Annotated in this window: 201 protein-coding genes and 8 pseudogenes (1 of these 209 running past the window's edge); 123 read left to right on the top strand and 86 right to left on the bottom strand. The window is 70.0% G+C overall.

All coding sequences use genetic code 11. The features are described from left to right. Positions 1-175: 175 nt before the first annotated feature. Positions 176-1,510 (bottom strand): M64 family metallopeptidase, encoded by a 1,335-nt coding sequence (locus tag AB0I94_RS13130; protein WP_363309604.1) that lies wholly within the window; start codon positions 1,508-1,510, stop codon positions 176-178. A 232-nt stretch (positions 1,511-1,742) separates the two neighbouring features. Here AB0I94_RS13130 and AB0I94_RS13135 point away from each other — a divergent pair, with 232 nt between their 5' ends. The 3 genes from AB0I94_RS13135 (at position 1,743) to AB0I94_RS13145 (ending at position 4,372) form a co-directional block, all read left to right on the top strand. Then, complete coding sequence (locus AB0I94_RS13135) at positions 1,743-3,134, top strand: helix-turn-helix transcriptional regulator (RefSeq protein WP_363309605.1); 1,392 nt, start codon at positions 1,743-1,745, stop codon at positions 3,132-3,134. A 198-nt stretch (positions 3,135-3,332) separates the two neighbouring features. Further along, a complete protein-coding gene (locus tag AB0I94_RS13140; protein ID WP_363309606.1) occupies positions 3,333-3,833 on the top strand; it encodes a hypothetical protein in 501 nt (166 codons plus the stop codon). A 152-nt stretch (positions 3,834-3,985) separates the two neighbouring features. Then, positions 3,986-4,372 (top strand): PPOX class F420-dependent oxidoreductase, encoded by a 387-nt coding sequence (locus AB0I94_RS13145; protein ID WP_363309607.1) that lies wholly within the window; start codon positions 3,986-3,988, stop codon positions 4,370-4,372. Positions 4,373-4,415: 43 nt separating this feature from the next. Here the strand turns inward: AB0I94_RS13145 and AB0I94_RS13150 are convergent, their stop codons facing one another. Both AB0I94_RS13150 and AB0I94_RS13155 read right to left on the bottom strand, forming a co-directional pair. After that, complete coding sequence (locus tag AB0I94_RS13150; protein WP_363309608.1) at positions 4,416-5,444, bottom strand: tetratricopeptide repeat protein; 1,029 nt, start codon at positions 5,442-5,444, stop codon at positions 4,416-4,418. Between the two features lie 178 nt (positions 5,445-5,622). Continuing rightward, positions 5,623-6,771, bottom strand: coding sequence for a hypothetical protein (locus AB0I94_RS13155; RefSeq protein ID WP_363309609.1), 1,149 nt, complete (start codon positions 6,769-6,771; stop codon positions 5,623-5,625). Between the two features lie 367 nt (positions 6,772-7,138). Here AB0I94_RS13155 and AB0I94_RS13160 point away from each other — a divergent pair, with 367 nt between their 5' ends. Continuing rightward, positions 7,139-9,367 carry an MMPL family transporter gene (locus tag AB0I94_RS13160; protein ID WP_363309610.1) on the top strand — a complete coding sequence of 743 codons (2,229 nt, stop codon included), beginning with the start codon at positions 7,139-7,141 and terminating at the stop codon, positions 9,365-9,367. Between the two features lie 176 nt (positions 9,368-9,543). Here AB0I94_RS13160 and AB0I94_RS13165 read toward each other — a convergent pair whose 3' ends face one another. Further along, positions 9,544-10,689: a S1 family peptidase gene (locus AB0I94_RS13165; RefSeq protein ID WP_363309611.1), complete on the bottom strand. Its 1,146-nt coding sequence runs from the start codon at positions 10,687-10,689 to the stop codon at positions 9,544-9,546. A gap of 239 nt (positions 10,690-10,928) precedes the next feature. On the opposite strand from AB0I94_RS13165, the gene AB0I94_RS13170 reads away from it, so the two are divergent. Further along, positions 10,929-13,193 (top strand): excinuclease ABC subunit UvrA, encoded by a 2,265-nt coding sequence (locus AB0I94_RS13170; RefSeq protein ID WP_363309612.1) that lies wholly within the window; start codon positions 10,929-10,931, stop codon positions 13,191-13,193. 60 nt (positions 13,194-13,253) lie between these two features. Continuing rightward, positions 13,254-15,215, top strand: a complete 1,962-nt coding sequence (locus AB0I94_RS13175; RefSeq protein ID WP_363309613.1) for a M13-type metalloendopeptidase — start codon at positions 13,254-13,256, stop codon at positions 15,213-15,215. Between the two features lie 81 nt (positions 15,216-15,296). On the opposite strand, the pseudogene AB0I94_RS13180 reads toward AB0I94_RS13175, so the two are convergent. After that, positions 15,297-15,542, bottom strand: a pseudogene (locus AB0I94_RS13180) (DinB family protein); the annotation flags it as partial. Positions 15,543-15,619: 77 nt separating this feature from the next. Beyond that, entirely contained in the window at positions 15,620-16,840 is a 1,221-nt protein-coding gene (locus AB0I94_RS13185; protein WP_363309614.1) for a helix-turn-helix domain-containing protein, read from the bottom strand. A 140-nt stretch (positions 16,841-16,980) separates the two neighbouring features. On the opposite strand from AB0I94_RS13185, the gene AB0I94_RS13190 reads away from it, so the two are divergent. Next, complete coding sequence (locus AB0I94_RS13190; protein ID WP_363309615.1) at positions 16,981-18,156, top strand: lactate 2-monooxygenase; 1,176 nt, start codon at positions 16,981-16,983, stop codon at positions 18,154-18,156. After that, positions 18,153-19,130, top strand: coding sequence for an NAD(P)-dependent oxidoreductase (locus tag AB0I94_RS13195; protein WP_363309616.1), 978 nt, complete (start codon positions 18,153-18,155; stop codon positions 19,128-19,130). The genes AB0I94_RS13190 and AB0I94_RS13195 overlap by 4 nt, the downstream gene beginning before the upstream one ends. Before the next feature lie 72 nt (positions 19,131-19,202). Here AB0I94_RS13195 and AB0I94_RS13200 read toward each other — a convergent pair whose 3' ends face one another. Both AB0I94_RS13200 and AB0I94_RS13205 read right to left on the bottom strand, forming a co-directional pair. Next, positions 19,203-20,024 (bottom strand): endonuclease, encoded by an 822-nt coding sequence (locus tag AB0I94_RS13200; RefSeq protein WP_363309617.1) that lies wholly within the window; start codon positions 20,022-20,024, stop codon positions 19,203-19,205. A gap of 184 nt (positions 20,025-20,208) precedes the next feature. Next, positions 20,209-20,799 (bottom strand): TetR/AcrR family transcriptional regulator, encoded by a 591-nt coding sequence (locus AB0I94_RS13205; RefSeq protein ID WP_363309618.1) that lies wholly within the window; start codon positions 20,797-20,799, stop codon positions 20,209-20,211. A 105-nt stretch (positions 20,800-20,904) separates the two neighbouring features. Between AB0I94_RS13205 and AB0I94_RS13210 the strand changes: the two genes are divergently transcribed. Beyond that, positions 20,905-22,341 carry an aldehyde dehydrogenase family protein gene (locus AB0I94_RS13210; RefSeq protein ID WP_363309619.1) on the top strand — a complete coding sequence of 479 codons (1,437 nt, stop codon included), beginning with the start codon at positions 20,905-20,907 and terminating at the stop codon, positions 22,339-22,341. Positions 22,342-22,360: 19 nt separating this feature from the next. Here AB0I94_RS13210 and AB0I94_RS13215 read toward each other — a convergent pair whose 3' ends face one another. Then, positions 22,361-23,143 (bottom strand): thioesterase family protein, encoded by a 783-nt coding sequence (locus AB0I94_RS13215; protein WP_363309882.1) that lies wholly within the window; start codon positions 23,141-23,143, stop codon positions 22,361-22,363. A gap of 129 nt (positions 23,144-23,272) precedes the next feature. After that, a complete protein-coding gene (locus AB0I94_RS13220; RefSeq protein WP_363309620.1) occupies positions 23,273-24,523 on the bottom strand; it encodes an acyl-CoA dehydrogenase in 1,251 nt (416 codons plus the stop codon). A gap of 214 nt (positions 24,524-24,737) precedes the next feature. Between AB0I94_RS13220 and AB0I94_RS13225 the strand changes: the two genes are divergently transcribed. Then, entirely contained in the window at positions 24,738-24,959 is a 222-nt protein-coding gene (locus tag AB0I94_RS13225) for a hypothetical protein (RefSeq protein ID WP_363309621.1), read from the top strand. Positions 24,960-25,053: 94 nt separating this feature from the next. Here AB0I94_RS13225 and AB0I94_RS13230 read toward each other — a convergent pair whose 3' ends face one another. Further along, on the bottom strand, positions 25,054-25,512 hold the full coding sequence (locus tag AB0I94_RS13230) for an Rrf2 family transcriptional regulator (protein WP_363309622.1): 459 nt from the start codon (positions 25,510-25,512) through the stop codon (positions 25,054-25,056). A 532-nt stretch (positions 25,513-26,044) separates the two neighbouring features. Here AB0I94_RS13230 and AB0I94_RS13235 point away from each other — a divergent pair. The 4 genes from AB0I94_RS13235 (at position 26,045) to AB0I94_RS13250 (ending at position 32,316) form a co-directional block, all read left to right on the top strand. Continuing rightward, a complete protein-coding gene (locus AB0I94_RS13235; protein ID WP_363309623.1) occupies positions 26,045-26,272 on the top strand; it encodes a type A2 lantipeptide in 228 nt (75 codons plus the stop codon). Positions 26,273-26,367: 95 nt separating this feature from the next. Continuing rightward, positions 26,368-27,174: an HlyD family efflux transporter periplasmic adaptor subunit gene (locus AB0I94_RS13240; protein WP_363309624.1), complete on the top strand. Its 807-nt coding sequence runs from the start codon at positions 26,368-26,370 to the stop codon at positions 27,172-27,174. Next, a complete protein-coding gene (locus AB0I94_RS13245; RefSeq protein WP_363309625.1) occupies positions 27,171-29,456 on the top strand; it encodes an NHLP family bacteriocin export ABC transporter peptidase/permease/ATPase subunit in 2,286 nt (761 codons plus the stop codon). Before AB0I94_RS13240 ends, AB0I94_RS13245 begins: the two co-directional genes overlap by 4 nt. Position 29,457: 1 nt before the next feature. Next, a complete protein-coding gene (locus tag AB0I94_RS13250) occupies positions 29,458-32,316 on the top strand; it encodes an NHLP bacteriocin export ABC transporter permease/ATPase subunit (RefSeq protein ID WP_363309626.1) in 2,859 nt (952 codons plus the stop codon). Here the strand turns inward: AB0I94_RS13250 and AB0I94_RS13255 are convergent. From AB0I94_RS13255 to AB0I94_RS13270, 4 genes and pseudogenes are all read right to left on the bottom strand, one after another. Continuing rightward, positions 32,216-32,431, bottom strand: a pseudogene (locus AB0I94_RS13255) (radical SAM protein); the annotation flags it as partial. The gene AB0I94_RS13250 and the pseudogene AB0I94_RS13255 sit on opposite strands and share 101 nt — an antisense overlap. A gap of 18 nt (positions 32,432-32,449) precedes the next feature. Continuing rightward, a complete protein-coding gene (locus tag AB0I94_RS13260) occupies positions 32,450-33,625 on the bottom strand; it encodes a serine hydrolase domain-containing protein (protein ID WP_363309627.1) in 1,176 nt (391 codons plus the stop codon). Between the two features lie 152 nt (positions 33,626-33,777). Continuing rightward, positions 33,778-33,900 carry a hypothetical protein gene (locus tag AB0I94_RS13265; protein WP_363309628.1) on the bottom strand — a complete coding sequence of 41 codons (123 nt, stop codon included), beginning with the start codon at positions 33,898-33,900 and terminating at the stop codon, positions 33,778-33,780. A 4-nt stretch (positions 33,901-33,904) separates the two neighbouring features. Then, a complete protein-coding gene (locus AB0I94_RS13270; protein ID WP_363309629.1) occupies positions 33,905-34,252 on the bottom strand; it encodes a DoxX family protein in 348 nt (115 codons plus the stop codon). Between the two features lie 258 nt (positions 34,253-34,510). Here AB0I94_RS13270 and AB0I94_RS13275 point away from each other — a divergent pair, with 258 nt between their 5' ends. Further along, positions 34,511-35,434 (top strand): NADP-dependent oxidoreductase, encoded by a 924-nt coding sequence (locus AB0I94_RS13275; RefSeq protein ID WP_363309630.1) that lies wholly within the window; start codon positions 34,511-34,513, stop codon positions 35,432-35,434. A 42-nt stretch (positions 35,435-35,476) separates the two neighbouring features. Beyond that, entirely contained in the window at positions 35,477-36,415 is a 939-nt protein-coding gene (locus AB0I94_RS13280; RefSeq protein WP_363309631.1) for an AraC family transcriptional regulator, read from the top strand. A 206-nt stretch (positions 36,416-36,621) separates the two neighbouring features. Here the strand turns inward: AB0I94_RS13280 and AB0I94_RS13285 are convergent, their stop codons facing one another. Further along, complete coding sequence (locus tag AB0I94_RS13285; protein ID WP_363309632.1) at positions 36,622-37,374, bottom strand: sulfite exporter TauE/SafE family protein; 753 nt, start codon at positions 37,372-37,374, stop codon at positions 36,622-36,624. A 230-nt stretch (positions 37,375-37,604) separates the two neighbouring features. On the opposite strand from AB0I94_RS13285, the gene AB0I94_RS13290 reads away from it, so the two are divergent. Continuing rightward, positions 37,605-38,585 (top strand): LysR family transcriptional regulator, encoded by a 981-nt coding sequence (locus AB0I94_RS13290; protein ID WP_363309633.1) that lies wholly within the window; start codon positions 37,605-37,607, stop codon positions 38,583-38,585. Positions 38,586-38,684: 99 nt separating this feature from the next. After that, the gene (locus tag AB0I94_RS13295; RefSeq protein WP_363309634.1) at positions 38,685-39,194 is read left to right on the top strand and encodes an ankyrin repeat domain-containing protein; all 510 of its coding nucleotides are present in this window, start codon (positions 38,685-38,687) and stop codon (positions 39,192-39,194) included. A gap of 202 nt (positions 39,195-39,396) precedes the next feature. On the opposite strand, the gene AB0I94_RS13300 is transcribed toward AB0I94_RS13295, so the two are convergent. Beyond that, a complete protein-coding gene (locus AB0I94_RS13300) occupies positions 39,397-40,506 on the bottom strand; it encodes a substrate-binding domain-containing protein (protein WP_363309636.1) in 1,110 nt (369 codons plus the stop codon). 697 nt (positions 40,507-41,203) lie between these two features. Here AB0I94_RS13300 and AB0I94_RS13305 point away from each other — a divergent pair. The 5 genes from AB0I94_RS13305 to AB0I94_RS13325 all read left to right on the top strand — a co-directional run bounded on the left by AB0I94_RS13305 (position 41,204) and on the right by AB0I94_RS13325 (position 46,779). Beyond that, positions 41,204-41,407 carry a cold-shock protein gene (locus tag AB0I94_RS13305; RefSeq protein WP_100598391.1) on the top strand — a complete coding sequence of 68 codons (204 nt, stop codon included), beginning with the start codon at positions 41,204-41,206 and terminating at the stop codon, positions 41,405-41,407. Between the two features lie 164 nt (positions 41,408-41,571). Next, positions 41,572-43,101, top strand: a complete 1,530-nt coding sequence (locus AB0I94_RS13310; RefSeq protein WP_363309637.1) for a DEAD/DEAH box helicase — start codon at positions 41,572-41,574, stop codon at positions 43,099-43,101. A gap of 267 nt (positions 43,102-43,368) precedes the next feature. Beyond that, positions 43,369-43,938, top strand: a complete 570-nt coding sequence (locus AB0I94_RS13315; RefSeq protein WP_363309638.1) for a WHG domain-containing protein — start codon at positions 43,369-43,371, stop codon at positions 43,936-43,938. Positions 43,939-44,230: 292 nt separating this feature from the next. After that, entirely contained in the window at positions 44,231-45,427 is a 1,197-nt protein-coding gene (locus AB0I94_RS13320; protein ID WP_363309639.1) for a GDSL-type esterase/lipase family protein, read from the top strand. Between the two features lie 254 nt (positions 45,428-45,681). Beyond that, complete coding sequence (locus AB0I94_RS13325) at positions 45,682-46,779, top strand: chitinase (RefSeq protein WP_363309884.1); 1,098 nt, start codon at positions 45,682-45,684, stop codon at positions 46,777-46,779. Between the two features lie 235 nt (positions 46,780-47,014). On the opposite strand, the gene AB0I94_RS13330 is transcribed toward AB0I94_RS13325, so the two are convergent. Both AB0I94_RS13330 and AB0I94_RS13335 read right to left on the bottom strand, forming a co-directional pair. After that, complete coding sequence (locus AB0I94_RS13330; RefSeq protein WP_363309640.1) at positions 47,015-48,157, bottom strand: acyl-CoA dehydrogenase family protein; 1,143 nt, start codon at positions 48,155-48,157, stop codon at positions 47,015-47,017. Positions 48,158-48,241: 84 nt separating this feature from the next. Continuing rightward, on the bottom strand, positions 48,242-48,931 hold the full coding sequence (locus AB0I94_RS13335) for a helix-turn-helix domain-containing protein (protein WP_363309642.1): 690 nt from the start codon (positions 48,929-48,931) through the stop codon (positions 48,242-48,244). A gap of 414 nt (positions 48,932-49,345) precedes the next feature. Between AB0I94_RS13335 and AB0I94_RS13340 the strand changes: the two genes are divergently transcribed. After that, positions 49,346-50,572, top strand: coding sequence for an acetyl-CoA C-acetyltransferase (locus AB0I94_RS13340; RefSeq protein ID WP_363309643.1), 1,227 nt, complete (start codon positions 49,346-49,348; stop codon positions 50,570-50,572). Between the two features lie 206 nt (positions 50,573-50,778). On the opposite strand, the gene AB0I94_RS13345 is transcribed toward AB0I94_RS13340, so the two are convergent. Next, entirely contained in the window at positions 50,779-51,462 is a 684-nt protein-coding gene (locus AB0I94_RS13345) for a TetR family transcriptional regulator (protein ID WP_363309645.1), read from the bottom strand. A 200-nt stretch (positions 51,463-51,662) separates the two neighbouring features. On the opposite strand from AB0I94_RS13345, the gene AB0I94_RS13350 reads away from it, so the two are divergent. The 5 genes from AB0I94_RS13350 (at position 51,663) to AB0I94_RS13370 (ending at position 58,103) form a co-directional block, all read left to right on the top strand. Then, a complete protein-coding gene (locus tag AB0I94_RS13350) occupies positions 51,663-52,892 on the top strand; it encodes an oxygenase MpaB family protein (protein WP_363309646.1) in 1,230 nt (409 codons plus the stop codon). 30 nt (positions 52,893-52,922) lie between these two features. Continuing rightward, a complete protein-coding gene (locus AB0I94_RS13355; protein ID WP_363309647.1) occupies positions 52,923-54,146 on the top strand; it encodes an oxygenase MpaB family protein in 1,224 nt (407 codons plus the stop codon). A gap of 75 nt (positions 54,147-54,221) precedes the next feature. Then, on the top strand, positions 54,222-56,564 hold the full coding sequence (locus AB0I94_RS13360) for a molybdopterin cofactor-binding domain-containing protein (protein WP_363309648.1): 2,343 nt from the start codon (positions 54,222-54,224) through the stop codon (positions 56,562-56,564). A 27-nt stretch (positions 56,565-56,591) separates the two neighbouring features. Beyond that, positions 56,592-57,068 (top strand): (2Fe-2S)-binding protein, encoded by a 477-nt coding sequence (locus AB0I94_RS13365; RefSeq protein WP_363309649.1) that lies wholly within the window; start codon positions 56,592-56,594, stop codon positions 57,066-57,068. A gap of 21 nt (positions 57,069-57,089) precedes the next feature. Beyond that, positions 57,090-58,103, top strand: coding sequence for a porin PorA family protein (locus AB0I94_RS13370; protein WP_363309650.1), 1,014 nt, complete (start codon positions 57,090-57,092; stop codon positions 58,101-58,103). A gap of 190 nt (positions 58,104-58,293) precedes the next feature. Here AB0I94_RS13370 and AB0I94_RS13375 read toward each other — a convergent pair whose 3' ends face one another. Both AB0I94_RS13375 and AB0I94_RS13380 read right to left on the bottom strand, forming a co-directional pair. Next, a complete protein-coding gene (locus AB0I94_RS13375; protein ID WP_363309651.1) occupies positions 58,294-58,785 on the bottom strand; it encodes a hypothetical protein in 492 nt (163 codons plus the stop codon). 1,208 nt (positions 58,786-59,993) lie between these two features. Further along, on the bottom strand, positions 59,994-61,346 hold the full coding sequence (locus AB0I94_RS13380; RefSeq protein ID WP_363309652.1) for a NucA/NucB deoxyribonuclease domain-containing protein: 1,353 nt from the start codon (positions 61,344-61,346) through the stop codon (positions 59,994-59,996). A 1,129-nt stretch (positions 61,347-62,475) separates the two neighbouring features. On the opposite strand from AB0I94_RS13380, the gene AB0I94_RS13385 reads away from it, so the two are divergent. Beyond that, on the top strand, positions 62,476-62,637 hold the full coding sequence (locus tag AB0I94_RS13385) for a hypothetical protein (RefSeq protein WP_363309653.1): 162 nt from the start codon (positions 62,476-62,478) through the stop codon (positions 62,635-62,637). A 702-nt stretch (positions 62,638-63,339) separates the two neighbouring features. Here AB0I94_RS13385 and AB0I94_RS13390 read toward each other — a convergent pair. Further along, positions 63,340-65,112, bottom strand: coding sequence for a PP2C family protein-serine/threonine phosphatase (locus tag AB0I94_RS13390; RefSeq protein ID WP_363309654.1), 1,773 nt, complete (start codon positions 65,110-65,112; stop codon positions 63,340-63,342). A gap of 546 nt (positions 65,113-65,658) precedes the next feature. On the opposite strand from AB0I94_RS13390, the gene AB0I94_RS13395 reads away from it, so the two are divergent. Beyond that, complete coding sequence (locus tag AB0I94_RS13395; RefSeq protein ID WP_363309656.1) at positions 65,659-66,483, top strand: DUF2637 domain-containing protein; 825 nt, start codon at positions 65,659-65,661, stop codon at positions 66,481-66,483. A 69-nt stretch (positions 66,484-66,552) separates the two neighbouring features. On the opposite strand, the gene AB0I94_RS13400 is transcribed toward AB0I94_RS13395, so the two are convergent. Beyond that, on the bottom strand, positions 66,553-67,017 hold the full coding sequence (locus tag AB0I94_RS13400) for a sigma factor-like helix-turn-helix DNA-binding protein (protein ID WP_363309657.1): 465 nt from the start codon (positions 67,015-67,017) through the stop codon (positions 66,553-66,555). A 952-nt stretch (positions 67,018-67,969) separates the two neighbouring features. Here AB0I94_RS13400 and AB0I94_RS13405 point away from each other — a divergent pair. The 3 genes from AB0I94_RS13405 (at position 67,970) to AB0I94_RS13415 (ending at position 73,439) form a co-directional block, all read left to right on the top strand. Then, positions 67,970-69,829, top strand: coding sequence for a hypothetical protein (locus tag AB0I94_RS13405; protein WP_363309658.1), 1,860 nt, complete (start codon positions 67,970-67,972; stop codon positions 69,827-69,829). 269 nt (positions 69,830-70,098) lie between these two features. Continuing rightward, the gene (locus tag AB0I94_RS13410) at positions 70,099-72,189 is read left to right on the top strand and encodes a SpoIIE family protein phosphatase (protein WP_363309659.1); all 2,091 of its coding nucleotides are present in this window, start codon (positions 70,099-70,101) and stop codon (positions 72,187-72,189) included. Positions 72,190-72,599: 410 nt separating this feature from the next. After that, on the top strand, positions 72,600-73,439 hold the full coding sequence (locus tag AB0I94_RS13415; protein ID WP_363309885.1) for an endonuclease/exonuclease/phosphatase family protein: 840 nt from the start codon (positions 72,600-72,602) through the stop codon (positions 73,437-73,439). 42 nt (positions 73,440-73,481) lie between these two features. On the opposite strand, the gene AB0I94_RS13420 is transcribed toward AB0I94_RS13415, so the two are convergent. After that, positions 73,482-73,976 (bottom strand): hemerythrin domain-containing protein, encoded by a 495-nt coding sequence (locus tag AB0I94_RS13420; RefSeq protein WP_363309660.1) that lies wholly within the window; start codon positions 73,974-73,976, stop codon positions 73,482-73,484. 181 nt (positions 73,977-74,157) lie between these two features. After that, positions 74,158-74,646: an ATP-binding protein gene (locus tag AB0I94_RS13425; RefSeq protein WP_363309661.1), complete on the bottom strand. Its 489-nt coding sequence runs from the start codon at positions 74,644-74,646 to the stop codon at positions 74,158-74,160. 318 nt (positions 74,647-74,964) lie between these two features. On the opposite strand from AB0I94_RS13425, the gene AB0I94_RS13430 reads away from it, so the two are divergent. The 3 genes from AB0I94_RS13430 to AB0I94_RS13440 are packed head-to-tail and all read left to right on the top strand — an operon-like array spanning position 74,965 to position 76,948. Next, positions 74,965-75,297, top strand: coding sequence for a hypothetical protein (locus AB0I94_RS13430; protein WP_363309662.1), 333 nt, complete (start codon positions 74,965-74,967; stop codon positions 75,295-75,297). Next, entirely contained in the window at positions 75,297-76,571 is a 1,275-nt protein-coding gene (locus tag AB0I94_RS13435) for a SpoIIE family protein phosphatase (protein WP_363309663.1), read from the top strand. The genes AB0I94_RS13430 and AB0I94_RS13435 overlap by 1 nt, the downstream gene beginning before the upstream one ends. Next, the gene (locus AB0I94_RS13440) at positions 76,568-76,948 is read left to right on the top strand and encodes an STAS domain-containing protein (RefSeq protein WP_363309664.1); all 381 of its coding nucleotides are present in this window, start codon (positions 76,568-76,570) and stop codon (positions 76,946-76,948) included. Before AB0I94_RS13435 ends, AB0I94_RS13440 begins: the two co-directional genes overlap by 4 nt. Before the next feature lie 27 nt (positions 76,949-76,975). On the opposite strand, the gene AB0I94_RS13445 is transcribed toward AB0I94_RS13440, so the two are convergent. Both AB0I94_RS13445 and AB0I94_RS13450 read right to left on the bottom strand, forming a co-directional pair. Further along, complete coding sequence (locus AB0I94_RS13445; protein ID WP_363309665.1) at positions 76,976-77,440, bottom strand: peroxiredoxin; 465 nt, start codon at positions 77,438-77,440, stop codon at positions 76,976-76,978. Between the two features lie 262 nt (positions 77,441-77,702). Next, positions 77,703-78,545 carry a SigB/SigF/SigG family RNA polymerase sigma factor gene (locus AB0I94_RS13450; RefSeq protein WP_363309666.1) on the bottom strand — a complete coding sequence of 281 codons (843 nt, stop codon included), beginning with the start codon at positions 78,543-78,545 and terminating at the stop codon, positions 77,703-77,705. A 372-nt stretch (positions 78,546-78,917) separates the two neighbouring features. On the opposite strand from AB0I94_RS13450, the pseudogene fdh reads away from it, so the two are divergent. From fdh to nrfD, 3 genes and pseudogenes are all read left to right on the top strand, one after another. Next, positions 78,918-82,158: pseudogene (fdh, locus tag AB0I94_RS13455) on the top strand (formate dehydrogenase). Next, positions 82,158-83,090, top strand: a complete 933-nt coding sequence (locus AB0I94_RS13460; protein ID WP_363309886.1) for a 4Fe-4S dicluster domain-containing protein — start codon at positions 82,158-82,160, stop codon at positions 83,088-83,090. The pseudogene fdh and the gene AB0I94_RS13460 overlap by 1 nt, the downstream one beginning before the upstream one ends. After that, entirely contained in the window at positions 83,087-84,070 is a 984-nt protein-coding gene (nrfD, locus tag AB0I94_RS13465; RefSeq protein ID WP_363309668.1) for an NrfD/PsrC family molybdoenzyme membrane anchor subunit, read from the top strand. The genes AB0I94_RS13460 and nrfD overlap by 4 nt, the downstream gene beginning before the upstream one ends. Here the strand turns inward: nrfD and AB0I94_RS13470 are convergent. Together AB0I94_RS13470 and AB0I94_RS13475 are read right to left on the bottom strand one after the other, a co-directional pair. After that, a complete protein-coding gene (locus AB0I94_RS13470) occupies positions 84,041-84,280 on the bottom strand; it encodes a DUF5133 domain-containing protein (RefSeq protein ID WP_363309669.1) in 240 nt (79 codons plus the stop codon). The two genes, nrfD and AB0I94_RS13470, sit on opposite strands and share 30 nt — an antisense overlap. A gap of 90 nt (positions 84,281-84,370) precedes the next feature. Next, the gene (locus tag AB0I94_RS13475; protein WP_363309670.1) at positions 84,371-85,300 is read right to left on the bottom strand and encodes a LysR family transcriptional regulator; all 930 of its coding nucleotides are present in this window, start codon (positions 85,298-85,300) and stop codon (positions 84,371-84,373) included. Positions 85,301-85,373: 73 nt separating this feature from the next. Between AB0I94_RS13475 and AB0I94_RS13480 the strand changes: the two genes are divergently transcribed. Continuing rightward, complete coding sequence (locus AB0I94_RS13480; protein ID WP_363309671.1) at positions 85,374-86,264, top strand: EamA family transporter; 891 nt, start codon at positions 85,374-85,376, stop codon at positions 86,262-86,264. A 76-nt stretch (positions 86,265-86,340) separates the two neighbouring features. On the opposite strand, the gene AB0I94_RS13485 is transcribed toward AB0I94_RS13480, so the two are convergent. Then, positions 86,341-87,219, bottom strand: coding sequence for an RNA polymerase sigma factor SigF (locus tag AB0I94_RS13485; RefSeq protein WP_363309672.1), 879 nt, complete (start codon positions 87,217-87,219; stop codon positions 86,341-86,343). A 205-nt stretch (positions 87,220-87,424) separates the two neighbouring features. On the opposite strand from AB0I94_RS13485, the gene AB0I94_RS13490 reads away from it, so the two are divergent. Next, the gene (locus AB0I94_RS13490; protein ID WP_363309673.1) at positions 87,425-88,588 is read left to right on the top strand and encodes a PP2C family protein-serine/threonine phosphatase; all 1,164 of its coding nucleotides are present in this window, start codon (positions 87,425-87,427) and stop codon (positions 88,586-88,588) included. 38 nt (positions 88,589-88,626) lie between these two features. Here the strand turns inward: AB0I94_RS13490 and AB0I94_RS13495 are convergent, their stop codons facing one another. From AB0I94_RS13495 to AB0I94_RS13505, 3 genes are all read right to left on the bottom strand, one after another. Next, complete coding sequence (locus AB0I94_RS13495; RefSeq protein WP_363309674.1) at positions 88,627-89,124, bottom strand: MarR family transcriptional regulator; 498 nt, start codon at positions 89,122-89,124, stop codon at positions 88,627-88,629. A gap of 278 nt (positions 89,125-89,402) precedes the next feature. Continuing rightward, positions 89,403-91,022 (bottom strand): VWA domain-containing protein, encoded by a 1,620-nt coding sequence (locus AB0I94_RS13500; RefSeq protein WP_363309675.1) that lies wholly within the window; start codon positions 91,020-91,022, stop codon positions 89,403-89,405. Between the two features lie 19 nt (positions 91,023-91,041). Then, positions 91,042-92,244, bottom strand: a complete 1,203-nt coding sequence (locus tag AB0I94_RS13505) for an AAA family ATPase (RefSeq protein WP_363309676.1) — start codon at positions 92,242-92,244, stop codon at positions 91,042-91,044. A 191-nt stretch (positions 92,245-92,435) separates the two neighbouring features. Between AB0I94_RS13505 and AB0I94_RS13510 the strand changes: the two genes are divergently transcribed. Beyond that, a complete protein-coding gene (locus AB0I94_RS13510) occupies positions 92,436-94,847 on the top strand; it encodes a phosphoketolase family protein (RefSeq protein ID WP_363309677.1) in 2,412 nt (803 codons plus the stop codon). 77 nt (positions 94,848-94,924) lie between these two features. After that, the gene (locus AB0I94_RS13515) at positions 94,925-95,542 is read left to right on the top strand and encodes a TOPRIM nucleotidyl transferase/hydrolase domain-containing protein (RefSeq protein WP_363309678.1); all 618 of its coding nucleotides are present in this window, start codon (positions 94,925-94,927) and stop codon (positions 95,540-95,542) included. A 20-nt stretch (positions 95,543-95,562) separates the two neighbouring features. On the opposite strand, the gene AB0I94_RS13520 is transcribed toward AB0I94_RS13515, so the two are convergent. After that, positions 95,563-95,805: a DUF6411 family protein gene (locus AB0I94_RS13520; RefSeq protein WP_363309679.1), complete on the bottom strand. Its 243-nt coding sequence runs from the start codon at positions 95,803-95,805 to the stop codon at positions 95,563-95,565. A gap of 172 nt (positions 95,806-95,977) precedes the next feature. Between AB0I94_RS13520 and AB0I94_RS13525 the strand changes: the two genes are divergently transcribed. Then, on the top strand, positions 95,978-97,201 hold the full coding sequence (locus AB0I94_RS13525) for a phospholipase D-like domain-containing protein (protein ID WP_363309680.1): 1,224 nt from the start codon (positions 95,978-95,980) through the stop codon (positions 97,199-97,201). A 44-nt stretch (positions 97,202-97,245) separates the two neighbouring features. Here the strand turns inward: AB0I94_RS13525 and AB0I94_RS13530 are convergent, their stop codons facing one another. Beyond that, on the bottom strand, positions 97,246-97,875 hold the full coding sequence (locus tag AB0I94_RS13530; protein ID WP_363309681.1) for a hypothetical protein: 630 nt from the start codon (positions 97,873-97,875) through the stop codon (positions 97,246-97,248). A 90-nt stretch (positions 97,876-97,965) separates the two neighbouring features. Beyond that, positions 97,966-99,027, bottom strand: a complete 1,062-nt coding sequence (locus AB0I94_RS13535) for a methyltransferase (RefSeq protein WP_363309682.1) — start codon at positions 99,025-99,027, stop codon at positions 97,966-97,968. A gap of 187 nt (positions 99,028-99,214) precedes the next feature. Between AB0I94_RS13535 and AB0I94_RS13540 the strand changes: the two genes are divergently transcribed. From AB0I94_RS13540 to AB0I94_RS13560, 5 genes are all read left to right on the top strand, one after another. Beyond that, positions 99,215-100,207, top strand: coding sequence for a DJ-1/PfpI family protein (locus tag AB0I94_RS13540; protein ID WP_363309684.1), 993 nt, complete (start codon positions 99,215-99,217; stop codon positions 100,205-100,207). A 142-nt stretch (positions 100,208-100,349) separates the two neighbouring features. Continuing rightward, the gene (locus tag AB0I94_RS13545) at positions 100,350-100,979 is read left to right on the top strand and encodes a cysteine hydrolase family protein (RefSeq protein WP_363309685.1); all 630 of its coding nucleotides are present in this window, start codon (positions 100,350-100,352) and stop codon (positions 100,977-100,979) included. A 402-nt stretch (positions 100,980-101,381) separates the two neighbouring features. Beyond that, positions 101,382-101,792 carry a VOC family protein gene (locus AB0I94_RS13550; protein WP_363309686.1) on the top strand — a complete coding sequence of 137 codons (411 nt, stop codon included), beginning with the start codon at positions 101,382-101,384 and terminating at the stop codon, positions 101,790-101,792. Positions 101,793-101,988: 196 nt separating this feature from the next. Beyond that, a complete protein-coding gene (locus AB0I94_RS13555) occupies positions 101,989-104,382 on the top strand; it encodes an excinuclease ABC subunit UvrA (protein WP_363309687.1) in 2,394 nt (797 codons plus the stop codon). A 307-nt stretch (positions 104,383-104,689) separates the two neighbouring features. Continuing rightward, the gene (locus AB0I94_RS13560) at positions 104,690-104,896 is read left to right on the top strand and encodes a hypothetical protein (protein ID WP_363309688.1); all 207 of its coding nucleotides are present in this window, start codon (positions 104,690-104,692) and stop codon (positions 104,894-104,896) included. 51 nt (positions 104,897-104,947) lie between these two features. Here the strand turns inward: AB0I94_RS13560 and AB0I94_RS13565 are convergent, their stop codons facing one another. Beyond that, the gene (locus tag AB0I94_RS13565) at positions 104,948-105,238 is read right to left on the bottom strand and encodes a hypothetical protein (RefSeq protein WP_363309689.1); all 291 of its coding nucleotides are present in this window, start codon (positions 105,236-105,238) and stop codon (positions 104,948-104,950) included. 293 nt (positions 105,239-105,531) lie between these two features. Here AB0I94_RS13565 and AB0I94_RS13570 point away from each other — a divergent pair, with 293 nt between their 5' ends. From AB0I94_RS13570 to AB0I94_RS13585, 4 genes and pseudogenes are all read left to right on the top strand, one after another. Further along, entirely contained in the window at positions 105,532-107,067 is a 1,536-nt protein-coding gene (locus AB0I94_RS13570) for an alpha/beta hydrolase (protein WP_363309691.1), read from the top strand. Between the two features lie 183 nt (positions 107,068-107,250). Further along, a pseudogene (locus AB0I94_RS13575) lies at positions 107,251-107,382 on the top strand (carbamoyltransferase C-terminal domain-containing protein); the annotation flags it as partial. Between the two features lie 268 nt (positions 107,383-107,650). Continuing rightward, positions 107,651-109,129, top strand: a complete 1,479-nt coding sequence (locus AB0I94_RS13580; RefSeq protein WP_363309692.1) for an esterase — start codon at positions 107,651-107,653, stop codon at positions 109,127-109,129. Positions 109,130-109,240: 111 nt separating this feature from the next. Then, the gene (locus AB0I94_RS13585; RefSeq protein WP_363309693.1) at positions 109,241-110,050 is read left to right on the top strand and encodes an SDR family oxidoreductase; all 810 of its coding nucleotides are present in this window, start codon (positions 109,241-109,243) and stop codon (positions 110,048-110,050) included. Between the two features lie 42 nt (positions 110,051-110,092). Here the strand turns inward: AB0I94_RS13585 and AB0I94_RS13590 are convergent, their stop codons facing one another. Next, positions 110,093-111,217: a hypothetical protein gene (locus tag AB0I94_RS13590; RefSeq protein WP_363309694.1), complete on the bottom strand. Its 1,125-nt coding sequence runs from the start codon at positions 111,215-111,217 to the stop codon at positions 110,093-110,095. A 176-nt stretch (positions 111,218-111,393) separates the two neighbouring features. On the opposite strand from AB0I94_RS13590, the gene AB0I94_RS13595 reads away from it, so the two are divergent. Beyond that, a complete protein-coding gene (locus AB0I94_RS13595) occupies positions 111,394-112,239 on the top strand; it encodes an aldo/keto reductase (RefSeq protein ID WP_363309695.1) in 846 nt (281 codons plus the stop codon). On the opposite strand, the gene AB0I94_RS13600 is transcribed toward AB0I94_RS13595, so the two are convergent. After that, complete coding sequence (locus AB0I94_RS13600) at positions 112,217-112,780, bottom strand: GNAT family N-acetyltransferase (protein ID WP_363309696.1); 564 nt, start codon at positions 112,778-112,780, stop codon at positions 112,217-112,219. The genes AB0I94_RS13595 and AB0I94_RS13600 overlap by 23 nt on opposite strands. A 106-nt stretch (positions 112,781-112,886) precedes the next feature. Further along, on the bottom strand, positions 112,887-114,206 hold the full coding sequence (locus AB0I94_RS13605) for an aminotransferase class I/II-fold pyridoxal phosphate-dependent enzyme (protein WP_363309697.1): 1,320 nt from the start codon (positions 114,204-114,206) through the stop codon (positions 112,887-112,889). Positions 114,207-114,304: 98 nt separating this feature from the next. Here AB0I94_RS13605 and AB0I94_RS13610 point away from each other — a divergent pair, with 98 nt between their 5' ends. After that, entirely contained in the window at positions 114,305-115,600 is a 1,296-nt protein-coding gene (locus tag AB0I94_RS13610; protein WP_363309698.1) for an MFS transporter, read from the top strand. 80 nt (positions 115,601-115,680) lie between these two features. Here the strand turns inward: AB0I94_RS13610 and AB0I94_RS13615 are convergent, their stop codons facing one another. Continuing rightward, positions 115,681-116,748 (bottom strand): YncE family protein, encoded by a 1,068-nt coding sequence (locus AB0I94_RS13615; RefSeq protein WP_363309699.1) that lies wholly within the window; start codon positions 116,746-116,748, stop codon positions 115,681-115,683. A 195-nt stretch (positions 116,749-116,943) separates the two neighbouring features. Then, positions 116,944-117,891 (bottom strand): aminoglycoside phosphotransferase family protein, encoded by a 948-nt coding sequence (locus AB0I94_RS13620; RefSeq protein WP_363309700.1) that lies wholly within the window; start codon positions 117,889-117,891, stop codon positions 116,944-116,946. 81 nt (positions 117,892-117,972) lie between these two features. Here AB0I94_RS13620 and AB0I94_RS13625 point away from each other — a divergent pair, with 81 nt between their 5' ends. Beyond that, on the top strand, positions 117,973-119,076 hold the full coding sequence (locus tag AB0I94_RS13625; RefSeq protein WP_363309701.1) for a hypothetical protein: 1,104 nt from the start codon (positions 117,973-117,975) through the stop codon (positions 119,074-119,076). Positions 119,077-119,081: 5 nt separating this feature from the next. Here the strand turns inward: AB0I94_RS13625 and AB0I94_RS13630 are convergent, their stop codons facing one another. The 3 genes from AB0I94_RS13630 to AB0I94_RS13640 are packed head-to-tail and all read right to left on the bottom strand — an operon-like array spanning position 119,082 to position 122,028. Then, positions 119,082-120,026, bottom strand: coding sequence for an aldo/keto reductase (locus AB0I94_RS13630; RefSeq protein WP_363309702.1), 945 nt, complete (start codon positions 120,024-120,026; stop codon positions 119,082-119,084). Positions 120,027-120,071: 45 nt separating this feature from the next. Further along, entirely contained in the window at positions 120,072-120,980 is a 909-nt protein-coding gene (locus tag AB0I94_RS13635) for an adenosine kinase (protein WP_363309887.1), read from the bottom strand. A gap of 13 nt (positions 120,981-120,993) precedes the next feature. Next, the gene (locus AB0I94_RS13640; RefSeq protein WP_363309703.1) at positions 120,994-122,028 is read right to left on the bottom strand and encodes a LacI family DNA-binding transcriptional regulator; all 1,035 of its coding nucleotides are present in this window, start codon (positions 122,026-122,028) and stop codon (positions 120,994-120,996) included. Between the two features lie 337 nt (positions 122,029-122,365). Between AB0I94_RS13640 and AB0I94_RS13645 the strand changes: the two genes are divergently transcribed. The 7 genes and pseudogenes from AB0I94_RS13645 to pulA all read left to right on the top strand — a co-directional run bounded on the left by AB0I94_RS13645 (position 122,366) and on the right by pulA (position 132,980). Then, positions 122,366-123,637 carry an extracellular solute-binding protein gene (locus tag AB0I94_RS13645; protein WP_363309704.1) on the top strand — a complete coding sequence of 424 codons (1,272 nt, stop codon included), beginning with the start codon at positions 122,366-122,368 and terminating at the stop codon, positions 123,635-123,637. Next, positions 123,638-124,657, top strand: coding sequence for a sugar ABC transporter permease (locus AB0I94_RS13650; protein WP_363309705.1), 1,020 nt, complete (start codon positions 123,638-123,640; stop codon positions 124,655-124,657). 5 nt (positions 124,658-124,662) lie between these two features. After that, complete coding sequence (locus AB0I94_RS13655) at positions 124,663-125,544, top strand: carbohydrate ABC transporter permease (protein WP_363309888.1); 882 nt, start codon at positions 124,663-124,665, stop codon at positions 125,542-125,544. Positions 125,545-125,623: 79 nt separating this feature from the next. Beyond that, the gene (locus tag AB0I94_RS13660; protein WP_363309706.1) at positions 125,624-127,273 is read left to right on the top strand and encodes a glycoside hydrolase family 13 protein; all 1,650 of its coding nucleotides are present in this window, start codon (positions 125,624-125,626) and stop codon (positions 127,271-127,273) included. Positions 127,274-127,281: 8 nt separating this feature from the next. Further along, positions 127,282-128,346, top strand: coding sequence for a LacI family DNA-binding transcriptional regulator (locus AB0I94_RS13665; protein WP_363309889.1), 1,065 nt, complete (start codon positions 127,282-127,284; stop codon positions 128,344-128,346). A 399-nt stretch (positions 128,347-128,745) separates the two neighbouring features. Next, a pseudogene (locus AB0I94_RS13670) lies at positions 128,746-130,143 on the top strand (alpha-amylase family protein); the annotation flags it as partial. A 131-nt stretch (positions 130,144-130,274) separates the two neighbouring features. After that, entirely contained in the window at positions 130,275-132,980 is a 2,706-nt protein-coding gene (gene pulA, locus AB0I94_RS13675; protein WP_363309707.1) for a pullulanase-type alpha-1,6-glucosidase, read from the top strand. A gap of 26 nt (positions 132,981-133,006) precedes the next feature. Here pulA and AB0I94_RS13680 read toward each other — a convergent pair whose 3' ends face one another. Continuing rightward, entirely contained in the window at positions 133,007-133,912 is a 906-nt protein-coding gene (locus AB0I94_RS13680; RefSeq protein ID WP_363309708.1) for an MBL fold metallo-hydrolase, read from the bottom strand. Between the two features lie 137 nt (positions 133,913-134,049). On the opposite strand from AB0I94_RS13680, the gene AB0I94_RS13685 reads away from it, so the two are divergent. The 6 genes and pseudogenes from AB0I94_RS13685 to AB0I94_RS13710 all read left to right on the top strand — a co-directional run bounded on the left by AB0I94_RS13685 (position 134,050) and on the right by AB0I94_RS13710 (position 138,508). Beyond that, entirely contained in the window at positions 134,050-134,289 is a 240-nt protein-coding gene (locus tag AB0I94_RS13685) for a hypothetical protein (RefSeq protein WP_363309709.1), read from the top strand. Next, positions 134,276-135,643, top strand: coding sequence for an amidase (locus AB0I94_RS13690; protein ID WP_363309710.1), 1,368 nt, complete (start codon positions 134,276-134,278; stop codon positions 135,641-135,643). Before AB0I94_RS13685 ends, AB0I94_RS13690 begins: the two co-directional genes overlap by 14 nt. A 72-nt stretch (positions 135,644-135,715) precedes the next feature. Beyond that, on the top strand, positions 135,716-136,276 hold the full coding sequence (locus AB0I94_RS13695) for a TetR/AcrR family transcriptional regulator (RefSeq protein ID WP_363309711.1): 561 nt from the start codon (positions 135,716-135,718) through the stop codon (positions 136,274-136,276). A gap of 215 nt (positions 136,277-136,491) precedes the next feature. Further along, a complete protein-coding gene (locus AB0I94_RS13700) occupies positions 136,492-137,373 on the top strand; it encodes an MEDS domain-containing protein (RefSeq protein ID WP_363309712.1) in 882 nt (293 codons plus the stop codon). Further along, a complete protein-coding gene (locus tag AB0I94_RS13705; RefSeq protein WP_363309713.1) occupies positions 137,373-137,801 on the top strand; it encodes an ATP-binding protein in 429 nt (142 codons plus the stop codon). The genes AB0I94_RS13700 and AB0I94_RS13705 overlap by 1 nt, the downstream gene beginning before the upstream one ends. Before the next feature lie 274 nt (positions 137,802-138,075). Beyond that, positions 138,076-138,508: pseudogene (locus AB0I94_RS13710) on the top strand (GNAT family N-acetyltransferase). A gap of 60 nt (positions 138,509-138,568) precedes the next feature. Here AB0I94_RS13710 and AB0I94_RS13715 read toward each other — a convergent pair. Beyond that, positions 138,569-139,267: a class I SAM-dependent methyltransferase gene (locus tag AB0I94_RS13715; RefSeq protein ID WP_363309715.1), complete on the bottom strand. Its 699-nt coding sequence runs from the start codon at positions 139,265-139,267 to the stop codon at positions 138,569-138,571. A gap of 83 nt (positions 139,268-139,350) precedes the next feature. Between AB0I94_RS13715 and AB0I94_RS13720 the strand changes: the two genes are divergently transcribed. From AB0I94_RS13720 to AB0I94_RS13730, 3 genes are all read left to right on the top strand, one after another. Then, complete coding sequence (locus AB0I94_RS13720; protein ID WP_363309716.1) at positions 139,351-139,971, top strand: helix-turn-helix domain-containing protein; 621 nt, start codon at positions 139,351-139,353, stop codon at positions 139,969-139,971. A gap of 55 nt (positions 139,972-140,026) precedes the next feature. After that, a complete protein-coding gene (locus AB0I94_RS13725) occupies positions 140,027-141,202 on the top strand; it encodes a damage-control phosphatase ARMT1 family protein (RefSeq protein WP_363309717.1) in 1,176 nt (391 codons plus the stop codon). Positions 141,203-141,499: 297 nt separating this feature from the next. After that, positions 141,500-143,176 carry an ABC-F family ATP-binding cassette domain-containing protein gene (locus tag AB0I94_RS13730; protein ID WP_363309718.1) on the top strand — a complete coding sequence of 559 codons (1,677 nt, stop codon included), beginning with the start codon at positions 141,500-141,502 and terminating at the stop codon, positions 143,174-143,176. 101 nt (positions 143,177-143,277) lie between these two features. Here the strand turns inward: AB0I94_RS13730 and AB0I94_RS13735 are convergent, their stop codons facing one another. The 4 genes from AB0I94_RS13735 to AB0I94_RS13750 form a co-directional block, all read right to left on the bottom strand. Next, positions 143,278-143,838 (bottom strand): DoxX family protein, encoded by a 561-nt coding sequence (locus AB0I94_RS13735; RefSeq protein ID WP_363309719.1) that lies wholly within the window; start codon positions 143,836-143,838, stop codon positions 143,278-143,280. An 83-nt stretch (positions 143,839-143,921) separates the two neighbouring features. Then, positions 143,922-144,338: a hypothetical protein gene (locus tag AB0I94_RS13740; RefSeq protein WP_363309720.1), complete on the bottom strand. Its 417-nt coding sequence runs from the start codon at positions 144,336-144,338 to the stop codon at positions 143,922-143,924. A 79-nt stretch (positions 144,339-144,417) separates the two neighbouring features. After that, positions 144,418-145,968, bottom strand: coding sequence for an alpha/beta hydrolase (locus AB0I94_RS13745; protein WP_363309890.1), 1,551 nt, complete (start codon positions 145,966-145,968; stop codon positions 144,418-144,420). A 103-nt stretch (positions 145,969-146,071) separates the two neighbouring features. Further along, a complete protein-coding gene (locus AB0I94_RS13750; protein ID WP_363309721.1) occupies positions 146,072-146,881 on the bottom strand; it encodes an AraC family transcriptional regulator in 810 nt (269 codons plus the stop codon). Between the two features lie 119 nt (positions 146,882-147,000). On the opposite strand from AB0I94_RS13750, the gene AB0I94_RS13755 reads away from it, so the two are divergent. The 3 genes from AB0I94_RS13755 (at position 147,001) to AB0I94_RS13765 (ending at position 149,888) form a co-directional block, all read left to right on the top strand. Further along, the gene (locus AB0I94_RS13755; RefSeq protein WP_363309722.1) at positions 147,001-147,372 is read left to right on the top strand and encodes a cupin domain-containing protein; all 372 of its coding nucleotides are present in this window, start codon (positions 147,001-147,003) and stop codon (positions 147,370-147,372) included. A 168-nt stretch (positions 147,373-147,540) separates the two neighbouring features. After that, positions 147,541-148,809, top strand: coding sequence for an aminotransferase class I/II-fold pyridoxal phosphate-dependent enzyme (locus AB0I94_RS13760; protein WP_363309723.1), 1,269 nt, complete (start codon positions 147,541-147,543; stop codon positions 148,807-148,809). 137 nt (positions 148,810-148,946) lie between these two features. Then, the gene (locus tag AB0I94_RS13765; RefSeq protein ID WP_363309724.1) at positions 148,947-149,888 is read left to right on the top strand and encodes a hypothetical protein; all 942 of its coding nucleotides are present in this window, start codon (positions 148,947-148,949) and stop codon (positions 149,886-149,888) included. A gap of 49 nt (positions 149,889-149,937) precedes the next feature. Here the strand turns inward: AB0I94_RS13765 and AB0I94_RS13770 are convergent, their stop codons facing one another. From AB0I94_RS13770 to AB0I94_RS13780, 3 genes are all read right to left on the bottom strand, one after another. Beyond that, a complete protein-coding gene (locus AB0I94_RS13770) occupies positions 149,938-150,519 on the bottom strand; it encodes a GNAT family N-acetyltransferase (RefSeq protein ID WP_363309725.1) in 582 nt (193 codons plus the stop codon). Positions 150,520-150,594: 75 nt separating this feature from the next. Then, on the bottom strand, positions 150,595-151,008 hold the full coding sequence (locus AB0I94_RS13775; RefSeq protein WP_363309726.1) for a cupin domain-containing protein: 414 nt from the start codon (positions 151,006-151,008) through the stop codon (positions 150,595-150,597). A 343-nt stretch (positions 151,009-151,351) separates the two neighbouring features. Further along, positions 151,352-151,921, bottom strand: a complete 570-nt coding sequence (locus AB0I94_RS13780) for a helix-turn-helix domain-containing protein (protein ID WP_363309727.1) — start codon at positions 151,919-151,921, stop codon at positions 151,352-151,354. An 87-nt stretch (positions 151,922-152,008) separates the two neighbouring features. On the opposite strand from AB0I94_RS13780, the gene AB0I94_RS13785 reads away from it, so the two are divergent. Continuing rightward, a complete protein-coding gene (locus AB0I94_RS13785; RefSeq protein ID WP_363309728.1) occupies positions 152,009-152,902 on the top strand; it encodes an NADP-dependent oxidoreductase in 894 nt (297 codons plus the stop codon). 83 nt (positions 152,903-152,985) lie between these two features. Here AB0I94_RS13785 and AB0I94_RS13790 read toward each other — a convergent pair whose 3' ends face one another. From AB0I94_RS13790 to AB0I94_RS13810, 5 genes are all read right to left on the bottom strand, one after another. After that, positions 152,986-153,435, bottom strand: a complete 450-nt coding sequence (locus tag AB0I94_RS13790; protein WP_363309729.1) for an STAS domain-containing protein — start codon at positions 153,433-153,435, stop codon at positions 152,986-152,988. Between the two features lie 87 nt (positions 153,436-153,522). Further along, complete coding sequence (locus tag AB0I94_RS13795) at positions 153,523-153,780, bottom strand: hypothetical protein (RefSeq protein ID WP_363309730.1); 258 nt, start codon at positions 153,778-153,780, stop codon at positions 153,523-153,525. A gap of 139 nt (positions 153,781-153,919) precedes the next feature. Continuing rightward, entirely contained in the window at positions 153,920-154,549 is a 630-nt protein-coding gene (locus AB0I94_RS13800; RefSeq protein WP_363309732.1) for a hypothetical protein, read from the bottom strand. A gap of 7 nt (positions 154,550-154,556) precedes the next feature. Beyond that, a complete protein-coding gene (locus AB0I94_RS13805) occupies positions 154,557-155,693 on the bottom strand; it encodes a hypothetical protein (RefSeq protein WP_363309733.1) in 1,137 nt (378 codons plus the stop codon). After that, on the bottom strand, positions 155,693-156,760 hold the full coding sequence (locus tag AB0I94_RS13810) for a hypothetical protein (protein WP_363309735.1): 1,068 nt from the start codon (positions 156,758-156,760) through the stop codon (positions 155,693-155,695). The genes AB0I94_RS13805 and AB0I94_RS13810 overlap by 1 nt, the downstream gene beginning before the upstream one ends. A 462-nt stretch (positions 156,761-157,222) precedes the next feature. Here AB0I94_RS13810 and AB0I94_RS13815 point away from each other — a divergent pair, with 462 nt between their 5' ends. Together AB0I94_RS13815 and AB0I94_RS13820 are read left to right on the top strand one after the other, a co-directional pair. Beyond that, a complete protein-coding gene (locus AB0I94_RS13815) occupies positions 157,223-157,744 on the top strand; it encodes an N-acetyltransferase (RefSeq protein ID WP_363309737.1) in 522 nt (173 codons plus the stop codon). Between the two features lie 64 nt (positions 157,745-157,808). Next, positions 157,809-158,021 (top strand): annotated as a pseudogene (locus AB0I94_RS13820) (GNAT family N-acetyltransferase); the annotation flags it as partial. A gap of 31 nt (positions 158,022-158,052) precedes the next feature. Here the strand turns inward: AB0I94_RS13820 and AB0I94_RS13825 are convergent. Continuing rightward, a complete protein-coding gene (locus tag AB0I94_RS13825) occupies positions 158,053-158,991 on the bottom strand; it encodes an oxidoreductase (protein ID WP_363309738.1) in 939 nt (312 codons plus the stop codon). A 74-nt stretch (positions 158,992-159,065) separates the two neighbouring features. On the opposite strand from AB0I94_RS13825, the gene AB0I94_RS13830 reads away from it, so the two are divergent. Both AB0I94_RS13830 and AB0I94_RS13835 read left to right on the top strand, forming a co-directional pair. Beyond that, positions 159,066-159,686 carry a TetR family transcriptional regulator gene (locus tag AB0I94_RS13830; protein WP_363309891.1) on the top strand — a complete coding sequence of 207 codons (621 nt, stop codon included), beginning with the start codon at positions 159,066-159,068 and terminating at the stop codon, positions 159,684-159,686. A gap of 67 nt (positions 159,687-159,753) precedes the next feature. Next, a complete protein-coding gene (locus tag AB0I94_RS13835) occupies positions 159,754-160,458 on the top strand; it encodes a ribonuclease H (RefSeq protein WP_363309739.1) in 705 nt (234 codons plus the stop codon). Between the two features lie 29 nt (positions 160,459-160,487). Here the strand turns inward: AB0I94_RS13835 and AB0I94_RS13840 are convergent, their stop codons facing one another. Continuing rightward, complete coding sequence (locus tag AB0I94_RS13840) at positions 160,488-162,140, bottom strand: penicillin-binding transpeptidase domain-containing protein (RefSeq protein WP_363309740.1); 1,653 nt, start codon at positions 162,138-162,140, stop codon at positions 160,488-160,490. 243 nt (positions 162,141-162,383) lie between these two features. After that, positions 162,384-163,385, bottom strand: coding sequence for a class A beta-lactamase (bla, locus tag AB0I94_RS13845; RefSeq protein WP_363309741.1), 1,002 nt, complete (start codon positions 163,383-163,385; stop codon positions 162,384-162,386). A gap of 167 nt (positions 163,386-163,552) precedes the next feature. On the opposite strand from bla, the gene AB0I94_RS13850 reads away from it, so the two are divergent. The 12 genes from AB0I94_RS13850 (at position 163,553) to AB0I94_RS13905 (ending at position 179,463) form a co-directional block, all read left to right on the top strand. Then, positions 163,553-164,476 (top strand): LysR family transcriptional regulator, encoded by a 924-nt coding sequence (locus AB0I94_RS13850; RefSeq protein ID WP_363309742.1) that lies wholly within the window; start codon positions 163,553-163,555, stop codon positions 164,474-164,476. A gap of 61 nt (positions 164,477-164,537) precedes the next feature. Next, positions 164,538-165,440 (top strand): serine hydrolase, encoded by a 903-nt coding sequence (locus AB0I94_RS13855; protein WP_363309892.1) that lies wholly within the window; start codon positions 164,538-164,540, stop codon positions 165,438-165,440. Between the two features lie 89 nt (positions 165,441-165,529). Then, complete coding sequence (locus tag AB0I94_RS13860) at positions 165,530-166,540, top strand: LacI family DNA-binding transcriptional regulator (RefSeq protein ID WP_363309743.1); 1,011 nt, start codon at positions 165,530-165,532, stop codon at positions 166,538-166,540. Between the two features lie 229 nt (positions 166,541-166,769). Continuing rightward, positions 166,770-168,227, top strand: a complete 1,458-nt coding sequence (locus tag AB0I94_RS13865; RefSeq protein WP_363309893.1) for an extracellular solute-binding protein — start codon at positions 166,770-166,772, stop codon at positions 168,225-168,227. Beyond that, entirely contained in the window at positions 168,227-169,183 is a 957-nt protein-coding gene (locus AB0I94_RS13870) for a sugar ABC transporter permease (protein ID WP_363309744.1), read from the top strand. The genes AB0I94_RS13865 and AB0I94_RS13870 overlap by 1 nt, the downstream gene beginning before the upstream one ends. Before the next feature lie 18 nt (positions 169,184-169,201). After that, complete coding sequence (locus tag AB0I94_RS13875; protein WP_363309745.1) at positions 169,202-170,077, top strand: carbohydrate ABC transporter permease; 876 nt, start codon at positions 169,202-169,204, stop codon at positions 170,075-170,077. Between the two features lie 89 nt (positions 170,078-170,166). Then, a complete protein-coding gene (locus AB0I94_RS13880; protein WP_363309746.1) occupies positions 170,167-171,774 on the top strand; it encodes a glycoside hydrolase family 13 protein in 1,608 nt (535 codons plus the stop codon). Positions 171,775-171,856: 82 nt separating this feature from the next. Then, entirely contained in the window at positions 171,857-174,058 is a 2,202-nt protein-coding gene (locus tag AB0I94_RS13885) for a discoidin domain-containing protein (protein WP_363309748.1), read from the top strand. A 362-nt stretch (positions 174,059-174,420) separates the two neighbouring features. Further along, positions 174,421-175,830, top strand: coding sequence for a family 2B encapsulin nanocompartment shell protein (locus AB0I94_RS13890; protein WP_363309750.1), 1,410 nt, complete (start codon positions 174,421-174,423; stop codon positions 175,828-175,830). A gap of 91 nt (positions 175,831-175,921) precedes the next feature. Further along, positions 175,922-177,115, top strand: a complete 1,194-nt coding sequence (locus AB0I94_RS13895; RefSeq protein ID WP_363309751.1) for a family 2 encapsulin nanocompartment cargo protein terpene cyclase — start codon at positions 175,922-175,924, stop codon at positions 177,113-177,115. A gap of 14 nt (positions 177,116-177,129) precedes the next feature. Next, complete coding sequence (locus AB0I94_RS13900; protein ID WP_363309752.1) at positions 177,130-178,014, top strand: geranyl diphosphate 2-C-methyltransferase; 885 nt, start codon at positions 177,130-177,132, stop codon at positions 178,012-178,014. A 168-nt stretch (positions 178,015-178,182) separates the two neighbouring features. After that, positions 178,183-179,463 carry a cytochrome P450 gene (locus tag AB0I94_RS13905; protein ID WP_363309753.1) on the top strand — a complete coding sequence of 427 codons (1,281 nt, stop codon included), beginning with the start codon at positions 178,183-178,185 and terminating at the stop codon, positions 179,461-179,463. Positions 179,464-179,711: 248 nt separating this feature from the next. Here the strand turns inward: AB0I94_RS13905 and AB0I94_RS13910 are convergent, their stop codons facing one another. Together AB0I94_RS13910 and AB0I94_RS13915 are read right to left on the bottom strand one after the other, a co-directional pair. Further along, positions 179,712-180,341 (bottom strand): alpha-ketoglutarate-dependent dioxygenase AlkB, encoded by a 630-nt coding sequence (locus AB0I94_RS13910; protein ID WP_363309754.1) that lies wholly within the window; start codon positions 180,339-180,341, stop codon positions 179,712-179,714. Positions 180,342-180,384: 43 nt separating this feature from the next. Next, positions 180,385-180,651: a GlsB/YeaQ/YmgE family stress response membrane protein gene (locus tag AB0I94_RS13915; RefSeq protein WP_363309895.1), complete on the bottom strand. Its 267-nt coding sequence runs from the start codon at positions 180,649-180,651 to the stop codon at positions 180,385-180,387. 310 nt (positions 180,652-180,961) lie between these two features. Here AB0I94_RS13915 and AB0I94_RS13920 point away from each other — a divergent pair, with 310 nt between their 5' ends. Beyond that, positions 180,962-181,159 (top strand): hypothetical protein, encoded by a 198-nt coding sequence (locus AB0I94_RS13920; protein ID WP_363309755.1) that lies wholly within the window; start codon positions 180,962-180,964, stop codon positions 181,157-181,159. Between the two features lie 102 nt (positions 181,160-181,261). Here the strand turns inward: AB0I94_RS13920 and AB0I94_RS13925 are convergent, their stop codons facing one another. The 3 genes from AB0I94_RS13925 to AB0I94_RS13935 all read right to left on the bottom strand — a co-directional run bounded on the left by AB0I94_RS13925 (position 181,262) and on the right by AB0I94_RS13935 (position 182,901). Beyond that, positions 181,262-181,684: an SRPBCC family protein gene (locus tag AB0I94_RS13925; RefSeq protein ID WP_363309756.1), complete on the bottom strand. Its 423-nt coding sequence runs from the start codon at positions 181,682-181,684 to the stop codon at positions 181,262-181,264. Positions 181,685-181,797: 113 nt separating this feature from the next. After that, positions 181,798-182,556: a hypothetical protein gene (locus AB0I94_RS13930; protein WP_363309757.1), complete on the bottom strand. Its 759-nt coding sequence runs from the start codon at positions 182,554-182,556 to the stop codon at positions 181,798-181,800. Between the two features lie 213 nt (positions 182,557-182,769). Further along, positions 182,770-182,901, bottom strand: coding sequence for a hypothetical protein (locus AB0I94_RS13935; RefSeq protein WP_363309758.1), 132 nt, complete (start codon positions 182,899-182,901; stop codon positions 182,770-182,772). Between the two features lie 4 nt (positions 182,902-182,905). Here AB0I94_RS13935 and AB0I94_RS13940 point away from each other — a divergent pair, with 4 nt between their 5' ends. Further along, entirely contained in the window at positions 182,906-184,798 is a 1,893-nt protein-coding gene (locus tag AB0I94_RS13940) for a SpoIIE family protein phosphatase (RefSeq protein WP_363309759.1), read from the top strand. Between the two features lie 11 nt (positions 184,799-184,809). Here AB0I94_RS13940 and AB0I94_RS13945 read toward each other — a convergent pair whose 3' ends face one another. Beyond that, entirely contained in the window at positions 184,810-185,670 is an 861-nt protein-coding gene (locus tag AB0I94_RS13945; protein WP_363309896.1) for an alpha/beta hydrolase, read from the bottom strand. Between the two features lie 78 nt (positions 185,671-185,748). Here AB0I94_RS13945 and AB0I94_RS13950 point away from each other — a divergent pair, with 78 nt between their 5' ends. The 6 genes from AB0I94_RS13950 (at position 185,749) to AB0I94_RS13975 (ending at position 191,306) form a co-directional block, all read left to right on the top strand. Next, positions 185,749-186,345, top strand: coding sequence for a sigma-70 family RNA polymerase sigma factor (locus AB0I94_RS13950; RefSeq protein WP_363309760.1), 597 nt, complete (start codon positions 185,749-185,751; stop codon positions 186,343-186,345). 107 nt (positions 186,346-186,452) lie between these two features. Next, complete coding sequence (locus AB0I94_RS13955) at positions 186,453-186,950, top strand: cupin domain-containing protein (protein WP_363309761.1); 498 nt, start codon at positions 186,453-186,455, stop codon at positions 186,948-186,950. Between the two features lie 241 nt (positions 186,951-187,191). Further along, positions 187,192-187,818 (top strand): hypothetical protein, encoded by a 627-nt coding sequence (locus tag AB0I94_RS13960; protein WP_363309762.1) that lies wholly within the window; start codon positions 187,192-187,194, stop codon positions 187,816-187,818. A gap of 395 nt (positions 187,819-188,213) precedes the next feature. Beyond that, positions 188,214-190,163, top strand: a complete 1,950-nt coding sequence (locus tag AB0I94_RS13965) for an RICIN domain-containing protein (RefSeq protein ID WP_363309763.1) — start codon at positions 188,214-188,216, stop codon at positions 190,161-190,163. A 186-nt stretch (positions 190,164-190,349) separates the two neighbouring features. Beyond that, positions 190,350-190,484: a hypothetical protein gene (locus AB0I94_RS13970; protein ID WP_363309764.1), complete on the top strand. Its 135-nt coding sequence runs from the start codon at positions 190,350-190,352 to the stop codon at positions 190,482-190,484. 213 nt (positions 190,485-190,697) lie between these two features. Continuing rightward, complete coding sequence (locus AB0I94_RS13975; RefSeq protein WP_363309765.1) at positions 190,698-191,306, top strand: GNAT family N-acetyltransferase; 609 nt, start codon at positions 190,698-190,700, stop codon at positions 191,304-191,306. A gap of 7 nt (positions 191,307-191,313) precedes the next feature. Here AB0I94_RS13975 and AB0I94_RS13980 read toward each other — a convergent pair whose 3' ends face one another. Both AB0I94_RS13980 and AB0I94_RS13985 read right to left on the bottom strand, forming a co-directional pair. Continuing rightward, positions 191,314-191,748, bottom strand: coding sequence for an SMI1/KNR4 family protein (locus tag AB0I94_RS13980; RefSeq protein WP_363309766.1), 435 nt, complete (start codon positions 191,746-191,748; stop codon positions 191,314-191,316). Positions 191,749-191,818: 70 nt separating this feature from the next. Then, positions 191,819-192,199, bottom strand: coding sequence for a hypothetical protein (locus AB0I94_RS13985; protein WP_363309767.1), 381 nt, complete (start codon positions 192,197-192,199; stop codon positions 191,819-191,821). A gap of 298 nt (positions 192,200-192,497) precedes the next feature. On the opposite strand from AB0I94_RS13985, the pseudogene AB0I94_RS13990 reads away from it, so the two are divergent. The 3 genes and pseudogenes from AB0I94_RS13990 to AB0I94_RS14000 form a co-directional block, all read left to right on the top strand. Next, positions 192,498-193,250: pseudogene (locus AB0I94_RS13990) on the top strand (SDR family NAD(P)-dependent oxidoreductase); the annotation flags it as partial. Between the two features lie 66 nt (positions 193,251-193,316). Continuing rightward, positions 193,317-194,486, top strand: a complete 1,170-nt coding sequence (gene dgoD / locus AB0I94_RS13995; RefSeq protein WP_363309897.1) for a galactonate dehydratase — start codon at positions 193,317-193,319, stop codon at positions 194,484-194,486. 90 nt (positions 194,487-194,576) lie between these two features. Beyond that, positions 194,577-195,407: an AraC family transcriptional regulator gene (locus AB0I94_RS14000; RefSeq protein WP_363309768.1), complete on the top strand. Its 831-nt coding sequence runs from the start codon at positions 194,577-194,579 to the stop codon at positions 195,405-195,407. Positions 195,408-195,682: 275 nt separating this feature from the next. On the opposite strand, the gene AB0I94_RS14005 is transcribed toward AB0I94_RS14000, so the two are convergent. Further along, positions 195,683-196,135 carry an Lrp/AsnC family transcriptional regulator gene (locus AB0I94_RS14005; RefSeq protein WP_363309769.1) on the bottom strand — a complete coding sequence of 151 codons (453 nt, stop codon included), beginning with the start codon at positions 196,133-196,135 and terminating at the stop codon, positions 195,683-195,685. Between the two features lie 111 nt (positions 196,136-196,246). On the opposite strand from AB0I94_RS14005, the gene AB0I94_RS14010 reads away from it, so the two are divergent. Then, on the top strand, positions 196,247-196,867 hold the full coding sequence (locus AB0I94_RS14010) for a LysE family transporter (protein WP_363309770.1): 621 nt from the start codon (positions 196,247-196,249) through the stop codon (positions 196,865-196,867). Between the two features lie 30 nt (positions 196,868-196,897). Here the strand turns inward: AB0I94_RS14010 and AB0I94_RS14015 are convergent, their stop codons facing one another. Further along, positions 196,898-197,491: a GNAT family protein gene (locus AB0I94_RS14015; protein WP_363309771.1), complete on the bottom strand. Its 594-nt coding sequence runs from the start codon at positions 197,489-197,491 to the stop codon at positions 196,898-196,900. A 95-nt stretch (positions 197,492-197,586) separates the two neighbouring features. On the opposite strand from AB0I94_RS14015, the gene AB0I94_RS14020 reads away from it, so the two are divergent. The 3 genes from AB0I94_RS14020 to AB0I94_RS14030 are packed head-to-tail and all read left to right on the top strand — an operon-like array spanning position 197,587 to position 198,598. Further along, positions 197,587-198,204 carry a TetR/AcrR family transcriptional regulator gene (locus AB0I94_RS14020; protein WP_363309772.1) on the top strand — a complete coding sequence of 206 codons (618 nt, stop codon included), beginning with the start codon at positions 197,587-197,589 and terminating at the stop codon, positions 198,202-198,204. After that, positions 198,201-198,386, top strand: a complete 186-nt coding sequence (locus AB0I94_RS14025; RefSeq protein WP_363309773.1) for a hypothetical protein — start codon at positions 198,201-198,203, stop codon at positions 198,384-198,386. The genes AB0I94_RS14020 and AB0I94_RS14025 overlap by 4 nt, the downstream gene beginning before the upstream one ends. A gap of 20 nt (positions 198,387-198,406) precedes the next feature. Next, a complete protein-coding gene (locus AB0I94_RS14030; protein ID WP_363309774.1) occupies positions 198,407-198,598 on the top strand; it encodes a hypothetical protein in 192 nt (63 codons plus the stop codon). 195 nt (positions 198,599-198,793) lie between these two features. Here the strand turns inward: AB0I94_RS14030 and AB0I94_RS14035 are convergent, their stop codons facing one another. Beyond that, positions 198,794-199,354: a GNAT family N-acetyltransferase gene (locus AB0I94_RS14035; RefSeq protein ID WP_363309775.1), complete on the bottom strand. Its 561-nt coding sequence runs from the start codon at positions 199,352-199,354 to the stop codon at positions 198,794-198,796. A 38-nt stretch (positions 199,355-199,392) separates the two neighbouring features. Between AB0I94_RS14035 and AB0I94_RS14040 the strand changes: the two genes are divergently transcribed. After that, positions 199,393-201,375 (top strand): PE-PGRS family protein, encoded by a 1,983-nt coding sequence (locus tag AB0I94_RS14040; protein ID WP_363309776.1) that lies wholly within the window; start codon positions 199,393-199,395, stop codon positions 201,373-201,375. Positions 201,376-201,400: 25 nt separating this feature from the next. Here AB0I94_RS14040 and AB0I94_RS14045 read toward each other — a convergent pair whose 3' ends face one another. Further along, complete coding sequence (locus tag AB0I94_RS14045; RefSeq protein ID WP_363309777.1) at positions 201,401-202,180, bottom strand: NAD(P)H-dependent oxidoreductase; 780 nt, start codon at positions 202,178-202,180, stop codon at positions 201,401-201,403. A gap of 102 nt (positions 202,181-202,282) precedes the next feature. Then, on the bottom strand, positions 202,283-203,299 hold the full coding sequence (locus AB0I94_RS14050; RefSeq protein ID WP_363309778.1) for a LacI family DNA-binding transcriptional regulator: 1,017 nt from the start codon (positions 203,297-203,299) through the stop codon (positions 202,283-202,285). Between the two features lie 312 nt (positions 203,300-203,611). Here AB0I94_RS14050 and AB0I94_RS14055 point away from each other — a divergent pair, with 312 nt between their 5' ends. The 5 genes from AB0I94_RS14055 (at position 203,612) to AB0I94_RS14075 (ending at position 209,717) form a co-directional block, all read left to right on the top strand. Beyond that, complete coding sequence (locus tag AB0I94_RS14055) at positions 203,612-204,979, top strand: extracellular solute-binding protein (protein ID WP_363309779.1); 1,368 nt, start codon at positions 203,612-203,614, stop codon at positions 204,977-204,979. Positions 204,980-205,062: 83 nt separating this feature from the next. After that, on the top strand, positions 205,063-205,971 hold the full coding sequence (locus AB0I94_RS14060) for a sugar ABC transporter permease (RefSeq protein WP_363309780.1): 909 nt from the start codon (positions 205,063-205,065) through the stop codon (positions 205,969-205,971). 2 nt (positions 205,972-205,973) lie between these two features. Further along, positions 205,974-206,861, top strand: a complete 888-nt coding sequence (locus AB0I94_RS14065) for a carbohydrate ABC transporter permease (protein WP_363309782.1) — start codon at positions 205,974-205,976, stop codon at positions 206,859-206,861. An 81-nt stretch (positions 206,862-206,942) separates the two neighbouring features. Continuing rightward, entirely contained in the window at positions 206,943-208,463 is a 1,521-nt protein-coding gene (locus AB0I94_RS14070) for an alpha-N-arabinofuranosidase (RefSeq protein WP_363309783.1), read from the top strand. Positions 208,464-208,517: 54 nt separating this feature from the next. Then, complete coding sequence (locus AB0I94_RS14075; protein WP_363309784.1) at positions 208,518-209,717, top strand: sialidase family protein; 1,200 nt, start codon at positions 208,518-208,520, stop codon at positions 209,715-209,717. A gap of 74 nt (positions 209,718-209,791) precedes the next feature. On the opposite strand, the gene AB0I94_RS14080 is transcribed toward AB0I94_RS14075, so the two are convergent. Continuing rightward, the gene (locus AB0I94_RS14080; RefSeq protein WP_363309785.1) at positions 209,792-211,369 is read right to left on the bottom strand and encodes a carbohydrate-binding protein; all 1,578 of its coding nucleotides are present in this window, start codon (positions 211,367-211,369) and stop codon (positions 209,792-209,794) included. 336 nt (positions 211,370-211,705) lie between these two features. Between AB0I94_RS14080 and AB0I94_RS14085 the strand changes: the two genes are divergently transcribed. Both AB0I94_RS14085 and AB0I94_RS14090 read left to right on the top strand, forming a co-directional pair. Continuing rightward, positions 211,706-212,122 (top strand): hypothetical protein, encoded by a 417-nt coding sequence (locus tag AB0I94_RS14085; RefSeq protein ID WP_363309786.1) that lies wholly within the window; start codon positions 211,706-211,708, stop codon positions 212,120-212,122. 140 nt (positions 212,123-212,262) lie between these two features. Further along, positions 212,263-212,676 carry a hypothetical protein gene (locus AB0I94_RS14090; RefSeq protein ID WP_363309787.1) on the top strand — a complete coding sequence of 138 codons (414 nt, stop codon included), beginning with the start codon at positions 212,263-212,265 and terminating at the stop codon, positions 212,674-212,676. 137 nt (positions 212,677-212,813) lie between these two features. Here the strand turns inward: AB0I94_RS14090 and AB0I94_RS14095 are convergent, their stop codons facing one another. Together AB0I94_RS14095 and AB0I94_RS14100 are read right to left on the bottom strand one after the other, a co-directional pair. Continuing rightward, positions 212,814-213,707, bottom strand: a complete 894-nt coding sequence (locus AB0I94_RS14095) for a PRC and DUF2382 domain-containing protein (RefSeq protein WP_363309788.1) — start codon at positions 213,705-213,707, stop codon at positions 212,814-212,816. Positions 213,708-214,007: 300 nt separating this feature from the next. After that, positions 214,008-214,487, bottom strand: coding sequence for a hypothetical protein (locus AB0I94_RS14100; RefSeq protein WP_363309789.1), 480 nt, complete (start codon positions 214,485-214,487; stop codon positions 214,008-214,010). A gap of 465 nt (positions 214,488-214,952) precedes the next feature. Between AB0I94_RS14100 and AB0I94_RS14105 the strand changes: the two genes are divergently transcribed. After that, a complete protein-coding gene (locus AB0I94_RS14105; protein ID WP_363309790.1) occupies positions 214,953-215,630 on the top strand; it encodes a trypsin-like peptidase domain-containing protein in 678 nt (225 codons plus the stop codon). A gap of 3 nt (positions 215,631-215,633) precedes the next feature. Here AB0I94_RS14105 and AB0I94_RS14110 read toward each other — a convergent pair whose 3' ends face one another. Next, a complete protein-coding gene (locus AB0I94_RS14110; protein WP_363309791.1) occupies positions 215,634-216,575 on the bottom strand; it encodes a YihY/virulence factor BrkB family protein in 942 nt (313 codons plus the stop codon). Positions 216,576-216,871: 296 nt separating this feature from the next. Between AB0I94_RS14110 and AB0I94_RS14115 the strand changes: the two genes are divergently transcribed. The 4 genes from AB0I94_RS14115 (at position 216,872) to AB0I94_RS14130 (ending at position 221,627) form a co-directional block, all read left to right on the top strand. Continuing rightward, entirely contained in the window at positions 216,872-217,480 is a 609-nt protein-coding gene (locus AB0I94_RS14115; RefSeq protein WP_363309792.1) for a hypothetical protein, read from the top strand. Between the two features lie 224 nt (positions 217,481-217,704). After that, the gene (locus tag AB0I94_RS14120; RefSeq protein ID WP_363309793.1) at positions 217,705-218,577 is read left to right on the top strand and encodes an ABC transporter ATP-binding protein; all 873 of its coding nucleotides are present in this window, start codon (positions 217,705-217,707) and stop codon (positions 218,575-218,577) included. Then, positions 218,574-219,554, top strand: a complete 981-nt coding sequence (locus AB0I94_RS14125; protein ID WP_363309794.1) for an iron-siderophore ABC transporter substrate-binding protein — start codon at positions 218,574-218,576, stop codon at positions 219,552-219,554. The genes AB0I94_RS14120 and AB0I94_RS14125 overlap by 4 nt, the downstream gene beginning before the upstream one ends. Before the next feature lie 6 nt (positions 219,555-219,560). After that, complete coding sequence (locus AB0I94_RS14130; RefSeq protein WP_363309795.1) at positions 219,561-221,627, top strand: iron ABC transporter permease; 2,067 nt, start codon at positions 219,561-219,563, stop codon at positions 221,625-221,627. A 178-nt stretch (positions 221,628-221,805) separates the two neighbouring features. Here AB0I94_RS14130 and AB0I94_RS14135 read toward each other — a convergent pair whose 3' ends face one another. The 5 genes from AB0I94_RS14135 to AB0I94_RS14155 all read right to left on the bottom strand — a co-directional run bounded on the left by AB0I94_RS14135 (position 221,806) and on the right by AB0I94_RS14155 (position 226,303). Then, positions 221,806-223,356: a SulP family inorganic anion transporter gene (locus AB0I94_RS14135; RefSeq protein WP_363309796.1), complete on the bottom strand. Its 1,551-nt coding sequence runs from the start codon at positions 223,354-223,356 to the stop codon at positions 221,806-221,808. A 54-nt stretch (positions 223,357-223,410) separates the two neighbouring features. Next, positions 223,411-224,061, bottom strand: a complete 651-nt coding sequence (locus AB0I94_RS14140) for a carbonic anhydrase (RefSeq protein ID WP_363309797.1) — start codon at positions 224,059-224,061, stop codon at positions 223,411-223,413. Continuing rightward, entirely contained in the window at positions 224,061-224,207 is a 147-nt protein-coding gene (locus AB0I94_RS14145) for a hypothetical protein (RefSeq protein ID WP_363309798.1), read from the bottom strand. Before AB0I94_RS14145 ends, AB0I94_RS14140 begins: the two co-directional genes overlap by 1 nt. Before the next feature lie 224 nt (positions 224,208-224,431). Further along, entirely contained in the window at positions 224,432-224,863 is a 432-nt protein-coding gene (locus tag AB0I94_RS14150) for a DUF5709 domain-containing protein (protein ID WP_363309898.1), read from the bottom strand. A gap of 165 nt (positions 224,864-225,028) precedes the next feature. Next, entirely contained in the window at positions 225,029-226,303 is a 1,275-nt protein-coding gene (locus AB0I94_RS14155; RefSeq protein WP_363309799.1) for a PP2C family protein-serine/threonine phosphatase, read from the bottom strand. Positions 226,304-226,553: 250 nt separating this feature from the next. On the opposite strand from AB0I94_RS14155, the gene AB0I94_RS14160 reads away from it, so the two are divergent. Together AB0I94_RS14160 and AB0I94_RS14165 are read left to right on the top strand one after the other, a co-directional pair. Further along, the gene (locus AB0I94_RS14160) at positions 226,554-226,736 is read left to right on the top strand and encodes a hypothetical protein (protein WP_363309800.1); all 183 of its coding nucleotides are present in this window, start codon (positions 226,554-226,556) and stop codon (positions 226,734-226,736) included. A 111-nt stretch (positions 226,737-226,847) separates the two neighbouring features. After that, complete coding sequence (locus tag AB0I94_RS14165; protein ID WP_363309801.1) at positions 226,848-227,870, top strand: PHP domain-containing protein; 1,023 nt, start codon at positions 226,848-226,850, stop codon at positions 227,868-227,870. A gap of 99 nt (positions 227,871-227,969) precedes the next feature. Here AB0I94_RS14165 and AB0I94_RS14170 read toward each other — a convergent pair whose 3' ends face one another. Then, a protein-coding gene (locus AB0I94_RS14170) for a xanthine dehydrogenase family protein molybdopterin-binding subunit (RefSeq protein WP_363309802.1) crosses the window boundary here: on the bottom strand, positions 227,970-228,782 show its 3' portion. The gene runs 1,284 nt beyond the window's last position; 813 of the gene's 2,097 nt are visible here — the last part of the coding sequence; the start codon falls outside the window, past its right edge; the stop codon is at positions 227,970-227,972.

The following is a 228,782-nucleotide window of genomic DNA, read 5'->3' on the forward strand; positions in this document are numbered from 1 at the left end:
ATCCAACTCACGTTCACCGCCATGAGATCGACCGACAGGTCCTTGACCCCGGCCTCCTCCAGAAGCTTCTTCGCCTTCTTCGGGTCGTACGCGTATATCCCTGCTCAAGGCGGTCGGCCACTTCGCTCGGCCAGCGGGTGAGCTGTCAGCGGGCGACCTGCCAGCAGGTGAGCTGTCAGCGGATGACCTGCCAGCTGAGCGAGCCGCTCATCAGCTTGCGCAACTCCGGTGCGCGGACCGCCTTGTTGGGGTCGGTGGCGCGTGCCGTGACGGTGTGCGCGCGGCCGTCGGCCGGTACGCCGAGCGCCCTGGGGGTCACGTCGGCCGCGTCCCGGGCATGGCGGACCTCGCGGCCGTCGACGTACCAGCGCAGCCGGGCGTGGGAAGACACCTCGACCCTGATCCGCTGGGAGCGGCGCACCTTCCGGTCGGTGGGGGTGGTGGAGGTGAGGACGGGTGCGTGCTGGTGGAAGCCCGCGATCATGGCCTCACGTCCGGGCAGATTGAACTCCCGGCCGAGGGTGCGCATGATCGAGTCCTCGGTCGGGCGATTGAGGCCGCGCCCGTGGTAGCCGCCGCCCTCGTACGCGCCGACAGTGCCGCCGTCGGGTGATTCCTGGCCGAGCCAGCGGTGCCACTTCACCTTCTGCGCGGCCATCTCGTCGGCGCTGAGCTTGGTGAGGTTGGACTCGCCCGGCTCGGGGCCGGTGTAGGCGCTCTCGTCGTACCAGTACTCGTCGGCGAGCTTGCCGAAGGAGTGGCCGGTCTCGTGGACGGCGACCTGGTCCGAGTCCGGGTGGTCGGAGGAGGCGGTGCCTATGCCGTCGTATCCGGACGGCGAGGTGATGGCGTTGTAGCCCGCGCCGCCGTACTTGGTGGAGTTGCTGAGCACGATGACGAGATCGGGGTCGGCGGCCTTGCTCGCGTACGCCTCGACCTTGTTGGTGTCGACGCACAGCAGCCGCTCTATGCCGTCGCAGAAGAACGCTGAGTCCAGGGCGGTGTTTTTGCGGACGTCGCTCGTCGGGTCGCCGGAGACGCCGGAGTCCCGCGAGTGCGCGTCGACGGCCCAGACGTTGAACAGGTCCTCGTACTGGGCGTACGGCTCGACGGCGGCCATCTCCTTCCACTTGGCGCGCACGTCGGTGTGGAAGTCCTCCTGCTGGGCCGCGGTGTAGCCGTCGCCGATGAACACGACGTCGACCTTGGTGTCGCTCGCTCCGGCCTCCACGATCGGCAGGACGTCGCCGTCGTCCTGGACCGTGGCCCGCTCCTTCCTGGTGAGCGGGGTGGAGGCCGGGACGTCGGTGTGCCGGGGGTGGCCGTCGGGGCGGGTGAAGTACTCGACCTCGACGCGGTCGGCATCGTGCGCGGCCGGCGCGCTGCCGTCCTGCCCCTGGTCCGCGGCGGCAGGAGCGGTGGTGGCGAGCGCCGCGGCCAGGGCGACACCGGTGGCCACGGCGAGCCGCTTGCGGGACATGCGGGATATGCGGGAAGCGTGTCTACGCATGGAGGGTCTCCCGAGGAGTCGGCGCGGACCCGGACGCGGGGGTCGGCAAGTCCGCGATGTAAGTGGGGGGTTAAGGGAGCTTAAGGCGCGGTTCAATGTAGGGGCTGCGGGGAAGGCAGGCAATGCCTGAGGCGCAAGGTGCGCGACAGGAATGCGGAGTTCGCGCCATAGCGGGCCAAGTCGGCGCCTGTCAGGCGTAAATGGGGCGTGGCCCCTTGGCGGAGAGGGAGAGATGGCGGAGAGCGGATCCGGCGGCGTACGGCTCGACGAGCCGACGGTGATCGGGCGTCGCGTCCTGCGGCTGCGTACGGAACTCGGTCTGACCCAGCGGCAGTTGGCGGAGCCGGCGTACACGCCCGCCTACGTCTCCACGCTGGAGTCGGGCAAGGTACGGCCCTCGGAGGCCGCCCTGCGGCACTTGGCTCAGCGGCTCGGCGTCACCCCCGAGGAGCTGGCGACGGGGCGTCCGCCCCGCCTCGCAGCCGAGCTGCGTCTGCGCCTCACCGACGCACGGCGCGCCCTGGCCACCGGGGACCCCGAGGTCGCCGCCACCCTCTTCCGTGGGCTGGGCGAGGAAGCGGTCGAACACGCCCTGCCGGGTGAGCAGGCCGCCGCGCTTCTCGGACTCGGCGACTGCCTCCTCGAATCCGGCGACCTCGACCACGCGCACGAATGCTTCGTGTCGGCGGAGCGGTTGCTCGCCGACGAGCCGCTGCCGCGCCGCGTCCCCGCCATCCGAGGCCGCGCCAACGCCCACCGCCTCACGGGTGAACTCCGGTACGCCTGCCATCTGTTGGAGACGGCTCTCGATCAGCTCAACGCCTCGGGACTGCACGACCCCGACGCGCTGCTCCTCCTCTATTCGGCGTCCATCGCCCCGTACATGGACATGGGCGCACATGAGCGCGCCGCGCACGCCGCCGAACTGGCCCTCGCGCTCGCGCCGCGCGTGGACGATCCCGCGCTGCTCGCCGGGATGCACCGCGGGGTGGCCCGTACGCTCATCGCCCAGGGCCGGATCGCCGAAGCCGACGCGTCGCTGGCCAAAGCCCAGGACCTCTACCAGCAGCTGCACATCCGCACCGAACTCGCCCACTGCCACTGGATGCGCGGCTATGTACACGCCCAGGACGGCGACCTGGAACGCGCCGAGAACGAACTGCGCACCGCACACGACATGCTGACCGCCAAGCGGGCCGCGCTCTACGCCCACCAGGTCGAGGTGGAACTCGCGGACGTGCTGCGCCGACGCGGCAGGATCGGAGCGGCCGAGGCCCTCCTCAGGCCGCTGCTGGCCGCCGGCCCGGAGCCCACGGAGATCCCGGCACTGCGGGCAGGACGCGGTGCGGTGCACAGGGGCGCCGCACACCGGCTGCTCGGCCTCATCGCGGAGGAGTGCGGTGACACGGAGGGCGCCGAGGAGCACTACCGCGCCGCCCTGCCACTGCTCGAACGCGCGGGCGCGGCGGGGGACGTGGCCGGTCTGTGCTGCCTCCTCGGCGACCTGCTCCGGCGCACGGGACGCACGGAAGCGGCCCTGGACGCCTACCGCACCGGCCTCGCCCACCGGACCACGCCGGGCACGACGACGCTGGGCCCCGCGCCCGCGCCACCGCCGATGTGAGGGGCCGTGGGCAGATCGCCGAGCGAATGTCCGGCTTTCGTCACGGTGCTGTACGCGCGGACAACCTGACGTTCACTCATGTCCGTATGCCTGCTAAAAATACGGGCGGCACAGGGACGCAGACCGTCTTGTGCGCATCCATCGCATCATTCTGACAGTCGGGCCCGAGAGGGCCGCAGGGGGAAAGGCACCAGCCTGATGAACCACGCACGCACGACCGCCGCAGTCCTGGCCACGGCAGGGGCACTCACGGCCGCTCAGCTCGGCCTGGCCGGGTCCGCCTCCGCGGCGGACGCACCGAAGGCACCGAAGGCGTCGGCCGCCGCGGAGCAGAGCGCCGGCTGCCCGATCGACATCGTCTACACGTCCCGGTTCTACATCGGCCCGGGCGGATGGGTGAAGGGCGACGGCCTGTACTTCGGCCTCAAGAACAAGAGCACCAAGACGTTCAAGAAGGTCACCTTCACGGTCAGCAACGTCAAGAACGTCCGCTTCGGCACGGCGAAGGCGAAGGGCGGCAAGGTCACGCACAAGACCTCGAAGACCATCTCCGTCTACGACAAGAGCCTGAAGGGGAAGGCCAGCCTCGGGGTCAGGGTCAAGACGCGCCTGCTGAACACCAGGTCGTACAAGGTGAAGTTCAAGGTGCACGGCAACGGCTGGAACTGCGCCGTCAACCAGGGCACGTGGGGCGCCTGACCGTCGGACAGCCAACGCCTGCGGGGCTCGGATCCGTCCGGGCCCCGCAGGCGTGCCCGCGCATCACCCGCGCCGAGCGAACGTGATCGCGAGTAGCATCCAAACCTTCGGCGGTGTGCGTGCAAAGCGACAAGAGGGTCTGGAGCGGTCAAATGGACGACGTAGCGCGGGCACGGCTCGGTGGCGGGAAGTACCTGCTGGTCACCAGTTACCGCAAGAACGGCACCCCGGTGCCCAGCCCCGTCTGGGTCGTCGAGGACGGTGCCGCGCTCGGGGTGTGGACGGCCGCGGACTCCTGGAAGGTCAAGCGGATCCGCAACCGCCCCGACGTTCTGATCGGTCCCTGTGACCTGCGGGGCAACCCCACCGGCAAACAGGTCCCCGCCACCGCCGAGATCTGCGACCCGCAGGTGACCGCGCGCTACCGCACCCTCATCGCGCGCAAGTACGGCCTGATCGGCCGCCTCACCCTGCTCGGCAGCAAGATCCGGCGCGGTACGAGCGGGACGGTCGGCATCCGCATCACACCGGCGGAGTGACACTCGGTACACCCGCGGGCGACGACTCCCCGGAGCCCCCGCGTCACGTCATGCTCGGCTCCGCGGCCATCTCGTCGCGGAAGTCGGCCGCCGCCTCCCGCGCCTGCCGCAGCCCGATGCGCGCGAAGTCGTCCTCCAACTGGTCGAGTTCGGCCAGCGTCTCGCCGCGGTCGTGGCCGAGCCTGGCCCGTGACTTGACCAGACCGAGCCGGGACAGGGCCACACCGCGCGGCTCCCGCATGGCGCCGAACTCTTCCAGGGCGATGGCGTACATCTCGCGTGCCGCGGCGTAACGCCCGTCCCGGTACAGGACGTTGCCCCGCATCTTGTGGTTGTACGCGAGCGCGCTCGCCAGGTCCATGGCCCGGCAGACGACCTCCGCCTCCGCGAGCAGCGCGAGCGCCTTCTCGGTCTCGCCCCGCAGCGAGAGGACGTCGGCGACCCCGCGCAACGACCAGGCGCGCCCCCGCGCGTCCTGCGCTTCGGTCGAGATCCTGACGCACTCCTCGAACAGCTCGAGCGCCTCGGTGTAGTCGCCGGTGTTCCGCCGCATCTGGGCGATGCCGGACATCGCCCAGACCATGTGCCGTGCCTCGCCGTGCTTCCGCCCCTGTTCCAGAAGCTGCTCGTGCAGGGCCGCCACCGCCGCGTAGTCCCCCTGGATGCGTCCCGTCTCGGCCAGTCCCGCGAGTGCGTAGCCGTGTGCGAGCCGCTCGCCGCAGTCGTCGGCCAGCGCAACGCCCCAGGCCAGCAGCCGTCGCGCGAGCCGTAGTTGACCGCACTGGCGGGCCAGCGTGCCGCCGCTCCACAGCGCCCAGGCCATGGCGCCCGCGTCCCCCGCGACGCGTGCGCTGCGGTAGCTCTGCCGCCAGGCGGAGCCCGCGTCGTCCACCTGACCGAGCCGCCGGTTGGCCTCGGCCAGGGCAAGAGCGGCGCGCGCCCTCTCCAGTGCGGTGTCCGCCTGGGAGAGGGCGCGGTCCGCCGCCGTCAGCACCTCCTCGTAGGAGGAGTTCACCCCGAGTGCCGCGCCCAGCTCGCCCTGATACTCGGGCGCGAATGCTTTGCCGTGCATAGATCCATGACCTCTCGATCAACTCCGTACGCCGGTCTCCGTACGTTGATCAAGAAGCTACGAGCGAGGCGGGGCGCGGCGAATCCCTCCGCGTATGGGTCATTCCGTACGACTCCAGGGCTACGGGAGAGGCCATGGTCATCATCGGGATGTACGGGGAGGGCGGGGCCCGCGGCCGTCAGCCGGCGTCCTGCGCGGCGTCTGCCGTGTCGTCGAAGACAGGCATGTCGTCGAAGACGGCGACGGCGTCAGTGGCGGCAGCGGCGGTGACAGCGGCAGTGGCCGTGCCGGCGGCAGCCGAGCCCGCTGTCGCGGCCTGGAGCGCCGTGATGCACGCGGCGATCGACTGCTGCAGCTCCTCGAGGCGCAGCAGCATGTCGTCCTCGTAGATGTCGTCGACCTCGGCGTCGTCGAAGGTCAGCTCCTCGAAGACCTTCGTCGCCTTCTGCAGGCTGCTGTAGAACTTCGCGCGGCGCTCCTGAACGCGCAGCTTCGGATCGCTCTGGACGGTCTGGGCGACCAGGTCCTTCACGGTGTCGTACGCCTCGCGGGCCCACTCGCCGGAGTCCTCGCCCTCGTCGAGCTCGTCGATGAGGGACAGATGCCGCTCCGCCTCCTCCTTCAGCTCGGCGGGCGCGTCGATCAGCTGGCCCGCCTCCGTCTTGACCTGACCCTTGTCGACGATCTGGCGTACGTAGTCGACGCGGTCGCCCGCCTTGGCCTCGGCCGCGACCGCCTTCTTGAGGTCGTCCGCCCGCACGATGTCGCGGACGAGCTCGGTGCGCAGCGCCGGGTCCTCGTCGAGCCGGTCCATCAGCGCCCGCCGCGCCGCCTCGGCGGTCCCGGGGTCGGCGAGGATCGCGGCGCGCAGGGCGGTGGGGTTCTCGGCGACCTCCAGGGCCTTGGTGGGGCGGATGCCCTCGGCCTCGGCGGCCTGCGTGATCGCGGTCCCGCGTGTGGAGAGGGCGCTGGAGCGGGAGGCGTAATAGGTCAACCAGACGTCGGAGTCGGGAAGTTCGATGTCCTCGCCGGGCGTGAGCGCCTCGAAGTGGGGTACAAGGCCGTCGTCAGCGGCCTTGTCCCACGCTTTGTAATAGCGCATGACGCGCTCGGCGGAGCAGCCGGCAAGATCGCTGAACTCCTTCGCCGAGACCTTCGGCGTCTCGTCGGCGCCCTGTCCGCCGGGGCGCACACTGCGCGCCACCTTCAGCGCGAAGGCCCAGCCGCCGGTCCGTGCGTAGGCACCGAACTCGCGGGCGTCCCGGGCCACCGGCTTGGACACGTCCGACGACGGGGCTGCTTCGGACGGCTCGATGGCAAGAGTCACGAAGGTTCTCCTGGATGGTGATGACAAGTATCTGAGGGCTGACTCGGCACCTTATCTCTCCTATTGAGGTGGTATGAGGGCGAGTTGTTCTCCGGTGAGCAGGTGTCCCAAGGTACGGAGGCAAATCCTCCGGTGATCGGGCGTGCGGTGTGGGTCCTACACATTCTGATCACTTCTCCTCCCCGAGGATGACCTGGCGTGCACGGCACTACAGCACCCGTGGGCCGATAGTCCGACTCTGAGTCTGACTTCCGGGCCGGAGTGTGCCTGGACTATTGAAGGGAACCTGCTGACCGCCCTGACGTGCGCTGATAGTGCCGCGGGGGGTGTCACTCTGCCTGCCGAAACCGACGGGAGCCCCTTCGCCGTGGCTACGTTCCTCTACAAACTGGGTCGCCTCGCCTTCCGGCGACGCCGCTATGTGGCACTGATGTGGGTGGTGCTGCTGGCCGGCGTCGGCTTCTCCGCGTCGGCCGCGCCCGCACCGCCCGAAGACTCCTTCTCCATGCCGGGGACGGAGTCCCAGAAGGCCTTCGACCTCCTCGACGAGAAGTTCCCGGCGGCCAGCGCCGAGGGCGCCACCGCTCGCGTCGTCATCCGCGCCCCCGAGGGCGAGAAGCTCACCGAGTCCGGCCCCAAGGCCGACGTCCAGGAGCTGGTCAAGACGCTGGGCGCGGGGCCGCAGGTCAGCGAGGTCGCGGACCCCTTCAAGGCCAACGCCGTCAGCAAGGACGGCACCACCGCGTACGCGTCCGTCACGTACAAGGTGGCCGCCCCCGAGCTGACCGACAAGGCGCGAGACGCGCTGACCAAGGCCACCGACGACAGCCGCAAGACGGGCTTCACCGTCGAGACCGGCGGCGACGCCGTCATGGCCGAGCAGGAGATGGGCGGCACCGCCGAACTCATCGGCATCGCGGTCTCCGCGGTCGTCCTGATCATCACCTTCGGCTCCATGGTCGCCGCGGGCATGCCGCTCCTCACCGCCATCATCGGCGTGGGCATCGGCGTCTCGGGCATCGCGGCCCTCGGCAGCCTCCTCGACCTCTCCGGCACGACCTCGACCCTCGCGATGATGATCGGCCTCGCCGTCGGCATCGACTACGCGCTCTTCATCGTCTCCCGCTACCGAGCGGAGATCGCCGACGGCCGCGAACCGGAGGAAGCGGCGGGCCGCGCCACCGGCACCGCGGGTTCCGCCGTGGTGTTCGCCGGACTCACCGTCATCGTCGCGCTCTCCGGCCTCGCGATCGTCAACATCCCGATCCTCACCAAGATGGGCCTGGCCGCCGCCGGCACGGTCGCGATAGCCGTCCTCATCGCGCTCACCATGATCCCCGCGCTGCTCGGCTTCGCGGGCAAGAAGGTGCTGCGCCGCAAGGACCGCAAGAAGCCCGTGAGCGAACTGCGGGACCCGAACGCCAAGCCGAAGCTGGGCACGCGCTGGGCACGCTTCGTGCTGCGCCGTCCGGTCCCCGTCCTGATGCTCGCCGTGGTGGGCCTCGGCGTGGTCGCCGTACCGGCCACCAGCCTGGAGCTCGGTCTGCCCGACGAAGGCACGTCGGCGCCGGACACCACGCAGCGCAAGGCGTACGACATGCTGTCCGATTCCTTCGGGGCCGGCTTCAACGGCCCGCTGATGGTCACGGTCGACACGGACAAGGACAAGGGTGCCGCCGCCGCGGCCGGCACCGTCGGGAAGGAGATCGCCAAGATCGACGGCGTCGCCGCCGTCACACCGGCGAACGGCAACAAGTCCGACGACACCGCGATCTTCAACGTCATACCGACGACCGGTCCGAGCGACCACAAGACCGAGGGTGTCGTCAAGGAGATCCGCTCGACGGTCGACGGTCTCGGGGACAAGACCGGCTCCGAGGTCCTGGTCACCGGCGCGACCGCCATGACCATCGACTTCTCGCAGACCCTGGACGACGCGCTGCTTCCCTACCTGGGACTCGTCGTCGGCCTGGCCTTCCTGCTCCTGATGCTGGTCTTCCGCTCGATTCTCGTCCCGCTCAAGGCGGCGCTCGGCTTCCTCCTGTCGGTGGCAGCCGCGCTCGGCGCCGTCGTCGCGGTCTTCCAGTGGGGCTGGTTCGCCGACATCGTCGGCGTGGACCAGCCGGGCCCGATCATGAGCATGATGCCGATCTTCATGATCGGCGTGGTCTTCGGCCTGGCCATGGACTACGAGGTGTTCCTCGTGACCCGCATGCGTGAGGCGTACGTCCACGGGGCGCGGGCCGGTGAGGCGGTCGTCACCGGCTTCACGCACGGCGGGCGGGTCGTCGCCGCCGCGGCGGTCATCATGATGAGCGTCTTCTCCGGCTTCATCATGGAGAACGACGACATGATCAAGATGATGGGCTTCGGCCTGGCCATCGCCGTCCTCTTCGACGCCTTCGTCGTCCGCATGGCGATCGTCCCGGCCGTGCTCGCCCTCCTGGGCGACAAGGCGTGGTGGCTGCCGAAGTGGCTCAACCGCCTGCTGCCCAACGTCGACGTGGAGGGCGAGAAGCTGCACAAGCAGCTCGGCGACTTCCCCACGGCACGCGAGGACGACCAGGACCGAGAGCTGGAGTCCGTACGCGGCTGAGCATGTGACGCTGCGTCAGGCGCTGCGTCAAGAGTGCCGCTGTCAGCCCGGTGACCGATCACGGTCACCGGGCTGACGCCTGTCCGGGGAGGACGATCGTCCTCGCGCCCGGACGCGCCCCCGAGGTGCAGCGCACGCGCCGGGCCCTCCCGCGGGCCCGGCGCGGAACGCCGCCGTCAGGCGGTGTGCAGGGTGAGGCCGTACCGCCCGAGGATCTCGTTGACCGGCTGGTGCCAGGTCTCGCCGCCGCCGCGGCAGTTGCCCCAGCCGCCCGAGGTGACGCCCTGGGCCTGGTCGCCGCTGATGAACGAGCCGCCGGAGTCGCCCGGTTCGGCGCAGACGCTCGTCTTGGTCATCTGGTGGACGGCGCCCTGGCTGTAGTTCACGGTCTCGTTCTTGGCGAGGACGGTGCCGCAGTGCCAGTGCGTGGTGGAGCCGGAGCGGCAGACCGAGGCTCCTACGGGTGCCTCCGCCGAGCCGCGGACGAGCTGGTCGGGGACGGTGCCCCAGCCGAGCACCACCGGCACGGTCCACCAGCCGTTGCCCACGCTGACGTACGCGTAGTCGTTGCCGGGGAACGAGGAGCCCTGGAAGCTGCCGATGTTCGAGCCGTCCCAGCCGCGCACCCCGGCTCCCGCCTGCCCGCAGTGGCCCGCGGTGACGAACCCTCCGTGCACCGAGAAGCCGATGGAACAGCGGACGTTGCCCGTGTAATAGGGGTCGCCGCCCACGGTGCCCGCGGCGAAGGTGCGCGGCGCCTTGCCGACCGTCTCGACCTGGACGGGGCCCGCCTGCCGGGCGCGGTCGAGGAACCGTTGGACATCGTTGTCTCTCCGCTGAGCCGCGACGACGTTCACCACGACCGTGTTGCCGCGCGGCGCCACGTGCCAGCTGCTGACGCCCTTGGGGGCGTCCAGCGCGTCGATGCGCTCCTTGGCGGCGTCCAGTTCCTTCGCGCTGTGGCGGACCACGCGGACGGCGGCGCCGGTCTCGCGCAGGGCGTCGGCCTTGTCCGCGCGGGTGGTGGCGACGGTCAGCTTCCCGGTGCCCGCGTCGTACCAGGAGCCCGCGTATGTCGATCCGGCCGTCCGTCGCGCCGCGCGGTCGACGCGCATCGCGGTCTTCTCGGCGGCGAGGCGTTCGCGCGCCTGGCTCGCGGTGAGCCCGAGGTCTTCCTGGAGGGCGGTGAGCATGCCCGCGGATGCCGGGGGAGCGGTGGGGGCGGGGGCGGCGCCGGCGGTGGAGGTGAGGGAGGCGCTTGCCCAGGTGCCGACCAGGAGCAAGCAGGAGAAGGCGATGCGGACTCCGGTTCTGCGTCTCACGGCAGTGCCCTTTCTGTCGTTCCGTCGAGGTGGGGAGGAACAGGGTGATGAGAGCGCTCTCACGTGGATCCAGGCGGAGCATAGGAGCGGCTCGGCAGTCATGTCCATACCAAGTGAGAGCTCTGAGGCGGCGATGGGAGCCGGAAATCGACGTCGGTCGCATGCCGGGTACGGCGTACGCGCGAGACTGAGTACGGTGTACGCTGTTCCTTCCGCCCGGTTCAGGCCAAGGAGCATCAGTGACGGTCATCCCCGCCGACAGCCACCACGTGATTCAGGTGCGAGGCGCACGCGAGAACAACTTGCGGAACGTTTCGCTCGACATCCCCAAGCGGCGGCTCACCGTCTTCACCGGAGTCTCGGGCTCCGGAAAGTCCTCGCTCGTCTTCGGCACCATCGCCGCCGAGTCGCAGCGGCTGATCAACGAGACGTACACCGCGTTCGTCCAGTCGTTCATGCCGAGCCAGGGCCGCCCCGACGTGGACGGCCTGCGCAACCTCAGCGCGGCGATCGTCGTCGACCAGGAGCGGATGGGCGCCAACTCGCGCTCCACGGTGGGCACCGCCACCGACGCCTACACCATGCTCAGGATCATCTTCAGCCGCCTCGGCGTCCCGCACATCGGGACGTCGGGCGCCTTCAGCTTCAACCTGCCCGAAGGCATGTGCCCCCAGTGCGAGGGCACTGGTGAGGCCTCCACCGTCGACGTGGACCAGCTCGTGGACCGCGAGCTCTCGCTGAACGAGGGCGCGATCACCGTCCCCTACTACGCGGTGGACTCCTGGAGCTGGCAGATCATGGTCAACTCCGGCTTCTACGACCCGGACAAGAAGCTCAAGGACTTCACCGAACAGGAGTGGGCCGACCTCCTGCACAAGACCCCGGTCAAGGTGAAGGTCGGCTCGAACGGCTTCACGTACGAGGGCCTGGTGGCCAAGATGCAGCGGACGTGGCTCGCCAAGGACCGCGACTCCCTCCAGCCCCACATCAAGGCCTTCGTCGAGCGGGCCGTCGTCTTCGCCCGGTGCCCGCTCTGCGACGGCACGAGGCTGACCGCGGACGCGCTCTCGTCGCGGATCGACGGCCTGAACATCGCCGACTGCTCGGCGATGCAGATCAGCGACCTGGCCGCGTTCGTACGCGGCCTCGACGACCCCGCGGTCGCGCCACTGATCACGAGCCTGCGCGAGCTGCTCGAATCGCTGGTCGAGATCGGACTCGGTTACCTCAGCCTGGACCGCACGTCGGGCTCGCTCTCCGGTGGCGAGGCGCAGCGCGTGAAGATGGTCCGTCATCTCGGCTCCAGCATCACGGATGTGACGTACGTCTTCGACGAGCCGACCATCGGTCTGCACCCGCACGACATCCGGCGCATGAACGACCTGCTGATCCGGCTGCGCGACAAAGGCAACACGGTCCTGGTGGTGGAGCACAAGCCCGAGGTCATCGCGATCGCCGACCACGTGGTGGACCTCGGCCCCGGCGCCGGCGCGGCGGGCGGCGAGGTCTGCTTCACCGGCGACGTGGCCGGGCTCCGCGCCTCCGGCACGCTGACCGGGCGGCATCTCGAGCACCGGGCCCAGCTGCGCGAACAGGTGCGCGTGCCCAAGGGGCAGCTGTCCATCAAGGGCGCCGATCTGCACAACCTCAAGGACGTCGAGGTCGACATTCCTCTCGGGGTGCTCGCCGTGGTCACCGGGGTCGCCGGGTCCGGCAAGAGCTCGCTGATCCACGGCTACCTCTCCGGGCAGGAGGGCGTGGTGGTGGCCGACCAGTCGCCGATACGCGGCTCGCGCCGCTCGAACCCGGCCACCTACACCGGACTGCTCGGCCCGATCCGCACCGCGTTCGCCAAGGCCAACGGTGTCAAGGCGGCCCTGTTCAGCGCCAACTCCGAAGGCGCCTGCCCGAAGTGCAACGGCATCGGTCTCATCTACACCGACTTGGCGATGATGGCCGGGGTGGCGTCCGTCTGCGAGAAGTGCGAGGGGGAGCGGTTCACGGCCGAGGTCCTCACCTACCGGCTGCGCGGCAAGAACATCAGCGAGGTCCTCGGCATGTCGATCGCCGAGGCGCACGACTTCTTCCCCACGGGCCAGGCGCACACCATCCTCGGCCGCCTCAGCGATGTCGGGCTCGGCTACCTGCGCCTTGGCCAGCCGCTCAACACCCTCTCCGGCGGCGAGCGCCAGCGCCTCAAGCTCGCCATCCACATGGCCGAGAAGTCATCGACGTATGTCCTGGACGAGCCGACGACCGGGCTGCACCTGGCCGACGTGGACAAGCTGCTCGCGCTGCTCGACCGGCTCGTCGACGACGGCAACTCGGTGGTCGTCATCGAGCACCACCAGGCGGTGATGGCGCACGCGGACTGGATCATCGACCTCGGCCCCGGCGGTGGTCACGACGGCGGCCAGGTGGTGTTCACCGGCACGCCCGCGGCCCTCGTGGCCGAGGGGGAAACCGTGACGGCGCTGCACTTGCGGGAGTACGTGGGAGGCTGAGGCGAGAGCGGGTTCACCGGCCGATCGTGCTCGGGCGCGCTGTCCGCGTAGGGTGCCTGAATGAGCATGCTGGATGACGCCCGCACGGGCATGAACCCTGAGATCCGGCCGCAGGACGACCTGTTCGGCCACGTCAACGGTCACTGGCTGGAGAACGAGCCGATCCCCGAGGATCGCTCCAGCTGGGGCCCCTTTGTGCAGTTGGTCGACACGGCCGAGGAACAAGTGAAGGTGATCATCCAGGAGCTGGCGTCGGCCGCGACGGCCGGCGCTGTCCCGGACGACGCGCGCAAGATCGCCACGCTGTACGCCTCGTTCATGGACGAGGAGACGATCGCCGCCCGCGGGCTCGCCCCGGCACAGCCCCTGATCGACGCGGTCGCGGGGCTGCGGGACACCCGGGAGCTCGCGGCGTTCCTCGGCCGTTTCGAGCGGATCGGCGGCTCCGGTCTCTTCGGTTCGTACATCGACTCCGACGACCGGAACTCCGACCGCTACCTCTTCAACATCGTCCAGGGCGGACTCGGCCTGCCCGACGAGTCGTACTACCGCGAAGAGAAGTTCGCCGAGATCCGCGAGAAGTACCTCGGCTACCTCACCGAGCTGCTCACGCTCGGGCAGCACGCCTCGCCCGCCGAGGCCGCGCGGTCGGTCCTCGCCCTGGAGACCCGGCTGGCCGCGGGCCACTGGGAGCGGGCCGAGACGCGTGACGTACAGAAGACCTACAACCTCACCACCCTGGACGAACTGACCGCTCTGGCGCCGGAGTTCGACTGGCGCGGCTATGTCGCTGGGCTCGGCGGCACGGACGCCACCATCGCCGAGACGTGCGTGCGCCAGCCGTCCTACCTGAGCCACCTGTCCGCAGTCCTGGCCGAGGTGCCGATAGAGCAGTGGCGCGACTGGACGCTGGTCCGGGTGCTGCGCTCCTGCGCGCCGTACCTCACGGACCCGTTCGTCCAGAACAACTTCGAGTTCTACGGACGCACCCTCAACGGCACCCCGGAGCTGCGCGCCCGGTGGAAGCGGGCGGTCGCCTTCGTCGAGGGCTGCATCGGTGAGGCCGTCGGCAAGGAGTACGTGGCGCGGCACTTCCCGCCGAGCTCCAAGGCGATCATGGACGACCTCGTCGCCAACCTCCTGGAGGCCTACCGCCAGTCGATCGCCCGCCTCGACTGGATGACGGACGAGACGAAGGAGCGCGCGTACGAGAAGCTCGCCACGTTCCGTCCCAAGATCGGCTACCCCGACACCTTCCGCGACTACTCGGCCCTGGAGGTGTCCGCGGACGACCTGCTCGGCAACGCGCAGGCGGCGGACGCCTTCGAGTCCGACCGGCAGCTCGCGAAGATCGGCGCGCCGGTCGACCGCGACGAGTGGTTCATGCTGCCGCAGACGGTCAACGCGTACTACAACCCCGGCACCAACGAGATCTGCTTCCCCGCGGGCATACTGCAGAAGCCGTTCTTCTCGCCCGACGCCGACCCCGCGGAGAACTACGGCGGCATCGGCTCGGTCATCGGCCACGAGATCGGCCATGGCTTCGACGACCAGGGCGCGCAGTACGACGGCGCGGGCAACCTCAACGACTGGTGGACCGCGGCCGACAAGACCGCGTTCGAGGCGAAGTCGAAGGCGCTGGTCAAGCAGTACGACGCGTTCTCGCCCCGCAACCTGCCCGGCGAGTTCGTCAACGGCTCGCTGACGGTGGGCGAGAACATCGGCGACCTGGGCGGCCTGACCATCGGGCACACGGCGTACAAGATCGCGCTCAACGGCGACCCGATGCCCACGAGCGACGGCATGACCGGCTCCCAGCGGCTCTTCATGAACTGGGCCTACTGCTGGCGCACCAAGCGCCGCAAGGAGCAGGAGCAGCAGTACCTCACCATCGACCCGCACTCGCCGCCGGAGTTCCGGGCCAACATCGTCCGCAACCTCGACGAGTTCCACGAGGCGTTCGGGACGACCGAAGGCGACGGGCTCTGGCTGGACCAGGCGGATCGCGTCAGGATCTGGTGATGTCCGGGGCGGCCACGGCACCGGGCCCGTGGCCGCCCCGATCTGGCGGCGCCGTCAGGTCGTGGGAGCCCTGGCGTGCGGCGCGGTGGCGTCAAGATCGGCGTCCTCGAGCCGGTCGAGCACCGTCAGCCGGTCCGCACGCAGATCACGCAGCCGGTCGACAGCTGCCTTGCCGCCGCCCGGCCAGGTGATCTCGGTCCGCTCCCGCGGCACTCGTCCCCGCGCGTGGTCGATCGTCACGCTCCACCACCAGTCGATGTGCCGGCCGAGCCAGCCGATGGTGGGCACGGGAACGGGGTCGGGCTCGGTCTCCGTGAAGTCCGCAAGGGCGCGTCGGGAATCGGTCACCGGGCGATCCTGGCACAGGGCCGCCCGCCGCTCGGTCGCGTGAACAACCCTGCGGGTCAGTACACCTGGGCGTTCTGGCCCCCGAGGACGATCGTCCGCGCGATGTCCAGTGTGAGGCGCTGCCACGGGTCCTGGGGGTCGCGGGACGTGATGTCGCGGACGCGGCGCAGGCGGTAGCGCACGGACTGGGGATGGAGGTGGAGTGAGCGGGCCGCGGCGTTGGCGGAGCCGGTGTCGATGTACGCGGTGAGGGCTTCCAGGAGGTGGCGTTGGGCGCCGTCGACGAGAGGGCCGAGGACGATGCGGCCGGTCTGGTCGGGGCTCACCACGGGATGGCCCGCGAGCAGGGCCAGGACGTGCGCGTCGGCGTCGGTGAGGACCCGGTCGGTGTGGTGGGCGTGCGGGGGAGCGGTGTCCAGCGCGCCCGCGGCGAGCCGGTGGGCGACGGCCACGCGCTCCAGGCTCTCGCCCGAGATCACGCAGCCGCGCCAGGCGTGCCGGCGCAGGACGTCCGGTACGGCGTCGACGCAGGCGGCGGGAAGGAGGAGGACGGCGCGCGAACCGTGAGTTGTCGCCAGGGACGTCGTCGCCTGTGACGCACCCCGCGCCTCCTCGCCGGCGAGCGCCGTGAGCAGGGCGGTCGACGTGGTGAGGGACATGTCGGACGGGTTGCCGTCGAGGACTGCGGGGCCCGCCGGTTCCGCCACCAACAGGCAGTAGCGTTCCGGGAGTTGCACGCCCAGGCGGGACGCCCTCGCGTCGAGCGCGCCCAGCGACGCGTGCCGGCCCGCGATCAGGTCGTCGAGCAGCAGTTGGAGCGACCTGTCGCGGTCGCCCGTCAGACGCTCGCTGGTGGCCGCGTACGCCGTCGTCATCTCCTCGGAGATGGTGTCAACGGCCGTGAGCAACAGCCGCGCCAAGGCGAAGGCGTCCTGCGCCGACAGCCGCGGCGCGCGGACGGCGACCTCGGCCGCGACCACCGCCGCAGCGACCCGGTAGGCGCGCAGCACGGCCTGCAAGGGGCGGCCGTCCGCCGCCCGCGCCGCCGCGATCCCGCGGAAGCGCCGCAGATCGGCGTCGCCGATCGCACCGTCGGTCACCCAGTGGTCGAGGAGGCGGTCCGTCGCCCAGGCCGCGATGGCCCGCACCTCGGGGAGCCTGCCGCCGTCCAGCGCCGTGTACGCCGGAACCTGTTCGTGCACCGCGTCGACGACCGCCTCGACGAGGCGGGAGTCGGCCAGGAGTTCCTGCCGGACGCGTTCCCGCTTGTTTGTCACAGGGTGATAGTCCCATCGGAAAAGGGTGCGTACGGCCATGGACGGGGCTTGTCACTGTGGCAAGGATCGTCGGGTAGACAGTGCTGTCTCACGCGGAGCGCTGTCCCTCGCAGTCTCACGGCCACCGACGGGACCCACACATGACGACGACGCCGAACTGGGCGGACTTCCAGTACGAGATCTACCTCAACGGCATGACGGGAGCCGTGCCCCGCCTGCCCACCGACCTGACCCGCCTGGAGGAGCTGACGGAGCAGCGCCTGGGCCCAGGCCCGGTCGGCTACGTCTCCGGGAGCGCGGGCAACGGCAGCACCGCCCGCGCCAACCGCGAGGCCCTTGAGCGGCGCCGGATCGTGCCCCGCATGCTGCGCGACGTACACGAACGCGATCTCTCCGTGGAGGTGCTCGGCCACCGGCTGCCCGCGCCGCTCGCCCTCGCGCCCATCGGCGTCCTGTCGATCATGCATCCGGAGGGCGAGTCCGCCGCCGCCCGCGCGGCCGCGGCCCGCGGCGTCCCGTACATCCTGTCCTCGGCCTCCAGCACCCCCATGGAGCAGGTCGCCGAGGCGATGGGGGACGCGCAGCGGTGGTTCCAGCTGTACTGGGCCAAGGACCGCGACGTCACCAAGAGCTTCCTCGACCGGGCGAAGGCCTCGGGCTTCACGGCTCTTGTCGTCACGCTCGACACCCCGCTGCTCGCCTGGCGGCCACGCGACCTCGACCAGGCGTATCTGCCCTTCCTGCACGGCGTGGGCACCGCCAACTACTTCAGCGACCCGGCGTTCCAGGCGGGCCTCGCCAAGCCCGTGCACGAGGATCCGAACGCGGCCGTGATGCACTTCGTCGGCATGTTCGCCGACCCCGCGAAGACCTGGCCGGACCTGGCGTTCCTGCGTGAGAACTGGGACGGCCCGATCGTCCTCAAGGGCATCCTGCACCCGGACGACGCGCGCCGCGCCGCCGACGTCGGCATGGACGGGGTCGTGGTGTCCAACCACGGAGGCCGCCAGGTCGCGGGCTCCGTCGCGGCAGCCGACGCGCTGCCCCGCGTCGTGGAGGCGGCCGGCGACCGGCTCTCCGTCCTGTTCGACAGCGGGATCCGCACGGGTGACGACATCTTCAAGGCGCTTGCCCTCGGCGCCGAGGCCGTGCTCGTGGGACGGCCGTACGCCTACGGGCTCGGCCTCGACGGCCAGGCGGGCGTGGACCACGTGATCCGCTGTCTGCTTGCCGAGCTCGACCTCACCCTGGCCCTCGCCGGGCACGCCGGGCCCGCCACCCTCACCCCCGACGACCTGATCGAGGAGACCGCATGACCGTCGTGAAGAACGTCCTCGCCATCGTCTCGCCCCACGTGGGCGGCCGCGCGGCGGGAGGCGCCCTCGCCGGGCTGCTCCCCGCGTCGGCGCGTGTCACCGTCGTCGAGTCGGCCGACGAGGACCCCGCGGCCCTGCGCGAGGCGCACGTCATCGTCACCGGCCTCGCGCCCGTCACCGCCGCGCACATCGCGGCGGCCCCGGCCCTGGAAGTCGTCCAGTGCGCCAGCCACGGCTTCGACTACGTCGACCTGGAGGCAGCGCGCTCGCGGGGAGTCCTGGTCTGCTCGATCGGCTCCAGCGGCGCCGAGAAGCAGAACGTGGCCGAGCAGACCTTCGCCCTCATGCTCGCCCTCGCCAAGCAGTTGATCCCGGCGCACACCGCGCTCACCGAGGCCGACTGGGCGCTTCCCCGCCTCCAGCAGTCGATCACGGAGCTCTCCGGCAAGACGCTCGGCATCGTCGGGCTCGGCCACATCGGCGAGGAAGTCGCCCGCCGCGCGGTCGTGTTCGACATGAGCATCGTCTACGCCGGTCCGCGCGCCCTGAGCGCCGAGGCGGAGGCCCGCCTCGGCGGCGCGCGCCACGTCGAACTCGACGAGCTCCTGCGAACGTCCGACTACGTCAGCCTGCACGCCCCGCTCACCGAGCGGACGCGCCATCTCCTGGACGCCGAGCGCCTCGCCCTCCTGAAGCCGACGGCCTTCATCGTCAACACGGCCCGGGGCGCGCTCATCGACCAGGACGCCCTCGCCGACGCGCTCACGGCCGGCAAGCTGGCCGGGGCGGGCATCGACGTCTTCGACCCCGAACCGCCCACCGCGGCCCTGCGCCTGCTGAAGGCGCCGAACGTGGTGCTCTCGCCGCATGTGGCGGGCGTGACCCGCGAGACGCTCGTCCGTATCGGCCTCGCCGCGATCCAGAACGTCGCAGGCCATCTGGAGGGCAAGCCGCTGGGTGACGTGGTGTCCTGACGCCGACTCAGCCACTGGTGGTGGGAGCGCCCCCCCCGGGGGGCCGCTGCCACCACCGGCGGCGACCGTGATCTACCAGATCGCTCCGACCCACTCGGGGTGATCGACGAACGGGTTGCGGTTGTGCTGGAACTGGTCGTAGATGGCCTGGTTGCGGTTCTTCTCGAACGCGTCCGGCGGGTCCTCGTCGCTCCACTGCTTCAGTACGGACAGGCGCCCGATGGCGGGGGCGCTGCCGTTGTCGACCTTGTCGTTGGGCTCCAGGTCGGCGAAACCGTCATCGCCGTCGTAGCGCACGGCCATGTAGAGGATCATGCGGGCCACGTCGCCCTTCACGGCGTCACGGGGCTCGAAGGAGTCGGCGTCGGTGTAGTTGCCGGGCGCCTCGCCGACCTCGCTGCCGCCGTTGTCGAAGTCCTTGTTGCCGCGGGTGCTGTTGACCGAGACGTCCGTCGGGCGCAGGTGGTGGATGTCGGTGCCCGGGCCGGTCGCCGTGCCGAAGTCACCGTGGGACTTGGCCCAGGTGTGCTCACGGTTCCACTGGTCCGGCTCGCCGCCGTTGCTGTCCTTGCTCTGCGAGCGGCCGGTGTACAGCAGGATCACGTTGCCGCTGTCGGCCGGGTCCTCGTCGGTGACCTTCAGGGCGTCCCAGACCTGGTCGTACGACAGCTTGGTCTGTTCGCTGATGATGGTGTGCAGGGCGCTCTTCAGCTCCGGCCCGGTCTTGCCGAGCGCGTCCTTGTAGTACGTGTCGTCATAGGCGCCGGCGGATGCCGCGGTCGGCGTGGGGGCCGTGGTCGTGGCGTCGGCGGCGGCCGGGACAGTGATCCCGACGAGGACCGCGGCCGCCGTGATGGCGAGCGGTTTCCAGTGACGTATGTGAGGGACGGGCATGTGGGGGGTGTCCTCTCCCGGGGCCTCGCGCACACCAAGAATCCCCAACGGGTCCGGCGGTCTACGCGAGTTGACTAGTGTGCCAACGGGAGAGTGGCACGATTGAGCGCATCACGGTATGAACGTTGCGGGTCGACTGTGTGACGATGTCGTGGACACGGCATTCGCGTCGCGCCGGTACATCTCAGGACGGGCGTACGCCGTCGAGCACGGTGGAGACGGTACGGCGGGCGAAGTCGTCGTCCAGCGGCAGGCGGCGGAAGACCGCGCGCAGCCAGACCGCCCCGGCGAGCAGGTCCATCAGGGTCATCGTGTCGGTGTCCGGCGGCAGTTCACCGCGCGCGACGGCGCGGTCGATCACCACCTGCTCGCGTGCGAGGCGGTCGGCGAAGAAGCCCTGGATGTAGGTGGCTAGCCCGGGGTCGCCCACCGCCGCTCCCAGCACGGATTGGGCGACGGCGCCCGACGGTTGCGTGGTCAGCAGGCGCACGAGGCCGTCGACGAGGTGCTCCAGGTCGCCCCGGAGGTGCCCGGTGTCGGGCATCGGCAGGTCCAGGAGCGGCGCGTCGATGAGGGCTGCCCCCAGCAGCGCGGACTTGGAGGGCCACCAGCGGTAGATCGTCGTCTTGTTGACGCCCGATTTTTCCGCGATGCCCTCGATCGTCATGGACTCGAAGCCGTCGCGGGCGAGGGCTTCCAAGGTGGCGTCGAAGATCTGGCGCCTGCGCCGCGGGCCCTCGCCCCGGGCGGGTTCCGCGCGGTGGTGCGTCGTCATGCCCCGGAGTCTAACGCAACGCAACGGTGCGTTGCATATGTGCGGTGGGGGTACTACGGTCGGCGGAAGCGCAACGCACCGTTGCGTTTACGGGGAGGAGACACCATGGAGCAGCCACTACTCACCGATGTGGAGCAGGAGTTGGGTGTGGACAGAGCGGACGGCCCGGCTGCCGACGCCGCCGGGACAGTGACCCGGCTGCGCGCGACGTTCACCGCGGGCCGGACGCGCCCCACGGCCTGGCGCCGACGGCAACTGCGCGCTCTGCGTGCCCTGCTGACCGAACAGGCGCCCGCACTGACCGACGCGCTCGCCACTGACCTGGGCAAGAGCCCGGTGGAGACGCACACATCGGAACTGGGCTTCGTGGTCAACGAGATCGACCACACCCTGCGCCACCTGGAGCGCTGGCTGCGCCCGCGACGCGTCCCGACCCCCATGGCGCTGCTCCCGGCCCGCGCCCGGACGGTGCGCGAACCGCTCGGCGTGGTCCTCGTCATCAGCCCGTGGAACTATCCGGTGATGCTCGGGCTCGCACCGCTGGTGGGCGCACTCGCCGCGGGGAACTGCGCCGTACTCAAGCCGAGCGAACTGGCTCCGGCGACGTCCGCCGCGCTTGCCCGCCTGCTGCCCCGCTACCTGGACCCGGACGCCGTCGCGGTCGTCGAAGGCGCCGCTGCGCGGACCACGGCCCTCCTGGAGCAGCGCTTCGACCACATCCTCTACACCGGCAACGGCACCGTGGGCCGCATCGTCATGGCCGCCGCCGCCCGGCATCTCACCCCCGTCACCCTCGAACTGGGCGGCAAATGCCCGGTGCTGGTCGAGCCGGGCACCGATCTGGCCGCCGCCGCGCGCCGCATCGCCTGGGGCAAGTTCCTCAACGCGGGGCAGAGTTGCACCGCCCCCGACCACGTCCTGGCGATCGGCGGCACGGCAGGACCGCTGGCCGACCACCTCGCCGACGCGATCACGTCCATGTACGGCACCGACCCCGCCCGTAGCCCCGACTACGGCCGCGTCATCAACGACCGCCACTTCGACCGGCTCACCGCCCTGCTCGGTGACGGTCGCGTGGTGACCGGCGGCGCACACGACCGGGCCACCCGCTACCTCGCGCCCACCGTGCTCGCCGACGTCGACCCGGCCGCCCCCGTGATGTCCGAGGAGATCTTCGGCCCCATCCTGCCGGTCCTGTCCCTGCCCGACCTGGACGCCGCCATCGCGTTCGTCAACGCCCGAGCCAAGCCGCTCGCCCTCTACGCCTTCACTCCCCACCGGGAGACCCGGCGGCGACTGCTCGGGGAAACATCGTCCGGCGCGGTCGGCTTCGGTCTCCCCAACGCCCATCTCACCGTGCCGGGGCTGCCCTTCGGCGGTGTGGGGGAGAGCGGCTTCGGCAGCTATCACGGCCAGTACTCGATCGAGACCTTCAGCCACACCAAGGCCGTCCTCGACAAGCCGTTGTCTCCCGACACCCTCCGGGCGGCCTACCCGCCCTTCACCGCCGCCAAGGAGCGGCTGATCCGCCGCTTCATGTGAACGGGTTCGGCCGGACCGGCTACAGGGGTCGGACGGTGAGGATCTGCTGGGCCTGGCCGACGGGGCCGGTGATGTCGTGCAGGACCGTGCTGGTGATTCCCTGGCCCGTCGGGCCGAAGGTCACCGTGGTGTCCAGTCCCGTCCAGCCGCCTTCGGGCTGGCGGTGCAGGTGGACGGTGAGATCGACGTTGGGGAACATCCAGGCGGTGGGCGGCTGGCGTACGGCGATGCCGTTGGCGGTGTCCACGAGCGCGATGTACGACGCGAGCGGGCTCGCGGCCTGCCCGGCGACGAGGTCGAGCGGGGTGGAGATCCACGCTGTCGTACGGCCCGGCTGCGGGGGTGCGACGGGGCGGACGTCCACGGAGGCGATGTAGCCCCCCGGCCACAAGGAGTCCATGGGCCAAGGCGCCAGCTCCTCGGGAGAGGTGAGCTTGTCGGGGCCGCCGCCCTCGACGGTGCTGGTGTCGCCGGAGGCGAGGAGCCAGGCACGGGCCCGTACCACCGGGCGGTCGGCCATGAGCACGACGGCTTCGACCAGTTCGATGGTGCGGCCCGGCCGGACGGTCTCCACCTGGATCTCGCACTCGTCGAGGACCAGGCGCCCGAGGATGTCGAAGCTGATCCGGGACAGGACCAGACCGCTGCCGGACCGAGCGGCCAGGTACCGGTCGATGGCGTGGACGGTGAGGCCGCCGAGCGGGCTGAAGTGCTGCTCGTCGGTGTCCCAGGCGCCACCGGCGTGGGAGGTGGGCTTGTAGCGGTGTTCGTCGACGGGTTCGTAGTAGCTGCCGGTGTTCAACGCTGCTTCCCTCTCGCCCTTGCGGATGCGGAACGGGACGGCCACAGGGTGTCGAGCTGTACGGGGTCCCAGTACCCGAAGATCGTACTGACCGTGGAACCGGCCGTAGAGGGGAGCGGGCCGGGACCGCTAGGGGAGGCCGTTGAGGTAGTACTCGCCGATGTCGCGGAGGCGGTGTTCGGCGGAGCCGTGGGCCGTCAGGGCTCGGGCGTTGCGCCAGAACCTGTCGAGGCCCGGGTCGGCCGCGGGGGAGGGCGCGTCGGCGGTGAGTTCCAGGACGCGGGTGGTGACGTGCAGGGCGGAACGGGTGGTGACCGCTTCTGCCGCGGCGACGAGGAACGCGATGTCGGCACGCTCGTCGGCGCCGAGCGCGGGCCCCGCCTCCAGACCTCGGGCCAACGCCTCCGTCGCGCGATCCACGACCGCGGCGGCGCTGTGCGCGGCCGTCGCCAACTCTCCGTAGGCGAGCAGCAGATAAGGGTCCGCAGGGGGCGGGCCGCAGTCCCCCCGGGCGTCGAGAGCCGCCGACAGTGCGGGGCGCGGCAGGGCGCGGCTGATGTCCCGCGCCTCGGCAAGCGCGCCCTCGGCGTTGCCCAGGCCGACCTGGACGAGCAGGAGACGGCGGGTCAGTGGGGCGAGCGCGGTGAACGGCGCGATCTCGTGTTCGTCGACGGAGAGCGTGCCGAGCACCTGGTGCGCGGCCACCGGTACGTCGTCGTGACTGACGCCGCCCGCACCGTTCAGGCGCTGCCCGAGCAGATCGTGCGCCGGTTCGGCGTGGACACCCGGGTGGGCCGGGTCCACATGGACGACCACCCAGTCGCCGCTGTCCGTGCGCCGCACCGCATGGACGAGCCGGTCGGCGACGGCGACGCCCGCGGTCAGGGGTCGCCTGCCGTGCAGGAGGAATTCGTCGGCGGCCGGGGTGAGCGCGAGGTCGGTGCCTGTCTGCGCGTCCGGCAGTTCGATGTCACCGCCCCAGAGCCACTGCTCACGTACGGCGCGCAGTTCGAGCGCGGTGGCGTCCCCGGGTGCGGAGAAGAGGCGTGGGCTCCACGACAAGGCGTGGTGGTGCGCCAGGAGTTCGGCGATGGAGCTGTCCGCCGCCGCGATGTCCCTGATCGCCGTACACGCCGTGCGCCAGTCGCTGCCGCGGCGGTCCGGGCCGGCCAGGCCGACCGAGCCGTCAGAGTCGTCCGAGCTGACTGGTCCGTTCTGGCCGGGCGGTGCCAGGAGCGCAGGCAGTCCCGCCTCACGCAGCCGCGAGACCTCGTCGACCGGAGGCTTGCCCGCCCGGTCGCGCAGGTCCGCGTCGACGGCGAGGTCGTCGGCGACTTCCCGGACGACGCGCGGCGAGGCGGAGGGGATCAGCGTTGTCACGGGACGCCTCACAGATTCCTAGTTTTCCTACCTGATTGATAGGGATGGTGGGTGTGAACTCCTGTCGCGGCAAGGGGTTGTTCAAGGGGCGGACCATTCCATCTCGCGAGATGGGATCGGGAAGGCCGTCCCGCGAGAGGGCGCCGTCCGCCCATACCCGCAGCGCGCCGAAATTCGCTTACGGAAGCGCGGCCGTCATGTCTAGCATCCGGCTATGCCAAGGCCCTCAGGATTCACCTATGAGCAGCGTCCCGACGCCAGCGTGACAATCACCCATCACGGGCGCGAGGCCGGCACGCTGCGCGGTGCGCGCGCCGAGAAGTTCCTCGCCGAGGTCGACTCGGGCGATGCCCAGCTGGTCATGGCCCGCTGGACCGGCGCGTACAAGCACGGCAATGAGCGGGTGGCGCGCAACCACCCGCGCAACCGGCGTTGACCGCGCGGTTGAGGCCCGGTGGGGCCGGACGTCGTTCCGTCACGGAGGGCCGATCGACGTGCCCCGGGCCGGTTACCTCACCGAATGCGGGGAGCTAAGGGTTCGTCCAGGCCGCGGGGTCCGCGGCGAGCGCCGTGACCGGGGTGGGCAGTTCGGCGCCCGCGACATCGGCCAGCGACACGCCCTCGAGGATCTGGCGGACGTTCGCCCGCAGCGCGATCCACAGCGGCAGTAGTGATTCCGCGGGCCCGCTGTAGGCCAGCTCCGGCGGGCGTACGCCGCGTACCGACACCAGGGGGCCCTCCACGACCCGGATGACGTCGGCGATGCTGATGCTGTCGGCGGGCCGGGCCAGGCGGTAGCCGCCGTTGCCGCCGCGCTGGCTGAGTACGAGACCGCCGCGCCGCATGTCGTTGAGGATGCCTTCAAGGAACTTGTGCGGGATCTCCTGGGCGTCCGCGATGGCCTCGGCCTTCAGCGGCCCGTCGCCCTGGCACGCGGCGAGTTGCAGCGCGGCACGTACCGCGTAGTCCGCCCTGGCTGAGATCCGCATGGCCGCATTATGCTGCACCGCCCCGAACGGCACGTATCGCCCCCGGCCCGGTCTTCCTTCCTTCGTTCGTCCGATCCGCGCGTACCCAACGCCCGTACCCGCGGAAGAAGGTCGTGCCGTCCCCGCCGAAGAACGCCTCGGTGTCCCCTTCGGCCACGATTCCGCACGCCTTCAATAAACCTGCACATCGAATACGCAGCCCAGTCACGCCACTCGGCGAATACTCCACCCGCCGCCCTTGTGTATTGACCACAGAACTTTCGCTTTGGTGTGAGAGTGTCCGCTTTGGTGGAGGGAGTCCTTCCGCTCCTGGGATTTCCTCCTGTGAATCTTGTGAAGGAGATGCTCCCGAGCAGTGAACATGCCTGCACGCAGCGGCGATTCGATGCTGCGAGGGCCGTCGGCCGTCGCCACATCGATTGGATGTGCGACCTGCGAACGTGCTTTGATCCTGGCCACCGCGGAATTCGCACAGCAGGTTCCGCAGTGTTGGAAACACCTTTGCGACATTCATGAGAAGGGCAGCTCACACATGAACTACACCCCCCAGGTCGAGACCCTCGAGATTTCCGACGCCGACCTCGACAACGTCTCGGGTGGCCTCTCCGCCAACGCCGTCGGCACCGTGACCGGCCTGGTCGACTCGGTCGCCCCGGTCTCCTCCACCGTCGGCACGGCCGTCGGCATCGTCGAGGGCACCACCGGCCTGAACACGGCCCCGATCGCGGGCCTGGCCACCAGCACGGTCGCCGGTCTCTGAGTCTCGACCTCACTGAGACACCATTGATCCGTGAGCCCCGGAACATCCAGTTCCGGGGCTCACGGACGCCGTAGGCAAAGTAAGGGAAGCGCTCCGTGCAGTTCCGCCAACAGGCCCTGTCCAAACTGCAGTCGCCCGAGGAACTCGACCTGCCGGTGCGCTACGCCCGACCCCAGGGCCTGCTCGTACTCGCCGTCACCCTCGTCGTCATGGCCGCCGCGAGCGTCTGGGCCGTGACCGGCACGATCTCCTCCACACTCCGCGCACCCGGCATCCTCACCCACGGCCAGGGCAGTTACGTCCTGCAGAGCCCCGTCACCGGACAGGTGACGCGCGTCCTCGCCGAAGAGGGCAAGCGGGTCGCCGCGGGCGCTCCCGTGCTCAAGGTCCGTACGGACCAAGGAGACAAGGTCGTACGGTCCATCGCCGCGGGCCGCGTGACCACACTGGTCGCCAGGATCGGCACCGTCGTCACCACCGGCGCCGACGTCGCGACCGTCGAGCGCGTCTCGGGCACCGACGACCCCCTCCTCGCGATGCTCTACGTACCGGCGGACAGCGCGGCGACCGTGCCCGTCGGCGCCTCGGTGGACCTCACCGTCCAGACCGTTCCCACGGAGAAGTACGGCAAGCTGCGCGGCCACGTGAAGGCGATCGGGCGAGCCGCCCAGAGCGAACAGAAGGTCAGCGGATTCCTGGGGGACAAGGACCTGGCCAGGCAGTTCACCAAGGACGGACCGCCCGTGGCGGTCCTCGTGAGCCTGGAGGACTCCTCCGGCACCAGGTCCGGCTACAAGTGGACCTCCGCCGGCGGCCCGCCCTTCGCACTCGACTCCATGACCCTGGCCACCGGCGCCTTCCACCTCGCCGAGCAGCGCCCGATCGATTGGCTGCTTCCGTGACCGCACCGCACCCCTCCCCGGCGCACCAGCAGCAGCTGCCGCCCCCCGGCGGCCGCCGCAGACACCGCCCCGAGCCCCCGCAGCGCAGCCGCCGCCGGGCCGCGCCCCGCCCCGCGTCGAAGGGCAAGCGGCAGAAGACCGTCCGTACGCCCACGGTCCTGCAGATGGAAGCCGTGGAGTGCGGCGCCGCCGCGCTCGCCATGGTCCTCGCGCACTACGGACGGCACGTCCCGCTGGAGGAGCTGCGCATCGCGTGCGGCGTGTCCCGCGACGGCTCGCGGGCCAGCAACCTCCTCAAAGCGGCGCGCAGTTACGGCCTGACGGCCAAGGGCATGCAGATGGAACCGGGCGCGCTCGCCGAGGTCAAGGCGCCCGCGATCCTCTTCTGGGAGTTCAACCACTATGTCGTGTACGACGGCATGGGGCGACGCCTCGGCCGCCGGGGCGTGCACATCAACGACCCGGACAAAGGGCGCCGCTTCGTGCCCTCCGAGGACTTCGACACCAGCTTCACCGGTGTCGTCCTGGTCCTCGAACCGGGGGAGAACTTCCGTACCGGAGGCCGTAGGCCCGGCGTCATGCGGGCGCTCCCGGCGCGGCTGCGCGGCACCACGGGCACCATGCTCGCCGCGCTCTTCGCCAGCCTGCTGCTCGTCGCGGTCGGCGCGGCGCTGCCCGCGCTCAGCCGCACGTACATCGACCTGTTCCTGATCGGTCATCAGACGTCCCTGCTGGGCGCTCTGTTCGCGTCCATGGGCGCGATGGTGGCGCTCACGGTCGTCCTGACCTGGCTGCAACAGGCGAACCTGCTACGCGGACGCATCATCTCCTCGACGCTGAGCAGCGCCCGCTTCCTGCGCCACCTGCTGCGTCTGCCCGTCACGTTCTACGCCCAGCGCAGCCCCGCCGACCTCGTCCAGCGGCTCGCGTCCAACGACGCGGTCGCCGAGACTCTGGCCCGCGACCTGACGGCCGCGGGCGTCGACGGCATCGTCGTACTCCTCTACGCGGCCCTGCTGTGGACCTACGATCCCCAGCTCACCCTAGTCGGCGTCGGCATCGCGCTGCTGAACATCGTCGCGATGCGCATCGTCATCCGGCTGCGGGCCACCGGAACGCAGAAACTGCGCGCCGACAGCGCCAAGCTCACCAACACCTCGTACACCGGCCTGCAGTTGATCGAGACGATGAAGGCCACCGGCAGCGAGAACGGCTACTTCCGGCGGTGGGCGGGCCAGCACGCCACCACCCTGGAGGAGCAGCAGCGCCTCGGCGTGCCCAGTGCCTGGCTCGGTGTCGTCGCGCCGACCCTCGCGACGCTCAACAGCGCCCTGATCCTGTGGATCGGCGGCCTGCGCGCGGTGGAGGGGCACCTTTCGATCGGTCTGCTCGTCGCCTTTCAAGCCCTGGTCACCCGCTTCACCGCGCCGATCACCCGCCTGAACGGCGTCGCGGGCCGCATCCAGGACTTCGGCGCCGACGTCGCCCGCCTCAAGGACGTCGAGAACTTCCCCGTCGACACCCTCTACTCCCGCCCCGAACCGGAGGCGAGCACCCGCCGCCTCAAGGGCCACGTCACCCTCGACGACATCACCTTCGGCTACAGCCCCCTCGACAAGCCGCTCCTGACCGGCTTCTCGCTGTCGGTCGGACCGGGACAGCAGGTCGCGCTCGTCGGCGGCTCCGGCAGCGGCAAGTCGACCGTCTCCCGGCTGATCTCAGGGCTCTACAGCCCCTGGGAGGGCACGATCCGCATCGACGGACAGCGCCTCGAGGACATCCCGCGCGGCGCGCTCGCGGCCTCCGTCTCCTTCGTCGACCAGGACGTCTTCCTCTTCGAGGGCACCATCCGCGACAACGTGGCGCTGTGGAACCCCTCCATCCCGGACGACGCGGTCGTGGCCGCCCTCAAGGACGCCTGCCTGTTCGACATCGTCGCCCGCAGGCCCGGCGGCATCCACGGCCGCGTCGAACAGGACGGCCGCAACTTCTCGGGCGGGCAGCGCCAACGCCTGGAGATCGCGCGAGCCCTGGTCCGACGCCCCAGCATCCTCGTGCTCGACGAGGTCACCAGTGCCCTGGACGCCGAGACCGAGCAGGTCATCATCGACAACCTGCGCCGCCGCGGCTGCGCCTGCGTCGTCATCGCGCACCGTCTGAGCACCGTGCGCGACAGCGACGAGATCGTCGTCCTCGATCACGGCACGGTCGTCGAGCGGGGCCGCCACGAGCAGCTGGTCGCCGCGGGCGGTCCCTACGCCGACCTGGTCAAGGAGCACTGAGGTGACCTCGGTACCTGAGCAGTACACCTCCTACAGCGGCGATTCGGTCGCCGCCGCCTTCGGCGCGCTCGGCACACCGGCCGACTGCACGGGGCTGAGCAGCGTCCACCTCGAAGGCCCGCAGGTCCTGTGGCTCGTCGTGGCCGGTGCGCTCGACCTGTTCGCGGTGGACGCCGTGCAGCAGGGCCACTGGCACTTCCTCGGCCGCCTCGAACCGGGCACCCTGCTCCTCGGCCCCGTCGAAGGCCCCCAGCACACCCTCGTCGGGCGCCCCCTCCAGGGCTGCGAGCTGCGCCGGATCCCGCTGCGTGAGCTGTACCGCCCCGACTACGGCGACACCTGGGCGTACGAGCAGCAGTACCCCAGTCAGTACGACACCCAGGACGCGTCCCTGAGCCTGCTTGAGCACGCCTTCGCGCTCGGCATCGGACGCAGCCACCGGGTGCTGTTCGAGGCGCCGCTCGACGGCCGCACCATGGCCGACGACGTCGCGACCGACGACGACATCCTCTGGATGCCGGTCGCCCCGGGCAGCGTGCAGTACGGCTCCGCCTACAGCGCCGAGGCCGCGGGGGACCTGCTCGTCGACGCCGCGATGTGGCAGCGCATGGTCAACCAGCAGTACCGGCTGCTCTCGACCCTCGACCGCTGGATCGAACGTCTGGAGCGGGCCCACGAGGACCGCACGGCCGCCGGCATCAAGGCGGGCGAGACGGTCCGCGAGCAGGCCGACCGGACCCTGATCGCTTCCATCGGCCGCTCCGGCAAGGGCGGCGCGCGGCGCACCGAGTCGCGGGGCGGTGACGACGCGACGTACGCGGCCTGCCGCCTGGTCGCCGACGCGGCGGGCATCACGCTGTCCGGCCCGGCGCAGGGCGGTGCGGTCAGCGACCGGATCGACCCGGTCGAGCAGATCGCCGTGGCCTCGCGCGTCCGCACCCGTGCCGTGCGCCTCGACGGGCGTTGGTGGCGCGAGAACGCGGGCCCCCTCGTGGGACACCGCGCGGCGAGTGGGGCGCCGGTCGCGCTGCTGTGGCGGCGCGGCGGCTACGAGTCCGTGCACCCCACCTCCGGTCGGCGCACGCGCGTCGACAAGACCAACGCGCAGGAGTTCGAACCGCAGGCGGTGATGTTCTACCGGCCGCTGCCGGAGCGGTCCCTGACGCCGTGGCGTCTCTTCCGCTTCGGCCTGCGGGGCACCGGCGGCGACGTACGCAATCTCGCGATCGCCGGTCTGGTGACGGTCGCGATCGGGGCGCTCGTGCCGATCGCGACGGGCCAGGTGCTCGGCGTGTTCGTCCCGAACGGCGAGAAGAGCCTCATCGTCCAGGTGTCCCTGGCAGTGATGATCACGAGCATCGTCTCCGCCGCGTTCATGCTGCTTCAGAACCTCACCATCCTGCGGATGGAGGGCCGCATGGAGAGCACCCTCCAACCAGCGGTCTGGGACCGGCTGTTGCGGCTGCCCACGCGCTTCTTCGCCTCCCGGTCCACCGGTGAACTGGCGAGCGCGGCGATGGGCGTCAGCACGATCCGCCGGGTCATGTCGGGCATCGGTCCCGTCGCGCTTCAGGCGGGCACGATCGGCGCGATGAACCTGGTCCTGCTGCTGCTCTACAGCGTCCCGCTGGCCCTGGCCGCGCTGGCGATGCTCACCGTCATCGCGGCCGTGTTCCTCACGCTCGGCCTGTGGGAACTGCGCTGGCAGCGTCGGCTCGTCGAGCTCTCCAACAAGCTCAACAACCAGGCGTTCCAGACGCTGCGCGGCCTGCCCAAACTCCGCGTCGCCGGAGCGGAGAGCTTCGCGTACGCGGCGTGGGCGGGCGAGTTCGCGCGCAGCCGGGAGCTGCAACAGCGCGCGGGCCGCATCAAGAACGTCACGACGGTCCTCAACTCGGTCTATCTGCCGCTGTGCACGCTCATCATGTTCATCCTCCTCGCGGGTCCGGCCCGCGGCAGCCTCACGGCGGGGGAGTTCCTCACCTTCAGCACGGCGGTGACGATGCTCCTGACATCCGTCACGCAGCTCACCGGCACGCTGCTCTCGGCGGCTGCCGTGCTCCCGATGTTCGAGCAGATCAAGCCGGTGCTCGACGAGGCGCCCGAGGTGCGGGGCGCGAGCACGCAGCCGGGCGAGCTGCAGGGCGAGATCGAGACCCGCGCACTGTCCTTCCGTTACGCGGACGACGGCCCCTTGGTCCTGGACGACGTGTCCCTGTCCATCAGGCCGGGCGAGTTCGTCGCGATCGTCGGCCCCAGCGGCTGCGGCAAGTCGACGCTGCTGCGCCTTTTGATCGGCTTCGACAAACCGGTCTCAGGCAGCGTCCTCTACGACGGTCAGGACCTGTCGGCCCTGGACCAGGCCGCCGTACGCCGCCAGTGCGGCGTCGTCCTGCAGAACGCGCAGCCGCTCACCGGATCGATCCTGGACTGCATCTGCGGCGCCGAGACGTTCACGCAGGAGGAGGCGTGGGAGGCCGCGGCGATGGCGGGTCTCGCCGAGGACATCAAGCGCATGCCGATGGGCCTGCACACGATGATCTCCGGCGGCGGAGCCGTCTCCGGCGGCCAGCGCCAGCGTCTGATGATCGCCCAGGCCCTGATCCGGCGCCCGCGCGTCCTCTTCTTCGACGAGGCGACCAGCGCCCTGGACAACGAGACACAGCGCACGGTCATCGACAGCACCCGGGCCCTGAACGCCACCCGCATCGTCATCGCCCACCGTCTCTCCACGGTCATGGACGCGGACCGCGTGATCGTCATGTCGGAGGGCAGAGTCGTGCAGCAGGGACCCCCCGCGCAGCTGCTGGCGGATACCGGCGGGCGGCTGCACGAGTTGGTGCGGCGGCAGATGCGGTGACGTGTGCGGGGATCCGTTCCAGGACACCGCTCGCGAAGACGTCGTACAACGGCAGCGTCTCCAGGTGGACGTAGCCGATGTGGCAGTCGCGGACGGCCAGCGGGCAGGCGCGGGGCCTGGAGCGCCTGCCGCCTCAGGTCCCGGCCGCGTACCGCCAGAAGTCCCGCATCAGCTCGGGGAAGCTGGGACCGCCCATCTGCAACTGGCTGAACATGACGGTGACCGCGCCGGTGGACGGTGTGATGTGCGCCGTCGTGCCGGTTCCGCCGACCCAGCCGTAGCGCCCCGGCACGCTCCACGGTTCGGCGGCCTCGACGTCCACCGCGCCGCCGAAGCCCCAGCCCATGCCTTCGAGGAAGAGACCGGCGGACTCCCGTTCGGCTGTGGTGAGGTGGTTGGTGGTCATCTGCCGCACCGAATCGGGCGAGAGCAGCCGACGTCCGTCGGCCGTCCCCTCGGCGAGCAGCATCCGCCCGAAGGCCAGCCAGTCGTCGACGGTCGAGACGAGACCACCGGCGCCGGACGGGAACGGAGGCGGACTGCTCCACTGCCCGTCGGGGGCGTCGAGCAGTTCGAGTCCGCTGCGGGGGTCGCGTTCGGGCCCGGCCTCGGAACCGGCCGCGTAATAGCTGGTGAACCGGTCGAGCTTGCCGGGCGGCACCGCGAACGCGGTGTCGGCCATCCCCAGCGGCTCGAACAGCCGCTCCGCCAGGAACTCGGGCAGAGGCACACCCGTGACCCGGGAGACGAGTACGCCCTGGAGGTCGGAGCTGAGGTTGTAGAGCCAGCCGTCGCCCGGCTGGTGCAGGAGCGGGATCCGGGACAGGGCGGCCATCCACGCATCCGGTGCGGGAACGGCCTGAGGTTGCGGAGGGCCTTGCTTCAGCTCGCTGAAGAGCGGCGCGAGCGCGGGCAGCGAGAAGTCGGACGGGAATCCGTATCCGGTACGGGAGGCGAGCAGGTGGAACACCGTGATGGGACGGACCGCGGGAACGACGTCGTCCAGTGGTGAGTCCGGAGCGCGGACGACGCTCGGCGACGCCAGCTCCGGGAGCCACTCCCGGACGGGGGCGCCCAGTGCGATCCGGCCCTCCTCGACCAGCATCATGACGGCGGCGGCGACGACGGGTTTGGTCAGCGACGCGATGCGGAAGATCGAGTCCCTGGCCATCGGAGCGGTGCCCTCTACGTCGACGGACCCGACGGCCGCGACCTCTTCGGCCCGGTCACCACGGGCCACCAGGCCCACCACTCCCGGCACGGAGCTGTTGCTGACGTGCGTCTGAAGAGTCTTGCGCAGATCGGCCATGCGCCCACCATCTCAGTCCGTATGTGCCCTTGAGCGTCATTTCGTGCGCTCGTCACGCCGGCAGGCGGCTCCCTCTCCCGGCGGCCGTGGCTCGTACGCAAAGCCCGGCCTGCCGGGTGGGGGCGGTGTGGGGGAACCACCCGCGCGGGGGCTCAGACCCCCATGTTCACGTCGACGCAGGCGTAGAAGGCGTTGGAGGTGTCGGCGATCTTGTTTCCGTCGATGAAGTACTGCCAGGTGTTGGTGGCGTGGGCCGCCGTCGACTTGTCGTTCATGAGGTCAGGCGGCGAAGCCCAGGACCAGGGCGCCGACCACCGGCGCCATGTACAGCAGGGGGAACGGGATGTGCGCGTACCAGCGGGCGCGGATCACGGTGACGACGGCGCCGGTGAAGTACAGCGCCAGGCCGATCCCGGCCGCGACACCGATGGCCGGCACGAGCAGTCCGACCAGCAGACCTGCCGCCCCCGCGGCCTTGGCCGCGCCGAGCCAGGGCAGCCACGAGAAGGGGACGCCGTAGTCGGCCATGGGCTCCACGACCCACTTGGCGCGAAGGAAGACGGAGACGGCCGAGAAGCCCACCATGACGGCGGCCAGGACGGTGACGACAACGAAGGCGGTGGACATCAGGAATGCTCCCATCGGGGGTGCCGGGCCGGACTCGCTCCGGCCTGGCGTCTGTCTGCAGTGCGTCACTGCTCTGACGGGCCGCGACGCGGGAATGTGACCGGCGGACGCCGCTTGCGGTGTGACCTGGAGCACCTATGGCCGAAGGTGCCCATCGGCAAGACGCTGAGACATGCAGACGAGACAGAAAGCCATTCTGCGGCTCATTCGATCTCCCTAAGGTTGAGGAAACAACTCAACGAACCCAGGAGAATTACCGTGCGCGCAGTGATCCAGAAGTCTCTCGGCGGCCCCGAGGTCCTTGAGCTCGTGGAGATCGAACAGCCGAAGCCGCAGGCAGGCGAGGTTCTCGTCAAGGTCCGCGCCAGTGCCGTCAACCCCGTGGATGTCGCCGTCAGGGCAGGCGCCTTCCCGCTGCTCGGTGAGCCGCCGTTCGGCGTGGGATGGGACATCTCCGGGGTGGTCGAAGAGGCCGGCCCCGGCGCCGGGTTCGCGGTGGGCGACGAGGTGTACGGCATGCCGCACTTCCCCCGCGCCGCCACCGCGTACGCCGATTACGTCGCCGTTCCGTCAAGCCAGCTGGCCCGCAAGCCCGCGTCGCTGGACCACGTGCACGCCGCCGCGGTCCCCCTCGCGGCGCTCACCGCCTGGCAGGGCCTGGTGCGCGCGGCGGACGTCAGGGAAGGCGACCGGGTGCTGATCCAGCGGGCGGCCGGTGGCGTCGGCCACTTCGCGGTGCAGATCGCCAAGGCGCGAGGCGCTCACGTGATCGGCATAGCCGGCGCAGGCCGGCACGACTTCCTACGCGGCCTCGGCGCCGACGAGATCATCGACTACCGGACCACCGACTTCACCGAGGTCGTCAAGGACGTGGACGTCCTCCTCGACTCCACGGCCCAGGGCGACCGCTCGCTCGGCGTGGTCCGCCCCGGCGGCGTACTCATCAGCCTCCTGGAGCACGGCGACAAGGAGCTCGCCGCACGCGTCGAGACCGCGGGACGGCGCTTCGCCGGTGTCCTGGTCGAGCCGGACTCCGCCGGGCTCGAAGCGCTCGCCGAGCTGATCGACGCGGGCCGGATCCGTCCCTACGTCGAAGAGACGTTCCCACTGTCGGAGGCGGGCAAGGCACACGAACTGGTCGCCGCGGGACACGTACAGGGCAAGATTGTCCTGACGGTCTGAACAGGGTGACCGCGACGGCTGCATCAGGAAGGGCGAGGCCGGATGGACATCCTCACCGAGGCGCTGGCCTCGATGCGCACGGGGCACCCCGCGTCCGTGCGGACCAACGGCCGCGCCCCCTGGGGCCTGCGACTGCCGTCCGTCGCGGGCGCCGGTTTCCACGTGGTGCTGTACGGCACGTGCTGGCTGGTCCCCCTGCCCGAGGCGACCGCACGGCTGGAGCCGGTCCAGCTGAACCCCGGGGACGTGATCTTCCTGCGCGACGGCCGGGGCCACATCCTCGCCGACCACCCCTCCACCCCGGCCGAGGAGTTGGAGGCCGTGCGATATCAGGGGGGTTCACCGATCGGCTCGGTCACACTCGGCGGCGAGGGCGCGGCGACCAGCCTGCTGTGCGGCAACTACCACCTGGACCAGGGGCGCCCGCACCCGCTGGTGCGCCAGCTGCCCGAGGTGATCCATCTGCCGACGCGGCACGGCCGCCATCCGGAGCTGAGCGCCGCCGTCCAACTCCTCGGCTCCGAGCTGGAGAACCCGCGCATAGGCTCCGACGGCATCGTGCCCACCTTGATCGACTCGCTGCTCCTCTACATCCTGCGGGCCTGGCTGGACGATCAGCCCGCGGCCGCCGCTCAGGGCTGGGCGGCGGCCCTGGGCGACTCGGCGGTGGCGCCCGCCCTGTCGGCCATGCACGACGATCCCGCGGCCTCGTGGACGGTCGAGTCCCTCGCGGTGCGGGCCGGTCTGTCCCGCGCCGCGTTCGCCCGCCGGTTCGCCGCGCTGGTCGGCGAACCGCCGATGGCCTATCTGACCCGCTGGCGCATGACGACCGCCGCGCGGATGCTGCGGGAGTCCGACGCCCCGCTGACGACGGTCGCGGCCCGCACCGGATACGGCTCGGAGTTCGCCTTCGCCAAAGCCTTCAAGCGGGAGTACGGCTTGGCGCCGGGTGGCTACCGGCGCCAGAACAGGGCGGCCTAGGCGGCGGCGCGTCCGGCGCGGCTGCTCAACCGTTCAGCCGCAGCTCAACGGCTCGGCCGCCGCTCAACTGCTCGGCCGTCACTGAACCGCTCAGCCGAACTGGCCGGGTCGGTAGTGCCTGGGGGCGCCTGGGATGCGTGAGGTTCCTGGGGGTGCGTGGAGGTTCCTGGAAGTGCCTGGCAGCACCTGCAGGTGCCTGGAAGTGCTCACAAGGCCACGGCGACAGCCGCCGTCACCCCGACGGCCACAATGAGCCCGCGCAGCACGGTGGGTGAGAGGCGCCGTCCCACGCGCGCGCCGATCAGACCTCCCAGGGTCGAGCCGAGGGCGATCACACCGGCCACCGTCCAGTCGACGCTCGTCACCGCGATGAAGATCACTGCGGCCACGCCGTTCACGATGGACGCGAGAACGTTCTTCACGGCGTTCAGGCGCTGCAGGTCATCCCGGAGGAACGACCCGAACAGGCCCATGAGCAGCACCCCTTGGGCCGCGCCGAAGTAACCGCCGTAGACGCCGGTCACCATGACGCCGGCCCACAAAGGCGCACCGCCGTCCGCACGGCCGCGGCTGTCGCGCCCCGCGAGCCACTTCTGTAGGCGGGGCTGCAGAAGGACCAACACACAGGCGATCAGGATCAACACCGGCACGGCCGACCGGAACGTGTCGGCGGACAGCTTCAGGAGCAGGACGGCCCCCACCACACCGCCCAGGAGTGATGCGAGGCCGAGCTTGATGAGGCGGGACCGCTGTCCCTCGAGTTCGGCGCGATATCCGTACGCCGCGCTGATCACGCCCGGGACGAGCCCAATGGTGTTGGAGACGTTGGCCAGCACCGGTGGGTAACCGAAGGCCAGCAGCGTGGGGAAGGTGATCAACGTGCCGGAGCCGACCACCGCGTTGATGCCCCCTGCCGCGACGGCCGCGGCCGCTATGGCCACTGTCTCGAGCGCCTGCATGGATCGTCCTCCCCGGGACGGTCGGCGTACCGGAGTGCGGGCAGCCCGGGACGGAGAAGTCTGGTGCGGGGCCGACGGGTCGGCACCCGGCCCGGCCCGCCCGCCCTCCGGAAGACGTACGGACCGGGCCGGGTTGCCGCCCTGGGCCCGGGAAGATCGTCCCGCTCGCCCGACACCCAAGTCAATCCTCGGATTTCCTTGCAGACCCCCAAGCTGTAGCTTCACCCTTCATGACTCTTGACGACCTACGTGTCTTCGTCGCCGTCTGCCGAACGGGCAGCCTCAGCGCCGTTGCCCGCGACCTGGCCTGCACGCAGCCCGCGGTCAGCCAGCACATCAAGCGCCTGGAGCGAGAGCTCGGGCTCAGCCTCCTCGAACGCCACCCGCGAGGAGTCGTCCCCACCCCGGCAGGACAGCTCCTGCACAACGCGGCCGCCGGCGGCCTTGGCGACATCGACCACGCCTTGCGCCGGCTGAACGACCTGGTGCACGGCGAGGCCGGATCGGTGCGGATCACCACCGGCGCCACCACGGTGCGGCACTTCATGTCCGACGCGATCGTCGCCTTCCGCCGACGCCACCCCCAAGTGAGCCTGGAATTCCAGACCGCGCACTCCAGCCGCAGCTGCTTCGACGCCCTCATCGCGGGCGGTCTGGACCTGGCCTGGATCACCATCGGCGGACCGGTGAAGGGCATCGAGCAACGCCCCGTCATCGAACTGCCCTGGGTGCTGGCCGTCCACCGCGACGACCCTCTCGCCACCAAGTCGCAGATCACCACCGCCGACCTGGCCGGCATCCAGCTCATCGGGCTCCCGGAGAGCACGACCTCCCGCGCGCGTCTGGACGCCTGGTTCACCGAGCGCGACATCAGCCCGGCATCCGACACCAGCGTCGCCGACTGGGACACTGCCCTGCTGCTCGCCGAACTCGGCCTGGGCCACGCGATCGTCCCCGACCTGCCGGGCTGGCGCGGCCCGGGCCACCCGGACCTGCGCCTGATCCCCATCCCGGAACTGCCCACCCTGTGGACCGGCTGGGCGGTACGCCGTTGGGACGCGCTGTCCCCCTTGGCCAAGACCTTCGCCGACACGGTGAGCCACAACTGCCCGGGCGCACGCATCCCCCGGCAAACGTCGGAGGGGGCGGAGAGGGCGAAGGCGTCGACGGGGGCGGACGGGGCGGAGGTGATTGTCAGTGGCCGTCTGTAGCGTTCAGTGAGTGGCCGGTGATCGGTGACCGGTGGCTGGTGCCGGTGGCTGGTGACGGCCCGGCCAGAAGGTGTGGCCACCACGAGGGGGGGGAGTGTCATGGCTGTTGTCGAAGGTGGCGGCTGGACGGGCCTGGGCTGGGAGAGCTGGCGGGATCCCGCGCTGGTACGTGAACGGCTGGAGCGCGGAGCCGACCCGAATGCGTGGGGGAGCGGCCGTCCCCTGCACATTGCGGCCGAGTTCGGCTCACCGGACGTGGTCGCCGAACTGGCCCGCCGTGTCGACGACGTCGACGCCGAGGCGGAGGGATGCACCGCGCTGTGGGCCGCGGTCCTGGCCGACCGTGCGGACAACGCCCGTGTTCTGGCCGCCGCGGGGACGGACCCGTGGCGCACAGTGCTGGCGGACTGGTCTCCGGGGCGGCTCAGCCTGGCGGGGCCGAACCCGGACCTCTTCGTGGTGCCGGCCGATGAGCGTGGCCTGACCCCGGCTGAATCCGCCGCCGCGACGGAGGGCGGACGACGCTCTCCGCGGGCACCGTCTGCTACGGCCTCCATGCCAATCCCAAGAGCGCCGACCAAGGCAGCATCGCCCGCGACGGCGTCATAGAAGGCGGGGACCTGCACCAGGGAGGAGGCCCCGATGGGGCCGACTCCTCAGCAGAGGTCCTCGCCTCCTAGCTCTATCGCTACAAAGCGGTCGCCTACTCCTGTGCCTTCGCGGGCCTGCGTCTGACCCATGGCCGCGCCGTCACCGGCTCGCCCGACCGCTGGCTGAAGCTGCCCCGGAGCGGCTACTGGTACTGAGCGGTCTAGCCCTTGAGTCCGATCGTCGCGCACGCCGCCTTGAACTCGGCCGTGCAGATCTCGTCGGTCTTGTAGATGCCGTCCTTGATGACCGTGGACTTGATGGTGTCCCGGGTCAGGGGGCGGACCGAGACGAGGAGGGAGGGAATGTTCTTCGTGGTGGCGTTCTCGGACCTGTCCCCGGCCAGGGCGTCGTACTCGACCATGCGGCCCTGGGCGATCCGGACCGCCATCTCCGCGGCACCGACGGCCTCTTCGGGGTAGGGCTTGTAGACGCTCATGTACTGCTCGCCCGTGACGATGCGCTGCACGGCCGGCAGTTCTGCGTCCTGGCCGGTGACCGGCGGCAGGTCGGTGATGCCCGCGGCCTTGAGGGCCTTGATGGCACCGCCCGCCATGCCGTCGTTGGCGGAGTAGACGGCGGCGATGTTGTCCTTGCCGACGGCGGTGATCGCGTCGGTCATGTGGGTGCCGGCCGTCTGCGGCTTCCAGCCATCGGTGTCGTACGACTTGGCGATGTCCACCTGGTTCTGGAGCTGGGAGAGCGCGCCTTCCTTGAACACGGCGGCGTTCGGGTCGGTCGGCGCTCCGTTGATCATGACGACCTTGCTGTTCTGGCGGTTGCCGCTGCCGAGCGCCTTCAGGATCGCCTGGCCCTGGACCTGTCCGACCAGTTCGTTGTCGAAGGCCACGTAACCGGACACGGGTCCCTCGGCGAGCCGGTCGTAGGCGATGACGGGAATGTCCGCTTCCTTCGCCTTCTTGACCGACGGCGCGAGCTTCTTTGCGTCCACCGCGCTCACCAAGATCGCGTCGACCTTGTCCGCGACCATCTGGTCGAGCTGGCCGTTCTGCTTGGCCGCGTCGCCCTTGGCATTGGCGTAGACGAGCTTGCCCTTGCCGTTGGTGAGCTTCTTGACCTGCTTCTCGATGATGGGGTGGTCGAACTTCTCGTAGCGGGCCGTCTCCGTCTCGGGCAGGAGCAGGCCGATGGTGACCGCGTCACCCTTCCTCTCGGCCTGTGACTCCCCGTCGTCCGACTCCAGCAGGCTGCCGCAGGCGGCAAGCGAGAGTGCCAGGGCGCTCACAGATACGGCGACGGTGGCTTCACGCATACGGGTTTTCATTCGCCCACTTCCTCGATCGGACCGCTTCGTTGTGGTCCGAGATGGCTGAAAGCCAACCCCGGAGTGTTCCCGGCGTCAAGGAGTCAATGCATAACGAGATTGCAATGGAATGTGCGTTTCAGTATTGAACTGTCCTGCATTTACACGTGACAGCAGGAGTGTCCGCAAGCTGCGCCTGTGCCGCATGGGGCTGGTGGGGTGACGCGGGGCCTGCATGACTTGGAGGGTGGCCTCGGCGGCACGCCGGGTCCGGACGGCATCGCGGCCGGGGTGTCCCGCCGGAAACGAACCGGACTCTTCGGACACCTCCGCCGGTCGGCGTCACCTGCGTCGTGGGTGAGCTGGAGAGCGGGCGGCGTGGCGGACGCCCTGGGGTCTGCTCCGGCGGGTCTTCCTCGCTCCGGGTGAGGCCCGAGGGCCGCAGGTCTCCGCAATGTGGCCCGGCCTCAGGGCCGGTCGGGCGAAATATGTGGGGCTTGCCCGTGCCGTGAAGCTGATCTCGTGCTACTGTTGATCGTAGTTGCAGTTGTGGTTCCCATAAGACTTCAAGTGCCTTTGGTGGACAATTCCACCGGGCACTTTTGTATTTCCGGGGAGAAGTTTTCCCGGACGGGGCAATCAACGTGGCGACGCCGGGGTTCGCACAGTGCGGGTCCCGGAGCTTGCCCCGAAGGAGAAAAATAGTATGGCTACTGGCACCGTGAAGTGGTTCAACTCGGAAAAGGGCTTCGGCTTCATCGAGCAGGAGGGTGGCGGCCCCGACGTCTTCGCCCACTACTCGAACATCGCCACCCAGGGCTTCCGTGAGCTTCAGGAAGGCCAGAAGGTGAACTTCGACGTCACTCAGGGCCAGAAGGGCCCGCAGGCGGAGAACATCGTTCCCGCCTGACGCTGAAGCGTTAAAACGACGCTGGTGTCCGCGCCTCACGGCGCGGGCGCCAGCTCGTTGCTGTTTACAGAAGGTTTTGTCTTTTATTCGGCTCGTGCTTGCAATTCGTTCGGTTGAAACCACCGAGAATTCCTCGATGCGTGCCATATCGAGGAAGGTTCTCCATGAACCGTTCAGCACGCGCGAACGACCGATACTCCAATCCCCGCAACAGCGGCGGCCCCCGCGGTGCCGACCCCCGCAAGGGTGGCGGCGCCCGCACCGGAAACCGCTCCGGCGGGCAGGGGCGCCGACCTGCCGCGCCCCAGGGCGAGTTCGCCCTGCCGGTCACCATCACCCCGGGCCTGCCGGCGGCGGCGACCTTCGCCGAACTCGACATGCCGGCCCCGCTGCTGAAGACGCTCACCGACCTCGGCGTGACCGAGCCGTTCCCGATCCAGGCGGCCACGCTGCCGAACGCCCTCGCGGGCCGGGACGTACTGGGCCGCGGTCGCACCGGATCCGGTAAGACTCTCGCCTTCGGGCTTCCGCTCCTCGTGCGCACCGCCGGCCGGCGCGCCGAGTCGAAGCAGCCCCTCGCTCTCGTCCTCGTTCCCACCAGGGAGCTCGCCCAGCAGGTCACCGAGGCGCTCACCCCGTACGCCCGGGCGCTGAAGCTGCGTATCGCCACGGTGGTCGGCGGGATGTCGATCGGCAGGCAGGCCGGAGCGCTGCGCTCCGGTGCCGAGGTGGTCGTCGCCACGCCCGGACGCCTCAAGGACCTCATCGAACGCAAGGACTGCCGCCTGGACCGGGTGAGCATTACTGTCCTGGACGAGGCCGACCAGATGGCCGACATGGGCTTCATGCCCCAGGTCACCGAACTGCTCGACCTGGTACGTCCCGACGGCCAGCGGATGCTGTTCTCCGCCACTCTCGACCGCAACGTCGACCTGCTGGTGCGCAGCTACCTCCACGACCCGGTCGTCCACTCCGTCGACCCGTCCAAGGGTGCGGTCACCACGATGGAGCACCACGAACTGCACGTGCACGGCGCCGACAAGATGGCGACCGCCACCGAGATCGCGGCCCGTGAGGGCCGGGTGATCATGTTCCTGGACACCAAGCACGCCGTCGACCAGTTCACCAAGCACCTGATGGGCAGCGGCGTACGGGCCGCCGCGCTGCACGGCGGCAAGTCGCAGCCCCAGCGCACCCGCACGCTCGCCCAGTTCAAGACCGGGGCGGTGACGGTCCTGGTGGCCACCAACGTCGCGGCCCGCGGCATCCACGTCGACAACCTCGACCTGGTGGTCAACGTCGACCCGCCCATCGACCACAAGGACTACCTCCACCGCGGCGGCCGTACGGCCCGCGCCGGTGAGTCCGGCAGTGTGGTCACCCTGGTGACCCCCAACCAGCGTCGTGACATGAGCCGTCTGATGTCCGCCGCCGGGATCAGGCCGCGGATCACGCAAGTGCGCTCCGGGGAAGCCGAGTTGAGCCGCATCACCGGGGCGAAGGCCCCCTCTGGAGTGCCCATCGGGGGCAGTGCGCCGATCGATCGCCCCAAGCAGCGCGGCGGCGCCCCCTTCCGGGGGATGGGCACGCGTCCGGGGCAGCCCGGCCGTTCCGGCGGCGGCTCCCGCAGGACCGCCGAATCCCGCGAGATGGCTGAGGCCCGTAAGGCCGCACGGGTGCGTCGCGCCGCCTGAGCGTGGTTCTTGGCCTGTGGGTCAAGAACGGTCCATGTGCCGCGGCGGCGGCATCACCCCCGAACTCCAAGGAGTCGGGGGTTTTCGCCGTGCCGTGCCGGCCGGCCTTGGTGTCCCGGAGGGTACGTGGCCGTACTCGTGGACGGCGCCTTCAGTGAACTGGGCGGCATCGGTCTGTGGGTGACTGGCGCTTCCTGTGCGGCTAGCCGATTTGCCTAAAGGTATTAGGTAGATGCATCATTGGTTAAGCCGAAGTGGAGGAAGGGCATGGTTCGCGCAGGACTGACCGTGGAGCGCTTGGCGCAAGCCGGGGCGGAGCTGGCCGACGAGGTCGGCTTCGAGCAGGTGACTGTCTCGGCGCTCGCCAGACGTTTCGACGTCAAGGTCGCGAGTCTGTACTCGCACTTGAAGAACTCGCAGGACCTCAAGACGCGGATTGCCCTCCTTTCGCTGGAGGAACTCGCCGACCGGGGCGCCGCCGCGCTGGCCGGGCGGGCCGGGAAGGACGCGTTGACCGCGTTCGCCGATGTCTACCGCGACTACGCGAGGGAGCACCCCGGACGCTATGCCGCGGCCCGGCTGAGGCTCGACCCGGAGACGGCGGCGGCCAGCGCGGGCGTCAGGCACGCCCAGATGACGCGGGCGATCCTGCGCGGCTACGACCTGACGGAAGCCGACCAGACGCACGCGGTCCGGATGCTGGGCAGCGTCTTCCACGGCTACGTCAGCCTGGAGATGGCGGGGGGCTTCAGCCACAGCGAGCCCGACTCGCAGGAATCGTGGGCACGCATCCTGGATGCCCTCGACTCCCTGCTCCGGAACTGGCCCGCGCCCTGACTGGGGCGGCGCTCTGACTGGGGCGGCGCCCTGACCGAGGCGGCGCTCCGACCAGGCCCGCGCTCTGACCCGGGGCCTGTGCCCCTGACCGGGTCCTGTGCCCCTGACCTGGGGCCCGTGCCCCGACCGGGTCCTCGTGAGCCGACTCCCGCCGGGGGTGGCAGCGTTGTAGCGACGTATCTACATCGACGTATCGACGTATCGATGTAGATGTATCGGCCCCTCCCGCAAGCCTGACCGGCAGCCCAGACGACCGAAACAACCCACATACGATGATCATCAGGCGGAGGCCATGGACACCGAGCAAGACTGGATCACCACACCCATCACCGCGGACATTCTGCGCGGCGCCCTCGACCTGGAGCACACCGCGCACGGCGTCCTGCCGCACCGGCTGCCCGCATGGGCCCGCGCTCAGTGCGCCGACGGGCAGTTGGCCATGGCGGAGTCCCAGCCCTCCGGTGTGCGCCTTGCCTTCCGCACGCGGGCCACCATCATCGAACTGGACGCGCTTCGCACCAAGCGCGACTACGTGGGCGCCCCGCCCCGCCCGGAGGGGCTGTACGACCTGCTCGTCGACGGACACCTGGCAGGTCAGGATTCGGTGAGCGGTGGCAGAACCCTGACCATCGACCTGACCAACGGCAAGGTCGAGACCCGGCCCGGCCCGGTCGGCACGCTCCGCTACGCCGAACTGCCCGACCGCGCCAAGGACATCGAGATCTGGCTGCCGCACAACGAGACGACCGAACTCGTCGAGCTGCGCACCGACGCACCCGTCGAGCTCGCCCCGGACCGGGGTCGCAAGGTGTGGCTGCACCACGGCAGTTCGATCAGCCATGGCTCCGACGCGGCGAGCCCCACCGCCGTCTGGCCCGTCCTCGCCGCTTCCCTCGGCGGTGTCGAACTGATCAACCTCGGCCTGGCCGGCAGCGCTCTCCTCGACCCGTTCACCGCTCGCACCCTGCGGGACACTCCCGCCGACCTGATCAGCGTCAAGATCGGCATCAACGTGGTCAACGCCGACCTGATGCGCCTGCGTGCCTTCGGTCCGGCTGTCCACGGGTTCCTCGACACCATCCGTGAAGGCCACCCCGACACGCCCCTGTTGGTCGTCTCGCCCATCCTGTGCCCCATCCACGAGGACACCCCCGGCCCCTGCGCGCCTGACTTCAGCGACCTCAGTTCAGGACGGCTGACGTTCAGCGCCATGGGCGATCCGGCGGAGCGTGCCGGCGGGAAGCTGACGCTGCGGGTCATCCGCGAGGAACTGGCCCGGATCGTGGAGCAGCGGTCGGCCGACGACCCCAACCTGCGCTACCTCGACGGCCGCGAGCTGTACGGGGAGGCCGACTTCGCCGAGCTGCCGCTGCCCGACAAACTGCATCCGGACGCCGCCACCCACCGTCGTATGGGCGAGCGCTTCGCCGAACTGGCCTTCGCGGCTGCCGACGGTGCCTTCGGAGCCTCCGCGGGGCCAAGGGCCTGAAGCCGGCCGAGTTCGGCTCGTGTGCTGGGCCTGCGGGAGCGGGTTCCGTCGGGCCGGCCCGGCTGAGGCGGGGCTAGGGAAGGCTTGGTCCAGACCTATTGACGGAAGGTCTGGACCTCTTTACGGTGTGGCGCGTCGCACCTCTTACGTCTCCAGGCACCACTGTCCAGGAGGTAAGCGTGTCATCCCGAATCTCTTCCCACGCCCGCATCCAGCGCCGCCCGCCGTCCCGTCTTCTGGCTGTCGGTCTGGCGATGGCCTTCGCCGTGCCGGTGTTCGCCGGCGCGGCGCAGAGCAGCGCGGCTCCGCAGGGCAGCCGGGACACCAGCCGCGTCACGCAGAGCACCCATGTCGAGGTCGCTTCCCGGGACGCCCGTGATGCCCCCCGCGGCCCCATGGAAGAGACGTGCGCGGTCAAGTCCAAGCCCGCCGGGAAGGTGCTCCAGGGCTACTGGGAGAACTGGGACGGAGCCGCCAACGGCGTGCACCCGCCGTTCGGTTGGACCCCGATCACCGACACTCGCATGCGCGACCACGGCTACAACGTGATCAACGCGGCGTTCCCCGTCATCCGCTCCGACGGCACCGTCCTGTGGGAGGACGGCATGGACTCGACGGTGAAGGTCGCCACACCGGCCGAGATGTGCCGGGCCAAGGCGGACGGTGCCACGATCCTCATGTCGATCGGCGGTGCGACGGCGGGCATCGACCTCAGCTCGAGCACCGTCGCCGACCGCTTCGTCGAGACCGTGGTGCCGATCCTGAAGAAGTACAACTTCGACGGCATAGACATCGACATCGAGACCGGCCTCGTGGGCAGCGGCAACATCAACCAGCTCTCCGCGTCGCAGGCCAACCTCGTGCGCATCATCGACGGCGTCCTCGCCCGGATGCCCGCCAACTTCGGCCTGACGATGGCGCCCGAGACGGCGTACGTCACCGGGGGCAGCGTGGCGTACGGCTCGATCTGGGGCGCGTACCTCCCCATCGTGAAGAAGTACGCGGACAACGGCCGCCTCTGGTGGCTGAACATGCAGTACTACAACGGGAGCATGTACGGCTGCTCCGGCGACTCCTACTCCGCCGGAACCGTACGGGGGTTCATCGCGCAGACGGACTGCCTGAACAAGGGCCTGGTCATCCAGGGCACCACGATCAAGGTCCCCTACGACAAACAGGTCCCAGGCCTGCCAGCGCAACCGGGCGCGGGCGGCGGCTACATGGCCCCGAGCCTGGTGACCCAGGCATGGAACCACTACGGCGGAGCCCTCAAGGGCCTGATGACCTGGTCCATCAACTGGGACGGTTCAAAGGGGTGGACGTTCGGCGACAACGTGAAGCGGCTGCTGTAGCGACGTTCGCTGATCATGGCAAACGTGCGGGTCAGTTAGGGGCGCACCTTTCGGGGTGCGGCCCCGATCCCGTGCCCGTGCTGGATCGGTGCTGGACTTCCTGACCTGCCGTCACCTGTTGTCGCCCCTGGTTATCGGGACCGTGCTGGGTTGGCGCTTTCGGTGTGCGGGGTCTGGACGATGGGCTGCTCGACCCCGAACGTCTCGCAGAGCCGTGTCCTCGGCAATGCCGCCTCTACAACCCGTACGTCTTGCCGATGATGTCCCGCTGGATCTCGCTCGTGCCGCCGTACACCGTGGAGACGACGGTCGAGCGCAACAGGGCTTCCATGCCGTACTCGGTCGCGTAGCCGTAGCCGCCGAGCATCTGCATGCCCTCCAAGGTCACGTGCTTGGCGAGTTCCGTGCACTTGAGCTTGGCCATGGATGCCTCGCGGGCGAAGACACGGTTGGGCTCCGCGTCGATTGCGGCGGCTACGTCGTACACGAGGAGGCCGGCGCATGCGAGTTCGGTGGCCATGTCGGCGATCCGGTGCTTGAGTGCCTGGAACGAGCCGATCGGCTGCCCGAACTGCTCGCGCTGGCGCACGTATACGAGGGTGTCGTCGAATGCCCGGCGGGCGGTGCCGAGCATCAGCGCGGCAAGAATCATCCGCTCCAGGTTCAATCCGGTCATCAGCTGCGGCCAGGCCTTCCCCACCGAGCCGACGACCGCCGAGTCCGGGACGAAGCAGTCGGTGAAGTAGAGGTCGTTGACCTCCTTGCCGCCCATCGTCTCGATGCCGCGGATCTCCAGGCCTACTGCGTCCGTGGGCACCATGAACTGGGTGAGCCCGTCGTGCTTCGAGCCATCCAGCGAGGTACGGGCGATGAGCAGGATGTGGTCGGCGATATGCGCGTTGGAGCACCAGGTCTTCTGCCCATTGATCACGTAGCCGCCGTCGACGTGGACCGCGCTGCAGGTCAGCGCACCCACGTCCGAGCCGGCACCGGGCTCGGACATCGAGATGGCCTCGACCCGGCCGGCCGTCACCCCTTCGAGAATGCGTCGCTTCTGCTCCGCGGTGCCGAACTTCTCGTACGCCGCAGCGGTGATCACCGTGGTCCCGAAGCCGCTGATCGGGGCGAGCCCGTATGCGGTCTCCTCCAGGAACAGGCACAGGTCGGTCATGCCTTGACCCGCGCCACCGTACTCCTCCGGAATGACGATGCCGAGCCAGCCCAGGCCCGCCATCTTCTCGTACAGCTTCTGGTTGTGCGGCTCCTGGCCGCCCTCAGTCAGCTTGTCCCGCTGCTCCTTGGTGCCGCACTCACGACGGCAGAAGTCGGCTACCGCCTTGACCAGGTCGCGTTGCTCGTCGGTGAGAACTCGGGGCATGTGCGTATTCCTCCTTGAGCAGCTTCAGACGTGAACGGCGTTCATCTGGAAAGGATCGGTACGTGAAACGCGTCGGCCACCGGGCTACTCGTCGTCCAGTAGGGCGGGATAAACCGTGTTCAGCAGGTGGAGCACCGCGCGGGTGAGGATGACGTGCAGGTCGCCGCGGCTGAGGGTGCCGCGCACCAGCCACTCACGGGAAGCGGCCTTGAGCATGGCGCTGTGGGAGCGGATGATCGCGCGGAGCTTGACGCGTCCTTCGGTGACGTCGGTCATCATCGCGGCCTCGAGAATGCGGTCCGTCGCGATCTCGTCCGCCTCGAGCATGATCCGGTCGATCTCGGGATCGTTGCCCAGGGCTTCCAGGCCGATCGCGGAAAGCCACATCTCCCGGTTGCGTTCCACGACTTCGAGCCACCGGTCGACGCAGATCGACAGGCGCTCCTCCGGGGTGGTCCGTGGCAGGCTCTCGGACACAGAGGCCGGCACCACCATCATCTGCCGCACCACTTCGAGGTAGAGCTGCCGCTTCCCTCCGAAATAGTGGTTGATCAGCGCCCGTGCGACGCCGGCTTCGGCGGCGATGTCCGAGGTGGACACCGCGGTGTAGCCGTTCGCTCCGAACAGCCGGCGGGCGACGACGAGGATCTCCGCGCGCCGGGCGTCCGGCTCCATCCTGCGTCGCTGGGGGGTCTGGCGCTGATCGCCCATGGAGTCGTCCTTGCCTGTCGTCGTGCTGATGGCCGGCGGCGGCACCCTGCTGCTGGCTGCCACCAACGGCCTTATGTGTACCTGGTGCGGCTCGGGTGGCTACTCGTACATCGACGCGAGGACTTGTGCAGTTGCTGTGCGGTGACCACGGCGGGCTCCCTTCATCGCGAACCGTCGAGCGGAGTCATCACGCGGACTCGGCGAGCGGAAATCTCCGGGCGACCTCACCTTGAATGGCTTATTGGCGGCATGTCAATAGGGGTGGCAAGCCCAGTCCGCCCTGGCTCAAGGCCCCACGCCGTTCGACCATCGGTTCTCACTAAGGCCACTACAGCGCTATTGACAGACTGCCAATAACTGGCGCTATCTTCGCGGCAGACGCTCCAAGAGCCGCATCGCGGCCCGGCGAACCGCATGCGCTGCCTTGAGCGACGGCTCGGGCAGGAGACATCTACGGCGCACAGAGAGCAGGGGACAGTGACCGAGGCCTTCATCTTCGACGCGATCCGCACTCCACGCGGCAGAGGCAGGAACGGCGCGCTGCACCACGTCAAGCCGGTGTCGCTGATGACGGGACTGATCGGCGAACTCACCCGACGGCATCCAGGGCTGGATATCGACCGCATCGACGACGTCCTGCTCGGCGTGGTCTCGCCCGTGGGCGACCAGGGCGTGAATCTCGCCAAGACCGCCGCGCTGGCCGCCGGCCTGCCCGACCAGGTGGCAGGTGTGCAGCTCAACCGGTTCTGCGCTTCCGGCCTGGAGGCGGTCAATACGGCCGCGCAGAAGGTCCGTTCGGGCTGGGACCAGCTCGTGATCGCGGGTGGTGTGGAGCCGATGTCCCGCGTACCGATGGGCAGTGACGGTGGCCCGACGGCAACCGACCCGGAGACCGCGTACGACACGTACTTCATCCCGCAGGGCATCAGCGCCGACCTGATCGCGACGATCGAGGGTTTCTCGCGGGAGGACGTCGACACCTTCGCACTGCGCTCCCAGTTGCGGGCCGCGGCGGCTTGGTCCGGCGGTCGCTTCGCGAAGTCCGTGGTGCCGGTCCGGGACCGCGACGGGGTCGTCCTGCTCGAGCAGGACGAGCACCCGCGCCCGGAAACCACGCTGGACACGCTCGGCCGGCTGAAGCCCTCATTCGCGGGCATCGGTGACCTTGGCGGTTTCGATGCGGCGGCGCTGCAGAAGTACCACGGGGTCGAGCGCATCGACCACGTGCACACGCCGGGCAACTCCGCGGGCATCGTCGACGGCGCGGCGCTGGTCCTGGTCGGTTCCGAACAGGCGGGTGCCGAGCTGGGCCTGACGCCCCGGGCGCGCGTTGTCTCCGCCGCGGTCAGCGGTGCCGGTCCGGCCATCATGCTCACGGGCCCTGCTCATGCCACCCGTAAGGCCCTGGACCTGGCCGGTCTGGCAGTGAACGTCATCGACCTGTTCGAGATCAACGAAGCGTTCGCCTCGGTGGTGCTCAAGTACGTCAAGGACCTTCAGCTGCCCTGGGACAAGGTCAACGTCAACGGCGGCGCGATCGCGCTCGGTCATCCGCTCGGTGCCACCGGCGCGACGCTCGTCGGCACGGTACTCGACGAGCTCGAACGAGGCTCCGCCCGGCGTGCCGTGGTCAGCCTGTGCGACGGCGACGGCGACGGCGGCGGCATCGGCATCGGCATCGCCACCGTCATCGAGCGCGTATAGCGCCCGCGTTCGGCCCGTATCCACCCGGAAGCAACGCCGTACCGATGCAGGAGGAACACATGAACCGCTGGGAGCAGGGACCCGACGGGATCGTCGTGCTGACCATGAACGACCCCGACCAGCCGGTCAGCACGATGGACCAGGCGTACGTGGCAGCCATGGAGGCGGCCGTCTTCGCTGGTGGCCAAGGCCGAGAACAACGGGTGCTACGAGTGAGCGGCGGGCGGCGGCCCAAGCATCGGCACCAGGAACTGCCGTGCCACCGCCCGCACTTGCTCATCGTCGTCGAGATCGATGACGTGGCTGGGGATGACCAGGAAGGATGCCGAGATCCGGACCATCATCTCCGCCACGACGTCCACGTCCACACCCTCGGCGATCAGGCCCGCTTGCTGCTCACGACGTAGCCGGCCGGCTACGAACTGCTGCACGACAAAAAGGGTGCGACCCCCGTCACTGGTCATCGACGGCACCACCACATCCGGCTCGGCCTCCATCAGGCCGCCGATGAGGGGGTTGCGACGGAACGCCCGCAACGAGCTCACAAACCCGAGCACCACGCGGTCCGCCACCGTCCCGGCCTCCTGGACGTCAACGATGAACTGACCGAAGTAGCGCCGGAATTCACGCCGCACGACCTGCTCGACCAGTGCGTCCTTGGAGGAGAAGCGGCGGTAGACCGTGACGCGGGAGACTCCCGCACGACGCGCGACGTCCTCCATCGAGGACCGTCGAATTCCCATACGGCGGAACTGCTCGAACGCGGCGTCGAGCACCCGCGTGGTCATCGCGTCGGAGTCGTCGGCCTGATCGGCGGCCTCGGCAAACGCACGCTCCAGGACGGAACTCTCGCCCTTGGGCGTGGTCAGAAAGGGAAACGCAGACTCCACGGTGACCTTTCCTGGTGCGCCATTCCGGCCTGTGGCCGGGACCGGAGGGATCGGACGTTCCCCGCATTATCCGCGAGCCGAAGAAGTCGGCTCCGGAGTCTGGTGCTCCAGTGCGGGCTGTGCTTCCCTCATGATACATCGCTACAGCTTCCGTATCAGAGTACCAATCTCATTGAGGCAACTCGAGGAGGAGTTCCGAGATGGACGATCTCAGCAGGCGGAAGATGCTGCTGGCCGGGGGAGGCCTGGGAGCGCTCGGGGTTCTCGGCGCCGCCTCGCCGGCAAGCGCGCGCACCGCCTGGAACTGGGCGGCCAGCGGCTCGGTGGCCGGGTCAGGCGCGGGCAGCGACCCACAGTGGGTATGGGACGACGAAGCCGACCAGCTCCTGGGCGCCATTCTCGAGCGCGGCGACGTACCGAAGGTCAACGAGCTGCTGCGCACCTGGACCCGCAACGATCAGCCGTTGCCGGCCGGACTGCCCGAGGACCTGCGGCAGTTCATGGAGAAGTCCCGCAAATTGCCCGCATGGGCCGACCGGGCGAAGCTCGAAACCGCAGCCAAGTTCAACGAAGGCCGGGGCCTCTACCTCAACATCCTCAACGGCATCGGCGGCGGCATGCTGAGCACCGCCATCCCTCGCGAGGCGCGCGCCGTGTACTACTCCAAGGGCGGCGCCGATATGGAGGACCGGGTCGCCAAGACCAGCAAGCTCGGTTTCGCCGTCGGTGCCCTCGACGCGTACCGGCCCGAGGGCACCTGCATCGTCGAAGCGGTGAAGACCCGCCTGGTGCATGCGGCAGTCCGCAACCTGCTACCACGGTCGCCCGGCTGGACCGGCACCAGCGGTGGGCAGAAGATCCCCATCAGCCTCGCCGACATGCTGGTCACCTGGCACACGCTGCCCACCTACGCCATGCGCAAGATGCGCGAGTGGAAAGTGCCGATCACCGACGCCCAGTCCGATGCCTATCTGCACGTGTGGCAGGTGACCGCTCACCTGCTGGGGATTCGTGACGACTTCATCCCCGGCTCCTGGGCTGCCGCCGAATCCCAGTCGAAACAGCTCCTGGACCCGGTGCTCGGCCCGACGCGCGAAGGCGTCATTCTCACCGACATCCTGCTCGGCCAGCTCGCCGAGCAGACGAGCCCCGGCAGCATCGACCGCCCGCTCGTCAACGCCTTCGCCCGCTACCTCGTGGGCAACCAGATCGCCGACTGGGACGGCATTCCCCGTGAGCCGTTCTGGGAGGCGGCGATCAAGACCGCCTGGCCGCCGCTTGTTGCCTTCCGCGAGGGCCTCATCAAACTGCCGCTCGTACCGCAGATCGCCTGGACCATCGACGAGGCGGCCCGTAAGTACATCCTCTTCTACCTGTCCAAGGGACGCGAGATCCACCTCGACATACCGGACACCAACCGGCCCGGCTGACCTGTCTGATCGCACAGAGGAGTGGGGATCATGGACGAACTCAGCAGACGCAAGATGCTGCTCGCGGGTGGAGCGCTGGGAGCGCTCGGGGCGCTCGGCTCGGCCACGCCGGCCGGCGCACGCTCCGCCTGGAACTGGGCGGCCAGCGGCTCGGTGGCCGGGGCGGGCGCGCCCAGCGACCCGCAGTGGGTGTGGGACGACGAAGCCGACCAGGTGCTGGGCGCGGTCATCGAGCGCGGCGAAGTACCAAGGGTGAACGAGCTGCTGCGCACCTGGACCCGCAATGACCAGCCGCTGCCGGCCGGTCTGCCCCAGGACCTGCGGCAGTTCATGGAGAAGGCCCGCCAACTGCCCTCCTGGGCCGACCAGGCGAAGCTCGGCACCGCCGCCAAGTTCAATCGCACCAAGGGCATCTATGTCGGTGCCCTGTACGGCCTCGGCAGCGGCCTGATGAGCACTGCCATCCCCCGCGAGGCGCGTGCCGTGTACTACTCCAAGGGCGGTGCGGACATGAAGGACCGCATCTCCAAGACCGCCAAGCTCGGGTACGACGTCGGTGACCTGGACGCGTTCCAGCCGCGGGGCGAGATGATCGTGACCGCGGTCAAGACCCGCATGATCCACGCCGCCGTGCGCAATCTGCTGCCCAAGTCGCCCGGCTGGACCGAGACCAGCGGCGGGCAGAAAATCCCCATCAGCCAGGCGGATGTGCTGGTCACCTGGCACAGCCTCCCCACGTTCGTCATGCGCAAGATGCGTGAGTGGAAGGTGCGGATCTCCCCGGCCGAGTCCGAGGCCTACCTGCATGTGTGGCAGGTGACCGCCCACATGCTCGGCGTGCGCGACGACTTCATCCCCGCCACCTGGGACGCGGCGAACGCCCAGTCGAAGCAGCTCCTGGACCCGGTGCTCGGCCGGACCCCTGAGGGCGTCAAGCTGACCGAGGTCCTGCTCGACATCGTCGCCGAGATCGACGGAGGCCTGAGCCGGCCCCTGGTCAGCGCGTTCTCCAGGTACACCCTCGGCGACCGGATCGGCGACATGATCGGTCTTTCCGACGAGCCGCTCTGGGAAGCAGCGATCGCGACCGCCTGGCCTCTGCTCGTGGCGTTCCGCGAGGGCGTGATCCCGCTGCCGCTCGTACCAGAAGCGGCCTGGACGATCGAAGAGGCCCTGCGTAAGTTCATCCTCGTCTTCCTGTCCGAGGGCAAACCCATCCACCTCGAGATCCCAGACACCAACCGGCCTGGCTGAGCACCTTCCGCGCACTCGCCGACAACCCGCCGAGATCGATGGGACGATGATGACGCACACCGCATGGGGTCGACCATGGCGCTGAGCCGACCCGCCCGTTCGTCCGACCCCGGGCCGGAGCCCGGCAGGGCCGACTTCGGCCGGCGTCGCTTCCTCGGCTACGTCCTTGCCGCGCCGACCTTGGTGGTCGCGGCCGACCTCGGTGTGGCACCCGAGGCCACGGCCGACGTTCCGGCCCCGACCGGAGCCGATCTGCCGTCACCAGAGATCACCGAAGTGGTCGACCTCAACGACGTGATGACCCTGGCGGCCCTTCCGACATCAAACCTGATCACGGTCCGCGTGCACCCGGACGGCACCGTGTCCTTCGCGCTGCCGCGGGCCGAGGTCGGTCAGGGCATCACCACGTCGACGGCCATGCTGATCGCCGAAGAACTGGACGTACCGATGGACCGGGTGCGCGTCACCCTGGCCGACGCACGCCCGGAATTGCTGTTCAACCAGCTCACCGGCGGTTCCAACACCACCATCTCGACGTACATCCCGATCCGGGTCGCCGCCGCCATCGCCCGCGACAGGCTCCTGCACGCGGCAGCGGCCGAACTCGACACCCCGGTCGGTGACCTCACCTTCGAAGCCGGTGTCATCTCCGCTCGGCGAGGCGGGAGCGTCGCGATCGGCGACCTTGCGAAGAGAGCGGCGAGCGACACCCCGCGCCAGGTCTCCGTGCGGCTCAAGGAACGCGAACAGTTCAGCGTCATCGGGCGGCCGCACAACCGTATCGATGCGCTCGCCGCCGTGACCGGGCGCAAGCAGTTCACCATGGATCTGAACGTGCCGGACGCCAAGCCGACGATGGTGTGCCGTCCGCCGACGATCAACGGCAAGGTCGGCTCCGTAGCCAACCTCGCCGAGGTCCGCGCCATGCCGGGGATCACCGATGTCGCGGTGATCTCCACCGGCATCGCGGTGCGAGCGAACACCTTCGGGCAGTGCATCGAAGCCGTACGCGCACTGCGGGTGTCCTGGAAACCCGGCAGCGCGGCAGGCAAGTCCGACGCCTCCGTACGCGAAGCGCTGCGCGCCGCCGAACTCCCCCTGGGAATACCCCCGCTGACGCCGTCGGTGGAGGCCACCTTCACCTTCGCCTTCCGCAGCAACAGCGCGCTCGAACCCAACTGCGCCATAGCCGATGTCCGTTCGGACCGCGCGGAGATATGGTCCGGCCTCAAGGCGCCCATCGTCGCCAAGCAGGCGATCGCCGCCAAGCTCGGACTTCCACAGAGTGCGGTGACTGTGCACGTCACCGAGAGCGGGGGTTCTTTCGGGCGGCGGCTGTTCTTCGATGCCGCACTCGAAGCCGCAGAGGCCTCTCAGAAGTTCGGCAAACCCGTACGACTGATGTGGCACCGGGCCGACGACTCCCGCCAAGGCCGGGCCCACCCCATGGCGACCTCGCGCGTACGGGCTGCCTATCTCGGCAACACCGTGCTCAGCTACAAGCAGCGGCACACCAGCGTGTCGACCGATCTGAGCCATGGCCTCGGCGAGATCTTCACCGCCCTGGCGGCGAAACTGCCGGTCGGCGACATCGGGTTCTCGGAGACGTTCTTCCAGCTGTCGCAGTCGATGCCGTACAACTTCGGTGCGAACAGTCGCCTCCTGAGCGAGACCGACAAGAGCTTCAACACCGGCAGCATGCGCAATGTCTACTCGCCTGACGTCACCTGCGCCCGCGAGCTGATCGTCGATCAGCTCGCCGCGAAAATGGGTAAGGACCCCTTCCGTTTCCGCCGCGACTTCCTGCGCGACGAACGCGCGCGGGCAGTACTCGACAAGGTCGCCGAAGCCGGCGACTGGGGACGCCCAATGCCGGCCGGCACCGCGCAGGGCATCGCGTTCCACTCCGAGTACAGCTCGGTCAGCGCGGTTCTCGTGGAGATCGACTGCCGACCGGAGACCGTGAAACGCCCCGTCCGCGACGGCGTGGCGGGCCCCCGGGTCACGAAGGCCGTATTCGCCGTGGACGTCGGTCTCACCGTCAACCCCCGCGGTCTGGAAGCTCAGATGATGGGCTGCGTCATGGACGGCATCGCTCTGACCCTGACCTCGAGCCTGCATCTGCGGGACGGCTACTTCCTCGAGGCCAGTTGGGACAACTACTTCTACACGCGCCAGTGGAACACCCCGCCTGAGCTGCAGATCATTGTCATGCCCAGCACGTCCGACAAGCCGGGCGGGGCCGGAGAGCTGGGTGTCGCGGCGTCGATGGCCGCGGTCGCCTGTGCTTACGGCCGCGCCACGGGGACCATGCCGACCAGCTTCCCGATCAACCACGGCACCCTCTCCTTCACCCCCAAACCGACCGTCCCGCCCATCCCTCCGTCTCCCACCGACGGCCTGGACCACGTCCGCTGATGTGTGCTGAAACAGCTGGGAGTTCCCGTGCCTGAACACACCTTCCGACTCAACGGTGAGCAGGTCACCGTCGATGTCCCGGACGACGAGCGTCTGCTGTGGGTCCTGCGCGACCTCCTCGGCGTCACCGGACCGAAGTACGGCTGCGGCATCAACGTCTGCAAGGCGTGCACCAGCCATCTCAACGGCAAGGCCGCCAATCCCTGCGCCATCCCCGTGAAGGACCTGCGCCCGACCGACGAGGTCACCACCATCGAAGGCCTCCCCGCCACCGTGGGCGCGGACCTCCACCCGATGCAACAGGCCTGGCTCGAGCAGGACGTGGCCCAGTGCGGCTACTGCCAGCCGGGCCAGATCATGGCCGCCGTCGCCCTGGTCCGCCGGGTCGACGCGGAAGGCCGGTCGATCACGGAGGCCGATCTTGACGGCATCCGCAACATCTGCCGCTGCGGCACATACGTCCGTATCCGCGAAGCCATCAGGACCGGCGCCGCGAACATGTGACGCGACAGAGAGAAGGACCTCGTGTCCGTTCGTCGTACATCGCTCATACTCGTCGTCGCTGCCGTCGTCCTGGTCGCGCTTGCGGGAGTCGTACGCTTCGTCGCCGCCCCGAGCGCAACCAAGCTGCCCGACGACACCGACCAGACTGTGCGCTACGCGGGCAAGGCCACGATGCTGGACGGCAAGGCCCTGCGGTCCGGAGACGCCGCTGACGCGATCAAGTCCGACATCCCGATCACCGTGGACCGGCGCGTCCACGTCACGTCCACGCACGGCGACACAGCCGTACTCGAGGACACGCTGACCATGCACGTCGGCGACCAGTCTCTGCCCAGTTCCAAGACGTACTCCATCGACCGGGACAGCAGAAAGGGAACCGTCCCGCCGACGTCTGCCGCTGTCGAACCTTCGCGGGGCGCGCTCAGTTCGGCGTTCCCGCCCGATGCCAAGCAGGATGATTCCTACACGTACTACGACTCGACGACCCAGTCGATCGTGCCCGTCCGCTACACCGGCACCGCCGAACGGAAGGGCCGTGAAGTGAACGTCTACAAGATCACGGTCGCGGCTCCGGTGAAGGACCCGGCGGTGCTCGAGCCGCTGCCGCCCGCACTGCCGAAGAACCTGGTCACACGACTCGCGCCCGGGATCGACGCCAAGGCGCTGCCGGACCCTGTCCCGCTGGCCTACCGGGGCGAATCGACGCTCGTCGCCTACGTCGATCAGCAGACCGGGGTCGCCATCGATCAGTCGGTGGACCGGAAGGTGGTGGCCACCACCGCCGCGGGCGGTAAGGAGACCGCGCTGCTCCCGGTGTCCGCCTTCGCCTTCGCGATCGTTCCGGAAAGCCAGAAGGACCTGGCCGACAAGGCCGCATCCGCAGGCCTGCTGCTGACCCTGCTCGCAGACGTAACGCCTCTCGTGCTGGTCGGTATCGCGGCCGTATTGCTCCTGGTCGTATTCCTGCGAGGGCGGAAGCAGCAGGCGGCCCCGACACCATCACAGGAAGGCGCGGCCGCGGCAGAAGCCGCATGAGTGCCCAGATCGCTGTCATGAGTGTCAGTGCCCAGAAGCGCTCGCTGAGCGGCACCAGGAGGTTTCGCTGCGCCTCGCCCTCCGCGGAGATGAGGTCTACCATCACTATGGCCGGCGTCAGGCAGGGGAGCGCCAGCCAGCGGGTGCTGCGCAGCATGCGGTAGACGGCGTGGTCGCGGTTGCCACGTAGTCAAACGGATCCGGGGACTGCAGCGAGGGCGTGGGCGTACATGTCGGCGGCTTGGGAGGCCGTCGCACCGGACGCGTCTTCGCGGACTTGGCGAGTTGCTGTGTCAGGGCGAGCTCGTGCTGGGGGTCGAGTCGCAGAATGTAGTGCTTGAGGCGTTCCTTTACCTTCCTGCATGCCGCCGACGTCGGCGAGCCGCACGGTGCCGGGAGCAGACACGTCCCAGGCGGTGGCATCGCCGAAGTCGCCACTGCCGTCGGTGCTGCGCGGGGTCTCGACGAAGCTCGGCGAAATGGCGTCGCCGATCTGGCCCTCGGCGGCCTGCCAGTTGAAGCCGGTGCGGGGGCTGGTGTCGGGTGGCTGGTGCGGCGAGGGCGTCGGGGCTTGTACGGGTTCGGGTGTGACGTTCTGCGGGGGTGCGGAGGGGCTGGAGGGGCTCATGACGCGGGTCATGAGGTCGCGTACAAGCTGATACTTGGCATGAACCCATGGCATGAACCCAAGGTGGCAATCCTTGGGTTGAAGTCAAGATGTAAATCCAAGGATGCCATTCAAAAGCTGCGCCGGCGCAAGTAGGCGTACAGCCGCAGGTCGACTGCGTGCAGCAGGCCCAGCGTCGCGCGTCGCCGTGGGCGAGCAGGAGGGTCAGCTCAGAGATCGCCTCAGGGGACGGCTTGAAGTAGCGGCGGACATTCTCCGGCTTCTTGTGCCGGGACTTGGCCATCAGCATCGGCATCAGCAGGGAGGCGCCCTGCTCTCCGAGGTGGGGCGAGGGCGGAATGGCGGTACTCGCGCAGGTCCCCGGTCCGCGCACGGCGCCCTGCTCATCGAGCAGGGCGCGGGCCTGGCCATAGGAGCTGGCCGGTGAGTGCCGCGATCCTCGGCGAGGCCGAACGTATGAGGCCAAGGCCAGCCGACTGCACCTGTTACTTCGTAGAAGATGGCTCAGCGGAATCTGCGTCAACGCCCAGCGCCTGAAGGCCAGCAGAGCGTCGCCAGCGATGTCCTCAAGTCGGTCGAAGTCTTCCGGCAGCACGTCGAGCAGGAAGTGTTGGACCCCCCGGTCGGCTCGCTTGACCAAAACGAGGGAGCGATAACAGATCTCGGGGAGCCGCGCTATGAGCTCTGTGGTGTGAATACGAGGCGATACTCTTCCAGGCCAGTGATGGGGTACTGGTTTCCCATCAGCTCATTGAAACGCGCTGCCGCAAATTCTCCCCCTTTTCGCCAAACTTCAAGTGTGTAACTCGCGTCAGGCTCTAGATCGAACGTCAACTCGGGCCCGTCGATATTCAGAAGGGTAATGTCTCCATTCCGGCTAAGGAAAGGCCAAGTACCCAGAAGCTCAAACTCAGAATCAACCTCGCCGTAGATCGGCGAGTGTCGAACTATCATTGTGACTACGGCCTCATGCGATTGGGCGTTGCTGAAGATCAGAGCAGCACCCTTCTCGACGTGAACAGGATCACTGTCCATCGGAAGATCGGTCCAGTAGGGGTCGACGTCTTCTCCCGGCCTCCGTGATTGGTCCAATCCGAAGATCGATCGAGTGATCGGTACGGTTACTGAGACTTGCCGATCCTCATTCTCGTGCACATGAACCTCCGCAGCGGCGCGACACAACTGAAACAATTACTCAGTATGCCACTGAGCGAGGGCCATCTCCGGCCCTCGCTCAGAAGTCAACTTCCTACAATTGCAGACTAGTCAACGTAGATCCCGTAGGGGTCTCCGTCAAGGATGCGATCCTGGCCGTACCACTTGGAGAGTGCGCCTCCGGCCTTGCTGTTATCCAGCGCCGGTACGTACTTCACTGAGAAGTTGCCATCACCCTTCCCTGCGCCTTCCTTGGTCGAGGCGAAGGGGAATTCGTCACACTCCTCGCCCGGATTGTTCGCCAGCCCGCGGCATGCAGTGTTCTTGGCCGCCTCGTTCTTCTTCGCCACAGTTTCGGAGGCGCTGTCGAACTTCGGGTAGTTCCGATGGAGGGGCTTGTCTCCCCTCCAGATGTACCCGGGGATGTCCTTGTCGGTTTTCTTCGGGTACGTCAACTGCGGGGCATGGAGTGCGTCGAAGACGTGCTCTGCGACGGCCTTGCCGTCGGGATTCTTCCGGTCGTAGTTGAATGACGGGGTGACGCGGTTGAAGATGGCGCCCTTGGTCCCGTACGGCTTCAGGTAGTCGCCGGAGTCGAACCGGAGGCCGCTGTCCGGGGCACCCCACCAGCCTGTGGTGTGTGTCCCGCTGGTCGCGAGGAACTGTGACCGGTATGCGCACAGAGTGGCGTCGTCGATGCGCTTACCGGCGCCCTTGGCTGAAGTGATGTCGTAGGTAACCGCGACCCCCGTGCCATGGAAGGCGGCCGGAGGTTTCGGCGTGCCGGCCTGGCCGGGGGGCACGTTGGCGACAGCGCATCCGCCCGGAGCTGTCGGACTCGCCGCGGTGGGCTCCCAGGTGACGCGAGCCGCTGGTAGTGCGAACACGCCCGTCTCCGTCGCAGCGTCCAACTTCACGGAGATGCTTGCGGTTCGACTAGCTTTCGATCCGGTGCTGATCTCCGTCTCGCGAACACGGAAGGTGCCCACGGGCCTTCCGTTTCCGTCCAAGGCCGTTGCGGTGTTGTAGCCCCAGCGGCAGAAGTTGAAGTGGTTGATGACGTGCCCCTTGGCGTCCCCAGCCTCGGGATCCGCCTGGCACTTCGCCCAGTCCAGAACATCTCGCGCGTCAGCGGGGCTCTTGAAGAGGTTTTCCCGGGTCGCCTTCTCAGTAGCGTTGGCATCCACCGTGTAGGTCTCCTGGCGGGCGAGCTTCTTCTCGCGTTCGGGAGTGGTGGTCGGCGGAACCGGAGATGGCGACATCTCTTGACGGTCAGATGTGGCGCTGGGGGCTTTCGGCGCCTCAGCAGGACTTGCGTCATACGTGCGCTCCCAGACGACACGATACGTGTCACCGGCGCCGTCGTTGGTCGTCGAGGCGTTCGCGGATCCGGTAGCCAGCGAACCGGCTGCGGCAACTGCCATTAAGACTAAGGATGTTGCCGATCTCTTGATCTTCACTAATCCCCTCCCGGGTTGATCGATCGCGCCGGGGAGGAGGCTAGGGGGCCGCAAGGTAGAGAACGGTGATCGAAGTCACATTGAACAGGGCAACCTTGTCGCGCTTCGAATGTCCGCAAGCGAAAAGGATTTGACGGCACGTCGATTCTGAAGGATCAGAAGTTCGAGGTAGGTGCTATTCAATGAAGGGATTGCGCCAGGACTGCATGATGCGTCTTCATTGTCAGTTCCTCGCCACTTCTGGCGCGAACTTGCCTTGCGAGAAGCGTCCTGGTCGCGCGGGAAGGAGACTCCCTCGCAGGACAGCGTTACGGCAACCGGCTTCGGCGTGATCTGTGTAGCGCGCGGCTTCTCTCAAGATATGTATGGCTCTGGCCAGTGCTTAGAGGTGCGCCGGTGAAGGGGCGGTCGGCCGCTCATAGCTGGGCTCCTGCGGTGTGCGAAATGTCGGCACCGACGTACGAAGCGCTGCCCAGTAGAGCCCGAGTCGTGCATTCTTCGCCTTCGGCAGCCCACACGGTGGCGTGAAAATAGTGGTCAGTCTCCGCCATATGTCGATTACCACCTGCTACGTGGTGTGCGGTGAACAGCAGGGGCATCACGTCCTGCGGCGTGATGGACCGCTCAAGGGGGCCCGGGTGCTCTTCACAGGGTGACCAGGACCTTTCCTGGCGGTGGAGCGGCCGAGGCCTGCGGCAAGTGCGAGTTCGGCGCCGGTGGTGCCGGGGGAGGCGACGAGTTTGGTGTAGATCGCGGCGGGTGCGCCGGTCAGGCCGGTCAGTGGCCGGGGTCGGGTACGGAGTGCAGGGTGCGGGTGCTGTGGGTGTTGGACATGGTGGGGCCTCGATTCCATGTGCGTGGGGGATGTGGGCCCCGGCCGGGGATCAGAGCCAGGCGCTGTGGTGTCCGTCCCGGCGCGTGCGCATCGCGGAGCCCCAGTCGAACGCGGCCTGGGAGGAAGCGAGTTCAGGGGGCTCTGAATTCGCGGCTATCGGTCGGTACGACCATGGACGCTGTCGACCGGGCGACAAGTCAAGCGAAACTGATGTCAGGACACGATCGATCGTGATGCGGAGATCGGTGCTGTAAGAGGATCGCGAATATCCGAGAGCGGGACATCGCGAAGCTCGTGGCCGACGTCAGCAAGAAGCTCGCCGCGACGACAGTGCGCGACCGGATGAACATGGTCGGGCATCTGTTCAGGACTGCCGTCCAGGAGAAACTCATCCCCGTCAACCCAGTTGACGGGGACAAGCTCCCGCGCCGGCTCTGCCGCTGTGAACAAGGATGAGATCCCGACCCTGGAAGAGGTCGATCTCATTGCCAAGCACATCACCCCCCCAGAACAGGTTGACCGTTTACCTGCAGGCAGGCGCCGGACTGCGCATCCGTGAAACGCTTGCCTTGGACTCTGTGTGCCGACGCAAGGGGTTCATCAGCGTCCGCTGGCAGGTGAACGCGAAGGGGTATCGGCCATCTCGTGCCCGCCGCGTGGGATCGCCGTCGCGCGATCATGCAGACGGCCATGCGCCCCGGTCCGCCCGGAATGCAAGGTCCGCTTCATTCCGCTCAAGCACCGGTGTGAGGGTGAATACCGGGACATCCCCACGGCACCGTTTCTCGGAGCGGAGATGGCCGCGCACCTTGTGTGGTGGGGCACAGTGCGACGTGGCGGAATGATGGTGTACTACTCCGCACCGCACGACCGGAAGAACGAGACCGTGCCGACGGCCAACACATACGACCCTCACTCGGTTCTGGCACCCGATGGTGGCAGCGGAACAGACCAGTGGGTACGACCGCGGCGCGACGTGCTGGGTGGCCTCGACCGTGCTGGATCGGTGCTGGATGGGCCGCAAGGTGCGACAACGTGAAGCGGCTGCTGTAGTCCCCGCAAGCTCGGCGGCGGCGCGTGACGTTTCGCAAGTGCCGCCGCGACACCGTGCGCCTCCCTGCGGGCGACTACCTGCCTACCTGCCGGACGCGTCGAAATCTATGTCGGCGGGCTGAGGCCCTTGACGGCCGCCCGGCGCAGGGCGAGGAGCGTGGCGTCGTCCGAGCGGTGTGGGCCGTCCAGTTGGGCGACGACCTGTTCTGCGTAGCGCTGGAGGCCCTCGCGGCCGACCACCGGGGCCGTGGTCCGGCAGCTCTGCTCGGCAGCGGTGAGGAAGCGCTGGGTGTCCCGGTCCGGGTCGCTGTCCCGCCGTTCGGTGAGCCCGTCCGAGTACATCAGGACGATGTCGCCGATACGGAGTTCGGCGGTGGCGGCGGTGTACGAAACGCCGGGCAGGACGCCGAGCGGTGGCCCCGGGCCACCGGCCGGGCACGGCATTTGAGCGGCGCGTCCGTCGCGTACCAGGACCGGCCGCGGGTGTCCCGCGCACGTCCAGCGCAGCATGGACCGCTCCGGGTGGTAGCGGGCGATGATGGCGGTGGCGGTGGACTCGATTCCGTCGGCGCAGGCAGTCTCGTTGAGCCATTGCGTCAGTTCCTCGACGGGCTGCTCGGTGTACGCGAGACCGGCCAAGGCGTAGCGCAGTTTCGCCATGAGGGTGACCGCCGCCAGTCCGTGTCCCCGTGCGTCGCCGATCGCCACGAGAAGACGGCCGTCGGGGAGGCCGCGGGCCTTGTACCAGTCACCCCCGATGCCGGCTTCACGAGCATCGGGCCGGTACACGGCGGCCGCCTGGAGGCCATAGGCGGCCAGTTCGTCCTGAAAGTGGGGTAGCACGGCGTCGCGCAGGGTGTCGGCGACCTCGCCGAGCATCTCGGCACGGTGGCGCTGATGGCGTGCCTCCCGCTCGGCCCGCGCGGCCGTCTCGCGCCGTCGGCTTTCCGCGGTGACATCGGTGAGCACCGCGCGGATCGCCCAGACCAGACCGCCGGGGGCGATCCGCACCGGCTCCGCGGTCATGCGGATGATCCGGTCACCCGCGCCGATGGGGCGCAGTTCGCAGTCGGCGGTTCGCTTGCGCAGGATGACGTCGTACAGCATCTGGTAGAGGCCGGGCAGGCTGTCGGCGGTGACGGTACCGGCAAGGGCGCTGAGGGTGGGCGGCGCGGTGCCCTTCGGCAGACCGATGACCTGACGGAATCCGAGCGAGGGCTCGACGCCGTCGTCGCCGAGGTTCCACTCCGCCCAGCAGGTGCGTACCAGGCGCTGGGCCGCCGTGGCCATCAGGGTGCTGTGTCCGCGTTCCCAGGTGAGCAACAACTGGTCGCTGCAGGGTGCGATACGGGCCGCGTCGTTGATCCGCGTCGGCCCCGACACGCCGTCGGCGATCCACTCGACCGCCTCGGGGCCTTGCGGCAGGCGGTCGCGCTGCGCGCGGGCGATCATCTCGGGGAGCGCTGTCCCGTGGAGGGAGGGATAGTGCGCGTACAGCGAGACCGGTCCCGACCACGGGGGGACCGAGCCCTCGGGCAGCCGCTCGGCCGCATAAGTAACGGCTGCCGCGTTCTGCGTCACGTGCAGAACGTCCACGACCTCGCCGTCGGTGCCGAGGACCGGGGCCAGCAGCAGGGCCGGCAGGGGGAGCGCGTCGAGCAGTTGCTGCGCCGTGGGTGCGGTGGGAGCGGTGGGTGTCGGGGCTGCCGAGGGAGGTGGAGCGTCCGGCGGGGGAGCTCCGCCGGACGGGGGGCGTCGACCCGCCTGCTGCTCACGGGCGTAGGCCTCGATGCGCCTGCGCTGGGACTGGAGCAGTTCCCTGATCGCCCCCAGTTCCAGTCGGGCACGTGCGCCGGGCGCCGACGGCGAGTGATCCATGTGCGGCTCGGGCCTCCAGGGGCGCGGTGTGGGCAGTGAAGAACAGCTTCGGCCGCACGGGAGCCGCCCGCCACTCGTCCCCTGCGCCAGGGGACCGGAGCGGTCGCGGTCGGCGAAGCGCAGCATGGTCACACAGGCGCTGGTCCCTGATGTCGACCGCTGTGCTTGTCGGCCAGGCGTTTGAGGCGGCGAACGCTGTAGCTCGTCCGTGTGACGCGTTCACCCGAGTGGCGGGCGCCCCCCGTTCGGGCTTCGTTCGTTATGCGGACGTGAAAGGGCAGGGGAGGGAAAAGGCAGGGGAGACAGGGAAAAGGTTCCTCCGCCGATCGGCCTGGTACGTGGGTTGACCAGCGACGGAAGCGTCTTCGTCCTGTGTCGCATGAATTTTTTGAACCAGATCAGACTTTGAACGAGATCAGGACGATGAGAACCAAACCTCTGCGGGCGGCATGCGCGGGGCATGTCGGCGATTGGCCCGCCCCGGCGTTATCAGCCGGGTTCCACGCTCCAGCAGAACGCTCAACGCAACGGCACGAAGGAACCCGGATGAACGACTGGTACAGCAACAGGGAGACCGTCTACAGCCCGGGATACTCGCGGAGGCAGGAGACCGGCGCACTGGACCCGTACGGCACCGTCTCGTTTCCCGTCCAGCAGTACTGGGACGGAACCGGTCCGGACGCCACGCTGAGCCGCCAAGGCATGGAAGAGGAACTGACCGAGATGCTGGCCGCGGTAGCGGAGGCGAAGGCGAGTTCCCAACGCGCGGAACAGCCGCTGTCCCGAGAGGAGTTGGCCGAGTTGCTGGCCGCGGCGTCGAGAGCCGAGCCCACGCCGTCTCCCACGCCGTCTCCCGCGCCCTGCGCCGACCCGGCGGCCGCGGAGCCCATCTCCCGAATCGACCGCAGGCGTATGCGGCCGAAGTCGAAAGCTCTCGCGGCCGGGCAGCACGTCAGCCAGGTGACGGTCCTGTTCGCCGCGATCGCGGTGTGCGCGGCGTGCTTGCTGGGCTGGTCCATCGCCTATTCCTACGGCCAACTCCGCGCCTTTGCCGAGCACATCCTGCCGGTGGAGGTGGCGCGATGGTGGCCGCTCACCGTGTATGGCCCGTGGTTCGTCGCGGCTCTCTCGATTCTGCGGGCGACCGTGCAGCACCAGTCCGCAAGGCGCTCCTGGGGTGTCCTCCTGGTGGCTTCCGCCATGGCGGTGGCCTTGTGCGTCAGTCACTCGTCCCGCTCGGTGCTGGCCTTCGTGACCCTCGGGATTCCACCGATCACTGCTCTGGTGTGCTTCTGGGAACTAACCGGTCAGGTGTCTTCCAAGCACCGCACCCGAAAAGGGGCCCATGCGCTGCAGCGCGCCAAGGTATGAGGAGTGACACCGGGCCCCGGGCGTGCCGGGCGTCCCTGGCGTCACCCCCCCCCACGACGGTGCCCGGCGTCACGGGGTGGTCGCGATCGTGAAGGCGATGAGGGCGATGAGAGCCGCCACGGCTGTGCAGACGGTGCGGGTGAGCGTGCGCGCCCGCCGCTCGCCGTCCTCGCGTACGGACGCCGGGTGACTCACGGTGCCGACCGACATGTCCTCGAGGAGCGCGGCCAGTGGTTGCCGCACCGCGCCCCGCGGCGGATCGGGCCGGCATTCGCGCAGAGCGGCGCGCGCGTGCAGCAGTCGGCTCCGGGTGGCGGCGGTGCCTGCCTCGGTCTCGGCGGCCGCTTCGGACACGCTCAGGCCCAGTCCGTCGCACAGCAGGACTGCGCGGCGCTGCGTGTCAGGGAGTTCGAGCATCGCTCGCAGCAACGGGTCGACCGAGGCAGGGGCCGGGGTGGCCCGGAGGAACACTCTGCGGAGACGGTGCCAGGGGGACAGGGCGTAGGCGTGTGTCTGGATGCGTACCCATCCCACCGGGTCGGTGTCCCGGGCGACTTCGGGCCAGTGGTCCCACGCTTGGCGGAACGCGTGTTCAGCGGCTTCGAAGGCCAGCCGGCGAGAGCCCGTGAGGACGTGTGCCTGGCGGATCAGATCGGGGGCGGCGTAGACGTACAGTGCGTCGAACGCGTCTTCTGGTGTGAGCGCCGGCGCGGGTGCGCGTGGTGCGGGTGTGTGCGGTGCGGGGAGAGCTTGGTGGAGAAGGCCGCCCGTCTTCGGAGCGGTCGGCGCGGGCTCTACGCCGAGGGCGCGCAGCAGTATGAGGCGACTTGCTGCCGACGGCTGGGCGCGTGCGTTCCCGGAACGGGCGGCGGGAGGGCCCTCGCGGGGGATCTTCTGTGGAGCGTCGACGCCCTCGACTCGTGCAGCGATCTTTCGTCTCCTTACTCCGGGGTGACGTCGAGTCGAAGCGCTGGGGCTCGGTGCTCCAGGCGTCGAGCCTCGGTGCGTCGCTCCTCGGCCCTGTGTGCGCGGCCGGTCGTCCGCTTGCAGTCGCTTCCAACAACGCCTGCCCTGACGGAGTTTCGCTCACGCCTGCCGGAATTGACGTTCGAGCGATGCGCGGTCGCCGACCGCCCGCGGACACACGAGATCTGTGCGTATCGCGTGCAAGATTCATGACGAGCGTGTGTGGCGGGTCAATGCCTGCCCCTCTTCACGTGGGGACCTCCTCACCGTCCAGGGTGGTTGAGCGGAGTGCCGCGCAACCGGGGCGCGGGGGGAGCGTTGGGAGAGCGTGGCTCCTGAGCAGTGACGGTTCTGCGGTGTTCGGTCCGGCGGGGGAGCCCTGAACGACCCACACACGAACCGTCCGGGGGTCCACGTGCTTCAGCAACCAGGCATCACCCTGTCGACAGCAGGCATCACCCTGCCGACAGGCAGGTTTTCCTTGCGGGCTCCGGGTGATCTCGTCGGCAGGGAGGAGGAGTTGGCAGAGCTGGGCCGGCTGCTGCCCCGCCACCAAGTGGTCACGCTCACCGGCCGGACCGGAGTGGGCAAGAGCCATCTCGCCAGGGCCGCGGCCCGGAGGTTCCGGGCGTCATGGCAGGGCGCCGGATGCCTGCGCTGGCCCGGCGGCCCCACCGCCCCGGGCGGACTCGCGCGCGCTGCCGACGACGCCCTTGCCGCCATGCTCCCGCACCGCAGGGCGACGACGCGCACGGCTGGGCCGGGCAGCAGGCGTGGCAAGGTCCTGCTGCTCCTCGACGACATCGACGCGGCTCATGAGGAGTGCGTGGGATGGGTGCAGCGCGCGGTGATGTCCCGGCCGTGGCTGCACGTGCTGATCACCTCGTGCCGTCCGCTCGGTCTTGGCGAGGAACGAGTGCTGACGCTCGCCCCCTTGGCCACGGCGCCGACCCGCGACGGGGAGCCCTCGCCCGCGGCAGCGCTGTTCACCAGCAGGGCCCGCCGCATCGCCGGTCTGCGTCCCGGCCGTGCCGCGATGCGGACCGTGGAGGACATCTGCCGCACGCTGGAGGGTCTTCCCCTGGCGATCGAGCTTGCCGCGTCAAAGACCCGTGCGTACGAGCTGCATCACTTGGCCGAGCTGGTGACGCACAGCCAGTGCTGGCTGGGCGGCCCGCACGCGAAGCTGCGCCGTCACGGCACTTTGGAGCGGGCCATCGGGGCCGGTTACGACCTGTGCGAACGTCCCCTGCGGATCGTGTGGAGTCGCGCCAGTGTTTTCGCCGGAACGTTCGGTCAGCCGGCCGCTGAACTGGTGTGTGCGGGCGGCGAGGTCGCCGTACACCAGGTGCCCGGCCTGCTGGCCCGGCTGGCCGCGCAGGGGGCCCTGGAATGTCACCACGATCCGCACGGCCCGGCGCAGCCCCGCTATCGGATGCCCCGTGCGGTACGGGAGTTCGGCGTCGAGCGTCTGACGCAGGCGGGAGAGTTCGAGACCGCGTCGGAGCGGCGTGCCGCCCACAGCCGGCAAGTCGTCCACGTCGCCGAGCACCTGTGGCACCACGGGTGCCAGGGGCAGGCCATGCAACTGCTCGAGGAGGAGCAGCATGACCTCAAGGCCACGATGCGGCACGCACTGCACCGGCCCGACATGGCCCCGGGAGCACTTGAGGCGGCAGGCCGGCTGTGGTTTTGGTGGACCAAGCGGCAGCACGCCGCGGAAGGGCTGCGCTACCTGCTGCAACTGCTCAGTCTCCATCCCCTGGATGCGGCGGCCTCCACCACCGCGCGGTGGCTCGCCGCGTGGCTGGCAGCACGCGGTGACCCCGACACGGCCGACACACTCCTGGAAGACCTGTGGCCGCAGGCGATGCTCGACGGTGACGACGCCCTGGTCGCCCGGATCGCCCACGTACAGGGACTCGTCGCCCTGACCCGCGGGGACGGGGTGAAAGCGGCCGAGTGTTTCGAGCAAGCGGGCGACTGCGCTCCCGGCCACACGCTCGCGGGCCCGGGCCGGTCCGTCTACCTGGCTGCGCTCGCCGTCGCGCGTTGTGCCCAGGACCCGCCCGCCGCGCAGCGGGCCGCCCGGGCGGCGCTGGCACAGCCGGGACTGCGCGACGACCAGTGGTCCAGCCTGCGTGCCCGTTACGCCCAAGCCCTCGTCGACCATCACCACGGTCACACCGCCAAGGCCTGGAACAGGGTGCGACGGGCGCTCGCCCAGCCCGGCGCCGCCTCCTGCGCGCCGGACACCCACGGCGCACTCAAGGAGTTGCTGACGGTCATCGAGGCGGGGGAGGCGCTTGGGCTCGACGTCCGGGTCGTGCCGACCGCACCGGCTCCGGAGCGGATGGCGGTCCCTGGCATCTCCCGTTGATCCTTTTCTCTTGGTCCTTTTCTCGCGCCTGGAGGGCGCGGGGTGGGGCGGCGCGGGGGTGGTGCGGCGTCCTGGCATATGCCACGTAGGGCTCAGGGGCCTTGGGGCCAGGAAGACCGGACAGTGGCACATGCCCGTGGCGCGGCTTCACCGGCTTCTTGGATCCGTTGCCGCAGCGCTGTCGGGTCGTGCTGACGTCAGGCAGGGGCGAGCATGGAAGGGCCGTGTCCTGGCGACGGGCAGGGCGCGTGAGGCGGGAGGCGTTCGTCATGCGCGACAGCGAACCGAGATCCGACGCCGATGCCCTCGGCGGGGCCCTGCCGCCGGGCGGGCTCATGGACCTGCTGGGCGTCTGCGCGGTGGTGCTGGACCACACGGGGCGCATCGTGCTGTGGAGCCCGCAGGCCGAAGAGGTCTTCGGCTATACCGCCGAGGAGGCCCTGGGGTGCTACGCCGCGCGTCTGCTCGTCGACCGGCGCCACCGCGACCTGGCGGCCGGACTGTTCTCCCGAGTGATCGCCACGGGGACGAGCTGGGCCGGAGCCTTCCCGGTCCGCCACAAGGACGGCGTCAACAGACTCGTGGAGTTCCGCAACATGCGGCTGCTCGACGAGAGCGGCGAGGTCTACGCGCTGGGTATCGCGGCCGGCCGGCAGGTGCTCCGCCGGATGGAGACGGGCCTGGCGCTGTGCGAGAAGCTGGTGTCCCAATCACCCATGGGAGTAGCGCTGCTCGATCACGAACTGCGCTATCTCCTGGTCAATCCCGCGCTGGAACGGATCAACGGCCTGCCCGCGGCCGACCACATCGGCCGCCACCCCCGCGACATCCTCACCTTCCTCGACGTCGTCACGATCGAGTCCTGCATGCGCGAGGTCCTGGACACCGGGACGCCGATCACCGACCGCTACGTGGTGGGCCGCACCCCCGCCGATCCGGATCACGACCATGCCTGGTCGGTGTCGTACTACCGGCTGGAGGGAGCCCACGGGCAGCTCCTCGGCGTGGCCAACTCGGTCGTGGACATCACCGAACGCCACCGCGCCGAGGCCGAGGCGGAACGGGGACGCCGCGGACTCGCCCTGCTCGCCAAGGCCGCGGCGAGCGTGGGCACCACGCTGGAGGTGGAGCGGACGGCTCAGGAGCTGGCCGACGTGATGGTGCCCGACCTGGCCGACATCGCGGCGGTGGACATCCTCGACTCGGCGCTCGAGCTGCGGCACGGCGCCGATGCCGAAGGACCGCGCCGGTTCAGGGCGTTGGGCCTGGCCAGCGCCTACCCCACCGAAGCGGCCGTGGCCGCCGACCAGCTGGGCGACCTGGCCTCCTACCGGGCGGACCGCCTGATCACCCGCTGCGTCCGCACCGGCCGGCCCGTCCTCGTGCCCGAGGTCAGCGCGGAGGACCTGGAGCACATCGCCCGCGACCGGGATGCCGCCCAAGCCCTGGCCCGGTCCGGAGTGCACTCCTATGTCGCGGTGCCGCTCACCGCCCACCAGCAGGTTCTGGGAGCCGTGGACCTGGTGCGCGCCCGCAACGCCGAGCCGTTCGACGACGACGACGTCCTGCTGGCCGGGGAACTGGCACACCGGGCCGCCATCGCCATCGACAACGCCCGCTGGCACCAGAGCATCCGCCTCACCGCGGAAACCCTCCAGCGCAGCCTCCTGCCCGGCCCCCCGCCACCGCTGCACGGACTGGACATCGCGTCCCGCTACCAGCCGGCCCAGGCGTCGTGTGCGGTGGGCGGCGACTGGTACGACATCATCCCCCTGGACAACGACCGCACCGCACTCGTCGTGGGCGACGTCATGGGGCACGGCATCGACGCCGCCGCGACGATGGGCCGACTGCGTACCGCCACCCAGGCCTTCGCCGACCTGGCCATGCCCCCCGACGAGGTACTGCACCACCTCGACACGACCACCGCCAGACTCGAGACCCACATCGCCACCTGTGTCTACGCCGTCTACGACCCCCACCGTCACGCCTGCCACATCGCCAACGCCGGTCACATGCCCCCCGTGGTGATCCCCCATGGCCGCCCGCCGCGCTTGCTGGAACTGCCCGCGGGCACCCCCCTAGGAGTCGGTTACGCGCAATACAGCACCGTCGAGGTGAAGTTGTGCCCCGGCGACCGGCTCGTTCTGTACACCGACGGCCTGGTCGAGACCCGCCACCACACCATCGACGAACGCCTGGACCAGCTCCTCCAACTCCTCCGCCACAGCGGCCCCATAGAGTCCACCTGCACCGACCTCTTGGAGGCCCTGCGCGACGGGGACACCATCGACGACATCGCGCTCCTCATCGCCCAAGCCAGGGCGGGGGGTGTCAGCCAGACTTCGGTGGACAGATGATCGTCGTGTACAGCGGGCCCAGGGTGACGATCGACTCGGAGACCCCGGAGGTCCACACGGTGTCACAGACAGTGCAGGTGAACCGGTTGGACAGGCCGTCCGTGTGACGGCCGCAGCTCGGACACTGCTCCGTCGTGAAGTACGCGTCTGCCATGGCTGTGTACCCGTCACTAGGCTTTCCGTCCGGTCATGTCGCCGAGTCCCGCCGCGCTCCTGAACACGTGCGGGGACATGTATCGGATGATGCCCCACCAGTGAAGCGGACTGTCAGGGCGGCTGCGGTGGTGTTGGTGGTGTCCGGTCGGCGTTCCGAAGCGGTGAAGGGCAAAAGCGCGTGTTGCCGGTGACCTCGTCCCATAACCTCGTGCGTGGAGACGTCAGATGCTCCGTACATCCACACGAGGGAGATGATGGTGCTCGCAAGGACCACGAGGCTGCTCGCGGGCGCCATGACCCTGGCCTGCATGGTGCTCATCGGTCCCAGCGCACCGAGCGACGCTCTCTTCGGCGGGTCACGGCCCGTCGACGCCGTCAGGGATGTCGTACCGAACCGGGTCATGACGTGGAACATCTGCAATCCCTGCGAGGAGAGCGATGTGGACCGGGCCGCGGAGATCGCCTCGTACGCACCCCAGGTCATCGGGCTGCAGGAAGCGTGCGTGGGTGACGTCCAGCGGATCCGGGATTACCTGGAGTACCTGCACGGGCTCGTCTACCACGTCGAATACGGCTCGGTCCTGAGCAGTTGGGGCCGCTGCGGGGGCGCGCCCTGGAGCCCGGGGGGCTTCGGCCAGGCGGTGCTGTCGGCGGCACCGATGACCGACCGCGTGAACGTGGAGTACCCCGACGGCGGTTCCGAGGACCGTGGCTACATGGCGGTCACCACGACGGTGGGCGGGCGGTCCGTGCGGGTCTTCAACACGCACCTCGCCCAGCGACGTCAGGAAACGGTCCGAGCGGACCAGGTCGGTGTGCTCGCCGCAGCCGTCGCGCGGCACGACCGGGCCATCGTGCTCGGCGACTTCAACGCCGTGCCCCAGGCTCCCGAGCTCTCCCGGATATGGGATCTGGCCACGGACACGGACGCGCAGTGCCGTCCCGCGTCCGTCGGTACCTGCAAGCCGACCACCGACTGGCTCAGCAAATTCGACTACGTGTTCCTGCGAGGCATCGCCCCGCTACGGCACCGCGTACACCTCACGTCGTACTCGGACCACAACCTGCTGCACACCGACCTGGACCCGAGTTAGAGACGTCGGCCGTGACAGTCGGCGTCAGGCCTTCACGATGCGTCAGGCCTTCACGACGCGCCGGACATTGTCGATGTCTCCGCAGTCCGCCTTGAGGTGCTTGTCGCGTTCCTTGGTGAAAGCGGTGCCCAGTTCCTCGCGGCGTTCCATGGCCACGTTCTCGCGTGCGCCGTTGAGGATCGTCCGCTCCTCCTCGTCCGTGTGGTGGGTCACCGCCTCGACGAGCTTCTCCAGCTTCTCGTCCCAGTCGTCGGAGCCGACGTCGTCCACCTCCAGGAGAGCCAGCAGCGCCTCGTTGCCCTCCTCGTGTTCCTCGACGCCGTGTTCGACCTCGTCGTTGTCGATGTCCCGGTAGCGCCTGAGGGCGGGGTAGACCTCGGCCTCCTCCGCGAGCGCGTGCGCGATGAGCAGGTCGGCGAATTTCTTCAGCGCCTGGGCCCGGTCGGCCTCCACACTGCGCATGTCGCGGAACAGTTCTTCCATCCGCCGGTGATCGTCGAGGATCAGCTCTACGACGTCCGTCGCCTTGTCCGGCATGTCGGTTCTCCTTCTCGGCAGGGGGACAGCGGGCTCAGCATGGTGAGCGCGTTCGTGGTGAGCGACTTTGTACAGATACGTAGCGCGCTCGCCGGTCCACGAGGTGCCTCATGTACCCGGCCGTCGCGTGTGTCACTCCTGCGGCCCATCGAAGGCGAGAGCTCCGGCGCCGTGCGGTGGATCAGCGAGCGCCGCGGGGAGCGCCGACCCCACGGCCACCGGCGGCCGGCTCGCCGGCCAGGGCGATGTGGGCGGTGACGCGCTTGCCGGCCGGTTCGAGCTGGACGTGGAAGTCCTGGGCGACGGCCTTGACGATCTCCAGGCCGTGCCCGCCGATTCTGTGCGGGTCCTCGGAGCGTGGGACCGGGCGGGTGCGAGCGCTGTCGTGCACGGTCACCGCCACCGTCGAGTCCAGGATGCGCAGCTCCATCAGCATCGGCCCGGGAGCGTACTTGCGGGCGTTGGTGACCAGTTCGCTGACCACCAGTTGCGTCAGGTCCATCGCGCGGGCGGAGATGTCGACGTCCTGGTCCGCCCGGGCGCGGGCGAGGAAGTCGAGGGCGAGGTGACGGGCTTCCGCGATGGAGGAGTCCCCGTCGTTCAAAGGGACGGCGACACCCATGAGCTGTGCTGCCGTCGATCCCTCGCCGCCACTGCCGACTGGCTCCATGTCCTCTCCACCTTCGTCCCCGTGTCCCCGTTTCCCGCTCACCTACCCTGCCGGACGCGGCGCATTCTGCTCCGGCCCGGATCGATTATTTGTTCGAGCGGGGCTTGCTGCCCGGACCCGTCGGGCAGGAGGTCGGCGCATGCCCGGACCCCCGCGCCGCACCAGTGCAGTCGAGAACATGGTGACAGATACGCGCCGAGGACACCCCGCGCCTCACGCCCGTACTCGCCGCAAAGGGGTGGTACAGGGCATGACCGGGCGAGGGCGGAGCCGCGGCTTCCGAGAAGCAGTCGGTGGGATTCTGCGACGATGTGGCCCATGGCTGCGTTGAGCAGGAATCATGTGACGGTGACCGGCCGCACCGGAGGACCCCTGCTGATGCCGACACACGGGCTCGGGTGCGACCGGAACGCGAGGCGGCTGGTGGTGGTGCGGGAGCGCGATGTCACCGTGGCCCTGTTCGACCATGTGGATGCCGGGCGCTGCCACCTGTCGGCCTGGAGGAGCGAGGAACGCTGTTCCGCCAACCGTGGGGACCTCGTCGCCCGGTGCCGTCCGGTCGCTCCGAACGTGAGCGGGCTCTGCCCCCGGCTCGCCGCGCCCGAGGAGACGGCTGCCGCGATCCCGGCCTTCGCCGGGGGCGCCAGATGATGAGCCGGACCAGTGGGGGTGGAGGTGGCGAACCCCCGGAGCGGCCGGAGGGACGGCCCGCAGATGATCACGCGGCGCTCTCCGCGCTCCTGGAGGACAGCGTCGAGGAGCTGTACGAGAACGCGCCGTGCGGTTATCTCTCCACGCTCCTCGACGGCACCATCGCCAAGATCAACAAGACGCTGCTCGACTGGCTCGGGTACGCCCACGACGACCTGGTGGGCCGCAAGGCGTTCTCCGACCTGCTGACCGTGGGCGGCCGCCGCCACCACGAGACGCACGTCGGCCCCCTGCTGCGCAGGCAGGGCGAGCTCAGCGGCGTCGCCCTGGAACTCGAGGCCGCCGACGGCAGCCGCCTGCCCGTCCTGGTGACCTCCACGCTCAAGACCGGCAGCGACGGGCAGCCGCTGCTGATCCGCACCACCGTCTTCGACGCACGCGACCGCCGCTCGTACGAGACCGAACTGCTGCGCGCACGGCAGCAAGCGGAACGCGAACGCGAGGAGCTCAAGCGGCTCAACGCCGTCCTCCAGCAGACGCTGCTGCCCCCGGCGCTCGTGAGCGTGCCGGGTCTTGAGGTGGCCGCGCACTACCACATCGCCTCCACGGACATGGTCGGCGGCGACTTCTACGATCTCTTCCCCCTCGCCGAGGGGACATGGGGGCTGTTCCTGGGGGACTTGTGCGGCAAGGGCGCCTCCGCCGCGGCCGTCACCTCCCTGGCCCGCTACACCCTGCGTGCCGCCGCCGTCTACGATCCCGATCCGGCCGCGGTCCTCGCCAACCTCAACACCGTCCTCAATCACGAGTACAACGGCGACGACCCCCGCTTCTGCACGGTCATCTTCGGACTGCTCACCCCCGAAATCGATGGGGACGGCTTCCGCATCACGCTGGCCGGCGGCGGCCACCCCCCGGCCCTGCTCATGCGCGCGGACGGCAGCGCCGACGAACTGCCCACCCCCGGCGGTCAGCTCATCGGCGTCCTGCCCGACGCGCACATCGCCACCACGACCATCCGCCTCGCGGCCGGCGACACCCTGCTCCTGTACACCGACGGCCTCACCGAAGCCCACACGCCCACCGACAGCGACGACGAGCGATACGGGGACGAGGCTCTCCTCGGCTTCACCCGGGCACTCGCACCGACGACCGCTCCGGCAGCCGTCGCCGCGATCCGCGCCCTGCTCGACACCTTCGGCACCGGCGTCGAGGACGACACAGCCGTCCTCGCCATCAGCGTGCCCCGGCCGACCGGTGGTGAGCAGCAGTGACCCAGCTCGCCATCCGCACCAAGGCCACCGCGGCCGGGCCCGTCGTCGAACTGACGGGAGAGCTCGACCACGAGAGCTGCTACCGGCTCCGCGAGGTCCTGCCCGGCCTGTCCCTGCGACCGGGCCAGCAGCTCGTCGTCGACCTGACGGGCGTCACCCTCTGCGATTCGAGCGGCATCAGTGCCCTGATCGCCGCCCGCAATCACGCCCTCGCCGCCCGAGCGGCCATCGCCCTGGCGGCGGTCCCCGGGCGCGTCAGCCGCGTCCTCGCCTCGGTCGGCCTGGGCCCGGTCTTCCCCACGTACCCCACGGCGCATGCGGCCGAAGCGGCGTGGCGGCCCTCCTCCGCTCACCCTGACACCGAGGACGGCAGTTGAGCCGACGGGGCCGTAAGAGGTCTCCTTCTAACCGCCGGCGGCCCGTAGCGCCGCCAGGGCGCGGTCCGCGTGCGCGCTCATCCGGAACTCGCTGCGGACCACCTCGATCACGCGCCGGTCGGTGCCGATGACGAAGGTGGCCCGTCTGGTCGGCAGGGGACCGAAGCCGCGTGCCACGCCGAATCGGCCGCGCACGACGCCCTCCGGGTCGGACAGCAGCGGGAACCCGAAGGTGTGCCGCTCCGCGAACTCGCGCTGGCGCTCGACGGCGTCCGAGCTGATGCCCACCGGCCTCGCGCCCACCGCCGCGAACTCGGCCGCCAGGTCCCGGAAGTGGCATGCCTGGGCCGTGCAGCCAGAGGTCATCGCGGCCGGGTAGAAGAACACCACCACGGGGCCTTCGGAAAGGAGCGCCGTAAGGGTCGTGGGCGTGCCCGTCTCGTCGGGCAGGGTGAAGTCCTCGATGAGGGAGCCGACTTGGAGGCGGGTCATCGCCGGGCTCCTTGGCCGGGGCGGCGGCGCGCAGGCGAAGTCAGAGACGGACGAGGGGGCGGCGCGGACACAGGGTCTCCTGAGGGCTCGGCATCACAAGGCAGCGTGGCTCGCGATACTACTCGCCGGTAAGGATGGGTGTGCCCGGCCGGGTTGACCGTGGGCGGATACCGCAGCCTCACCGACGGCGAGGTGAGCCCCTGGGGCGGCCCTGGCGCCCCAGGGGCTCGGCGCGGGCAGCGCGCGGTTCACGCGCCCGCGGTCACGCGGCCTGGGCGTGCCCGGCGCCGCCCTCTCCACGGATGGCCTCCGCGCGCACCCGGGCGCAGCTGTTGGTGATGAGGCGGGAGACGTGCATCTGGGAGATACCGAGCTCCTCGGCGATCCTGCTCTGCGTCATGTCCTCGAAGAAGCGCAGGTACAAGATGGTCCGTTCCCGCTCCGGCAGCCGCCGCAGACCCGTCTTGGCGGCCTCCCTGTCGGTGATGCAGTCGTACGCGGGATCGGGCGCCCCGAGGGTGTCGGCCAGGCTGAACCCGTCGGGGTCGAAAGACATCTCGGCGTCCAGCGAAAGGGCGCTGTAGCTCGACATGGCCTCCATCCCCTCCCGGACCTCGTCCTCGGTCAGTCCCGCCCGCTCGGCGACCTCCGCCGCACGGGGCTCGGTGTCGCTGCCCGGCCGGTCCATGAGATCGCGCCGCGCGACCCGGACCTTGTTGCGCAGCTCCTGGACACGGCGGGGCACCCGTACGTCCCACATGCGGTCACGGAAGTGCCGACGCAGTTCGCCGGTGATGGTGGGCACGGCGTAGCTCTCGAAGGCTCCGCGCTCCGGCTCGTACCGGTTCACCGCCTTGATCAAGCCCATCGCCGCGACCTGCCGCAGGTCTTCGAGGTTCTCGCCCTTGTTGCGGAACCGGCCGGCCAGCCGGTGTGCCATGGGCAGCCAGGCCGTCACGATCTCCTCGCAGAGCAGGTCGTACTCGGGTCCGCCATCGAGGGTGGCCAGACGCGCGAAAGCCGCCTCGGTGTCGGGCGCGTCCTCGTGAAGGTGCCGGGGGCCCGTGCGACGACGGGCGGCGGGTGCGTTGAGATCGGTAAGCATCAGGAATCGCTCCTAAGCGGTGGGCGAACAGGTGACCGCGGAGGAACGGAATGGCCCGGAGCCGGACATCCGGCGGGAGTGGACATACCGCTCCCCGCGAATGCGCCTCCGGTCCGAAGCACGAACTCCGCCTGCCCCTGGACTCGGAGGGGAAACAAACAGCAGCTGAGGGGATGCGCGCGAAACCGTCGGCGAAGGCCCGCGGCACGGTGGTGGCGAGAGCGCGGGTCGATGTATCACCCGGCTGTCGCCGGGTACCTGGCCGCACGCACCGGCACGTCGCCCGGCTCGCCGCATCGGCCGGACTGGGCGAGCCTGGAGCAGGTGCCCGTCACCGGACGCGGGTGCCACGGACGCAGGGAAGGACGTGCCATGGGCGTGCGCAGGCGGATCAGCCGATGGCCTGCCTACCGGCAGTTGTCCGAGAAAGACCCGCTGGGCCGCGGGCGGGCCGCCATGTCCGGGCACACGGAGCACATCCGGCCGCGTACCGACACCGCTGACCGGGTCGTCTCCTCCGTGTGTCCGTACTGTGCGGTCGGCTGCGGACAGGAGGTCTACGTCAAGGACGAGCAGGTGGTCCAGATCGAGGGCGACCCGAACTCACCCGTCAGCCGCGGCAGGTTGTGCCCCAAGGGCTCGGCGACGCTGCAGCTCACCACCGGAGACGCCCGACGGCATCAAGTTCTACACCGCCGCCCGTACGCCACGGACTGGGAGCCGCTCGACCTCGACACGGCCATGGACATGGTGGCCGACCGGGTGATCGAGACACGGCGTGCCACCTGGGAGTGGGAGAACGAGCAAGGACTGCGTACCGCCCGGACCCTGGGAATCGCCAGCCTCGGGGGCGCGACCCTGGACAACGAGGAGAACTACCTCATCAAGAAGCTCCTCACGGGGCTCGGCGTGGTGCAGGTGGAGAACCAGGCCCGCGTCTGCCACAGCTCCACGGTCGCCGGTCTCGGCACCTCGTTCGGACGAGGCGGCGCGACCACTTTCATGCAGGACCTCCAGCACGCCGACTGCATCGTCATCCAGGGGTCCAACTTCGCCGAGGCGCACCCCGTGGGCTTCCAGTGGGTGATGGAGGCCAAGGCGCGCGGCGCCCGCATCATCCACGTCGATCCGCGCTACACCCGCACCAGCGCCCTCGCCGACCTGCACGTACCGATCAGAGCCGGCAGCGACATCGCCTTCCTCGGCGGGATCATCAACCATGTCCTCGCCGAGGAGAAGGACTTCCGGGAGTACGTCCTCGCCTATACCAACGCCGCCACGCTCGTCGGCGAGGACTTCCGCGACACCGAGGACCTCGACGGCGTCTTCTCCGGCCTCGACGAGGACGAGTACCACTACGACCAGAAGAGCTGGCAGTACGAGGGCGTCGCCGTGCAGGCGCCCGCCGGTGACGTCGACGAACAGTACGAGCAGCGCGTACGCGAGACCGGCGAGCCGGAGACGCACGGTTCCGGAGGAGCTCCGACGGGGGGCATGCCGCCCCGGGACGAGACCTTGACCCACCCGCGGTGCGTGTACCAGATCCTCAAGCGGCACTACGCGCGCTACACCCCGCAGATGGTCGAGGAGACCTGCGGAGTACCCCGCGAGACGTTCCTGCGGGTGTGTGACGCCCTGACCGCGAACTCGGGCCGCGAGCGGACCAGCGCCTTCGCCTACGCGGTCGGCTGGACCCAGCACTCGGTCGGCTCGCAGTACATCCGGGCCGCCTGCGTCCTGCAACTGCTCCTGGGCAACATCGGCCGGCCCGGAGGCGGCATCCAGGCACTGCGCGGGCACGCCTCCATCCAGGGCTCGAGCGACATCCCCACCCTGTTCAACCTGCTGCCCGGCTACCTGCCGATGCCGAACGCCCACGCGCACGAGACCTTCGACGCGTTCATCGAGGCCAGCCGCACCGACAAGGGCTTCTGGGCGAACATGCGCGCCTACTTCGTGAGCCTGCTGAAGTCCTACTACGGCGACGCGGCCACCGCCGAGAACGATTTCTGCTTCGACCGTCTGCCACGCCTGACGGGCTCGCACTCCACGTACGAGACGGTCATGGCGCAACTGGACGGCGTCTGCAAGGGCTATTTCCTGATGGGAGAGAACCCCGCGGTCGGCTCCGCCAACACCCGGTTGCAGCGTCTTGGCATGGCGAACCTGGAATGGCTCGTCGTACGCGACTTCTCGCTGATCGAGTCCGCCACCTGGTGGCAGGACGGCCCCGAGATCGAGACGGGCGAGATGCGCACCGAGGACATCGGCACCGAGGTGTTCTTCTTTCCCGCCGCCGCGCACACGGAGAAGTCCGGTTCGTTCACCAATACCAACCGCTGGGTGCAGTGGCACCACGCGGCCGTCGAGCCCCGCGGGGACGCGCGCAGCGACCTGTGGTTCACGTACCACCTGGGGCGGCGCATCAAGGCGAAACTGGCCGGGTCCAGCGACCCGATGGACCAGCCCGTGCACGACCTGACCTGGGACTATCCGGTGGAAGGCCCGCTGAAGGAGCCGGTGGCCGCCACGGTGCTCGCCGAGATCAACGGCCACGGCGCCGACGGCGCCCCGCTGTCGGCGTACACGGAGCTGAAGGACGACGGTTCGACACGGTGCGGCTGCTGGATCTACTGCGGGGTGTACGCGGACGGCATCAACCAAGCCGCCCGCCGCAAGCCCGGCACCGAGCAGGACTGGGTCGCCGCCGAGTGGGCCTGGGCGTGGCCCGCCAACCGCCGCATCCTCTACAACCGGGCATCGGCTGCCCCCGACGGCACACCGTGGAGCGACCGCAAGGCCTACGTCTGGTGGGACGAGGCCGACGGCAAGTGGAAGGGGCACGATGTCCCGGACTTCGTGCCGGACCGAGCCCCGGATCACGTACCGCCGAAGGGCGCGACCGGGCCCGACGCGCTGCGCGGCGACGACCCCTTCATCATGCAGGCCGACGGCAAGGGGTGGCTGTACGCGCCGGCGGGTCTGGAGGACGGCCCGCTGCCCACCCATTACGAGCCCCAGGACTCGCCGTTCCCCAACGCGCTGTACCCCTCCACCCCGCGCTCTCCGGTCCGCCAGGTGCTGCCGCGGGAGGGCAACCGCTACCACCCGAGCGCGGACGAGCCCGGCAGCGACGTCTTTCCGTACATCGTCACCACCCACCGAGCACTTCACGGCCGGCGGCATGAGCCGCTGGTCGCCCTACCTCTCCGAACTCCAGCCGGAGTTCTTCTGCGAGGTCTCGCCGCAGCTCGCCGCGGAGCGCGGACTCGAACACGCCGGGTGGGCCACCGTCATCACGGCGCGCAACGCGATCGAGGCCAGGGTCATGGTCACCACGCGGATCAAGCCCCTCACCGTGCACGGGCGCACGGTCCACCAGATCGGCCTGCCCTTCCACTGGGGCCCGAACGGCGTGGCGACCGGGGACGCGGCCAACGAACTGGTGGCCATCGCGCTGGACCCCAACGCCCACATCCAGGAGGACAAGGCACTCACGGCGGACATCAGGCCCGGGCGTCGCCCCCGCGGACCTGACCTGCCCGAGCTGGTCGCCGAGTACCGCAGGCGGGCAGGCATCACCGCGACCACGGGTACGGAGGCCAGGAAATGATGGAGCGCAACCTGCTGAGCGGTGTCGAACCCGACCCGGCGCGCGATGCCGGCCACCCGGAGCCGCCCCCGCGGGTCGGCTTCTTCACCGACACCTCCGTGTGCATCGGCTGCAAGGCCTGTGAGGTCGCGTGCAAGGAGTGGAACGCGCTCCCGGAGGACGGGCTCTCGCTGACCGGGATGAGCTACGACAACACCCAGGGCCTGGGCGCGTCCACCTGGCGCCACGTGGCCTTCATCGAACAGACGGCGCCCGCTCCCGAGGAGTCCGTGCCCGAGCCGCAGGGACGTACGCGGCTGCCCCTCGCGGACGGCACGCCATCGGCCGCGCCGCAAGACATCGGCGAGACCCGCTGGCTGATGTCGTCCGACGTGTGCAAACACTGCACGCACGCGGCGTGTCTGGACGTCTGCCCGACCGGCTCGCTCTTCCGCACGGAATTCGGAACGGTCGTCGTCCAGGACGACATCTGCAACGGCTGCGGCTACTGCGTGCCCGCCTGCCCCTACGGCGTCATCGAACAACGCCCCTCGGACGGCCGGGCGTTCAAGTGCACCATGTGTTACGACCGTCTCGGCGCCGGACAGGAGCCCGCCTGCGCCAAGGCATGCCCCACCGAGTCCATTCAGTTCGGGCCCCTTGACGAGCTGCGGGAGCGGGCCGCGCTGCGTGTCGACCAACTGCGCGAGGCGGGCGTGGACGGCGCCCACCTGTACGGGGACGACCCGGACGACGGAGTCGGCGGCGACGGCGCCTTCTTCCTGCTCCTCGACAGGCCCGAGGTGTACGGGCTGCCCCCTGACCCCGTGGTGACCACTCGCGACCTCCCCGCCATGTGGAAGCACGCGGGCGCGGCCGCCGCCTCCCTGCTCGGCGGCTTCGCCCTGTCCTTCGCCTTGCCCGCCCTCGCCCGTAGGAGGGGGAAGCGATGAGCGGCCGCCGGGGACGTCGGGGCGAACAACTCATGGTGCCGCAGGCCGAGTTCGCCTCGTACTACGGAAGGCCGGTCATCAAGGCGCCGTCCTGGTCCGCCCGGGACATCGCCGGGTACTTCTTCCTGGGCGGCCTGGCGGGCGGCGGCTCGGTGCTGGCGGCCGGGGCGCAGCTGACGGGGCGTGGTGGCACGGCCACCGCCATGAAGGTGTCATCGCTGGGGGCCGTGTCGCTGGCCGCAGCCGCCCTCATCCATGATCTCGGTGTGCCGAGCCGCTTCCCGAACATGCTGCGGGTGCTCAAGCCGACCTCGCCGATGAGCGTGGGGTCGTGGCTCCTTGCCGCCTACGGGCCCGCTGCCGGAGCGGCGGCTGCCTGCGCGACCACCGGACGCCTGCCCAGGATCGGCGCGGTCGCGACGGGCACGGCCGCCGTGCTCGGCCCGGCCGTCGCGTCCTACACCGCCGTGCTGGCCGCCGACACCGCCGTGCCCGCCTGGCACGGGGCGCACCGCGAACTGCCCTACGTCTTCACCGCGTCCGCCACGGCTGCCGCATCGGGCATGGCCCTCGTGACCGGCCCGCTGGGCGAGTCCGCTCCGGCCCGCTGTGCCGCTGTCCTGGCGGCCACGGCCGAGGCGGCGACGGTCAGGGCGGCCGAGGAGCGCCTTGGAATGGTCGCCGAGACCTACCGGCAGGGCCGTGCGGGGCAGTTGATGCGCTGCGCCCGATGGCTCACCGCGGCAGGTGCCGTGGGGGCGGTGGCGCTGGGAAGTCGCAGCCGTGCGGGAGCCGTCGCCAGCGGGGTGGCTCTGCTGGCCGGTTCCGCCTGCACGCGCTTCGGGATCTTCGCGGCAGGTGTCGCTTCGGCGCAGGACCCGAAGTACACGGTGGTCCCGCAGCGGCAGAGCAGGGGCGCCGCCCGCCGAGCGGGCGGCGCCGTGAGTACGTCACCCGAGGGCTTCGCCCGAGAGGAGTGAGTCGTCGGCGGGGCGGGCGCCGGGCAGTTGATGGCTGGCAGCCACGAGGGCGGCGTCGATGTCGCTGGTGCCGGTGGCCAGGCACAGGCTGTAGGCGACGTCTTCGTACTCCTGACGACTCTCGGCGCTTCCCTGGTCGGCGCGGAGCACGGCCAGGGCCTTGTAGCGCTCCACCAGGTCTTCCAGGACCACGGGGTGTGCCAGCAGCATGAGCATCCTCTCTCGGGTGCGGGGCGTCCATCGCTTTCGCCCGTGTGCCCGTGGGGGAGTAGAACAATCTGAGGCCAGGTGAGGCGAGGATCACTCCGGACCGGTCTCTGCCGACGCCCCGGTGTGAGCCGCGGCCGCCTCACCCAGAGCGTGCAGTCCGGCCGCCACCAGGGGGTGTGCGGCGCTGCCGCGCCGCACGGCGGTCAGGAACCGCCGCGCGGGAACGGACGCGCCCAGCAGCGGGACCCGGGTGACCGCGTGGCGGGGGAGCGGCACGATCCTCGGCATGAGACAGACGCCGAATCCGTCGGCGACGAGCGAGGAGACGGCGTACCACTCCTTCACCTGATGGGTGACGCGGGGAGTGAAACCGGCCGCCGTGCACGCCGCCGTCACCAGCGGATAGGTGTCGTTGTTCGCCTTCTTCACGATCCACGACTCTTCGGCGGCTTCCGCGAGTTCGACTCCTCCGGGCCGGGCGAGCCGATGCCCTTGAGGAACCAGCAGGTCCTGGCGGTCGGTCAGCAGCGGGGTCTGCTCGAACCGGGTGTCCGTGACGGGCGGCGCGTCGGGGCCCGGCAGCACGAGGGCCACGTCGGTCTCGTCGGCGAGCAGCATCCGGTAGCACTCGGCGCTCTCCTCCTCGACGATGAGCGATTCCACCAGCGGGTGCGTCCGCCGCAGCCGGGCGGCGGCCGGAGCGCCGAGCGCGGCCAGCGCCGAGGACACCCCGCACATCCGCAGCGTGCCCTGGGTGCCCGCACCCAGCTGGGCCAATTCCGCCTGAGCCACCTCCCATTGCGCCCGCAGCGCGTCGGCGTGCCGGAGCACGATGCGCGCGGCCGGTGTCAGGCGTACGCGACGACCCTCGGGGCGCAGCAGTTCCACCCCCAGGTCGCGGGCCAGCAACCGCATTTGCTGGGAGACAGCCGAGGGAGTCAGGTGCAGGGCCCCCGCGGTCGCGGTGACGGTGCCGTGCTCGGCGAGCGCCTGGAGGACGTGAAGCCGATGGTCGATCATGCAGGCAAGCCTAAACAATTATGTGCGCATTCCTTTGCTGGACGTGCACGTTCGTTCTGCAGAGGCTGGGTGCATGAGGGATTTTCCGGCTCCCGCGATGATGCTCGGCAGCGTGCTGAGCCTCCAGTTCGGGCAGGCGCTGGGCAAGCAACTCGCCGACGCCGTCGGCGCGCCCGGGGCCGTGGCCATGCGTCTGGGCCTGGCCGCAGTGGCCTTGCTGCTCCTCCACCGGCCCTCGCTGCCACGCGGCCGTACGGATGTGGCCCTGGTCCTCGGCCTCGGGACGGCGATCGCCGGGATGAACCTGATCTACCCCGCGCTGCTCCTGCTGCCCCTGGGCCTGGCCAGTGCCCTCCAGCTCCTCGGCCCGATCACCCTGGCCGTGCTGACCTCGCGCCGATGGCGCGACGCGGGCTGCGCCGTCCTCGCCGGATGCGGGGTGTGCCTCTTCCACGTCCCCCACGGCGCGGGCTTTCGGCTCGGCGGCGTGCTTCTCGCTCTGGCCGCCGGGGCCTCGATGGCCGCCTACCTTCTCCTGAGCCAGAAGGCGGGCGCCCGCAGCGCGGGAGGCGGTCCGCTGGCCCTGGCGGTGACGTGGGCGGCGGTGCTGACTCTCCCGCTGGGCGTGGCGGACCAGGGCGCCGAACTGCTCGCCCCGCGGATACTGCTCCTCGGGGCCGCGGTGGCCGTGCTGTCGGCCGTCATCCCGTACTCCCTGGAGCTGGCGGCCCTGCGGCGGTTGCCGGTCCGCACGGTGAGCGTCCTGACCAGCCTGGAGCCGGCGAGCGCGGGCCTGGCGGGGCTACTGGTCCTGGGCGAGGACCTGGGCGTCGTGCAGTGGCTGGCGCTGGGATGCGTGGGAGCGGCGAGCGCCGGGGTGGTGGCCCCACAGGCGGCGCCCGGAGGGGTGCGGCGTGGACGGGTTCGGCGTGGACGCAAGGCAAAGGCCTCGGGGCACCCTTAGCGCCCCGAGGCCCACAGTTGGCGTCCTGTCAGCAAAAAAGTGTTCGGAGGGAGAACGCGCCGGTCGGCGGTGGCCCTCAGGCCAGCATCCCCCTGCGGAGCTTGTTGAGGGTGCCCGTGAGGAGACGGGAGACGTGCATCTGGGAGACGCCGAGTTCGCTGCCGATCTGCGACTGGGTCATCTCCTGGCCGAAGCGCAGTTCGAGGATGCGGCGCTCCCGCTCGTCGAGTTCGTCCAGGAGCGGTGCCAGGGTATGGAGGTTCTCCACCGCTTCCATGGCCGGGTCCGGTTCTCCCATCACATCGGCCAGGGTGCGCGACGGCGTGGCCGCGCTCTCACCGCCGTCGGTGGGCGTCTCCAGGGAAGCGGCGGCGTAACCGTTCGACGCGACGAGGCCGTCGATGACCTCTTCCTCGGTGAGGGACAGGTATTCGGCGAGCTCCTTGACCGTCGGGTCGTGGTCAAGATGGGCGGAGAGCTCCTCCTTGGCCTTGGCGAGCTCCACCCGCAACTCCTGGAGCCTGCGCGGCACATGCACGGCCCACGTGGTGTCCCGGAAGAACCGCTTGATCTCACCGAGGATGTAAGGCACGGCAAAGGTGGCGAACTCGACCTCACGGCTGAGGTCGAACCGGTCGATCGCCTTGATGAGGCCGATGGTGCCGACCTGGATGATCTCTTCCATGTCGCCGTTGCCGCGATTGCGGAACCGGCGGGCCGCGAAGTGCACGAGCGTCAGGTTCATCTCGATAAGGGTGTTGCGTGCATATGCGTACTCGTGCGTGCCCTCTTCCAGGGTCTGCAGCCGGTCGAAGAACAGCTTCGACAGCGCTCGGGCGTCCTTCGGGGCAATCTTGTCCGTGTCCTCGATCCATGGCAGCGGACCCTCGAAAGCCGGCGCCGCGACAGACTCGGGCGCATCGGTCGCGGCGGTCTGTTCAGAGATCAGTGACATGTCTCTACCTCCCCTGGTCTACGAAGCTTCCTCGTAGCCCCTGCCCCGACTCAATCGAGGCATGTGCGTTGACCCAATTTTTCTTGCTGTGGGGAAATAGTTGTCTCCATGCATCGTACGATGTGAGAGCTTGCCCGGCTTCGGCCGGGCATCGGCCCAAACCTTCAGGCTCAGCCACCGAGTGGCTAAAGAGAAGCAGGATCACGTGGACAGATTCGCTGCCGTCGAGCGGGCACTGCGCAACGCGGCACCCGATTTGCTGCTCGATGTCGTGACGGGGGCGTTGCGGGAGGAGTACGGGGTCGAGAGGGTGGAACTGCGGCTCGCCGACTATGGCTTGACCGCCCTCCAGATGGTGGAGGAGGTGCCGTTCACCACGGAGGCGGTGTTCATCCATGACAGCCCGCAGGGCAGAGCCTTCGGCGCCCAGGAGCCCCGCGTCGAGTCGCGGAGCGCGGATGGCACGGCGACCGTCCATCTGCCGGTGACCGTCCGGGGAGACCGGATGGGCGTACTCTCCGTCACCATTCCCGCAGCGCGCTTCGAACTGGCGCACATGCCGGAGATGCAGCGCGTCTGTGAGGCGCTGGGCCACGAGATCCTCGTCGCCGAACGCGACACCGATCTGTACGTTCTCGCGCGCAGGGCCGTCCGTCTCACTCTCGCCGCCGAGATGCAGTGGCAGTTGCTGCCGGGCCGTTCGGTGTCGCGTCCGGAGTTCCAACTGGGCGCCCAACTGGAGCCCGCGTACGCGATCTACGGCGACAACTTCGACTGGTCGGTCTCGTCCAGTCACCTCACGCTCACCGTGACCAACGGAATGGGCGAGGGGATGGAGGCGGCGCTGCTCACCAACCTCGTGGTGAACGCCCTGCGCAACGCCCGCCGCGCGGGACTCGACCTTGCCGGCCAGGCGAGCCTCGCCGACCAGGCCGTGTACGCGCAGTACCGCGGCGAACTGCACGCCTCCGTCCTGCTGCTGCGCTTCGATCTCGCCACCGGTGAGGTGGAGGCCGTCGACGCCGGATCGCCTCGCATGTGGAGGTACCGAGGACGCACGGTCGAATCCGTCGACTTCGACGCGCAGTTGCCCCTGGGAATGTTCGAGGAGACGGTCTACGTCGCCGAGCGCCTGCGGCTGGAACCGGGCGACCGCATCCTGGTCAGCAGCGACGGGGTCTACGAGAGCGTCTCGAAGGCGGGGGAGCGGTACGGGGAGCGGGCGCTCGCGCGGTCCTTGTCGGCGCATCGCCTGCTGCCGGCGGCACAGGTTCCGCAGGCGGTGCTGCGTGATCTGGGGGAGTACCGGGGTGCGCTGCCTCTGGAGGACGACGCCCTCGTGGTCTGCCTCGACTGGTTCGGGCGGTAGCGAGGGAAGCGGCCGGCCTGCGCGCTCAGCGGTGTGGTCTAACCGACCGAGCGCCAGGTTCTGGCACCGTCGTTGTCCTGCCCGGACGCGGTCGCCACGTCGCGAAAGCCCTGCAGCCCTTCGAGCAGGGCGCGACGCGCTTTGGGCGGCATCGCGTCGATGGTGGCCATCAGTATGCTTTCGCGCCGCTTTCGCAGGTCGGCGAGGTAGGCCCGGCCGTGGCTGGTCAGCCGTAGCTCCAGCTCCCTCCGGCTGACCGGGCTGGGCGTACGTTCGATCAGTCCCGTGGCCTGTAGCCGGTCGCACAGGCGGCTCACCGACGGGGGCGCCGACCCCAGGGCCTCGGAGAGCATCCTCAGGTTGATGCCCTCCTCACGGTCCAGTGCGTACAGCACGCGCAACTGGGACGGGGAGACGGGGCCGGTCGGAACGGCCTCACGTCCCTGTTCCCACATGACCTCGAGCAGTTCGATGAACTCGGAACCCGCATGAGCCGCATCCCGGGACCTGTGACTGGGTTCGGGACTCAGACCCATATCGATGACACTCCGATCGGCGTTGTCTCACTTGTACATCTTGCCACCGGGACACGGTCCACACCCCGGAACCGGATAGGCGTACAAGGACACGCAGGTCGCGGAGGGTCTCTCTGGCGTTGGAGCACCGGATCGCAGCTCGGCGCGGGCGGTTGTGCGACGAAGCATAGTGGAAACCGGCCTGAGCTCGGGCTGGGGCCGGGTTCCCGGCCGTCCTCTGGGCGTCGACGCTCCAAGACACCGCCCGCACGTGATCGCGCCCGCACACGTGACACCGCTCAGATGACGCGGAAGAGGTCGGCGGCGGCGTGGACGTCGGTGAGGTCCTCGATGGAGCGGAGGTTGTCGCACAGGGCATCGAGGACCGAGCCGGCTTCGGCGGCGGGCGGGGCGCCTATGGCCACCCCGAAGACGCGGAACCCCAGCCGGTGCTTGGCGCCGTTCCAGCCGCGCATCCACTCCTCGGTGACGCCGCACTCGTCGTCCGTGAGCATCACGATGTCGCCGCGCGAACGGGCGGCGTCGTCGAATTCCTCCTCCAGTAGTTCGAGGGCCGCCGACAGCGGCCTCTGGTAGCTGGTGCCGCCGCCGAGGAAGGTCTCCGCGAAGTCGAGCACCCGGGCGATGTCGGCGCCCTCCTCGGCCGGGAAGCGGAAGACCTGGAGCTTGTCGGCGGCGGCGAACAGGATGCCGACGAAGTCACGCTTGGCATGGCGTGCCTGGTCGAGCAGCGCCAGGGCGCACCCCTTGGCCCACGCCTCCCGGGTGACTCCGCCGGGTCCCTCCACGTACATGGAGTGCGAGGTGTCCACGCACGCGATGACGGCGCCCTTGCCGGTGTCCTGCTCTCCCTGGCTGTCGTAGAGCATCAGTTCCCCGGCGGCATAGCGCGCGGCGAACACGGCACGCAGCCCCGGCAGGCCCAGGTTGGCCAGCTCGGAGGGGATCACACGGGAGAGGTCGTCGCCGAGCGTGACGCCGACCAGCTCACCGGTGGCGTTCTCCACCTTGCGGGCGCGCTCGCCGTCGGCCATCTGCCGGAAGCGGCCGATCAGGTCGGCCCACTGTGCGAGGCGGCTGGTGCCGAGCCGCTCGGCGAGCCGGGCCCGTTGCTCGAACGGCAGCCGCTCCAGCTCGCCGGAGCCGACACCCCAGGCCCGCATCAGCGCGGCCTCGTCCCGCACGGCCCGGGCAGCCGTGGCCGCCGCGCCCCGCGTGGTGCCACGGATACCGGGAGCCGCCGCCCCGAGAGCCTGCTCGGCGTGCCGGGAGGCCTGGCGCGCAGCCGCCTCGGCGGACTCGGCGGCCTCGATCGCCCGCTGCAGGGTGTCCGCGGCCGGGCCGGGCACGGTGCCGTCCTCGTCGGCTCCGTCGGCGGCCTGCCGGAGGGCCTCGGCCACGGCGGAGGCCGCGTCCTCGGTCTCCTGCTCGGCCTTGTCCGCGCGCTCGGCCTGTTCCTGGGCCTCGCGGGAGTGATCGAGGAGTCGGCGCAGTGCCGGGGCCTGGGCGAGTACGGCCATGGCGGCGGCGTAGGGATCTCCGGTCGTCTCCCGGTGCAGCTCGGTGAAGTCCACGGACTCCATGAGCGAGGCGATGACCTGGTGGTTGACCAGCCGGGACGGGGCCATCCGCGTGCGCTCGCGAAGATGCGGACCGGTCTTGTACGCCGCCAGGAACACGTCGGTCAGGAGGTCTGTGGCGTGATCGTGCCGCTCGTTCAGCTCCTCGGCGAGCTCGCGCAGCCCGGCGGACTGCGCGAAGGTGTCGCGCCACGCGATGTGCTCGAACCGGTCCGCGACCACGGCCGCGGTGTGCCGCTCGGGAGCGGCGGTCGACAGAGCGAGCCACCGCCCCGCCAGGCCCGCCAGCTCGTCGAGCCCGCTCGGTGTGCCCTTCATGCGTCCGTACCCCCGGTTGTCAGAACTGGGCCTGCACCATGCTCGCGTCCACGCCGAGTGCCTCGGTGAGAACGCGGGCGCGGACGGCGCGCTGACGGCCGGCGACGCGGTCGATGGTGGCGGTGGAGCGGCCCGCGCCCGCCGCCTGTGCGCGCAGCGCCTCCAGTCGCTTGCCCGCCATGGCGAGCTTGTTGTGGGCCTTCTTGATGACCCAGTCGCTCAGGGCCTCACGGGACTGCCCGGCCATGGCGTCGAGCTGGGTCTCTATCTCCTCGATGGCGTCGGCCAGGTCGAGCGCCTCCTTGGCGTCGGGGCTGACCAGTTGCAGCACCTCGCGCTCGACGGTCGGACGCTGGGCGGGGGAGTCCCACAGCACATGGGTCAGGATCGACAGGTCGCTCTCGGCCACCGCGGGGCGGTCGTCGAGATAGGCGGACGCCTGGAGCAGGCCCACCGCTTGGCGCCAGCGGCGGTCGGAGGCGATGAGTTCCTTGCGGCGCAGGGCGGCCCGCAGTGTGCACACCGCGTCCACGATCGCGTCGGGCACGTCCACGGACGGGACGGCTTCGGTCACGGCGTGCTGCAACGCGGACAGTTCGACCGAGGTCCGTGCCGGTGCCGCCGGGCGGCCGACGGCGGAGCGGACCAGCGCGGCGAAGTTCGATGGGTCCGCGAGGTATCCGACCTCGATCCGCACGAGGAGCCGGTCGTAGATCGCGGCGGAGTCCTCTCCGGTGGGCAGTTCGTTGCTCGCCGTGATGGCTCCGATCAGCGGGCAGCGGATCGGTTCGCCGCCGCTCTCCGGGTGGTAGATCCGCTCGTTGAGGAAGCCCAGCGTCTCGTTCAGGGCCGCGGTGGAGCACTTGAAGATCTCGTCGATGAACGCGACGTGCGCGGTCGTGGCGCGGCCCTCGTAGACCTGGCGGTACTCGCCCCGGGCCAGGGCGGCGACGTCCACCGGACCGAACATCCGAGTGGGCGCGGTGAACTTCGACAGGAGGATCTCCCAGTACGACGCGCCGTCGACCCTGCCGGTGAGTTCACGGGCCATCTCGGACTTCGCCGTGCCGGGCGGGCCGAGCACCAGGGAGTGCTGTCCGGCGAGCAGCGTCACCACCAGCGTGCGCACCACGTCGGCCCGCTCGTAGAAACGGTCCGACAGCTCGTCACTGATCGCCCGCAGCCTCTTGGCCGTGTCCTGTGCGTCGGGTGGTGAACCCACATTGAGCTCCTCGTCTGTACGGCGCCGGGCTCGTTCCGCGGTACGGCCCTTCGTCCGAGCAAGATAGCCGTGTACATCTCTCCCAGCGGGAACCCGGTGGCGCGGAACATGCGTCCGGCCGACTCCGGGAGGCGTGAGGTGCGGCGCGCCGTTACGTTGAGCCTGGCCGGTCATGATCGGAAGGAGCACCCATGGGCGACCCCGCGATGAACCCGGCCTCACCCGCCGAACCACCCACTGACGCCGAACTGCGGGCGCTGGAACGGTACTGGAGGGCGGCGAACTACCTCTCGGTGGGGCAGATCTACCTGATGGACAACGCCCTGCTGCGGCGCCCCTTGGCGGTCGAGGACATCAAGCCGCGTCTCCTCGGCCACTTCGGCACCTCGCCCGGACTCAACCTCGTGCACGTTCACCTCAACCGGGTCATCAAGGCGCGGAACCTGGACACCGTCTGCATCTGGGGCCCCGGCCACGGGGGGCCCGCCGTGCTGGCCAACTCATGGCTGGACGGCACGTACACCGAGACGTACCCCGACGTCACCCGCGACGAGGAGGGGATGACCCGGCTCTTCCGCCAGTTCTCGTTCCCCGGCGGAGTGCCGAGCCATGTCGCCCCCGAGACGCCCGGCTCCATCCACGAGGGCGGCGAGCTCGGCTACTCCCTCTCGCACGCCTACGGAGCCGCGTTCGACAACCCCGACCTGCTGTCGGTGTGCGTCATCGGCGACGGGGAGTCCGAGACCGGACCGCTGGCCGCCTCCTGGCACTCCAACACCTTCCTGGACCCCGTGCACGACGGCGCGGTGCTTCCCATCCTGCACCTGAACGGCTACAAGATCGCCAACCCGACGATCCCGGCCCGGCTGCCCGCTGACCAGCTCGACGACCTGATGCGCGGATACGGCTACGAACCCGTGTACGTCACCGGCGACGACCCCATGACGGTCCACCGGGACCTCGCCGTCGCCCTCGACCGCTGCCTCGACCGCATCGCGGCGATCCAGCGCGAGGCCAGGGCCGACGGAGACGCCGAGCGCGCCAGGACCGTCCCCGCGGCCCGCTGGCCCATGATCGTGCTCCGCACCCCGAAGGGCTGGACCGGCCCCAAGACGGTGGACGGCAAACCGGTGGAGGGCACGTGGCGCGCACACCAGGTGCCGCTGTCCAACGTCAGGGAGAGCGCCGAGCACCGCCGCCAGCTGGAGGAATGGCTGCGCTCCTATCGCCCCGACGAACTGTTCGACGCGCAGGGACGCCCGGCGGCCGGGCTCGTCGACATCGCCCCGCGGGGCACACTGCGCCTGGGAGCCAATCCGCACGCCAACGGCGGGCTGCTTCTGCGCTCGCTGCCGCTGAAGCCGCTCGAGGAGTTCGCGGTCGACGTGGACAAGCCGGGCGCCACCCTGAACGAGCCGACGCGGGTGCTCGGCGGGTACCTCCGGCAGGTGATGGCCGACACCGCCGAGCGGCGCGACTTCCGGCTCGTCGGACCGGACGAGACGGCCTCCAACCGACTCGACGAGGTCTACGGGGCCTCCGGAAAGGCCTGGCAGGAAGAGATCCACGACGTGGACGAACACCTCACCCGACACGGCCGGGTGATGGAGATCCTCTCGGAGCACACGTGCCAAGGGTGGCTGGAGGGTTACCTGCTGACGGGGCGTCACGGCCTGTTCTCCTGCTACGAGGCGTTCGTGCACATCGTCGACTCGATGGTCAACCAGCACATCAAGTGGCTGCGCACCACCCGCCAGTTGCCCTGGCGTGCCCCGATCGCCTCGCTGAACTACCTGCTGACGTCCCACGTCTGGCGCCAGGACCACAACGGCTTCTCGCACCAGGACCCCGGCTTCATCGGGCACGTCCTCAACAAGAGCCCGGAGGCGGTACGGGTCTACCTGCCCCCGGACACCAACACGCTGCTGTCCACCGCCGAGCACTGTCTCGCCTCACGCGACTACGTGAACGTGATCGTGGCGGGCAAGCAGCCCGGCTTCGACTGGCTGAGCCTGGACGAGGCGCGGGCCCACTGCGCGCGGGGTGCCGGCGTGTGGACGTGGGCCGGCACGGAATCCCCCGAGCGTGAGCCGGATGTCGTGCTTGCCTGCGCCGGGGACGTGCCCACTCTGGAGGTGCTCGCTGCCGCGAGCCTGCTGCGCGGCCACCTTCCGGAGCTCGCGGTGCGCGTGGTCAACGTGGTGGACATCGCGCGGCTCATGCCGGAGGGCGAGCATCCGCACGGCATGCCGGACGCGGAGTTCGACGCGCTGTTCACCCGCGACAAGCCGGTGATCTTCGGCTTCCACGGCTACCCGTGGCTGGTGCACCGCCTTGCGTACCGACGCGCGGTCCACCCGCACCTGCATGTCCGCGGATACAAGGAACGTGGCACCACCACCACGCCCTTCGACATGGTCGTCGCCAACGACCTGGACCGCTTCCGCCTGGTGATGGACGTCATCGACCGGGTGCCCGGCCTCGGCGTCCGTGCGATCGAGGTACGCCAGCGGATGAAGGACGCGCGGCTGCGGCATCACGCCTACGTGCGTGCGCACGGCGTGGACCTGCCGGAGGTGCGGGACTGGTCCTGGCAGGACTGACTGAGTACGCCCGGCATGGCGAGCGAGACCGTCGAATATCGCGTGCCGCGGCGACGGGGAAGGTGCAGACTCACCGCATGGCGGACATGGGGGCGTTCCGGGATGCGGTCACCGACTGGGCGGCCGGCGGGCCCGGCGAGGCGGCGAGTGCATTGGTCGTGCCGGTCGGGGTGCGGACGGCGGTGCTGCTGGAAGGGCCGAGTGACCGCGAGGCCGTCGAGGCGCTGGCCGCGCGGCGGGGCCGTGACCTGGCGGCCGAGGGAGTGTGCGTCGTGTCGATGGGCGGGGCGATGAGCATCAGCCGCTACACCGAACTCCTCGGGCCGCCCGGTCTCGGCCTGCGGCTGGCGGGCCTGTGTGACGTGGGCGAGCAGCGCTTCTACGACCGCGGTCTCGAGCGGGCCCGGGCGCCGCGCCGGGACTTCTTCGTCTGTGTGTCGGACCTGGAGGACGAACTCATCCGCGCCCTGGGCACGGAAAGGGTCGAGGAGATCATCCGGGACGAGGGCGACCTGCGGGCCTGGCAGACCTTTCTGCATCAGCCGGCCCAGCAAGGCCGGCCCAGGCAGCAGCAGTTGAGGCGTTTCCTCGGCACGAAGAAGGGACGCAAGATCCGCTACGGACGTCTCCTCGTCGAGGCACTCGACCCCGAACTGGCACCAGCCCCGCTGGACGACCTCCTCGCGAGCTTGTGAGCAGGCTCAGAAGAGCAGGCTCAGAACGGCATGCGGCCTCGGGTGCGCCGACCGGCCGAGCCGCTGCGGCCCACGGCCTTGGAACTGCTGCGGAACGGCTTGCTGAGGAGTCGTCCCAGGGACCCGGGGGCCTTGCTGCCGGCGCGTGAGCCGGCTCCCAGGGTGCGTTGGGTTCCGCGTTCGGGGTGCCGGGAAAGGCGGGGCACGAAGAACGCGAGGACGGCCAGAACGATACAGACTGCGACTATGCCGACAATGATCACGAAAGGCTCCCTGCCTAGAGGCGTTCCTGCCGTATGCCCGGCCGGGCCAGTCGTATGCGCGGGTCCCGATCGCCCCGACGTCACGACCGGTACAGTCGGCTCGCCGCTCAGCCCGTGCCGGACCGGGCGCCGCGGCCCGATGACTCCCGTCGCGTACCGGCCAGGTGACACCATGACCAGCACGCAGGACCCGCTCGAGCTGACTCCGCGGACGCGCGCCGGGGCGGGCGCGCCGTCCGTCGAGGAGCGTGTCACGCGGATACGACGGCGCCTGGAGCGGCTGATAGGCATCGCGGCGACCGAGGGAAACGCGCTCACGCCCCTGCGCAACGGGGATGAGATCTTCGCGGCCATGCTCGCCGGAATCCGCCGTGCCGAGCACACCGTGGACATGATGACGTTCGTGTACTGGAAGGGTGACATCGCCCACCAGTTCGCCGAGGCGCTCGCGGAGCGGGCCCGCGCCGGTGTGCGGGTGCGGTTGCTCCTCGACGGGTTCGGCAGCCGGCTGATCGAGGGCGAGCAGCTCGACGCGATGGACCGGGCGGGGGTGCAGGTGGCGTGGTTCCGCAAGCCGCTGTATCTCTCCCCGCTCAAGCAGAACCACCGATGCCACCGCAAGGTTCTGGTCGTGGACGAGGAGACCGCGTTCACGGGCGGGGTGGGCATCGCGCAGGAGTGGTGCGGCGACGCGCGCAACGAACACGAGTGGCGCGACACCCATGTCGAGGTCCGCGGGCCCGCGGTGGACGGCATCGCGGCGGCGTTCGCACAGAACTGGGCGGAGAGCCACGACGAACTCTTCGACGGACGTGACCGGTTCATCGAGCAGCGCCCGCAGGGCGACGCCATCGTGCAGGTGGTGCGCGGCTCGGCCAGCCTCGGCTGGCAGGACATGCAGACCCTGATCCGGGTGATGCTGGAGTCGGCCGAGGACCGCTTCCGGCTGTCCACCGCGTACTTCTCCCCGGACGCGTACTTCATCGAGCTGCTGTGCGACACCGCGCGGCGCGGGGTCGAGGTGGAGATCCTGCTGCCGGGCCCGCACACCGACAAGAGGGTCAGCCACCTCGCTGGCCAGCACTACTACGAGGACCTCACCGCGTGCGGAGTGAAGATCCTCCAGTACCAGCCGACGATGATGCACGCCAAGATCATCACTGTCGACTCGGTCGCCTCGCTCATCGGCTCGACGAACTTCAACCGCCGCTCCCTCGATCACGACGAGGAAGTCATGCTCGCGGTCCTGGACCCGGAGTTCACCGCGAGCCTGGACGAGCACTTCGACGACGACGTGACGGTCAGCGAACTGATCCGGCCCGGCCGCTGGAAGAGACGCTCAGCACTGCAACGCGCCCGCGAACTGTCCGTACGGCCGATCCGCCGCTTCCTGTGACGAGCCCGGCCGGGGACGCCGGGCTCGCCTCTCGCCGAACCGACTCATCCGGTGATGGAGCCGGTGTATTCCGGGAAGTCCAGGTCGGCTGCCTCGCTGCTGCGCTGGACCGTGACAATGATTTTCTTGCCGTACTTCGTCTCCAGCACGTTGTCGTTGGTCTTTGTCACGGACACCCCTGGGGCCAGGCGCCCTTCGAGCGGTTCGGCTCCCTTCTCGAACGCGGTCTGTGCCGCTTCGCCGCCCTTCGTGGCGCCCTCGACGATGAGGGACAGATCGTCGAGGGCGACAGCGGACTTGCCGGAGTTCGTCAGCTTCAGTCGCACCCGGAAGTCGGTGTTGCCGGGCTCGGCGGACTCCATCAACTCGGCGTCGTGCTCCGTGAACACCTTCGCCCCGGTGACGGACACCTTCAGACCGTCGGGCCACGTGTAGGACTCGCCGAACTTCAGGCCCGCCGACTTCTCCTCGGCTCCGTCGGCGCCGGTGTCGGCGCCCTCGTCGGAGCAGTGCTTCGTCCAGTCGGCCTGACTGATGTCCTCATCGGCGCAGTCGACCTTCTTTGCGGCCGAGCCCTTCGAGCCGTTGGCCGACTTCCCGTCGGCGCTGTCACCGGCGTCGCCGCCATCGCTGCCGCCGCAGGCGGTCAGCGCGGCCAGAAGTATGGCGGCCACAGCCGCAGTAGCGCGAACGCGCATATGTCCCCCAAGGTTGACCAGGCGGAACACGGTAGATCGTTTGCGCTTGAATCGTGCAGGAAGTGATCAGCTCGTGATGCGTGCCGCCGTCGCCTCGATGAGGCAGAACGGCTCCGCCCCCGTCAGCGGGGTCACCTCGACGAGGGCCAGATCCGCCCTGCGGCACAGGTCCTCGAAGTCGGGACGCGTGCGTTCCCTGCCGCCCACGTTCACCATCATGTTGAGGTCGGTGAGGTACGTGAGTCCGTCGGTCCCGGTGTCGACGACCTCGGGCAGCACCGGCTCCACGATCAGTACGCGCCCCCCGGGCGGCAGCACCGCGCGGCAGTGGCGCAGGATCGCGACCGCCTGCTCGTCCGACCAGTCGTGCAGGATGCTCTTCATCAGGTAGACGTCGGCGCCCTCGGGAACCGAGCGGAAGAAGTCTCCGGCCACCAAGGAGCATCGCTGCGTCAGCCCTTGGCGTTCCAGCGTCGCCGGAGCCTGGGCCAGGCCCTCCTCCGTGTCGTAGACGACGCCAGTCAGAGCCGGGTGCTCGCGGAGCACCGCGCTCAGCAAGGTGCCGTCTCCGCCGCCGACATCGGTCACGGTGGTGAAGCGGCCGAAGTCGTAGGCGCGCGGCAGGACGGCGGCGGTTGCCCTGACGGCCTGGCTCATGGCGGCGTTGAACTCCGCGGACAGATCGGGGAATTCCTTGAGATGGCTGAAGAAGTCCTTCCCGAAGATCGCGTCGAACGCGACGTCACCGGTCCGGACACTGTCGTCCAGGTGCTCCCACGCACGCAGCATCGTCGGCTCGGTGAACATCCGTACGAGCGAGGTGAGCGAGCCCGGCCGCCCGGGGTCCAGCGTGGCGCCCGCGGGGGTCACCGAGAAGGAGCCCGCCGCGTGTTCGCGCAGCAGACCGAGGCCGGCCAGGGCGCGCAACAGCCTGTTCATGGGCTGGGGGCGCGCTCCGGCATCGGCGGCCACTTCGGCCGCCGACCGCTCCTTGTCGCCGATCAGCTCCACCACCCGCAACCGGACGGCCGCGCGAACGGTCTGCGCGGCCAGGCTTCCGAACACGAGCTGTGCGACCAGAACACGGACGTCCTCGGTGTCGCTCGTCGTGGTGTCGTCGTACGCCATCGTTGCTTCCCTTCGGTCGATGCCACCTCGGCCCTGCGTCCTCGATCCTGCCGATGCCCGGGAGTGGCCGTCTTGGACGAATGTTCCCGTCGGCGCAGCCGGGCGCCGAGCCGTCCGGCGGGCGCATGTCCGGATGTGACAGAGAACCGTCATTGCGGCCACCGGCCCGGGTGGTGAGGATGGGCTCATGCCCACTCCGCACCGTGTCGTCATCGCGGTCTTCCCCGACGTCGACCTCCTCGACGTCACCGGCCCGGCCGAGGTCTTCGCGCTGGCCGACCGGGAGACCGCGGGCCGAGCCGGCTACCAGGTCCGCCTGGCCGGGCCGGTCGCCGGTGAGGTCCGTACGTCGGCGGGTGTGCGGCTGATGGCGGACCTCGGCTTCGACGAGGTCCGCGGGCAGGTGGACACCCTGCTGGTGCCCGGCGCGGTCGACATGACCGACAAAGGCCCGATCGCCCGCATCGACGCGGACGTCGTGGAGTGGGTGAAGGCGACCGCTCCGCAGGCCCGCCGGGTGGCTTCGGTGTGCGTGGGCGCGCACGTGCTGGCCGCGGCGGGGCTCCTCGACGGGAAGACGGCGACCACCCACTGGTCGACCGCCGCCCAGCTCGCCGCCGAGCACCCGGCCGTCGACGTCGACCCGGACCCCATCTTCGTGCGCACCGACCGGGGCCGGTTGTGGACCGGGGCCGGGATCAGCGCCTGCCTGGATCTCGCCCTGGCGCTCGTGGCCGAGGACCAGGGCGAGGACGTGGCCCTGGCGGTGGCCCGGCAGCTGGTCATGTACCTCAAGCGCCAGGGCGGTCAGAGCCAGTTCTCCGTACCGCTCAGCCGCCCCGCTTCCGCCCGCCGTGACATCGACGAACTGCGGCTGTGGATCGCCGAGCACCTCGACGACGACCTGTCGGCGGCGGCACTGGCGGCCCGGATGTGTCTGAGCGAACGGCACTTCGCCCGGGTGTTCAAACAGGAGACGGGCACCAGTCCGGCCGACTACGTGGAAGCCGCGCGCGTGGAGGTGGCGCGCCGCCTCCTGGAGACCACCGACAGTCCGCTCGACCGGGTCGCGACCGCTGCCGGGCTCGGCTCCGTGGAGACGCTGCACCGGGCGTTCAACCGACAGCTCGCCACTACCCCGGCGGCCTATCGCCGCCGCTTCCGCGTCCAGACCGCCTGACCCCCCTCACCCACTCCTCGATCTTGCGGGCGAGCCCCGCGGTTTCGCCCTGCCACATGCCTCCGGACTCCCTGTCTCCAGGCTCCGTGCCTCAATGCCGCATGCCGTCATTCACCACGAAACACGAAAGGCGCCTCACCTCATGAGTACGCACACGAACCAGCCCTCCACGACCCTGCGCGACGTGATCGGCCTGGGCAACCAGCCGCCCCGGCTGAACGAATCCGCGCTGATCATGATCGATTTCCAGAACACCTACCGCACCGGCGTCATGGCCCTGCACGGCGCCGATGAGGCCCTCGCGGCAGGGGCCCGCCTCCTTGAGCGCGCCCGTGCCGCGGGCACCCCGGTCATCCACATCCTCAACGACGGCGGCGAAGGCACCCCGTACGACATCCGCGCCCACATCGGGGCCATCAGCGACGAGGTCGCCCCGGTGGAGGGCGAGGCGGTCGTGGTCAAGCAGTTCCCCAACTCCTTCCACGCCACCGAGCTGGAGAAGACGCTGACCGATCTGGGCATGGCCCCGGGCAGCGGCAAGGATCTGGTCCTGGCCGGCTTCATGACCCACATGTGCGTCAACTACACGGCCCAGGGCGCCTTCAACCTCGGCTACCGCCCCACCGTCGTCGCCGAAGCCACCGCCACACGCGCACTCACCGCCCCGGACGGCACCGTCCTGCCGGCCGCCGCGCTCCAGAGTGCGGCCCTGACCACCATCACCGACCTGTTCGGCACCGTCGTGCCCGACGTCGAGGCGCTCCCTGCCTGAGTGACTGGCCCGAGGGCGACCTGAGGGGCGCGGTTTGCCACACGTGGTCCGCATCGTGTCGTAAGACACGTCATGAGCACGCGTCGTCCTGGGTAGGGGCTGCGTGATCGCCTGGGCTCGAGCCCGGGAAGCAATACCGGAACCACGGAGGTATCCATGTCCTCGAAGCGACGTCGCAAGAAGAAGGCCCGCCGCAAGAACGGCGCGAACCACGGCAGCCGCCCCCAGTCCTGACGACGGGCGCGGTATTCGGGGGCGGCACCATCGGGTGCCGCCCCCGAAGCATGATCCGACCAGTCCAGTCCGGACGAGTCCAGTCCTGACCGAGCCGGGACCAGACCGGCCCTGACCGGTCAGGAATCGAGAAGCGCCGTCTCCCGAGCCGCGCCTAGCGTGCCTTCCATGGACGTCACCATTCACGCGAGCTTCCTGCCGCACAGCGACCCGGACGCCTCCCTGGCCTTCTACCGTGACTGCCTCGGCTTCGAGGTCCGCCACGACGTCGGGTACGACGGGATGCGCTGGATCACCGTCGGCCCCGCGGACCAGCCCGGCACCTCCCTCGTCCTGCAGCCCCCGGCCGCCGATCCCGGCGTCACCGAAGCCGAGCGCCGCACGATCGACGAAATGATGGCCAAGGGAACCTACGCCGGCATCATCCTGGCCACCGCCGACCTGGACGGAACCTTCGCGCGGTTGCGGGCCGAGGGCGCCGAGATCGTCCAGAATCCGACCGAGCAGCCCTACGGCGTACGCGACTGCGCCGTCCGCGACCCCGCGGGCAACCTGCTCCGCATCGAGGAGCTGCGCTGAGGCGGACGGCCCCGCGTCCGCGTCCCCTGAGCCGACATCCCCGAGCGGCCGAGCGGCCGAGCAGACGAGCGGCGAACCATTGCCGCAATCCCCTCGACGAAGTAGAAAGCGACGTAGCGCTCGACGATGATCAGATCGAGCCAGGCGACAACGACGGAGACCGTGCGAGCGGCTCCGCCCGACAGATGGAGAAACCATGAGCCCGGCCAAGAGAAAGACCACGCAGTCGCCTGCGCTCCACGCCGCCGACAGCCACGACTTGATCCGTGTGCACGGCGCGCGCGTGAACAACCTCAAGGACGTGAGCATCGAGCTCCCCAAGCGACGCCTGACGGTGTTCACCGGCGTCTCCGGGTCGGGCAAGAGCTCGCTGGTGTTCAGCACGATCGCCGCGGAGTCACAGCGGATGATCAACGAGACGTACAGCGCCTTCGTGCAGGGCTTCATGCCGACGCCGGCACGCCCCGAAGTCGACGTACTCGACGGTCTCACGACCGCGATCATCGTCGACCAGCAGCGGATGGGCGCCGACCCCCGCTCCACGGTCGGCACCGCCACCGACGCCAACGCGATGCTGCGCATCCTCTTCAGCCGGCTCGGCAAGCCGCAGATCGGCCCGCCCAGCGCGTACTCCTTCAACACCGCGTCGGTCCGGGCGAGCGGCGGGATCACCGTCGAACGCGGTGCCGACAAGACCAAGACCGTGAAGGCGACCTTCCACCGCACCGGCGGCATGTGTACGCGGTGCGAGGGCCGGGGCTCGGTCTCCGACATCGACCTCAGCCAGCTCTACGACGACTCCAAGTCGCTCGCCGAGGGCGCGTTCACCATCCCCGGCTGGAAGTCCGACAGCCAGTGGACCGTGCAGGTCTACGCCCAGTCCGGTTTCGTCGACCCGCACAAGCCGATCCGCAAGTACACCAAGAAGGAACTGCGGGACTTCCTCTACGGGGAGCCGGTCAAGGTCAAGGTCAACGGCGTCAACCTCACCTACGAGGGGCTGATCCCCAAGATCCAGAAGTCGTTCCTGTCCAAGGACAAGGAAGGGATGCAGCCGCACATCCGGGCCTTCGTGGAGCGGGCGGTCACCTTCACCACCTGCCCCGAGTGCGACGGCACCCGTCTCAGTGAGGGGGCCAGGTCCTCGAAGATCAAGAAGCTCAGCATCGCCGACGCCTGCGCGATGGAGATCCGCGACCTCGCCGAGTGGGTCCGCGGCCTCAAGGAACCGTCCGTGGCGCCGCTGCTCACCGCGCTGCAGCAGACCCTCGACTCGTTCGTGGAGATCGGCCTCGGCTACCTCTCGCTCGACCGCCCCGCGGGCACGCTGTCGGGCGGCGAGGCGCAGCGCGTCAAGATGATCCGCCACCTCGGCTCCTCGCTCACCGACGTCACGTACGTCTTCGACGAGCCCACCATCGGCCTGCACCCCCATGACATCGAGCGGATGAACAAGCTGCTGCTGCGGCTGCGGGACAAGGGCAACACGGTGCTGGTCGTCGAGCACAAGCCCGAGGCCATCGCGATCGCCGACCATGTCGTGGACCTCGGGCCCGGCGCCGGTACGGCGGGCGGAGCCGTCTGCTTCGAGGGCACCGTCGACGGGCTGCGGGCCAGCGACACCGTCACCGGCCGCCACCTCGACGACCGGGCCGCGCTCAAGAAGACGGTGCGGGAGCCCTCCGGCGCGCTGGAGATCCGCGGCGCCACCCGTCACAACCTGCAGGGCGTCGACGTCGACATCCCGCTCGGGGTGCTGTGCGTCGTCACCGGTGTCGCGGGCTCCGGCAAGAGCTCACTGATCCACGGCTCCGTCCCCGCCTCCGCGGGTGTGGTCTCGGTCGACCAGGCGCCCATCAAGGGCTCGCGGCGCAGCAACCCGGCGACGTACACCGGACTCCTCGAGCCGATCCGCAAGGCGTTCGCCAAGGCCAACGACGTGAAACCGGCACTGTTCAGCGCCAACTCCGAGGGCGCGTGCCCCACGTGCAACGGCGCGGGCGTCATCTACACCGACCTGGGGATCATGGCCAGTGTCGAGAGCCTCTGCGAGGACTGTGAGGGGAAGCGGTTCCAGCCCGCGGTCCTCGAATACACCTTCGGCGGCCGCGACATCAGCGAGGTGCTCGCCATGTCCGTGGCCGAAGCGGAGGAGTTCTTCGGCGAGGGCGAGGCGCGGACCCCGGCCGCGCACAAGATCCTTGAGCGGCTCGCCGACGTGGGGCTCGGCTACCTCAGCCTCGGCCAGCCGCTCACCACGCTGTCCGGTGGCGAGCGGCAGCGACTCAAGCTGGCCACCCACATGGCAGAGAAGGGCGGCGTCTACGTCCTCGACGAGCCGACGACCGGCCTGCACCTGGCGGACGTGGAACAACTTCTCGGGCTGCTCGACCGCCTCGTCGACTCCGGTAAGTCGGTCATCGTCATCGAGCACCACCAGGCGGTCATGGCGCACGCCGACTGGATCATCGACCTCGGCCCCGGCGCGGGACATGACGGCGGCAAGATCGTCTTCGAGGGCACGCCCGCGGATCTCATCGCCGACCGCTCCACGCTCACCGGCGAACACCTCGCGGCGTACGTCGGCTGATCAGCTGGCTCGACCGCGGTGGCGGTGACCGGGCAGAGAATATGGACCGACGAGTCCGGTGCGGCCGACTTGCGGAGATTCGTCACTCAAACGTGTGTCGCGGTTTCAAGAGCGCCACTGACGGCGAAGGACGGCGTTGAATGGGCGCGAGCACGAAATCGAGGACCGAACCCAGACGGTCCGCGGAGTCAGTTATCTGCCTCTGACGCTCCAAGAGGCCCGTGGCATGCGCATGCCACGGGCCTCATGCCGGACGCGGGCGCGTTTTTGACGGTGCGGAGGAGCGGAGAGGATCGTTGGATCGCGCATGAGCGATGCGGGGAACGGGGTGCCTTCGCCGCGGCCGCCCCTCGCCGACACCAGGGCCGGAGGCGGGGAGGCCGCTTCGCAATCCCCGATCTACGACGCGCTGGTACGGGAGTGGCGCGCCCGAGGCCGCGAAGTGCCGCGTGCACCGGCCCCCCGCTCACGCTGGGAACGCGTCGACCCGCAGGACCTCTTCCACCGGGGCTGACCGGCCGCCGCTGTCCTTGCCGCCGGGGGCGGGTCGAGCCTCCGTGCCGCGTCACGTGAGGGGCGTCGCCGTACGGGCATGGGCGCCGAGCCAGCGGCAGACCGCGAGGGCGACGGTGTCGTCGAGCGTGCTCAGCGCGTCGATGGCCGCGGCGTCGTCGGGGTGGGGAGGGATACCGGCCGTGGTGAGCGTCGCGTGCAGACTCAGGCGGTGTCGGTCGCGGGGCTTGAGCACGGCCGGGGCGGCCATGTCCAGACGCTGCCTCGGGTCGGGCGGGGGCAGCAGGAAGTCGGCCTCCGCGTCCCAGTGGACGGTCGGCAGGACGGTGGCGGGTGAAGTCATGGCAGCTTCCTCACGACGTGCGGGCAAGGGCCTGTGTCGGTCAGGAAGCCTCCGGGCACCCCTCTGGTTGCACCGAGGCCGCCAAGACACCCGAACGCCGTAATCGCCGGGCACTACGAACCATATGAACCGCACGCGAAGGGTTGTTGGGCACTCCTCCCCATGGAGTAGACACAACCGCCTCATATGCCACGTGAGTTGGAGGCGTTCGGGCCTTCCGGATGAGTCGCGCGGCGGGCTCGGCAGGACACGATCGCTGATGTCCCGCACTGCCCATCGGAAGGATCGCCCGCATGCAAAGACGACCGCTCGTACCGCTGTTGGCGGTGAGCGTGATGGCGGCTCTGGCGCCCGGCCTGGCCGCCACCGAGGCCACCGCAAGCCCCTCGGCCCGCTCGGCGCCCGCCCCCGCGACAGCGGCGGGCCTGCGCCCGTACACCCAGCAGAAGCCCGTCTGGGAGCGGTGCGGCAGCGACACTCCTGCCGCCCTGCGGTGCGCCACCCTGAAGGTCCCGCTGGACTACCGCGCCCCCGGCGGCAAACAGATCGACATCGCGATATCCCGGCTGAAAACCAGCGCCCCCGGTAAACGCCACGGCGTACTGCTCTCGAATCCCGGCGGACCGGGCGGTCCCGGCCTCGAGATGCCGCTCGAACTGGACAGGCAGCTGCCCCAGCGGGTGAAGGACCAGTACGACCTCATCGGGTTCGACCCCCGGGGGGTCGGCCGGAGCACCCCCGTCCAGTGCGGGATCAGCGGCGAGGAGAACACGCTGCTGCGCCCGCTGCGTACCTTCGACAAGAACGTCGTGTGGGCCAAGACCGTGGCCGACAAGTGCCGTTCGAAGGAGGGCGACGCACTCCGGCACATCACCACCCGCAACACCGCACGCGACATGGACGTCCTGCGGGCGGTCCTGGGCGAGCGGAAGATCTCGTACTACGGAGTCTCGTACGGCACCGCCCTCGGCGCCGTCTACACGCAGCTGTTCCCCCGGCGCGCCGACCGGATCGTCCTCGACAGCGCCGTCGATCCGAAGCGGATGTGGCGAGGGATGTTCCGGGTCTGGGCCACAGAGGTGGAGCCGGCGTTCGCGCGGTGGACGAAGTGGACCGCCGCGCGCGACGCGACCTACGGCCTTGGTGGCACACCGGCCGCGGTGAGCAAGAGCTTCTGGGACGTGGTCGCAAGGGCCGACCGCGATCCGATCGTCGTCGACGGGACGCCGCTCGACGGGGCCGGCGTCAGGGAGCTGGTGCGAAGGGACTTCTTCACCGTCCGTGACGGAGCCGAGCGCGTCGTACAGCTGAAGGAGGCCGCCGCCGGGGGGAGCGCCAAGAGCCTGGAGCCTGCCGAGCCTGCGCAGGAGCCCGACATCTCGGCCACCATGGCCGTGGTGTGCGGTGATGCCTCCTGGCCGCGTGACCCCGAGACGTATCGCAGGGACTCGATCCGTGACGCGGCCCGCCATCCCCTGTACGGGGACTTCGCCGCGGGGGTCATGCCTTGCGCCTTCTGGGACAAGCCGGTCGAGCCCGCCACCGAGGTGGACAACAGGGTCCCGGCGCTGATCGTGCAGAACGAGTGGGACTCGCAGACCCCGCTCGTCACCGCGCGTGCCCTGCACCGCCAACTGAAGGGCTCGCGCATGGTGACGGTCGACGAGGGTGAGGGCCACGGCGTCTACAGCACCAATCCGTGCGCGGATCTTGCTGCCGACTCCTACCTGGCCACCGGTAGACTTCCGGCCGCCGACGTGACATGCCGGGCGACCCCGGGCGAGCGTCGCGCCGCATCCTCGCTCCCGGCTCCAGGGCCCCTCGGCTGACCGCCGCGACCGCCTTCTGACAGTGCCCGGAGCGGGTGGCGGCGATCGTCACCCGCTCCGGTGCACCCTCGCTTCGAGAGGCCTGCAACCCGCCCTCGACGTACTGGGGAATAGCACCATCTCCGGGTCGAACACCGGGAGCCCTTCTGCCCGTTCGCGCCGGTCGTCCTCGCCTCCGAGGCACCCCGCGTCTTCGAGATGGGCAAGGAGACCTCGTCCCCGTACATGACGTTCGTCTTCCCGGTGCGCGAGGAATACCAGGAGCGGATACCCGGCGCCTGCCACCTCGACGGCACGGCGCGCGTCCAGACGGTCGACGCGCGGCAGAACCCCGCGCTCGCCGAGCTGCTGCGCGGCCTTCACGGCGAAGACGGACGTGCCCTGCCTGCTCCTCGCCACCGAGACCGACCATCTGGTCATCGACCGGTTCGTCGTCACCAAGAAGGCCCGCTGAACCATCGGATCGAAGGCCGCGTACAACCCTTGTGCCCCATCCGATGTCGAACAGGGCGCCGGACAAGGAACGGGCCCTTTCCGGACACCCTCGCGCCTGCCCGGCCACTTCCTTTTTCAGGAGCCGCTCGTGCGCAAGAACCGTTCGGCCGCCCTCGCCGCGGCCTCATTCCTCCTTCTCACCGGAGCGGGCATCGTTGCCGCCCCCTCCGCGGTCGCCGGCACCCCCGGGGGTACCCGCGCCGACGACCGCAACAGTGACTTCAACGGCGACGGATACGAGGACGTGCTGGTCGGAGCCCCGGGGGCGACGGTCAGCGGCCAGAAGGGCGCCGGTCTCGTAACCGCCCAGTACGGCTCCTCCAGAGGCATGAACACCACCTCCGTCGCCCGGTTCAGCCAGTCGACGGCCGGTGTCGCGGGCGCCGCGGAGGCGGCTGACGGCTTCGGAACGGCCGTCGCCACCGGTGACCTGGACGCCGACGGCTTCGACGACGCGATCGTCGGCATCCCCGGCGAGGACATCGGCGACACGGCGGACGCCGGTGGTGTCGCGATCCTGTGGGGCTCGAAGGAGGGGCTCAGCGGCGCCTCCAGCGACTGGCTGGAGACTCAGGAGCCCACCAAGGGCGAGCAGTTCGGCCTGAGTCTCGCCGCCGCGCACCACACCGACGAGACGCCGGGCGACATACTCGCCGTACTGGACCGCGACGACCTGGAGCTCTTCGCGTACGACGCCGCGCCGCAGGCCGACGGGCAGGCCCCGCTGCGGCGCCAGGAGACCAAGAGGCTCTCCGCGGCGGCCGAGGAGCGCGACATCACGCCGAAGTCGCTCACCACCGGCGACTACGACAAGAACGGCTACGCGGATCTCGTCGTCTCCGGCGTGACCGTGGGCGACGAGCCGGGGCACGGCTGGTCCGCGTACTTCTCGGGCAACGCGGACGGTCTCAAGTACGAGCACGATCTGCGCGGCGGGCCCGTGGCCGCGTCCGGCGACATCAACCACGACGGCTTCGACGACCTGGTGACCGGCGAGCCCAACTCCCCGGACGACGGGGGCGAAACGCTGACCGGCGGCCTGGTCGGCGTCCGCTACGGCGACGCGGACGGTCTCAAGGACGAGGCAAAGTGGTGGACGCAGGACAGCAGTGACGTGCCCGGCACGGCCGAGCGCGGCGACGGCTGGGGCGCCGATCTGTCCGTGGCGGACACGAACGGCGACGGCTACGCGGACGTCGCGATCGGCGCACCGGGCGAGGACATCGGCACGGTCGCGGACGCCGGGGCGGCCTGGGTGCTGCGTGGCTCGGAGTTCGGCCTGACGGGGGTCGGCGCCAAGTCGTGGGACCAGGACTCCGCGGACATCCCCGGCGTGGCCGAGAAGGGCGACAAGTGGGGCGCCCAGGTGCGTCTGACGGACCCGAACCGCGACGGCCGCTTCGGTCTCCTGGCCGCCGCGCCCGGCGAGAACGCCGGTGACGGCATCGTGTGGGTCCTGTCCGCGGGTACCGGTGGCATCACCGCGTCGGGCTCCTGGACGTACGGCGCGGATTCGCTGGGCGCGCCGGGCAAGGGCGCGGCGTTCGGCGCGGCGATCGACGAGTAGGGCCGACGGGCCCGCGAGGGCCTGAGGGCGGGCCGTCCGAACGCGGTCGTGAGCGGTCTACGTATGATCGTGGCCATGTGCTCACGACCGCGTTTCGGAGGCTGAACAGGCATGACGGACAGTCGAGTTGTCGTCATCACGGGCGGCGGTACGGGTATCGGCGCCGCCACCGCCCGGCAGCTGCGCGCGGCCGGGCACCGCGTCGTCGTCTCCGGGCGGCGCCCCGAGCCGTTGCGCCGCGTCGCCGAGGAGACCGGCGCGCTGGCCCACCCCGCCGACGCGGGAGATCCCGCGGAGGTCGCCGGTCTCGTCGCGGCGGCCGTCGACGCCTACGGTCGCATCGACGGGCTCGTGCTCAACGCCGGGGTGGGGCGCAGCGGGGCGGTCGGCGACCTGTCCGACGAGGACTGGGACGCCGTGCTGCGCACCAACCTCACGGGCCCCTTCCTGCTGATGCGGGCCGCGCTTCCCCATCTCTTGGAGGCGCGCGGCTCGGTGGTCGCGGTCGCCTCGGTCGCCGCACTGCGCAACGGCGTGGCCAACGCCGCGTACGCCACGTCCAAGGCGGCGCTCCTCCAGCTGTGCCGCTCCCTCGCCGTCGACTACGGCAAGGCCGGTCTTCGCGCCAACACCGTCTGCCCCAGCTGGGTGCGCACCGAGATGGCCGACCGGCGGATGGCCCGGTTCGCCGAGGAGGCACGGCTGGGGGACGGCGGGGCCGACGCGGCGTACGAGGAAGCGACGCGGCTCCTCCCGGCGGGCCGGCCGGGAGAGCCGGAGGAGGTCGCCGAGGCGATCTCCTGGCTGCTCTCGCCCGCCGCCTCCTTCGTCAACGGCGCGGTGCTGACCGTCGACGGAGGAGTGACGGCGGTGGACCCCGGAACCTCCGCCTTCGACTTCAGTGTTACGCCGCGCGCATAGGGCCCTTCTGACGGAGCTCCGGGGCCGGGAAGAACCGGTGGGTCAGCCGAAGCGTTCCACCCGGAGCTGGGCGGGTGGAAACGGCGAGAAGGAGGTCGTGCCCACCGACCAGTGGCCGCCTTCCGTGCCCGGTATCGGCGCGATGGCCTGGGGCAGGTAGGTGGACGGCGTCTCCGGTCCGCGTTCGCTGAGCCAGGCCGTGCCGTCCCAGCGCAGGTAGTGGGCGCGCTTCTGGTCCCAGAAGTCCCAGCCGGATATCCGGTCGGGCCGTCCTGTGCCGTCCCCCGCGATGCCGCTCAACAGGCCGACGGTGAACGGGGCCTGGACGTTGCTCCACTGGGCGCCGTCCCAGTGCTGCAGCGTGACTCCGGGCGGTTTGCCGGGCGGCCCGCCCACGCCGTACGCGAATCCGGTGAGCCAGATGTCGTCGTGCGCGACCGGGAGCAGTCCGGTCACCGAGGCGCGGATGCCGAGGGTGCGGGGGATCACCGTCCAGGCGCCGTCCCAGCGGGCGATGACGTCGCCGTAGACCCACACCTCGCCCCCGGGCGTCACATGGACGCCGGAGGGCGTGGGCGCGGCCTCGTCCGGCAGCGGCCGGCACCAGCGCCACGTCGTGCCGTCACCGCGCATCAGCCCGGCGCGGTCACCGTGCCGCCCCGACACCCAGAACCGGCCGCCGGGGGCGGCGGTGACGTCGGTCAGCCGTGTCCCCGGTTCGCCCCGCCCGGGAAAGTCCGCCTCGTGCCAGGTGGTGCCGTCCCACGCGAGGAGCTGGTCGTGCCCGGCGTTGTCCGTGCCGACGGCCCAGGCGGTGCCATCCGCCGACGCGCCGTCCGGTGCTGCGGCGACCGCCCGCAGTCCACCTCGGTACGTCAGGTGGCTGAGGTCGGTCCGTGACCAGGCGGAGCCGTTCCAGCTCAGGGCGAGCGGCGTGCCGACGGTGCTTCCGTTGCGGCCCTGTTCGCCCACGGCCCAGGCGAGTTCGGGGCTCGCGGCGGCGACCGCGAGCAGGTGCGCCGCTTCTTGCGCGGCCGGTGCGGCGACCTGCTGCCATGCCGCGGCCACCGAGACGGGCCGTGCGGCGGCGGCGCCGGACAACGGGACGGGCAGGGTCAGCCCCGCACCGCTGATGGCAAGACCGCGGACAAAGACACGTCTTCGCATGAAGGGAACCCTTCCTGAGGCCTTCTGGGAGGCAACACCATGAACCGGGCGCCGCCGGCCGTCAATGCACGGGGGTGCGCAATTCGCGGGAACCCAGCACGCTTTCGGTTCGTCGTCGTGATGGCGGGCTCGCGGTCCTGGTGCGCGCCGACACACATGAGGGGGAGACGCGACACATGACATCGAGCACGTTCCGCATCGGCGGAGAAATCCCTGTCCACCGGATCGGGTTCGGGGCGATGCGCCTCGCGACCGAGGCGGGTGCGGCCAGGAAAGCCTCCATCGAGGTGGCCCGACGAGCCGTCGACCTGGGCGTCACGCTGATCGACACGGCGTACATGTACGGGTGGGGAGCCAACGAGGAACTTCTGGTCGAAGCGCTGTATCCGTACCCGGACGATTTGCTCATCGCGACCAAGGTCGCGATCGAGCGGCCGGGTCCCGGCGAAGAGGCGCCGGTCAACGGACGGCCGGAGTTCCTGCGTGAGCAGGTCGAGCAGGCCCTGCGCCGGCTGCGTGTCGAGCGGATCGGGCTCCTTCAGATGCACCGTCTCGACCCGAAGGTGCCGCTCGCCGATCAGCTCGGCACGCTGCGAGAGTTCCAACTCGACGGGAGGATCGGCCACATCGGCCTCTCGGAGGTCACCGCCGACGAGCTGCGCGAAGCACAGCAGATCGTCGACGTGGCGAGCGTGCAGAACCGCTACAGCGTGCTGGACCGCGAGCATGAGGCCGTGCTCGACGCGTGTGACGCCGCGGGAATCGCCTTCCTGCCCTGGCGGCCGGTGCACCCGGCGGCCTCGTCCGGGGCGGCCGAGATCGAGGCCGTGGCGACCGAACTCGGCGCCACCGCGGCGCAGATCGCCCTGGCATGGCTGCTGGGCCGTTCACCGGTCGTGCTGCCGATCCCCGGCACCGCCTCGCTCGACCACCTGGCCGAGAACGTCGCCGCGGCCGGTCTGCGGCTGAGCGCGGAGCAGCGGGAGCGCCTCGACCGGATCACGCTTCCGCCTGCCGGATGAGGTCGTCCGCGGGACGGTCGATCCGGTAGAGGTAGTGGGCGCGGTCGTCGAGGGGGTTGTCGGGTTCCAGCGACACCTCGGCGACCCGCCGCAGGCCCGCCTTCTCCAGGGCGCGCCACGACGCGTGATTGCCCACGTGTACGGGGACGAGTACGGCGGTGGCCTCGTCGTGATCGCTCCAGGTGGCCTCGACGATCGCCCGGATCATGCGCGTGCCGAGTCCCCGGCCGGCCTGGGAGGGCTCCCCGATCAGGTAGTCGATGGAGAGGGCGCCCTCGGGAACCTCCGCTTGACCGGCCAACTCGGCCCCGTACTCGGGGTAGTCGACGAAGCGGCAGCGCTGGACGAGGCCGAACGGTTCGCCGTCCAGCAGCATGAGCAGGTCCTCGGACGGCTCCTCGCCGCGGGCCGCGGGGCCGAAGTCGCGCGCCACCGCCTCGGGCGAGGTCTCGTGGTTCCACCAGCGTGCGACGAACGGCTGCTCCAACCACCGCCGCAGCAGGGGGAAGTCCGATTCGTCGAGTCGACGCCAGCTGATCATCGGGACACCTCGCTGAAGTGACGTTCGGGGGGGCGGGACGGTGGCACCCGTACCCATTGTCCCGCCTGCCGCGCACTCAACGCCCGTACAGGGCGGCAAAGCCGACTCAACCCCCGTACGTGGCCTCGGAGTCGCCGAGCACCGCGGCGAAGTCTGTGGCGAGCCGCGCCGCTTCCGGCACCTCGAGCGAGGCCGTGGTGATGCGTACGGCGGTGGGTGTGGCGATGCGGAAGCGTGAGCCCGCGGCCACCCACCATCCCCGTGAGCGCAACCCGTTGACCACGGCGGATTCGTCCCGCACCGATACCCACACGTTCATGCCGCTCGCGCCGCGCGCCGCGATTCCGCGGCGTGCCAACTCTCGGATCAGTGCCTGGCGCCGCTCGCTGTAGGCGTGTTCGGCCCGCGTCACCAGTGTCCGCGTGGCGGGATCGGCCATCGTGCGCTCGACCGTCTCCTGCAGCAGGTGACTGACCCATCCCGACGTGAGCAGCATCCGTCCCTCGTGCCGGGCCAGCGTGGTCGCGTCGCACGCGAGCGCCGCCCACCGCAGGTCGACGCTCAGGTGCTTGGACACGGTCCGCACCTGGGCCCACCGCTCAAGACCGCCCGACGCCAGCGAGTACGGGGGCGCGCCCGCGACCTCCGCGTTGTGGTCGTCCTCGATGACCAGTACCTCCGGGAAGCCCCCGAGCGCTTCGAGCAGGGCGTCGCGCCGTGCCTCCGAGAAGCAGCCGCCCATCGGATTCTGCCCCCGGGGGCTGCACACCACCGCCCTGACTCCTGCCCGTAGCGCGGTGCGCAACGCGCCGGGCGTGATCCCCTCGTCGTCCACCGCGACCGGCACCATGCGCAGGCCCAACGCCGGTACGAGGTCCAGGAGATGGTGAAAACCCGGGTCCTCCACGGCCACCGCGTCGCCCGGCTTCAGCTCCGCGGAGAGCAGGCGTGCCATGCAGTCCAGTGCGCCGTGCGCGAAGGTCACCCGGCTGTCAGGGATGCCGTCGCGCGCGAACCACTCACGGGCCAGCTCCTCAAGTCCCGTGCGGCGCGGCGAGCCGCGGTGCGAACCGAGGACGGGTACCACTCGCTCGGGCGGCAGCAGCACCGGCATCAGTGCCGGGTCCGGGTGCCCGCCCGCCAGATCGCGCACCCCCTGCGGCACTCGCGGCGGTCGGCGCGCTCCGATCGCGGGCGCCTGCGCGACCACCGTTCCGCCACGTCCCCGCGTCACCACGATCCCGCGCTGCCGGAGCTCCTTGTAGGCCGTCGCCACCGTCCCCGCGCTGACTCCGAGATCGTCGGCCAGCCTCCGTACCGGAGGCAGCGCGTCGCCCGGGCCCAAACCGCCTTCCGCCACGGCCTGTTCGACCGAAGAGGTAATGCCCTTGGCGGTCGTGCCGTTGATCGCATATTGTGCTGCCACGTAAGCCAGTATGTATTGGTACAAAGGTGCGGTCAAGTCGAAGTCGTATCGCCGGACAGAAGCCGTATCGCCGGACAATCGCAGGACAAGGGGGAGCGGTGGGTCTCAGCCGCCGACGGGCCGCGTTGTACGCCCGCATACCAGGGGGCCTCGACGGCCGCCGCATGCTCTGGATCGCCCTGATCAACAAGGTGGGCACCGGGCTGTGGATGGGGGCGGCCGCCCTCTACTTCACCCTGGTCACCGGGCTCTCCGTCGCCGAGGTCGGTGTACTCATGGGTGTCTCGGGGGCCGTCGGCATCGCGGGCGCGCCGCTCGCGGGCCATCTCGCCGACCGCTTCCCCGTCACCCGCGTCATCATCGGCGCCCAACTCCAGCAGGCCGTCGCCCTGTTGGCGTTGCTGACGACGGACGACTTCTCCCTGCTCCTGGTGTACTCGGCCGTGAACAGCCTCGCCGACCGCGGGGCCAACGTCCTCACCAAGCTGTACGCCGCCCGTATCGCGGGTCCGGACCGCACCAAGTACCAAGCCGTGCAGCGCACGGTGTCCAACGCGGGCTGGGCCATCGGCGGCCTCGCCGGCGCCCTCGCCCTCGCCGTCGGCACGGACCACGCTTACCAGGCGCTGCTCATCGGCAACGTGATCAGCTTCCTTTTCGCCGCGTTCCTCACCCTGCGCTGCGCGGAACCGCCTTCCCCCTCCCGCGTGGTCACCGATTCCACGGCGTCCGCGCCGCCCGCTCCACAGTCAAACCCGTGGCGCGACCGTCCCTACCTTCTGTTCACCGCGACCGAGGCGGCGCTCTTCCTCGACGACGCGGTCCTCCAGGTCGGCATGCCCCTGTGGATCGTCCACGCCACGGACGCCCCGCACGGCCTCGCACCGCTGCTCATGGTCCTCAACTGCGTGCTCGTCGTCTGCTGCCAGGTCCCGCTGTCCCGCTTCGGGGGTACACCGGACGGAGCCCGAGCACTCCTCGTACCCCTCGCCGCGTGTTTCGTCGTCGGCTGCGCCGCGATGACCGCCTCGGTGGCAGGCGGCACCTGGGCGACCGTCATCGCCCTGGTGGCAGCGGCGATCGCCTTCACCTTCGCGGAGATCCTGCACGCCATCGCGTCCTGGGAGCTCTCCATCGCGCTCGCCCCCGATGACGCCCAGGGCGCCTATCTCGGCGTGCACGGTCTGTCCTCGTCGGCCCAGCGCAGCGGGGGACCGCTCCTGGTCACGGCCGTGATCGCCGCCGGTCCCCTCGCCTGGCCGCTGCTCGGCGCGGGCGTGATCGCGACGGTCGCGGCGCAGAGTCACCTCGTACGCAAGAGACTGCTCCGTGCGAGCGGTCCGGCGGATGCGTCCGGCGCACTGAGGGGACGCGGTCAGCGCCTCGGGTCGTAGTCCGTCGCGTACGACGACGTCCCGCTCGCCACGGTCGTGTGGCGGGCGGGACGGCCATGGTGCTCGGGGTCCGCGGAGGCTCAGCGGCCGATGCGGATGCGGTGAGCCTGGTCCTGGCCCTCGGGGCCGGTGCCGGACTTGTCGACCACGAACGCCGTACCGCCCGTCACCTGGACGTGGTTGGGGTTGGCGCCGGTGGTCAGGGACTCGACGACGGCGCCCTTGGCGGGGTCGACGACCGTGATGGTGCCGGGGGTCCGGTTGGCGACCAGGACGTTGCCCGAACGCCGGTCGGTGGCGACGGACAGGGCGCCCGCGCCGGTCGGCACGGACTTCGTCACGGTGCCCTTTTTGAGGTCGATGACCGAGAGGCCGCCGGCGGCCTGATCGGCGGTGTAGGCGGTGCGGCCGTTCTTGGAGAGGGCGACGGAGATCGGGCCGTCGCCGGTCGGGATGAGGCGCGGGCTCTCGCCCTTCGGGGTGATCTCGATGATGCGGTCGCCGCCCAGGTCGGCGGCGTAGACGGCACCCGTCCGCGCGTTCAGGGCGAGGCCGGCCGGGCTCGACCCCTCGACCGTGACGCGCTTCTTCTCCTTGAAGGTGCGGGTGTCGAAGGCCACGACGGTGCCGTCGCCGAAGCTGCTCGCCCACGCCGTGTTGTGCTTGGCGTCCACGACGACCTCACGGGCGTGGTTCACGCCGGGCAGCGAGGCGAGGTGCTTGCCGGTGCGCTGGTCGTAGACGGCGACGGAGTTGTCGCGGGTGTTCGTCGTCCAGACGGTGTTGTGCTCGTCGTCGACGGCGATTCCGTAGACGGCCTCGACGGCGCCGGTCTCGGCGTTGGTGACCGGAGGCGTGTAACTGGCCTTCACCTTCAGCGTGCGCGGGTCGACCTTCAGGAGGCTGGAGTTGGTGACGGGCGGCCTGCCCACCGCGGAGGTGGCCCACAGCACGTTGTTCCGCTCGGAGTACGCGGACTGGTAGAGCCCCTTCACGAGCGGCGCGGACTCGACGGTTGAGCCGGACGCTTTGCCGGAGTGCTGCCCGGGCTGCGCGGACGCGGTACCGGTCAGGGCCAACGTACTGCCCGCGGCGAGGGCCACGGCGACTGCGGCGGTACGGCGGATGCGGCAGGTGAGTGAGGACATGCTGCGTCAATCTCCTTGACTGAGGCGCCTCCAGGAGAGGCGATCAACCAATAACTTAGCTTAGGCTTACCTAAGTATCACTCCATCACGCGTGTGGCGCCCACCACACCCGGACCCTCCACCACCATGCCCCTCGGTGCCAAGGCGGTGACAACGCCTCGCCCACACCGCTCGGTTGGGAGAGCCGGGGCAACGTCAGATCAGCAACTCCGCGGTCTCCAGGAACGGGCGGCCGAGCTCCTGCGCGCCGAAGTCGAGCACGTACAGCCCGGTGGACACCCGCTCAAGGAAGCCCCATTCCCAGACCGCGCGCTCGTCCACCCCGGCCCGGTCCGCGAGCAGCCCGCAGTAGGAACGGATCAGACCGCGCGCCGCGGCCCCGTCCCGGCCCCTCAACTCGGCGCACCAGTCGCGCAGTACGACTCCCAGGTCGTACGCGGGCTCGGCGAGGAACCCGTCGGGGTCCACGAAGACGAACCCGGCCTCGGCACCGGCCCGGGGCGCGGCGGCCCGCAGCGCGTTGCCGGGATGCGGGTCGCCGTGCACGACGACGCAACGGTCGGGATCGAACGCGGCGGCGCGACGTTCGGCGAAGGTGAGCGCCGTGGTCACGACCCGCTCCGAGCAAGGCCGCCCGAGGCTCTCCCACCGGCGCTCGACCATCTCGCCCAGGGCGCGGGCCTTGTTCTGGGCGGGGTCGGCGGTCAGTACCGCGGCGCGCGGCACTCGCCAGGCGCTCGTGAGCATGGCGCACAGGGTCTCCATCTGCTGCCGGGGAGCGAGGCCGAGCCGGTCCATCGACGGCCCGAGCGCTTCCAGGAGCAGCGCACGCCGGCCCAGGTCCTGCGCGAGGAGCCTCGCGTACCCCTGCCCCTCCGCGAGGCGCAGGACCCGTACCTGACTGGTGAAGTCCGGCGAAGGCAGGGAGACTTTGAGCACCTCGTTCCGGCCGTCGCGGGTCCGGACCCGCGCCACGTAGGAGGTGCTTGCGCCGGGCAGCGGCGGCCCGATCCCGATCGACCAGCGCCGCTCCAGGCCACCGAGAAGCCCGGGCAACTCGTCCAGCCACCGGCGGCCGGGGGCCCCAAGGCTGTGGGCCTTCTGACGTACGAGGGAAGGGACCTCGACGGCGGGCTCGGTCACGGCGCCGATTATGACCGTCGGAAACGGGGGAGACGGGCGATACGGCACCGTCGTGATCAACTTCCCTCTACGCTGCCTGACATGGGCGGGATAGATGTGGCCAACGGCGTCGTGGGCGCCGTGCTGGGAATGCTGTTCGCGGTGCTGTTCCAGCAGCCGTTGCAGAACGGCCTGTACCGACTGCGCACGCGCTCCACACGCGCGGTACGCAGCCTGCGACAGCGGGAGGAGTCCAGCCCCGCGTGGCGGACCTTCTCGGTGGGACCACTGCACACCTCGGCGCTGATCGTGGAAGGGGACGGAGAGTCCTCCATCCCCGCCGAGGCCGTCTACATCCAGGTGCTCGACGAAGGGATCGAGCTGCCTTCCGACATGGCCGCCTGGCGGGACGAGATAGAGGAAGAAAGCGCGCGGTTGCGGGCCGAGGGCCGCACACCTCTGTGGAACGGCCCTCGCTACGCCGTCGAGTCCTTCGATGTCTCGCGGACCGCGCTCGACGAGCAGCCGGAAGTCCACCTGCGGCTGCGCCCGACGGACTACTACACCTTCCTGGCCGCCCAGCAACTGGACCGCCGCCTGGCCGACGGCACGACGCCCCGCTCACGCCATCTCGACCCGGACGACCCCTTACGGGCCCCCGCCTTCCTGCAGTGCAGCTTCGCTGTCAACATCGCCGTGGTGACCGCCGACGACATGCTGGTCGTCAGCCGGCGCAGTGACCGGGTCAGGATGGCGCCTGGGGTGTGGAACTCCTCCGTCAACGAAGGAATGTCCCGGCACATCGACTCGTCCGGCAGGAGCGCCCCGGACCTGCACGCCGTTGCCCGGCGCGGCATGCGCGAGGAGCTGGCCATCGAGCCGCACGAGTACTCGCTCGAACTCCTCGCCTTCGTCCTGGACGTCGAGAAGCGCCACTGGAGCGCCCACTTCTACGCCCGGCTGAAGGACCTGACCCGCGAGGACCTGCAGGCGCGCATGAGCCGGGGCGTGGCGGACAGGTGGGAGCACCAGACCATTGACTACGTGCCGTTCCGTCCCGCCGCGGTGATCAAGTACGTCCTGCGGCCCGACCGCGTTCACCGCTGGGCCCCGCTCGCACCGGCGCTCTTCCACCTCGCCCTCGTGCACGTCTACAGCCGTACGCCCGTGGAGCGGGTGGGAGCGCAGATCGTCCGGCGTCTGTAGCCGCCCTACGGCAGGGGGCCGCCGCGGGCGGTGGTCCACAGGGCGTACCACTCCTCGTGGGTGAGTTCGGGTTCGCGGTGCACGGCGTCGCGGCAGGCGAGGATGCGGTCCGGGCGGCTGGTGCCGATGACGGGGGCGATCTGCGCGGGATGCCGCTGGAGCCACCACAGGAGGATCGTCTCCGGGGTCGTCCGCTTGCGGGTGGCGAGCTCGGTGACGAGCCGTGCGGTCGGGGTCTCGCCGCCGCCGGTGAAGCGGCCCCGGGCGAGGGCTCCCCAGGCCTGCAGCTGGATGCCGTTGGCGGTGCAGTACTCGAGGGTTCCGTGCGGGAAACCGCTGTCAGCGGCGGCCGGTGTGTTCACGAGCACCCCGGCCTCCACCCAGTCGCGGCACTCCAGGCTCATCTCCAACTGGTTGGCGACCAGCGGTACGTCGAGATGCGCCCGCAGGTTGGCGATCTGCGTGGCGCTCATGTTCGACACGCCGAACCGGCGTACCAGGCCCTGTCCGTGGAGGGAGGACAGAGCTTTCGCGATCTCCTCCGGGCCCGTCAGCGGATCGGGGCGGTGCAGGAGCAGTACGTCGATCACGTCGGTGCGCAGCCGGGTGAGGCTCTCCTCGACGCGCTGGACGATGGTCGGCCCCCGCAGGTCGTACAGACCGGGGCGGTCGCCGTCGGCGAGGCGGATGCCGCACTTGGTCTGCAGCACGATGCGTTCGCGCAGCCCGGAAGCCCTGGCGAGCACCTCGCCGAAGACCGCCTCCGACTTGCCGTGCCGGTAGATGTCGGCCTGGTCGAACACCGTGATGCCGGCCTCGAGGGCGGCCTCCACGGCGGCCTCGGCCGCGGCGATGTCCTCGGCGGCGTACGGGGTGGTGTCCCAGGTGCCGCCGAGCCCCATGCACCCGTACAGCACACGACCGGTGCGCACGTCGGTCCGCGATGCCATGTCTCTTCCTCCGTGTCGCTGCGTGGTGGACCCGGCCATCGTCGCTCAGGTCCGCGGTGGTCCGTCGGCCAGGGCGAGAAGTCGGTCCCTGCTGATGACGTCGGCGCGCGTGGCCGGGACGGTGCAGGCGTACGCGCCGGCGATCGCGCCGTAGCGGGCGCACCGCTGGGGTGGCTCGCCGGACAGCAGGCCGAAGAGGTAGGCCGAGGCGAAGGCGTCACCGGCGCCGTTGGAGTCCACCACGGGGGCGGGGGGCGTGACGGCCGGCACGTGGGACAGTTCGCCGTCGACGAGGAGATGTGCTCCCTCGGCCCCGGCCGTCGCGATGACCGCCTCGGCCCGGCCGCGCGCGGCGATCCGGCGCATGGTCTTCTCCGGGTCGGTCAGGGCGGTGGCCGAGAGGAAGACGACGTCGGCTTCGTAGGCGAAAGCCTCGTGGTACGGCTCGGCTCCGTCCCAGTTGTGCAGGTCGGTCGAGATGGTGACTCCCTGCGCGCGCAGCGTGGGCAGGGCAAAGGCACAGGGGTGGGTGAGGGAGACGTGGGCGTGCCTGCTCACCGCGGCCAGGGCCTCGACCGTCGCCGTGGGCAGCCGGTCAGTGTCCTGCGAACGGCTGTTGTCGTACAGCGAGAGGCGACGCCCGTCGGGGCCGACGAGGTTCACCGCGCGTTTGGTGCCCCCGCGCTGGGGGACCTCGGTGAAGGGGATGCCGCGCTCACGGTGCAGGGCGCGGACCAGCTCGCCCTCGTGGTCGTCGCCGATGAGGTCGATGTGATGGGTGCGCAGCCCAAGGGCCTGAACCCCCATCGCGACGAAGTCACCGGTCTGCCCGGCCCGCATGTCGATCGCGGGCACCATGTAACTGTCGGCGTAGGGGAGCGGCAGCTCGGGGACGTACACGATCGAGTCCACGCCGGCGCCGCCGAGCACCAGGACGTCGATCTCGACGGGCAGCGCCTGCCCCCGGCTAGACAGAGCCCGGCTCCGGCCGGCCGGACGCGGTCGAGCCGCGGACCACCAGCTCCGGCATGAAGAGGAACTCGCTGTGCGGGGCGGGAGTTTTGCCGATCTCCTCGAGGAGGGTACGGACGGAGGCCTGCCCCATCGCCTGGACCGGCTGGCGGATGGTGGTCAACGGAGGGTCGGTGAACGCGATGAGCGGCGAGTCGTCGTAGCCGACCACCGAGATGTCGCGCGGAACCCGCAGGTCACGCTCCCGGGCGGCCCGGATGGCGCCGAGCGCCATCATGTCGCTGGCGCACACGATCGCGGTGCAGCCACGGCCGATCAGCGTGCCCGCCGCGGCCTGGCCGCCCTCCAGGGTGTAGAGGGAGTGCTCGATGAGCTGCTCGGAGTCCGCGGGCGACATCCCGAGGCGTTCGCGCATGCCGATCTGGAAGCCCTCGATCTTGCGCAGTACGGGCACGAAGCGCTTGGGACCCACCGCGAGCCCGATGCGCGAGTGGCCCAGCGAGGCGAGGTGCGTGACGGCGAGCCGGGCCGCGGCACGGTCGTCCGTGGAGACGAAGGGAGCCTGCACCTTGGGGGAGAAGCCGTTGACCAGGACGAAAGGCACGCCCTTGCCGCGCAGCACCTCATAGCGCTCCATGTCGGCGGTGGTGTCGGCGTGCAGGCCGGAGACGAAGATGATCCCGCTGACGCCGCGGTCCACCAGCATGTCGGTGAGCTCGTCCTCGGTGGAGCCGCCCGGCGTCTGGGTGGCCAGAACCGGGGTGTAGCCCTGGCGGGTCAGGGCCTGGGCTATGACCTGGGCCAGCGCGGGGAAGATCGGGTTGTCCAGCTCGGGCGTGATCAGACCGATCAGTCCGGCGCTGCTGCGCTGCCGCAGCCGCGTGGGACGTTCGAAGCCGAGCATGTCCAGGGCGGCCAGGACGGATTCGCGGGTGCCCGCCGCCACACCGGGCTTGCCGTTGAGGACGCGGCTGACGGTGGCTTCGCTCACCCCCGCCTGCGCTGCGATGTCGACGAGCCGTGCGGTCATGCGGGGACTGTACCGGTGATCCGCCGGATTGCACACCGGTCGTGAAAGCTTGCAGAAAGATCCGGTTCTGCAAGGAACTTGCGGGACCTCCAGGGCGGGAGCGGAGGAGACCGTTGCCACTTCAGACGGCCTGTCAAGCGCAGCAAGGGAAACCGTAAGGACACACAGCGGTAACGATCACCAGACCTTGCAGAAATTTCCCGCAAGGTCTTTCGAGCGCTTTTCAATCCTGTTACGTTCCCTGGCAACCCGGCGCCGCGTCGAGTGCGGCTCGTAGGGGGCAGCCCTGTTGGGGGTTCTGCCTCCCCTTGTTCCGGGATCAGTCGAAGGAGTTCACATGCGGCGTGGCATAGCGGCCACCGCACTGGTCGCGACCCTGGCCCTGACAGTGGCGGCATGCGGTGGCGATGACGGTGACAGCGGCAGCAAGGGTTCGGGCAAGCTGTCCGGAACCGTCACTTTCTGGGACACCTCGAACGACGCCGAGAAGGCGACGTACAAGAAGCTCGCCGAGGGCTTCGAGAAGCTCCACCCCGACGTCGAGGTCAACTATGTGAGCGTCGCGTTCGGCGAGGCCAACGCCAAGTTCAAGAACGCCGCGGGCGGCAACTCCGGCGCCCCCGACGTGATGCGCACCGAGGTCGCCTGGGTCGCGGACTTCGCCAACCTCGGCTACCTGGCGCCGCTGGAGGGCACCGCCGCCCTCGACAAGGCGGACGACTACCTCCCGCAGGCCGCGGCCAGCACCAAGTTCAAGGGCAAGACCTACGCGGCCCCGCAGACGATCGACACCCTGGCGCTCTTCTACAACAAGAAGATGCTCAAGGAGGCCGGCGTCGAGGTCCCCAAGTCCTTCGACGAGGTGAAGTCCGCCGCGAAGAAGATCAAGTCGAAGTCCGGCAAGACCGGCCTCTACCTGCGCGGCGACGACCCGTACTACTACCTTCCGTACCTCTACGGCGAGGGTGGCGACCTCCTCGACACGAAGAACAAGAAGATCACCGTCGACGACCCCCAGGGCGCAGCGGCCTTCAAGGTGATGAAGGACCTGGTGGACTCCAAGGCCGCCACCACCGACGCGAGCGACGGCTACAACAACCAGCTCAACGCCTTCAAGGACGGCGACGTCGCGATGGCCCTCGACGGACCGTGGTCCATCGAAGGAGCCATGCAGGGCAAGGAGTTCAAGGGCGACAAGGACAACCTCGGCATCGCCCCGGTCCCCGGCGGCAGCGACCGCCAGGCCTCCCCGCAGGGCGGCTGGAACCTCGCGGCCTACGCGGGATCCAAGAACCTCGACGCGAGCTACGAGTTCATCAAGTACATGAGCTCGGCCAAGGTGCAGCAGCAGACCACCGAGAAGCTCAGCCTGCTGCCCACCCGTACCTCGGTGTACGACGCGAAGTCCGTCAAGGACAACCAGATGGTGCAGTTCTTCAAGCCGGCCGTGGACAAGTCCGTGGAGCGGCCGTGGATCCCGCAGGCCAACGCCCTGTTCGAGCCGATCCGGCTGCAGATGGAGAAGGTGCTCAGCGGCAAGACCTCGCCCGAGAACGGGGCGAAGGGTGTCGGCGACGCCTACCGCAAGCTCCTGAAGGACTACAAGTAAATGGCTGTTGACAGCAGCCAGTCTCTGGCCAAGGCCGCGGACGCCCAGGGCGCCCGCGGCCGCGGCCGGCGGACCGGCGACACCGGCAAGACCCCGGGGCGGCTGCGCAGGTCGCTGTCCACCCACTGGTACGCGTGGAGCATGGTCGCCCCCGTGGTGGCCGTGATCGGCGTGATCATCGGATACCCGCTCGTACGGGGCCTGTACCTGTCGACGACCGACGCCAACGAGGCGAACGTCGAGCGCACCATCGGCGTCAACCACATCCCGGCGACCTACGAGTCCGTCGGCCTGGACAACTACACCGCCGTGCTCTCCGACGGCATCTTCTGGGACCGGCTGACCTGGACGATCATCTGGACCGTCTCCTGCGTCGCGATCTCCTTCGGGCTCGGCCTGATGCTGGCGAACATGCTCAACCGCAAGCTGGCGGGGCGCTCCCTCTACCGGATGGCGCTGATCCTGCCGTGGGCGGTGCCGGCCTTCGTCTCCGTCTTCACCTGGCGGCTGCTGTTCAACGAGAAGAACGGCATCCTCAACAAGATCCTCGCCGGTGGGGGCATCGACGCGATCCCGTGGCTCAACGACCCCACGTGGGCCAAGCTCTCGGTGATCACGGTCAACGTCTGGCTCGGCGTCCCGTTCATGCTGGTCGCCATGCTCGGCGGACTCCAGTCCATCCCCGGCGAGCTCTACGAAGCCGCGGAGATGGACGGCGCCAACGCCTGGCAGCGCTTCCGGCACATCACCCTGCCGGGCCTGCGGACCGTCAGCAGCACCGTGATCCTGATCAGCGGCATCTGGACCTTCAACATGTTCCCGGTGATCTTCCTGCTCACCCGGGGCGGTCCGGGAGACGCCACCGAGATCCTGGTGACGTATGCCTACCGGCTCTCGTTCGTCGTGAGTCCGCGCGACTTCGCCGGATCCGCGGCCTGGGGCGTCATCATTCTGCTGCTCCTTTCGCTCTTCGCGGTCGTCTACCGCCGCGCGCTCCGCAAGCAGGGAGAAGTGTGGTGACCACCGTGACCGACCAGAAGACGTCGACCGCGAGCCTGCCCAAGGCGAAGAAGGTCAGGGAGCGCGGTGAACGCGGCCCGCTGGCCTCGGCCGGCCTCCACCTGGGCCTGCTGATCGCCTCGGCCACCGCGGTGCTCCCACCGCTGTGGCTGCTGATCACCTCCTTCAAGCCGACGAGCGAGGCGTTCTCCACCGACCTGGTCAAGGACTTCACGCTCCGCAACTACGACCACGTCGTCAACGACACGGAGTTCCTGAGCTGGCTCGCCAACTCCCTGCTCGTCGTCGGCCTGACCACGGTGATCGGCGTCTTCATCTCCGCGACGACCGGCTATGCCGTCAGCCGTTTCAAGTTCCCCGGCATGCGGCCGCTGATGTGGCTCCTGCTGATCACCCAGATGTTCCCCGTCGCGGTGCTCATCGTGCCGCTCTACAACCTCCTCGCCACTCTGGGCCTGCTCAACCAGCCCATCGGCCTCGTCGTCACCTACCTGACGATCGCCGTGCCCTTCTGCGCCTGGATGATGAAGGGGTACTTCGACACCATCCCGGTGGAGATCGACGAGGCCGGACGGGTGGACGGGCTCAACCCGTTCGGCACCTTCTGGCGGCTCATCGTGCCGCTGGCCAAGCCCGGTCTCGCCGTCACCGGCTTCTACAGCTTCATCACCGGCTGGGCCGAGGTCGCCTACGCCTCCGCCTTCATGACGGGCGAGGAGAACCTCACCCTGGCGGGCGGCCTGCAGACCTTCGTCAATCAGTACACCAGCGACTGGGGCTCGTTGACGGCCTCGGCGGTGATCGTCGCGGTGCCCGCCGCGGTGATCTTCGGCTTCGTGCAGCGCCACCTCGTCTCCGGCCTGACGGCCGGCGCGACGAAGTCCTGACCGCCACGAAGCCCTGACCGCCAAGAAGTCTTGACACGACACACCCCCTCGCACTCGACCTCTCGATCTCAGGGAAGACATGACCCAGCATCTCGCTGCCCCTGCAGCCCCCGCCTCCGGCACCCACACGGACTGGTGGCGCGGCGCGGTGATCTACCAGGTCTACCCGCGCAGCTTCGCCGACGGCAACGGTGACGGAATGGGTGACCTGAACGGCATCCGTGCCCGCCTTCCCTACCTCAGGGACCTCGGCGTCGACGCCGTCTGGCTCAGCCCCTTCTACTCCTCGCCGCAGGCCGACGCCGGTTACGACGTCGCCGACTACCGCGCGATCGACCCGATGTTCGGCAGCCTCCTCGACGCCGACGCCCTGCTGCGGGACGCCCACGACCTGGGCCTGCGCGTCATCGTCGACCTGGTGCCCAACCACTCGTCCGACCAGCACGACTGGTTCCAGCGCGCCCTGCGCGAGGGGCCGGGATCGCCCTTGCGCGAGCGCTACCACTTCAGGGCGGGCAAGGGCGAGAACGGTGAACTCCCGCCCAACGACTGGGAGTCCGTTTTCGGCGGCCCCGCCTGGACGCGGACACCGGACGGCGAGTGGTACCTCCACCTCTTCGCCCCCGAGCAGCCCGACTTCAACTGGGAACACCCCGCCGTCCACGACGAGTTCCGCTCGATCCTGCGGTTCTGGCTCGACATGGGTGTCGACGGCTTCCGCGTCGACGTCGCCCACGGCCTGGTCAAGGCGGAGGGGCTGCCCGACATCGGCCGCGCCGACCAGCTCAAGCTGCTCGGCAACGACGTCATGCCGTTCTTCGACCAGGACGGCGTGCACGAGATCTACCGCAGCTGGCGCAAGGTCCTGACCGAGTACGCGGGCGACAGGATCCTCGTCGCCGAGGCGTGGACCCCCACCGTCGAGCGCGCCGCGGCGTACGTGCGCCCGGACGAAATGCACCAGGCCTTCAACTTCCAGTACCTGGGCACCCATTGGGACGCCGCCGAGCTGCGCGAGGTCATCGACGTGTCGCTGGCCGCGATGCGGCCCGTCGGCGCCCCGGCCACCTGGGTCCTCTCCAACCACGACGTCACCCGCCACGCCACACGGTTCGCCAACCCGCCGGGGCTCGGCACACAGCTGAACACCGCGGGCGACCGCGAACTCGGCCTGCGGCGCGCCCGCGCCGCCTCGCTGCTGATGCTGGCGCTGCCCGGCTCCGCGTACGTGTACCAGGGCGAGGAACTGGGCCTGCCGGACGTCACCGAGCTGCCCGACGAGGTGCGCCAGGACCCCTCGTTCATCCGCGCGAGCGGGCAGGACGGGTTCCGTGACGGCTGCAGGGTGCCGATCCCGTGGACCGTCGACGGCTCCAGCCACGGGTTCGGAGCGGGCGGCAGCTGGCTGCCGCAGCCGGACTACTGGGGCGAGCTCAGCGTCGAGGCGCAGACCGGCGACCCCGCCTCCACCCTGGAGCTGTACCGCAGGGCCCTCGCCGTGCGCCGGGAGCAGCCGGGACTCGGCGCCGGCGATTCGCTGGAGTGGCTGGATGCCCCCGAGGGTGTCCTTGCCTTCCGCCGCGAGGGCTTCGTGTGCACGGCCAACACCACCGGCGACACGGTACGAATCCCGGCCCCGGGCCGATTCCTGCTGGCCAACGCCGAGGTGGAGACGGTGGACGGCAAGGTCGAGCTGCCCGCCGACACCACCGTCTGGTGGGCGGTGTGACCCTCTCCCTGCCGCGGTCCGCCGACCGGGGAGACGGAGGGGACCGGGGAGACCGGGGCGTCCCGCGGCTCGCGGACATCGCGGCCCAGTCCGGCGTCAGCGAGGCCACCGCGAGCCGGGTGCTCAACGGCAAGCCGGGGGTGGCCGCCGGCACCCGGCGCCGGGTGCTCGCCGCCCTGGACGTCCTCGGCTACGAGCGGCCGATGCGGCTCAAGCGGCACAGCGCGGGTCTGGTCGGTCTTGTCATCCCCGAGCTCAGCAACCCGATCTTCCCCGCCTTCGCGCAGGTCGTCGAGCAGGTCCTGTCCGGGCACGGCTACACGCCGATGCTGTGCACCCAGATGCCGGACGGGGCGAGCGAGGACGAGCTGGTCGAGCAGTTGGAGGAGCGCAGGGTCAGCGGCATCGTCTTCCTCTCCGGGCTGCACGCGGACACGACGGCGGACCCCGCCCGGTACCTCGAACTGCACGCCCGCGGTGTGCCGTTCGTTCTCATCAACGGCTACAACGAACACATCCCGGTGTCCTTCGTCTCGCCCGACGACCGCGCGGCCGTGCGGATGGCGGTGCGTCACCTCGTCGACCTGGGCCACCGGCGGATCGGTCTGGCCATCGGCCCGACCCGCTACGTCCCTTCGCTGCGCAAGGCCGAGGGGTTCGCCGCGGCGCTGCACGAGCTGCTCGGCCTGGCACAGGGGGAGGACGAACAGCTCGTGCAGCGCACCCTGTTCACGGTCGAGGGCGGGCACGCGGCGGCCAGCGTCCTGCTCGACCAAGGGTGTACGGCGGTCGTCTGCGGCAGCGACATGATGGCGCTCGGCGCCGTCCGGGCCGCGCGCGAGCGCGGCCTGTCGGTGCCCGGAGACGTCTCGGTGGTCGGCTTCGACGACTCGCCCCTGATCGCCTTCACGGACCCGCCGCTCACCACGGTGCGCCAGCCGGTGCAGGCGATGGCGAGCGCCGCGGTGGGCGCGCTGCTCGAGGAGCTGCACGGCAACCCCGTACAGCACACGGAGTTCGTCTTCCAGCCCGAGCTGGTGGTGCGCGGCTCGACGGCGCAGGCGCGGCGCTGAGCTGAGCGGGAGGTCCTCGGCGCCGGCCCCTGATGGGGCAGCGGGGTGATGACATGGCGCCGAGGCCTCCCCGTCTCGAGACCCGGTCCGAACGGCCGGGCGCGTGGGGCCCGTTGTCCGGGACCCCCGGCCGCCCGGACCGGAGTCGTGGTTGAACGTAGCACCGTCGCAATGTCTTGCGAAAGGTTTTGCGACGCGTGAACTCCCGGGGTCCCGCATCTGACGCGAGAGTGTGCGGGGAGGGTTGACCGAGGTTCTTGAGGGTCGTACGGTCTCGACCGAAAACGGCGTTGAAATGTTTCTGCAACATCCTTCAACGGCCTTTACGGGCACGGCGCGTTGCCGGACAAGGTCACACCTCACTCATGCAGTCACACCTCACTCATGCAGGAGGCCCTCATGGCCGGCCCAAAAACCAGAGTCCGCAGACCCCTCGCCGCCGCCCTCGCCCTGGTCGCGGGAGCCGCGGGCACCATCGTCGCCGGAGCCCCGCAGGCACAGGCCGCCCCACCCGGCGGCAAGGACGTCACCGCAGTGCTCTTCGAGTGGAAGTTCGACTCGGTGGCCAAGGCGTGCACGCAGCGGCTTGGCCCCGACGGCTACGGCTACGTACAGGTCTCCCCGCCTCAGGAGCGCATCCAGGGTGAGGCGTGGTGGGCCGCCTACCAGCCCGTCAGCTACAAGATCGGCACTCGGCTCGGCGACCGGGCCGCGTTCAAGAACATGGTCGACACCTGCCACGCAGCCGGGGTGAAGGTCGTCGCCGACGCGGTCATCAACCACATGACGAACGCCTCCGGCACCGGCTCGGCCGGGTCCGCCTTCACCAAGTACGACTACCCGGGCACGTACTCGGTCTTCGACATGGACAACTGCAAGGCGTCCATCAGCAATTACCAGGACCGCTGGAACGTCCAGAACTGCGAACTGGGCGGCCTCGCCGATCTCGACACCGGTGAGGAGTACGTCCGGGGGCGGGTCGCGGCCTACCTGAACGATCTGCTGTCCCTGGGCGTCGACGGCTTCCGGATCGACGCGGCCAAGCACATGCCGGTGGACGACCTGAAGAACATCAAGTCCCGGCTCAGCAACCCCGGTGCCTACTTCAAGCAGGAGACGATCTACGGCGCGGGGGAGGCGGTCTCTCCGAGCGATTACACCGCCACCGGCGACGCCCAGGAGTTCCGCTACGGCTGGGACCTGAAGCGGGTGTTCAACAACGAGAAGCTCGCCTATCTGAAGAACTTCGGCGAGGGCTGGGGTTACCTGCCCAGCGGTTCGGCCGCCGTCTTCGTCGCCAACCACGACACCGAGCGGCACGGCCAGACCCTCAACTACAAGGACGGTGCGAACTACACCCTCGCGCACGTCTTCATGCTGGCCCTGCCCTACGGCTCGCCGGACGTGCACTCCGGCTACGAGTTCAGCAGCACCGACGCCGGATCGCCGGGCGGTGGCCAGGTGAACGCCTGCTACAGCGACGGCTGGAAATGCCAGCACGCCTGGCCCGAGATCAAGAGCATGGTCAAGTTCCGCAACACCGCACGCGGAACAGGGATGACCAACTGGTGGGACAACGGCAACGACGCCATCGCGTTCGGCCGTGGCGACAAGGCGTACGTGGTCATCAACCACGAGGGCTCATCGGTTAAGCGGACGTTCCAGACGTCGCTCGCCGCAGGCAGCTACTGCGACGTCCAGAGCGGCAGGAGCGTCACCGTCAACGGCTCGGGCCAGTTCACGGCCTCCGTGGCGCCGAACACCGCGCTGGCCCTCCATGCCGGGGCCAAGAGCTGCTGACCGCCGTACGGCGCGGCTGACCGCCCCGCTTCACGGGCCGCCCGGCATTCGCTTCCCCGCTGCCGGGCGGCCCACCCCGACGCTCACTTTCCGCACCCTGTCCCGCAACGCACAAGGAGAAGCTCCCCTTGACCGGCTCCCCCCGCCGCACCCTCGTGACCACGGCCCTCGCCCTGCTCGCGGCCGTCGCGCCCCTGACGCCCTCGGCCGCCGCCGTGCCCCGCCCATCGGCCGCAGCCGACGCACCCGCCGCGCTCGACCTGTCCATGTCCCGGGCCCAGTGGATCGACAAGAACACCGTCGCCTGGGATGTCCGAGGCGCCGCCGCCTCCCAGGAGCTGGTGTACGCCCGCGACGGGCGGCTGGCCGTCAAGGACGGCGAACTCACCGGCAAGGGGCAGCGCATCCGCCTCACCCCGGCCGAAGGCGGCCTCACCGACGCCCAGCGCAAGAAATACCCCCACCTGAAGAGCTACGCCGCCTTCGCCGTCGACCCGCGCGACCGTGACCGCGTACGCCACGCGCTCACCGGCCAGCTCGTCGCCACCCGCAGCGGTGCCGACGGCTCCCTGCTGACCGCCACCGGCGTCCAGACCCAGGGCGTCCTCGACGACCTGTACAGCGCCACCGCCACCAAGGCCGCCCTCGGCCCGCGGTTCCGCGACGGCCGCCCCACGCCGGCCCTGTGGGCTCCCACCGCCCAGTCCGTCAGCCTCGAGATCGACGGCGAGCGCGTGGCGATGCGGCGCGACGACGCCAGTGGGGTGTGGTCCGTCGCCGGTGCCAGGAGCTGGACGGGCAAGCAGTACCGGTACGTCGTGAAGGTGTGGGCGCCCAGTGTGCAGAAGGTCGTCACCAACAAGGTCACCGACCCCTACTCCACGGCGCTCACGGCCGACTCGCGGCGCAGCATCGCCGTCGACCTCGACGACCCGAAGCTGGCCCCCGAGGGCTGGGAGCAGCTGAAGAAGCCGAAGGCCGAGCCGCTGCGCGACGCGCAGATCCAGGAGCTGCACGTCCGTGACTTCTCCGTCGAGGACCGCACGGCGCGCCACCCCGGCAAGTACCTCGCCTTCACCGACACGGCGTCCGACGGCATGAAGCACCTGCGCGAGCTGGCCAAGGCGGGGACTTCCTACGTCCATCTGCTGCCCGCCTTCGACATCGGCACCATCCCCGAGCGCGCCGCCGACCAGGCCGAGCCCGACTGTGACCTGACGGCCCCCGCCCCGGACTCCGACGAGCAGCAGGCCTGCGTCGCCAAGTCCGCCGCCAAGGACGCCTACAACTGGGGTTATGACCCCCTGCACTACACCGTGCCCGAGGGCAGCTACGCGAGCGACCCCGAGGGAACCCGCCGCACGGTCGAGTTCCGTCGGATGGTCCAGGGCCTCAACGGCTCCGGTCTGCGGACGGTGATGGACGTCGTCTACAACCACACCGTCGCGAGCGGCCAGGCCGACAAGTCCGTCCTCGACAAGATCGTGCCCGGCTACTACCAGCGGCTGATGGCCGACGGCTCGGTGGCCACCTCCACCTGCTGCGCCAACACCGCGCCCGAGAACGCCATGATGGGCAAACTCGTGGTCGACTCGCTGGTCACCTGGGCCAAGGAGTACAAGGTCGACGGCTTCCGCTTCGACCTGATGGGCCACCACCCCAAGGCGAACATCCTGGCCGTCCGCAAGGCCCTGGACGCCCTGACCCTCAAGAAGGACGGCGTCGACGGCAAGAAGATCGTCCTCTACGGCGAGGGCTGGAACTTCGGCGAGATCGCCGACGACGCCCGCTTCGTCCAGGCCACCCAGAAGAACATGGCGGGTACGGGCATCGCCACCTTCTCCGACCGCGGCCGCGACGCGGTGCGCGGCGGCGGCCCCTTCGACGAGGACCCCGGTGTCCAGGGCTTCGCCAGCGGCCTGTTCACCGACCCCAACGCGTCGAAGGCGAACGGCACCCCGGCCGAGCAGAAGGCCCGGCTCCTGCACTACCAGGACCTGCTCAAGGTGGCCCTCACCGGTAACCTCGCCGACTACACGTTCACCGACTCCGCAGGCAAGCGCGTCAAGGGCTCCGAGGTCGACTACAACGGCGCACCGGCCGGCTACGCGGCGGCCCCCGGCGACGCCCTCTCCTACTCCGACGCCCACGACAACGAATCCCTCTACGACGCGCTCGCCTTCAAGCTGCCCGCGGACACCACGCCGGCCGAGCGCTCCCGTATGCAGGTCCTCGCGATGGCGACCGCGACCCTGGCGCAGGGCCCGTCCCTCTCCCAGGCCGGCAGCGACCTGCTGCGCTCCAAGTCCCTGGACCGCAACTCCTACGACAGCGGCGACTGGTTCAACGCCCTGCACTGGGACTGCCGGGACGGCAACGGCTTCGGACGAGGCCTGCCCCCGGCCGCCGACAACAAGGACAAGTGGCCGTACGGAAAGCCCCTGTTGACGTCCGGGTCCCTGATCCCGGGCTGCGCGGAGATCAACGGAACGTCGGCCGCTTACCAGGACCTGGTGAAGCTGCGCGCGACCGAGCCCGCGTTCTCCCTGGCCACGGCCGGTCAGGTCCAGTCCCGGCTCTCCTTCCCCCTCTCGGGCACCGCCGCAGAGACCCCCGGCGTCATCACCATGGAGCTCGGGGATCTCGTGGTCGTCTTCAACGCGACCCCGGACGCACAGAAGCAGCGCATCGCGGCTCTCGAGGACACCACGTACAGGCTCCACCCACTCCAGGAGAAGGGCGCCGACTCCGTCGTCAAGTCCGCCTCGTACGAGAGGAGTTCAGGCACCTTCGACGTCCCCGCACGCAGCGTCGCCGTCTTCGAGCGGGGCTGAACGACGGGCATGGGTGGACCCTGCCTTCACGCGGGGACGAGCCGGTAAGAATCGCCCTCGGGAATCACGTGGCCCGCGGTGGGTGGCGGGAAGTGGCTGCCAAGCAGCAGAGTCCGGGTGCCGGAGAGTGAGTTGAGGAGCTCCCGGCGGGTCCTGGCCGCCGCCGCGGGCTCGATGTCCACGCAGCTGCCCAGCTCGGGGTGGACCAGCTGGACGGGGTGATGGATGCAGTCACCGGTGATGAGCGCGCTCTCACCGTGACTGCTCAGCTCCACCGCCACCTGGCCTGGTGTGTGGCCCGGAGTGGGGAGCAGGCGGACGCCCGGCGCGATGTCGGTGCCGCCGTGAGGGACGTCGACCAGGTCGAGCAGGCCGGCGTCCCTGATGGGGTGCACGGAGTCCCGGAACATCTGGCGCCTGGGCTCGTCCATGTCGACGCCGGCCCAGTAGTCCCATTCGGTGCGGGCCGTGAGGTAGCGGGCGTTGGGGAAGGTGGGCACCCACCTGTCCCCGTCCCGCCGGGTGTTCCATCCCACGTGGTCGGTGTGCAGGTGGGTGAGGACGACAAGGTCCACCGTCTCGGGTGCGAAGCCCGCCTCCGTCAGCCGCGCCACGTAGTCGGTGTTCAGGTTGTCCCACGCGGGGTTGGCCCGCTGCTTGCCATTGCCGATACCGGTGTCGACGAGCACGCGAAGCCCGTTCACCTGGACCGCGAAGCTGTGGCTGGCCAGCCGCAGGACGCGCTGTTCGTCCGCGAAGTCCGGCTGCAGCCAAGGGGTTCGGGCCACGAGCTCCGGGGTTGCTCCGGGCAGCAGCCAGGGACCTGTCTGCGGGGGCAGGTGCACCTCGTCGACACGGTGGACGGTCAGCTCTCCCACCGTCCAGGCAGGTGCGCCGGTGGGAGAGCTGGCGTGGTGCTGGGATGTGGACATGTGGCGTTCCTCAAGTCGGCAGGGCGGTGGGTCTTGAAGCTAAAAGCAATGCGTTTGCGTTAAAGCAGCGTAGGCCCTACAGTCTCGCTAAAGCAAACGGTTAGCTTTTGATTGTCGAGCCCGCCGAGAGGACGCACATGAACGCCGCCGAACTCACCCCGCAGGAGGCCGCCCGAGGGGCGCTCCGGGCGGGCCTGCCGCTGGAGAGCGACCGTCACGAGGCGGTGGCGTCGACGGCCACCTACATCCAGTCCGTCATCGCCACACTGCGCGAACTGGACTTCGGGGACACGCCGCCCGCGATGTCCTATGCGGCCGGCCGGCCGAGCGCCCCGTCCTCCGCGGCCGGACAGGAGCACGTCGATGCAGCCCTTTGAGCTGACGCTCGCCGACGCCGCCCGCGCCATCGCCGCGGGAGAGCTCTCCCCGGTCGAGCTGACCGATTCGGTGCTGGACCGCGTCGCAGCGGTGGAACCACGACTCCAGGCCTACGTCACCGTCGCCGCGGACTCCGCCCGGAACGCGGCGGCGCGAGCCGAACGTGAGATCGCCCAGGGGCGGTCGCGCGGTCCGCTGCACGGGATACCCATGGGCCTGAAGGATCTGATCGACGCCGAGGGCATGCCCACCACGGCGAGCTCGCGCGTCAGGACGGACCACGTCGCCGAACGCGACAGCGCCGTCGCCGCGCGCCTGTCCGAGGCCGGTGCGGTGCTGCTGGGAAAGACCCACACCCACGAGTTCGCCTACGGGCTGACCACCCCCCAGACACGCAACGCCTGGGACCACAGCCGCGTCGCCGGCGGTTCGAGCGGAGGCTCGGCCGTCGCCGTCGCGGCGGGAGAGGCGACCTTCGCGCTGGGGACCGACACCGGCGGCTCGATCCGCGTGCCCGCGGCCCTGAACGGCGTGGTCGGGCTCAAGCCCACGTACGACCTGATCTCCCGCCGAGGAGTGACCTCGCTCTCCTGGTCCCTGGACCATGTCGGCCCTCTCACCCGCACGGTGCGGGACGCCGAGCTGGTCCTCGCCGCGTTGGTGGGACAAGACCGGCGCGACCCCGCCGACCACCTCTCGGGGCTGCGGGTCGGCGTACCGCGTAATTACTACTTCGAGCGGATCAGCCCGGAGGTCGAAGAGAACGTGCGGCGCGCCATCGGGCAGCTCCAAGAGCTCGGGGCCGAACTCGTCGAGGTGGAGATCCCGCTGGCGCGCTACATCCAGGCCGCCCAGTGGGGGCTCATGGTCCCCGAGGCGACTTCGTACCACGAGCGGACTCTCCGCTCGGTGCCTGACCTCTACTCGGCGGATGTCCGCGTCCTGCTGGAGGCGGGCGAGTTCGTGTCCGCCGGTGACTACCTCCGGGCCCAGCGGGCGAGGGCGCTGATGCGCGAGGCCTGGGCGCAGATGCTCGGGCAGGTCGATGTGGTCGCAGCCCCCGCGGTGCCGATGACGGCTGCCAAGTCCGGTCAGGACAGCGTGGAGTGGGCGGACGGCACGGTGGAGGCCGTCTCCGACAGTTACGTCCGTCTCTCCGCGCCCGCCAATATCACCGGAGTGCCTGCGCTGACCCTGCCCGTGGGCCAGGACCGCGCGGGCCTGCCGATCGGCATGCAGCTGATGGGGCGCCCCCACGACGAAGCGACCGTCCTGCGGGTCGGGCGCGCCTACGAGATGGCCGGTGCTGGTACCGGCACCGCAGCGGGGCGGCTGGCTCCCGTCGGGGCCTGAGTGGTGACACTGGCCTGGGTGGTGACACCAGCTAGAAGCAACGAAATTGCCTTAAGGAGATAGAGTGGAGTCATGAGTCCCAAGCCCATGGTCCGGCCCGGAGGGCGCAGCGCGCGTGTTCAGGAGTCGGTCCACGCGGCGGTCCGCGAACTGCAGAGCGAGCTGGGGCGCGACGCGCTGACGGTTCCTCTCGTCGCGGCCCGCGCGGGAGTGACGCCGTCGACCGTCTACCGCCGGTGGGGAGACCTGCAGGAACTCCTGTCCGACGTCGCGGTCGAGCACCTGCGCCCCGAGGCGCCGCCGGCCGACCTCGGCACCCTGCGCGCGGACCTCGGCGCGTGGGCCGAGCAGTTCCTCGACGAGATGGCCTCCCCGCCGGGGCGCGCGTACATCAGGGACGCCCTCCTCGGAGACCCGGACGGGAGCAACGCCGGCCAGTGCTCCGCCTACGCCGCCGAACAGATCGACGTGGTCCTGGCCCGTGCGTCGCAGCGGGGCGAGGCCGTCCCGGACACGGAGCGGGTCATCGACCGGGTCGTCGCGCCGATGATGTACCGCATCCTCTTCCGGCCCAGCCAACTGGACGCCGCCTACGCGCGCGCACTCGTCGATGGGGCCCTCTCGGCATCCTGAGTTCGCACCCGTCGGCGGCCGACAGAAGCATGACGGCATCCAACGATCAAAACCCGCACGCAACAGAACATCTGGATGCACTCTCGGTCAACAAGACGGCTCGCGTAGTCAGCCAATTGTCTCTGTCCTTGGGGATATGCCGCCGTGAGGTACGGACCGCTAACGTGTGACCCCCAGTTGTCCCCGTCGGGCCGCCTCGGCCCCGGAGGTGAGAGATGGCGGATGCCGGCTCGGCGTCGGTCGGTACGATCCCAGTCCAGCACCTACGGGCGGGCGACCACGCTTTCGTCAGTTATGCCGACGACGATGCGGGCCGCGACGTGGCGTCTGCTTTCGCGTGGGCGGGGCTGGTCAAGCGCGAGAAGGTGATGATCTTCGCCGCTCCGCACATGGACGAGGAGGAGGTCTGGGGCCGCCTCGACGCGCCGGGAGCCCTGCTGGGGTCGGCCCGGAACCAGGGGCAGTTGGTGCTCAGCAGCATGCGCGCCCTCATCCACCCCCAGGAAGCGTTCACTCCCGTACGGCAGTGGGAGCGCATCACGCAGGAGACCGACCGGGCCCTGGCCGAGGGCTACAGCGGGCTGCGCACCTATATCGACATGCACTGGGTGGGGCACCTGGGCGCCGATGTCGAGGTGATGATGCACCGCGAATCCCATGCCCAGCATCTGTTCACCGACCGCCCCTACACCGAGATCTGTGCCTACGACAGTCGATGGTTCCATCCAGGTGTCCTGGCGGCCATGCACGAGGCGCACCCCTGTCGGCTGCTGCCCGGCCTCGGGGCTCTGCACACGGAACAAGCGGAAGGACAGGTGCAGTTGGCCGGCGAGGCGGATCTCGCCACCCGGGAGCAATTCATCGCCGCCGTACGCGAGGGGCTCAGGCGCGGCGAGGATGCCGGACAGCCGCTGATCGTGGACCTGACCGGCCTCGTCTTCCTCGGCGTCGCCTGTGCCGTGGACCTGCTGCGGCTGGTCCTGGAACATCCGCACGGCCCGGTCCAGGTCAACTGCCCACCGACATCGGCTCGCATACTGCGCCGAGCAGGCGCCGACCAGGTGCCCCACATGGTGATCAGCGAGGTGGACCGCTGATGACGAGCACGTCAGACCCGCGCGAGGTCCCTCCCGTCACCCTCCTGGAGTCGCGATTCACCCAGGACGATCTGCCCCGGCTGCGGATGCTCGTCGAGCAGCACGCCGACCACCACGGACTGACCGAACCACGGCGCAGCGATTTCATCGTGGCTCTGGACGCGGTGGCGGTCAACGCGGTCGAGCACGCGGGCGGCGGCGGCACGCTGATCCTGCAGCGCAGCAACGGCCATCTGGCCTGCCACATTCACGACGTGGGTCCCGGCTTCAGTGCCGACGTCATCCCTGAACTGGCTCCGGGCCTCGACGGCCACCCGGGCGGCCGGGGACTGTGGCTCGCCGGACTCCTCACCGACGAACTCACCATTTCAGCGGGACCCAGCGGGAGCAAGGTGACTCTGACCGTGCGACTGCCCGGACAGGCATAGGCCCGGCGCGACCGGGTGCTGCTCCCGCTCCACCGCGTACGCCGCTGAAGACCGTTCCCCGTTCGCATCGTTGGGGCAGGACCGCACCCTCCTGCCCTACACTCGACGGACGCGCGAACGACGCGATCATCTGCGGCAGATCACCTGCGGCAGATCACCTGCGACAAGGGAGGTTGATGAATATGGCCCGCCAGACGCTTCATCAGCCTGCCCTTGTCCGGGTCGCACGAAGCTGTTGAGCGGCCCGGTCGTCTGAAACGACCAGGAGTATCGCGTGTCTTCTTCTCTCTCAACGTCCGGTACGGATCTGACCACTGACCGCCTCGTGCTGCGGCCCTGGCCCGCCGACGAGATCACCGCCGTACTCGGTGACCGCCGCCTGGCGCACTGGGCGGCAGATCATCGGGCGGGCGAGTGGCCTGGTGATCGGAGCGATCGGCCTGTTCTGGCCGCCGAGCGACGGCGCTCTCGAGATCGGGTACGGCATTGTGGCCTCGCGTCGCGGCCGGGGCTATGCCTCCGAGGCCGCCCGGGCCCTCACGGCGTACGCCCTGACCTCGCCGGACGTCCACGCCGTGTACGCCGACGTGGAACTGTCCAACCCGGCCTCGGTCCGCGTCCTGGAGAAGGCCGGACTCCAGCGCTGGAGCGAGGACGCGACCACGGCCCGCTTCCGCACCCCGGCACCGGACACGGCGCAGCGGTAGCGACCGCCCCGGCGGGCCGGCCGCGGCGAGAGCGCCACGGCCGGCCCGGCCTGGGCAAGGTCACCCGTCGGACCGGCGGCGCCTCAGTTTGACGGTGTAGTTGGTCCGGGTGGAGGGCTCCCCGTCGGGGGCCGTCAGGGAGTGTTCATGGGTGTCGCAGACGAGTACGTCCCACTGCCCGGCCGGCAGGTCGAGTGAGGCCAGGACCTTCTGGGGGCTGGGGAAGTCCACACCCGGGTGCGGTTCGGTCTCCCAGGCGGGAAAGCCCATGTGTCCGACGATCAGGAGCGTGCCGCCCTCGGTGACGGCCGCGGCGGCGTCGCGCAGGATCCGCTCGCGCGGCATCTCGTGGAGTGAGTGCAGGAACTGGGCGGAGACCAGGTCGTAGCTTCCGGTCGGGAAGGAGGCGCCCAGGTCGTGGTGTTGCCAGTCGACGCGATCGGCGACCTGCGCCTGGGCCGCGTGCTCGGCGGCACGGCCGAGGGCGACGCGGGAGATGTCGGTGGCGGTGACGCGCCAGCCCTGCCGCGCGAGCCAGATCGCGTCGCCCCCCTCTCCGCAGCCCAGGTCCAGGGCGCTGCCCGGGACGAGCCCCTCGGTCTCGCGGACGAGAGCGGCATTGGGCTCGCCGCTCCACAGTCGGTCGCTCTGGTTGTAGCGCTCGTCCCAGAACGCTGCGGCCGAATCCGCGGTGGAAGCGGCGTGGGTGCCGTCGGTGTGGGCGCGGTCGGCCTGGTGGTCGGTGGTGTGGTCGCTCATGTGGGCTCCTTCTGCTCTGCGGCAACCGTGCGCGCGGCCATGGCGGCTTGACAAAGTTATTTGCCGCCCCGGCAAATAGAGGGATGGGCGACGACGTCGAACTCACGGATGTACTGACCGCCGTCGGTCCGCGGCTGCGGGCGCTGCGGAAGGCGCGGGGCGCCACCCTGGCCCGGCTGAGCGAGGAGACGGGGATCTCCCTGAGTACGCTCTCGCGGCTTGAGGCCGGACAGCGCGAGCCGACCCTGAAGCTCTTGCTGCCGCTGGCCAAGGCCTACGGCGTCCCGCTCGACGAGCTGGTCGGCGCGCCCCAGACGGGCGACCCGCGCATCCACCCCCGGCCGTTCACGCGCCACGGCAACACCTGGGTCCCGTTGACCCGCTACCTCGGCGGGATGCACGCCTACAAGCAGGTCATGCCGGTCCCCAGAAACAGCACCCCACGGACCACACGCCCCGAGCAGGGAACACACGAGGGCTACGAATGGCTCTACGTCCTCTCCGGCCGACTGCTGCTCGCCCTCGGTGAGCACGACCTGGTGCTCACCGCGGGCGAAGCCGCCGAGTTCGACACCCGCACCCCGCACGGCTTCGCCAACGGCGGTGACATCCCCGTCGAGTTCCTCGCCCTGTACGGGGCCCAGGGCGAGCGCATGCACGTACGCGTCAGGCCGGGCGGCGACGAGGAAGCGGGCGGGGTCTAGGGCCCCTCGTACCGCGCCACAGGGAACCGAATGCGAACCGGAGGACCATAGAGACATGCCAGACGCAGTCGAAGTCGAAGCCCCCGTCATCCTGAGCGACGTACCCGGCTCCTTCCCCAGGAGCGTGCTCGCCGAGCGGCACCCCGCGCTCATCAAGAAGGTGCGCGACGCCTTCCCCTACGGGCCGCGGCAGCATCGCGCCCTGGACGCACTCCTCGCGCAGGCCACGAAGGGTGTGGTCGAGCCGCCGGAACCCGAGGCGCACGACCGTGACCTGTGGGAGGAGTGGGGGCGTGAGTACGTCGGTCTGTCCTGGTTCGACGTGCCCTTCCTGTGGGCCGAGAGCTACTTCTACCGACGGCTCCTCACGGCTGTCGGGTACTTCGGGACCGGTCCCTGGCAGGGGATCGACCCGTTCCGTCCGTTCAAGCAGGCGGAACTGCACACCGCTGAGGCCGACGAGGAACTGGCGGCGCTCGACCGGCTGGCCCCGCGGCCCCTCGGTGAGCAGCGTCAGGCCCTGCTCCTGGGCTCGCTGTGGGGCAACCGCGCCGACCTGGGCTTCGCCGTGGGCGGCGGCGCTGCCGGGGCCGCCGACTCACGCCTCGTCGCCGACGACTCCGAGCTGCTGTGGTCCCTGCTGCCCGAGGGCGGCGCGGCCACGCTGTGCCTGGTCGCGGACAACGCGGGGCGCGAGCTGCTGCCCGACCTCATCCTCATCGACCACCTCCTGCGCCATCGGCGTGCCGAGCGGGTCCTGCTGCACGTCAAGCCGTACCCGTACTACGTCTCGGACGCCATGACCGCCGACGTGATCGACTGCCTGCGCCGTCTGCGCGGCGCGCGGGGCGTCGCGGCCGAGGTGGGCGAGCGCCTCTGGGCGGCCATGGGCAGCGGCCGGCTCACCGTCCGCGGCCACGCCTTCTCCTGCGCCCCGCTGCCGTATGCGCAGATGCCCGACGACCTGCGCCAGGAGTTCGCCGATGCCGACGTGACCGTCATGAAGGGCGACCTGAACTACCGGCGACTGGTCGGCGACCGGCTCTGGCCCGCCACCACACCGTTCGAGGAGCGCACCGCGTACTTCCCCGGAGCGGTGGCCGCCCTGCGGACGCTGAAGTCCGACGTGATCGTCGGACTCGACGAGCGCACCGAGGCGGACCTCGACGCCGCACACGGCCAGCGGTGGCGCACCAGCGGAACCCACGCCCTCATCCAGGCACGGCGGTGATCTCAAAGCTTTGCCATTCGCTCTGGACGCCGTTATCGTTTCTGACGTCCTGTTGTCTCCGATAGAGGTGGACGTTGCGCATCTGAGGTTCGCGATCATCGCGCCGTACGGCCTTCGCCGTACGCCCGTCACGCCCCAGCCGGCCTTGCCGCGCTGCCCGTGACCCCGCGTGGATGCGACCTCGGTGCCTGAGCCGTCCCTCTGTCTTCCGGACCGCCGCACCCCTCTTTCGGTCGGTCGCCGCGTGGTGCTCGCATACGACGCCCCCCGCCCGCGCCTGCGACTGCGAGATTCCTCATGTCCGTACCCACCACACCCAGCGCCTCCCTGACCTGCTCCGCCCTGTCGTTCCAGTGGCCGGACGGCACGAACGTCTTCGACGGCCTCTCCGTCAGCATCGGCCGGGGCCGCACCGGGCTCGTCGGCGCCAACGGCACCGGCAAATCAACCCTGTTGCGCCTGCTGGCCGGCCAACTGCGCCCGTCCCAGGGGTCGGTGACCGTCAGCGGCAGCCTCGCCTACCTGCCGCAGAACATCACCCTCGACACGACCCTGCGCGTCGACCAGGCCCTGGGCATCGCCGAGCGGCGTGCCGCCCTGCGTGCCATCGAATCCGGAGACGTACGCGAGGAGCACTTCGAGACGGTCGGCGACGACTGGGACGTCGAGGAGCGGGCCCTTGCCCAGCTGGGGTCGCTCGGCCTCGGTGACGTCGGACTCGACCGGACCGTAGGGGAGATGTCGGGTGGCGAGACCGTGCTGCTGCGCCTGGCCGCGCTGCTCCTGGAGCGCCCGGACGTCCTTCTCCTTGACGAACCGACCAACAACCTCGACCTGTTCGCACGCCGCAGACTCTACGAAGCGGTCGAATCCTGGCGCTCCGGCGTCCTGGTCGTGGTCAGCCACGACCTCGACCTGCTGGAACGCGTGGACCGCATCGCCGAACTGCGCGCCGGATCGGTGAGCTGGTACGGCGGCGGCTGGTCCGCCTACGAGGAGGCGCTGGCCACCGAGCAGGAAGCGGCGGGGCGGATGCTGCGGGCCGCCGAGGCCGACGTACGCCGCCAGAAGCGCGAACTGGAGGAGACCCAGGTCAAGGTGGCCCGCCGCCAGCGGCACAGCAAGAAGATGGACGCCCAGCGGCGCGCCCCGCGCATCGTGGCGGGGGAGAAGAAGCGCTCCGCGCAGGAGTCGGGGGACAAGCTCCGGGGCCTGCACGAGGAGCGGCTCAACGAGGCGCGCGAGCGGCGCGAGGAGGCCGCGGACGCGATCCGCAACGACGCCGAGATCCGCGTCAACCTCCCGCACACCGCTGTGCCGGCGGGCCGCACGGTCCTGAGCGTGCGTGAACTGCGCCCCCGCTTCGGCAAGTTGAAGGAGGGCAGCCTGCATGTGCAAGGGCCGGAACGCATCGCGCTCGTGGGGCGCAACGGCGCCGGTAAGACGACGCTCCTTCGCACCCTCACCGGGGAGTTGGCTCCCTTGTCCGGCGAGGTCAGGACGTCGGTGCCGCTGCGGTTCCTGCCGCAGCGCCTGGACGTCCTTGACGACTCTCTGAGCGTCGCGGCGAACGTCGCCCGCCTGGCTCCCGGGCTCACCGACAACCACATCCGTTCCCAGCTGGCGCGCTTCCTCTTCAAGGGGGCACGCGCCGAACAACAGGCGGGCACCCTCTCGGGCGGCGAGCGCTTCCGCGCCGCACTCGCGGCGATGATGCTCGCCGCACCTGCCCCTCAACTGCTCATGCTGGACGAGCCGACCAACAATCTGGACCTGGCCAGCGTGCGCCAACTGACCGGCGCTCTGGAGTCGTACGAGGGCGCGCTACTGATCGCCAGCCACGACCTGACGTTCCTGGAGTCGGTCGGCGTCACGCGCTGGGTGCTGGTGGCGGAGGAACTCCTGGAGACCACCGCGGAGGAGGTCCGCGGCCTTCTGGCGGCGCCGGACCGGGGTGATGCCGCAGAAGCCTAGGCCGGGGGCACCCCCGTCGGTCCGGCCCGAGGCCGATCGCCTTTCGGTGAGCGTTCGTCGACAGGACCGTCCCGGCGGGGGTGGAGCGAGGCTGAGCGCGGTCAGTCGTGCAAGGCCACCAGGACCACCGCGGCCGCGACGGCGCCGAGTGTCACCGCGGTGATGCCGTGGGAGAGGCGGTGGGTGCGCGGGACCGGCAGGACGTGGTCGACGGCGAACCTGCCTGGGCCGGCGAGGGCCAGGCTTACGGCAGCCGTGAGCAGGACCAGGTCGTACTCGATTCCGGCCGGGTTGAAGAAGCCGTTGCCCCACTTCATGGCGATGGCATTGAGCATGATGCCGACGATGCCCGCCCCGGCGAGCGGGGTCAGCAGGCCGATGGCCAGACCGAGGCCGCAGAGCGTCTCCGTCAGACCGGCGACCGTGGCCATGACCTTCGGGGCGGAGTAGCCGTCGCTCGCGAAGAAGCCCGCGGTGCTGTCGAGGCCCGCGCCGTTGAACCAGCCGAAGAGCTTCTGGCTGCCGTGCACGGCCATGGTCAGACCGACCGCGCAGCGCAGCAGGAGGAGGCCGATGTCACCGCCGTACTGCGCGGACACGAGCGGGGAGCCGGGGCCGCCCGCAGCGGCGTCGTGGGTGCTGGTGGAAGTGGAAAGGGGCATGCGGATCTCTCCTGTTGGTCGATGAAGGTGACGCGGTGACGCCGACCGGTCCTGTCGGCGGGGTGCGGGTGGAGAGATCCCGTCTACGTTCTGATGACCTGGGTTCTGTAGAGGTCGACGGACGTCGCGTCCGGGGGAGCCGCGCCGAGCGGTGCGACCGCCTCGTCCCGCGGCTCGCACGGCGCGGGTGCCGCCTCGAACGCGGGCGAACCGGTCCGCTCGGGAGCGGGCAACGCCCCGCGCGGCGCCCTGTTCTCGCCCTCGTGACAGCCACGGCCACTGTCGCGGGACCCGTCACGGCCGCTGTCACGCCTGTCGGCCGCGCGCTCGGCGTACGGACCGAAGGCGACGGCGGTCGCGCCGCGGTCCTCGGTGACCGCCGCGACAGCGGTGCCCGACGGCCCGTCGATCCCGAGCAAGGGGACGAGGAAGAGGAAGACCATGACGAACAGGGCCGTGCGCACCGCACCGCCCTGGGGTCGCGTCTCCCGTGTGGCCATGTCCGACTGATGGTAGGCCAGAGCCGACGGCGGGCACAGCCGCTCTCGCCTCCCTCACCTCCTCCACCCTTCGGGCGCCTTACCGCCGGGCGCAGGTGATGTCGTGCGCGGGCAGGACCCCGGTGCGCAGGTAGTCGTTGACCGCGCGGTCGGCGCAGGGGACGGGGCGAAGTCCTTCAAGACCGCGGCCATAGACGCCGTGGGAGCGAATGTCCGCGGTGATCAGGCGCGAGCCGGTCAGCTTGCGGTGCAGGGCGAGGGCCCCGTCGTAGGGGACGTTGTTGTCGCGACGGGCCTGGAGCATCAGTACGGGCACGTCGTTGGCGATGGTTGTGCCCGGTTCGCGCGGCTCGGTGGGCCAGAACGCACACGGGGCGATCATGCCGTTGACGTAGGGGCCGAAGACGGGCTGGGTGCTGCGGCTGCGCTCGCTGTTCCGCCAGTACGTCTCCGGGTCCTTGGGCCAGCCGCCCGCAGGCCAGCCGCCGTCGCCGCACATGAAGAGCGCCCCGCCCACCATGCTGTCCGCCAGGTCGGGCGAAGCGAGCAGCTCCAGCATCGCGGCGAGTTCGGGGCCCGGTTCGACCGCCTTGCCCGCCGCGGCGTCGACCAGGTCCCGCACGATCGCGGCCAGCGCCGGATCGTTCTCCGTGTGCTGAATGGGCTGCTTCAACAGCAGCCGCAGGACGGGGGCGTCGAGGCGTTGCCCGTCGATGCTGACCGGCCGGCGTTCGGCCTGGGCGAGGAGCCGCTCGACGCGCGTCCGCACGTGCGAGGCCGTGCGGCCCAGCCGGTACGTGTCGTGGTGGCGTGCGGTCCAGTCGGCCCATTCGTCCAGCGCTTCCTCGGCCGGTTCGCCGGAGCTCTGGAACAGTTCGTACTGGGGGGCGGCCGGGTCGGTCGAGGAGTCGATCACCATGCGGCCGGTGCGGCGGGGGAACAGCTGGGTGTACACCGCGCCCAGGTCGGCGCCGTACGAGATGCCGTAGTACGAGAGCTTCCGTTCGCCGAGGGCGGCCCTGATCACGTCCATGTCCCGGGCCACGTTCCGGGAGGACGCGTGCGGCAGTAGCGCCGCGTTGTCGCCGTGCTCCCGGCAGCGCCGCGCCGTGTCCCGCGCGTTCCGCACCGACGCGTCGAAGTCCGTACGGGGTGTTGTCGAGGGCCCCGGCGGGGTCGGCGGCTCGGCCGGTGCGCAGGTGATCGGGGAACTCTCGCCGAGGAACCGCGGGTCGAACCCGATCAGGTCGTAGCCGTCCGCCACCCCTTTCAACGCGGGCCGCAACGCAAGGGTGTTGGCGAGCCCGGTGCCGCCGGGGCCACCCGGATTCGACAGCAGGATGCCGCGACGCTGAGCCGAGGCCTTGGCCTTGATGCGCGAGACCGCGATCTGCAGGGTGCGACCGCCGGGAGCGGAGTAGTCGAGGGGAACGCTCACCTTCGCGCACCGCGCCCCCGCGGCGTTCAGCTCCACCTGCGTCTTCGAGCACGGCCCCCAGCTCAGCCGCTGCTGCTCGTAGGCCGGGATGGGGCGAGTGACAGGGGAAGGGGCCGCCGTCGAAGGCACCGCTCCGGCGAGCAGTCCGCCCAGGCCGAGACCGGCCGCGAGTGAGGGGAAGAGGCCGCGCATCATGCTCCTTGGTGTCAACTGGCTCAAGAGGAAGAGACGGAGCCGACGCTAGGAGCACGGAGGGTGACAGAACATCAGGTCACCTGGCCGATGCCTGCGGGGGTTAGCCCCCGCCCCGGCCGTAGCGTCCGGGCGTTGTGCCCACGTGGCGTGTGAAGTGCCTGTTCAGGTGGGCTTGGTCGTGGAAGCCCACGGTGGTCGCGACCTCGGCGGGACGATGGCCGCCGAGCAGGAGGCGGCGGGCCCGGTCGATGCGCCTGCCGACGAGGTAGGCGTGCGGCGGCAGGCCGTAGGTCTGCTTGAAGCAGCGGATCAAGTGGGTGGGATGCGCGTGCAGGGTGGTGGCGGCCTCGTCCAGCGAGAGGCCCGCGGATATCCGGGAGTCCAGCAGTTCACGTGTGCGCGCCGCCAGACGGCTCGCTTCGCGGCCCGGCGCGCGGGGCTGGAGGGCGTCAAGGTGACCGCGGAGCCGCTCACTGATGAAGGAGAGACGCGACTCCGCCTCGAACTCGTCTCCCGGGCGGCCGAGTGAGGCGTGTAGATGGTGGATGCGGTGTCGCAGCAAGGCGTCGTCGATGACCGGTCCGTCCACCGCGCCACCGATCAACCGCCGGGGGAGCACGGAGTCTTCGAGGTAGAGGACGCGTTTGCGGAAGCCCGACGCGGTCACCGTCCGCCCGTCATGGGGCACGCCGGGAGGCAGCAGGAGGACGTTCGCGGAGCCGGTCGCGTCGTGGCGGCGGCGGTCGAGCGCGAAGTCGACCGCCCCGTCGTCAAGAATCATCAGGTCCCACGTGTCGTGGGTGTGGGCCGGATAGGCGTGGTCGGTGAAGTGCGCGTGGAAGACCTCCGCGATCCCCGGCACCGGCGGCCGCCAGGCCCGGATGGACGTGCGAGGGAGATCTGCGTTCATGCCAGGAACGTACAAGACCGCCAAAGACCGTTCCCGGCAACCTCATGGCAGCAGCCGGACTGCGGCGGGACCCCACGGACCCCGGGGCTCCGACGGCCGGCCCTGAGAGAGGAACCCGCATGCCCCAGAAGCCCGCCCCCGTCAGCATCACCGAAAAGCTCGCGGAGTTCAGCGAGCTGTGGTCACAGAAGACCGTGGCAGTCCTGAACGACTACGAGGTCAAGCTGGCCAAGTTGCACGGAGAGTTCGTCTGGCATCGCCACGAGGACACCGACGAGCTGTTTCTGGTCCTCAACGGGCGGTTGACCATTCAACTCAGGGACGGAGACGTGGAGGTGGGACCCGGCGAATTGTTCGTGGTGCCCCGCGGCGTCGAACACCGCCCCGTGGCGGACGTGGAAACCGCCATCCTGCTCTTCGAGCCCGCGGGGACGATGAACACCGGTGACGCCGGAGGACCGATGACCAAGGCAACCGAGTTCGTCCACTGACGGACCTCTCGTCTTGTGGGCGTGCGGGGCACCGGAAAGTGACGCGCGCCACCTGCTGGGACACGGGGAGCCCATCGCTTTGTATCCTCGGCGGGCAGTGCCGATGCCCCCGGCGCAAGCTCGCGCAGCTCACAGGCTCGGGCAGCGCCGACAACGTAAGGACACACCATGACCACCGAGCTGAGCCCCGACGCCACGACCGGGCTCCTTGAGCGGGCCCGCCAGGACTACCAGGACCTCGCAGGTCGCGGACTCTCGCTCGACCTCACGCGCGGCAAGCCGGCGCCGGAGCAGCTCGACCTCTCCGAGGACCTGCTGAGCCTGCCGGGCGGGCGGCACACTTCCGCCGACGGCACGGACGTACGCAATTACGGCGGTCTGCAGGGTCTGGTGGAGCTCCGGGAGATCTTCGCGGACGTCCTCCAGGTGCCGGCCGGCCAGCTCCTCGCGCTCGGCAACTCCAGCCTTGAGCTGATGCACGACTGCCTGGTGCACGCGCTGCTGAGTGTGGTGCCGGGTGCCGAGTCGCGCTGGGTGGACCAGGAGCGGATCGCCTTCCTGTGTCCGACTCCGGGCTACGACCGGCATTTCGCCCTCTGCGAGCGGTTCGGGATCGACATGATTCCCGTGCCGATGACCGCCGAGGGCCCGGACATGGACGTCGTGGAGCGGCTCGTCGCCGAGGACCCGTCGGTCAAGGGCATCTGGTGCGTCCCGAAGTACAGCAACCCCGACGGCGCCTGCTACAGCGACGACACCGTCGCCCGCCTCGCCACGATGCGGGCCGCCGCGCCCGATTTCCGGATCTTCTGGGACAACGCGTACGCCGCCCATCACCTCACCGCGGAGCCCGTCGAGATCGCCGACCTGCTCGCGGCCTGCGCGGACGCGGGGAACGCGGACCGTGCCTTCGTCTTCGGCTCCACCTCGAAGATCACCGCCGCGGGTGCGGGTGTCGCCTTCTTCGGCTCGTCGCCCGCGAACCTGAAGTGGCTGCTCGCCAACAACGCCAAGCGGTCGATCGGCCCGGACAAGATCAACCAGCTGCGGCACGTCATGTTCCTGCGTGACGCCGACGGGGTGCGCGCCCACATGGAGCGCCAGCGCGCCCTGCTCCAGCCGAAGTTCGAGGCCGTGGCCCGGATCCTGGAGGCGGAGCTCGGCTCCACGGGCCTCGCCCGCTGGACCGACCCCAAGGGGGGCTACTTCGTCACGCTCGAAGTGCCCGACGGCTGCGCCAAGGAGGTCGTACGCCGTGCCGCCGAAGCGGGCATCGTGCTGACCCCGGCCGGCGCCACCCACCCGTACGGCGACGACCCGCGCGACGCGACCATCCGCATCGCGCCGAGCTACCCGAGCCTCGTTGAGCTCGAGCAGGCCATCGAGGGGCTCGCCGTGTGCGTACGGCTCGTCGGGTACGAGCAGCAGGCCGCCTGACTCCTCCAGTCAGCCGGCCCCCAGGCCGCCCAGCTCCCGGGTCGGCCGACCCCGAGGCCGCGGCCCTGGTGACACCCGTCCGGTTCCGGCCAGTAAACTGCGCGCGCTCACAAGCGTCGCAGGAGGCGAGGGGAACCGTGGCACACGGGGGATATCAGGGCTGGGGCCCGGGGGACGGCCGTCCGCAGGGCGGCGGCCCGAGTCCGTACGACCCACAAGGAGGCGGTGGTCCGAATCCGTACGGACCGCCGCAACCCGGGCCCTATCCGCCCCCGCAGCCGTATCCGTACCCGCTCCCGCCGCAGCCCGTCCGGCGGCGGCGTTCCGGGTGCGCGCTCTTCTTCGTCTCGCCGCTCATCCCGTTCATCCGCTCGGCCCGCCGCCGCGCCGAAGCGATCTTCAACCAGCCCGGCGCCGGCCGAGTAGCGGACTCGCTGGTGTCGAAGGTGCAGTTGGCGCGTGCGATCGCCGGTGCGGCCGCCGGCTTTGCCCTGATCTACGCCTACGGTGCGGAGGACGGCTGGAGCGGCGTCGCCAACGACGGCGTCGTGAGGCTGATCCTCGCCCCGCTGCTGCTGATCTTCACCGGGCCGCTGGTCGTCCTCGGCTTCATCCGCTACGCGCCCGCCGAGCGGCGGCGCGTGCTCCGCTCCCGGCTGCGTGCGCCGCTCAAGGCCGTGGCCTGGTACGTCGGCATCCTGGTCGGTGTCGGGCTCGTGCTGGCGGGCAGCACCCTGCTGCTCAAGCAGAACTACGGCACGCTCACGGATGGACTCGTGGCGCTCGCGCTGCTCATCGGACTCGTCTGGCTGCTGCCGTTCCTGCTCTTCGCCTCCGCGTACGCCGCCCGCTACGCCTTCAACACGTCCAACGTGCACGCCGCGCTCCCGGCCGCGCTCACCGTCGTACTCGTGTGGGAGCTGATGCTTTTCAGCGTCGCGCTCGACGGCGGACTGCCGCACGGGCCACCGGCCGTCCAGTGGTGCGCGGTCCTCGGCGGCCCCGTGACCGTGACCGCGGTGGCTCTGTGGGAACTGCGCCGCATGCGCACCCGCCACGGCGTTCGCATCCGCCACTGAGCATGATGCGGCGCACGCGCGGGCTCACCGAGCCGTCACCCGCGGGCGGCTAGCGGCCGGGCCGGGAGGCGGAGTCGGGCACGTCGAGAACCATCTCGCGCTCCACCTTCGAGGGATCGCCCTTCATCGGGACGGTCGCCCCGGACGGCACGAATCCGTACCGCCGGTAGAACCGCTCGGCCCGCGCGTTGTCCTCGTGGACGTACAGGCGCACCCGCGCCACGTCCGGCACCGACCACGCCCACTCGACCGCCGCCGTGAAGAGCGCGTCGATGACTCCGCTTCCGCGGTGCTCGGGGCGGACGAAGACGCCGAAGACGTGCGCCTGGCGCTGCTGAACGGCCTGGCCGAACGCGTCGTCGCTGCCCGCGTCCTCGATGAGGATGGCCACCGTGCCGTTCCAGGTCCCGTCTTCCGCCTCGGCCACGAACTGGCGCATCCGCGTCCCGCCGGCCGCCCTCATGGCCCGCTTCTGCCAGAAGGAGTCCGGTTCCGCGGCGGCCTGTTCATAGGTGTCGAGAAAGGCGATCGGAGCCGCCGGGTCCTTGAGCGCGAGGAGCCGCAGCTCCTTCGCCTTGACCCACTCATCGGCACGTATCGGACGGACGGTATCGCGGGAAACCTCGTTCATGCCGTAGCACCCTACGCGGGCGACACCGGCCCCGTGGTGCGGGCTGGCGGCCGCGTCATCGGCGTCCGTGCCCCGTCACCGATTGGAGTTGCGAGGGCCGGTGTACTGCGCGTCGGTGACAGGCTCCGCCCACTGGGTCTCGGGGGTGTCGTCGCCGGTGCTCTCCCACATGGCGATGTGTTCCATGAACCGGTCGGGGGCGGCGCCGTGCCAGTGCTCCTCATCGGGCGGGCAGCCGACCGTCTCACCGGGGTGGGCTTCGAGGACGGTGCCGTCGCGGGTGCCGATCAGGGCGATGCCGGAGACCACGTGCAGGCTCTGGCCCACGGCGTGGGAGTGCCAGTTGGTGCGGGCGCCGGGGGAGAAGCGGACGAGGTTCGCTCGCATCCTCGACGGTTCCTGACCGGCGACGATGACGTCCCACCAGACGTCTCCGGTGAACCATTCCGCCGGTGCCTTGCTGGTGGGCTGGGGCTTGATGAATTCCATGGGGTTTCCTGTCGATTCGATGTCGCGCAGCGGTGGTGGCCGCGAGGACGACCAGGCCGCGTCAGGCGGGCGGGGGGGCGGTCGGCTCGGGCGGACCCCGAGTTGCCGGGGCGTGCCACGTCTTCCAGAAAACCTCGTATTCACGCGCGCAGCGAGTTACGGATGAGGGGTGTACCGGCAGTACATCGCTCCCCGTAGAGCTCGCGTCGTACCGTCGTCACATGGACAACCGTGATGAGGTCCGCGAGTTCCTGACCTCGCGGCGGGGCAAGATCAGCCCGCAGCGGGCAGGGCTGCCCGCGGGCCCCCCGACGCGGTAGGTCGCCACCTCCCGGCCCTGAGGTCAGGCGACCTTCCAGGCCGCCTCGATCATCAGGAAGACCTCGTCCACCGCGGCTTGCGGGTCGTCCGCCTCGCGGGCCACCGAGTAGGCGTCGATCGCGAACCTGGCGATCGCCCGGCAGGCCGTCGTGGTCTGTGACAGGGCGGGATCCGCGGCGATGGCCGCTGCCAGCGACTCCGCGTGGCGCAGCCTCATCGACTCCTCGTACTTCCGCAGTGCGGGCGACTCCTCGATCATGCGCCAGACCGGGGCGGCGTCGTTCGCCGTGCAATGCCGCACCAGGGCCAGGATCTCGCGGCGCAGCGCGGGGATGAGCGGGTCGTGCGGCGGCCGGTCGGTGACCGCCCGCGTGAGGCGTTGCTCGAAGTCCTCGTCCTGCTCGAACACCAGGGCCTCTTTCGAGGCGAAGTGGGAGAAGAGCGTGGTGACGGCCACGTCGGCCTCGGCGGCCACGTCACGGATGCCCACCGCGTCGTACCCGCGTTCCAGGAAGAGCCCCAGGGCGGCGTCAGCGATCTTCTGGCGGGTCGCGGCCTTCTTGCGCTCGCGGCGTCCGGACGGCTCGGTCATGGACTGACGCTATCAAATACAAACCCGTAATCGTTCCGAATAGCTATCGGTTCTTAAAAGCTAACGGTTAGTGCTACGGTCCTCCGTATGAAGAGAGTGAGCTTCGCCGAGTTCGGCGGTCCCGATGTCCTGCAACTCCTGGACGCCGAGGAGCCCCATGCGGGCCCCGGCCAGATACGCGTCGCCGTGCGGGCGGCGGGGGTGAATCCCGTCGATTGGAGGGTTCGTGAAGGGCAGGTCCTGGGGGCCCATCCGACCCGGTTGCCCTCCGGGGTCGGGCTGGACGCCGCGGGAGTGGTGGACGAGATCGGAGAGGGCGTCAAGGGGGTCGAGGTCGGCGACCGCGTGTTCGGCGAAGGGGCGAGCACGTACGCCGAGTTCGCCGTGCTGTCGGCCTGGGCCCGGATGCCCGAGGGCCTGACGTTCGAAGAGGCGGCCGGGTATCCCTCGGTGGTGGAGACCGCGCTGCGCGTCATCCGCGAGGTCGGCGTGCGGCCCGGGCAGACGCTGCTGGTCAGCGGCGCGTCCGGGGGAGTCGGGTCGGCGGTCCTGCAGGTCGCACGCGAGCGCGGCATCGCGGTGATCGGCACGGCCGGGGCCGCGAACCAGGACTATCTGCGTGACCTGGGTGCGCGCGCCACGACGTACGGCGAGGGCTGGGTCGAGCGGGTGCGGCAGTTCGGCCGGGTCGACGCGGCTCTCGATCTCGCGGGCTCCGGCGTGATCCCCGAGCTCGTCGAGCTGACGGGGGACCCGCAGAGGGTGGTCTCCATCGCGGACCTGGGGGCGCCGGAGTTCGGTGTCCGATTCTCCGGCGTGGCCGGAAGCGTGCCGGAGGCGCTGGCCGAGGCCGCCGCTCTCATCGCGCGGGGAAAGCTGCACATCCCGGTCGAGAAGTCGTACACGCTCGCCGAGGCCGCCGCGGCGCACGTCGACAGCCGTGCGGGCCATACGCGGGGGCGCCGGGTCATCGTGGTCTGACCCGTGTTGGTGAGGGTCGCGGCTCGCGGCTCGCGGGGCATGGGTGACAGGCGACGTCACGAGTCACGGGAACGAGGCACGGGTCACGATTCACGGTCACGAGACACGGCAGTGTCGGTCGGCGCGCCGTCCGAGTGGGGCGAGGGCATGGGCGGCCACGTCGGACGGTGCGCGGGCGGCAGGGTCAGCAGGGCCTGGCCCACCGTGAGGTAGCGGGGGAAGATCTCCGTGCTGCCGGTCGCCGCCAGCAGTTCGGCGAGATGCCGGCCCGCCCCGGCCAGCAGAAGCTGCCCCTCACGGCGCCGCAGCAACCAGCGCACCCCGAGCAGACAGTTGAGCCCACGGGAATCGCAGAACACCAGCGCCGTCACATCGAGTACGAGATGCCGATGACCCGCCATGACGGAAGCACCGAGGGTGCGTAGAAAGTACTTCTCGCCGCTCTGGTCGAGTTCACCGCTCACGCGGAGCACGGCACACTCTTCGCACCGTGCGAGCTCTTGGATGATGAGGCGATGGGTCTGCATCGACATCGCGCCTCCCTGTGGTCGTCGAACGGAAGCCCGTGTGCGTGCCGGTGCACAATCTGCCCCGCTCCCGAGTCCCCCGTCGCTCCCTCCCTACGCCTGGCTGCTCGCCTCATTGGCCTGACGGACCGTGTCCCAGCAGAACGAGCACAGGTCGAGCACGCGATCGCCGATGGGGGAGTGGACGATGACGGCGCAGCTTGCCGGGCGGCCGCAGCCCAGGCAGGGATGGTGTTCGTCGCGGGCCCGGTGCAGCAGGGTTTCGCCGGGGGCACCGGGCGGCGCGGCGGCGAGCAAGGCCGGCTCGGCGGCGATCAGGTGGAGCAGGCCGGTGGCGGCCGCGGTGTTCATGGCCGCGCCGCCCGAGCGGACGTGATGCGCGAGGTGGTGCCGGGGGTGGCGCCTCGGGGCGTGGCCGTGGCGGGCGGTGGCCCTGCCGGGAGGCGTCGCGCGTAAGGGTCGCCGTGCCCGCGCGGCGACCTCTGCCCGCTCAGGCGAGATCCCCGAGCGTGACGCGATGGCCCGCGCGACGCCGTACGAAACCGCGTCGGCCCGCCAGGAGCGTGATGCCCGTCCATCCGGCGACGCCCATGCCCAAGGTGCCGAGCCGGCCGTCGGGGTCGACGTCGGACGCGGCCTCCAGCGGGACGACTCCTTCCGGATCGCTGATGACGTCGAGCCGGTCGCCCACCTCCCACTCCGGGTTGCTGCCGCTGTAGGTCAGGGGTTCGCCGAGCCTGCCCTCCGGACCGACGAGGGTGAAGCGGTGGTCGTTCGATCCACCGTCGGCGGCGCTGTCGGCCGTGATGCGGACGCTCTCGCGCACCCCGCGGACGTCGAGGGCGGCCTCGGGCGCGTACTGCACCGAGCCCACGAGGACGAAGACCGCCGGCAGGAAGGACACGAGCGCGAGCCACCACGCGTTGTGCAGGAGACACAGGAGCAACGCGAAGGTGAGGCAACCGATGAGTCCGGTGGAGATCGGGATCCAGTCCGTGCCCACCGCGAGATACGCGATACCGGTGTTGGCGGCCGCGATGGCCCACCCGACTCCCGTCACGACGAGGGTGAAGACGAAGTAGACCCCGTGGGACACGCTTTCGCCTCGCGGCTCCTTCATTTCCACGTCACTCATCAGGCAGCTCGATCCGAAGCGGTCCGCAGCCGACGCGGTCCGCCTCCGCGGCCACGTAGCGGGGCAGGAGCGTGCGGATGTCGGCGGCGCGCCGCGTGCCCTCGGCCCGGATGAGGAAAGTGACGTCACCGGTCGGACACCGGGCCTGGAAGAGGCCGAAGTCGTCCCGCAGGAAGCCGTTCCCCTGGGCGCCGCCCAGGGCCTTCACCTCGGGGCCGCCGTCGTACTGCAGGCCCGCGTAGAGCGCGGAGAGGCGCGGGTCCTCGACCGTCATGAGCCGCAGGCGCGGGTGCCCGAAGAGCACATCGCGGTCGCAGGTACGTACGGGGCCTTCGCCCACCGTGACCAGCGGTCGATGGTAGGCGTCGGTCTTGCGGCCACCCGGCATGTGCAGCCCCTTGATGCCGCAGACCGCGTCGGGCTTCTCGTTCTTGAAGCGTGCGGGCGCGGGCAGTCGGTCGGCGGGGTCCGTCACCTTGCCCTCGCACCCCTGCTCGGCCAGATAGCCGTTGACGAGTCGGACCACCGCCCTGGTGAGACGGGCGCGTTCACCCGGGTCGACCGCGTTGTCGTAGGTGGTCCAGCCCGTTTCCAGGTCGGCCACGAGCGGTCCCTTGCGGTCGGGCGCCCGGCCGACGCAGCCTTCCGGAACCGCGAGCCACGCGCGCGTGTCCGATGCCATGCCCAGCAGTCCGCCGCCCAGCGGAGTCATCCGCGCGGACAGGTACTCGTCGGCCCACTTGTCACGTGAACCGCCGAACCGAGTGTCCAGCTCGTGGACCTGGGCCGTGATCCGCCGACCGCGCGGCGACTTCAGGCGGCACACGCCGGACGGACCTTCGGAGTAGATGTGGTCCGAGGTGATGGGCACGTCCGACGCCTCGATGTCCCGCTTGCCGCCGAACAGATCCGCCACGTCGTCCTCGCTCAACGCGCCCCAGCACGCCGACTCCCGCTCGAAAGGGCCGGCCTGCGCGTGCCAGGCCGTCCCCGCCCCGCCGAGCAGCGCCCCGGCGACGGCGGCGGCGACGGCGGGCCGCAGCCGCCCGCGCGTGAGCCGCCGCCAGTGCCACCAGGGGCGAGGCGGCTCCGGAACCGTGGCAGCAGTCGTCTCGTCGGTCTCGGTCATCAGCGCTGTCCCCCGGTTCCCGCGGACGCGGCCGGTGCGACAGGCGCGCACCCCAGTCGCTGAGACACCGCGTCGGTGAATGCGGCGAAGAGGCCGCCCTTGGCCTTGTGCTCCGGTGCGCCCAGCATCATGAACGTCGTCGGACGCCCCGCGCACCGGGCCCGTACGACCTGATGGTCCGCCGCCAGGACGCCCCTGCCCCGCCAGCCACGCGCGGGCGCCTTGTCGCCCGTCACGTCCTTGAGGAGAGCGTCGATCCGGGGGTGCGCGACCATGAGGGCGTCGAGGAAGTCCGCGCCGCCTCGGCCGACCTGTACCGAGCAGGACTGCAGGTCGTCGGTGACCGCGCCGACCTGGTAGGAGGTTTCCCGCTCCGCCTCCTTGCCCAGATCGAGGTCAAGTCCCCTGATGCGGCACGCCGGGTCGGAGTAGAAGGTCTCCCTCTTCTCCGGCAGCGTGAGCACGGGAGAAGTGACGCGCAGGGCCTTCGACGGGGCACAACCTGCCTTCTCCATGCCCTTGTTGGCGACCGCCACCAGGAGTTCGGCCACCGTGCGCGAACCGCCGAGGTCGGGGAAGCGCGTCAGTGTCCCGTCCGGCTCCGACCGCGCGTCGAGGGTGACCGCGGTGGGGCGGCCGTCGCGGGTGTCGCACCGCTTCGGCAGCACGAGCAGGCCGCGAGAGCCGCCGACGGCGCCGGGCAACCCGTCGGGCAGCGGCATCGCGCCGTCGCCGAGGTAGTCGTTGAGCCACGTCAGACGGGCCCCCGCGTCCTTCGGCGCCCTGCCGTACGTCACTGTCACGGTGGTGCCCTGGACGCTCTCGTCGCCGTCGGAGCGGACGTCGCTCGACTGCACGGTCAGGGTGCACGAGCCCGACGGCTTCCCGGGCGACGGTGGCGCTCCCTTGGACGTACGGCTGCGGGCGTCGTCGCCCGAGAAACCCGCGTCGCCCAGGATGAGCGGCCCGCTGTCCTGTTCCCAACTGCCCCAGCAGTAGCGGTCCTTGGTGGCCAGGGGCCCCTGGAAGGCCCAGGTCCCCAGCCCCGCCGCCAGAACGACCGCCACCACGCCCGACGTCACACCGCGGCGCCGAGTGCTTATCAGCCACCGACCACCTGCGCGTACGCGGCCGAACCACCCTGCCCGACTGTCCCCCGTCAACGCTGCTGCCTCTTCTCCGCCTCACCCGATGTGGCCGTTGATCGTAACCAGCCGGACCGCTGCCCACGGCCACAGGGTGCGGATCTCTGATCGGCCCGCCCTGCCGTGTGTCTGCCGCGCGCCTGCGTGTGCGCACGGGCCCGGAAGCGACGCTGAATGATAAGATCGTCGGTGTTCGTGTGATCCGTATCGAGGATGTCGGGAGGTGGGGTTGATGACCGTGCTCAAGGCCACTGCCATGCGCACCGCCCGGACCACCCTCACGTCCCGGGTCGCGGCCTGACCTCAGCCGGATGCGCCTCGCTGGGAGCGTGAGCTCGCGGGGCACCACCACACGAACCCACAGGAAACGGATCTCTGTCCATCATGAGCAACACCGTGAGCAACACCTGGATCACGCGCGCCGAGACCAGCGCTGACGTCCCCGCCGTTCGCGCCGTCGTCGTCGCCGCGTTCGACACCCCGGCGGAAGCCGACCTCGTCGACGCACTGCGTGCCGACCCCGCGTGGATCGACGGCCTGTCCGTCGTCACCACCGACCGGGACGGCAAGGTCGTCGGCCACGCGCTGCTGACCCGCTGCCACATCGGGGACACCCCGGCGCTGTGCCTGGCCCCCGTGGCCGTGCTTCCCGAGCATCAGAAGACCGGAGCGGGTGCCGCGGCGATCCGTGCCGCGCTCGCCATGGCCAAGGACAAGGGCGAGCACTTCGTCACCGTCCTCGGGCACCCGGCGTACTACCCGCGATTCGGCTTCGCCCGTGCCTCGACGTACGGCATCGGCATCAGCATCGACGTCCCGGACGAGGCCATGATGGCCCTCGCCCTCGACGCCGGACACCAGCTGCCCAGCGGCACGGTGCGCTACGCCGCGCCGTTCGGCATCTAGTCGACCCCGCCGTGCCGGGACCGTCCGCGGCCCCGGCACGGCTCCCGAAGTCCGTCGCGGACCCATCGGTGTGCCGCGCCGGGCCCGGGGCCACGGCCTGGGCAGCTGCCTCCTGCGGCATGCCTTCGGCCATTGTGCGGCGGTGGGGCGCGACCGGATCGGCCCCGGCGTGGACACCGACAACAGCAACGGCGCGCTCGCCCTGTACGAGCACCACGGCATGACCCTCGACTTCGCCCTCCACGCCTGGGAGTCGACCCGCCCCGTCGCCCGCTGACAGGTCGCCCTCGAAGGGGGCGGCCGCCCCTCTAGACAGCTGCCGGGAACGTGAACCGCACGTCGGTCAATTGCTCCGACAGCTCCCACAGGCGCCGCCCGGTCTCCTCGTCCGCCGCCACGGGGGCCAGCCGCACCCGGGTCGGCGCGCCGCGCAGCTCGGCCAGGCCGCCCGGGCCGATGAACTGGCCGCTCTCCACCTCCGGGTCGGTCGCCGCGTACAGCTGGGGCAGGGCGCCGTCGGCCGGGCGCTGGGCGAACAGCGGGTTGCCGATGCGGCCGAGCACCACCCGCCACAGGCCGGTCGGCGTGCCCATCTGGAGGTTGGTGGCGGTGTAGCCGGGGTGGGCGAGCACGCTGCGCACAGGGCTGCGGGATTCGGTCAGGCGGCGGTGGAGTTCCTTGCCGAAGACGGCGTTGGCGAGCTTCGACTGGTTGTAGTGCCCCATGGGCTTGTAGTCGCGCTCGCCGTTCAGGTCGTCGAAGCGGATGCGCGCCTGCCGGTGGTTGATCGAACTCACCGTCACCACGCGGGGGTCGCTCCCGGCGGCCAGCAGGTCGAGCAGCAGGCCGGTGAGCGCGAAGTGGCCGAGGTGATTGCAGGCGAACTGCAACTCGTGGCCCTGCTTGCTGAGCGTACGAGGCGGCGCCATCACGCCCGCGTTGTTGACGAGTACGTCCACGTGTGGACGGTCGGCGCGCAGCCGATCGGCGAAGCCGCGGACCGAGTCGAGGTCGGCCAGGTCGAGGCGGCGTACCTCCAGGCTCGCGGCCGGGTGCGCCGCGGTGATCTCCGCGACCGCCCGGCGGCCCTTGGCCTCGTCGCGCACCGCGAGGATCACGTGCCCGCCCCGCCGGGCGAGCGCCCGGGTGGTCGCCAGACCGAGGCCGCTGTTGGCCCCGGTGACGACGAACACCCGCTTGGTCTGGTCGGGAATCTGCTCGGCTGTCCAGCGCTGTTGCTGCGTCATGCGGCACAGATTGCCGTGTGTGGCACTCAGTGTCAAGGGAGATTCTGAGTGCCATGGAAGGCATGGCGTGTACCATGGGCCCGGTGAGCTCCCGCCCCGAAGTGACCATGGCCGAGCGCAAACGGCAGCTCGTCTCGAACGAGTTGACCGAAGCGGCGCTGCAACTCCTTGCCCGGAAGGGGTTCGACGCGGTCACCATCGACGAGATCGTGACCACCGCGGGCGTCTCCCGGCGGACGTTCTTCCGGTACTTCGCGTCCAAGGAGGACGTGGTCGTCCAGTTCCTGGCCGACATGGGCGTCGGCATCCACGCGGAGCTCGCGGCCCGCCCCGCCGATGAGCGGCCTTCGGTGGCGCTGCGGCACGCGGTGTGGATTCCCCTGGCCGCCTGCGGCGATCACTCCGAGCGGGTGCTGCCCGTGGTGCGGCTGATTCTGCGTACGCCGGCGCTGCGCGCACGGTTCCTGGAGCACCAGGCGCAGTGGGGCGACGACCTGACGGGGGAGGTGGCGCGACGGATGGGGCGTGACGCGGGCGTGGACCTGTATCCGCGGCTGGCCGCGGGGATGGCGCTGTCCGCCTTCGACGCCGTGCTGCAACGGTGGAGCGACAGCGACGGCGCCGAGGACCCGGCCGAGCTGACCGAACGCGCCTTCGCCGTCATCGCCCCGGCCCTGGACTCCTCCGAGGCCTAGGGTCCTGGCGTCCGGTGCCGGAGGGGCGGTGGCGTTCGGACCCCTCGGGGGCTGGCATCATCGAGGGATGTCTGACTTGATCATCGCCGCCTGTGACGGAGCCGCGAAGAAGAACCCCGGGCCCGCGGCCTGGGCCTGGGTGGTCGCCGATGCCGACGAGCGCCCGCAGCGGTGGGAGGCGGGGCCGCTCGGCGACACGACCAACAACGTGGCCGAACTGACCGCGCTGGCCGAGCTGTTGGAGTCCACGGACCCGGCCCTCCCGCTGGAGGTCCGCATGGACAGCCAGTACGCGATGAACGCGGTCACCAAGTGGATCGCGTCCTGGAAGCGCAACGGCTGGCTGACCGCGGCGAAGAAGCCGGTCGCCAACAAGGACCTCGTCGTGCGCATCGACGCGCTCCTGCAGGGGCGGGCAGTCACCTTCCGGCACGTCGCGGCCCACCAGGCGGACGGTGACCACCTCAACGCGATCGCCGATGTCGCGGCCAGCGACGCCGCGACGACGCAGCAGCCCGCCGGAACGGTCCACGGGGCGCTCACGATCCCCGAGCCGCGGCCCGAGCGCATGACGGCCTCGCCCGCCGCCCGGCCGCGCAAGAGCTCCACCGCGGGCAAGAGCTCCACCGCGAAGGCGGGCAAGGGGAGTTCGGGCGCGGTCATCAAGGCCAAGTTCCCCGGCCGCTGCCACTGCCAGAAGCCCTACGCCGCCGGTGAGAAGATCGCGAAGAACGCGCACGGCTGGGGCCACGTGGAGTGCCGGGACTCCTGAACCCACGGTGGCTACAGGGGGCCGGCCCGTCAGGAGGGATCGTCGGGCACGGCGTCGAGGAGGCTGCGGACGACGGGCCCGGCCGACGCGCCGCCGGTGACGCCCTTCTCGACGACGCAGGCCACGGCGACATTGCCGCGGTACGCGACGAACCAGCCGTTGTTGGGGACGTCGTCGGAGACCTCGGCCGTACCCGTCTTCGCCCCCACGTCGCCGGGCAGGTCGGCCAGGACCGAGGCCGTGCCGTCGGTGACCGTGGTGCGCATCAGCTCACGTAGCTGCGTGACCACTTCGCGGGGCAGCGGAGAGGTGGTGGTCGTGTCTTCGGAATCGCCGGTCAGGCTGGGCTGGTGGAAGGTGCCGGACACCGCCGTCGCGGTGACGGACGCCATGATCAGCGGGTTGGCCTGCACCCTGCCCTGCCCGATCATCGAGGCGGCCTTCTCGGTCTGGTCACGCGGGGTCGGGACCGATCCGTCGTACGAGGGAATGCCCACGCCCCACTTCTGACCGACACCGAAGTACTTTCCCGCGACATCGCCCAGTTCCTGGTCACCGACCTTGTCGCGCAGGCTGATGAAGGCGGTGTTGCACGAGGTGGTGAAGTCCTTGCGGAAGGTGGCGCCGCGGTGTTCGGAGGTCTCGACGTTCTGGAACCGCTTCCCGACGGTGAGGTACTTGGGGCAGTCCACGACGTCGTCGGGCGCGACCGCGTCCTTGAGCAGCAGCGCGCTGGTGGTGACGATCTTCCAGGTGGAACCGGGCGCGTAGGTGCCCGATACGGCGCGATTGAACCCGGAGGACGGTGAGTTGGCGACGGCCAGGATCTCCCCGTCGTCGATCCGCAGGGCGACGAGAGCGGCGTCCTTGCCGTCGGCCTCGGCGGCGAGTGCCTTCTCGGCGGCGGACTGCCAAGTGGCGTCGAGGGTGGTGGCCACGGGCCGGTCGGCAGGGCGGCCGGACTTCTTGCCGAAGGACGCCTCCGTGCCCTTGACCTTCCCGGTGGCCCGGTCGACGAGCCGCACCGCGCCGCGCGGCCCCGAGCCGCCACCGCCGGCGATCTGGGGGAGGAGCGGGCCGAGGGAGGGGTGCTTCCTGCTCGACAACGCGTTCCCGTCCCGGTCGGTGATCCCGGGCCCGGCGGTGTCCTCCCGCTCCAGACGGAACTTCTCCGTACCGCTCAGCTTCGGATGCACGAGGGACAGCGCCCACTCCACCTTCCAGGCGCCGTCGTCCTGCTTGCGCAGGGGCAGGGCGGAGGCGTAGGTCCAGGTGCCGAGGCCGGTGACGGGCATCTTCGCGGTGAAGGACACGGTCACGGTGCCGTCCTCGCCCGTCTTGGCCGCGCCCGGAGTCAGGTCCGGCTCACTGATGTCGAGCCCGGCGGTGAAGCTGTTCAGGACGCGCTCCGCCTGCTCGGGACGCAAGGTCAGCGCCGCCGCCCGCGACATGCGGCCCGCCTCCCAGTCGGCAAGGAACGCGCGCGCCTGCCTCGTCGCCTCCGCGTCGGGTTTCGCGGGCCCGGGGTCGAAGGGGCCCAGCTCCGCCGCGTAACCGATGCCCGCGGCCAGCGCGAGCGTCAGCCCCGCCACGAGCACCACGCGGGTGGCCTTCCTGGCGGGTCCGCGGCGGGGGCCGGCGGGTCTGCGGCCGGGGCCGGTCAGGGGTGCGACATCCGTCATCGGGGGCTCCTTGTCATGGCTTCCCGCTGCGGGCAGCGGAGCGTTCGGGAAGGGGGCGGCGCGGGGCGGCGGGTGGCAGGGACCGCCGCGCCCGGCCGGTTCGGTGCTCGGACGCAGGGGCGCTCGTCAGTGGCGTACGCCTGGGACGTACGACTGGTCCGTACGGCTGGTACGTCTGCGGCGTACGCCCCGGGAAGAGGGCGAGGCGTGCCTGGGGCCGACAGGGCGAGGCATCGCCCCTCGCTACGACAGCGAGTCGACGGCCACGGAGGCCGCTTCCGCGATCAGCTTGTCGGAGGGCTCGGCGTCCTTCTTGGCGCGGTTCGACAAGATCGCCATGACGATGGGGGCACCGTCGGGGGGCCACACCACGGCGATGTCGTTGCGGGCGCCGTAGTAGCTGCCGGTTCCGGTCTTGTCGCCCACCACCCAGTTCTCGGGCACGCCGGCCTTGATGGTGTTGTCGCCGGTGGTGTTGGTCTTCAGCCACTTGGTGAGCTGCGCGCGTTCGCCCTTGTGCAGGAAGTCCCCGAGCACGAACGTCCGCAGGTCCTTCGCCAGCGCCCGCGGTGTGGAGGTGTCCCGCCTCTCGCCCGGCACCCATGTGCTCAACTCGGGCTCGATGCGGTCCATTTGGGTCACGTGGTCGCCCGTCTCCTCCAGTACGGCGTCCAGCCCCTCGGGGCCGCCGAGTTGTTCGAAGAGGAGGTTGGCCGCGGTGTTGTCGCTGTAGCGGACGGCGGCGTCACACAGTGCGCCCAGGGTCATCCCGGTCTCGACGTGCTTCTCGGTCACGGGGGAGTTGGCGACCAGATCGTCCTTGGAGTACGTGATCTTCCGATCGAGGCCGCTCAGGGAGTACTTGCGCAGCACCGCTCCGGCCGCCAGTGCCTTGAACGTGGAGTTGAAGGCGAAGCGCTCCCCGGCGTTGTGGGCCACCTCGCGTCCGGTGCCGGTGTCGACGGCGTAGACGCCCAGCCGCGCGTCGAACTTGCGCTCAAGCGCCTTGAAATCGCGGGCGACCGGCTTCGTCGCCCCCGCGGGTTCGGTGGTTCCCGCCGGCTTCGTGGTCGCCGTGGACGGTGACGACGACGCCGTGGACTCACCGTCCGCGCAGGCCACGAGCGGTACGACGAGGAGCGTGGCGAGCGCTCCGAGAACGGACCGACGGGCGCGGGAGCGCCGCGGGCGGGTCAGGGTGTGCAGACGGGCTCGGGTGTGCAGACGGGCTGGGGTGTGCTGCATGGGCCAAAACCTCCGGGCGCCCGGGACAGGGCGCGTAGGGGACGGGGCGGCACGGCTCCGTCCCGGTACGTGGTCGTGAGTGCCGGAGCCAGCCTCGCCGCCGGGTACGTATGCGGTCCAATACGCTCATGCGTGGTTCCATGCTGATCTGGCATAGGATCCGGGGCGTGGATCTGGTCGGAGCGTGTCGCGCGTTCGTCAGCGTCAGCGAGTACGGCAGCTTCACCGACGGAGCCGCCGCGGCGCGGATGTCCCAGTCGGTGGCCAGCCGTCGCGTCGCCGCGCTGGAGGAACGCTTCGGCGAGCCGCTGTTCGAGCGCACGTCACGGCGCGCCGTCCTCACCCCCTTCGGGCGGGACATGCTGCCCACGGCCCGCCAGCTGGTGCAGGCGGCGGACGTGCTCCTCGACGAGGCCGAAGCCGTCAAGCGCAAACCCTGGCGGCTCGCGGTGCCCGGCATCTGCTCCACGGTCGGCCTCGCCCGCCTCGTCGCCGAGGCGCGCGGTCACGGTGTCACGCTCGACCTGCGGGTGGCGGCGCCGACACAGCGCAGGGAGCTCCTGCACGCACAGCAGGTGCGCGCCGCGCTGCTCGCGGTGCCCGCGGACGAGGCGACGTGGTCCGTGCCGCTGGGCCTCGCCGGCGCCAAGGACCTGGGCGTGCGGCGCTTCTACCTGGAGACGCTGCGGGTCGGCCGTGCCTCTCCCGGCCCGGCCCGGCGTGTCTGGATCCAGCCGGAGGACGACGTGCCGCACATCCGCGATCCCCTGACGCGCTTGCGCGACGCGCTCGGCCTGCGGCCCGCACAGCTCGTCGCCGCGGCCGACCTGACGAGCGCCGCGGCCGAAGTCCTCTGCTCCGGCGACCTGTTGCTGTGCTCCCTCGCGCAGGCCGAGGAACTCGCCCTGACCTGGCGGCCCCTCGGCGAGGTCACGCTAGGCCGGGGGTTCGCCCTGGCCGCCGCGGCGGACGGCAACCCGCAGCACATCGAAGCGCGCCTGGGTGACGCCATCGCCCGCTGCCTCGGCGCGGGCGCACAGGGCCTCGGCGGGGGCGCACAGGCCGGGACCCTGGCGGGATCGGCGCAATGACCCGGGGCATGGGCCTCGGTACGGAGGTGGGGGTGGCATGAACGGTTATCTGCGTGGTGGCGTGAGCACCGAGGCCTTGCTGCGTGAACTGCGCCAGCAGTTGCGCGACGGCGGCCTGCACGGATGTCTGCTCGTGCGGGACCTGCACACGGGAGACGAGCTGGGCATCGAGCCGGACACCCACCTGCCCTCGGCCTCCCTGGTCAAGGTCCCGCTCGCGCTCGCGACGCTGGAGCGGATCCGGCGGGGCGAGCTCGACGGGGCGACGGTCCTTGAGGTGCAGCCGGGGCGGGTCACCACGCCCGGCCCCACCGGGCTGAGCCGGTTCCGCCACCCCGCCCGGATCGCGATCGACGACCTGCTCTACCTGAGCACCTGCCTGAGCGACGGCATGGCCGCCGACGCACTGTTCGAGCTCACCCCGCCTTCCCAGGTCAACGCCATGCTGCACGAGTTCGGCATCCGCGGCATCGCTGTCCGCAACAGCGTGGACGAGCTGTCCGACACCCCCGTGGAACGCTTCGACGCCGACCAGGTCCACCTCGCCCACGCCCTCGCCATCGACGCGGGCACCAGCGGCCGTGGCCACCGGGTGCCGCAGCTCGACACGACCCGGGCCAACACGGGCAGCGCCCGCACCTTCGTCGATCTGCTGCAGGCCCTGTGGACGCCGTCGAAGATCCACCCGGATGTGGCCCAGCGGCTGCGCGACCTCATGGCCCACAACGTGCTGCGGCACCGGCTCACCCCGGATTTCAGCTCCGACGCCAGCACCTGGTCCTCCAAGACCGGCAGTCTCCTCAACCTGCGCCACGAGATCGGCGTCGTCGAACACTCCGACGGCCAGACCTTCGCGGTCGCCGCCCTGACCGAGTCCCTCGTCCCGGCCGGCGCGCAGCCCGGCGCCGACGCGCTCATGGCACAGGTCGCGCGCAGCCTGCGTGACCACCTCCGGCAGTTCTAGGGACTCCCTCAACTCCCGTGCGTGGTCCGTGAGGAACGGATTCAGCAAGCACGCAAACACGACGCAAGAATTGCAGTATTCTTGCGTGTATGACACGACGACTTGCTCAGGTGGCGCGGAAGGTCGGGGTCAGCGAGGCCACGGTCAGCCGGGTGCTCAACAACAAGCCGGGGGTCTCCGATGCGACCCGGCAATCCGTGCTCTCGGCCCTCGACGTCCTGGGGTACGAGCGTCCCACGCAACTGCGCGGCGAGCGGGCCCGGCTCGTGGGTCTGGTGCTGCCCGAGCTGCAGAACCCGATCTTCCCGGCGTTCGCGGAAGTGATCGGCGGGGCGCTCGCCCAGCAGGGACTGACTCCCGTGCTGTGCACCCAGACCAAGGGCGGGGTCTCCGAGGCGGACTACGTCGAGCTGCTGCTGCAACAGCAGGTGTCCGGCGTCGTGTTCGCCGGTGGGCTGTACGCGCAGGCGGACGCGCCGCACGAGCACTACAAGCGGCTCGCGGCGCGCAAGATCCCCGTGGTCCTGGTGAACGCGGCGATCGAGCGGCTCGGATTTCCCGCGGTCTCCTGTGACGACGCGGTCGCGATCGAGCAGGCCTGGCGGCATCTGTCCACGCTCGGCCACCGCCGGATCGGCCTGGTGCTCGGCCCCGCCGACCACATGCCCTCGCAGCGCAAGCTCGCCGCCGCCCGCGCGATCGCCGAGCAGGCCGGCGGAGAACTGCCCGAGCGGCACGTCTCGCGGGGGATGTTCTCGATCGAGGGTGGTCAGGCCGCCGCCACACGTCTGCTGGACGAGGGAGTCACCGGCATCGTCTGCGCGAGCGACCCCCTCGCGCTCGGCGCGGTGCGCGCCGCACGCCGCCGGGGACTCGGCGTCCCGCAGGACGTCTCGGTGGTCGGATACGACGACTCCGCGTTCATGACCTGCACCGATCCTCCGCTGACCACGGTGCGTCAGCCGATCGAGGCGATGGGCCGCGCCGCGGTCGAACTGCTCACGCTGCAGATCGCCGAGAGCGCGGTGCCCACCGAGGAGTTGCTCTTCGAGCCGGAGCTGGTGGTGCGCGGCTCGACGGGACAGCCGCCGCGGGAGTAGGCGCTGGCCCGGCCTGGGGGTCACGAAGACCACCTGACGATCGTCTCTATCCTGTTGTCAATTTCTTCCAATCATCGCGCTAGATATTGCGCTGTTCTGTCGGCGGTGCTTGAGTAAGCGCCGCCACACAGTCCGCGCAGCTGTGGGCTTCCCTGCTCCTGCCATGCCGTCCCTGCCCGCACGGGCAGGCGGCGCTGTCCAAAGGGGTCCACCGATGAGCAGCTCCCGGATGCCACTTCGCCGTATCCGCCGCCGCACCACCCGCCGCACGACCGGCACCCTCCGTACGACCGGCACCCGCCGCACGGCCACGATCGCCGTCGCCTCCGCGCTGGCCCTCACCGCCCTAGCCGCCTGCGGCACCAGCAGCAGCAACGAAGGCGACTCCGACGGCGACAAAGGCGCCGACGCGGCCAACGCCGCCGCCCCGCTGGATCCGAAGACCAAGGTGACGCTCACCATCGACTGCATGCCGCCGGCCGCCGAGAAGGCCGAGCTCAAGCAGTGGAACGAGGACGTCAAGGCGTTCAACAAGAAGTACCCGAACGTCACCCTCAAGGGGAAGCAGACCGACCCCTGCCTGGAGCCTCCCCGCTTCACGGCGATGCTGAAGGCGAAGTCCCAACCCGACGTCTTCTACACCTACTTCACCGATCTGCAGCAGGTCCTGGACAACGACGGCGCCCAGGACATCAGCGCGTACGTCAATGACAAGTCCGTACCGGCGCTGGGGGACATGGACCCGAACGTCCTGGGCGTTCTGAAGAAGGACGGCAAGCTCTACGGCCTGCCCTACAGCAACTACACGATGGGCCTGCTCATCAACCGCAAGCTCTTCGAGAAGGCCGGGCTCGACCCCAACTCGCCCCCGGAGACCTGGGCCGAGGTCCGCACGGCCGCCAAGAAGATCGCCGCCCTGGGCGACGGCGTCGCCGGCTTCGGAGAGTACAGCGCGGGCAACAACGGCGGCTGGCACTTCACCGCCACCACCTACGGTCTCGGCGGTGACATCGTGACCGAGGACGGCACCAAGGCCGCCTTCAACAACGACACCGGCAGACAAATCGTCGACAACCTCAAGGCCATGCGCTGGGACGACAACAGCATGGGCAAGACCCAACTCCTCAAGTGGGGCGACCTGCAGAAGCAGATGGCCACCGACAAGCTCGGCATGTTCCTCGCCGCGCCCGACGACATCACGTACATGGTCCAGAACCTCGGCGCGAAGTACGACGACTTCGGGATGGGTCCGATACCCGGCCAGAAGGCCACGCTCTTCGGCGGCAACGACTACATGATCAAGAAGGGCAGCTCGCCCGACCAGATCAAGGCCGCGATCGCCTGGATCAACTTCAAGTTCCTCCAGCCCGGCAAGGGACAGTTCGACTGGGCCCGCACCAAGGCCGACGGACTGCCGGTGGGCCTGCCGCAGCCGAACTTCTGGACCGGTGACGCCAAGGCCAAGGACGACAAGGCCCGCAAGGAGAACGCGACGATGCCCGTCGAGAACTTCCAGGCGTTCACCGACAAGCCGGTCACGGGCAAAGCCGAGCCGCCCAAGGCCCAAGAGGTCTACAAGGTCCTCGACACGCTGATGTCGGCCGTCCTCACCAACAAGGACGCCGACGCGGACAAGCTGCTCAAGACCGCCGAACAGCAGGTCAACCAGGTACTGGCCAACCAGTGATGTCCGCTCCCACCCTGTCCGAGAACAAGGCCCGGCCGTCCCTCCAGGCGGACGGCCGGGCCCACGGCCCCGAACGCGCCGCGTTCCGCCGGGCGTTGAAGCGCAACCTCACCGCCCACGCCTTCCTGATCGGCGCTCTCCTGTGCTTCACGGTCTTCTCGTGGTACCCGATGGTCAGGGAGTTCATCCTGGCCTTCCAGAAGACCGAGAACGGCGAGACGGTCTGGGCCGGCTGGTCCAACCTCACCTACATCTTCAACGACCCGGCGTTCTGGCAGGCGTGGCGCAACACCCTCCTGTTCACCGGGCTCGCGCTGCTCCTCGGCTTCGCCGCGCCCTTCGCCATCGCCCTGGTCCTCAATGAATTCCGGCACGGGCGCGGCTACTTGAGGCTGCTCGTCTATCTGCCGGTGATGCTGCCGCCGGTGGCCTCGGTACTGCTCTTCAAGTATTTCTACGACCCCGGACACGGCCTCTTCAACCGCATCCTGGAAGCCGTGGGCCTCCCCGGCCAGGCCTGGCTGCAGGACACCGACACCGCGATGCTCTCCGTGGTCATCGCCGCCACCTGGATGAACATGGGCGGCGCGACCCTGATCTACCTGGCCGCGCTGCAGTCGATCCCCGGAGAGCTGTACGAGGCGGCCGAGCTGGACGGCGCCGGCGTCTTCCGCCGCATCTGGCACGTCACCATCCCGCAGACGCGGCTGATCCTCTCGCTGATGTTGCTCATGCAGATCATCGCCACGATGCAAGTGTTCGTGGAGCCGTTCCTGCTCACCGGAGGCGCAGGCCCCGAGGGCGCGACCCTGACCGTCGTCCACCTCATCTACCAGTACGCGTTCACCTTCAACAACTACGGCAGCGCGGCGGCGCTCGGCCTGGTCCTGCTCGTACTGCTCGCCGGTTTCTCGGCGGCGTACGCACGACTGAGCCGCGCCGGCAGCGAAGACTAGCCGGGGGAGAGCACGGACATGAGCACACGCACCCTGATCTCCCCGGCCCAACTGGCCCGCCCGCGCGGCAAGGTCCTGTACTGGACCGCCTTCACCGTGGTGACGGTCCTCTTCACCCTGATCTTCATCGGCCCGCTGTACTGGATGGTCACCAGCGGCCTCAAGTCCCCGCAGGAGTTCGCGCAGACGCCGCCCACTCTGGTCCCCGACGCCGTCCACCCACAGAACTACGCGGACGCCTGGGGCGTCATGGACCTGGCCAGACTCCTGTTCAACACCCTGTACTACGCCTTCGGCGCACTCGCCTTCCAGCTGATATTCGACGTGGCCGCCGCCTACTCGCTCTCCAAACTGCGGCCCCTGTTCGGCAAGGCGATCCTCGGGGCGATGCTGCTCACCCTGATGATCCCGGCCACCGTCCTGGTCGTACCGCAGTACCTGACCGTCCTGGACGTACCGGTCGTGGAGCGCAATCTCATCAACTCGCCCTGGGTGATCTGGCTTCCCTCGGTGACCAACGCCTTCAACATCTTCCTGCTCAAGCGGTTCTTCGACTCCATCCCGCGCGAGCTCCTGGACGCCGCCGCCATCGACGGCGCGTCGTCCATGCGCACCCTGCGCTCGGTGGTCCTGCCGCTGTCCCGGCCGATCCTCGGAGTCGTGTCGATCTTCGCGGTGGTCGCGGTCTGGAAGGACTTCCTCTGGCCGATGCTCACCCTGCCCGACCCCGGCAAGCAGACCATCAACGTCGGCATCTACTCCCTGGCCGCCAGCGTCTCCGAGAACTGGCTCCTGGCCGCTCTCGCGATCGCCTCGCTGCCGACCCTGATCATCTTCCTGATCTTCCAGCGCAACATCATGAGCGGCCTGACCGCCGGCGGCCTCAAGGGCTGACACCCGGGCCCACCCTCACGCACCCCACGTACCCCGCCACCGCTCCAAGCCGCGGCGCCGGGGTCCCACCTGCCCGAAAGGAACCTCACGTGGCAGTCACCTCCCCGGCCGATGCCTCCTGGTGGCGCTCGGCCGCCATCTACCAGGTGTACGTACGCAGCTTCGCGGACGGTGACGGCGACGGCACCGGCGACCTCGCGGGCGTCCGAGCCAAGCTGCCCTACCTCGCCGAACTCGGCGTCGACGCCCTGTGGTTCAGCCCCTGGTATCTCTCGCCCATGGTCGACGGCGGCTACGACGTCGCCGACTACCGCGTCATCGACCCGGCCTTCGGCACCGTCGCCGAGGCCGAGAAACTGATCGCGGAGGCCCGCGCACTCGGCATCCGCACCATCGTCGACATCGTCCCCAACCACGTCTCCGACCAGCACGTCTGGTTCAAGGCCGCCCTGGCCGCGGGCCCCGGCGCACCCGAACGCGAGCTCTTCCACTTCCGCCCCGGCCGCGGCGCGCACGGTGAGCTGCCGCCCAACGACTGGCCATCCCAGTTCTCCGCGACCGCATCGACCTGGACCCGCGTCGAGGACGGCGAGTGGTACCTCCACCTCTTCGCCCCCGAGCAGCCCGACCTCAACTGGGCCCACCCGGCCGTCCGTCAGGAGCACGAGGACGTCCTGCGGTTCTGGTTCGACAGGGGAGTGGCAGGTGTACGGATCGACTCCGCCGCTCTGCCCGCCAAAGACCCCGCCCTGCCCGACTTCACCGAGGGAGTCGACCCGCACCCTTTCGTGGACCGGGACGAACTGCACGACATCTACCGTTCCTGGCGGGCCGTCGCCGACGAGTACGACGGCGTCTTCGTCGGGGAGGTCTGGCTCCCCGACGCCGAACGCTTCGCCCGCTACCTGCGCCCCGACGAACTGCACACCGCCTTCAACTTCGCCTTCCTGTCCTGCCCTTGGGACCCTGGAAAGCTGCGGAAATCCATCGAGGACACGCTTGCCGAGCACGCACCGGTCGGCGCCCCCGCGACCTGGGTCCTGTGCAACCACGACGTGACCCGCACGGTCACCCGGTACGGCCGCGACGACACCGGCTTCGACTTCACGAGAAAGGTGTTCGGCACCCCCACCGACCTGACGCTCGGCACCCGCCGCGCCCGCGCCGCGGCCCTGCTGGCCTTCGCCCTGCCCGGCGCGGTCTACATCTACCAGGGCGACGAACTGGGCCTGCCCGAGGCCGACATCCCCCGGGACCGCATCCAGGACCCCATGCACTTCCGCTCCGGCGGCATCGACCCGGGCCGCGACGGCTGCCGGGTGCCCCTCCCCTGGACGGCCGCCGAACCGCACGCGGGCTTCGGGTCGATGACCGGCCCCTGGCTGCCCCAGCCCGACGGCTGGTCCTCGTACGCCGCCGACCTCCAGGCAGCGGACGCCCGCTCCATGCTCACGCTCTACCGAGCCGCACTGCGCCTGCGCCGCATCGAACCGGGCTTCGGGGACGGCCCGTTGACCTGGCTGCCGTCCGATGACGGTGTGCTGGCCTTCGTACGCGAACCCGGCCTGGCCTGCGTCGCCAACCTCGCCCCCGCACCCCGCGAACTCCCCGCGCACACACGTCTCCTCCTGGCCAGCGGCCCTCTGGACGAGAAGGGCCGCCTGCCGCAGGACACCACTGTCTGGCTTCGCGTCTGACCACCTGGACCCTTCCCCCCCCGGGCCTCTCTCCCGAGACCGAGCACTGACCTCCCCACCCACAAGGAAGGTGCATCACCCCATGACCCGACATGACAGGAGCACTACAAGAACTATCCGCAAGTGGTACGCCGCCGTGGCCACCGCAGGCCTCGTCGGCACCCTGGTCACCGGCCTCACGGTCACCGGCGCACAGGCCGCCGAGGCGACCGCGGGCGCCTCCCTGCCCTTCACCTCCGTCGAGGCGGAGAGCGCCACCACGAACGGCACGAAGATCGGCCCCGACTACACCCAGGGCACGGTCGCCTCCGAGGCCTCGGGCCGGCAGGCGGTGCGGCTCACGGCGGGCCAGAGCGTGGAGTTCACCCTCCCCGAGGCGGCGAACGCGCTCAACGTCGCCTACAACGTCCCCGACGGCCAATCGGGCTCGATGGCGGTGTACGTCAACGGACAGAAGATCTCCAAGACGCTCGCCGTCACGTCGAAGTACAGCTACGTCGACACCTCCTGGATCGCGGGCTCCAAGACCCACCACCTCTTCGACAACGCACGGCTGCGGCTCGGCCAGAACCTGCGGTCCGGGGACAAGGTGAAACTGGAGGCCACCTCCACCCAGGTCACCGTCGACGTGGCCGACTTCGAACAGGTCGCGGCGGCGGCGACACAGCCGTCGGGGGCGCATTCGGTCACCGACAAGGGCGCCGACCCCACCGGCCAGGGTGACTCCACCCAGGCCTTCCGCGAGACCATCGCGGCGGCCAAGGGCGGCACGGTCTGGATCCCGCCGGGCGAGTACAAGCTCACCCAGTCGCTGAACAACGTCGACAACGTCACGATCCGCGGCGCGGGCAACTGGCATACGGTCGTGCGCAGTTCGCGCTTCATCGATCAGTCGAGCGCACCCACCGGCAAGGTGGGCCTGCACGACTTCGCGGTGATCGGCGAGGTCACGGAGCGGGTCGACAACAACCCGGACAACTTCGTCAACGGCTCGCTCGGCCCGAACTCCACCGTCTCCGGCATGTGGCTGCAGCACCTCAAGGTCGGCCTCTGGCTGACCGGTAACAACGACAACCTGGTCGTGGAGAGGAACCGCTTCCTCGACATGGCCGCCGACGGCCTCAACCTCAACGGCACGGCCAAGGGCGTCGACGTACGCAACAACTTCCTGCGCAACACCGGTGACGACGCACTGGCCATGTGGTCCCTCAACACCACCAACAGCGACTCGACCTTCGCGAGCAACACCATCTCGCAGCCCAACCTCGCCAACGGCATCGCGATCTACGGAGGGCGCGACATCACCGTCAAGGACAACCTGATCCTCGACACCAACGCCCTGGGAAGCGGCATCGCCATCTCCAACCAGAAGTTCCTCGACCCGTTCTTCCCGCTGGCGGGCACCATCACCGTCTCCGGCAACACCCTCGTCCGCACCGGGGCCATGAACCCCAACTGGCAGCACCCGATGGGCGCGTTGCGGGTGGACGCGTACGACAGTGCCATCGAGGCGACGGTGAACATCACCGACACGACCATCACCGACAGTCCCTGGAGCGCGTACGAATTCGTGTCGGGCAGCGGCACCGGAAAGGCCGTGAAGAACGTCAGCGTCGACCGCACGACCATCGACAAGGTGGGCACGGTCGTCGTCCAGGCCGAGACGCCCGGCGCGGTGCGGATGGCGAACGTGAAGGCCAGCGGTGTGGGCGCGGCCGGTATCTACAACTGCCCCTACCCGACAGGGTCCGGCACCTTCACCCTCACCGACGGCGGCGGCAACTCCGGCTGGGACAGCACCTGGGAGGACTGCTCGACCTGGCCGAAGCCCGGCGGCGGCAACCCGGACCCCGACCCGGACCGCAACCTCGCCAGGAGCCGACCGGCCACCGCGACCGGCTCCGCCGATGTCTACACGCCCGCCAAGGCGGTCGACGGTGACCCGGCGACCTACTGGGAATCGGCCAACAACGCCTTCCCCCAGTCGATCACTGTCGACCTGGGCAAGTCCGAGGCGGTGCGCAGGCTCGTCCTGAAGCTGCCGCCGGCATCGGTCTGGGAGGCGAGGACGCAGACGCTGTCCGTCCAGGGCAGCACCAACGGCACCGACTTCAGCACGCTGGCCGACTCGAAGGGCTACCGCTTCGATCCGGCGAGCGGCAACAAGGTGACCGTCACGCTGCCGGCCTCTTCTCCCGACGTCCGTCATCTGCGGTTGCGCGTCACGGCCAACACCGGCTGGCCCGCGGCACAGTTCAGCGAAGTGGAGGCCTACCTGGCCTGACCTCCCGCACCCGCGCGCCCCGCTCGCTCACGGCTTCGGCCGGGGCGAGCGGGGCTTTTCGGCTGTGCGGCGGCTGTTCTGTGCCTAGTCATCACCCGCCTGAGCGGCTGCGGAAAGCTTTCTGAGGGAGTTGGACCCTCCACCTGGCTGGCCGGAACCCAGTGGGGTGTTCAGATAAACCCCGCGCCGAGCAAGATCACTGCTTCGAGTGCTGCCGAAGGCCATATCGGCCTCGACGGGCGCAACAGCCGTTAAATGGTCTGTGGATCTGGACGAAATCCCTGGGATTACGCCTCTGCTTCCCCTTTCGCCGGTTGGCACGCCTATGCCGGTTAACACTCCCGTGAAGGAGAGCTCGACCGATGACCCTTGAGACCAGCCCGGAAGCACGGCTGGAACCGCCCCGGCAGACCAGCCTGGGTACGGCGGCTGCCCGGAACCTCGCCCACACGACCAAGTCCGCCCCGCAGATGCAGGAGATCACCTCTCGCTGGCTGCTGCGGATGCTGCCCTGGGTGGAGACCAAGGGCGGCGCCTACCGAGTGAACCGCCGCCTGACCTACACCGTAGGAGACGGCCGCATCGAGTTCGTCCAGGACGGCGGCGACGTCCGGGTGATCCCCAGGGAACTCGGCGAACTGGCCCTGCTGCGCGGCTTCGACGACGTGGAGGTCCTGACCGCAATCGCCGGCAGATGCGTCCAGCGCGACTTTCGAGCCGGAGAGGTCCTCGTCGAGCGCGGCGCCCCCGCCGGGGAACTCCACCTGATCGCCCACGGCAGGATCAACCAGAAGTCCGTGGGGAAGTACGGAGACGAGGTCGGCGTCGCCGTGCTCGCGGACGGCGACCGGTTCGGAGAGAACACCCTTCTGGACGCCGATGCCAGATGGGAGTGCACCGCGACCGCCGAGACCGCCGGCACGCTGCTCACCCTGTCCCGCGCCGACTTCACCGCCGTACTGTCCACGGCACAGAGCCTGCGGGCCCACCTTCAGGAGTTCAGCCGGCTCCCGAAGCAACGCCAGAACAAGCACGGTGAGGCCGAGATCGCCATGTCGGCCGGCCACACCGGCGAGGTCGCACTGCCCGGCGCCTTCGTGGACTACGAACTCAAGCCACGCGAGTACGAACTCTCCGCCGCCCAGACGATTCTGCGGGTCCACACGAGGGTCACCGACCTCTACAACGGGCCGATGAACCAGATGGAGGAGCAACTCCGGCTCACCGTCGAGGCGTTGCGCGAGCGCCAGGAGCACGAGCTCATCAACAACCGCGAGTTCGGCCTGCTCCACAACGCCGACTTCAAGCAGCGGATCCAGCCCCACTCGGGCCCGCCGACCCCGGACGACCTCGACGAGCTGCTCTGCCGCCGCCGCGGCACCAAGCTCTTCCTGGCCCACCCCAGGACCATCGCGGCGATCGGACGGGAGCTCAACGCCCGCGGGGTCTACCCCGATCACGTCGACCTCGGCGGGCAGCAGGTACCGGCCTGGCGCGGGGTACCGATCCTGCCCTGCAACAAGATCCCCATCAGCAAGGAGCAGACCAGCTCGATCCTCGCCATGCGCATCGGCGAGGACAACCAAGGAGTCATCGGTCTGCATCAGACCGGCCTGCCGGACGAGTACGAGCCGGGCCTTTCGGTGCGCTTCATGGGGATCAGCGAGCAGGCGATCACCTCGTACCTGGTCAGCACCTACTACTCCGCCGCCATCCTGGTGCCCAACGCCCTCGGCGTGCTGGAGAACGTGCAGATCGCCCGCAGGTCCTAGGCAGCAGCACGGCCGGCACAGCCCGGAACTCCCCGGGCCGGGTCCCCATGCCCTCACCCGGGAAAGCCCCCATCTCACCAAGGAGCCACGGATGCCCGAACCCGGGTCTTCCCCTCTGCAGTCGCGCCCGCCTGCCGCCGCGGCCCGCCTCGGGGCCCCTACCACCCAAGCAACCGAGGTGGTGAGACAGGCGAGCCCGGCCCTGGAACGCATCCTTCGCGGCCCCAGCGGCCTGGGCACGGCGGGCCTGCACCTGGGCCGCCGCGAGGAATCGCCGCCACCCCCGGAGACCGAGGCACCGGCAGAGAGACTTCAGATCCCCGGCCTCTACTACCACCCGGTGCCGGATCCGGACCCGGCGCGGGTGGAAGAGGTCAGCCGCAGGATCAAGGACTGGGCGGTGGACGAGGTCGAGCTGTACCCCGAGGAGTGGGAGGGCCAGTTCGACGGCTTCTCCGTCGGGCGCTACATGGTGGCCTGCCATCCGGACGCCCCGACCATCGACCACCTGATGGTCGCCACCCGGCTGATGGTCGCCGAGAACGCGGTCGACGACTGCTACTGCGAGGACCACGGCGGCTCGCCCATCGGCCTCGGAGGACGCCTTCTCCTGGCGCACACTGCACTCGACCCCCTGCACGCCCCGAAGGAGTACCAGCCGCAGTGGGCCGAGTCGCTCCACGCGGACGCCCCCCGGCGCGCCTACCGCTCCGCGATGGAGTACTTCGTCCGACAGGCCACCCCCTCCCAGGCCGACCGCTTCCGGCACGACATGGCCCGACTGCACCTGGGGTATCTCGCGGAGGGCGCCTGGGCCCAGACGGACCACAACCCGGAGGTGTGGGAGTACCTGGCGATGCGGCAGTTCAACAACTTCCGCCCGTGCCCCGCCATCACCGACACGGTCGGGGGGTACGAACTGCCGGCGGACCTGCATGCCAGGCCCGACACACAGCGGGTCCTCGCGCTCGCCGGGAACGCCAGCACCATCGTCAACGACCTGTACTCGTACACCAAGGAACTCGCCAGTCCCGGGCGGCACTTGAATCTGCCCGTGGTGATCGCCGATCGCGAGGACGTCTCCGACCAAGAGGGCTATCTCAAGGCGATCGAGGTCCACAACGACCTCATGCGCGACTTCGAGGCCGAAGCCGCCGCCCTGGCCGAGGCCTGCCCGGTCCCGAGCGTGCTGCGCTTCCTGCGGGGCGTGGCCGTGTGGGTCGACGGCAACCACTACTGGCACCAGACCAACACCTACCGCTACAGCCTGCCCGATTTCTGGTAAGGACGGAATCATCTGTGACCAGCACTGAATTCTCCACCGTCAGCGGTGCCTCCGCGTTCGTCCCCGCCCCGGCGACGCCCTACCAAGACGACATCGCGCGCTACTGGAACAACGAGGCGCGGCCGGTGAATCTGCGCCTCGGTGACGTCGACGGGCTCTACCACCACCACTACGGCATCGGCGACATCGACCACGAGGCCCTGGGAGACGCCGACGACAGCGAGCACGAGAAGAGGCTGATCGCCGAACTCCACCGCCTGGAGTCGGCACAGGCCGAAGTGCTCCTGGACAACCTCGGCTCCCCCGGGCGTGACGACACGCTCGTCGACGCGGGCTGCGGCCGGGGCGGTTCGATGGTGATGGCCCACCAGCGTTTCGGCTGCAAGGTCGAGGGAGTCACCCTGTCGGCCAAGCAGGCCGACTTCGCCAATCAGCGCGCCCAGGAACTCCGTGTCCAGGACCATGTCCGCGCCCGCGTGTGCAACATGCTCGACATGCCCTTCGAGACCGGGCAGGCCGCGGGCTCGTGGAACAACGAGTCGAGCATGTACGTCGACCTGCACGACCTGTTCGCCGAGCACTCGCGCATCCTTGAGATCGGCGGCCGCTACGTGACCATCACCGGCTGCTGGAACCCGCGGTACGGCCAGCCGTCGAAGTGGGTCTCCCAGATCAACGCGCACTTCGAGTGCAACATCCATTCCCGCCGCGAGTACCTGCGTGCCATGGCCGACAACCGTCTCGTACCGCAGACCGTCATCGACCTGACGCCCGACACCCTGCCCTACTGGGAGTTGCGGGCCACGTCTTCGCTGGTCACCGGCATCGAGGAGGCTTTCATCAACTCGTACAAGGACGGCTCCTTCCAGTACGTCCTGATCGCTGCCGACCGCGTCTGACCGCCCGCCGACGCAAGGGCCGGACCCGTCAGCCGGGGGCCCGGCCCCTTCGGCGCCTCGAGTACGGGCGCGAGGCGCCCTGTTGGGCGCCGCTCCAGGTCGCCTACAGTGCGTGACGCCCACTCCGTCCATGATGGTGACGTACAGCCGCCGACCAGGAGCAGCCCTGTGGCCACCCGCCGCGTCCCCGAGCTCGACCCCGCCCTCGTCGCGCAGTGGCAGGCCGGGGGAGGGGAACTCGTCGATCTTCTGGTCCAGGCGCGCCAACAGGTCGGCGGCGTCGCAGCCTTCCGGCTCGGCCCGCGTCCGACCGTGCTCGTCACCGACCCCGATGCCGTGCAGCACGTGCTCGCGCTCCGGCCCGACCGGTACGTGAAGCGTTCGCACCGGGCGCGACTGCTGATCGGTGACGGAGTCCTGGCCGCGACGGGCGAGGCATGGCAGCGCCAACGGCGGCTGCTACAAGCCCAGTTCACCGGCCGGGGCATGCGCCGCTACGAGCAGCGGATCAACGCTTGTGCCGCGACGACTGCGGCGCGCTGGGCCGAGCACGCCCGCACCGGGCAGGTCTTCGATGTCGGCGACGAGATGCGCCGCTTCGCCCTCGACACCATCTGGCGTTCCCTGACCGGGCACCCCCTCGACCCGGCGACGGAGCATTCACTGGCCGCCGTACCCGCCGTGGTGGCCGCGCTGCCCAGCCTGCCCGCCGACAGCGCCGCGGCCCAAGAGGCGGTCGCCGGCGAGCTGGCCCGCGTCGACGCCGTGGCGCGCCGGGCCATCGCCGCGGCGCGGGACAGCGAGCCGGGGCCCGACGGCCCTGGCCTGCTGCACGTCCTGCTGGAGGCGGCCGAAACACGCCCCGAGTACACCGAAGGGCTGATCCGCGACGAACTCGTCACCCTCCTGGTCGCCGGGCACGAGACCACCGCTACGACCCTGACCTGGCTTTACCTCCTGCTCGACCGCACTCCACAAGCGCGGGAACAGGCTCTGGCCGCGGGCGCCGAAGGCTCGCCCGAGCGGCGCCAAGCCATCCAGGCGCTGGTCCATGAAGCACTGCGGTTCTACCCGTCCGCCTGGATACTGCCGCGCAGCGCGGCGCAGGACGACATCCTCGCCGGGTACGAGGTCGAGGCCGGCACCGACGTACTGGTCTGCCCCTACCTCACGCACCGGGACCCCGAACTCTGGGACGATCCGGACCGGTTCGATCCCGCGCGCTTCACGGTCCCGGGGCGACGTCCCGCCCACCCGGGAAGCTACTTCCCGTTCGGCATCGGACCCCGGGCCTGTCTGGGCCTGCAGTTCGCTCTCCGGGAGTCGACCGCTCTCCTGGAACGTCTGCTGCCGGCCCACATCCCGGTCTTCCGCTCCACTCCGAAGGGGGCCGTCCACGGCATCACCGTCCGCCCCGACGGCCCGACACCGGCGGTGCTGCGAGGGTAGGGCCCTTCTACGGATGCGGCCCGGGCGTCCGCGGGCAGAGAAAAGCCCCGGTCCCTCGCGAGGGACCGGGGCTTGTCGCGAGCGCTGGGCAGGCCTTGCACCTGCATTTCCCCGCAGGAAGCGGGGCGTCTTTCCTTGGACGACCAACGCGAGGCCCACAGGCAGGAGTTCCGGCCGTAGGCGCAAGATCGACTGTAGCGCATGGGGCGGGCTGGGCGCACCTTGGCCCGCCCCCGCGAAGCGATCGGTCACTGCACTCCGTGCGGCCGGAACTGGATGCTGATGCGGCCACCGGCGGCCCGCGTCGACTTGGGGATGGCATGCTCCCAGGTGCGCTGGCAGGAGCCGCCCATCACGATCAGATCGCCGTGCCCGAGCGGACGCCGGACGACGTCCCCGCCGCGGCGCGGGCGGAGCACCAGATCGCGCGGCGCCCCCACGGAGAGGATGGCGACCATCGTGTCCTCGCGGGCGCCCCGGCCGATGCGGTCGCCGTGCCAGGCCACGCTGTCACGCCCGTCGCGGTAGTGGCACAGGCCGGCTGTCGTGAACGCCTCGCCGAGCTCCGAGGCGTAGTGCGCGCAGAGTGCGAGCCGGGCCTCTTCGAGCACGGCGTGGGGGAGCGCCTCGCCGGCCCGGTAGAAGGCGAGCAGACGCGGGACGTCCACGACCCTCTCGTACATCTGGCGGCGTTCGGCCTTCCACGGGACGTCCGCCGCCAGCCGCTCGAACAGGACGTCGGCGCCGCTGAGCCAGCCCGGCAGGAGGTCTATCCACGCACCGTCACCGAGAACCGTCCTGCGGATTCCGTCCAAGGTGCCCAGGCTGACGTCATCGCTCTGATCGAAGAGCGAACCCTGGAGCTGGTGCGTTGCCATGCGTCCAGTGTACTCAATGATTCGAACGTGCGATCTAATTAGCTCAGCGGGACCGCTCTCCGGTCAGCAGGCGATAGATGACCAGGACGATCACGGAACCGACGATGGCGGCGATCCACGTCGACAGGTGGAAGAACCCGTTGATCGAGTGAACGCCGAAGATCACCTTCCCCAACCAGCCGCCGAGCAGCCCGCCCACGATGCCGATCAGCATCGTCATCAGGCAGCCTCCGGGGTCCTTGCCGGGGGTGAGGGCCTTGGCGATGGCCCCCGCGATCAGACCGATCAGAATCCAGGCGATGATGCCCACGAGCATGGTCCTTTCTCTTCTGCACCTTCGTGTACGTGTCGCGGCGTGTGCGTTGCCGTCTGATACTGGGACCAATGTCCATCCGCGGACATCGCACTCGGGACCAAGGTCATCAACCATGGGACAAAGGTCATTCCTCTGCCAGCCGACCGAGTGAAGATCACCCGGTCGACGCCCGGTCGCCGCCCGGACGCGGCCCGGTCCGCTCACGAGATGTGAAGAGAGCGTTGCAGGCTCTTCATACCTTCGGGGCCGTGGTCATGTCAGCCAGGGGCAGGCGAGAAGAGACGCCGCGAGGAGGACGCTGCCGATGCTAGTTGTCGCTCTTTTGCTCCTGCCGGTCATGGGACTCCTGATCATCGCCATGGACCGCATCGAGGACCATCTGAACGAGGAAGCGTGGTCGAGAACCGATCGGCGCGTACGCCACCTTCGCCTCGTCCACGGGCAACACCGCGCGGGACGCCGCCGAGCGCCCGCCCCCGAGCGTCACAGCGACGCGGCCTGAGCCCGGCCCGGACACACGAGGAAGGGGTGCCGCGCACGCTACTCGGTAGCGTGCGCGGCACCCCTCTTTCGTCCGTTCTTTCGTCCGTGGCCCGCCAGGCGGTCAGTGTGCCGTCTTCTCGGCGAGCTTCTGGAACTCCCCCAGGTCGTAGTTGGCCAGGGTGGAGTCGAGGTTGGTGAGAGCGCCGAGGCGTTCGACGAAGCCCTTGGGGTCGTACTCGATCTGGAGCGTCACCCGGCTCGTGGTGTCACTGAGGCGGTGAAAGGTCACCACACCAGCGTGATCCACCCCCTCGATGGTGTGCCAGGCGATCCGGTTCTCGGGCACCACCTCGGTGAGTTCGGCCACGAAGTTCTTCTCCGCGCCGGGAAGTTCGAGCTGCCACGCGAAGCGTCGCTCGTCCATCGGCTCGACCAGCCGTACATGACTGAGGAACGAAGGCCAGCGGGCCACGTCGCTCCACAGCTGCCAGGCGACGGAGACCGGCGCCCGCACATCGACGGACTCGAGCAGGGACGCGGACATACGCACCTCTTTCTGGACGGGAAGGCCACGGGCACGCCGGGCCGGTGAGACATGGAGTTCCGGTACCCCTCAGGGGCCGGGCCATGTGGAATCGTCACTCCACCGCGCGGGCGTCACGCCTTCTGAGCGGAAGCGGCGAGCTTCTCGAGGTCGACGGTCTCGCCGGGCGCGGGCGCCTCAGGGCTGACCGACTTGCCGTAGTCGCTGAACGTGGCGGTGTTGGGTTCCTTGCCGCCCGTCGACGTCGAGCGCAGGATGTACGGCTTGCCCTCGGTGGCGACGTACAGCGTGAGGGTCTCGCCGCCGGAGGTCTTCTTCGTCAGGCGGATCGCCTCGGTCCCGTCGACGTCCGTCGTCGAGCCCTTCTTCATTCCCTTGCGTTCCGACTTGTCCTTGTCCATGGACGCCATGAGCGCCTTCTTGTCGCACAGGCTCTTCGTCGTCGTGTCGTCGGCGGGTGCCTTCACCCACTTGTCGGCCAGCTTGGGCACGATCTTGTCGCCACCGGCCTGACCCCTGAGGGCCGTCTTCCAGTACTTCTCGTCGCCCCGCAGGTAGAACGTCCCCTTCGTGTTCCGTACGTCCGCCGACGCGCCGTCCGCCTTGATGCTGCCGTCACAGTTCTTGTTGTTGTCCACGGCGAGGTCGACGGCCGTCGTGGAACCCGCTGACTGCTGCACGGTTCCCTTCATGCGCATCGAGTCGGCCTGCTCGGTGGCCTTGACCGCGTCGGCCGCGATCTGATCCGCGCTCTTGCCCGCGAACGGTTTGCCGTCGCCCGAGCCCCCGCTCGAATCGTCGCCACCGCACGCCGACAGGGCCACTAACGCCGCACCGGTGACCACGGCCGCCGTCATTACGCTGCCCTTCACCACGTCTGCTCCTTCCCTGGGGGCGCTCCCGCGCCCTGTGTTCTCGCCCACGGCCTTCGGGGCCGCGGAACACCCGATTACCCCATTGCTCGGAGAGATCACCGGAAGGGCGATGTCCACTTCTCTGAGGGCGCGACGGCCGCGCGCCCGGGGCTCCTGGCGCTTATGGTGACCGAGCGGCATACGGAGACAGCCATGACGTCAGCCAAGAAGTCACACATCGACCTGGAACAGTGCCTGTTCCTGACCGGCATGGGCGGATTCGACTGGGACCTGGAGAGCGGTGAGCTCCGTCTCGACGCCGGCGCCCTGGCGGTCCTCGACCTGCGTCCCGAGGAGTTCCACGGCCTTGTCGCCTCACTGCAGGGGCGACTGCCCCCCCGAGGAGACCGTACGCATCAGCTTCGCCGTCTCGGAGGCGCACACCACGGGCGCCGACGTCTACGGCGTCTACTTCCGCGTCCGTCACCGCGACGGTTCCCTGCACCTCACGCACGCCCGTGGCCGCATCCTGCGTGATGGCGCGGGCCGGCCGGCGCGCGCCGTCGGTGTCGTGCGCACCGCCGCCAAGGACGGGGCGGAACTCGCGGCCACCGACCCCAGGGAGGAGCGTCGGCAGGGCGTCGCCCTAATGGTGCAGGGCACCACGCAGGCCCTCTCCCGGGCCGTCACGGTCGACGACGTGGTGGCCGTGCTCTCCGGGGCGAGCGGCCTCGACCGGTTCGCCGCCGACGGCCTGGTCCTCGGACTGGTCGAGGGGGAGAACCTGAAACTGATCGCCCTGGTGGGCCAGACGATGCAGGCACTCGACGAGATCAAGCTGCACAAGGTCGACGAATCGCTGCCGCTGACCGAGGCCATCGCGACCCGGCAGCCCCGCTTCGTGGGTTCGCTGCCCGATCTCGGGCAGCGCTTCCCTCACCTCGGCCCCTACATCCAGCACATGAAACTCGACTCGGCGGCGTTCCTTCCCCTGGTGGCGCAGGACCGCGCCATCGGCGGACTCGCGCTCTTCTACCGTGGCCGCAAGGACTTCACCGACGCGGACCGCAACCTCTGCATCGGTCTCTCCGGCATCGTCGCCCAGTCGCTGCAGCGCGCCATGCTCTTCGACGAGGAACGGGACCTCGCCAAGAACCTACAGGCCACGATGTTGCCGCGCGGGATCCCCGACGTCGCGGACTCCGAGGTCGCCGTCCGCTATCACGCGGCCTGGGGCGGTCGCGAAGTCGGAGGCGATTTCTACGACGTCATCACCCTGCCCCGCGGGCGCATCGGCGTGGTGGTCGGCGACGTACAGGGGCACGACACCCACGCCGCCGCCATCATGGGGCAGCTCCGCATCGCCCTGCGTGCCTTCGCCGGCGAGGGGCACTCGCCCGCGACTGTGCTCTCGCGCGCCTCCCGCTTCCTGGCCGAGCTGGACACCGAGCGCTTCGCCACCTGCACCTACGCCCAGTTCGACCCCACGACCGGCGTCGTGCGCGCCGTGCGGGCCGGACATCTGCCGCCTCTCGTGCGGCATGTCGACGGCCGCGTGGGCGTGCCACGGGTTCCTGGCGGGCTGCCGCTGGGCCTGGCCACCGAGTTCGGCATGGAGGACTATCCCGAGGCGCGGCTCGACCTTGTACCCGGCGAGACCATGGTGCTGTGCACGGACGGGCTCGTGGAGGATCCCGGCCTCGATCTCGACACCGGGATGCGGAACCTCGCCGAGGTGCTGTCCGCCGGCCCCGAGAAGGCGGAAGACCTCGCGGACCATCTCTCCCGCGCGCTGTGGAAGAGATGGGGCAGCAGCGACGACGTGGCGCTCCTGGTTCTGCGCAGGCTCCCCGACCCCGGGACGCTCCAGGAGCCGCGTATCCACCGGTACGTCCATCAGGCCGATCCGGAAGGGCTCGCCGACGCGCGTGCGGCGCTGCGGGAACACCTCGAGTCGTGGGGCCTTGGAGCGGTGGCGGACGACGTCGAGGTGGCGGCGGGCGAACTCCTCGTCAACGCCCTGGTCCACACCGACGGGGGCGCCATCCTCACGCTGGAGGTACTCACGGGGACACCCCGCCGTGTCCGCCTCTGGGTGAAGGACCGCTCAAGCACCCGGCCCCACAAGAAGTCCCCGGTGGAAACCGCCACCTCCGGACGTGGCCTGCTCCTGGTGGAGGCGGTCGCCACGCGCTGGGGCATCGAGCCACGAGGCGAGGGCAAGGCCGTCTGGTGCGACTTCGCGCTGCCGACGGGCTGAACATCCGTAGGTCACCCTTCTTCGCCTTCTCTGTGACCCAGGAACGCCGCCGCGATCGCCACGAACTGCCCGGCGTCGTCGAGCCACGGATGGTGCCCCGCTGCCGGCTGCACCACGAAAGTCGCGTCGCAAAAGAGCGCCGCGAATTCGGCCACCGCTCGCGGAGGGCTGTTCATGTCGAACTCTCCCGTGAGCAGCAGCACCGGCAACTCGCGGCTCGCGAGCCCCGCACGGGCGACCTGCGTATCGAAGGCACCCTCCGCCGCGAAGCCGACGACGGCTTCCCGGTTGTCCGGCCGACTCGTGGCGCAGTGCTGCTGCGCGGTGGAGTCCCATCGGCCGTAGAAGAAGGGGCTGATGGCCTCCCAGTCGGTGCCGGTGCCCTCAGTGATCGCCTCCAGGGCGGCGAACGCCGGGGGAAACCACGGCTCGGCTTTGCGTGACAGCGCGAGCTCACGTCGCATCTCACCGGGGACGGCGATGCCGACGGCTCGCATGCCGGGGCCGATCAGGGCGAGCTTGCCCACGTTCTGGGGGTACCGGACCACGTACTGCGTCGCGACGTTCGCGCCGCCGGAGTGGCCGAGCAGGTCCATCCGGGAGAGGCCGAGGTGCCGACGGAGGGCCTCGATGTCGTCGACGAGGCGGTCGCACCGGTAGGAGGAAGGGTCCTCGGGGATGGCGGAGCGGCCGGTGCCGCGGCTGTCCGGGACGATCAGCCGCCGGTGGGCGGACAGGCCGCCCAGGTCGCCGAGATAACGGGAGTCGGCCGGGCCGCCGGGGACGCACACGAGGGGGATGCCGTCTTCGTGTGCGTCCCCGTGTACGCGGTAGGCGAGCTGGGTTCCGTCGGATGCGCGGTAGGTGGGCATGAGGCGGATCCTGTCAGTCATAACCAGGTTATACAACCCGGTTATGTCGACCGTGGTGCGGAGCTGTATAACCGAGCCATGGCAGGTGGAGATGACACTCATGAAGACTCCGGGGCGCTGACCGAGCGGCAGGCCGAGCGCATGCTCGCCGACATGAACGAGGTCATTCGCGCGGGCGAGGAGATGCGGAAGCTCCGCGCCGAGGTGATCAAACTGTTCGTCGATCTCGGCTGGACGCAGGACAAGATCGCCGAGTTGGCGGACATGAGCCAGCCGGCCGTGTCCAAGCAGGTGACGAAGTACAAGTCGGGCGACCGGCCGCCGCCGCTGGAGACCCACCTGGACCAGCGGGACCCGCCGTGGCTCGAAGGACGCCTGTGGGGCCTGGCCGAGGCGGTTTCCGAGGCCCTGGACGAGACCGCCCGGTGCACGCGTCACGTGAACGCCCTCGGCCGTGGGAGGAAGCGCTTCACGCCCCAGAGCGTCGACGAGTTGCGGCGGCTCGTCGAAGAGGACTTGAGGCGGCATCAGGCGCGACTGCCGGGCAGCCACAGGGACACGTACGACGAGATCGCTCGCAGGCTCGACATCCCCGCGGACGTGACCGTCACCGGATCGGCCTCCGCGCGACGGGCTCTCGCCCATGCGATCCAGCGTGACCAGCTCGGGAATTGACCCTTCTTTTCGGCGCTGAATTGCACTCCACCGGGGGTCTTTCACGCTCATACAGTGGTGATCACAACGGCGCGAGAGACCGCCGCGGAGCCGAAGGGGACACCACCATGGACAGCAAGAACGCCGAGTTCACCGCACTGCTCACCCGCGCGTCGCAGGCCGAGACCAGCGCCGACCCGAGCAGCGTCATGACCCTGCTGGCCGACACCGACGGACCGGGCGGCGGCTTCACCACCTACCGCTCCACGTTCACCGAGGGGGCCGTCGGGGCTCCCGCGCACTTCCACACCAAGGCCACGGAGCTCTTCTTCGTGATCAGCGGCTCACTGCAAGTCCTGGTAAGCGACGAGATCACCGTGCTGAACGCCGGTGACTTCCTCGCCGTGCCCCCGCACACCCCGCACGCCTTCGCCGCGGCCCCGGGCCGCGAGGCGGATGTCCTGTTCGTCTTCACGCCCGGCATGGCCCGCTTCGACTACCTGCGCCTCCTCGGCAGCGTGATGCGTGGCGAGACCGACCCGAAGAAGATCGCGGAGTCCTCGGAGCGCTACGACAACCACTACGTGGACAGCCCCGTCTGGCGCGAGGCGCTCGCCGCCTCGTGAGGGCGAGCACACCCCTGCGGAAAAGGGTTTCGCCGCGGCACTCGGCACCCTGGTCCGGGCACGGGTTCCCTCCGTACATGAGGACGGTGACTCCCGCGAGTACGGGCGGCGTGTGCCTTCCTGTCCGTGTCCACGCGTCACGGCGGCTCGGGACGCCCCGCGGTCGCCGCCGGGCGGCTCGTCCCGGTAGCAGGTCCACCACGCGCGCGTCGGGCACACGTCAGTGCGGGAGAATGCGGCTGTGCTGATCATGGATGCCGTGCTGGAGACCTACGAGGCCAGAGGCTGCGCTCTGTGGCCCGTCTCCGACCCCGCCGACGAGCGCCTCCTGCGACTGTCCGGCGACCTGTCGCCGCGTCAGGTGGGCACGGCCATGGCGGTTCTGGCCGGCTACAACAACAGGCCTCGCGAACGGGGAGGGCGCCGGACCGAGGACGGTCTGGCGCAACTGAACCGGTTGCTCACCGCCGAGTGCGTGGTCGCGCCCGGCGGCCTGAGAGTCACCGACACCGACACCGGTGTCACCGCAGAGCCAGGATGCTGCTTCGGGCTGGAGAACTGGCGGGACTGGCAAGGCCTGTTGGACGGCGAGGAGCCATGGCTCGGCCACGATTGCGAACCTCGAGTCGAGCACGTGGGCGCGATCATCCGACTGTGGCCTGATGCGGACCGCCAGGAAAGGCGCCCCATCGAGATCCCACGGGTGGAGCTGCCGGGCCTCCTGGGTTCCGTCCAGGACGACCTCTCGGGCTTCCTGAAGTCCGTTGAGGGGTGGGCTTCTTGTCGCTTCACGCCCGTAACGGCCGCCCTCGTCGCGACCCTCGACGAGGGGCTAACCGTTTCCGCACCGCTGGGTGATTCGCCGTAGTCTTCGAAAGCGGGTGCGAGTACCGCAGGTAACGCCGAGGTTCGCCTGTCTTCCCGAATGGAAGTCCCTCGAACTTCTTGTTTCCCGCGAGTCGGCTGTGCCAAGGTGAGCTTCCTCGCGCTGAGGAAATGATCAAGCCCGCCTTTCTCGTTCGAGATTCGTGCCGCCGACCCAAAAGGTCTTCAGTCGGCCGTGTTCGGGCGGTCCCGCGGTTTGTTGATCCGTTTTCCCCTCTCGGTGAGCCTTAGGTATGCACCAATCAGGCGCCCCATTTCGGTGGGTGTGTTTTCCGTGTGCCGTCTTTCGGCTCGGAAGGAAAAAGTTCTGTGCAATCCCCTCACCCCCCACGTCCGACCCATGCCCCTCATCCCGGTGTGAGCCCCGAAGAATCAGACATGAACCTTGCCGCCCGACTGCGTGGCCGGTCGGAGGGTGAGTCCGACCAACCCGTTGCGCTCCTGCTCGCGCGGCACTGGCAAGCGACGTACGACTACTCGGCCATCTGCCTCGCCTCTTCGTCGAGTTCGGCCTCGATGGTCGCCACGGCGTCCTTTCATCAGATGCTCGAACAGCTGGCGGGCGCCGAGCCGGGCGGGGCTCTGCGGCCGTACCTCCTGGTGACCGTCAGGGAGACGGTCAGGGGGTGGACCGCCGACGAGCGCATATCCGCCCTCATGCCGGAACTCCGCAAACCCACCGGCGGCCGCGGTATGCGGGCGGCGACATCCATGACCCCCGAAAAGCGGCGGCTGGCCGCACACTCCTTCTGGGCCCTTCCGGCAGTCGCCCAGTGCTTGCTGTGGCACACCGCGGTCGAGGCCGAGCACATATCCATACCAATAGGTATGTCGGGCCTGAGTGCCGACCTTGCGGCCGATGCCCTTACGCAGGCGCGTGAACAATTCCGGACAGGCATCGTTCGTGGCCACCGTGAACTCGCCCCGACCAAGGAATGCCCCCTCTACAACAGAATCCTCGACGTCACGATGCGCCGGGGCGGCACGTTACTGTCCGATGTGCGACACCACTTGTCCGAGTGCCGCCACTGTCGAGACGTGACAGAGCAACTCGCCCTAGTGGAAAGCGACTTGGGCACGCTACTCGCCGAGGCGGTACTCGGCTGGGGGGCGCGTCGATACCTGCAGTCGCGGCCGGGGCGCGGGGGCGGCGCGAAGCACGGCGCAGGAGCCCCCGGTCAGAGCGGACGGCGCTCGGGCGGCGGCGGACGCCACCGTCCGGCGTCGCACGCCCCCCTGTCGGGCGGTCCGTTCGCGCAGGCGCGTGCGCACCCTGGGGCGGTGCGCACCGGTGCGGCCCTGGGGTCAGCGGCCCTGCTCGCGACGGTGCTCGTCATCACCCTCTCCTCGGGCGACGGCAACAGCGGCGGGGCCATGCCCCCGACCGGCATGGCCGGAAGCCATGACGCCGGCCCGAGCGCGGGTTCCCGGACGCCGTCCCCGGGCGCTCCCACGCCCACCTCGGCGAGACACCCCGACGGGTCCGACCAGGGCAGACTCCGCAATACGGCGGCCGATCTCTGCCTCGACATCCGCGGGAAGGTGAAGCCCGCTGCCGAGACGAAGCTGGCGAAGTGCTCGGCCGCGGCGAGCCAGCAGTGGTCCTACGACAAGAACGGACTGCTGAGCAGCGTCACGCGTCCCGACCTCTGCCTGGACTCCCACCGGGACGACGGCGTGACCGTCCTCGGCGCATGTGTCGCACCCTCGGCCGAGCATGCCGACGAGGTGCGCTACGACCTGACGGTGCTGGGGGAGTTGCTGCCCCGGTGGCACGAACGGCTGGCGGTCGCGCCTGCCGCCGCGCGCAAGGGCGCGGATGTCGTGGTCAAGGTCCGCGACGGGTCCGAGGAGCAGCGATGGATGCTCGACTCGTCGACGACGGCCCCGAACTCCCGCTCGATCAAGGGTAAGGGCGAGCCCTCCGTGAAGAGTGAGGAGAGCACGAAGGGCGAGGCGATCACCAAGGGAGAGGAGGGCGAGGGAGGCGTGAAGGGTGTCCAGGGCGCCAAGGGCGGCGCTGACGCACCGCGCGGGAGTGGACGTGGGGGTGAGAGTGGGGATGGCCATGCCTGCAAGGGCCCGGCGTGCGAGCCGTCCTCGCCGCGTGAGCGGAAACCGGAGCCGCCGATGGAGGCTCGGGAGCGGGGTCCTGGGGCGAAGGGCAAGGACCGGCACTCCTCACCGGACTCGACCCGGCGCGGTGATGACGCAGAGCGGTATGCCGAAGCTGGTTGCTGCGCCGCCGATCATCGACCGACTCGACCGATCGGTCCGGGGCTTCCTGGTCAGCGTCCTGGTGAGCGCCCTCAGGTCCACCCGCAGTGACAGCCGGGGGACACTTCCCGGGCCGTGCACGAACGCCGTAGTCACTGGCCGGGGGCCGTACAAGGACTTGCCCACCTCGCGGGCGAGATGAGCGGTCCGCTGGACGGTGTCCTCGCGACTGCCATACCCGCGACGCCTTTGACCGGGACGAGTGCGCCGCCCACGCGTGTGTGAGCGGTGTACTGGGTGCGGCCCCTGCCTTCGTACTCGATTTCCCGGATCTCCGGGTACGCCTCGTCCCCGAGCTCGTCCAGCGGTTCCATGGAGGACCTCTCCTGGGCCGAGCCCGCCTCCATGTCGGAGGAGAAGGACGGGCAGTGACACGAGGTGCTGGGCGGCCACCATCTCGCCTTCGTGGCCGGTGCTGCGCAGGATATGGGCCGATGGCCTTCTTCAACTCCTCGCCGCTGAGGATGTGTTGAGGGTCCGCGATCGGGTCGCGGCCGGGGCGGTCGCAGGGCCGGTGGGGGCCAGGATCTCAGGGGTGGGGCGACGGCGTAGCGGCGTGCGTGGTGCCGATGGCAGACTGCACCGATGATCGACGCTCTTCCTGATGGCCTGACGGCACGACACCTTGCCGAGGAGGACCACCCGCAGGTGCTCGCGGTGCTGGACTCGTGGTGGGGCGGCATGAAAGGACCGGCCGGTGCGCTGGAGCGCTCACTGCTCCTGCCCAGGCTGTACTTCCAGCACTTCACCACCACCAGCTTTGTGGTCGAGCGTGACGAGGAGGAGCGGCAGGGGAACGGGCAGAGGCGAGGGCAGGACGCGGGGCAGCCGGAGTCGCTCAGCGGCGGCGGGGCCGGAGGCGGGGGCCGGGTCGCGGCCTTCCTGGTCGGCTTCCTGTCGCAGAGCGAAACCGACGCCGCCTATGTGCACTTCGTCGGCGTCGACCCGCAACTGCACGGGCACGGCATCGGGCGATCCCTGTACCGGGCCTTCTTCGCTCTCGCCCGGTCGCACGGCCGCCGGTACGTGCACTGCGTCACCAGCCCGCAGAACACCGCGTCGCAGGCGTTCCATGCCAGGCTCGGCTTCACGGTCTCGACCGTGAAGCCGGACTACGACGGGCCGGGGCTGGACCGGGTGACGTTCACGTTCGACCTTGCCGCGAACCGGGGCCTGCCCGAGGGCGCCGAGTGAGGTTTCTCTACTCGTACCAGTCGTCTTCCCCGTCCGCGAGCGATCGGCCCAGATAGTCCTCCAGGTCTCGGGCGGCCCAGCGGCGACTGTCGTCCTCGTGCTGCCATACGAAGATGTCGGCGCGCGCGGGCTTTCGGATGAACGCGAACTGGTCGCCGCCGCCGTTGTCCCCGAAGAAGAGGAGCGCGTCGAAGGGCATGTAGAGGTCGGCGAAGGCACTGTCCGACCAGAAGCGCAGATTGTCCTCGACGATCCGCTCCAGGGGCCAGACCGCGTCCACGCCGTAGTGCCCCACGATGCCGTCGGTCTCGAGCAGCAGTCTCACGAGGCCCGACGGCAGTGAGGTCCCCAGTCGCAGCTCCGCGGAGGCCACGTCGCCCGCATCGACCGGCGCGCTGAACCCCGCGTCCGGAAACGCCAGCCGCGCAATGTCTTTCCACATGCGAGCAGCCTGGACAGACCCGACGCCACGTCCCGGCTCATAGCTCATCAGGGTCCCGGTCCGGAGCTCATCAGGAAGTCTTCGCCGACGGTGGACCGAACGCCCGGAGCACATATCCGTCGAGGAGTTCCCCGAACAGGTGCGGCGAAGTGACCGCCGGAGCCTCGCACACGATCTCGTCGTCTTCGGCGAGGCTTGCCATGAAGTCGACGTCGGCCCAGCCGCCCCGGAACAGGACCACGAAAAGTTCAGCGTCCGCGGGCCCGGTGACGTGGATGCCGACGGAGTCCGGGTCCTCCACGTGTGAGCGGCTCGTCCCCAGCCGCCGCGGCCAGACCGCGTCCGCGTCCCGCCAGGTGAGCGGTCCGACCACGAGGCCCGCGGCGGTCCACTGCCGGCGGCGCGCGCTGATCTGGGCGGCGGCTTGGTCGAGATCGATGAGTGATTCCACCCGACGATCGTCGATCACGCGGCACGGCCCGTCCACCACCTTTCGTTTCGCGGGCCGGAAGGGGCGGGGGCTGAGTGGAGAGGGGGTGTTGGCGGGGAGGTCTCTGGTGGTGGTTAATGGCGTCGGTGGGTCGTCTGTTGCCGTGTGTGCCGTGCGAGGGACGGGAGTTGAGGTGCCTGTGGGCGCTGAGTCGTGGGGTTCGTCGAAGTCAGGGAAGCCGCCGGAGTCGTCGGGCTCGGGGGAAGAGCCACGCTCGGCGGGGGAGTCCGGTTCCTTTGACGGCGGGGCGGTAAAGCTTGGTCGGCGCTTCGTCGGTCGGTGCGTCGTCGTCAGCGGGGGAGCTCACGGGATCGGCGCGGCGACAGCGCGGCGGCTCGCGGCCGAGGGCGCCGGGGTGGTGATCGCCGATGTGGATGCCGAGGAGGGTGAACGCGCCGCACGTGCCATCCGCGAGGGCGGTGGGCGTGCGGTCTTCGAGACGTGTGATGTGGCGGACGAAGAGTCCTGGGCGCGGGCGGTGGCGGCCGCCCGCGCCCGCTACGGACCGGTTTCCGGCCTGTTCAGCAATGCCTACACGGTGCGCGGGGGTCCGGCCGACGTCATCGAAACGGCGGACTGGGACCGGCAGTTGTCGGTCATGCTGACCGGCGCGTTCCTCGGTGTACGGGCCTGCCTGGACGACCTCCGTGCCACGCGCGGCGCGGTCGTCCTGGTCTCGTCCGTGCACGCCGTCATGGGCCTGCCCGGGCGCCCCGCCTACGCGGCGGCGAAGGCGGGACTGACGGGTCTCGCGCGCCAGCTCGCGGTGGAGTACGCACCCGTCGTACGCGTCAATGCCCTGCTGCCGGGGCCCATCCTGACCCGGGCCTGGGACACGATCGGCGTGGAGGCCCGGACGCGCAGCATCGAGCAGACCCCCGCGGGGCGTCTGGGCCGCCCGGACGAGGTCGCGGCGAGCGCGGCGTTCCTGCTGAGTGACGAGGCGTCCTTCGTCACCGGAGCCAGCCTCGTGGTGGACGGCGGATGGAGCGTGTTCAAGACCTCCGCCTGAACCAAGGCTCGTGCCCCTCCACGAGCAGGCTCGTGCCCCTCCACGCCCCACGCCGCCGTCATCTGCCTGCCGCACAAGGAGGTTCACCCGATGAAGATCACCCGTATCGAGACGTTCGCAGTGCCGCCCCGCTGGCTGCTGTGCCGCGTGGAGACCGACGAGGGACTGGTCGGCTGGGGCGAGCCGGTGGTCGAAGGGCGCGCGGCCACCGTTCGCAGGGCCGTCGGCGAGCTGGCGGAACTCCTTGTCGGCAAGGACCCCTCGGGCATCGAGGACCACTGGCAGGTGATGACGAAGGGGTCCTTCTACCGAGGCGGCCCGGTCCTCTCCAGCGCGGTGGCCGGACTCGACCAGGCGCTGTGGGACATCGCGGGCAAGCGGCTCGGCGTGCCCGCGCACGTACTGCTCGGCGGCCCGGTCCGCGAGCGGGTACGCGCTTACAGCTGGGTGGGCGGTGACGACCCCGCCCACATCACCGAACAGGTGACGGCGCAGGTCGAGGCGGGCTTCACCGCGGTGAAGATGAACGCCGGCGGGCGCATGAACCGGCTGGCCACCGTCGCCGACATCGACGGGATCGTCACCCGTGCCACCGCGGCCCGCGAAGTCCTCGGCCCCGGGCGGGACTTCGCACTCGACTTCCACGGACGCTTCCACGCCGCCAACGCCCGCCAGGTGCTGCCTCACCTGGCCCCGCTCGCGCCCCTGTTCGTCGAGGAACCGCTCCTGCCGGAGTACGGGCACTTGCTGCCCGCCCTGGTCGCCTCCTCGCCCGTGCCGATCGCCACCGGCGAGCGCCTGTACTCGCGGCAGGACGTGCTGCCCGCCCTGCAGGCCGGCGTCGCGGTCCTGCAACCCGACCTGTCCCACGCGGGCGGCATCTCCGAGGTCCGCCGCATCGCCTCCCTCGCCGAGACCTTCGACACCCTCATCGCCCCGCACTGCCCGCTGGGCCCCGTGGCGTTGGCCGCCAGCCTCCAGATCGCCGTCAGTGTCCCCAACTTTCTCATCCAGGAACAGTCGATCGGCATCCACTACAACAAGGGCGCCGACGTCCTCTCCTACCTCGCCGACACCGAGGTGTTCCGGTTCCATCAGGGGCACATCCTGCGCCCGACCGGGCCGGGGCTGGGCATCGAGGTCGACGAGGCGGCGGTGCGTGCGGCCGACGACAGCGAGGCCGACTGGCACAACCCGGTGTGGCGGCACGAGGACGGCTCGTTCGCCGAGTGGTGAGGCGGCCGGGGACAGGGCCGTGGGGAAACGAACTGCGGGAGAGCGGGCGGCAAGGACGCCGCGGGGGGACGAGCCGGTAGTTTGGACGGTGTGGACTCGGTTCTGTACGAGGGTGACCGCCTGCGCGGGTGGGAAGTCGTGGTCCCGCGCCGCGCGGCGCCGCTCGACGGCGTGACGCTCGTCGGATTCCGTGACCGGTCGGATGCCGGACTGGACATGCGGGTCATCCCGCAGCCTGTCGTGACGGTGGTCGTCGAACTCGGGGACGACGCCTTGGCCGTCGAGAACAGCGGCGGCAGCCGGGCGTTACGGAGTCTCGCCGCCGGACTTTCGCCGGGGGAGGCCCGTGTCCGTGGGGAGCGTGTGCACTGCGTGGAGTTACGCATGTCTCCAGTGAGTGCCTACTCGTTGCTCGGCGTCCCGCCCGTCGACCTGGAGGGCGGTGTGTTCGGCCTCGAGGAGCTGTGGGGACGCCAAGAGTCGCGGCTGCGCGAACAGTTGACGGTCGCCGACGGGTGGGACGACCGCTTCGCGCTGATGCATGAGTTCCTGGCACGCCGCCATGCGTCGGCGCCGTCGATGGATCCGGAGGTCGTCACCAGCTGGGAGCGCATCGTCTCCCGCCGGGGCCAGGTGCGGATCGCCGACCTGGCGGTCGCGTGCGGGTGGAGCCGCAAGCGCCTGTGGTCGAGGTTCACCGCCCAGGTGGGCCTGACACCCAAGCGCGCCGCGATGCTCGTACGCTTCGACCGCGCCGTCCGAGGCCTCTCGGCTGGCCGTGACGCGGCTGCGGTCGCCGTGGCATGTGGCTACGCCGACCAGTCCCACCTGCATCGCGACATCCTGGCCTTCGCCCGCTGCACGCCGGGTGCGCTGGGGCCGCCCGCGGGAACCCCCGTGGCGCTCGGCACGCCTTCGTGACGTGGCGGGCACCCCTGACGCCGGGCTTCCAGGCTTCCCTGACGTCGAGCGGGGGCGGCCCGGCAGCGGGGAACATTCGTCCAATACCTGACGTGCCGCCGCCGGTCAGGGTGGGGCCATGCTGAGCCATGACCCTGTGGGGACGAAGCCCGACACACCTGCCCTGGTGCTGATTCACGGATATGCGGCCCCGACGGCCCGGTGGAACCCGCTGGTTCTGCTGCTGGCCAGGGTGAGGACGCGCGGCGTCCTCACCGCGGGGCCGTTGCTGACGCTCACAGAGGCAGCGCGCGCTCGTGCACCACGTGTTTCATGACGAGCGTGGAGCTCAGGCGCTGCACGCCCGGCAACGTGGCCAGCTTGTCGTCGTAGAGCCGCTGGAAAGCCGGCAGGTCCTTGCTGACGATGCGTACGAGATAGTCGGGATCCCCGAAGAGGCGCTCGGCCTGCAAGATCTCCGGGATCTCGGTGAGGGCGTGCTCGAAGGCGGAGACGGTGTCGCGGTCCTCCTGGCGCATGGTGACGAAGACCAGCGCCTCGAAGCTCAGGCCCACGGTGCCCGCGTCCAGGATCGCGCGGTAGCCGCGGATGGCGCCACTGCGTTCGAGTTCGCGCAGTCGGCGGTGGCAGGGGGAGAGGCTCAGCCGCACGCGGGCCGCCAGCTCCGTGACCGTCAGACGGCCGTCGTCCTGGAGCTCCGCAAGAATCTTCCGGTCCACATCATCCATGGGGAAGATTCTGCCACCGTAACCGCCTGAGCTGGCAATATTTGGAAACACCTTTGGGCTCTTCGGAACTAATCTCCTACTCAGAACCTGTTTGAGAGGGAGAAGTACGTCGTGGCCGTCAGTTCCATCACCGCCTTCTGGGCGGTCTCAGTCCTGCTCATCCTCGTGCCGGGAGCGGACTGGGCCTACGCGATCAACGCCGGGCTCCGCGATCGGTCCGTGGTCCCGGCCGTCGGCGGCCTTCTGCTCGGCTACGTCGCCCTGACCGCCGTGGTCGCCGCCGGTGTGGCGGCCGTGGTGGCGAGCACGCCGTCCGTGCTCACCGCCCTGACCGTCATCGGCGCCCTCTACCTGGTGTGGCTCGGCGCCACGACGCTGGCCCGGCCCGCCGTCGCCGGAACCGCGGCGCAGGAAGGGGACGGCGCGGCGGCGGGAGCGCGGCTCCTCAAAGGGGTGGGGATCAGCGGCCTCAACCCCAAGGCGCTCCTGCTCTTCCTGGCCCTGCTGCCGCAGTTCACCGCCCCGGACGGCAGCTGGCCGCTCGCCGCCCAGATCGGCACGCTCGGCCTGGTCCACACGCTCAGCTGCGCCGCGATCTACCTGAGCGTGGGTGTACTGGCCCGCACCGTCCTGCGAGCGCGCCCCGCGGCCGCGCGCGCCGTCACCCGCCTCTCGGGTGCCGCCATGATCGTGATCGGCGTGCTCCTGGTCGCGGAACGCCTCGCGGTCTGAGGCGCGTACGTCACGTGGGAAGAGGTCGAGTCACGCGGCGTCCTGACCCTGGTCGCCGTTGGCCACCCCTGACCGCCCTTGGTCGCCTCGCCATTCGTGCGCCAGCAGGGACCAGATCTCCATGTCGTGGCGCACGCCCTTGTACAGCGACTGCTCGCGCAGGGTGCCGTCCAGGTGCATGCCCATGCGCTGGGCGACCGCTCGGCTGCGGGTGTTCCCGGCGCTGTTCCACCACTCGATGCGGTGGATGCCGCGCTCGCCGAACGCGTACGCGATCAACTGCCGGACCGAGGCGCTGATCAGCCCGTGACCCTCACCCGCGGGCTCGGCCCACACGCCGATCTCGCAGGTGCCCGCCTTGGCGTCGAAATGCACGAACATCACGCCGCCGATCAGGACGCCGTCCCGCCAGATCCCGTAGATCCGTCCGGCGTCGGCGGCCTGCTTGTCCGCGAACTTCTGGAGGGTGGCACGGGCCGATTCCAGGTCGGTGGAGCGCGAGGCCCAGGGGATCCACGGGTCGGTGTTGGCGCGGGCCCGGTCGATGTGGGCCAGGAACTCGGCGTCCTGCCAGGGCTCCAGCATGCGGAGCTCGGCATTCTCGGTCAGCGATATGGCGTACATGGCTGGTCCTATGCGGTTGTCCGGCTGGCGCGCGCGGGTGCCGGGGCAGCACGCGCCAGGTACGTAACGAACGTTGGGTATGTACTCTAGCGGCCATGACGCCGCCGGCCCGTACAGATCATGAAGCCCGCAGGACCGAGGTTTCCCAGGCGGTGTGGCGGGTGCTTGCCGCCCATGGCTTCGGCGGCCTGACCTTGCGTGCGGTCGCCGCGGAGATGGGGGCGACCACCGGCCTGCTCACGCACTACTTCCCCAGCAAGCGCGCACTGCTGAGACACGCCCTGGAGGTGCTCGACCGACACTCGGCCGACCGCCCGCGCCCGGCGGCCGAGCGGGCCGGGGAGGCGTCCGGCCTGGTGATGCTGCGGGCGACACTGCTCGACATCCTCCCGCTGGACGCCGAGAGCGCGGCGAGCAACCGCATCTGGGTGGCCTCCTGGGACGTGGCGCTCGCCGATCCGGAGCTGGCCAAGGAGCATGCCGAGCGCTACCGCCGTGCGCGTGAGCGGATGACCGAGCACCTCACCCAAGCCCGTGAGCTGGGCGAACTGCCGCCCGACACACGGCCCGAGGAAACCGCCGCCGCTGCCCAGAGTTTCGTACTCGGCCTGGTCGTCCAGGCGCTGTTCGCCCCGCGGGACTTTCCCGCTGAGCGGCAGATCGCTCTGGTGGACGCGTACTTGGCGGGGCTGGGTGGCGGGGCGGGGGAATGAGGCACCGGGTGGCGCCGGGGCGGGGCGCCTCGCAGGTGGTTCTTGAGGCAGCGCGGGATGCGAGCGTCGTCGTCGCGGAGTCCCCCGGGCTCGCGGACCAGCGCGGCGAACCGGTGCGCCTCGCGGTGCGGCGCCATTCCCGGCGGGGCATGTGGCTCGTCGAGTTGGGCCCCACCTGCTAGGAATCGCGCGTCTCGCCGATGTGCGCGCGCCGGCCGAGGGATTCCTTGCCACCCTCGAACGGGGCACGGGCGAGCCGGACTTCACCCTCTACGGCGAAGGCTGCGCGGACGTGCGGATGTCCGTCGGGTACGACGGTGACGAGCTGTACTTCACCGCCGGAGCCGCCTTCGACCCCACAAGGGACCTCGTCGGCCGCTCCCCGGGCGGGTGAGCCCCTCCACCGCATCCGATGCGGCACGGCCTGTCTGGAGTCCCGGGACGTGACCCCGGCCGACCCGGCTCATCTGACGGGATGTGCACACGCGCTGCTCGCGGCGCTGGACGCGAGTCCCGGCCCCGGCCCAGGCGTCTGACGAGTTCGCGCAACGGGGCGCCCTCGGCCGCGCGTACGGGGATGGGGAACGGCTCAGGTGGTGCGGCCGGGCGGCGCCGATGCCGGAGCGGACAGGAACACGACGACGTCGGTTCCCTGGCCGGCCAGGGGCTTCGGCTCGTGCCAGCCCAGGCGACGGTAGAACGCGAGCGTCCCATGGGCCTGATCCCAGGTCAGCAGCCAGGCCCGGCCGCCGGGAGCGGTGGCGGTGAGGGCGGACAGCAACCGCCGCCCCAGGCCCGTCCCGCGGGCACGCTCACGTACCCCCAGCTCGTCGATCTCGAAAGCTCCCACCAGCAGCTCGTCCACGGAAACGGAGCCGAGCCGTTGTGTCACCTTGCCGTAGGCGCGGTCGGCGGGGAACGGGGCCTGTGTGATCCAGCCGGTGACGAAACCGTCCACTTCGCCCTCGGGCGACAGGGAGAGGGCGGCGCGGAAACCCGGCCGGTGTGCGTCGGCCTCCAGACGCCCGCGAAACGCCTTCCGGGTGGCGGCGGGGTCTCTGTGGTCCCAGGGCGGGGCGGTGAACACCTCGACGTAGGCGTCGGTGAGGCGCTCGGCGACGGCGAGGACGTCTGAGCCGAAGAGCTGCATAGTCAGAGAACCTAGCGGTTGCGGCAGGATGACGTCCCATGACATGTGGGGGAGACGAGCTCGCGGAGTTGTCGCGCCGCGCCGGATGGGACGTTGTGGGGGACGGCCGTGGCGAGAACGTGCTGCCGCCTCGGTCCGCGTGGCATTGGGTCCTCACGGGAGAAACCCGGGCCGTCGTCGCCGTTGACGGAGACCGCCATGACGTGGACGCCGAGGTCGACGCGCGGTGGCATCGGCTCGCCGTCGATCTGGGGATCGTGGACGAGGAGGGTGTCGTCCTGCTCGCGGTCGCCGGGGACCGGATGCGCTGCGCGCCCCGGCGCTGGACGCGGGTCCGGCTCACCGCGAACGGGAGCCTTGCGGCGGCGGGTGAGCGGGCGCACCGGCCGGACTTCGTCGCGCTGTCCTGGGACGGGGACGCCCTGCTGGGTGTGATCACCGAGGAGTCGGAGGTCCGGCTCGTCGTCATGAGCGGCGTAAGAGAACGGCAGGAGGCGACTGCCCAGGCGCAGGCCCAGGAGACCCCGCGTGAGCGGGCAGCGGCCTGGGCCTCGCTGTTCCAGGGCACGGGACGGGGGCCGACGGCAGAGGTGCGTCAGGCGTGGGCGCATGGACTTGCCCTCAACCCGGCCACGCCCGACGATCTGCGGGGCGACCTGCTGGGACTCTCGCATCACCTGCTGTGGCGTCGGCTGCCCGCCCCGGTGGTGGAGGCGGCCATCGCCCATCCGGACTGGAACGTACGGCAGTTGCTGGCCGAGGTGCAGCCGGGCCTCACGCCCGGCCAATGGACCCGCCTGATCCTCGGCGAGGAGGACTCCCGGCGTCGGTGGATCCTCACCATGAACGCGGCGGACCGGCGCGACGAACTCGGCGACGCCGCCTACCGGGAACTCGCCGCCGATCCCTCCGCCCAGGTTCGCGAGGAGGCGGCTCGCCTCACCGGACTGCCCGCACGCATCCTGACCGACCTGGCCGCCGATCCCGAGCCGGTCGTACGCGCTGCCGCCTGCCGCGAGGCGTGGCCCCACCTTGATGAGCCGGCGCGGCACAAGCTGCTCGCCGACCCTGACGGCAAGGTCCGCACCATTGCGTTGTTGCGCCACCACCAGGATCACCCGCTGTCCCGGTCGGTCTTCGAGGCCGAGGGGCTCACGGATCGCGCGGTGGAGAGCTGCCTGCTGGAGCGTGACCTCGCCGAACACCTGGCCCGCCACGGTGATGCGTCCCGGCGCGGCTCCCTCGCATGCAATACGCGCCTGGACCCCGACCTTGTCGCCCTCCTCGCCCAGGACTCCGACGCGGGTGTTCGCGGTGTGGTGGCCACGCGTCCCGACCTCACAGAGGAACAACGGTCGGCCATCCCCGTCACCTTCGACCCGCGGGGCCACCACCACTCGCTCGGCTGGGTCAAAGCGCTCCATCACGACCCCGCCGCCATGCGCCGCCTTGCCGCCGCCACCCACCCCCTCGTACGCAGAAGCGTCGCCCGAGCCCGCCGCCTCCCGCCGGACGTCGTCGAACTCCTGGCCAAGGACGAGGACCGTGTCGTGCGGCTCTTCCTCGCCGAATCCTGCGACGACGCACCCGCCGACATGCTCCTGGGGGTATGGCAGTGGTGGACCGGCAGCCTGAGCACCCCCGACCGCCCGCACGGGCACCCGAACTTCCCCCGCAGCGGCCTGCTGCGCCACACCGAGGACACGAACCCCCGCATGCGTCAGCTCGCTCTGGACGATCCGGAGTCGACGCCCGGCCTGGTGGAGCGCTTCAGCCGTGACCCCAGCGAGGAAGTGCGCCGCCGAGCCGCCACCGACCCCCGGCTGACGGTGGCCTCGGCGATACGGCTGCTCGACGATTCTGACGATTCCGTACGCCGCGTTGCCGCCAGCCACCCGGGGCTGCCCGCGCAGGTGCTGGTTCGGCTTCTTGGGGACAGGGACACCGCACAGGACGCGGCTCGGCATCCGGCCCTTCCCGTCGGCGTCATGCGGCAGATGATCGAACGTCTCCGGGGCTGAGAGGGCGTGGGCGAGGGGGGCGGTGTCAGTGCCCTGGTGTCCGTGAGCGGTGGGCCGCGACGCCGGTGAGGCCGGGTTCGATCTCCGGCTGCAGGACGAGTGCGTCGTCGTAATCGCCGCGGTGCTCGTGGCGGTAGGGGAGCGGCTCGGTGACCGGCAGTGCGCGGAGCCGCTCGCGCAGTTCGGCCGCGCGGTCGCCGTAGCCGGCTTCGTCGAGGCGGTCCGCTCCGTAGACGACGTACGGCGGAAGCGCGTCCATCCCCGTGTACCAGAAGGTGCCGTGCAGCACGGGGAACAGCACCTCGTCCAGCTGCCCGTGGATCCCGCGCGGCCCGAAGCCCGACTCCCGTGCGCCGACCGTGGTGATGACCATGGCGCGCTTGCCGACGAGCCCCCCGTCGCCGTAGCGCAGGGTGCGCCCCGCGTGATCCTGGAGCCCGAAGGCGAAGCCCTGTACGAGCACCCGGTCGAACCACCCCTTGAGGATGGCGGGCGGCCCGAACCACCACAGTGGGAACTGGAACACCAGCGCATCGGCCCAGGCGATCTTCTCCTGCTCGGCGGCGATGTCGTCCGTGAGTCCCCCCGCGCCGTAGCCGTGTTCCTGTGCCGCGCCGACCAGCAGCCGGTCGACCGTCTCACGGTGGAAGTCACCGGAGTCCACCACGGGTTTCCAGTCCATCGCGTAGAGATCGGACTGGCGGACCTCGTGCCCGAGGTCGCGCAGTTCCTGTATCCCAGTGTCACGCAAGGAGCCGTTGAGGGATTGCGGTTCGGGATGTGCGAACACCCAGAGAATCTTCATGCCGTCGATCCTCCGCCGCTGCTCGGTGGAGGACGAGTGGCCAGGTGGCCAGGGGGTGAAAGGATCTGGCCACCGCTTGATCGCGGTGCCGCGCCGGCCGCTTCAGCCGGGCGCGCGCGTACTCTCCCGCACCCTGAGTTCGTATCCCGCGGTGAGTCGCGTGTGCGGGGCCATCGCGCCCGCGTCGATCCTGCGGAGGAGCGCGTCCACGGCCAGTTCCGCGATGCCCCGCTTGTCGGGGGCGACGGTGGTCAGGCTCGGCACGCTGTAGCGGGACTCCTCCACGTCGTCGAAGCCGACGACGGCCAGGTCGTGCGGGACCCGCAGCCCGTTCTCGTGTGCCACCCGCAGCGCGCCGGAGGCCAGCATGTCGTTGAAGCAGAAGACGGCGTCCGGCGGGTCGTCCAGCGTCAGCAGCGCCTGCATCGCGGCGGCTCCCGCGGCGCGGGTGAACGAGCTCGTGTGCGGGGCCAGTCGAGGGTCGTGCGGGACGCCTGCCGCGTGCAGCGCCGTCAGATAACCGTGCATGCGCTGGACCGTCGTCGCGTGGGCGGGGCCCGAGGGCTGCCCGATGACGGCGACGCGGCGCCGGCCGAGGGACAGGAGGTGGTCGGTTGCCTCCCGCGCCGCCGCCGAGTTGTCGATCAGGACGTGATCGGCGGGGATCTCGTACGACCTCTCGCCCAGAAGCACGAGCGGCACGCGGCGTTCGCGGGCGGCCAGGGCCTGCTCGTCGAGGCGGAGCGGGCTGAGCAGGACACCGTCGATGAGCGGATCGCTGAGCCCGGAAGCGATGCGGAGCTCCTCCTGCGCGCTGCCCCCGGTGTCCTCGATGAGCACCGTGCAGCCGCGCTTCTTCGCGGCGGTGATGACCTGCGCGGCCAGTTCGGCGAAGTACGGAGCTACGAGTTCGGGCACGGCGAGGGCGATGATGCCGCTGCGTCCGGTGCGCAAGTGGCGGGCGGAGGCGTTGGGTTGATAGTCCAGGTCGGCGATGGCACGCAGGACGCGCTCGCGGGTCCGGTCGGCGACTCTGGTCTCACCCCGGACGACGTTGGACACCGTCTTGATCGATACCCCGGCGCGCTCCGCGACGTCCTTCAGGCGGGTGCCTGCCACGGTGTTCCTCCCTCCCCCTGACCTCCCCCGACAGCAGCAGCGTACGTCATGGTCCAACGTTGTAACCCGGGGGGAGCGGACACGCGTACCCCGAGTGGGCTGAGTATGTGAACAGGTAATGCGTGCCTAGGTGTTGACGCCGTATTGCCAGCTGAGTACAACGTTGTAAACGCAGTGGCGACCACGAGGTGCGGTTGTCGCGGAGGCGTATTCCAACGTTGTACTCGTATCAGTCTTGTCCGCCTTGCTTGCCTGTCTTGATCCGTCTCACCCGCCTTGTTCGTCTTGTTCGCCGTGGAAGGACGCATGCCCATGCGGGACCGCATACCGACCCTGTCGCCGCCCACCCCGTCCCGCCGTCATGTGCTGCGTGGAGGGGTCGCGCTCGGTGCGGCCGGCGCCGCCGCACTCGCCGTCGGCGGCTGCGGCAGCACCCTCGCGCAGGGGTTCACCGGCGGCGCGCCCTCGCCGTCGCGGCTGAACTTCTGGAATCCGTTCACCGGCGGCGACGGCGAGCGGATGCTCGCGATGCAGGACGTCTACCGGGCCGCGCACCGCTCCACCGAACTGAAATCGGCGACGTTCTTGTGGGGCAACCCGTACTACACGAAGCTCACCCTCGCCACGCTCGGTGACCGGCCGCCGCAGGTCGCGGTCATCCATCTGTCGAAGTTGCCCACGCTCGCCGAGGCCGGCCTGCTCACCGAACTCCGCGCCGAGGATCTGGCCCGGCACGGTCTGACCGAGGACAAGTTCGACGCACGGCCATGGCGAAAATCCCGGTTCGACGGTGCACCGCACGCCGTTCCGCTCGACACGCACCCTTTTGTGCTCTTCTTCCGCACGGACATCGCGAAGAAGGCCGGACTGCTCGACGGGCAGGGCCAGTTGGCGGACGTGGACGGGCCCGACGCGTTCATCGACGCGCTGCGCGCGGCCAAGGAGGTCACCGGTGCCTGGGGCGGTTCGGTCGCGTCGGTGAAGGAGGCCTCGATGCAGTTCCGGCTGTTCTGGTCGCTGTACCGGCAGCTCGGCGGCGGGGATCTCGTCGCCGAGCAGGGCAAGCGGGTGGTCATCGACACGGCTGCCGCGGCCGAGGCGCTCTCGTACATCCGCCGTCTCAGCCAGGAGAAGGTGATCCCCGCCAACACCGACGGGAAAGGCGCCATCACGCTGCTGACCACCGGAAAAGCCGGATTCCTGATGGACGGCGTCTGGCAGGTCCTCGCGGTCCAGTCGGCGAAGGTGACATTCGACATGCGGCCCCTGCCGCGCATCTTCAAGGACGCGCCCTACGCCTGCGCCGCCGATTCGCACGCCCTGGTGCTGCCCAAGGCGCCCACCGCTTCCGCCCAGCGCCTCGATCTCTCCCTGGGGTTCGTCGCGTCGATGCTGCACTCCAGCAAGTTGTGGTCCCAGGGCGGCCATGTGCCTGCCTGGCTGCCGACACAGCGTTCACGCGCGTACAAGGAACTGGTGCCGCAATCGCACTACGCCACGGCCGCCGACGGCGCGGTCTACGACCCGGCCGCCTGGTACGGCGGCGCGGGCAGCACCCTGCAGAACGTGGTGGGCGACGCCGTGACCTCCGTCTTCACCGGTGACACCAGCCCGACGGCGGGCGCCGCGCGGATGCGCCGCGAGCTGCGCGACCTGGCGTCGCGACCCGCTCCCGTGTGACACGCGCCGCCCACGACCGCCGCTCGACCCCCCTTGTTCCACCCTCCCTCGGATCCCGTACGCCTTGACCGAAAGGCCGAACCGTGGCCACGACAACCGCTCCCACCCCGACGTCCAGCAGAGGCGACCGCTGGGCAGGACCGGGGATGCTGCTGCCCTTCGCCCTCTTCTACCTGGTGTTCCTGGTGGGGCCGCTCCTCTACACCGTGGTCGCCGGATTCTTCGAGACCAGCCTGCTCAAGAGCGGCCTCGGTGACTTCGCGGGCCTTTCGAACTACACGGAGGTGCTCGGCGACGCGGAGTTCTGGCGGACTCTGCGCAACACGCTGTGGTTCACGGTCCTGACGACCGTGCCGCTGGTGCTGCTCAGCCTGGCTCTCGCGCTGCTCGCCGACCGGTTCGTGCGCGGGCGCTGGTTCTTCCGGTTCGCCTTCTTCGCGCCGTTCGTGCTGCCCTCCGCGGTCATCTCGCTGCTCTTCATGTTCATCTACGCCGATCAACTGGGCCTGGCCCAGGAAGTGGTGACGTGGTTCGGCGTCGACACCCCGCCGTCCTGGCTCGGCGACCCGGACTGGGCGATGGTCTCCATCGCGGCGGCCACGGTGTGGTGGACCATCGGCTTCAATTTCGTGCTCTACCTGGCCGGTCTGCAGGATGTGCCGCGCGAGGTCCACGAGGCAGCCGCCATCGACGGGGCCGGACCCTGGCAGCGCATCCGGCACGTGGTCGTGCCGATGCTGGGCCGTACGACGACGCTGGTGACGGTGTTGCAGGTCATCGCCTCGCTGAAGGTCTTCGACCAGATCTACATGATGACCAACGGCGGCCCCGACGGCAGCACCCGCCCCTCGCTCCAGCTCATCTACGACACCGGGTTCGTCGAGGGCCGCGTGGGCTACGCCTCGACCGTGTCGCTGCTGCTGTTCCTGGTGATCCTGTTCGTCTCCCTCGTCTGGTTCGCCCTCGTACGCCGCGCCGAGAAGGAGAACTGACCATGACCGCGATCGCCACGCGCCCCGAGACACAACAGCGCGGTGCCACCACGCCCCCGGCCCGCCGCCGGGATTCGGAGCGCCTCTTCAATCGGGTGGCGCTCGGCACGCTCATCGCCCTCGCGCTCCTGTGGCTGGTGCCGCTGGCGTGGGCGCTCGCCACGTCGGTGCGGCCCGCGCAGGAGGTCGTCACCCATCCGACCGGGTGGTTCACCGCGCATCCGACCCTGGACGCGTACGGGGAGATCTTCGACGCGGGCAAGCTGCCCTACTGGTACGCCAACAGCTTCATCACCTCGATCCTCACCACGGTCCTCACCGTGATCATGGCGTCCCTGGCCGCCTTCGCCCTGTCACAGACCCGCTTCCGGCTGCGCCGGGCCGCGTTCGTGATGCTGCTCGCCGGGATCATGATCCCGGGCCAGGTCCTGATGATCCCGCAGTTCCTCGCGCTTCAGTCGGCGGGGCTCCTGAACACCTACTGGGGTGTCGTACTGCCACAAGTGCCCAACGTGGTGGCCGTGTTCGTCTTCAAGCAGTTCTTCGACGGCATCCCGCGGGAGCTGATCGACGCGGCACGCGCGGACGGCGCGGGCTGGCTGCGCACGTACTGGCAGATCGTGATGCCGGTCTCCCGCCCGGCCGTCTCCGCCGTCACGATCTTCGTGTTCGTCGGCGTCTGGAACAACTTCCTGTGGCCGCTGCTCGTGGTGACCGACCCCGAGATGATGACGCTGCCCGTCGGACTCACCTCCGTCCAGGACGTGTTCGGCGTTCCCTACGCCCAGCTCATGGCGTCCGCCGTGCTCGGCGCGATCCCACTGCTCGCCGTCTTCGCGCTGTTCCAGCGCCGCATCGTCGAGGGCATCGCAGGCACCGGCCTCAAATAGCCACTCCTCGCCGAACCCCACCTTCACCCCGTCCCGTCCCGCGTCAAGCAAAGAGTCCGCACCACAGAGAGGCACCAGAACATGCCGCACACCGCACGGTTCGTCATCGACCCGGAGTTCAGCGTCGGAGACGTCGACCCGCGCCTGTACGGAACTTTCGTCGAGCACATGGGACGCTGCGTCTACACCGGCATCCACGACCCCGGACACCCCACCGCGGACGCCGACGGTTTCCGCGGCGACGTCGCCGAGCTGGTCCGCGAACTGGGCACCGGCCTCGTGCGCTACCCCGGTGGCAACTTCGTCTCCGGCTACCACTGGGAGGACGGCGTCGGCCCGGTCGCCGACCGCCCGCGCCGTCTCGACCTGGCCTGGCGCTCCATCGAGACCAACCGCGTCGGCACCAACGAATTCCTCGGCTGGGCACGGCAGTTGAGCCTTGACCCGATGATGGCTGTGAACCTCGGGACGCGCGGTATCGACGCCGCCCGCGCGCTGGTCGAGTACTGCAACCACCCGGGCGGCACCGCCTGGTCGGACCTGCGCGTCAAGCACGGAGTCAGCGAGCCGCACGGCGTGAAGCTGTGGTGCCTGGGCAACGAGATGGACGGTCCGTGGCAGACGGGCCACAAGTCGGCCACCGAGTACGGGCGGCTCGCGGCCGAGGCCGGCAAGGCGATGCGCCAGGTCGACCCGTCCATCGAACTCGTCGCGTGCGGCAGCTCCAACTCGCGGATGCCCACCTTCGGCACCTGGGAGCGCGAGGTCCTCGAGCAGACGTACGACGAGGTCGACTACCTCTCCCTGCACGCCTACTACGAGGAGTTCGACGGCGACCGCGCCAGCTTCCTCGCCTCGGGCGCGCACATGGACCAGTACATCCGCGACGTGGTGTCGACCGCCGACCACGTGCGGGCGGTGCGGGGCGCCAAGAAGCACATCAAGCTGTCCTTCGACGAGTGGAACGTCTGGTACGCCGCCCGCTTCCCCGGCGAGCGCAACCTTCAGACGGCCGAGACACCCCGCCTCATCGAGGACACCTACAGCGTGACCGACGCCGCCGTGGTCGGCTCGCTGCTCATCACGCTGCTGCGCAACGCCGACCGGGTGGCCGTGGCCTGCCTGGCCCAGCTGGTCAACGTCATCGCGCCCATCCGGACCGAGCCGGGCGGCGCCAGCTGGCGCCAGACCATCTTCCACCCCTTCGCCCAGGCGGCCCGGTTCGCCACCGGACGCGTACTGCGCACCGACGTCACCGGGCCCCGCATCGACACCTCTCAGTACGGGGACGTCTGTGCCCTCGACACCGTGGTGACGCACGACGAGGAGACCGGCGCGCTCACCGTCCTCGCCGTCAACCGTGACCAGGAGAACGTGCTGCTGCTTCAGGCCGCGCTGCGCGGTGAAGCCGCCGGGTACCGCGTCGTGGAGCACCTGGTCCTGGCCGACCAGGACCCTGACGCGGTCAACACCGAGGCGGAGCCGGACCGAGTGGTGCCGCGCCGCGCGTCCGGAACGCACATCACCGCCGAGGGCGCGCTGACGGCGGAACTTCCGCCGATTTCCTGGAACGTCATTCGGCTCGCACCTCGACAGAAGTGACCCAACGCCCGGTTCACCGCTTGCCCCCATCAGCCGCAGAGTCAGGAGAGGCCCATGTCAGCGCACGACCCCGCACGACCACGTCTCCTCCGTCCCACTGTTCTGTTCCCCCTGCTGCTCGCACTCGTGGCGGCGCTGCTCGTCACGCAGTCCGGTACTCCTGCCGATGCCGCGACCGGCACCTTGCTGCGCGATGGCACCGGCCTGTACCCACGCGCCGTCAGACTCGCCCACAACGGCGACGCCAACGGCCGGGTCCTGGCCTCCGTGGTGACGTTCTCCGGGAACGACGGGCTCGGTGCCATCCATGAGAGCACGGACGGGGGCGCGTCGTTCCGCGAGGTCGGCACGGTGCGCGACCCGGAGGCCGCCGGCGGGCAGGGGTTGTGCTGCTCGACGCTGTACGAACTCCCGCGGCGCATCGGCAAACTGCCCGCCGGGACGCTGTTGTGGGCGGCCTCGGTCGGGCAGGACGAGCCCGGCCGGCGGATGGCTCTGCGGGTCTTCAAGAGCACGGATGTGGGCCGCAGTTGGAATTACCTCTCCACGATCGCCACGGCGTCGAACGACAAGGGGCTGTGGGAGCCGGAGTTCTCCGTCGACGCCTCCGGGCAGCTCGTGGCGCACTACTCCGACGAGACCGACGCCGGGCACAGCCAGAAGCTGGTGGCCGCCCGCACCGCGAACGGGGTGACCTGGACGGGCCACCACGACACCGTCGCCAGCACCCTGGCCTCGGACCGGCCCGGCATGGCGGTGGTGCGCAAGATGGGCGACGGGACCTACTTCATGTCGTTCGAGATCTGCGCCGCCGCGGGCCAGTTCCAGTGCGTGGTGCACTACCGGACGTCGTCCGACGGCTGGGACTGGGGCTCTCCCACCTACCTGGGTATCCGCCCGGAGACCGCCGACGGCACATACTTCAAGCACGCGCCGAACCTGGCGTGGGCGCCTCAGGCGGGCAACCCGAAGGGCAGGCTCTTCCTCGTCGGTCAGGTCATGTACAACCGCGACGGCAGCAAGGCGGCCACAAGCGGACGCACCGTCTGGGTCAACAATGCCGGCGGCTCGGGAAGTTGGCGGGAGATCCCCGCGCCGGTGGCCGTCGAGTCGACGACCGTCGACTACTGCCCCAACTACAGCTCAAGCCTGCTGCCGTCGGCCGACGGCAACAGGCTCCTCGAAATAGCCACGGACTGGTCCGGCTCGGTCTGCAAGCCCTACTACGCCACGGGGGCCGTGCCCGCCGCCTGAGCGCGCGGGTGCCCCGCGTGTCCGCGATGAGAGCATCGCGGACACGCGGGGCACCCGTCTGTCACGGCCGTCTGTCACGGCGTCACCGCGTTGCCCCCGAAGGTCACGACGAGGCGCCCGTCCGCAGCGAAGGACCACTTCAACGTCCCCGAGTACGACGAGCAGCGGGACCCGTTCGTACCGGACCAGAACTGGTTCGAGCTGTCGGAGTTGCCGATGATCTTGTCGTTCGTCCCACTGCTGCTGCGGCAGGAGGTGTTGCTCCGGAACACCGAAGTGCCGCCGTCGAAGGAGTAGTTGCGCTCTTCGTTGTCGATGCTGACGTTGTCCGACACCGTCATCGACCCGAGGTTCCTGTTGTACGTGAACCCGTGCTTGCCGTTGTTGTGGGCGATGTTGCGCCGGATGACGTGGTTGACCCCGATGTCCTCGCCACCGAGCTTGTAGCCGTTGCGGTCACCGTTCCCGGCCTGGGAGCCGTCGCTGAGGGTGCCGTTGCCGTGGGCGAGCGAGTCCTCGATGGTCACCGCGCCGATGGGGCCCGTGTCCGACTTGGTGTAGAGGTCCCACCCGTCGTCGATGTTGTGGTGGGCCACGGCGTAGCGGAAGACGTTCCCGGGCCCGGAGGTGAGCTTCGCGGCGAAACCGTCGGCGTCCTCGCCGTCGGAGTCGGCGTTGTCGTGCGACTCCGCGCTCAGGATGAGGTTGTTGGACGGCCACTGGCTGCTGGGGGTGCTGGACAGCATGCGTGAGAGCTGCAGACCGGTGTCCCGGTTGTAGCGGGTCACGGTGCGCTCGAAGATGTTGTTGCTGCCGCCGACGAAGATGCCGTTGTCACCGGCCCGCTCGACGACAATGCCCTTGACGTGCCAGTACGACCCGTTGACGGCGAGCCCGCGGTTCGACGTGCTCTCGCTCTGGGCCGAGAAGTTCAGGACCGGCGTCTCGCCCGGGTAGGCGGACAGCTCGGTTCGGTCGCTCGCGGTGCCGTTGTTGCCCTGGGGGATGGTGACCGTCTGCGCGTGGCGGTACGTCCCGCCGCGCAGGTAGATCGTTCCGCCCGGGGTGATGCGCGTGATCGCCGAGGTGAGCGTGGTCGGATCGGATTGCGTACCGGTCGCGCCGTCGGTTCCGTTCGGAGCCACGTACAGCGCGGAGGCCGAAGGCGGCGGTGTGGTGTCGTCGCCCGCATCGGCGTCGAGGTAGTCGATGTTGGGCAGTCCGGCGGAGGCGGTGGGGTTGAGCCGGACGGTGTTGCTGCCGGCCCTCACCGGCACCGTGAGTGTCTTCGTCGCCCACGTGCCCCACGTGCCGGTGGACTCGAACGACGCCGAGGCGGCCGTCGAGCCGTTCACCGTGATGTCCGCGGGTCGTGCGGCGGTGGTTCCGTTGGCGAAGCGGACCTTGAGCGTCGCGGTGCCTGCGGCCGGAGCGTTCACGGTGAACTGCACATAGGCGCCTGCCGCGTTGGTGCCGTTGCAGAACCCGCTGCCGGAGTAGCCGGCCCAGTCGGAGTCGACGGTGCCGGTGCAGACCGCGGGGGAGTTCTCGGCCTCGTGGAGGACGGGTGCGGCTTGTGCGGCGTTGCCGGACAGCGCGACGACCGTGCCGGCGAGTAAGCCGACGCACGCGGTGATGGATCTTGTTCGCATCAAGGGTCTCCAGGGGGGATTGGCGTGTCTGACCGGATCAAGTGAGGTGCGCCGGTTCGGCATGATGAATGGGCTGGACAGCCGGCCCTTGCGTCTGCCGGGGGAAAGCGCTTTCCTGGAAGCTATTGCCATGCTGTGTACGCGTCAATGGACGTGTACATGATCCTTGTTCACGAACTCGAACAGAGGCAGTGCGACGTGCACAGCGATCAGGAAAGCGCGCGGGCGAGGTGAGGCGAGGCGAGGCCCGGGTGGACGGGACTGATGTGCGGCCACACGGGGGAGCTCGCAGCGAGCCTTCGCTGCCCGGGGCCCGGCGGCCGTTACCGAGAGATCATGACCTACGACCCACTCGACGAGATGTTCCGGCGGATCGATCTGACGCAGGCCATGGAAGAGCGATTCGGCGTCAGCCGAGACTGGCCGCTGCGCCTGCGTGTCGCTCACGCCCAGCTCGAGCAATTGCGTCGGCTGCTGGGCGACACCGATTACGGGACGTTCACGCAGAGCGCCGTCGAAGCCGTCCGACGTCGCTCGGAGAGCCAAGGTCCGAAGGGCCCGCACGGCCACTACCTCGGTCGCGTACTCCACGAGCGGGAACAGACGCTCGGTGAGGACGCCGCGGCCGTCGCGTGGGGGATCGCGTACGGGCTCACCGTCCTGCTCGACGACGAGCTGTACGAGAAGGTCATCGCGACCGCGGCGGCGGCGTGCCGGACGGACGCCGCCAGCCTGACCGAGAGCGGTGCTTGATGAGTGCGGCGCTCCCGCTCGTCCGGGTGGGGAGGACCGGGCTGGTCGACGTCAGCCGGGATCACGCTTGAGGAGCCCCCACGGGGGACCGCCGGACGTTCGCCTGACAGGGACGCGCGGCGTGGCCGGACAATGAACACATGACCAAGCCCGCACCCGCGCCGAACGCAGAGCAGCCCCAAGCTTTCGTCCCACCCCCCGGGCCCAGCCCCAGCCCCAGCGCCTGCCACTGCCCGTGCGACGCTCACCCCGAGTTCCCCGGAACGTGCAGCGGTCACGCCGAACCAGGCTTCACCGGTGTCCTCGACGCGCCCACCGGCGGCTCACGGCACGTACCGATGTGCCGCAACTGCCATGACATCCGCATGGGCCTGGCCCCCCAACGCGACTCCTCCCTGGAAGCAGTCACCGACACCTGCACCTGCCACTGCCAGGCCAACCACCCCGATCGCCCCGGCATCTGTGCAGCGGCGTCGGAGGACGGGGTGCTGATCGAGGGTGGCCCCGCCTGCCTCGCGTGCGAGGAAGCCGGTCATGGACGGAACGCTCGATGACCGGCGGCTCATGGACGGAACGCACCGAAGAACCGGCGGCCGGCAGAAGCGGACGTGGAGGGAGGGAGCACTCAGGGCAAGTGCTCCCTCCCTCCCTCCGCCGTCAGTTGCCCTCGTACGGGGCGGCCTGAGGGGCGTCAGTGGCTCGGGCCCTGCTTCCGGTCACGCCAGTTCTCGCCCTTCGCGCCGCGCTCGCCCTTGGCGTCGTCGAACTCGATCTGCTCCTTGCGCACCGTGTCGGAGACCTCCTGGGTCTCGGTGACCTTCTCGGTCTCCAGGCGGACGCGCTCGACCGGCACGGATTCCTTGCTGACCACCGCCTTCTCGGCGTGCAGGGTCACCTCGGTCTGCTCCTCGCCGATGTTGGCGCGCGAGCGGTCGCCCTCGCGGATGGGCTCGCGTACGACGCGAACCTCCTCGTGGGAGATGGGGACGGAGGTCTTCACGTCTTCGCTGACGACCACCTTGCGCAGTCGGGCGTGCCCGACCTCTTGCTCTTCCGTCCCGACGCGAAGACGCTCCTCCGAGCGGATCATCTCGTCCGTCTTGCCCTCGTCGCCCGCGCCGGAGCGCATCGCGAACTCACGGGCGCCCGCGTTGCGTCCACGGCCCTCGCCCATGCCGGCACCCGTGCCGGCCCCTGCTCCGGCCATGCCCGCGGCACCGGCACGGCCACCTGCCGCCGGAGCGGAGCGCGGCGTGCCACTGGGCCGGGTGAGTCCGTAGTGGGTGTAGAGGTCCTGCTCCTGGCCCGGTTCGAGGTGCTGGTCGGCGTCCACGCGCGGAGCCTCCTTGACGGCCTCCTTGGTGGCCGTCACGTGCAGCTCGTCCTGCTGGCGGCGGGCTCCTGCGAGCGGCACGAAGCTCTGCTTCATGCCGAAGAGACCGGTCTTGACGGTCACCCACTCGGGACGCCCAGTTCGGTCGTCGAGATACACCTGCTCGACGCTGCCGATCTTCTCGCCGGTCCGGTCGTAGGCCGTAAGGCCCGCGAGCCCGTCGGCGCTGGTGAAGGCCTCGCCCTGAGTCATGGGTGATCACTCCCTCGCAGCGCGCGACGGGCAGAATCGAATCTCGCCAACGGACGTCGCACGCGTCCCTTCCATCCCGCTCCGGACGGGTGGGTGACGCAACCAGGAGAGTCACTGAGCGTGCGCGGAGAGATCGGCTGAGGCCCTTCGGCGGGCTGTTTCAGGCGATCGGGAGGATTTGGCCCCCGTCTCCTTCGTTAGCCCATTCGGGTGACCTCGGAATGGGCCCGCTTGGAAGGCTCCGCGCCGCAGGGGCGCGGCCCGGATCGTGGCGGTGGGGTTGCAGTGGCGGTGGGGTTGTCAGGGCAGGGCCGCCCGTACCAGGACCTGTTCCGTCTCGGACGGGAAGAAGCCGGTGATGCCCTGCATCAGGCGCAGTGCGGTGGTCACGCGCCGGGGCAGGGGCCGCGGAAGCCCCGCGGGAGTGGCCAGGTCCGCCACGCACGGCTGGGTCCGGGCCCGGTCCAGTTCGTGCTGGGCGCGCTGATCCTCACCGTTGCGGATGTGGACGAGAGCGCGCCGGACACTGCCCGAAGCTTGTTCCGAGACGCTCAGGAGCGCGGTGATGCCGACCGTGGAGACACCGGACTCGGTGACGGCGGACGCGGTGACACCGGGCGCGGTGGGCTGGGCGGACGGCCGGGGCACGGCGGTCGCGGCGCCGGTGAAGGTGCCCTCACCGGCGAGGGTGCACTCGCGGGCGGCCAGCCGGAGGTGCGTGCTTGCCTGGTCCAGGATTTTGACGATCGCGCACAACCGTCCCGTGTCGAACGAGGCCATGGGATGACTCCTCTTCGATGCCGCGTGGGGAAGCACGCACACGAGTAGTTCGTCCTTCAGACGTATCACCGGTGCGTGCCCTGTCCGAACCCCCGCGGGGGGAGCGCACGCGGCGCGCAGGGAAGAATGAACGCGGGCGCGCCGCCTCGGTTTTCCGCCCGGGGGCGCACGACTCGGGCCGCCCTGGCCGCTCCTCCCCGAGCCCCGTTCAACGACCCCGTCGACCGACCCCGTCCAGCGGCCTGCGGTGCTGATCAAGTGCCGCCGCACGGGGTCACGGAGCTCCCACGGAAGTGGTACGAGATCGGGGATGGGCGGGCAACTACGGGACATTGGAGGGCAGTTGCTGTGTCCGGCGGGCGGGCGCCCGGACGGCGTCGTCCAGAGGCGGGGGATCGGGTTGACCAGCGCAGCACAGGAGCCGGCTGACCGGCTCCTGCCGGGCCGGTGGACGTGGACGTGGCCGTGGATGCCATCGGAAGGCTGGTACGGGACGGTGTCCCCGTCGGGACCGCTTTCGTGGTCACCGCCGACGGTCTCGCCGCCACGGCCGCGCACGTCATCTCTCCGCAGGCGGAAGCGGACTGGGCGTTCGTGCCACTCTCCCTGCCGGGCCGGTCGATGCAGGTCGAGATGTCCTCGCTCGTCGACAAGGCTTCCGACGCGGCGCTCGTACGGATCGGCGGGGGTGTCGACTGGCAGCCGATGGCGCTCGCCCGCATGGGAGTGCGACGTCGGGCGCCCCTGTCCACCTCCGGAGTCGTACGCGCGCAATCGCGCGACTACGATTCCGGGGTCGGCAGCTACTGTCGCGACGAGCTGACGACCCCGGTGCTGCCGACCGGACGTCATGACGTGCAGCCGATGGCCGACGACGCGTCACCCATCCACAACCGGCCCAGCGTTCCCCGCCTGATGAGCGACGCGTCCGCCCGTGACGAGATGGCATCGTCCCTCGTCCATGGGCTGAAGCGCGAGGGCCGCCTCACGCGAGGGGCATGGGCGCGTTCGCGGCGCCTGTTCATCCTCGCGGGCACGGCGATCGGCACCGACTACCTGATCACCGTCGTGGGGAGGCAGCTGCCCGGGGGCCTGATGGAGGCCCTGAGGGCGGCGAGACGGGCGGGGCGCGTCGGCCGGTAGATCTCAGGACCGGGCCACGGCGGCCGGGGCGCGGGCCATTTCGACCGTGAACTGTGCTCCGGCGAGCAGCGCCAGATTGGACACCCAGAGCCACACCAAGAAGACGACCACTCCGGCCAGTGAGCCGTAGAGCTTGCCGTAGGTGCCGAACCCCGTGGCGTACAAGGTGAACAGGCCCGAGGACAGGAGCCACAGCAGCGCGGCGAGCAATCCGCCCGGCAGGCTGCGGCGCCATCCGCGCTCCGCGGGGGGCGCGTTACGGAAGAGGACGAGGACGAGCAGGACCACCAGGCACACCAGAGCGGGCCATTTCATGATGTTCCATACGGTTTGTCCCGCGTCGCCGACCCCGATGCTCCGTCCGACCGTCTGGACGAGCGAGCCGCTCAGTACGAGCAGGAGCGCGCTGGCGGCCAGCAGCGCGAGCAGCGCGAGGGCGGTCACCAGGACCCGGTGCGCCTTGCGCCACACGGGCCGGGTGTCCTTCACGCCGTGCATCGCGTGCAGCGCCCGGCGGAAGACGGCCGCGTAACTGGAGGCGGACCACAGCGCGCTGACCGCTCCACCGATCACCACCGTCACGGCAGCGGCATGCGCCTCGGCCATCTCGGTGAGCGCCTCGTCCAAGGCGCCGCCCGACTGCGCGGGTGCCCAGTCGGCGACCTCGGCTATGAGCGATTGCGTGGTGTCGGGGCTGACCAGGCTGATCAGGCTGGCGGTGACCAGGAGAGCGGGCAGCAGGGCGAGGATCGCGTAGTACGTCAGGGCCGCGGCCCAGTCCGACACGTCGTCGTTCCACATCGCCACCGGGGTGCGGCGCAGCGCGGCTGCCCGCCTCGCCCAGGGCGAGGGGACTCCGGTCGGCCGGGCGGGGGCGGCAAGCGCGCCGGACCCACCCGGGACGGGGGCGCGTCCCGCGCCCTCAGGCGTAGCGGAACTGTCCATGCGGCTACTCCTCGTTGTCTCCTGCGGACCGCGCACTGCGCCGTCTTCCCGGTTCGACCCCTTGGACACGTGTCGCCCGGGTCCGTCACGCGGAAGCGGGCGGAAAGTAATCTTCCCCTTCCCGTCACCCGTGGCCTACGGCGGGTCCGCGCACGTCAGCCGTAGGCGGAGGTAGCCGTTCGGTTACATCGCGGACAGGGCTGTGACGCGGGCGGGGGCAACGGACCCGGGGTGTCGCGGGTCGTACGTGGTGTGAGGGGCAGGCTGGCTGCCCTTCCGAGAACGGGGAGTTGACCATGACGAGTGTTCGCATGAGCCGAGGACTGTGTGCTCTGGGTGCCGCGGTGGCAGTGGCGGGTGTGGTGGCCGGTACCAGTCCGGCGGCCGCCGCCGGTTCGCCCCGGTTCCTGGCGCCGGCCGAACTGCCGCCGCACGCGTCGTCGGCGTGGACCGCGGGGCCGGTGACCGCGGGACAGCCCGACCCGCTGCCGATGTGTGTGGGGGAGGCCCTGCCGTCGATCTCGGTGCACCGCGCCTATCGCACGGACTACGACACCGGCGCGCTCCAGGTGACGGTGGTCGAACGCAGCGAGCAGCGTGCCAAGGACTTCGCGGCCCTGCTGCGCAAGGATCTCCAGGACTGCTCGAAGAAAGTGATGGAGGAGAACCCCGACGTCACCGCTGCCCAGAAGTACTACGGAAAGCTGAACGTCGAGGAAGGCGCCCACGTCTACGGCGTCCACACCGAGGCCACGACGGGCTCTTCCGACATCAACATGTTCTCGGTCGGCCGTGACGGCAATACGGTGACGGTCGTCCAGTGGGGACAGATGGGCAATTTCGCCCACGCGCAGGTGGCGGACTTCAAGGCCACGACCATCAAGGCCGTCAAGAAGCTCTACTGAAGGAACCGCCGCTGACCCGGCGAGAGCGAATCAGTGCCGCCGATGCCGTCCATCGTCTCGACCGATGGGCGGCATCGCCGTGCAACACGGCTGCCGCGGAGGCTGGTTGGGAGGGGCAGGGCTGATGGTCGCGACGGACGACAGGGGAGTGCCGCGCGTACTTTTCCGCCCGGTTCGGGACCCCCTACTTCCAGCCAGACTAAGGTTAGGCTAACCTGCACGCCGTGAGATCAGGTGAACGCGCAGGTAGCGCAACACGTCCGCGCGGTCACGAACTGTCCGCCGAGCACATGACTGTGTCGTACGACGGCGTAGACGTCGTCCACGATGCCGCCATCCAGCTCAGGCCCGGCGAAGTGACGGCCCTCGTCGGCCCGAACGGGAGCGGTAAGTCGACACTGCTGCGCAGCGTCGCCCGCCTGCAGGGCGCCCGGCGCGGAACGCTGACCCTCGACTCCGGCACGGCCGAGGCAGCCGACGGCTTCGACCTCACCGCGCGCCAGTTCGCCCGGCGCGTCGCGCTCCTGACCCAAGGACGCCCGACGCCCGGCGGCCTGACCGTCCGTGACGTCGTGGAGTTCGGCCGCTACCCCTACCGGGGCCGCTGGGGCCAGGCGGATGCCGGGGGCGCGGCCGTGGTGGAGCGCGTGCTCGCCATGACCGGCGTCGACGGCCTCGCCGACCGCGCCGTCGACCAACTCTCCGGCGGACAGCTGCAGCGGGTCTGGCTCGCCAGCTGCCTCGCCCAGGAGACCGGCGTGCTCCTCCTGGACGAGCCGACCACCTACCTCGACCTGCGCTACCAGATCGAACTCCTCGACCTGATGCGTGACCTCGCGGACGACGGCGGCATCGCCGTCGGCGTCGTCCTGCACGACCTCGACCAGGCGGCCGCCGTCGCCGACCGCATCGCCCTGCTCGACGCCGGGCGCATCGTCGCCGACGGCGCCCCCGAAGACGTACTGCTGCCCGAGCGCCTCTCCGAGACGTACGGCATCCGCATCGAGGTCGACACAGACCCCCTCACCGGCCGGCTGCGCACCCGCGCGATAGGCCGCCACCACAGCAGAAGCGAAAGGCTCCACACCTCCTCATGAGACGCCCCCTCATCGCCGCGGCGGCCGCCAGCGCCGTGGCCCTCGTCCTGTCCGGCTGCGGCACCTCCGAGCCCGCCGAGACCAGCTCGGACAAGAAGGCCGAACCGATCACCGTCACCGACGCCAACGGCGCGGAGGTGAAGCTCGACGGACCGGCCAAGAAGGTCGTCGGTACCGAGTGGAACGTCGTCGAGTCCATGGTCACGCTCGGCGTGGACCCCGTCGGTGTCGCCGACGTCAAGGGCTACAAGGCGTGGGACTCCGCCGTCCCGCTCACGAACGACCCCAAGGACATCGGCACCCGCGGTGAGCCGAGCATGGACACGCTCGCCGGTCTCACCCCGGACCTCATCGTCACCACGACCGACATGTCGGCCTCCGCGGTGAAGCAGATGAAGAAGGTCGCCCCCGTCCTCCAGGTCAAGGCCGCCGACGGCTCCGACCAGGTCGGCCAGATGATGGACACGCTCGACGTCATCGCCAAGGCCACCGGCACGACCGGCGAGGCCAAGAAGGCCAAGGAGTCGTACGAGGCGAAGGTCGCCGAAGGCAAGAAGGCGCTGAAGGAGGCCAAGCTCGACGGCTCGAAGATCGCCATGGCCGACGGCTACGCCGCCTCCAACCAGGTCTCCCTGCGCGGCTACACCAGCAACTCCCTGCTCGGCGCCGTCAACGAGGACCTCGGCCTCAAGAACGCCTGGAAGATCAAGGGCGACAAGGACTACGGGCTCGCCACCACGGACGTCGAGGGCCTCACCGCGCTCGGCGACGACGTGAAGTTCGTCCACATCGGCAACAAGACCGACGACAGCTCCGACGTGTTCACCGACGAGCTCGCCGACAACTCCGTCTGGAAGTCGCTGCCGTTCGTCAAGGACGACGAGGTCCACCGCCTGCCCGACGGCATCTGGATGTTCGGCGGACCCGGGGCGATGGAGGCGTACATCGACGCCCTCATCGACAGCCTGAAGAAGTAGGAGACCGTGGCCGTCACCGCAACGCCCTCAGCCACGCCCGAGCGCGCGGTCGCGTCCCCGACGGGCGCGGTCGCGGTGACGGCCGGCCTGGTTCTTCTGGTCGCCGTTCTCGCCGTCATCGACATCACGCAAGGCACCGCGTCCGTCGGCCCCGGCCAGGTCTGGAAGGCCCTCACCGGCCAGGCCGAGCAGGGCGACTCCTCCGTGGTCATCGCCTCCCGCATGCCGCGCATGGTCGCCGGGATACTCGTCGGCGTCGCGCTCGGCGCGGCGGGCGCCACCCTGCAGGCCGTCAGCCGCAATGTGCTCGCCGCACCGGACACCCTCGCCGTCAACGCCGGTTCGTACCTCGCGGTCACCATCCTGGTCGCCAGCGGTGCCACGGCGCCGTTGCTCGCCTCGTCGGGAGTGGCGTTCGTCGGCGGTCTCGCCGCGGCCGCCGTCGTCCTCGCACTCGCGGGACGGGGCGCCGGAACGGTTCGCCTCGTCCTGGCGGGCAGCGCGCTCGCCCTCGGACTCAACGCCATCACCGAGGCGTTGCTCCTGCTCTTCCCCGAACGGACCGAGGGCCTCTACCAGTGGGGCCAGGGGAGCATCAGCCAGAACGGGTTCGACGGCGTGACCCAGATGGCGCCCGTCATCGTGGCGGCACTGGCCGGCCTCCTGCTGATCGCCCGCCGCATCGACGCCCTGGCGCTCGGCGACGACGCCGCGCACGGGCTCGGCATCCCGGTCCGCGGCACGCGCGTCACGTCCGTCGTCCTCGCGTCGCTGCTCGCTGCCGCGACGGTGACGCTGGCGGGGCCGATCGCCTTCGTGGGGCTGTGCGCACCGGCTCTCGTGCGGCCACTGGCCGGTCGTTTCCGCGCACTTGTACGCCACCGGACCCGTATCCCCGTCGCGGGTCTCGTGGGCGCCGCCCTCGTGCTTGGCTCCGACGTACTCCTGCGCGCCGTGACGTCATCCCAGACCGCCGTCACCGTGCCCACGGGCGTCATCACAAGCGTCGTCGGCGCCGCGTTCCTCGTCGTCATGGCGATGCGCACCCGCGACGGCGCCAACGCCACCCCGCCGGACCGGCTGCGCATCCCCAGCCGCACGGCCTACGTCATCACCGTGGTGCTCCTCGTGGGCGCGCTGGTCGGCGTCACGATCGCCGCGGTGCTCGTCGGGGACAGCACGTTCCTGCTCGGCGACGTCGTCAACTGGGTCCGCGGGCAGTCGGGCCAGGCCATCACCTTCGTACTCGACACCCGCGTGCCACGTGTGTTCGCCGCGCTCCTCGCGGGCGCCGCGCTCGCGTTGTCCGGCACGCTCGTGCAGTCCGTGACCCGCAATCCGCTCGCGGAACCAGGCACCCTCGGCGTGTCCGGCGGAGCGGCGCTCGGCGCCATCCTCCTTGTCACCTCGGCGCCGGGCTCCGGACCGTGGGGCATCGCGGGCGCCGCGTTCGCCGGCGCCGCGGTCAGTTCCGCGGTCGTCTTCGGACTCGCGGCGAAGGGCGGCTTCCAGAACAGCAGGCTCGTCCTGGTCGGCATGGGCGTGTCAACGGGAACGCTGGCGCTGATCAGCCTGGTCATCGTGCTCACCGACCGGTTCAGCGCGACCAAGGCGCTGATCTGGCTCTCGGGCTCCACCTATGGACGCACCGGCACCGACATCCTGCCGGTTGCGGCCGTGCTCGTGGCCGCGACGGTCGTGGCGCTCGCCCGCCGCAAGGAACTGGACCTCGTGTCGCTCGACGAGGACACCCCGCGGCTCCTGGGCCTCGATCTGGCCCGCGGACGCCTCGGCTTCCTCGTGGTGAGCGTGCTGCTCACCGCCACCGCGGTGGCCGCGGCGGGCACCATCGGCTTCGTGGGGCTCGTGGCGCCGCACGCGGCACGCGCGCTGGTGGGCCGGCGCCACCTACGGGTCGTCCCGGTCGCGATACTGCTCGGCGCGTCCCTCGTCTGCCTCGCGGACCTGCTGGGCCGGACCGTGATCGCCCCGGCCCAACTGGGCGCGGGACTCATGACGGCGGTCGTCGGGACGCCCTACTTCGTGTACCTGCTGGTGCGCAGCCGTCGATGACGGACAGCGGCCCCGCCGCGACGGGGGGACGCGGCGGGACCTAGTGGTCGGGTGCCCCGGAAAACGCGGTTCACGCCTCCGGATTTCGGCCGCGGCCCGCACCGTCTGCCGCCGGGGCGGGCGGCAGACGGTGTTCCAGGGTGGGCGTCCGGCCCCGGTGCCGGTGGGTGCCCGATCGTCAGAGCCGCGACGGGGCCTGGGTGTCGGGGCTCTCGGTCCCGGAAGGGGCCATCGGAGACGTCTTCATGAGGACCGCCTCCGTACCGCTGTCGTTGTGCCGCATCGCCCAGTTCTCCAGTGTCGTACGGCAGGCGTGGTCCAGATGCCGCACGGCGGTCAGGTCCAGCTCGATGGGCTGGTCCTTGGGCAGGGCCTCCAGTGTCTCCAGGATGCGGGGCAGGCGCAGGAACGTGGCGTTGCCCGTGAGGGTGACGACCATCCTGCCGCCGGTCAACTCCCGTACGTCCAGGTGCACATGAGAGGTGTCCCAGGCGGACTTGACCACCGCGAGCACCAGGCCGAGCACCACGCCCTCGAACATGTTGGTCACCACGATGGCGACCGCGGTGGTGACGAGCACCAGGGCCTCGCCCCGGTGGGCGCGGGCGAGCGGGACTATCTCCTTGACGGGGATCAGCTTGCAGCCCGCGTGGACCAGGACGCCGGCGAGCGCCGCCAGCGGGATGATGCCGAGCGCGGCCGGGAACAGCACGGCGAACAGCAGCAGCCACGCGCCGTGCAGGACGCGGGAGAGCGGAGTGCGTGCGCCGGCCTGGACGTTGGCCGAACTGCGGACGATGACCGCCGTCATCGGCAGCGCGCCGAGGACGCCGCATGTGGCGTTGCCGATGCCCTGGGCGACGAGTTCCTTGTCGTACTGGGTGCGGGGCCCGTCATGCATGCGGTCGACGGCCGCGGCACTGAACAAGGATTCGGCCGACGCGATGAGGGTGAAAGCGAGGACCGTGCCGAGCACGGCCACGCTGCCCAGGGCCGCCAGGTCGCCGAGCCCCGGCGGCTGAATGGCGTCGACCAGACCGCGTACCGTCACGTTGGTCACGTCCAGGCGCAGCCCGGCGGCCACGGCTGTGGCCAGGGCGACGGCGGCCAGCGGGGCGGGCACCACGCGCGCGGCGGCGGGCAGCTTCGGCCAGAGCATGAGCACGGCGATGGTGCCAAGGCCCAGCGCCGCGGCGGTCAGTGAGGCGGTGTCGCCGAGTACGTCGACCAGCAGTCCGGGCAGCCCGGCCAGCTTGTCGATCCCGGAGCGTGGCTGCTCGGCGCCGGCCATGGTGTAGAGCTGGCCGAGGATCAGTACGAGTCCGATGCCCGCCAGCATGCCCTGCACGACGGACACGGAGATGGCGCGGAACCACCGGCCGCAGCGCAGCAGGCCGAGGATGATCTGCAGGGCGCCGGTGAGGAGCACGATGGCGCCGAGCATGCCGAGCCCGAACTCCTGCACCGCCTCGAAGACGAGCACGGTCAGCCCTGCGGCGGGCCCGCTCACCTGCAGGGCGCTGCCCGGCAGGAAGCCGACGACCAGGCCGCCGACGATGCCGGTGACCAGGCCGAGTTCGGCGGGCACGCCGGAGGCGACGGCCACGCCGACGCACAGGGGCAGGGCGACGAGGAAGACGACGAGCGAGGCGAGGAAGTCCTGGCGCCGGACGCCCGGTTCACGCAGTGGGCGGTAGGGGGAGCGGAGAGAAGAGAGGAAAGAGGACATGAGGGTGGGAAGTCCTGTCGTGGGAGCCGGCCGGTCGGTGGGGGGTGGCAGCTCTCACAGCGGATCGAACGCCGGCCGGTCGTCGAACGACCGGCGGTGGGCGGTCACGAGGCCTGTGTGTACCTCGTAGTACCAGGCGTGCAGGGTCAGCGAGCCGTCGTCGACGCGCTCTGTCACGCAGGGGTACGCGCGCAGCCTCTCCACTTGGGCGAGCACGTGTGTCTGCACGGCTTCGGCGACGTCGGCGGAGGCCTGGGCGGTCTGGCCGAGGGAGCGCAGGGCGGCGTCGGGGGTGACGGAGTGGTTGAGCCAGTCGCGCACGGCCGGTACGGCCGACAGGTCCTCGCCGCGCACCAGGGCGCCTACCGCGCCGCAGTGCGAGTGTCCGCAGACGACGATGTCGCGGACTCCGAGCACGCACACCGCGTACTCGATGGTGGCCGCCTCGCTCATGGGGTGGCTGTCCCGGCCGGCGTCGTTGCCGGCAGGGTAGGGGGGTACGACGTTGCCAGCCGTACGGAGTTCGAAGAGTTCGCCGGGGCGTGCGCCGGTGATCAGGGCGGGTACGACGCGTGAGTCGGAGCACGTGACGAACAGGGCTTCGGGCGATTGCCCGCGCCCGAGGGCCTGGAAGGCCGCGGCGTTTTGCCGGGCCGCGACGTGCGTCGCGGCGAAGGAACGGGCGTTGTCGATCAGGGACTTCATTACTGGCCTGCCTCCTGCGTCGCTGCGGCGGAGCCGGGACGCGGTGTGGTCGGGTCGATGGTGACAGTGAGGCGGCGCGGACCGCTGAAGAACAGCGGGCACCGCGTCGCCTCGGATACAGCCTGCACGGAAGCTGTGTCTCTCACTTTGCCATCGTATTAACCTCTGATGACAGAGCAAAAATTTGCCAAAAATTGAGTAATTAACGCCCCTGAGCTGGCAGTTAGTCGAAACCTCAACCGTTGGTCAAGGCTTTACGTGGAGATCATGTGGAGCCCACGAGGTGATTCCGTTCCCAGGCCATTGCAGGCGCGACGACACTCCAGCGGCTCGACCCGTCATAGGTGAACATCCCCGGGAGCGAGCGACCTCAAGCCGCCCCGCCGTCGATGCCCATGTCCTCGCCGATCATGTCCTGCTCGGCGTCATCCTCCGCATCCCCGTTCGACCCGTCGTCCGGAGCGAACAGGCGTCCGTCGCTGGTGTCTCCCACCTTCGCGTCTTCGACCGGCTCGCCGATGGTGTCGGTCGTGTCGCCGATGCCGAGGTCGACCTCGGCGGGGTCGGGGACCTCGAGCGCGGGGTCAGGTCGCTCCTCGGAGAGGCGTTCGGCCAGGCTCTCGCCCTCCTGCTGCTCCTGGGCGGTGGTGCCGGTGTGGGCCACTCCCAGGGGGCGCTCGGGAGGCGACCAGCCCTCGTCGTACGGATCCGTCCCGCGGTCGCTGAGCGTGTCCTCCGCGTCGAGGATGCCCTCGTCCTCACGGACATCCTCCACGTCCGGCTGGTAGACCTCGTCGCCCATGACCTCGTCGATTCCCACGGTGCTCGTCCTCCTTCATGCGCGACCGCTGCTGCCTTGCCGTGTATCCACCTCGATCCAGAACACACGTTCCGGCCCGCGGAGAGAGACGTGGCCAGAGTCCTGAGCGATGTGGGAGAGAAGGGCGGGGCGCCGGGGGACGGCCGGTCACCGCGTTTCCGGTGGGCGCCACTCAAGGAGCAACAGCGTCGCGTCGTCGCGCAATTGGTTGTCCTGCCGGTCGAGGATGGAGTGGATGAGCTGACGCAGGGCTTCGGGTGCCGGTTCGCCGGCGGCGGTCGCGCGGATGATGCTGTCCGTGAACCGCTCCAGGCCGAACTGGGCTCCGCCCCCGGTCCGCAGCTCGGTGACGCCATCGGTGTACATGAGCACTCGGTCACCCGGTTCGAGCGCCTGCTCGTGGACCTCCCACGCCACGCCCGCCAACTGGGCGGGCGTCCCTATGGGCGGCTGGGCCGGCCGCTCCAGCGCGCGTTCGAGCACGCGATGGTCCCGGATCAGCAGGGGAGGCGGATGCCCGCAGTTGCACCAGCGCAGAATGCCCTGGGCCAGGTCGACCTGGGCGAGGATCCCCGTGCAGAACTGCTCGGGCAGCCACTCGGCCAGCGCGTTCTGAACGGTGTCGACGAGCTCGGGCAGCTCCGCCCCCGCGCGCCGCGCGTTGCGGCAGCCGGCCATGGCCACGGCGGTCGTCAGTCCCGACGCGAGGTTGTGGCCCATGGCGTCCAGGATCGCCACGTGCAGGGTCGACGGGGTCAGTGAGTGGTCGAAGGCGTCGCCACCGATCTCGTACGCCGGTTCGAGAACGGCCGTGGAGATCACATGGGAGTTGCCGATCGTCCTGGGCGGCAGGAAGGCCCGGAGCATCTCGGCGGGCAGCCGCATGATCTCGGACCGGGTCCTGCGCGCGAAGCTGTCGCTCGACGCCCGCTTCGAGGTGATCGTCATGGCCAGGACGGACGCCAGCATGCGGCAGCGGCGCAGCAGCGCGACATCGAGGGCCGCGGCCGTGGCACCGATCACGCCGAGGCGTTCACAGCCGTCGATCAGCGGCAGCCAGGCGACGATCCTGCCGTGGGCGAGTTCCTCCACGCGCAGCGAGTGCGCCCGGTAGGCCGAACCGGCGACGGAGGTGTCCACACCGAGGGTGGCTGGCCCCTCGGCCAGCGGCACCAGGTCCCGCTGCTGGATGTCCACGAGGTACACGTCGATCCGGTCAAGACCCACGGCGTCGGCGAAGCGCCGCGCCAGGGCGGGAAGCTCCATCGCCGACGCCGCGTGCGCCGATGCGAGCAACTGCTCGAACAACTGCTCCCCGGGACCGGGCTGCCGGGGACCCGGCTTCCCCGCGCCGGGGCTCTCGTGGCCGTGGCTTTCGAAACCCGGGTCCCCGGGTCCGGGCTCCCTGGCATGGCTCGACATGTGTGATCACCGCCTCATCAGCAGTCTCACACCGGGCTCCGGTTCCCGCCCGGCTTCGGGCGGGCGGCGCGCCCATTTCGCCTACACCCGCCGGATTTCCGGCCTCCCGCCCTGTCCCCGGTGCACCGGGTGGGTCGTCTCAGCGGTTGACCCCGGTCCCCGGAGACCCGCACGCGCAGCGTAAGGTCGCGGACCGGCCGCATGCGGCCGAACTGAACCATTACAGTCACCCGAGAAGGAGCTGCTGGTCATGCCAGCCAATGACGCCGCTGAGGCGCCGATCTACGAGAACCTCGTCCAGGAACACGGCGACGTCCTCGCGACAGCCCGCAAGGCCGCCGAGGAGACCCAGCAGAGAGCCGAGGCCGTCCTTGACTTCAGGGGACCGGTCACGGTCGTCCCAGAGACCCCGTCCGCCGAACCCGCGGCGTAGGCGTCGTTCCGGGGCGGGGAGGGCCCCGGCCCTCACATGCCCCGCCGCCCTTTGTGGGCGACGCTGGAAGCACACGTATGCCGTCGTAGTCCGTGACGGCCGGAGGTGCTGATGGATCCCGTCGAGGCGCTGGAACGGATCGCCTTCCTGCTGGAGCGCGGCCGTGCCCCGACCTATCGGGTGCGGGCCTTTCGCACCGCGGCCGCCGTGGTGGGCGCTCTGGCCGATGGCGAGGCCGCGCGGCGCGTCGCGGACGGGTCCCTGGAGTCGCTCAAGGGGATCGGCCCCAAGACCGCCGGCGTGATCAGCGAGGCGCTGACCGGTGACGTGCCGCGGTATCTGGAGCGGCTCGAAGGCGAGGCGGACGCCCCGCTCGTCGGGGGCGGCGCCGAGCTGCGGGCACTCCTGCGCGGCGACTGTCACCTGCACTCCGACTGGTCCGACGGCGGCAGCCCGATCGAGGAGATGGGCCGTGCGGCCCAGGCGATCGGCCACGAGTGGGCCGTGCTCACCGACCACTCGCCACGGCTGACCATCGCGCGCGGCCTCTCGCCGGAGCGGCTGCGCGAGCAGCTGGCGGTGGTGGCGGAGCTGAACGAGCGCTGGGCGCCCTTCCGGCTGCTCACGGGCATCGAGTGCGACATCCTCGACGACGGTTCCCTCGACCAGGAGCCGGAGCTGCTCGACCAGTTGGACCTGGTGGTCGTCTCCGTCCACTCCAAGCTGCGGATGGACGCCGCCGCGATGACGCGCCGTATGGTCGCCGCCGTGAGCAATCCCCGTGCCGATGTGCTCGGTCACTGCACCGGCCGTCTTGTCACCGGGCGCGGCAGGCCGGAGTCGCAGTTCGACGCGGACGAGGTGTTCGGCGCGTGCGCGGCCGCGGGCACGGCGGTGGAGATCAACAGCCGCCCGGAGCGGCTCGACCCGCCACGCAGGCTGCTGCGCCAGGCCGTGGCCGCCGGGGTGCTGTTCTCCGTGGACACCGACGCGCACGCGCCGGGGCAGCTGGACTGGCAGGTGATCGGGTGCGAGCGGGCCGAGGAGTGCGGGGTGCCCGCCGAGCGCGTGGTGACGACCTGGACGGCGGAGAAGCTGCTGGCCTGGACGAGGGAGAAGCGGGCCGCGGCCTGAGCGGGGCGCGATGGCGGTGCGTTCGGCTCGGAGCCCGCCTTCCGCCGAGAGCTCACCTTCGGCTCGGAGCCGCCGCCTTCGTGCAGAGTCCGCCTCCGTTCAGAGACCGGCCGCCAGCAGCCGGTCCGGCGTGAGCGGCAGTTCGCGCAGCCGCAGGCCGGTGGCGTGGTGCACCGCGTTGCCGATGGCCGCGGCCGTCCCGACGATGCCGATCTCCCCGATCCCCTTGCTGCCCATGGGGTTGAGGTGGGGGTCGTCCTCGTCGATCCAGTGCGCCTCGATCGCGGGTACGTCCGCGTTGACCGGTACGTGGTAGGAGGCGAGGTCGGCCTCAGCGAAGTCACCGAAGGTCGCGTCCATGGTGCTGCTCTCGGTCAGCGCCATGCCCAGACCCATCGTCATCGCCCCGATGAACTGCGAGCGCGCGGTACGGGCGTTGAGGATGCGCCCGGCCGCGTAGACCCCAAGGAGTCGGCGCACCCTGACCTCGCCGGACACCCTGTCGACGCCTACCTCGGCGAAGTGGGCGCCGAAGGCATGGCGGGCGTAGGCGCTGTCCGCGTCGGCGTCGCCCTTGGTGTCGGCGGTGGCACCGACGCCCTCCGGGGGCAGCTGCTGGCCCTGCTGTCCGGCCAGGCGGGCGGCCAGTCGCGTACAGGCCTCGTGGACCGCCCAGCCCCAGGAGGCCGTCCCGGAGGAACCGCCCGCCAGGGGTGCGCTCGGCAGGTCGCTGCTGCCGATGTCGGCGCGTACGGAGTCCAGCGGGACGCCGAGCACGTCGGCGGCGACCTGGGCGAGCACGGTGCGGGCGCCGGTGCCGATGTCGGTCGCGTTGACGCGGACCACGAAACTGCCGTCGGGGTAGGCGTGCGCGCTCGCCCGGCTCGGTGCGACGACCACCGGGTACGTGGC

The sequence above is a fragment of the Streptomyces sp. NPDC050147 genome (genome assembly GCF_040660195.1).
GTDB lineage: Bacteria > Actinomycetota > Actinomycetes > Streptomycetales > Streptomycetaceae > Streptomyces.

Bases quoted from the DNA above. Each gene is read 5' to 3' on its own strand.
- AB0I94_RS13285 (WP_363309632.1), bottom strand. From the start codon at position 37,374: ATGCAGGCGCTCGAGACAGTGGCCATAGCGGCCGCGGCCGTCGCGGCA.
- AB0I94_RS13595 (WP_363309695.1), top strand. From the start codon at position 111,394: ATGACATCGAGCACGTTCCGCATCGGCGGAGAAATCCCTGTCCACCGG.
- AB0I94_RS13280 (WP_363309631.1), top strand. From the start codon at position 35,477: ATGGACATCCTCACCGAGGCGCTGGCCTCGATGCGCACGGGGCACCCC.
- AB0I94_RS14025 (WP_363309773.1), top strand. From the start codon at position 198,201: ATGAGGCACCGGGTGGCGCCGGGGCGGGGCGCCTCGCAGGTGGTTCTT.
- AB0I94_RS13795 (WP_363309730.1), bottom strand. From the start codon at position 153,780: ATGAACACCGCGGCCGCCACCGGCCTGCTCCACCTGATCGCCGCCGAG.
- AB0I94_RS13230 (WP_363309622.1), bottom strand. From the start codon at position 25,512: ATGCGGATCTCAGCCAGGGCGGACTACGCGGTACGTGCCGCGCTGCAA.
- AB0I94_RS13625 (WP_363309701.1), top strand. From the start codon at position 117,973: ATGGGCGGGATAGATGTGGCCAACGGCGTCGTGGGCGCCGTGCTGGGA.
- AB0I94_RS13775 (WP_363309726.1), bottom strand. From the start codon at position 151,008: ATGGAATTCATCAAGCCCCAGCCCACCAGCAAGGCACCGGCGGAATGG.
- AB0I94_RS13145 (WP_363309607.1), top strand. From the start codon at position 3,986: ATGGACGACGTAGCGCGGGCACGGCTCGGTGGCGGGAAGTACCTGCTG.
- AB0I94_RS13510 (WP_363309677.1), top strand. From the start codon at position 92,436: ATGGGCGACCCCGCGATGAACCCGGCCTCACCCGCCGAACCACCCACT.
- AB0I94_RS13925 (WP_363309756.1), bottom strand. From the start codon at position 181,684: ATGTCCGCGTCCCTGCTCGAGTCCGTCGATGTGCGGGCGCCGGTCTCC.
- AB0I94_RS13825 (WP_363309738.1), bottom strand. From the start codon at position 158,991: ATGACGCAGCAACAGCGCTGGACAGCCGAGCAGATTCCCGACCAGACC.
- AB0I94_RS13225 (WP_363309621.1), top strand. From the start codon at position 24,738: ATGCCAAGGCCCTCAGGATTCACCTATGAGCAGCGTCCCGACGCCAGC.
- AB0I94_RS13615 (WP_363309699.1), bottom strand. From the start codon at position 116,748: ATGTCCTCACTCACCTGCCGCATCCGCCGTACCGCCGCAGTCGCCGTG.
- AB0I94_RS13200 (WP_363309617.1), bottom strand. From the start codon at position 20,024: ATGCCCGTCCCTCACATACGTCACTGGAAACCGCTCGCCATCACGGCG.
- AB0I94_RS13835 (WP_363309739.1), top strand. From the start codon at position 159,754: ATGTCTGACTTGATCATCGCCGCCTGTGACGGAGCCGCGAAGAAGAAC.
- AB0I94_RS13150 (WP_363309608.1), bottom strand. From the start codon at position 5,444: ATGCACGGCAAAGCATTCGCGCCCGAGTATCAGGGCGAGCTGGGCGCG.
- AB0I94_RS13860 (WP_363309743.1), top strand. From the start codon at position 165,530: ATGACACGACGACTTGCTCAGGTGGCGCGGAAGGTCGGGGTCAGCGAG.
- AB0I94_RS14110 (WP_363309791.1), bottom strand. From the start codon at position 216,575: ATGGACAGTTCCGCTACGCCTGAGGGCGCGGGACGCGCCCCCGTCCCG.
- AB0I94_RS13695 (WP_363309711.1), top strand. From the start codon at position 135,716: ATGAGTCCCAAGCCCATGGTCCGGCCCGGAGGGCGCAGCGCGCGTGTT.
- AB0I94_RS13815 (WP_363309737.1), top strand. From the start codon at position 157,223: ATGAGCAACACCGTGAGCAACACCTGGATCACGCGCGCCGAGACCAGC.
- AB0I94_RS13375 (WP_363309651.1), bottom strand. From the start codon at position 58,785: ATGCCATGGGTTCATGCCAAGTATCAGCTTGTACGCGACCTCATGACC.
- AB0I94_RS13355 (WP_363309647.1), top strand. From the start codon at position 52,923: ATGGACGAACTCAGCAGACGCAAGATGCTGCTCGCGGGTGGAGCGCTG.
- AB0I94_RS13205 (WP_363309618.1), bottom strand. From the start codon at position 20,799: ATGACGACGCACCACCGCGCGGAACCCGCCCGGGGCGAGGGCCCGCGG.
- AB0I94_RS13460 (WP_363309886.1), top strand. From the start codon at position 82,158: ATGGAGCGCAACCTGCTGAGCGGTGTCGAACCCGACCCGGCGCGCGAT.
- AB0I94_RS14055 (WP_363309779.1), top strand. From the start codon at position 203,612: ATGCGGGACCGCATACCGACCCTGTCGCCGCCCACCCCGTCCCGCCGT.
- nrfD (WP_363309668.1), top strand. From the start codon at position 83,087: ATGAGCGGCCGCCGGGGACGTCGGGGCGAACAACTCATGGTGCCGCAG.
- AB0I94_RS13735 (WP_363309719.1), bottom strand. From the start codon at position 143,838: ATGCCCCTTTCCACTTCCACCAGCACCCACGACGCCGCTGCGGGCGGC.
- AB0I94_RS13305 (WP_100598391.1), top strand. From the start codon at position 41,204: ATGGCTACTGGCACCGTGAAGTGGTTCAACTCGGAAAAGGGCTTCGGC.
- AB0I94_RS13680 (WP_363309708.1), bottom strand. From the start codon at position 133,912: ATGTCCACATCCCAGCACCACGCCAGCTCTCCCACCGGCGCACCTGCC.
- AB0I94_RS13415 (WP_363309885.1), top strand. From the start codon at position 72,600: ATGGTGCTCGCAAGGACCACGAGGCTGCTCGCGGGCGCCATGACCCTG.
- AB0I94_RS14140 (WP_363309797.1), bottom strand. From the start codon at position 224,061: ATGAAGTCCCTGATCGACAACGCCCGTTCCTTCGCCGCGACGCACGTC.
- AB0I94_RS13950 (WP_363309760.1), top strand. From the start codon at position 185,749: ATGGCAGGTGGAGATGACACTCATGAAGACTCCGGGGCGCTGACCGAG.
- AB0I94_RS13310 (WP_363309637.1), top strand. From the start codon at position 41,572: ATGAACCGTTCAGCACGCGCGAACGACCGATACTCCAATCCCCGCAAC.
- AB0I94_RS13895 (WP_363309751.1), top strand. From the start codon at position 175,922: ATGCCCGAACCCGGGTCTTCCCCTCTGCAGTCGCGCCCGCCTGCCGCC.
- AB0I94_RS13910 (WP_363309754.1), bottom strand. From the start codon at position 180,341: ATGGCAACGCACCAGCTCCAGGGTTCGCTCTTCGATCAGAGCGATGAC.
- AB0I94_RS14165 (WP_363309801.1), top strand. From the start codon at position 226,848: ATGGATCCCGTCGAGGCGCTGGAACGGATCGCCTTCCTGCTGGAGCGC.
- AB0I94_RS14005 (WP_363309769.1), bottom strand. From the start codon at position 196,135: ATGGATGATGTGGACCGGAAGATTCTTGCGGAGCTCCAGGACGACGGC.
- AB0I94_RS14115 (WP_363309792.1), top strand. From the start codon at position 216,872: ATGACGAGTGTTCGCATGAGCCGAGGACTGTGTGCTCTGGGTGCCGCG.
- AB0I94_RS13570 (WP_363309691.1), top strand. From the start codon at position 105,532: ATGCAAAGACGACCGCTCGTACCGCTGTTGGCGGTGAGCGTGATGGCG.
- AB0I94_RS13975 (WP_363309765.1), top strand. From the start codon at position 190,698: ATGATCGACGCTCTTCCTGATGGCCTGACGGCACGACACCTTGCCGAG.
- AB0I94_RS14070 (WP_363309783.1), top strand. From the start codon at position 206,943: ATGCCGCACACCGCACGGTTCGTCATCGACCCGGAGTTCAGCGTCGGA.
- AB0I94_RS13980 (WP_363309766.1), bottom strand. From the start codon at position 191,748: ATGTGGAAAGACATTGCGCGGCTGGCGTTTCCGGACGCGGGGTTCAGC.
- AB0I94_RS14065 (WP_363309782.1), top strand. From the start codon at position 205,974: ATGACCGCGATCGCCACGCGCCCCGAGACACAACAGCGCGGTGCCACC.
- AB0I94_RS13645 (WP_363309704.1), top strand. From the start codon at position 122,366: ATGCGGCGTGGCATAGCGGCCACCGCACTGGTCGCGACCCTGGCCCTG.
- AB0I94_RS13590 (WP_363309694.1), bottom strand. From the start codon at position 111,217: ATGCGAAGACGTGTCTTTGTCCGCGGTCTTGCCATCAGCGGTGCGGGG.
- AB0I94_RS14100 (WP_363309789.1), bottom strand. From the start codon at position 214,487: ATGGCCTCGTTCGACACGGGACGGTTGTGCGCGATCGTCAAAATCCTG.
- AB0I94_RS13500 (WP_363309675.1), bottom strand. From the start codon at position 91,022: ATGAAGGGCACACCGAGCGGGCTCGACGAGCTGGCGGGCCTGGCGGGG.
- AB0I94_RS13885 (WP_363309748.1), top strand. From the start codon at position 171,857: ATGACCCGACATGACAGGAGCACTACAAGAACTATCCGCAAGTGGTAC.
- AB0I94_RS13540 (WP_363309684.1), top strand. From the start codon at position 99,215: ATGCCCACTCCGCACCGTGTCGTCATCGCGGTCTTCCCCGACGTCGAC.
- AB0I94_RS13630 (WP_363309702.1), bottom strand. From the start codon at position 120,026: ATGGCATCGCGGACCGACGTGCGCACCGGTCGTGTGCTGTACGGGTGC.
- AB0I94_RS13265 (WP_363309628.1), bottom strand. From the start codon at position 33,900: ATGAACGACAAGTCGACGGCGGCCCACGCCACCAACACCTGGCAGTAC.
- AB0I94_RS13555 (WP_363309687.1), top strand. From the start codon at position 101,989: ATGAGCCCGGCCAAGAGAAAGACCACGCAGTCGCCTGCGCTCCACGCC.
- AB0I94_RS14125 (WP_363309794.1), top strand. From the start codon at position 218,574: ATGAGACGCCCCCTCATCGCCGCGGCGGCCGCCAGCGCCGTGGCCCTC.
- AB0I94_RS13790 (WP_363309729.1), bottom strand. From the start codon at position 153,435: ATGTCGATGCAGACCCATCGCCTCATCATCCAAGAGCTCGCACGGTGC.
- AB0I94_RS13210 (WP_363309619.1), top strand. From the start codon at position 20,905: ATGGAGCAGCCACTACTCACCGATGTGGAGCAGGAGTTGGGTGTGGAC.
- AB0I94_RS13410 (WP_363309659.1), top strand. From the start codon at position 70,099: ATGCGCGACAGCGAACCGAGATCCGACGCCGATGCCCTCGGCGGGGCC.
- AB0I94_RS13475 (WP_363309670.1), bottom strand. From the start codon at position 85,300: ATGATCGACCATCGGCTTCACGTCCTCCAGGCGCTCGCCGAGCACGGC.
- AB0I94_RS13135 (WP_363309605.1), top strand. From the start codon at position 1,743: ATGGCGGAGAGCGGATCCGGCGGCGTACGGCTCGACGAGCCGACGGTG.
- AB0I94_RS13295 (WP_363309634.1), top strand. From the start codon at position 38,685: ATGGCTGTTGTCGAAGGTGGCGGCTGGACGGGCCTGGGCTGGGAGAGC.
- bla (WP_363309741.1), bottom strand. From the start codon at position 163,385: ATGCAGCACACCCCAGCCCGTCTGCACACCCGAGCCCGTCTGCACACC.
- AB0I94_RS13300 (WP_363309636.1), bottom strand. From the start codon at position 40,506: ATGCGTGAAGCCACCGTCGCCGTATCTGTGAGCGCCCTGGCACTCTCG.
- AB0I94_RS13360 (WP_363309648.1), top strand. From the start codon at position 54,222: ATGGCGCTGAGCCGACCCGCCCGTTCGTCCGACCCCGGGCCGGAGCCC.
- AB0I94_RS14080 (WP_363309785.1), bottom strand. From the start codon at position 211,369: ATGCGAACAAGATCCATCACCGCGTGCGTCGGCTTACTCGCCGGCACG.
- AB0I94_RS14075 (WP_363309784.1), top strand. From the start codon at position 208,518: ATGTCAGCGCACGACCCCGCACGACCACGTCTCCTCCGTCCCACTGTT.
- AB0I94_RS13485 (WP_363309672.1), bottom strand. From the start codon at position 87,219: ATGTCACTGATCTCTGAACAGACCGCCGCGACCGATGCGCCCGAGTCT.
- AB0I94_RS13920 (WP_363309755.1), top strand. From the start codon at position 180,962: ATGCTAGTTGTCGCTCTTTTGCTCCTGCCGGTCATGGGACTCCTGATC.
- AB0I94_RS13800 (WP_363309732.1), bottom strand. From the start codon at position 154,549: ATGAAGGAGCCGCGAGGCGAAAGCGTGTCCCACGGGGTCTACTTCGTC.
- AB0I94_RS13690 (WP_363309710.1), top strand. From the start codon at position 134,276: ATGCAGCCCTTTGAGCTGACGCTCGCCGACGCCGCCCGCGCCATCGCC.
- AB0I94_RS13650 (WP_363309705.1), top strand. From the start codon at position 123,638: ATGGCTGTTGACAGCAGCCAGTCTCTGGCCAAGGCCGCGGACGCCCAG.
- AB0I94_RS13685 (WP_363309709.1), top strand. From the start codon at position 134,050: ATGAACGCCGCCGAACTCACCCCGCAGGAGGCCGCCCGAGGGGCGCTC.
- AB0I94_RS14155 (WP_363309799.1), bottom strand. From the start codon at position 226,303: ATGTCGAGCCATGCCAGGGAGCCCGGACCCGGGGACCCGGGTTTCGAA.
- AB0I94_RS13565 (WP_363309689.1), bottom strand. From the start codon at position 105,238: ATGACTTCACCCGCCACCGTCCTGCCGACCGTCCACTGGGACGCGGAG.
- AB0I94_RS13420 (WP_363309660.1), bottom strand. From the start codon at position 73,976: ATGCCGGACAAGGCGACGGACGTCGTAGAGCTGATCCTCGACGATCAC.
- AB0I94_RS13865 (WP_363309893.1), top strand. From the start codon at position 166,770: ATGCCACTTCGCCGTATCCGCCGCCGCACCACCCGCCGCACGACCGGC.
- AB0I94_RS13740 (WP_363309720.1), bottom strand. From the start codon at position 144,338: ATGGCCACACGGGAGACGCGACCCCAGGGCGGTGCGGTGCGCACGGCC.
- AB0I94_RS14015 (WP_363309771.1), bottom strand. From the start codon at position 197,491: ATGTACGCCATATCGCTGACCGAGAATGCCGAGCTCCGCATGCTGGAG.
- AB0I94_RS13715 (WP_363309715.1), bottom strand. From the start codon at position 139,267: ATGAGCGACCACACCACCGACCACCAGGCCGACCGCGCCCACACCGAC.
- AB0I94_RS13840 (WP_363309740.1), bottom strand. From the start codon at position 162,140: ATGACGGATGTCGCACCCCTGACCGGCCCCGGCCGCAGACCCGCCGGC.
- AB0I94_RS13770 (WP_363309725.1), bottom strand. From the start codon at position 150,519: ATGAACGAGGTTTCCCGCGATACCGTCCGTCCGATACGTGCCGATGAG.
- AB0I94_RS13780 (WP_363309727.1), bottom strand. From the start codon at position 151,921: ATGACCGAGCCGTCCGGACGCCGCGAGCGCAAGAAGGCCGCGACCCGC.
- AB0I94_RS14045 (WP_363309777.1), bottom strand. From the start codon at position 202,180: ATGAAGATTCTCTGGGTGTTCGCACATCCCGAACCGCAATCCCTCAAC.
- AB0I94_RS13325 (WP_363309884.1), top strand. From the start codon at position 45,682: ATGGCCTTCGCCGTGCCGGTGTTCGCCGGCGCGGCGCAGAGCAGCGCG.
- AB0I94_RS14135 (WP_363309796.1), bottom strand. From the start codon at position 223,356: ATGTCCTCTTTCCTCTCTTCTCTCCGCTCCCCCTACCGCCCACTGCGT.
- AB0I94_RS13235 (WP_363309623.1), top strand. From the start codon at position 26,045: ATGAACTACACCCCCCAGGTCGAGACCCTCGAGATTTCCGACGCCGAC.
- AB0I94_RS13435 (WP_363309663.1), top strand. From the start codon at position 75,297: ATGAGCCGGACCAGTGGGGGTGGAGGTGGCGAACCCCCGGAGCGGCCG.
- AB0I94_RS13525 (WP_363309680.1), top strand. From the start codon at position 95,978: ATGACCAGCACGCAGGACCCGCTCGAGCTGACTCCGCGGACGCGCGCC.
- AB0I94_RS14095 (WP_363309788.1), bottom strand. From the start codon at position 213,707: ATGACTCAGGGCGAGGCCTTCACCAGCGCCGACGGGCTCGCGGGCCTT.
- AB0I94_RS13600 (WP_363309696.1), bottom strand. From the start codon at position 112,780: ATGATCAGCTGGCGTCGACTCGACGAATCGGACTTCCCCCTGCTGCGG.
- AB0I94_RS13785 (WP_363309728.1), top strand. From the start codon at position 152,009: ATGAAGAGAGTGAGCTTCGCCGAGTTCGGCGGTCCCGATGTCCTGCAA.
- AB0I94_RS13480 (WP_363309671.1), top strand. From the start codon at position 85,374: ATGAGGGATTTTCCGGCTCCCGCGATGATGCTCGGCAGCGTGCTGAGC.
- AB0I94_RS13190 (WP_363309615.1), top strand. From the start codon at position 16,981: ATGACGACGACGCCGAACTGGGCGGACTTCCAGTACGAGATCTACCTC.
- AB0I94_RS13545 (WP_363309685.1), top strand. From the start codon at position 100,350: ATGAGTACGCACACGAACCAGCCCTCCACGACCCTGCGCGACGTGATC.
- AB0I94_RS13660 (WP_363309706.1), top strand. From the start codon at position 125,624: ATGACCCAGCATCTCGCTGCCCCTGCAGCCCCCGCCTCCGGCACCCAC.
- AB0I94_RS13270 (WP_363309629.1), bottom strand. From the start codon at position 34,252: ATGTCCACCGCCTTCGTTGTCGTCACCGTCCTGGCCGCCGTCATGGTG.
- AB0I94_RS13945 (WP_363309896.1), bottom strand. From the start codon at position 185,670: ATGCCCACCTACCGCGCATCCGACGGAACCCAGCTCGCCTACCGCGTA.
- AB0I94_RS13890 (WP_363309750.1), top strand. From the start codon at position 174,421: ATGACCCTTGAGACCAGCCCGGAAGCACGGCTGGAACCGCCCCGGCAG.
- AB0I94_RS13390 (WP_363309654.1), bottom strand. From the start codon at position 65,112: ATGGATCACTCGCCGTCGGCGCCCGGCGCACGTGCCCGACTGGAACTG.
- AB0I94_RS13130 (WP_363309604.1), bottom strand. From the start codon at position 1,510: ATGCGTAGACACGCTTCCCGCATATCCCGCATGTCCCGCAAGCGGCTC.
- AB0I94_RS13315 (WP_363309638.1), top strand. From the start codon at position 43,369: ATGGTTCGCGCAGGACTGACCGTGGAGCGCTTGGCGCAAGCCGGGGCG.
- AB0I94_RS13450 (WP_363309666.1), bottom strand. From the start codon at position 78,545: ATGCTTACCGATCTCAACGCACCCGCCGCCCGTCGTCGCACGGGCCCC.
- AB0I94_RS14090 (WP_363309787.1), top strand. From the start codon at position 212,263: ATGACCAAGCCCGCACCCGCGCCGAACGCAGAGCAGCCCCAAGCTTTC.
- AB0I94_RS13330 (WP_363309640.1), bottom strand. From the start codon at position 48,157: ATGCCCCGAGTTCTCACCGACGAGCAACGCGACCTGGTCAAGGCGGTA.
- AB0I94_RS13445 (WP_363309665.1), bottom strand. From the start codon at position 77,440: ATGACCCGCCTCCAAGTCGGCTCCCTCATCGAGGACTTCACCCTGCCC.
- AB0I94_RS13875 (WP_363309745.1), top strand. From the start codon at position 169,202: ATGAGCACACGCACCCTGATCTCCCCGGCCCAACTGGCCCGCCCGCGC.
- AB0I94_RS14160 (WP_363309800.1), top strand. From the start codon at position 226,554: ATGCCAGCCAATGACGCCGCTGAGGCGCCGATCTACGAGAACCTCGTC.
- AB0I94_RS14020 (WP_363309772.1), top strand. From the start codon at position 197,587: ATGACGCCGCCGGCCCGTACAGATCATGAAGCCCGCAGGACCGAGGTT.
- AB0I94_RS13260 (WP_363309627.1), bottom strand. From the start codon at position 33,625: ATGGCCGATCTGCGCAAGACTCTTCAGACGCACGTCAGCAACAGCTCC.
- AB0I94_RS14085 (WP_363309786.1), top strand. From the start codon at position 211,706: ATGACCTACGACCCACTCGACGAGATGTTCCGGCGGATCGATCTGACG.
- AB0I94_RS13760 (WP_363309723.1), top strand. From the start codon at position 147,541: ATGACCACCGAGCTGAGCCCCGACGCCACGACCGGGCTCCTTGAGCGG.
- AB0I94_RS14035 (WP_363309775.1), bottom strand. From the start codon at position 199,354: ATGCAGCTCTTCGGCTCAGACGTCCTCGCCGTCGCCGAGCGCCTCACC.
- AB0I94_RS13745 (WP_363309890.1), bottom strand. From the start codon at position 145,968: ATGCGCGGCCTCTTCCCCTCACTCGCGGCCGGTCTCGGCCTGGGCGGA.
- AB0I94_RS13730 (WP_363309718.1), top strand. From the start codon at position 141,500: ATGTCCGTACCCACCACACCCAGCGCCTCCCTGACCTGCTCCGCCCTG.
- AB0I94_RS13350 (WP_363309646.1), top strand. From the start codon at position 51,663: ATGGACGATCTCAGCAGGCGGAAGATGCTGCTGGCCGGGGGAGGCCTG.
- AB0I94_RS13965 (WP_363309763.1), top strand. From the start codon at position 188,214: ATGAACCTTGCCGCCCGACTGCGTGGCCGGTCGGAGGGTGAGTCCGAC.
- AB0I94_RS13725 (WP_363309717.1), top strand. From the start codon at position 140,027: ATGCCAGACGCAGTCGAAGTCGAAGCCCCCGTCATCCTGAGCGACGTA.
- AB0I94_RS13750 (WP_363309721.1), bottom strand. From the start codon at position 146,881: ATGAACGCAGATCTCCCTCGCACGTCCATCCGGGCCTGGCGGCCGCCG.
- AB0I94_RS13175 (WP_363309613.1), top strand. From the start codon at position 13,254: ATGAGCATGCTGGATGACGCCCGCACGGGCATGAACCCTGAGATCCGG.
- AB0I94_RS13830 (WP_363309891.1), top strand. From the start codon at position 159,066: ATGGGCCCGGTGAGCTCCCGCCCCGAAGTGACCATGGCCGAGCGCAAA.
- AB0I94_RS13805 (WP_363309733.1), bottom strand. From the start codon at position 155,693: ATGACCGAGACCGACGAGACGACTGCTGCCACGGTTCCGGAGCCGCCT.
- AB0I94_RS13870 (WP_363309744.1), top strand. From the start codon at position 168,227: ATGTCCGCTCCCACCCTGTCCGAGAACAAGGCCCGGCCGTCCCTCCAG.
- AB0I94_RS13395 (WP_363309656.1), top strand. From the start codon at position 65,659: ATGAACGACTGGTACAGCAACAGGGAGACCGTCTACAGCCCGGGATAC.
- AB0I94_RS13290 (WP_363309633.1), top strand. From the start codon at position 37,605: ATGACTCTTGACGACCTACGTGTCTTCGTCGCCGTCTGCCGAACGGGC.
- AB0I94_RS14040 (WP_363309776.1), top strand. From the start codon at position 199,393: ATGACATGTGGGGGAGACGAGCTCGCGGAGTTGTCGCGCCGCGCCGGA.
- AB0I94_RS13535 (WP_363309682.1), bottom strand. From the start codon at position 99,027: ATGGCGTACGACGACACCACGACGAGCGACACCGAGGACGTCCGTGTT.
- AB0I94_RS13585 (WP_363309693.1), top strand. From the start codon at position 109,241: ATGACGGACAGTCGAGTTGTCGTCATCACGGGCGGCGGTACGGGTATC.
- AB0I94_RS13430 (WP_363309662.1), top strand. From the start codon at position 74,965: ATGGCTGCGTTGAGCAGGAATCATGTGACGGTGACCGGCCGCACCGGA.
- AB0I94_RS13700 (WP_363309712.1), top strand. From the start codon at position 136,492: ATGGCGGATGCCGGCTCGGCGTCGGTCGGTACGATCCCAGTCCAGCAC.
- AB0I94_RS13495 (WP_363309674.1), bottom strand. From the start codon at position 89,124: ATGGGTCTGAGTCCCGAACCCAGTCACAGGTCCCGGGATGCGGCTCAT.
- AB0I94_RS14150 (WP_363309898.1), bottom strand. From the start codon at position 224,863: ATGGGCGACGAGGTCTACCAGCCGGACGTGGAGGATGTCCGTGAGGAC.
- AB0I94_RS13550 (WP_363309686.1), top strand. From the start codon at position 101,382: ATGGACGTCACCATTCACGCGAGCTTCCTGCCGCACAGCGACCCGGAC.
- AB0I94_RS13560 (WP_363309688.1), top strand. From the start codon at position 104,690: ATGAGCGATGCGGGGAACGGGGTGCCTTCGCCGCGGCCGCCCCTCGCC.
- AB0I94_RS13640 (WP_363309703.1), bottom strand. From the start codon at position 122,028: ATGACCGCACGGCTCGTCGACATCGCAGCGCAGGCGGGGGTGAGCGAA.
- AB0I94_RS13140 (WP_363309606.1), top strand. From the start codon at position 3,333: ATGAACCACGCACGCACGACCGCCGCAGTCCTGGCCACGGCAGGGGCA.
- AB0I94_RS13195 (WP_363309616.1), top strand. From the start codon at position 18,153: ATGACCGTCGTGAAGAACGTCCTCGCCATCGTCTCGCCCCACGTGGGC.
- AB0I94_RS13470 (WP_363309669.1), bottom strand. From the start codon at position 84,280: ATGCTGCTGGCACACCCCGTGGTCCTGGAAGACCTGGTGGAGCGCTAC.
- AB0I94_RS13720 (WP_363309716.1), top strand. From the start codon at position 139,351: ATGGGCGACGACGTCGAACTCACGGATGTACTGACCGCCGTCGGTCCG.
- AB0I94_RS13515 (WP_363309678.1), top strand. From the start codon at position 94,925: ATGGCGGACATGGGGGCGTTCCGGGATGCGGTCACCGACTGGGCGGCC.
- AB0I94_RS13320 (WP_363309639.1), top strand. From the start codon at position 44,231: ATGGACACCGAGCAAGACTGGATCACCACACCCATCACCGCGGACATT.
- AB0I94_RS13425 (WP_363309661.1), bottom strand. From the start codon at position 74,646: ATGGAGCCAGTCGGCAGTGGCGGCGAGGGATCGACGGCAGCACAGCTC.
- AB0I94_RS13755 (WP_363309722.1), top strand. From the start codon at position 147,001: ATGCCCCAGAAGCCCGCCCCCGTCAGCATCACCGAAAAGCTCGCGGAG.
- AB0I94_RS13955 (WP_363309761.1), top strand. From the start codon at position 186,453: ATGGACAGCAAGAACGCCGAGTTCACCGCACTGCTCACCCGCGCGTCG.
- AB0I94_RS13705 (WP_363309713.1), top strand. From the start codon at position 137,373: ATGACGAGCACGTCAGACCCGCGCGAGGTCCCTCCCGTCACCCTCCTG.